The sequence below is a fragment of the Nocardioides hungaricus genome, from assembly GCF_054782915.1.
This window is the reverse complement of the sequence record NZ_BAAGRO010000020.1, coordinates 1-220,018: the sequence shown is the minus strand read 5'-3', so window position 1 is coordinate 220,018 and position 220,018 is coordinate 1. Positions and strand designations below refer to the sequence as shown.

Sequence of the window (220,018 nt, the reverse complement as noted above, 5' to 3'; positions counted from 1 at the left end):
AGGCCGCCGGCGGTGGTCGAGATCAGCGCGGCGCCGACCACCTTGTCGCCGAGCAGCTCGGGGAACTGCTCGGCCAGCGCCACGATCGTCATGCCGCCCATGGAGTGGCCGACGAGCACGACCGGGCCGTCGGTCACGTCGTCCAGGACCGTGCGGAGGTCCTTGCCGAGCTGGTCGATGGTGGCGTTGCCCAGCGGCGACCGGCCGGAGCGGCCGTGCGAGCGCTGGTCGTAGAACACCGAGCGCACCCGGCCGCGGTAGTGCTCGCGCTGGAAGTGCCAGCAGTCCAGGTTCAGCGCGTACCCGTGGACGAAGACGAGCGTCACCTCGCCCGCTGGCTGCTCCGGCTCGTCGACCTCGACGTGCAGCGGGGTGCCGTCGTCGGCGACCACGGTGACCGGGTCGGAGCGCAGGCTCCCGAACGCCGGGTGCTCCTCGGGGCTCCTGCCGACGATCCGGCGGCGCTGGAGCGCGGCGGCACCGGCGCCCGCGGCGGCGAGGCCGACGGCGGTCGCGGTGGCGCCGATCAGGTGGGTGCGCAGCCTCATGCGTCCGTGTACCTCCGGATGAGTCGGCCGCCGATGCGCGTCACGATCTCGTAGGAGATGGTGCCAGCGGCCTCGGCCCAGTCCTGCGCCGTCGGCTCGCCACGGGTGCCCGGGCCGAACAGCACGACCTCCGCGCCGGGCTCGGGGAGGTCGCCGTCGAGGTCGACGACGAACTGGTCCATGCACACCCGCCCGCGCAGCGCCCGCTGCCTGCCGTCGACGAGGACCCGAGCGGCGTTGCCGGCCTGGCGGAGTACGCCGTCGGCGTACCCGACCGGGACCAAGCCGACGCTCGTCGCGGTGTCGGCGACCCAGGTGTGGCCGTAGGAGACGCCCGCGCCGGCCGGGATCTCCTTGGCGCTCACCAGCGGCGCGCGCACCGTCATCGCGGGGACGAGCCCGAGGTCGGGGGTCTCGCCGGGCGCGGGGTCGAGGCCGTAGGACGCCAGCCCGAACCGCACCAGGTCGAGGCGGCTGCTCGGCCGCAGGATGCCGGCGGCGGAGTTGGCGAGGTGGCGGACCTCGGGGTCCAGCCCCTCGGCCGCGGCGAGGGCCTCGTGGAACGCGCGCTCCTGGGCGGCGTTCGCGGGGTGGCCGGGCTGGTCGCTGGCGGCGAAGTGCGACCAGATGCCGGTGACCCGCCAGTGGCCGTCCTGCTCGCCCTCGCGCGCGCGGCGTACGACGCCGGGCCAGTCGGCCAGCGTCGCGCCGCCGCGGGACAGGCCGGTGTCGACCTTGAGCTGCACCCGCGCGCGCCGGCCGGTCGCGGCGATGGCGTCGAGCTCGGCGACGGAGTAGGCGGTGACGTCGACGCCGGCGTCGATCGCGGCGACCCAGTCGTCCCGCGGCATCGTGAGCCAGCAGAGGATGCGCCCGCGGTCGCCGGCGGCGCGCAGGGTCAGCGCCTCGTCGATGGTGGCGACGCCGAGCCACTCCGAGCCCGCCTCGCGGGCGGCCCGGGCGACCTCGACCAGGCCGTGCCCGTAGCCGTCGGCCTTGACCACCGTCATCGACGCGACGCCGGTGAGCTCGCGCAGCGTGCGGACGTTGTGCCGGATCGACGCGAGATCGACGACGATCTCCGCACGTCGGACCGGGCTCATGCCCCCGATTCTCCCATCACGGGGTGGGCAGCCCCCGGACCGCCTCCGGGATCGAGGCCGCGACGGCACTCGCCACCAGCGGCCCGCCGCGTGCGGCCAGGGTGGCCGCCGCGCCGTGCAGCCAGGAGCCGGTCGAGGCGGCGTCGTACGGCGAGAGTCCGGCCGCGAGCAGCGCGCCGATCAGTCCGCCGAGCACGTCGCCCGCCCCGGCGGTGGCCAGCCACGGGGTGCCCGTGGTGGTGACGCGCGTGCGGCCGTCGGGGCGCGCGAGGAGCGTGTGGCGGCCCTTGAGGAGGACAATGCAGCCGTAGCGCTCGGCCGCCGCGCGGGCGTGGTGGAGCGGCCGGGCCTCGATGTCGGCGCGGTCGGCCCCGGTCATGGCGGCGAGCTCGCCCGCGTGCGGGGTGAGCACGGCGTGCTCCGGAGGGCGGTCGACGTGCTGGAGGGCGTCGGCGTCGACGACGAGGGGTACGCCGTCCGCCAGCGCCGCCGCGAGCTCCTCGCCCGCCCGCTCGCCCCCGCCGGACCCGACGACCCACGCCTGCACGCGCCCCTCGCCGACCACCTCGGGGTGGCCGCGCTTCACGTCGTCGGCCGCCTCGCCGACGTACCGCACCATCCCGCAGAGCCCGCTGTCGGCGCCGGCGACGCTGAGGAGGGCGGCACCGGGGTACTGCGCACTGCCGGCGCGGACGCCGACCACCCCGCGGGTGTACTTGTGCGCGTCCGGGGCCGGCCGCGGGAGCAGCCGGGCGACGTCCTCGGGCTGGAGCGCCTCGACGTCCGCGGGCGGCAGGTCGAGGCCGAGGTCGACCAGGTGGACCGCTCCGCAGGCGCTGGCGGCGGGGTCGACCAGGTGCGCGACCTTGTGGGTGCCGAAGGTGACGGTCAGGTCGGCCGTCACGTGCGGCCCGGCCAGCTCGCCGGTGTCGACGTCGACGCCGCTGGGGACATCAACCGCGACGACCGGCACGCCATCGACTGCCTGGAGGGCGGCCCGGGCGCTCTCCCGCAAACCGGGTCGTCCGCCGATCCCGACGATCCCGTCGACGACCAGGTCGGGCGTCCTGGGGGTGGTCGTGAGCCGCCCGCCCGCCTCCTGCAGCGCTCGTACGCCGCCCTCGTGCGCCGTGTCCGACAGCGGCCACGCCTCCACCTGCACGCCGCGGCGGGCGAGCAGCGCTCCGGCGTACAGCGCGTCGCCGCCGTTGTCCCCCGACCCGACCAGCAGCAGCACCCGCCGCCCGTACGCCTCGCCGAGCAGGTCGATCACCGCGTACGCCAGCCCCGCCGCGGCCCGCTGCATCAGCGCGCCCGCCGGCAGCCTGGCCATCAGCTCCGCCTCCGCCGCCCGCACCTGCTCCACGGTGTGCGCGCTCCTCATGGGACGACGTTAGCCGCGAACGGGTCGTGTGCCTGAGGACGCGCCATGGCGCGTCCTCAGGCACACGACCCGTCCCCTGTGGATGACGGCCAGCAGAGGCGGACGAGATGGGAAGGCATCCGTGTATGAACGATGTCCTCCAGGCACTCATCACGGCCCAGCACGGGATGGTCGCCCGCAGGCAGCTGAACCGGCACGGGATCGACTGGGACCGGGTCCGTGACCACGGTCACGCGCGGCGGTGGGTGGAGCGCACCCCGCGCGTCATCAGCACCGTGACGGGCGAGCTGACTCGGGCTCAACGGGAGTGGCTGGCGGTCCTTCACGCCGGCGAACGCAGCATGCTCGGTGGCCTCACCGCCGCCGCGAGGCACGGGCTGACCGGCTGGAGTCGCGATGTCGTGACCGTGTACGTCGACGACGAGCTGAGCTTCGAGTCGGTGGACGGTGTGCGGTTCTTTCGCAGCCGGCGACCGTTCGACCTGCTCCGTCATCCCCGGCCGGGCATCCCGACCTGTCGGTTGGAGCCAGCCGTTCTCCTGTTCGCGGCCTACCAGACGACACCGCGACCAGCCCACGGCGTGATCGCGGCGAGTGTCCAGCAGCGACTGACCACGGTCGAGCGCATGGTCGAGTGGGTGGATGTCCTCCGTCCGCTCCGCTGGTCGAAGCCGTTCAAGCGGACGCTCGGCGACATCGCCGGTGGCGCACACTCCGGTGCCGAGCTCGACGTGCGTCGGATGTGTCGCCGCTACGGGATCCCGGTGCCAGACGGGCAGCGGCCGCGCCTCGACAACCGAGGCAACCGACGGTGGACCGACTGCGAGTGGCGGCTACCGGGCGGGAGGACGCTCGTCCTGGAGGTCGACGGGTCCTTCCACCTCGACGTGCTCGAGTCCATGTCCGACCACCGACGCGGGCGCCGCATCACCACCGCGAACCTGCTCGTTGTCCGGTGCTCGGCGTTCGAGCTCCGCTTCGAGGACAGCGAGGTCGCGGCCGATCTCATTGCCCTCGGACTTCCGGGTCGTGTGCCTGAGAACGCGGCATAGCGCGTGCTCAGGCACACGACCCGGTCAGGACGACTCCAGCACCACCACCGCCGACGCGATGCCGGCATCGTGGGAGAGCGAGAGGTGGACCGAGGCGACGCCGAGCGAGGACGCCCGCTCGGCGACCGAGCCCCGCAGCGCGAAGAGCGGCCGGCCGGAGGACTCCGAGACGACCTCGGCGTCGTGCCAGGCCAAGCCGGTGGGGGCGCCGAGGGCCTTGGCGAGCGCCTCCTTGGCGGCGAAGCGCGCAGCCAAGGAGGCCAGGGGGCGACTCGCCTCGGACGGCGTGAAGAGGCGAGACGCCAGACCCGGGGTGCGCGACAGCGACTCCTCGAAGCGCGAGATGTCGACGACGTCGATCCCGACCCCGACGATCACGAGGCGGTCACTCGACGGTCACCGACTTGGCCAGGTTGCGCGGCTGGTCGACGTCGTGGCCCAGCAGGGTGGCGAGCTCGCACGCGAAGAGCTGGAGGGGTACGACGGACACCAGCGGCTGCAGCAGCACCGGGACCCGCGGCAGCCGGATCACCACGTCGGCGTACGGGAGGATCGCGTCGTCGCCCTCCTCGACCAGGCAGATGGTCCGGGCGCCGCGGGCGCGGACCTCCTGGATGCCGCTGACCATCTTGTCGCGCAGCTGGTCCCGGCCGGCCGGGGGCACGACGCACAGCACCGGCAGCCGGTCCTCGACCAGCGCGATCGGGCCGTGCTTCAGCTCGCCCGCCGCGAACCCCTCGGCATGCAGGTAGGCGAGCTCCTTGAGCTTGAGCGCGCCCTCGAGCGCGACCGGGTAGCCGGCGTGCCGGCCGAGGAACAGCACCGAGCGGGCCCCGACATGCTCGTGCGCGAGCGAGTAGACCTGGTCGGCCGTCGAGAGCACCGCCGAGATGTGCGCGGGGATCGCCTCGAGCTGGCGCATCACCTGGCTGATCTCGTCGCCGTACCGGGTGCCCTTCACCTGCGCGAGGTACAGCGCGAGCAGGTAGCAGGCGACCAGCTGGGTGAGGAAGCCCTTGGTCGACGCGACCCCGATCTCCGGCCCCGCGTGGGTGTAGATCACCGCGTCCGACTCGCGCGGGATCGTCGAGCCGTTGGTGTTGCAGATCGCCAGCACCTTCGACCGCTGCGTGCGCGCGTGCCGGATCGCCTGGAGCGTGTCCGCGGTCTCGCCGGACTGGCTGATCGCGACGACGAGCGTGGAGTAGTCGAGGATCGGGTCGCGGTAGCGGAACTCCGACGCGAGCTCGACCTCCGCCGGGATCCGGCACCAGTGCTCGATCGCGTACTTCGCCACCATGCCGGCGTAGAACGACGTGCCGCACGCGATGATGATGATCTTGTCGACGTCGCGCAGCTCCTGGTCCGAGAGCCGCATCTCGTCGAGGTGCAGATGCCCCTCGGCGGTACGCCGCCCGAGCAGTGAGTCCGCCACCGCACGCGGCTGCTCGAAGATCTCCTTGCGCATGAACCAGTCGTGCCCGTCCTTCTCGGCCGCGGAGAGGTCCCAGTCCACGTGGTAGGTGCGCCCGGCCGACGGCGAGCCGTCGAAGTTGCGCACGTCCACCGACGAGCGGGTGATCGTGACGACCTGGTCCTGCCCGAGCTCCATCGCCTCGCGGGTGTGCTCGATGAACGCGGCGACGTCGGACCCGAGGAAGTTCTCGCCCTCGCCGAGCCCGACGACCAGCGGCGAGTTGCGCCGGGCCGCGACCACCCGCGAGGGGTCCTGCGCGTCGACCGCGACCAGCGTGAAGGCACCCTCCAGGCGGCGTACGACGCGCAGCATCGCCTCGGTGAGGTCGGCGCCGCCGAGCACCTCGGCCTCGAGCAGGTGCGCGGCCACCTCGGTGTCGGTCTCCGACAGCAGCCGGTGGTCGGCGTCCTCGAGCCCGGCGCGCAGCTCGGCGAAGTTCTCGATGATCCCGTTGTGCACCAGAGCGACGCGTCGAGCAAGGCCGGTGTGCGGATGCGCGTTGACGTCGTTGGGCGCGCCGTGGGTGGCCCAGCGGGTGTGGCCGACGCCGATGGTGGTCGCGGGGAGCGCGTCGTCGGCGATCGCCTTCTCCAGGTTCGCGAGCTTGCCGGCGCGCTTCTCGGTGGCGAGCTCGCCGTCGACGACGAGCGCGATCCCGGCGGAGTCGTAGCCGCGGTACTCCAGGCGCCGCAGGCCCTCGACCACCACGTCCTGGGCGCCCCTGTGACCTACGTAACCCACGATCCCGCACATGGGTCTCACTGTAGCCACGCCGCTTTGCAAGAATCGCGGCCATGTCGTCGCACGGCGGGCCGCCGGAGGAGTCATCGCCGTACCTCGAGCTCGACCGCTCCGCATGGGCGTCGCTCGCCGACGAGGTCGAGGTCCCGCTGAGCGCCGACGAGATCCAGCGGCTGCGCGGACTGGGCGACCAGCTCGACCTCGACGAGGTGCAGCAGATCTACCTGCCGCTGTCCCGGCTGCTGAGCATGTACGTCGAGTCGGCGGGCCAGCTCTACCGCCGGCAGGAGGAGTTCCTGCACCGCGCGCAGCCACGCCGTACGCCGTTCGTGATCGGTCTCGCCGGGTCGGTGGCGGTCGGCAAGTCGACGACCGCCCGCGTGCTCCAGCAGATGCTCGCGCACTGGCCCGAGCACCCCAACGTCGCCCTGGTGACCACCGACGGCTTCCTCTACCCCAACGCCGAGCTCGAGCGCCGCGGCCTGCTGCAGCGCAAGGGCTTCCCGGAGTCCTACGACCGCCGCGCGCTGCTCCGCTTCGTCGTCGACATCAAGTCCGGCCGCGACGAGGTCGAGGCGCCGGTCTACTCCCACCTCACCTACGACGTGCTGCCCGACGAGAGGGTCGTGGTCAAGCGCCCCGACATCGTCATCGTCGAGGGCCTCAACGTCCTGCAGCCCGCCCGGGTGCGCGAGGACGGTCGCGCCGGCCTCACGCTGAGCGACTTCTTCGACTTCTCCGTCTACGTCGACGCCGGCACCGGCCACATCCGCGACTGGTACGTCGAGCGCTTCCTGCGGCTGCGCGAGACGGCGTTCCGCGACCCGCACTCCTACTTCTCCAAGTACGCCGGCCTCTCCCACGACGAGGCCGTGACCGAGGCGGGTCGGATCTGGGACACGATCAACGGCCCCAACCTCTCCCAGAACATCCAGCCGACCCGGTCGCGGGCCACGCTGGTGCTGCGCAAGGACCGCGACCACTCGGTCCGCTACGTGCGGCTGCGCAAGCTCTGAGGATCAGCCGACGTCGCGGCGCAGCGTCGTGAACCGCCCCACGAGAGCGAGTACGCCGGCGTAGCCGAGCATCACGAGCAGCGCGGCCGGGCGGGACAGCAGGTCGGCCGACTCGCCGCCGACCGCGCCGAAGAAGCTCGCGCCCATCAGCCCGTCGGCGGCCGCGCCGGGGAGGAACCTCGCGATCCCGTCGAGGGAGTCGAAGGCGCCGAGCGCGAGGCGGGCCACCGGCTCGACGAACTGGGTGAACGCCAGGATCACCACGATCGCGGCGACCTGGTTGGTCAGCACGCTGCCGAACGCGACACCGATCACCGCCCACAGCGCGGTCACCACGATCCCGAGCAGGATCACCTCGACCACGTCGCCGTCGGTGAGGAACGCGCCGTCGCCCCACCCCGCCAGCAGCGGCGCGCTCACGCCCACCACCGCGACCGTGCCGACCACGCCGTAGAGCAGCCCGAGCGGCACCGTCGCGAGCAGCTTGGCGCCGAGGAACACCCCGCGCCGCGGCTCGACCAGCAGCGACTGCGTGATCGTCTGGTGCCGGAACTCCGTGGTCATCGCCAGGCTGCCGATCACCAGCGGGAAGACGTAGCCGATCGCGTTGATCAGCCCGTAGACCCCCGCCGCGAGGTCGTCGCCGGCCTGGGTCGGCGCCGCGTCGTCGGGCGCGGCCACGATCGAGAACGCCATCACGCCGGCGATGAAGGCGAGGTACGCCGCCAGCACGATCAGCAGCAGCCACCACATCCGGGTGCTGACCAGCTTGCGGTACTCCGCGACCAGCGCCGCCCTCACGACGCGCCCCCGGTCAGCCGCAGGAACACGTCCTCGAGCCCGACGCCCCGGCTGGCGAGCTGGTGCAGCTCGACGCCCGAGGCGTACGCCGCCGCGCCGACCTCCGCGGCCAGGACCCCCGTGACGACCAGCCCGGCGCCGTCGGCCCGGGCGGCCCAGCCGCGCTCGCCGGCGAGCCGGGCCAGCGCGTCGGGAGCGGGCGACTCCACGTAGGTCTCGGGCTCGGCCAGCTCCGCGAGCGCGGCCAGCGAGGAGGCGTGCACCAGCCGGCCGCGGGCGATGATCACGACGTCGTCGACGGTGTGCTGCACCTCGGTGAGCACGTGGCTGGAGACCAGCACGGTGCGGCCCTCCTCGGCGAACGCGCGCAGCAGCCGGCGCAGCCACACGATGCCCTCCGGATCGAGTCCGTTGGCGGGCTCGTCGAGCACGATCGCGGGCGGGTCGCCGAGCAGCGCGGTCGCCAGCCCCAGCCGCTGGCGCATGCCCATCGAGTAGCCGCCGACCCGCCGGCTCGCGGCCGGGCCGAGGCCGACGAACTCGATCAGCTCGCGGCAGCGCCGCCGCGTGACGCCGGCCTGGGCGGCGTACGCCTCGAGGTGGCCGAGCCCGGAGCGGCCGGGGTGGAAGGACGACGCCTCCAGCGCCGCCCCCACGACGCGGGCCGGGGTCGGGTGCTCGGCGTAGGGCCGGTCGCCGACCAGCACCCGCCCGGCGCTCGGCCGGGTCAGGCCGAGCAGCATCCGCAGCGTGGTCGTCTTGCCGGCGCCGTTGGGCCCGAGGAAGCCGGTCACGGCTCCGGGTCGTACGGCGAAGCTCAGGTCGTCGACCGCACGCACCTGTCCGAAGGTCTTGGCGACGCCCTCGACGGCAAGGGTCGGTCCGGAGGCCATGGCCTCACAATGCCAGACGCGCCCTGACGACCTCGGCGAGCCGGCCGGCGACGGCCTGCGCCTCGTCCTCGGTCCGCGCCTCGACCATCACCCGGACCAACGACTCGGTGCCGGAGGGGCGGAGCAGGATCCGGCCGGAGTCGCCGAGCGCGGCCTCCTCCTCCGCGACCGCCGCAGCCACGACCGGGTCGTCGTCGGCGCGCGCCTTGTCGACATCCGCGACGTTGACCAGCACCTGCGGCAGCCGGGTGACGACCGAGGCCAGCGACCGGATGCTCTCGCCGGTAGCGGCCATCCGCTCCAGCACGTGCAGCGCGGTGAGGATGCCGTCGCCGGTGGTGGCGTACTCGCTCATGATCACGTGGCCGGACTGCTCGCCGCCCAGCGAGTAGCCGGAGACCCGCATCGCCTCGAGCACGTAGCGGTCGCCGACCTTGGTCTGGCGCACGCCAATGCCGGCGGCGCGCATCGCCTGGACGAAGCCGAGGTTGCTCATCACGGTGGCGACGACGGTGCTCTTCGCCAGGTGGCCGGTCTCAGCCATGCCGATCGCGAGCATCGCCATGAGCTGGTCGCCGTCGACGGCGTTGCCCTCGTGGTCGACCGCGAGGCAGCGGTCGGCGTCGCCGTCGAGCGCGAAGCCGACGTCCGCGCCGTGCTCGAGCACGGCGGCGCGCAGCGGCCCGAGGTCCGTGGACCCGCAGCCGTCGTTGATGTTGAGGCCGTCGGGGTCGATGCCGATGGCGACCACCTCGGCGCCGGCCGCGCGCAGCGCCATCGGGCCGGCCTCGTACGCCGCGCCGTGCGCGCAGTCGAGGACGACCCTGATGCCGGCGAGCGGCTTGTCGATGGTCGAGACCAGGTGCTCGACGTACTCGGTCACCGGGGTCGCGTACGGCGTCACGCGGCCGATCGCGCCGCCGAGCGGGCGGTCCCAGGGCTCGTCGAGGTGCTGCTCGATCTCGCGCTCCACCGCGTCGTCGAGCTTGTGCCCGCCGCGGGCGAGGAACTTGATGCCGTTGTCGGGCATCGGGTTGTGCGAGGCGCTGATGATCACGCCGACGTCGGCGCCCAGCGCCTGCGTCAGGTACGCGACGGCCGGGGTGGGGAGCACCCGCAGCCGGAGCACGTCCATGCCGGCCGAGGCCAGCCCGGCGACGACGGCGTGCTCGAGGAACTGCCCCGAGACGCGCGTGTCCCGGCCGACGACCGCGAGCGGTCGGGCCCCGGCTCTCAGGGAGCCCTCGAACTCGCCCCGGGCGGCCAGGACGCGGGCGGCGGCCACGGAGAGGTCCAGGGCCAGCTCCGCGGTCAGCTGACCGTTGGCCAGGCCCCGGACCCCGTCCGTGCCGAAGACGCGCGGCATGCCCGCCGTACTAGCGCTTGCTGAACTGGGGCGCCTTACGGGCCTTCTTGAGGCCGGCCTTCTTGCGCTCGATGACGCGGGCGTCGCGGGTGAGCAGGCCGGCCTTCTTCAGCGACGGGCGGTTGGCCTCGACGTCGACGGCGTTCAGGCAGCGGGCCACGCCGAGGCGCAGCGCGCCGGCCTGGCCGGTGATGCCGCCGCCGTGGATGCGGGCGATGACGTCGAAGCGGCCCTCGAGCTGCAGCGCGGCGAACGGCTCGTTCACGACCTGCTGGTGCAGCTTGTTCGGGAAGTAGGAGTCGAGCGTCCGGCCGTTGACGGTCCACTGGCCGGTGCCGGGGACGATGCGGACGCGGGCGACGGCCTCCTTGCGGCGGCCGGTGGCCGCGGCGGGGACGATCGTCGCCGGGCGGGCGGGGGTGTCGGCGGACGGGGCGCTCTCCGAGCTGTAGGCGATGCCCTGCTCGTCGGCCTCGTAGGTCTCCTCGACCTCGGTGGTGTCAGCCATGTCTCAGATCTCTTTCTCGTGCTCGTACAGACGACTACTGGGAGATCTGCTTGATCTCGAACGGAGTGGCCTTCTGGGCCTGGTGCGGGTGGTGGGGCCCGGAGTAGACCTTCAGCTTCTTCAGCATCTGACGGCCGAGCTTGTTCTTCGGCAGCATGCCCCACACGGCCTTCTCGACGGCCTTGCGGGCGTCCTTCTCGAGGATCTCGCCGATCGGGGTGGCCGAGAGGCCGCCCGGGTAGCCGGAGTGGCGGTAGGCCATCTTCGTGGTCCTCTTGGTGCCCGACAGGGCGACCTTCTCCGCGTTGACGATGATGACGAAGTCACCCATGTCCATGTGCGGAGCGAAGGTGGGCTTGTGCTTGCCGCGCAGCAGGTTGGCGGCCTGCACGGCGAGGCGTCCGAGGACGACGTCGCTGGCGTCGATGACGAGCCACTCGCGCTGGATGTCAGCGGGCTTGGGGCTGTAGGTGCGCACGGAGGGACTTCCTTCGTTCGTAGGGCCCGGGCGACCCTGTGCCGCCCGGGTGGTGGAGCCACGCCCTCTGACGAACACGGCCCGGTCTCTCCGCCGCAGCGGAGCCGGATCTGCACCCCGGTCCCGTGGCGGGCTCGGAGCGCGGCAGGAGGCGCGACTGGCAAGACTACGGGGCGGCGTTCTCGCAGGTCAAAACGCCTGGTCTCGCATGGCGTGAGGAGCAGGCGCATCGCGCCATCCTCACACGCGTTCGCCGACGATCCTGCCGTCCAGCAGGTGCACGACCTTGTCGCAGCGCCCCGCAATGTCGGGGTCGTGCGTCGCGAGGATGACGGTCACGCCGTGCTGCTCTCGGAGCCGCAGGATCTGGTCGGCGATGGCGTCGCCGGTCGCGCGGTCGAGGTTGCCGGTCGGTTCATCGGCCAGCAGTAGGCGGGGCTGGTTGATCAGCGCACGCGCGATCGCGACGCGCTGGCGCTCACCGCCGGAGAGCTGCGAGGGCAGCGAGTCCCCGCGGTCGCGAAGGCCGACGTCACGCAGCAGTTGGTCTGCCCGCTGATGTCTCCAGCCGCGGGTGTCGCGGTACGGGATCGTGGGCAGTAGCACGTTGTCGCGGGCGGTCATCGCCGGCAGCAGTGCGAAGTTCTGGAATACGAAGCCGACGGTTCGGCGGTATCGGACGAGGTCGCCCTGCGACAACCGGGTGATGTCCTGGTCATCGACGTGGATCTGCCCACGGCCGGGACGGTCCATGCCGCCGACCAGGTGCAGCAGCGTCGACTTGCCGGAACCCGACGGCCCGACCAGTGCGATGACCGACGACGAGTCGACGTCCAGGGCAACGCCCTGGAGGGCGTTCACGGTGACGCCGCCGGGCGTGACGTACTGCTTGGTCAAGTCGGTGGTGCGCAGTTGGTATCCGCTGCGCACCACCGAGTCCGTGCCCTCGATTGCCAAACTCACCTCACCTCAGCATGTGGTGGTGAGGCAGGTTCCGGGTCGAAGCAGCGAGCACGAGAGCGTCCACCACGGGGCCTCCGCAGGAGAGAGGGTCGAGGGGTTCGTAGCATGAACTCGGCACTCCGTCAAATTGCCAATCGTTACCTCCGCTACGTTGCCCGCGCTGACTCGGTTGACCACGCTGTATAGCGACGGCGGAGGCAGGTGGTCGGCATGGTGCGGCTGGCGGTGGCACAGATCCTGCGCCGCCCGGCTCGCAGCATGGCGGTGGTGGCCGCGATCGTGGTGGCCGCGGTGGCGTTCTCCTTGCTCACCTCGGCGGTGGCGCAGTCGCGACTCGAGGTTGAGGGAACGGTCCAGAGCAACTATCGGGCGGCCTACGACATCTTGGTGCGACCGGCCGGATCGCGGACGGACTTGGAGCTGTCGGATCAGCTGGTTCGCCAGAACTTCTTGTCCGATGTCTTCGGCGGAATCAGCATGCGGCAGTACCGTCGGATCAAGGCGATGCCCGGTGTGCAGGTCGCGGCCCCGGTGGCGATGATCGGCTATACGCTGCCGAGCCTGTACCTGCCGGTCAAGGCGAACGACCTGGTCGACGGCGACGAGCAGCAACTGTTCCGGATCGAGATGTCGGCGGTGACCGACCGCGGCCTGTCGCGCTATCCGCCGGACAGGCTGTACGCGTATCTGACCGGCCAGCCCTTCGCCAAGGATCGACGCCAACTGGATCCGGTGACGGGTCGGATGGTCGACGTGTGCGCGCGCTTCGCTGACCACGCACCGACGGCAACGTCGGCGTTCGACCGTCGCGATGTCGGCATGACGTGCCAGTCGTCGGCGACACCGGTGCGGTACGAGACCGGTGTCGGGATGCGGAAGGGAGACGTCGGGATCTGGATTCGGTATCCATACCCGTTGTTGCTGGCGGCGATCGATCCGGCCGCCGAGGCTGCGCTGGTCGATCTCGACGACACGGTCGTGGATGGCCGCTACCTGCGCAGCTCGGACACGACGCGGACGCGGGCGGCCGCACCGGGTGACCCGGACAGCCTGCGCTACCGGCAGGTGCCGGTGATGATGGCCGACCGGACCGTGATCGACGAACGGCTGGCGGTGCGGATACAGCGGCTCGCGCTGGACGACCAGGATGCGGTTCCGGGTCGGCTGGCCCGCAGCGGTGCGATCCGGTGGCTCGCGGGCCTGCCCGCGGAGGCTACCCAGAGCTACAGCATGGACGCCGGCGATCTGTATCCACGGCTACTGGACGAGTTCCGCGCACAAGACGTGAACCAGCAGAGCGCGCAGTATTGGGACACCGGTCCGGTCACCTACACCCGCGACGAAGACACGGGACGTCTCGAGCCCGGCGTTCGGCGGAACCCGAGGACCACCTGGATCGAGCCGCTCTTCGGCTCCGGCTTCTACGCCCCGCAGGCCAGCGGCGATGTCGGTTTCCGCAAGTTGACCGAGCACGCGGCCAGCAACGAGATCATCGGCGAGACCCTCGCGGCGCCGACCATGCGTGCCATCGGCACGTACGACCCGACCGCGATCCGCGGCTTCAGCCGGCTCGCGAAGGTGCCGCTGACCACGTATGCGCCGCCGTCGGCCGTCCCGGCCGACGGCGAGGCGGAACGCCTGCTTGAGGGGCGACCCCTGCTGCCGAACAACAACCTGGCCGGCTACCTGCAGCAGCCACCGCTCCTGCTGACCAACCTGCGCTCGATCACCGAGTTCACCGACACCAGCGCCTACACCAACGTCACCACTGCGCAGGCGCCAATCAGCGTGATTCGAATCCGCGCCGCCGGCGTGACGGGTCCAGACGAGACCAGCCTGGAGCGGGTCCGCGTGCTCGCCGAGCGGATCACCCGCGAGACCGGGCTCGATGTGGACATCACCATCGGCAGCTCACCCCGTCAGCAGCTCATCGAGCTGCCCGCCGGCAACGCCGGCCGGCCCGCGCTGTCCCTCTCGGAGGGGTGGAGCCGCAAAGGGGTCACCATCGACTTGTTGTCTGCCATCGACCGCAAGAGCCTGTCGCTGTTCCTGCTCGTGCTCGTCGTCTGCGGCCTCTCCCTGCTCAACGCCACCACCGCCGCGGTCCGCTCCCGCCGCCGCGAGCTCGGCGTGCTCTCCTGCCTTGGCTGGCCGGCGCGCCACATCTTCGGCCTTTTGCAGCTCGAACTCGCCGTGATCGGGGCCCTCGCTGGACTCGGCGGCACCGCTCTCGCATACCTGCTGATCCACCTCCTCGACCTCACGGTCGACACCTGGCGGATCGCGCTCATCACCCCCGTCGCGGTAGCCATGTCCGTCACCGCCGGGCTGCTTCCGGCGTGGCGCGCCTGCCGCGTCGCCCCGGTGGAGGCAACCCGAGCCCTGGTCCGCCCGCCCGGACGGGCACACCGGATCGGCTCGATCACCCAGATGGCCGTCGCCAACACGACCCGCACTCCGGGCCGCATGCTGCTCGGCACCGCCAGCCTGTTCGTCGGCGTCGCCGCCTTGGCCGTCCTGTTCGCCATCCAACAGGCGTTCCACGGCGACGTAGTCGGCACCTCGCTCGGCGAGGCCGTCGCGATCCAGGTCCGCGGCGTCGACCTCTTCGCAGCCGTCCTCACCATCGCGCTCGGCGCGTTCGCGGTCGCCGACGTCGCCTACCTCAACATCACCGACCGAATCGGCGAGATCGGCACCCTGAGATCCTCTGGCTGGGCCGAACGACACCTCCGCCAGCTGTTCGCCACCGAAGGCGCGATCATCGCAGCCATCGGCACCCTCACCGGCGCGATCCTCGGCATCACCATGGTCGCCATCCTCCTCCCCCTCGACTGGGCCAACGCCCTGCGCGCCGGCGCCGCGGCCACAGGGATCGGACTCGCGGCCGCGGCCATCGCCCTCTGCGCCCCCATCAGCCGCCTCGACCGCTACGCCCCGGCCCAAGCCATCACCACCGAGTGACCTACCTCCCGAGAAGTGCCGGCGCTGATCCCCGAGAACTCATTCCCAGGACGGCGCGTGGTCGCCTGGAGCCCGCCAGTCGGCCCGGCGACGACCCGGACGAGGTCGATCCAGTATCGATCACGGCGTCGCGACTCGCCGCCTACGAAGGGTGGGTGACACTCTCCCACTGCCCGCTGACCGGACTCCGGGTTCGCAGACCCTGGGGCCGCAGTCTAGGTTGAGAGGGTGACTGAATCTCTCACCGTCCGCGACAACCGCACCGGACAGGAGTACGAGGTCCCGATCACCGACGGCACCATCAAGGCCGCGGATCTGGGCAAGATCAAGACCGACGACGAGACCCCGGGCCTGGCCGTCTACGACCCCGGATTCGTGAACACGGCCTCCTGTCGCAGCTCCGTCACCTACATCGACGGCGACCAGGGCATCCTGGAGTACCGCGGCTACCCGATCGAGCAGCTCGCCGAGAAGTCGACGTTCCTCGAGGTGGCCTATCTCCTCGTCCACGGCACGCTCCCCACCAAGGCGGAGTACGAGGCGTGGGTGCACGAGATCACCTACCACACGTTCGTGCACGAGAACGTCAAGGAGTTCATGCAGGGCTTCCGGTACGACGCGCACCCCATGGGGATGCTGATGGCGTCGGTCGGGGCCCTGTCGACGTTCTACCCCGACGCGCGCAACATCGGCGACGCCGACAACCGGCACATGCAGATCGTCCGGATGATCGCGAAGATGCCGACCCTGGGCGCCTGGTCGTTCCGGCACGCGCAGGGCAAGCCGTTCGTCTACCCGGACAACGAGCTCAGCTACACCGCGAACTTCCTCTCGATGCTGTTCAAGATGAGCGAGCAGAGGTTCGACGCCGACGAGCGCCTGGTCCGGGCCCTCGACGTGCTGTTCATCCTGCACGCCGACCACGAGCAGAACTGCTCGACCAACGCGGTCCGCTCGGTCGGCTCCTCGCAGGTCGACCCCTATTCCGCGGTCGCCGCCGGCGTCGGCGCCCTCTTCGGCCCGCTGCACGGCGGCGCCAACGAGGCGGTCCTGCGGATGCTCAAGCGCATCGGCAGCAGGGAGAACATCCCCGCGTTCATCCAGGGCGTGAAGGACGGCAACGAGCGGCTGATGGGCTTCGGCCACCGGGTCTACAAGAACTACGACCCGCGCGCCACGATCATCAAGAAGGCCTGCGACGACGTCTTCGAGGTCACCGGGGTGAACCCGCTCCTCGAGATCGCCCAGGAGCTGGAGAAGATCGCGCTGGAGGACGAGTACTTCGTCAAGCGCAAGCTCTACCCCAACGTGGACTTCTACTCCGGCCTGATCTACGAGGCGTTCCAGTTCCCGCCGGAGATGTTCACCGTCCTGTTCGCGATCGGCCGCACCCCGGGCTGGCTGGCCCAGTGGTCCGAGCTGGTCCAGGACAAGGAGCAGAAGATCGCCCGCCCGAAGCAGATCTACACCGGCGACCGCACGCTGGAGTTCGTGCCCGCTGCCGAGCGCTGGGCCTGAGCTCGCTCGGGCAGCGCGCGACTGCGCCCGTGAGCGAGCGCGCCGCGCTCCGCGCCCTGCTGCACGAGGTGCTGCGCGCGGAGACCGGCGCGACCAACGTGGCCCGGCTGTGCCCACGGTGCGGCAGCGCCGCCCACGGCCGCCCGCGCGTGCTGGGCGCGGACGTCCACGTCTCCCTCTCGTACGCCGGCCGGCTCGGCGTGGTCGCGTGGAGCGGCGCCGGCCCCGTGGGGATCGACGTGGCCGAGGAGGGGCCGCCGGTGGGCGAGTTCGGCGACCGCCGGGCCTGGACGCGCATCGAGGCGCTGCTCAAGGCCACGGGGGAGGGCCTCCACCGCGACCCACGAGACCTGCCCGACCTGCCGACCCGGCCGCTCGACCTGCCGCCCGGCTACGTGGGCACCGTGGCCGGGACGGAGGTCAGCTGGCGGGCAGTACCGGCAGCCGGGCGTCGTACAGCCACGGCCTGAGCAGCGCGCGCACGTCGCTGCCGGTGCGGTCGCCGGCGTAGGCGAGGAAGTCGTCGGTCGTGACCGAGGCGCCCGTGTGGTCGGCGACCCAGCCGCGCAGCAGGTCGAAGAACGCCCCGTCGCCGACGGTCAGCCGCAGCGCGTGCAGCGCCAGCGCGCCGCGCTTGTAGACCCGGTCGTCGAACATCAGCTCCGGGCCGGGGTCGGCGAGGACCAAGTCCTGCCCGAGGCCGGAGAGCCGCTCCCAGTGCCGGCGCGCGTGCACGGCTGCGGGCTCGTCGCCGGCGCGCTCGGACCAGAGCCACTCGGCGTAGCAGGCGAAGCCCTCGTGCAGCCAGATGTCGCGCCAGCGGGCGAGGGTGACCGCGTTGCCGAACCACTGGTGCGCGAGCTCGTGCGCGACCAGCCGGGTGGCCTCCCAGTCGCCGCGGACCAGGTTGCGCCCGAAGGTCGACAGGCTCTGCGACTCCAGCGGGATCTCGAGGTCGTCGCCGGTGACGACGACCGCGTAGCCCGGGAACGGGTAGGGGCCGAAGAGGTCGACGAAGGCGTCCATCATCTCGTGCTGGCGCCCGAACGCCGCGACGAACGCCTCCGGCGACAGGTCGCCGGGCGCCATGATCCGGACGGGTACGCCGGTGGCCGGCTCGGCCGGCGGACGCCACTGCGCGTAGCGGCCGATCTGCACGGTGGCGAGGTAGGTCGCCATCGGCTCGGCCTGCTCGTGGACCCAGGTCTCGGTGCTGCCGCCCTGCGTCCGCTCGGCCAGCACTCCGTTGGAGACGACGGCGTAGCCGGCGTCGGTGGTGACCGCGATCCGGTAGGACGCCTTGTCGTCGGGGCGGTCGTTGCAGGGGAACCACGTCGGCGACCCGTGCGGCTGGGCCGCGACGATCACGCCGTCGGCCAGCTCCTCCCAGCCGGCGTCGCCGAGGTGCCGGTCGACCAGCGGCCGCGGCCGACCGGAGTAGCGGACCCCCACGGTGAGCTCGGCGCCGGCGGCCACCGGCCGGCGCAGGTCGAGGACGAGACGGCCCGAGCGGGCGGCGTACCGACCGAGGTCGGCGCCGGCGACCCGGACCTTCGCCACGTCGAGGTGCGCGAGGTCGAGCACCAGCCGCCTCGTCTCCGTGGCGGTGACGACCGAGAGCGCGGCGTCGCCGTCGAGGCGGTTGGTCGCGACGGCGTAGGAGAGCTGGAGGTCGTAGTGGCGGACGTGGTAGACCGGGTCGCCGTGTCCCGGGAGGTAGTCGTCGGCGGTGGGCAGCCTCACTGTGCCCAACTCGTTCGGGCCCGACTCATTCGGCCCAGGGCCCGATCGGGTTGCCGATCCACGTCGTCTTGTCCGGCACGGACTCTCCCCTCATCACCAGGCTCACCGGCCCGACCGTAGCGTGCCGCCCGATCCTCGCCGCGGGGAGGATCACCGAGTTCGGCCCCAGGGTGGCGCCGCGGAGCAGCCGGACGGTCTCGGTGGCCAGTACCCGATCGTGGAAGAGATGAGTCTGCACGACGCTGCCCTGGTTGACCGTCGCGCCCGCGCCGAGCCGGACCAGGTCGGCCTCGGGCAGCCAGTAGGTCTCGCACCAGACCCCGCGACCGACCTCCGAGCCCATCGAGCGGAACCACAGCGTCAGCAGCGGCGTGCCGGTCGCCAGCCGGGCGAACCACGGCGCCGCGACCACCTCGACGAAGGTGTCGGCGAGCTCGTTGCGCCACACGAACGAGCTCCACAGCGGATGGCTGCCCGGCCGCACCCGGCCGACCAGCGCCCACTTCGCCAGGGTCGTCACCGCGGCCGCGAGGACGCTGCCGACGACCAGTCCGGCGGCGACCACGGCGAGCATCTGCCACCAGTCGTCGACCGCGAGCGCGGCGACCACCACGCCGCCGTACAGCGCGACGGCGACGAGCACCGGCACGACCCGCGCCAGCTCCCAGAGCGCACGGACCGCCTTGAGGCGCGCCGGCGGCGCGTAGGTCCGGTCGTCGTCCCCGGTCGCAGTGGTACGCCGCAGCGGGGCCGGCGGGCTGCCCAGCCAGGACTCGCCGGCGCGCGCGGCCTTGCGGTGCGGCGCCGCGGAGAGCACCGCGACCAGCGCCCGCTTCGGGACCTTCCGGCCGGGCGCGGCCATCCCGGAGTTGCCGACGAAGGACCGCTTGCCGATCTTCACCCGCTCGACGCGGACCCACCCGCCGCCGAGCTCGTAGCCGCCGATGAGGGTGTCGTCGGCGAGGAAGGCGAGGTCGCTGACGGTGGTCATCGACGGCAGCATCAGCACCGTCGACGCCTCGACGTCGCGGCCGATCCGGGCGCCCAGCAGCCGCAGCCAGACCGGGGTGAGCTGCGAGGAGTAGAGGGGGAACAGCCAGGTCCGCGCCTCGTCGAGCACGCGCATCGTCGCCCACACCTGGAGGCCCTGCCGGCTCCGGACCGGGTGCACGCCGGCCTCGAGCCCGAGCGCGCCGAGCCGGACGGCCGCCACCACCAGCAGCGCGAGCAGCACGAGCGCGACGACGGTCGCGGGCGCCAGCCACGGCAGCAGCGACCACGCGTCGCCGGGGTCGGCGAGCGCGAGGACCGCCCCGCCCACGGCGCCGATCGCCAGCGCCGGCAGCAGGTTGAGGACGGCCGCGACGACGGCGTACGCCGCCACCCAGAGCGCCGAGCCCGACGGCCGCTCCGCCCACGGGCCGCGGGCGCTGCCGGCCACGCGCGCGGCCGGCGCGCCCGACCAGAACTCGCCCTCCGGCACGGTCCCGAAGACCGCCGACCCGGCCGCCACCTCGGCGTCGTCGCCCACGACGGCGCCGGGGCAGAGCATGCTGCGGGCGCCCACCCGGGCCCGCCTGCCGACCCGGACCTCGCCGACGCGCAGCACGTCGCCGTCGACCCAGTAGCCGGTGAGGTCGACCTCGGGCTCGACCGAGCAGCCCCGGCCGAGCCGCAGGAAGCCGGTCACGGGCGGGAGCGAGTGGAGGTCGACCTCGCGGCCGATGCGGGCGCCGAGGAGCCGGGCGTACCAGGTCATGTACGGCGCACCGGCCAGCGCGGTCGCGCCGAGCTGGTCGGCGTACCGCTCGGCGGCCCAGAGCCGCAGGTGCACCCTGCCGCCGCGCGGGTACTCCCCCGGCGTCAGGCCGCGCAGCAGCAGCCGCACGCCCGCGGCGGCGAGCAGCATCCGGCCCGGCGGGGTGAGCAGGACGAGCGCGGCGAGCGCCAGCCAGACCCAGTCGGCCGACGGCAGCCAGTCGACGCCCGCCACCGTGCCCGCGGCGAGCAGCCACACCAGCCAGCGCGGGGCGGCCAGCATGCGCAGCAGCGTCGCGGCGACGACCTGGCCGGCCTGGGTCTTGACCGGGATCGGCAGCACCGGGCGGGCGGTCGCGCGGTCGGGTCCGGCCGCCAGCGTGTCCACGTGGCCGGCCAGCCCGCCGAGCGTGGGGTGGTCGTAGACATCGCCGACCGCGACGTCCGGGTGCGTGCGCCGCAGCAGCGACACCAGCTGCGCGGCGGTGAGACTGCCGCCGCCGAGGTCGAAGAAGTCCTCCTCGCGCGAGGTCACGGCGGCGCCGAGCACCTCGAGCCACAGCTCGGCGATCCGCGCCTCGGTGCCGGTGAGGCCCGAGGCCGCCGGGGCCGGCCCGAGCAGCGGCCAGGGCAGCGCGTCCCGGTCGACCTTGCCGGACGTGCGGGTGGGGATGTCGTCGACCACGGCGAGCCGGGGCACGAGCGCGGCCGGCAGCTCGCGGCGCAGCGTGTCCATCGAGGCGGCGGCGTCGTGCCGCTCGTCGACGGCGACGTAGCCGACCAGCAGCTGGTTGCCCGAGCCGGTACGCCGGACGGCGGCTGCCGCCCCGAGCACCCCGGGCAGCGCCAGCAGGGCGGAGTCGACCTCGCCGAGCTCGATCCGGCGGCCGCCGAGCTTGACCTGGTCGTCGGCGCGGCCGCCGAAGAGCAGGCCGGCCGGGTCGTTCACGACCAGGTCGCCGCTGCGGTAGGCGCGGTCCCAGCCCAGGCTCGGCATCGGGGCGTACTTCTCGGCGTCCAAGGCCGGGTCGAGGTAGCGGGCCAGGCCGACGCCGCCGATGATCAGCTCGCCCGTGGCGCCCTCCGGCACCGGGACGCCGTCGCCGTCGACCACCGCGAGGTCCCAGCCGTCCAGCGGCAGGCCGATCCGCACCGGCCCCTCCCCGGTCACCAGCGCGCCGCACGCGACGACGGTCGCCTCGGTCGGCCCGTAGGTGTTCCAGACCTCGCGGCCCTCCCGGACCAGCCGCGCGGCCAGCTCGGGCGGGAACGCCTCGCCCCCGAGGATCAGCAGCCGCACCCGCGCCAGCGCCTCGTCCGGCCACAGCGACACGAGCGTGGGCACGGTCGAGACGACCGTGACCTCGTTGGCCGCGAGCCAGGGGCCGACGTCCATGCCGCTGCGCACGAGCGCGCGCGGCGCCAGCACCAGGCAGCCGCCGTACCGCCAGGCCAGCCACATCTCCTCGCAGGAGGCGTCGAACGCGACCGACAGCCCGGCCATCACCCGGTCCCGCGGGCCGAGCGGCTCGGCCCGGAGGAACAGCCGGGCCTCGGCGTCCACGAACGCGGCCGCACTGCGGTGGGTCACCGCGACGCCCTTGGGGGTGCCGGTCGAGCCGGAGGTGAAGATCACCCACGCGTCGTCGTCGATGGTCGGCTCCTCGCGCGGTCGCGCCGGCCGCTCGCCGCGGGCCTCGACGGCGAGGTCCGCGCCGATGACGGCGGCGACGTCCGCCTCGCCGAAGACCAGCCGGGCGCGCTCGTCGGGGTCGTCGGCGTCGACGGGCACGTACGCCGCCCCGGCGAGCAGCGTCGCCATGATCGCGATGTAGAGCTCGGTGGTGCCGGACGGCAGGCGGACGCCGACCCGGTCGCCCCGGCCCACCCCGAGCGCGGCGAGCTCGTCGGCGACCTCCTCGGCCGCCTCCGCGAACTCGTCGTAGGTGAGCGTGTCGGCGCCGCTGTCGAGCGCGGTCTCCTCGCCGTGGGCCGCCACGGTCGCGCGGAGGACGTCGACCAGCGTGCGCGGGGCGGGCGCGGCATCGGAACGGAACAGGCTCACTCAGCCGAGCATCACCGAGTCAGGTGAACGGGCGGTGACCGCGTCTCAGCACGTGTTCTCAGCGCTGGACGCGCACCGTCCGCGAGGTCGTCCGGCCGCGGGTCGGGTCGACCCGGACGGTGACCCGGTCGAGCTTCCTGAGCTTGACCTTGCCGGCCCAGGTCAGCTTCAGCCGCGCCGCCGTCGTCCCGCCCGCCTTGAGCCCCACGGTGCCCTTGGCGAGCAGCGCGCCGCGCGACCGCACGGTCAGCGCGCCCCGGCCCGGCATCGACGAGGCGACCCGCACCGCGAACGCGCCGGCGGCGACCCGACCGCTGCCGAGCACGCTGGCCGTCGACGAGCCCGGCCGCACGGTGATCGTGGCGGTCGAGCTGTTGTTGAACGGGTTCGCGTCGACCGACGTCGACGTCACCGTGGCCACGTTGGGTACGACGACCGGGTCGGTCGTGCCCATCCGCTCGGTGGAGGTGCGGTCGCGCAGGCACTGCAGGTCGAGGGTGACCTGCTTGGCCTGCCCGGTGTCGTTGAAGATCCGGAACGCGCGCTCCTTGAGCCGCGGGTCGTTGCCGAAGTGGCGCAGGCCCTTGGGCAGGTCCCAGGTCGCCACGACGCCCTTGGCGTCGTCGGGGCAGGACACCTTGAACTCGTCGCCCTCCTTGGCCGTGAAGCCGTCGACCGTGAAGGTCTTCACGACGTGGGTGAACCGCAGGTCGTGGGTGTGGCCGTAGACCGGGCCGACCGTGGTCCGCAGGCAGCGCGCGCTCAGCGTGACGGTGGTCGGCGCGGCGACGTCGAGGGTGAACCTCCAGTCGCGCGGGCTGCTCTCGTCGTACTCCGAGCCGCGCAGCACCACGCCGCCGGCCGGGGCGTCGAAGCCCGGCGCGACCGGGATCGTGCCCGCCGGGCAGGTCAGCGTGGCGGACTGCTCGCCGGCGGCGTACGTCGCGGTGCTGGTCACCGGGGCCGGGTCGGCCGAGAGCGGGTGCCGGTGGCTGTCGCTGTAGCCGGTCTGGCGGTCCGCCGGCTCGGTCTGGGCCGGCAGGCAGACGATGAACGCCTTGGCCTGCGCGCGGCCGGTGGCGTCGTTGCGGATGACGCCCTTCCAGGTGCCGACGCCCAGGCCGGAGAGCTGCGAGCTGAGGATCTCGATGTCGTCGGCGAGGGTGCCGGTGTCCTGGTCGACCTGGTCGACGCGGAACTGGCCGTCGCTGAGGATGTCGCCGGGGTTGCAGCTGAGCGTGACGCTCTTCTGCTCGCCGGGCTGGAGGTCGACCTGCTGCTCGGCCTTGTACGGCGTGACCCAGTGGTTCGCCTGCGGCTGCGAGACCGGTCCGGCGCCCGCGACCGGGTTGGCGACCACCTTGATCCACAGCGTGGTCGAGGCTCCCGCCGCGAGCGTGCCGACGTTGCAGGTCACCGTGCCGCCGCTCTGCGTGCAGGGCGCGGACGCGGAGTCGAAGGTGACCCCGGCCGGCAGCTGGTCCGTGACGACGACGCCGTCGGCCGGGCTGGCGCCGACGTTCTCGACCAGCAGCGTGTAGGTGACGAAGTCGCCGCCCTGCGGGTTGGAGACCGACGCGGTCTTGGCGATCCTCACGTCGGAGTCGCCGGGCGTGCTGGGCGGGCCGGGCAGGCAGACGGTCGAGGGGAACAGGTTGAGGTGGGTCTCGCGCTGCGAGCTGAAGCTCTTCGCGATCATCTGGCCGATCGTGTGGCCGGCGTTGCCGACGGTCACCGCGGCGTCCGGCGCGAGCACCGTGCCGGCGAACGCCGAGCCGGAGTCGATCTGCACCGATGTGGCGTCCGGGAAGTTCCAGAGGATCCCCGGCCAGCCGGCCGCGGTCTGCTGGCCCGGCTTGACGACGCCGTCGCTGGCCTGGTCCCAGCTCGAGCCCTGCTTGATCAGCATGTTGTTGTTGAACGACGGCGCGGTGCCGGTGACGTTCACGATCACGGTCGAGCCCTGGGGCACGTCGATGCCGACCTGCTTGCTGCCGAGGTCGGCGGCCGCGATCTGGAAGACGTTGAGGTCCGGGTCGGTGCCGGAGAGGACGAGCGTGACCTGGCCGCCGGGGAGCGGGTTGCTGGTCACCGTGGTGGCGGTGCCGTTCGGCGAGTACGCCGCGAACGTCGCCGACGTGGCCCGCAGCTGCGTGAACGCCGTACCGAAGTCCACGGGGTTGCTGGCGAGGTAGCCGGTCCCGGGACCGCCGTTGAAGTTCACGTTGGTCTGCGGGGTGACGTAGGCGCTGCCGCGCTGGAGGTTGAAGGAGCCGTGAGAGCCCGCGACGACCAGGGTCGGCGTGCTGGGTGGCGTGGTCGTCGGCAGGAACGTGCCGACCGTGAAGCCGCTGCCGCTGAAGCTGCCGCCGTAGGCGATGGAGCCCTCGGACTCCGCGCCCCGGTTGCCGTCGGTCTCGACGAACTCGGTCCAGCCGGTGGCGGCGCCCAGCGGGTTCGAGGTCGCCGTGCACGCCACCGGCGTGGTGGCGGCCGCGCCGGTACCACTCGCCTGGAGCACGGCGAGTGCGCCGAGGCCACAGGCGAGGGCGGCGACGATGGCCGGAAGACGAAGCGCGCGCGACACGCGCGAGGACCCAGACGTGCTCATTCGGTCTACCCCCCAGGTAGGTCTGCACCTCCGACGGTGCCAGTCGATCGTGGCGCGCACGGGAGGATCCGCGAAATCGGGGCGGACCGGACTGGACCAGTTGCCCTCGACCTGCTCTCGACGAGGTCGCTCGCGACAGGGGTTCTTCGTCGGCACCAAGCGGGGTCTCAGCAAGGTCACAGACGCCCCCCACACAGTTGCGGCATGACCGACCAGCCGACGACGCCGCCCCCGGGCCACAACCCGTACTTCTCCCCCGCTCCCCTGGGGCCGCCGCCGGAGGGCCCCCCGACCTCGACGCTCCCACCGCCGGAGCGTCCGCGTCGCTCCCGCCGGACCGGGCTCGCGGCCGCGGTCGTCGCGACCGCCCTGGTGGTCGGCGGCGGTGCCGGCGCCGGCGGGGCCGCGATCTGGAGCTCCCTGGACGACGGCGGTTCCGGCGGCGGCAACGGCAGTGGCCCGATCGCGACCTCGCAGGTGGTCGACGCTCCGACCTCTCCGGCGGCCGACGGCTCGGTCGAGGCGGTCGCCGCCAAGGTGCTCCCGTCGGTCGTGAAGATCGACGTCTCCGGCGCCCAGGGCGCGGGCTCCGGCTCGGGCATCATCCTCAGCTCCGACGGCGAGATCCTCACCAACAACCACGTCATCGCGGTGGCCGGCGACAGTGGCTCGATCAGCGTCTCGTTCAACGACGGCTCGACGGCCAAGGCCACGATCGTCGGCACCGACCCGCTCACCGACACCGCCGTCATCAAGGCCCAGGGCGTCTCGGGGCTCACGCCGGCCACCATCGGCAAGTCCGGCGACCTGAAGGTCGGCCAGAGCGTGGTGGCGATCGGCTCGCCGTTCGGCCTCGACTCCACCGTCACCAGCGGCATCGTCTCCGCGCTCGACCGCCCGGTGAACGTCGGCTCCGACAACCAGGGCAACAGCACGACCTACCCGGCCATCCAGACCGACGCGGCGATCAACCCCGGCAACAGCGGCGGCGCACTGACCGACCTCGACGGCAACGTCGTCGGCATCAACTCCTCGATCCGCAGCGCGGCCTCCTCGGAGGGCGAGGCCGGATCGATCGGTCTCGGCTTCGCGATCCCGATGGACGAGATCATGCCGATCATCGACCAGATGCGGAACGGCGAGCAGCCCACCCACGCCCGGCTCGGCATCTCCGTCGCCGACGTGGGCGGTCAGCAGGGCGCCGAGGCCGTCGCCGGCGCGCAGGTGCAGGACGTCACCACGGGCTCGACCGCCGACGACGCCGGCATCGCCAAGGGCGACGTGATCACCAAGGTCGACGACCAGCTCATCACCGGCGCCGACTCGCTCGTCGCCACCATCCGGTCCTACCGGCCCGGCGACACGGTCTCCGTCACCTACACCCGCGACGGCGACACGAAGACCGTCAAGCTCGAGCTGGACTCGGACGCGAACACGTCCAACTCCTGACCTCGTCGGCCCCGAGGAGGGCCGGGCCCCACCGCGCAGGACCGTCTCCGTCGCGCGGTGGGGCCCATTGCCTGCTCAGAGCAGGGCGACCAGGGCGGCGGCGGCGGCGGTGAGGACCCCGGCCAGCACGAACGGTGCGGCGCCACCCATCCCGACGGCCAGGCCGGCCACCGCGGTCCCCGTGGCGGTGCCCGCGTTCGCGCCGACGGTGACCCACGTGCTCGCCTCGGTCCGCTGCTCCGCCGGTACGAGGTCGTCCGCGGTCGAGAAGGCGATGACGTAGACCGGCGACGCGGCCAGCATCCCGGCCGCGAGCACGGCCCCGACCAGCACGAGGCTCGTCGTCACCCCGGCCGCTGCCGCCTGCCCGAGCGCGAGCCAGACGAGGAGCGTCACCAGGGTCCGGCGGGACGGGTCGGCGACCCCCGATCGAGCCCAGACCAGACCGCCGACCACCACCCCGGTCGCCATCGCGGCCTCGATGACACCGGCGACCCCGGGACGCCCTGCCCGGTCGGCCAGCGCCGCAATGCCGACGAACACTGCGGCGCCGCCGGCTCCGAAGAGGGCCAGCGACGCCAGCAGCCCGAGCAGCGGGCGGACGACGGAACGGCGGCCGGGTGCTGCCCGGTCCGGCCCCCGTTCGGCGCGGGCAGCCGGAGGCCGGTACCGCGAGAGCGCCAGTGCGGTCGTGCCGACGGCGACGAGCCCGGCGGCAACCGGCAGCCCGACCCAGGCCGGGCCGAGCGCGAGGACGACGCCGGCCACGATGGGGCCAACGAGGTAGAGCGCCTCCTCGCCCACCGAGTCGAGCGAGTACGCGCGCCGGCGTTGCGGCCCGTCGGCCGCGATCTCCCTCCACTGGGCACGCATCGCGGGACCGAGCGCGGGTCCGGTCAGGCCGAGGAGCAGGCCGAGGACGATCCAGACCCCGGCCGGGAGCGCGGTCCGGGCGAGGACGGCGCCGAACACGAGCGTGGAGGCGTAGCACGCCGCGAACACGGGCAGCACCCGCCGCTGCCCGTAGCGGTCGACGAGCCCTGACTGGACTGGCATCACCAGGGTGGCGAAGCCCAGGGTCGCTGCTGATGCCGCGGCGACGGTGAACGAGCCGCTGGCATCGCGGACGGTGAAGAGGAAGCAGAGCGGGAGCAGGCCGTAGGCCAGTCGGCCCACGAGGGCGAACGCGAAGGTTCGCCCCACTGCGGGGCCGGCCAGCAGCAGGCGGATGCTCCCGGCGTCGGAAACGCCGGTCATGAGGGATCTCCGGAATCGAGAGAGAGACAGATGGACGCAGGGCAGGGCAGCCGGCCGTCACGGGCCGGCTGCGGGCGTCCTAGTGGTTCCGGAGGGTCATGGTCATGACCCTAGCGACCGACCAGGCGCTTCTGGAACTCCCCGAGTCGGGCGACGGGGCGGAAGCCGAGCCGCTCGTTGACCCCGATCATGTGCGTGTTGACCTCGGCGTTGTAGGTCGTCAGCACCTCGATGTCCGGGCGCTCGGCCTGGAGCAGCCGCAGGTTCGCGAGCTTCACGGCGAGGCCGAGCCGGTGCCCGCGTGCGTCGCGGCGCACGAGCGTGCCCCACTGGTAGCCGCGCCCCGGCTCGTGGATCGTCGTCGCGAGGTCGGTGTAGGCGACCAGCTCGCCCGCACCGTCGAGCGCGACGGTGTTGTACTTCCGCCGGCCCTGGCGCTCGAGGATCCGCTCCGCCTCCCGCACCAGCGCCGGGTCGGCCGCCTCGGCCTCGACGTCCAGGCCACCGGTCGGCGCCTCGGTCACCAGCGACGCGGCCAGCCGCGCCCAGCCCTCGACCAGATCCTCGGGCACCGGGCCGACGAAGCTGCGCAGCTCGAAGTCGCGGTGGTACGGCGCCGCCTCGGCCACCATCTCCTCGAGCATGCCGTCGGGGACCGGGAGCCGCAGCTCGCGCATCACGTCGCCGAGCGCGAGGTCGAAGCCGCGCGCGGTCGCGAACCGGGGACCGTCCGCGTCGCCGCCGTCCGGGCCGTCGGCGTACCCCCAGGCCGCCTCGCCGACCAGGATGCTCCGTCCGTGTTCACGGGCCGTCGCCTCCAGGTGGGCCAGCATCGCGGTGCCGTGGCCACGGCGGCGCGCCTCGGGCACGGTGTGCACGGCGACCTCGGCACGGTCGGGGTTGTCCTGGAGCGGCGCGCGCAGGAAGCCGGCTGCCACGACGCGGCCGCCGACGAGGCCCGACCAGCCGAGCTGCAGGTTGCGCTCGCCGGGCTCCTGCATGAGGACGCGGATCTCCTCCAGCTGCCACGGCGAGCCGGCGCCCGACGCGGACTCGGCCCGGAGGTAGGCGTCGTGCCAGGCGTCGAAGGCGTCGCGGTCGAACGGGTCGAGCGGGACGATCTGCAGGTCGGTCATCGGACGCGCCGGACCCTTCCCTCGTCCCAGACGGGACCGTCGGACTCGTAGACCTCGCCGTCCGCGCCGTAGACGAGGAACCGGTCGAAGCCGCGGGCGAACCAGCGGTCGTGGGTCACCGCGAGCACGGTGCCCTCGAACGCGGCGAGCCCGTCCTCCAGCGCCTCGGCCGACTGCACGTCGAGGTTGTCGGTCGGCTCGTCGAGCAGCAGCAGGGTCGCGCCGGACAGCTCCAGGAGCAGGATCTGGAAGCGCGCCTGCTGGCCGCCGCTGAGCGACTCGAACGTCTGCTCCGCGGCGTGCGCGAGCTCGTAGCGGTCCAGCGCCCGGCTGGCCTGCTCGCGGCCCATGCCGTCGCGGCCCCGCCCGTCCGGCCGGCCGTCGCCGCGGTGCAGGACCTCCAGCAGCGTCCGGCCGATCAGCTCGGGGTGCTCGTGGGTCTGCACGAACCAGCCCGGCCGCACCCGCGCGCCCAGGCGCGCCGTGCCCCGGTGCAGCACCGGCTCGATCACGACGTCTCCTACCGGCTCGTGCTCCCTGTCCGGCCGGGTGCCGCCCGCCGCCAGCAACCGCAGGAAGTGGGACTTGCCCGAGCCGTTGGAACCGAGCACGGCCACCCGCTCGCCGTACCAGACCTCGAGGTCGAAGGGCCTCATCAGCCCTCCGCCCCCATCGACAGAGAGCTCGAGCCCCTCGCACACGACCGCGCGCTTGCCCGTGCGGCCACCCGTCAGCCGCATCGTCACCTGCTGCTCGCGCGGCTGCTTCGTCGGCGGCCCGGCCTCCTCGAACTTGCGGAGACGGGTCTGCGCCGCGCGGTACTGCGAGGCCATGCCGTCGTTGTACTCGGACTTGATCTTGTAGTGCAGCACCAGCTGCTTGAGCTTGGCGTGCTCCTCGTCCCAGCGCTTGCGCATCTCCTCGAAGCGGAGGAAGCGGTCGCGGCGCGCCTCGTGGTACGACGAGAAGCCGCCGGGATGGGTCCAGACCGTGTTGCCGGCGCCCTGCCCACCACTGGCCAGCTCGACCGTCACCACCCGGGTGGCGGTGTTGCTCAGCAGCTCGCGGTCGTGGCTGATCATCAGGATCGTCTTGTCCGACTCGCCGATCCGGCCCTCGAGCCAGACCTTGCCGGGCACGTCGAGGTAGTTGTCGGGCTCGTCGAGCAGCAGCACCTCGTCGGGGCCGCGGAGCAGGTACTCCAGCACCAGCCGCTTCTGCTCGCCGCCGGAGAGCGTGCGCAGCTCGCGGTACTTGGCCCGGTCGTAGGAGACGCCGAGGGCGGCCGTCGCGCAGACGTCCCAGGCGACCTCGAGGTCGTAGCCGCCCGCGTCGGCGTACTCGGCCAGCGCGGCGGCGTACCGCAGCTGGGTCCGCTCGTCGTCGGTCTCCATCAGCGCGAGCTCGCAGGCGTCGACCTCTGCCGAAGCAGCGCAAATGCGCGGCGGCGACACCGACAGCAGCAGGTCGGCGACGGTCGGCGACTCGCCGAGCCCGTGTGAGACCAGCTGCCGCATCACGCCAAGCCCGCCGGAGCGGGTGACGACCCCGGCGTGCGGCGTCAGGCCGCCGGCGATGAGGCGCAGCAGGGTCGTCTTGCCGGCGCCGTTCGCCCCCACGAGCGCGACCTTGGCGCCCTCGCCGACCCGGAACGACACGTCGTCGAGCAGCACCCTCCCGTCGGGCAGCTCGTAGCGCACCCCGGCCACGTCCACGTGTCCCACGTCGGAGGATTCTCCGTGATGGGCCCGCGGCGGTCACCTGCTTTACGGCAGGCGGCGCACGGTCGCGAGGATCCGCTCGACGGTCTCGCGGTCGTCGGCGTTGACCCAGACCATCCGCTCGGCGTCGTACCAGTAGCCCAGCCAGCTGCCCGACTCGTACATCTCGACGTCGCCGGCCTGGTAGCGCCAGACCTGGCCGCTCGGGTAGGCGAGACGGGCCGCCGAGGCATCGTTGCCGAGGGTGATGCCGTAGGAGTAGTTGGGCCTGACGCAGCGGATGTCGTGGCGGGGCTGGCCCGGTCGCTCGACCCGGGCGTCCAGGGCCGAGCCGCCGTTGGCGCACCAGGCGGCGCGCGAGCCGTCCCGCCAGTCCGCCGGCACGTACGCCTCGAGGTCGCGCCAAGTGACCCGCTGCCAGCCGGCCGGGACTCCGGGCACCTCCGGCGACGGGTCGGTGGTCGCGGGGACCACCTGAGGCGGCTCGCGATCGGGCTCGATGCGAGGCAGCATCGCTCCGGCCGGGATCCCCACGACCACGACGGCGACCCCGGCCACGCCGATGCCCCGCAGCCGGCGCCGGCGCCACCGCCGGCGGGCCCGGTCGGCCAGACCGGTCGCGTCCACACCGGGGGGCGCGGCGACCAGTGCGTCGCTCACCCGTCGTTCGAAGTCAGTCAGCATCTCGGTCCTCCTCGAGCTCGGCCCGCAGCGCGGCGAGGCCGCGGGACACGCGCGAGCGCACCGACCCCTCGCGGACGCCGGTGAGCGCCGCGATCTCGGCGTACTCCAGCTGTTCGTAGTAGCGCAGCACCACGGCGGTCCGCTGCGCCTCGGGGAGCGCGCGGCAGGCCCGCCAGATGCGCTCCCGCTCGTCGGCGGCGATCCCGCCGCCCGGACCGGCGACCTCCCCGGCGACGACCGGGTCGGCCACCGGCTGCTCGCGGCGGCGGAAGCGCCGCCACCAAGAGGTGTGCGCGTTGACGACCATCCGGCGCACGTAGGCGTCCGGGTCCTCGACCGCCGCGATCCGCGACCAGCGCGGCAGCGCGCGGGACAGCGCGTCCTGCACGACGTCCTCGGCGTCGGCGCGGTTGCCGGTGAGCAGGTGCGCGAGCCGCAGCAGGCCCGGCCCGCGCGCGGCGACCCACTCGTCGAAGTCCAGCGGTGCGGGCTCGACCATGGGCCTCCTCTCGCTCGGCTGGGCGACCACCTCCATGCCCTGTCAACGCCGCTCGGCCCGATCCTGTTGCGAGCATCCCTAGAATCCCCTGCATGACACGGGGCGCGGAGGAGGCGGTGACGCCTGTCGCCCACGATCTGCGGCCCGTCCCCCTCCCGCGCACCCGCCGCAAGGTGCGCGCGATCGCGATGGCGGCGTACACCGTCGCGCTGGTCGTGTGGTCCGACGTCCTCGGCGTCCCGAACGACACCGTCCAGGTGTTCCTGTGGCTGTGGCTCGGCACCATCGCGTGGAACGTCGAGGCGCAGCCGCGCTACCACCTGAACTTCCTCCGGGACTGGTGGCTGCCGGTCGTCGGGCTGATCGTCTACTTCTTCAGCCGCGGCCTCACCGACGAGCTCGGGCTGCCGGTGCACGTCTACATGCCGATCCGCTTCGACGAGTGGCTCGGCCTCGGGCAGACGCCCACCGAGCGGCTCCAGGAGGCCTGGTGCGGCTCGCCGTGCCTGAAGGAGAGCGAGCCGCGCTGGTACGACGTGCTGTTCACGACCGTCTACGCGACCCACTTCGTCACCGGCCTGACCATCGCGGCGGTGCTGTGGGTGCGCAAGCGGGCCGAGTGGATCCGCTGGATGCGGCGCTACCTGGCGATCAACTTCGGCGCGCTCGCGGTCTACATCCTCTACCCGATGGCGCCGCCGTGGATGGCCTCGGAGGAGGGGTGGCTGGACGGCGACGTGGCCCGGCTGACCAGCCGCGGCTGGCGCGACCTCGGCCTGGACCGGATCGACCTGATCCTCCAGGGCGTCGGCAACCCGGTCGCGGCGATGCCGTCGCTGCACGCCGGGATCACCTTCCTGATCGCCGGCTACGCGATCCAGCGGCTGCGGTCGTCCTGGCGCTGGCTGCTCCTGCTCTATCCGCTGCTGATGTCCACCGCGCTCGTCTACTACGGCGAGCACTACGTCATCGACATCATCGCCGGCGCGGTGCTGGCCGCCGCCGTACTCGCCGGCTGCCAGATGTGGGAGAGCAGCCGCGACCGGGCTGCACCCCGGTCCGCTCCACCCGGAGGCTGACCCCGGCCGGGGGTGTGGGTCGATACCCACCAGCGCCCACCATGCGCATGGTAGGCAGGCGCTTAGTCCGTCAGAAGGAGGCGCACGTGCAGGGACTGTCCGGCAAGGGCGTCGTCGTCACCGGCGCCGGCCGCGGCATCGGCCGCGCGCTCGCGTCGCGGGCGGCGGCCGACGGTGCGCGGGTCGTGGTCAACGACCTGGACGCCGACAGCGCGGAGGCCGTGGCCGGGGAGATCGGCGGCACCGCGATCTCCGGCGACGTCACCGCGCCGGAGTCGCTCATCGAGGCCGCGGCCGAGACGCTCGGCCGGGTCGACGTGTTCTTCGCGAACGCCGGCATCGACGGCGCCGGCGGACCGGACAGCCTGCAGACCCCCGACGACGTCTGGGACCGGATCGTCGGCGTCAACGTGATGGCCCACGTCCGAGCCGCCCGCGCACTCGTGCCGCGGTGGCTGGCGGACGGCGGCGGCGGCCGGTTCGTCGTCACCGCGTCCGCGGCCGGCCTGCTGACGATGATCGGCAGCGCGCCGTACTCCGTGACGAAGCACGCCGCCGTCGGCTTCGCCGAGTGGCTCTCGGTGACCTACGGCGCGCGCGGCATCGACGTCCACGCGATCTGCCCGCAGGGCGTGCGGACGCGGATGCTCGAGGACGCCGGGCCCCTGCAGGCACTGCTCTCCCGCGACTCCGCGCTCGAGCCGGAGCAGGTCGCGGACGCGGCGTTCGCGGCGATCGAGGAGGGCCGCTTCCTGGTCCTCCCCCACCCCGAGGTCGCGGGCTACTACGCCGCCCGGGCGAGCGACACCGAGACGTGGCTGGCCGGCATGCGCCGGCTCCAGCGGAAGGTCGACGAGGCAGGAGGACTCGCATGAGCGACACCCCGGGGCTCGACCTGGCCGCGTTCCGCCGCTGGTACGACGGCGAGCGGCCCGGCGAGATCGCCGGCGAGCTGTCCGCGCAGGTGATCGCGGGCGGCCGGTCCAACCTCACCTACCAGGTCACCGACGGAGACTCGTGGTGGATCGTGCGGCGCCCGCCGCTCGGCCATGTGCAGGCGACCGCGCACGACATGGGCCGGGAGTACACCGCGATGTCGGCGCTCGCCCCGACCGACGTGCCGGTGCCGCAGACCTACGCGCACTGCGCCGACCCCGACGTGATCGGGGCGCCGTTCTACGTGATGGAGCGCGTGCTCGGCACGGCGTACCGCTCCTCGGGCCAGCTCGCGGCGCTCGGCGAGGAGCGCACCGCGGCGATCGCGCGCGAGATGGTCGAGGTGCTCGCGCGGCTGCACTGTGTCGACCCGGCGGCGGTCGGGCTCGCGGAGCTCGGCCGCCCGGCCGGCTTCCTGGAGCGGCAGGTACGCCGCTGGGGCCGGCAGCTCGAGGGCTCGAAGACCGCCGACCGGCCGGCCGCCGACGAGCTGCACCGGCGGCTGACCGCGCGGGTGCCGGCCGACGACGATGCCTGGACCGGGATCGTGCACGGCGACTACCGCCTCGACAACCTGCTCACGGGCGACGACGACCACGTCCGGGCGGTCGTGGACTGGGAGATGGCCACGCTGGGCGACGTACGCACCGACCTGGCGCTGCTGCTGGTCTACGACCAGCTCTCGTCGCTGGCACCGGGCGGGCTCGTGTCCGACGTCGCGCAGGCGCCGGGCTACCCGTCGGTCGAGGAGCACCTGGCGACGTACGCCGCCGCGCGCGGTCGCGACCTCGGGGACCTCAGCTCCGGGATGGGGTTCCACCTCGGGCTCGCCTACTTCAAGCTCGCGGTGATCCTCGAGGGGATCCACTACCGCTTCCTGCAGGGCGCCACGGTCGGCGAGGGCTTCGACCGGATCGGCGCCGGCTTCGACCCACTGATCGCCGCAGGGCTCGAGGCCCTCGGGAAGGAATGACATGGACTTCGCCCACGACGCCCGCACCCAGCAGCGGATCGACACCCTCGAGAGCTTCCTGGCGGAGCGGATCGTGCCGTCCGAGCCGCTCTTCCACGAGCAGTTGGCCCAGCAGGGTGACCGCTGGGAGTGGTCGACCGTGCCGGCGCTCAGGCAGCTCCAGCTGGAGGCCCGCGACCTCGGGCTCTGGAACGCCTTCCTGCCCCGGGAGCACGCCGACTCCCCCGGCCTGTCCAACCTCGAGTACGCGCCGCTCGCCGAGATCACCGGCCGCTCGATGCACCTCGCGCCGCCGGCGCTGAACTGCGCGGCGCCCGACACCGGCAACATGGAGGTGCTCTCGCTGTTCGGCACGCCCGAGCAGAGGGAGCGCTGGCTGAGGCCGCTGCTCGCCGGCGAGATCCGCTCGGCGTTCGCGATGACCGAGCCGGACGTCGCGTCGTCGGACGCCACCAACATCGCGACGCGGATCGAGCGCGACGGCGACGAGTACGTCCTCAACGGCCGCAAGTGGTGGATCACCGGTGCGATGAACCCGAACTGCGAGATCCTCATCGTGATGGGCAAGACCGACCCCGACGCCGCGCGGCACCGGCAGCAGTCGATGATCCTGGTGCCGCGCGACACACCCGGCCTGACCGTCGTACGCGGCATGGAGGTCTTCGGGTACGACGACCACGAGCACGGCGGCCACGCCGAGCTGACCTTCGAGGACGTGCGCGTGCCCGCCGCGAACCTGATCGGCGAGGAGGGCGCGGGATTCGCGATCGCCCAGGCCCGCCTGGGTCCTGGGCGCATCCACCACTGCATGCGCTCGATCGGCGTCGCCGAGGCGGCGATCGACCTGATGTGCCGGCGCGCGTCCGGCCGGGTCGCTTTCGGGCGCCCGATCGCCGCGCAGGGCGTCGTCCGCGACTGGATCGCCGAGTCCCGCGTCCGCATCGAGCAGCTGCGGCTGCTGGTGCTCAAGACCGCGTGGCTGATGGACACCGTCGGCAACCGCGGCGCGCACACCGAGATCCAGGCGATCAAGATCGCCACCCCGCAGACCGTGCAGTGGATCCTGGACAAGGCGATCCAGGTGCATGGCGCCGGCGGGCTCTCCCAGGACTTCCCCCTCGCGGCGGCGTACGCCGGCATCCGCACCCTGCGCTTCGCCGACGGCCCCGACGAGGTGCACAAGAACTCCCTGGCCAAGGCCGAGCTCGCCTCGGGCCAAGACCGTCGAGACACCTGAATTGGCCCCGAAATCGTCGATCTGAGGGCCATTTCAGGTGTCTCGACGACAGATCAGCCGCCCCGGCGGGTCTCGAGCACCCGGAAGCCCTTGGCGCTGGCGAGTCGCTCGGTCGGCCAGCCCTGCTCGGTGAGCCAGCGCTGGAGCGAGTCGGCGCCGAGGTTCTTGCCGACCACCATGACCGCACGGCCGCCGGGGGCGAGGTGGGGCAGCCAGCGCAGCAGGAGCTCGTGCAGGGCCGCCTTGCCGATCCGGATCGGCGGGTTCGACCAGATCTCGTCGAACTCCGCGTCCGCCGGTACGCCGCCCGGCGTGGTCGCCCTGAACCGGTCGGTCACACCCAGCGCGGCGGCGTTCTCGTCGGCGAGCAGTACGGCGCGCTCGTTCACGTCGACGCCGGTGACCGTCGCCCCGGGCACGGCCGCGGCGACGGCGAGCCCGATCACGCCGTACCCGCAGCCGAGGTCGAGGATCCGCCCCGGCGCGGGCGGATCGGTCTCGCGGAGCAGCACCGCCGTCGCGTGGTCGAGGTGGCCGCGGCTGAAGACGCCGGCGCCGCTCACGAGGGACAGCGAGCGGCCCCAGACCTCGCAGGCGAAGGGCTCGCGCCTGAACGGCACCGACGGGTCGGCCGAGAAGTAGTGGTCCTCAGCCATCGGCCACCCGCCTCGCCCTGGTCTGCGCAGCCCGCGCCGCGAGCTCGTCGTCGGGCGGGTAGGCGACCTCCTCGAGCGTGAGCCCGTGCGCGTGCACGACCGCGACCGCCGGGTCGCGTACCGCGGCCGCGAGGATCTCGCCGGCCCAGTCGACCGGCCTGCGGCCCTCGCCGATCGCGATCAGGCAGCCGACCAGCGAGCGCACCATGCTGTGGCAGAACGCGTCGGCTCGGACCGTCCCCACCAGCACGCCGGACCCCTCGCGCGACCAGGACAGCTCCTCCAGCGTGCGGATCGTGGTCGCGCCCGCGCGCTGCCTGCAGAACGACGCGAAGTCGTGCCGGCCCACCAGCAGCAGCGAGGCCGCGTTCATCGCGGCCTCGTCCAGCGGCCGCGGCCAGGCGAGCACGTGCGAGCGGGTCAAAGGGTCCACGAGCGAGGGCCGGTCCGCGATCCGGTAGGCGTAGCGGCGCCACAGCGCACCGAACCGGGCGTCGAACGCCGCCGGCACCGCGGTCGCCCGGTGGATCCGCGCGTCGGGAGCCAGTACGCCGTTGGCGCGGCGCGCCAGCAGCTCCGGCTCGGGCGGGTCCTCGACGTCGAGGTGCACGACCTGGCCCCGGGCGTGCACGCCCGCGTCGGTGCGACCGGCGCACACGACGTCGACCGACGGCACCCGGAGCACGGTCGCCAGCGCGAGTGTCAGCTCGCCCTGCACGGTCCGCAACCCCGGCTGGGCGGCCCAGCCGTGGAAGCCGCTGCCGTCGTAGGCGAGGTCGAGCCGGATCCGCACGAGGAGCGAGCCTAGTGGAGCGCCCGGCCTAGGCTGAGGTCGTGAGCACCCCCGCCATCGTGCTGATCGGGGCGGAGCACCCCGACGAGCTGCGCGACGCGTTCGCCCGCTACGAGCGCGAGTACGACGTGCGCCTCGCGCGCTCCTGCCAGGAGGCCCTCGCGGCGACCCACGACGTCATCGCCGGCGGCGGCACTGTCGCGATGTACGTCTCCGAGTCGGTCGTCCCCGACGCCGACACCGTCCTCCATGCCTTCCACAAGCTGCGCGAGAAGGTCCCCACCGCGCGCCGGGTGATCGCCGCGCACTGGGACCGCTTCCTCGCCGACGCCCCCGGGCTCCGCTCCGGCATGGCGACCGGCAAGTACGACGCGTTCCTGCTGATGCCGCGCGGGGTGCGCGACGAGGAGTTCCACAACGCGATCACCGACCTGCTCTCCGACTGGGGCTCGACCGTCCCCGACCCCGAGGTCGTCTCGGTCAAGATCGTCTCGCCGGTGCGCGACGGGCTCACGCTTGCGATCCGCGACTTCCTCGACCGGATGGGCATGCCGAGCCGCGTCTACGCGCCCGACTCCGACGGCGGCCGGTACGTCCTGGACCGGTGGGACGGCGAGTCGGCGTACCCCCTCGTCTACGCGCTCGACCGTCCGGTCGTGCACGCCCGGTCGGTGCGCGACGTGGCGATCGCGCTCTACGGCGCCCCGACAGAACTCGACCTCGACCACGTCGTCGACCTGGCCGTCGTGGGCGGCGGCCCGGCCGGCCTCGCGGCGGCGGTGTACGCCGCCTCGGAGGGCCTCTCCACCGTGATCCTCGAGGCCGAGGCGATCGGCGGCCAGGCCGGCACCAGCTCGATGATCCGCAACTACCTCGGCTTCCCGCGCGGCGTCTCCGGCATGCGGCTGGCCCAGCGCGCCCGCAACCAGGCGCTGCGCTTCGGGGCCAGGTTCTACACCGGCCAGGTCGTCGACGACCTCCGGCCCGGGTACGACGGTGCGCCCCATGTCCTTTGCACCGACTCCGGCGAGGTGCGGGCGCGCTCGGTCGTCATCGCGAGCGGCGTCGCCTACCGCAAGCTCCGCGTCGACCCGGTCGAGGAGCTGGTCGGCAGCGGCGTCTTCTACGGCGCCGCGATGACCGCCGCCCGCGAGATGGAGGGCCAGGACGTGTACGTGGTCGGCGGCGGCAACTCGGCCGGCCAGGCCGCCATGCACCTCGCGCGGTTCGCCCGCTCGGTCACCATCCTGGTGCGCCGGCCGGCGCTCGAGGAGACCATGTCGGCCTACCTCGTCGGCGAGATCGCGTACAACAGCCGGATCTCGGTGCGCACCTGCTGCACGGTCGTCGACGGCGGCGGCGACGGCCGCCTGGAGTGGCTGTCGCTGGAGGACGTGCGCACCGGCGCGCGCGACCGCGTGCCGGCGTACGGTCTCTTCCTGCTGCTCGGCGCCGAGCCGCGCTGCGACTGGATCCCGCCGGGCATCGCCCGCGACCCGCGCGGGTTCGTGCTCACCGGCCGCGACGTCCCGCGCGAGCACTGGGTCGACGGGCTGCCGCCGGCCGAGCTCGCCACCACGGTCCCCGGCATCTTCTGCGCCGGCGACGTCCGCGCGGGCTCGATGAAGCGGGTCGCCTCGGCGAGCGGCGAGGGCGCGTCCGTCGTACCCCTCGTGCACGCCTGGCTGGCGCCGGAGCCGGCCTGACCTACAGCTCGCTGCAGTACGGCGGGTCCGCGCCCGGCCGCGAGACCGTGACGGCCGCAGCGCGGGCCGCGTGGGCGAGAACCTCCTCGATCTCGCCGGTGGTGAGCCCGTCGAGGGGACGGCCCCAGATCGCGTCGATGAGGGCGGCGCCGAAGGTGTCGCCGGCGCCGATGGTGTCGGCGACCTCGACCGGCAGGGAGGCGACCGCGACCGTACGGTCCGCGCCTACCCAGGTGGCGCCGGCACCGCCCCGGGTCACCACGACCGCCGACGGGCCGAGCCCGAGCAGGCGGCGCGCGGCGGACTCGGTGTCGCGGGCCGGGTAGAGCGCGGCCAGGTCCTCGTCGGACGCCTTCACGAGGTCGGCCACGGCGGCCATCCGCTCCACCCGCTCGACCAGGTCGGGACCGGTGCCGGTGATCGCCGGCCGGGCGTTGACGTCGTAGCTGAGCGTCGCCGTCCCGCGGAGCCCGGCGAGCAGCTCCAGCACCTGGCCGGCGCCGGGCTCGAGCACCGCGCCGATCGAGCACACGTGCACCGCCACCGGCGCCCCCGGCGACACCTCGGCGATCCGCCAGTCGAGGTCGAACTCGTAGGACGCCGCCCCGTCCGCGCCGATGGTCGCCGCCGCCGTCGCGGTCCGCTCGAGCACCAGCGGGTCGCTCGCCAGCTCGACCCCGGCCCGCGCCAGGTGGTCGGCCAGCACCCGGCCGCGCGCGTCGTCGCCCCACGCCGTCGCGAACCGCACCGGCCGGCCGAGCCGGCTCAGCGCCACCGCGACGTTGGCGGCGCTGCCGCCGGCGTACTCCGTGGTCGTGCCGTCGGCCGCATGCACGACGTCGACCAGCGACTCCCCCACCACGAGCACGCTGTCCATGAGGACTCCCTACCATGCCCGCATGGAGGTCTTCCCCCTCGACGCCGGGTCGGACGTCGCACCGTACGAGCAGCTGCGCGTCCAGATCGCCTCGCGCGCGGCGTCCGGCGAGCTCCCGGCCGGCACGAGGCTGCCCACCGTCCGCGCCCTCGCCGCGGAGCTCCACCTCGCGGTCAACACCGTCGCCAAGGCCTACCGCGCCCTCGAGACCGACGGCGTCATCGCCACCGAGGGCCGCCGCGGCACCTTCGTCGCCTCGGCCACCGACACCACCGAGGCCCGCGATGCCGCCACGGCGTACGCCGCCCTCGCCCGTCGCCGGGGCCTCACCCTCCCCGAGGCGCTCCACCTCGTCGACCGCGCCTGGTGACCGCACGTTGAGTTGGGCAGAAGTCACCGTTGAGTTGGGCAGGAGTCACCGTTGAGTCGAGACTTCTGCCCAAGTCACCCGCAAACGAGGCCCAACTCAACGCGGGAATGAGACCGGCCCGCCAGAGCAGCGCTCTGACGGGCCGGCGGTGAGTACGGCGAGCGGGCTCAGGCCTTCTCGTCCTCCTCGGTGCTCTCCTCAGGCTCGGCCTCCGCAACCTCCTCGGCAGCGGCCTCCTCTGCCACGGTGTCCTCGACGAGGGCGTCCTCGGCGACGGTGGACGCCGTGGTCTCGTCGGCGGACTCCTCGACCGGAGCCTCCTCGACCGGAGCCGGGGCGGCGGCCGGGGCAGCCTTCGCGGCCTTCGGGGCCGACGGCTGGTAGGCCTCGGTCACGAGCTCGATGACCGCCATGGGGGCGTTGTCGCCCTTGCGGGGGCCGATCTTGGTGATCCGGGTGTAGCCACCCGGACGCTCGGCGAAGGTCGGCGCGATCTCCGTGAACAGCGTGTGCACGACCGACTTGTCGCGGATGGTCTTGAGGACCTCGCGCCGGTTGTGCAGGCTGTTCTCGCCGAGGTGCGCCTTCTTGGCCTTGGTGATCAGCTTCTCGGCGTGCGGCCGCAGCGCGCGCGCCTTCGCCTCGGTCGTCGTGATCCGGCCGTGCTCGAACAGCTGGGTGGCCAGGTTCGACAGGATCAGGCGCTGGTGGGACGGGCTGCCGCCGAGGCGGGGACCCTTGGTGGGCTTGGGCATTGCTTGTCTCTTTTCTCTCCGGCCGTGTCAGGTACCGGAGTAGATGTCTGTAGTTCCAGATGACTCAGTACTGCTCGTCCTCGACGAACGCGTCGTCGTCGTCATCGCCGTACGCCGCGAGCGCGGCGTGCGGGTCGAAGCCGGGCGCGCTGTCCTTGAGGGACAGGCCCATCTCGACCAGCTTGGCCTTGACCTCGTCGATCGACTTGGCGCCGAAGTTGCGGATGTCGAGCAGGTCCTGCTCCGAGCGGCTGATCAGCTCACCCACGGTGTGGATGCCCTCGCGCTTGAGGCAGTTGTAGGAGCGGACGGTGAGCTGCAGGTCCTCGACCGGGAGGGCGAGGTCCGCCGCGAGCTGCTCGTCGACGGGCGAGGGGCCGATGTCGATGCCCTCGGCCTCGACGTTGAGCTCACGGGCCAGGCCGAACAGCTCGACCAGGGTCTTGCCGGCCGAGGCGATCGCGTCGCGGGGACGGATCGACGGCTTGGTCTCGACGTCGATGACGAGCTTGTCGAAGTCGGTGCGCTGCTCGACGCGGGTGGCCTCGACCTTGTAGGTCACCTTGAGGACCGGACTGTAGATCGAGTCGACCGGGATCCGGCCGATCTCGTTGTCCTGGCCCTTGTTGAGCACCGACGAGACGTAGCCGCGGCCGCGCTCGACGACGAGCTCCATCTCCAGCTTGCCCTTGTCGGACAGGGTGGCGATCTTCAGGTCGGGGTTGTGCACCTCGACGCCGGCCGGCGGCGCGATGTCCGCGGCGGTGACGTCACCGGCGCCCGACTTGCGCAGGTACATGGTGACCGGCTCGTCGTGCTCCGAGGAGACGACCAGGCCCTTGAGGTTGAGGATGACCTCGGTGACGTCCTCCTTGACGCCCTCGAGGGTCGAGAACTCGTGCAGGACGTTGTCGACCTTGATGCTGGTGATGGAGGCACCGGGGATCGAGCTGAGCAGCGTACGACGGAGCGAGTTGCCCAGGGTGTAGCCGAAGCCGGGCTCCAGGGGCTCGATCACGAACCGCGAGCGGAACTCGTCGACGGTCTCTTCCGACAGGGTGGGGCGCTGTGCGATGAGCACTTGTTCTTTCCTTTCCGGGCCCACCCGCTATTTGACGGGCCCGAATGTGCTGGCGACGGAAGGTGGGTGGTGGCGCCCCGCCCGCAGGCGAGGCACCCGGGTCACTTCTTCGAGTAGTACTCGACGATGAGCTGCTCCTGGACCGGCAGGTCGATCTGCGCGCGGACCGGGAGCTGGTGCACGAGGATGCGCATCCGCGACGGGATCGCCTCGAGCCAGGCCGGGACGACACGCTCGCCGTGGGTCTCGCGAGCCACGATGAACGGCGTCATCTCGAGCGACTTCTCGCGCACGTCGATCACGTCGTGGGCGGCGACCTGGTACGACGGGATGTCGACCTTCTTGCCGTTCACCTTGAAGTGACCATGCCCGACGAGCTGGCGGGCGTGGCGGCGGGTCCGGGCGAAGCCGGCGCGGTACACCACGTTGTCGAGGCGGCACTCCAGCAGCTGGAGCAGGTTGTCGCCGGTCTTGCCGGAGCGACGCGAGGCCTCGGTGTAGTAGTTGTGGAACTGCTTCTCGAGCACGCCGTAGGTGAAGCGGGCCTTCTGCTTCTCCCGAAGCTGGAGGAGGTACTCGCTCTCCTTGATCCGGCCGCGGCCGTGCTGGCCGGGCGGGTACGGGCGACGCTCGAACGCAGCGTCGCCGCCGACGAGGTCGACGCCGAGACGGCGCGACTTCTTGGTCATGGGGCCGGTGTAGCGGGCCATCTTTACTCCAAGTCTCCTGTTCTCGGGTGCGCGTCAGACGCGGCGGCGCTTGGGCGGGCGGCAGCCGTTGTGGGGCGTGGGCGTGACGTCTTGGATGGTGCCGACCTCGAGGCCGATCGCACCCAGGGACCGGATCGCCGTCTCGCGGCCCGAGCCCGGGCCCTTGACGAAGACGTCGATCTTCTTCATGCCGTGCTCCATCGCCCGGCGACCGGCGGCCTCGGCGGCCATCTGCGCGGCGAACGGGGTGGACTTGCGGGAGCCCTTGAAGCCGACCGTGCCGGCGGACGCCCACGAGATCACCGCACCGGTCGGGTCGGTGATCGTGACGATGGTGTTGTTGAACGTGCTCTTGATGTGGGCCTCGCCCATCGCGACGTTCTTCTTCTCCTTGCGACGCACCTTCTTGGCGCCGGCCGCGGTGCGGCTCTTGGGAGGCATGCAGTAACTCCTGGAGGTAGCTGGTCTGTGGTGGTCGGTGAGACGCCGGAGGCGTCAGATCACTTGGCCTTCTTCTTGCCGGCAACCGTGCGCTTCGGGCCCTTGCGGGTCCGGGCGTTGGTCTTGGTGCGCTGACCGCGGACCGGGAGGCCCTGGCGGTGACGGCGACCCTGGTAGCTGCCGATCTCGATCTTGCGGCGGATGTCGGCCTGGACCTCGCGACGGAGGTCGCCCTCGATCTTGAAGTTGGCTTCGATCTCATCGCGGAGCTTGACCAGCTCTTCGTCACCCAGCTGGTGCACGCGGAGGTCCGGGTTGACCCCGGTCGCGGCGAGGAGCTGCTGGGCGCGGGTACGGCCGATGCCGTAGATGTAGGTGAGAGCGACCTCGATGCGCTTGTCGCGCGGGAGGTCGACACCAACGAGGCGTGCCATGTTGGCCCTTTCAGAAGGACAGAGTCCTTACGGTTGTCCGCAGCGGTTTCGGTCGTGTCGCGTCCCGGCCTCGCCCCAGAATTCACTGGGGTCCCGGGCTCCGGCCGTCTGCTCCGGAGGTGTTTCGCGCCGCCGTACGACGGGCTGAGCGATCACGTTGTGGTTGTTCAGTTGTGCGGTGCTACTGCTCAACCCTGACGCTGCTTGTGGCGCGGGTTCTCGCAGATCACCATGACGCGGCCGTGGCGACGGATCACCTTGCACTTGTCACAGATCGGCTTGACGCTCGGCTTGACCTTCACTGTCGAGCCCTTTCCGGTTCGGCTGCGGTTACTTGTAGCGGTAGACGATCCGACCCCGGGTGAGGTCGTACGGCGAGAGCTCCACCACCACGCGGTCCTCCGGGAGGATCCGGATGTAGTGCTGCCGCATCTTGCCGCTGATGTGGGCGAGAACCTTGTGCCCGTTGCTCAGCTCCACGCGGAACATCGCATTCGGGAGGGCCTCCACGACGGTGCCCTCGATCTCGATCACGCCTTCTTTCTTCGGCATGTCCTCCACAATCTGTCGATCGGTTGTCTACCGTGGCCCGGGAACCTCCGCCCCTCCCGGTGATGCGGAGTGGGCGGTGGACCTCGTGCAGCCGCTCGTGGACCTCATCCCGGGCACGCGCACGAGCCCCTCGAAAGAGTGGTTCGAACGGGTGATCCGGGCAGCCGCGAGGCACCACGAAGCAGACCCACGTTGGGCCGACACGCCAGTCTAGTCGGAGCCGGCGCGAAAACACGAATCAGGCCGCCGTGTGGCAGCGCGGCCCCGTGGAGGCACTACTGGACATGAGGGAGACCGAGGCCCGGGACCGGCTGGCGGCGATCTACGACGCCTGCGCGCCGCGAGTCTACGCGTACGCCGCGCGCCACTGCGGCCCGGACGACGCCGACGACGTGGTGGCCGAGACGTTCGCGGTCGCCTGGCGTCGCATCGACGTCGTTCCGGACCCCGCCATCGGCTGGCTGATCGTCACCGCGCGCAACGTGGTGGCCGGACGGCGTCGCACCGCCCGCAGGCACGTCGACCTGGCCCGGCTGGCCGCCGAGCTCGCGCGCCACGAGGTGCCCGCGGCCGAGGAGGTCGCCGTACGGCGACAGACCGTGCTCGATGCGCTGGCGACCCTCTCGGAGCGGGAGCGTGAGGCGCTGCTGCTCACCGCGTGGGACGGCCTCGACCACACCGCGGCGGCGGCCGTGGCGGGCTGCACCGCCCGGGCCTTCCGCGCCCGGCTGATGCGGGCCCGGGCCCGTCTCACCGCCGCCCTGCTCACCGACCCCACACCCGAGATCCGCCTGCCCGAGAGGAACCGATCATGAACATCGACGAGCTGCTGCGCGAGACCGCCCCGGACGAGGGCCGGCTGCGCGCCGAGACCGACCGCCTCCGCGGAGACGTGCTGGCCCGCGCGACGTCGGGTCGCCGTCGGCGGGTACGCCGCCCGTGGCGGGCGGGCATCGCCGCCGCCGCGATGGCGAGCGTCGGGGTCACGGGGGTCGCCTACGCGGCCGGAGGGGTGCCCGCGCTCTTCTCCTCGAACGTCGCGGACGCCGGTCGCGATCTCGGCGTCCCACCCGAGCAGGTGCCCGATCTCACCCAGATCGTCGACCTGACGCTGCCGGACGGCAGCCGGTTCGCCGCGTGGCAGGGCGTCTCCGAGAGGATGTGGTGCACGGCGTACATCGACCAGTGGGACGGTCGGGCGATGGGCTCCGGCGGCACCTCGTGCAGCGACTCTGGCCCCAGCGGATTCGACCTGAACCGCGTCCAGATCGCCTGGGCGCAGGCCGCGGACGAGTCGACCTACTACCCGGTCCTCTTCGGCGACGCCGACGACGGGACGTCCGCCGTCCGGGTCAGGGGACAATTCAGCGCGACGGGTCAGAAGGTCGACCTCACCCTGCCGGTCGACCCGAGCACCGGCGCCTTCGCGGTCACACTGCCGGGCACCGACCCCCGCCCGTGGGACTACCTCGAGGACGCCTCGGCGACGTTCCGCAAGAGCGGGATCACCGTCGAGTTCCTCGACACCTCGGGTGCCGTCACCCGGACGGTCGACGACCTCTACTCCTGACCCCAACTCAGCCGGCCAGCAGCTCCAGCGTGCGCTCGCGCGCCGGGCTGCCGGCCGGCTCGGTGCCGGCGTACGCCCCGGCGACCGGGTGGACCATCACCTCGTCGACGCCGTACGTCGCCGCGAGCTCCTCGAGCCGGGCCCGGGAGCGCTCCGGAGCCCCGATGACCCACCGCTGGGCCATCGCCTCCACCAGGTCCAGGTGCGGCTGCGGCAGCTCGACCTTCTCGGCCTCCTCGACCAGCCGCTGGGGCAGCAGCTCCTGGCCGGTGCGCAGCGCGAGCATCGCGAGCAGCTGAGGCCACGCCAGCCGGGCCGCCTCCTCCTCGGTCTCGGCGACGACCGCGTTCACGGTCAGGAAGGTCCGCGGCTCGGACAGCTCCGGCGAGGGCCGGAAGTGCTCCCGGTAGAGCGCCAGCGCCTCCGCGGTCCCGCTGCCCGAGAAGTGATGGGCGAAGACGTAGGGCAGCCCCTTCTCGGCGGCGAGCCGGGCGGAGTAGTCCGAGGACCCGAGCAGCCAGATGGCCGGCACCGAGGTCGCGCCGGGCGTGGCCCGGAGCGGGTAGGTGCGGCCCTGCACGTTCAGCCCCACGCCGGCCGGCGCCATCATCGCGAGCACGTTGTCGACGTACTCGGGGAAGCGGGTGACCGCCTCGTCGCTCACCCCGCCGGCCCCGTGCCGCAGCGCGTACGACGTCACCGGGTCGCTGCCCGGCGCCCGGCCGATGCCGAGGTCGATCCGGCCCGGGAACGCCGCCTCGAGCAGCGCGAACTGCTCGGCGACGACCAGCGGCGCGTGGTTGGGCAGCATCACGCCGCCCGACCCGACCCGGATCCGCTCGGTCGCGCCCGCCACCAGCCCGATCAGCACCGGCGGGTTGGTCGCGGCGACCGCCGGCATGTTGTGGTGCTCGGCCAGCCAGTAGCGGGTGTAGCCGAGCCGGTCGGCGACCCGGGCGAGCGAGAGCGTGGCCGCGACCGCGTCGGCCGTGGCCTGGTCGCTGCGGACCGGGACCAGGTCGAGGACGGAGAGGGCGGGACTCACCTCGGAGGAACCGGCGCGGGCGGGGCGCTATTCCGGTGTGCGCTCGTCGGGCGACTTCATCGCGCTGGTGCGCTCCTCGATCTCGGTCTCCGACATCCGCCGCGACGCGAGCAGGCTCGCGACCGCGGTGACGGCCAGCGTGGCCAGGATGACCCCCAGGCTGAGCAGCGACGGGATCTCGGGAGCGCTGATCGGCTCGCCGCCGTTGATGAACGGGATCTCGTTCTCGTGCAACGCCACCAAGAAGAGCTTGACGCCGATGAACGCGAGGATGAAGGCCAGGCCGAGCGAGAGGTAGACCAGGCGCTTGAGCAGGCCGCCGAGGAGGAAGTAGAGCTGGCGCAGGCCCATCAGCGCGAACACGTTGGCGGTGAAGACCAGGTACGGCTCCTGGGTGATGCCGAAGATCGCCGGGATCGAGTCGAGCGCGAACAGCAGGTCGGTGGTGCCGAGCGCGATGATGACGATCAGCATCGGCGAGACGAGGCGGACGCCGTTCTTGCGGTACCACAGCTTGAGCCCGTGCCACTCCTCGCCGACGTTGAGGTGCCTGCGCGCGAAGGTGACGACGCGGTTGTCCTCGGGGTGCTCGTCCTGGTGGGAGCGGTAGCTCCTGACCAGCGTCACCGCCGTGTAGACCAGGAAGGCGCCGAAGAGGTAGAAGACCCAGCTGAAGTTGGAGATCAGCTGGTAGCCGAGCGCGATGAAGATGCCGCGGAAGACCAGCGCCAGGACGATGCCCACCATGAGGGCCTCCTGCTGGTACTCGCGGGGCACCTTCAAGGCGGCCATCAAGATGATGAAGACGAACAGGTTGTCGATCGAGAGCGAGTACTCCGTCAGCCAGCCGGTGTAGAACTGCACGCCGAGGTCGGAGCCGTGGATGAACCAGATCCAGCCGCCGAACAGCACCGCGGCGCCGATGTAGATCGACAGCGCGATCGCGCATTCGCGGAACGACGGCTCGTGGGGGTTCCGGGCGATGACGATCACGTCGAAGAGCAGCACCGCGCAGGTGACGCCGATCGTGATCGCCCATTCCAGGGTCGAGATCTCCAAGGGGACAACTCCTGCATCGAGGGGACGAGAGACCGTCAGAGGTCTCTCCCACCGCCGTACGGGCGATCCACGGATCCGGAGCGAGGCCGCTCGTGCTGACGAACCCGCAGCGAAGGGATACTCCCCACTGCGCGGCCCATCCTGTCACACGGCGGGTCGCCCGCCGAACTTCACACCCAGCGCGGACAGCGCCTCCTCGCCGCCGTCCGGGGCGGTCAGTACCCACGTGCCGGTCGGCGTCAGCGTGAAGGTGTGCTCGAAGTGCGCGGCCCAGCCGCCGTCGTCGGTGACGACGGTCCAGTCGTCGTCGAGGACCGAGGTCTCCTTGCTGCCGAGGGTGATCATCGGCTCGACCGCGAGGGCGAGGCCCTCGACCAGCTTGGGGCCCTTGCCGGGGCGGCCGTGGTTCGGCACGTTCGGCGGCTGGTGCATCGCGGAGCCGATCCCGTGGCCGGTGTAGTCCTCGACGATCCCGTAGCGGCCCTGGCCGCGGACATAGCGCTCGATCGCGGCGGAGATGTCGGTGACCCGGCCGCCGAGGTGGGCGGCGGCGATGCCGCGCCACATCGCCTGCTCGGTGACCCGCATCAGCTCGGCGACCTGCTCCGACACCTCCCCGACCGCGACCGTGATCGCCGCGTCGCCGTGCCAGCCGCGCCCGGAGTCGTCCGGGGCGATGGCCCCGCAGTCGATCGAGATCACGTCGCCGTCGGCCAGCACCCGGTCGCCCGGGATGCCGTGCACGACCTCGTCGTTGACCGAGGCGCAGATCGAGGCCGGGAAGCCGTGATAGCCCTGGAACGACGGGGTCGCGCCGGCGGAGCGGATGCTGTCCTCCGCGATCGCGTCCAGCTCGGCCGTGGAGATGCCGGCGCGTACGGCGCCGCGCAGCAGCTCCAGCGTCGCGCCGACCACCAGGCCGGCCCGGCGCATCGCGTCGAGCTGGTCCGGCGTCTTGATCTCGACGCCGCGGTCGAGCAGGCCCATCAGCTCTCGGGGATGATGTCGAGCGCTTGGAAGACGCGCTCGGTGACGTCGTGGACGTCGCCCATGCCGTCGATCTCGACGACGATGCCGCGCTCCTGGTAGACCGAGATCAGCGGCTCGGTCTGCTCGAGGTAGACCTCCTGCCGGCGGCGGATGACCTCCTCGGTGTCGTCCGCGCGACCCTCGACCTGGGCACGCTGGAGCAGCCGGTGCACGATCTCGTCCTGGTCGACGGTCAGGCAGACGACCGCGTCGAGCTGGTGCCCGGTGAAGCGGATCATCCCGTCGAGCTCCTCGACCTGGGCGAGGGTGCGCGGGTAGCCGTCGAGGAGGAACCCGTTGACGGCGTCCTCCTCGTCGATCCGGTTGCGGACCATCAGGTTGGTGACCTCGTCGGGGACGTACTCGCCGGCGTCCATGTAGCGCTTGGCCTGAAGGCCGAGCTCGGTGCCCTGGGAGACGTTGGCCCGGAAGATGTCGCCGGTGGAGATCGCCGGGATCTTGAAGTGCTCGGCGATGAACTTGGCCTGGGTGCCCTTGCCCGCCCCGGGCGGGCCCATGATGATCAGACGCATCGGATTACCGCAGGAACCCTTCGTAGTTGCGCTGCTGGAGCTGGCTCTCGATCTGCTTCACCGTGTCGAGGGCGACACCGACCATGATCAGGATGCTCGTGCCACCGAACGGGAAGTTCTGGTTGGCACCCACCATCACGAACGCGATGAGCGGGATCAGGGCGACCAGGCCGAGGTACAGGGCTCCGGGCAGCGTGATGCGAGACAGGACGTAGGAGAGGTACTCCTCGGTCGGCTTGCCCGCCCGGATCCCGGGGATGAAGCCGCCGTACTTCTTCATGTTGTCGGCCACCTCTTGGGGATTGAAGGTGATCGAGACGTAGAAGTAGGTGAAGAACACGATCAGCAGGAAGAACGTGATCATGTAGAGCGGGTGCGAGCCCTGGACCATGTAGTCGTTGATCCACCGGACCCATCTGGATTCCGAGTTCCGGTTGAACGACGCGAGCATGGCGGGCAGGTAGAGCAGCGACGAGGCGAAGATGACCGGGATGACGCCGGCCTGGTTCACCTTGAGCGGGATGTAGGTGGAGCTGCCGCCGAACATCTTGCGGCCGACCATCCGGCGGGCGTACTGCACGGGGATCCGGCGCTGCGCCTGCTCCACGAAGATGACCGCGCCGATGATGACGAAGCCGATGACCAGGACGATGCCGAACGTCCACCAGCCCTTGGTGTTCTGGACGGCCCACAGCGAGGACGGGAAGCCCGCGATCACCTGGGTGAAGATCATCAGCGACATGCCGTTGCCGACGCCGCGCTCGGTGATCAGCTCGCCGAGCCACATGATCACCGCCGTGCCGGCGGTCATGGTGACGACCATGACGAGGAACGTCGCCGTGCCGTTGTCGACCAGCAGGTCCTCGTTGCAGCCCTGGAGAAGCTCGCCCGAGCGGGCCAGCGCGACGATTCCCGTGGCCTGGAGGACCGCGAGGCCCAGCGTCAGGTAGCGGGTGTACTGGGTGATCTTGGTCTGGCCGGACTGGCCCTCCTTCTTGAGGGCCTCCAGCCGCGGGATCACGACCACGAGCAGCTGCAGGATGATGCTCGCGGTGATGTAGGGCATGATGCCGAGCGCGAAGATGGTGAGCTGGAGCAGCGCACCGCCGGAGAACATGTTGACCAGGCTGTAGAGGCTGGCGTTCTCGCCGCCCGAGGCGATGGCGACACACGTCTGCACGTTCGCGACGTTCACGCCGGGGGTCGGGATCTGGGATCCGAGCCGGAAGATCGCGATGATCAACAGGACGAACAGCAGCTTGCGCCGCAGGTCCGGGGTCCGGAAAGCGTTCGCGAACGCGCTCAGCACGGGATCCTCTTTCTCCAAGCGTGAAACAGCCCCTGCGAGTCGATCGCAAGGACCCGGGGAAGCCTAACAGTCACCAGGTCAACCCCTGAATGCGCGTCGGGCGCGGTGGTCCTGTACGGCGACAGGACCACCGCGCCCGGAGCACGGGATCATTCCGGCTCACACCGTGGTGACGGTGCCGCCGGCCGCCTCGATCTTCTCCTTGGCCGAGCCGGAGAACGCGTTCGCGCTCACCTGGACGGCCACCGACAGCTTGCCCTGGCCGAGGACCTTGACCGGGTGGCCGTCGCGGACGGCGCCCTTGGCGACCAGATCGTCGACCGTCACGGCGCCGCCGTCGGGGAAGAGCTCGCCCAGGCGGTCCACGTTCACGACCTGGAACTCGACCTTGAACGGGTTCTTGAAGCCCTTGAGCTTCGGCAGCCGCATGTGGATCGGCATCTGGCCGCCCTCGAAGGCGGCCGGGACCTGGTAGCGGGCCTTGGTGCCCTTGGTGCCGCGGCCCGCGGTCTTGCCCTTGGAGCCCTCACCGCGACCCACCCGGGTCTTCGCGGTCTTGGCGCCGGGGGCCGGGCGCAGGTGGTGGAGCTTGAGCGTCATGTCAGTCGACCTCCTCGACCGTCACGAGGTGACGGACGGTCTGGACCATGCCGCGGATCTCCGGGCGGTCCTCCTTGACGACCACGTCGCCGATCCGCTTGAGACCGAGCGTGCGCAGCGTCTCGCGCTGGTTCCTCTTGAGGCCCACGAGGCCCCGGTCCTGCCGGACCTTGAGCTGTGCCATCAGGAGGACACCTCCTGCGAGACGCCCGCGGGGACCTCGGCGCGAGCCCTGAGCAGGGCCGCCGGGGCGACCTCCTCGACGGGCAGGCCGCGCCGGGCGGCCACGGCCTCGGGCTGCTCGAGCATCCGGAGCGCCTCGACGGTCGCGTGGACGATGTTGATCTGGTTCGACGAGCCGAGCGACTTGCTCAGCACGTCGTGGATGCCGGCGCACTCCAGGACCGCACGCACCGGGCCACCGGCGATGACGCCGGTACCGGGAGCGGCCGGACGCAGGAGGACGACACCGGCCGCCTTCTCGCCCTGCACCGGGTGCGGGATGGTGCCCTGGATGCGGGGAACCTTGAAGAAGTGCTTCTTGGCCTCCTCGACGCCCTTGGCGATCGCGGCCGGCACCTCCTTCGCCTTCCCGTAGCCGACGCCGACGAGACCGTCGCCGTCGCCGACGACCACGAGGGCGGTGAAGCTGAAGCGACGACCGCCCTTCACGACCTTGGCGACACGGTTGATCGCAACGACGCGCTCGATGTAGGCGGTCTTCTCAGCACCCTGGCCGCGACGGTCGTCGCGGCCACGGCGCTCGCCACCGCGCTGTCCGCGCTGGGCTCCGCTCATGAGACTTTCCTCTTCTCTCTGCTGGTCCGTGCGATCAGAAGCTCAGGCCGCCCGAACGGGCGCCGTCGGCCAGGGCCGCGATGCGGCCGTGGTACTTGTTGCCGGCGCGGTCGAAGACCACGCCCTCGACACCGGCCGACTTGGCGCGCTCGGCGACGAGCTCGCCGACCTTCTTCGCCTTGGCGGTCTTGTCGCCGTCGAAGCCGCGCAGGTCCGCCTCCATGGTGGACGCCGACACGATGGTCTTGCCCACCAAGTCGTCGACGACCTGGACGGTGATGTGCTTCGACGACTTGGTCACGACGAGCCGCGGCCGCTCGCGAGTGCCCGAGATCTTCTTGCGACCGCGGACCTGGCGACGCAGGCGCGACTTGACGCGCGCGGCGGTGTGCTTGTTGTGCGACAGCGAGATCGCCATGGTCACTTACCAGCCTTTCCGACCTTGCGGCGGATGTGCTCACCCGCGTAGCGAACGCCCTTGCCCTTGTACGGCTCAGGCTTGCGCAGCTTGCGGATGTTGGCGGCAACCTCGCCGACGAGCTGCTTGTCGATGCCCTGGACGCCGAGCTTGGTCGGGCCCTCGACCGAGAACGTGATGCCCTCAGGGGCGTTGAACGTGATCGAGTGCGAGTATCCGAGCTGGAACTCCAGCTGGGTCGGGCCCTTGGACAGGACGCGGTAGCCGACGCCCACGATCTCGAGCTTCTTCTCGTAGCCCTCGGTCACGCCGACGACCATGTTGTTGACCAGGGTGCGGGTCAGGCCGTGGAGGGCCTTGCTCGCCCGCTCGTCGTCGGGCCGCTTGACGTCCAGGACGTTGTCGGCCCTCTCGACCGTGATCGGGGACGCGACGGTGTGGGACAGGGTGCCCTTGGGGCCCTTGACGGTCACCACCGCGCCGTCGATCGCGACGTCCACGCCAGACGGGACCGCGATCGGAAGCTTGCCAATGCGCGACATGCTCTTCTACTCCTTCGCAGATCTCGAGGTCACCAGACGTAGGCGAGGACTTCCCCACCCACGCCCTTCTGGTTGGCCTGGCGGTCGGTCAGCAGGCCCTGGCTCGTCGAGATGATCGCGACGCCGAGGCCGCCCAGCACCTTCGGCAGACCCGTGTGCTTGGCGTACACCCGGAGGCCCGGCTTGCTGATCCGGCGGACGCCCGCGATGGAGCGCTCCCGGTTCCGGCCGTACTTGAGCGTGATGGTGAGCGTCTTGCCCACCTCGCCCTCGGCCGGGTCCTTCACCTCGAACGAGGTGATGTAGCCCTCCTGCTGGAGGATCTCCGCGACGCCCTGCTTCAGCTTGCTGTACGGCATGGACACCGCGTCGTGGTACGCCTGGTTGGCGTTGCGCAGACGGGTCAGCATGTCTGCGATCGGGTCGGTCATCGTCATGATGGGTTCTTTCTCGTCGTGGTTTCGCCGCGCACTCGGGCACTGGCGACCTGCAACGTGTGTGAGGTGATTACCAGGAGGACTTGGTGATACCGGGCAGCTCGCCCCGGTGCGCCATCTCCCGCAGGCAGATGCGGCACAGGCCGAACTTGCGGTAGACGGCCTTGGGCCGGCCGCAGCGCTGGCAGCGGGTGTAGCCGCGCACCGCGAACTTCGGCTTGCGAGCGGCCTTCACCTTCAGAGCGGTCTTCGCCATGTCAGTTGCCCTCCTTGAACGGAAATCCGAGCTGCTTGAGCAGCGCGCGACCCTGCTCGTCGTTGGTGGCGGTGGTGACGATCGTGATGTCCATGCCCCGCGAGCGGTCGATCCGGTCCTGGTCGATCTCGTGGAACATGACCTGCTCGGTGAGGCCGAAGGTGTAGTTGCCCCGGCCGTCGAACTGGTTCGGGTTGAGGCCGCGGAAGTCGCGGATGCGCGGCAGCGCGAGCGACAGCAGGCGGTCCAGGAACTCCCACATCCGGTCGCCGCGCAGCGTGGCGTGCGCGCCGATCGGCATGCCCTCGCGCAGCTTGAACTGCGCGATCGACTTGCGGGCCTTGGTCACGAGCGGCCTCTGGCCGGTGATCGCGGTGAGGTCCCTGACCGCACCCTCGATCAGCTTCGAGTCGCGAGCCGCCTCGCCGACGCCCATGTTGACCACGATCTTGGTCAGGCCGGGCACCTGCATGACGTTCGCGATGTCGAACTCCGACCGCAGCGCCGGGAGGATCTCCTCCCGGTAGCGGGTCTTCAGACGCGGGGCGACCGCGGCGGAGGTGGTGGTCTGGGTCATCAGATTTCCTTGCCGGTCTTGCGGGAGACGCGCACGGAGCGCTCCGCCTCGTACGTCGAGCCGTCGGGACGCCGCTTGGTGACCTGGTCCCGCCGGAAGCCGATGCGGGTCACGCCGTCGCCCTCGACGAGCATCACGTTGGACACGTGGATCGGGGCCTCGGCGGTGATGATGCCGCCGGTCTTGCCGGCGCGGCCGCCCTGGTTGACGACCTTGGTGTGCCGCTTGACCCGGTTGACGCCCTCGACGATCACCCGCTGCTCCTCGCGGAGCACCCGGATGACCTTGCCCTCGGCACCCTTGTCCTTGCCGGCGATCACCTTGACGGTGTCGCCCTTCTTGATGTTCACGCTGCTCTTGCCCATGCCTCAGAGCACCTCCGGTGCGAGCGAGATGATCTTCATGAACTTCTTCTCGCGCAGCTCGCGGCCCACGGGGCCGAAGATGCGGGTGCCCCGCGGCTCGCCGTCGGCCTTGAGGATCACGGCGGCGTTCTCGTCGAAGCGGATGTAGGAACCGTCGGGACGGCGGCGCTCCTTGACGGTGCGCACGACGACGGCCTTGACGACGTCGCCCTTCTTCACGTTGCCACCGGGGATCGCGTCCTTGACGGTGGCGACGATGACGTCGCCGATGCCGGCGTAGCGGCGACCCGAGCCACCGAGAACACGGATGCAGAGGATCTCCTTCGCACCGGTGTTGTCGGCGACCTTGAGCCGCGACTCCTGCTGAATCATTGATTTCTCCTATGTCGTGCCGGTTCTCGCTGCCTGAGCGGTGAGCGAGCCTGGCCGAACCCTGAGTTGACTTTCCGGCTCCGCCGGGGGGACTACTTGGCTCGCTCGAGGATCTCGACGACGCGCCAGCGCTTGGTGGCCGACAGCGGACGGGTCTCCATGAGGAGGACCCGGTCGCCGATGCCGCACTCGTTCTGCTCGTCGTGCGCCTTGAGCCTGCTCGTGCGGCGCATGACCTTGCCGTACAGGGCGTGCTTGACCCGGTCCTCGACGGACACGACCACGGTCTTGTCCATCTTGTCGCTGACGACCAGGCCCTCGCGGACCTTGCGGCGGTTGCGCTCGGTGGCGGCGCTCTCGGAGGTGGGGCTCACTTCTCGTCCTCATCAGTCGAGCCCGGCGCGGTCCGGATGCCGAGCTCGCGCTCGCGCACCACGGTGTAGATCCGGGCGATGTCCTTCTTGACCGTGCGCAGACGGCCGTGGCTCTCCAGCTGGCCGGTGGCCGCCTGGAAGCGGAGGTTGAACAGCTCCTCCTTGGCCTCGCGGAGGCGGGCCTCCAGGTCGACGGCGTTCAGGTCGTCGAGCTCGTGTGCCTTGGTGGCGGCCATCAGAATTCACCTGCCTCACGGGAGACGAAGCGGCACTTCATCGGGAGCTTGTGCATCGCGCGGCGCATGGCCTCGCGAGCGGTTCCCTCATCCACGCCGGAGAGTTCGAACATGACCCGGCCGGGCTTCACGTTGGCGACCCACCACTCGGGCGAGCCCTTGCCGGAGCCCATCCGGGTCTCGGCCGGCTTCTTGGTCAGCGGGCGGTCCGGGTAGATGTTGATCCAGACCTTGCCGCCACGCTTGATGTGACGGGTCATCGCGATACGGGCCGACTCGATCTGGCGGTTGGTCACGTAGTGACCCTCGATCGCCTGGATGCCGAAGTCGCCGAAGGCGAGACGGGTGCCGCCCTTGGCCGCACCGGTCCGCTTCGGGTGGTGCTGCTTGCGGTGCTTGACACGACGGGGCATCAGCATGTCGCTCAGCCCTCCTTCGGTGCAGTGTCGGCGGGGGGCGGGGCGCCGGCCTCGGCCGGAGCCTCGGCGGCGGGGGCCTCGGTGCCACGGTCCGCACGCGACGGGCGGTCGCCGCGCGAGCCACGGCTCGGGCGGTCGCCGCCACGCTGCGGGCGGCCACCGCGACCGGGAACGCCGGCGCGGGCGGCGGCCTGGGCCTGGCGCTCGGCACGGGTGCCGGCGACCTCGCCCTTGTAGATCCAGACCTTCACGCCGATGCGGCCGAAGGTCGTGCGGGCCTCGTAGAAGCCGTAGTCGATGTCGGCGCGGAGGGTGTGCAGCGGCACGCGGCCCTCGCGGTAGAACTCGGTGCGCGACATCTCGGCGCCGTTGAGGCGGCCGGAGCACTGGATCCGGATGCCCTTGGCACCCGAGCGCATCGAGGTCTGCATCGCCTTGCGCATCGCCCGCCGGAACTGCACGCGGCCCGACAGCTGCTCGGCCACGCCCTGGGCGACCAGCTGCGCGTCGATCTCGGGGGCCTTGACCTCGAGGATGTTCAGCTGGACCTGCTTGCCGGTGAGCTTCTCGAGCTCGCCGCGGATGCGGTCGGCCTCGGCGCCACGGCGGCCGATGACGATGCCCGGACGCGCGGTGTGGATGTCCACCCGGACGCGGTCGCGGGTCCGCTCGATCTCGACCTTGGCGATGCCGGCCCGCTCCATGCCCTTGGAGAGCAGCTTGCGGATGGCGACGTCCTCGCCGACGTAGGACTTGTAGAGCTTGTCGGCATACCACCGGCTCTTGTGGTCGGTCGAGATGCCCAGGCGGAAGCCGTTCGGGTTGATCTTCTGACCCATGAGTTACTTTCCGCCCTTCTTCGACTTCGCCACGTCGGCCGGCTGCACGGCCAGCGTGATGTGGCTGGTGCGCTTGTTGATGCGGGTCGCGCGGCCCTGGGCCCGCGGACGCCAGCGCTTCATGGTCGGACCCTCGTCGACCTGGGCGACGGAGACGACCAGGTCGCCGCGGTCGAGACCCTCGGTGGTCTCGGCGTTGGCGATGGCGCTCTCCAGCACCTTGTAGACGGTCTCCGAAGCGGCCTGCGGCGCGAACTGCAGCAGCGACAGGGCGTCGTCGACGGGCAGGCCGCGGACCAGGTCGACGACCCGGCGCGCCTTCATCGGGGTGATCCGCGTGAAGCGGGCGCTGGCGAACGCGCCCGGCTGGTCGCCGAGCAGCGACTCGCGGCGCGCGCTGACGCGCTGGCGGTCGGTGGTGCTCATCGGCGCCGCCCCTTCCGGTCTTCCTTGACGTGCCCGCGGTAAGTGCGGGTGGGAGCGAACTCCCCGAGCTTGTGACCGACCATCGCGTCGGTCACGAAGACCGGGACGTGCTTGCGGCCGTCGTGCACGGCGATCGTGTGGCCGATCATGTCCGGCACGATCATCGACCGGCGCGACCAGGTCTTGATGACGTTGTGCGTGCCCTTCTCGTTCTCGGCGTCCACCTTCTTCTGCAGGTGGTCGTCGACGAAGGGGCCCTTCTTCAGGCTGCGAGGCATGTCAGCTACTTCCTACCCTTGCCGGACTTGCGACGGCGGATGATCTGGGAGTCGGAGGCCTTGCGCTTGCGCGTGCGGCCCTCGGGCTTGCCCCACGGCGAGACCGGGTGGCGACCACCGGAGGTCTTGCCCTCACCACCGCCGTGCGGGTGGTCGACCGGGTTCATGACGACACCGCGGACGGTCGGGCGCCTGCCCTTCCACCGCATCCGGCCGGCCTTGCCCCAGTTGATGTTCGACTGCTCGGCGTTGCCGACCTCGCCGACGGTGGCGCGGCAGCGGACGTCGACGAAGCGCATCTCGCCCGAGGGCATGCGCAGCGTGGCGCGGCTGCCCTCGCGGGCGACCAGCTGGGCGCTGTTGCCGGCGGAGCGGGCGATCTTCGCGCCGCCACCCGGACGCAGCTCCACGCAGTGGATGGTGGTGCCGACCGGGATGTTGCGCAGCGGCAGGTTGTTGCCCGGCTTGATGTCGGCGTTCGGGCCCGACTCGACCCGGGTGCCCTGCGTCAGGTCCTTCGGCGCGATGATGTAGCGCTTCTCGCCGTCGGCGTAGTGCAGGAGCGCGATGCGCGCGGTGCGGTTCGGGTCGTACTCGATGTGCGCGACCTTGGCCGGCACGCCGTCCTTGTCGTAGCGGCGGAAGTCGATGATCCGGTACGCCCGCTTGTGGCCGCCGCCCTGGTGCCGGGTGGTGATCCGGCCCTGGTTGTTGCGGCCGCCCTTCTTGGGCAGCGGACGCGTCAGCGACTTCTCCGGGGTGGTCCGGGTGATCTCGACGAAGTCGGCGACCGACGAGCCGCGACGGCCCGGGGTAGTCGGCTTGTACTTGCGGATAGCCATGTCTCTTCAGTCCTCTAGTCCGCGCCGGTCAGGAGACCGGGCCTCCGAAGATGTCGATGCGGTCACCCTCCGCCAGGCTGACGATGGCGCGCTTGGTGTCCTTGCGCTTGCCGATGCCGTAGCGGGTACGACGCGTCTTGCCGGGGCGGTTGATGGTGTTGACGGCCGTGACCTTGACGTTGAACACCTTCTCGACCGCGATCTTGATCTCGGTCTTGTTCGCGCCCGGGTGCACCAGGAAGGTGTACTTGTTCGCGTCGAGGAGGCCGTAGCTCTTCTCGGACACGACCGGCGCGAGCAGGATGTCGCGGTGGTCCTTGTGCAGCGTGCTCACTTGGCACCCTCCTCGGTGGCGGTGTTGGCGCCCACGAGGGCGTCGTACGCGCCCTGGGTGAACACGACGTCGTCGCAGGCCAGCACGTCGTAGGTGTTGAGCTGGTCGACCGCCACGATGTGCACCTCGGGGGCGTTGCGCAGCGACAGCCAGGTGACGGTGTCGGTCCGCTCGAGCACCACGAGGAAGTTGCCCCGCTCCGACACGGTCGCCAGGGCCGCCAGGGCCGCCTTGGTCGACGGGGTGTCGGCGCTGATGAGCGAGTCCACGACGTGGATGCGGTCGTTGCGCGCCCGGTCGGACAGGGCACTGCGCAGGGCGGCGGCCTTCATCTTCTTGGGGGTGCGCTGGTCGTACTTGCGCGGCTGCGGGCCGTGGACGATGCCACCGCCGACGAACTGCGGAGCGCGGGTCGAGCCCTGGCGGGCGCGGCCGGTGCCCTTCTGCTTGTACGGCTTGCGGCCGCCGCCGCGGACCTCGCCGCGGGTCTTGGTGGCGTGCGTGCCCTGGCGCGCGGCGGCCCGCTGGGCCACGACGACCTGGTGGATCAGGGGCACGTTGAGCTCGACGTCGAAGATCGCCGCGGGCAGGTCGACCTTGGCCTTCTTCGGCGCGGTGGTCTTCTTCGCGGTGGTCTTCTTCGCGGCCGGCTTCTCGGTGGCCGTCTTCTCGGTGGCCGTGTTGTCAGAGTTGGGCATGCTCAGGCCTCCTTGCCGGCGGTGAGGGAGTTCTTGGCGGCCGAGCGGAGAACCACGAGACCGCCCTTGGGGCCGGGGACGGCGCCCTTGAGGAGGATCAGGCCCCTCTCGGTGTCGACCGCGTGCACGGTGACGTTCTGGGTCGTGACGGTGTCGCTGCCCATCCGGCCGGCCATGCGGACGCCCTTGAACACGCGGCCCGGGGTGGCGCAGGCGCCGATCGAGCCCGGCTTGCGGTGGTTGCGGTGGGCACCGTGCGAGGCGGACACGCCGGCGAAGCCGTGACGCTTCATGGTGCCGGCGAAGCCCTTGCCCTTGCTGGTGCCGGTGACGTCGATGTCCTCGCCGGCGGCGAAGGTGTCGACGGGCAGCTCCTGGCCCACGACGTACTCGCTGGCCAGCGCGGTGCGGATCTCGACCACGTGGCGGCGCGGCGTGGTCCCCGCCTTGCCGAAGTGGCCGGCCTGCGGCTTGGTCACCTTGCGGCCGTCGATCTCGCCGAAGCCGACCTGGACGGCGTTGTAGCCGTCGGTCTCGGGCGTGCGGACCTGGGTCACGACGTTGGTGCCCGCGGCGATCACGGTCACGGGGACGACGCGGTTGTTCTCGTCCCAGACCTGGGTCATGCCGAGCTTGGCGCCCACCAGGCCCTTGACGTTGCGTTCGAAAGTCATCTCGTGAACCTCAGAGCTTGATCTCGATGTCGACGCCGGCGGGCAGGTCGAGGCGCATCAGCGAGTCGACGGTCTTCGGCGTGGGGTCGATGATGTCGATGAGGCGCTTGTGCGTGCGCATCTCGAAGTGCTCGCGGGAGTCCTTGTACTTGTGGGGCGAGCGGATGACGCAGTACACGTTCTTCTCGGTCGGCAGCGGCACCGGGCCGGCGACCTTGGCACCCGTGCGGGTGACCGTGTCCACGATCTTGCGCGCCGAGGTGTCGATCACCTCGTGGTCATAGGCCTTGAGCCTGATGCGGATCTTCTGTCCCGCCATAGGTCTCTCTCGTCCTCACTGGTTCGGTACCGCGTGCGTTGTCCGGGACGTCCTCCGGCTTGAGTCGGTCCCCGTCACTTCCGCCCCGCTCCCGGCTCCGACCCCCGCGGTCGGGCGTGTCGCGCTGGTGGGCACAACACGAGACCGCTGGGAATCTCGCCGGTGTCGGTGGCACCCGACTCGGTCGTTCACAGGTCGGGCGAATCGGGTCTCCAGGTTCGGTGCGGCCGCACGCCGGACCACTGAATCCATGCTGATGAGGCCATCAGGAGACGCGATTCAGGAGTCAAGATGTGGGTCGCACCCCGGCAACCCGCCGAAGCAACCGGACCATCTTGGCAGAGATCCGCGTACGGGCCAAATCCGGTCGACGTCCCTAGAACGCGTTCCAGAAATCGGGCTATCGTGCCCCATGATCATCGATCTGCCCGAGGACGTGGACCCCATCATGCACGTCTGGGGCGACCTGGTCCCGCACATCGGCGTCGCGGCGTCGAGGTTCTCGATGAGCGTCTACGAGCACACGACCCTCGGGCTGCGCGAGTTCGAGGCGGCCCGGCTGCGGATCGCGCAGATCAACGGCTGCCTGTTCTGCCAGGACTGGCGCGCCGAGCGCGACGGGGTGCGGGTCGAGGGCACCTTCGCCGACGCGGTGCTGGCCTGGCGCACGACGCGGGACTTCGACGACCGCACCCGGCTGGCCGCGGAGTACGCCGAGCGGTACGCGCTCGACCACCACGGCCTCGAGGACGGGTTCTGGACCCGGATGAAGGCCCACTACACCGACCGGGAGATCGTCGAGCTCTCCATGTGCCTGGGATCGTGGCTGGCCTTCGGCCGGCTGAACCGGGTGCTCGGGCTGGACACCGCGTGCGTGCTGCCGAGCCACCTGTCGCGGCACTGACCTCCCCGAGGGTCCTCTGACAGGATGATCCCCGTGCCGGGGGACCAGTCCTACCCACCGCCGGGCAGTACGCCGCCCGGCGGGCCGCCCCCGCCCGGGTGGACGCCGCCGCCCCCGCCGCCGCAGCAGGCCTGGGCACCGCCCCCGGGGATGCTGCCCCCGGGGATGCTGGGCGCCGCCCACAAGCCCGGCGCGATCGCGCTGCGACCGCTGAACCTCGGTGACATCTACGACGGCGCGTTCCGGATCATCCGGTTCAACCCGAAGGCCACCGTCGGCTCCGCGGTCCTGGTGGCCGCGGTCTCGATGGGCATCCCGGTCCTGCTGACCGCGCTGCTGACGCTGCTGGTCGATCTCTCGGCCGACGGCACCGGCGACCTGTCGGACGCCGAGACGGTCGCCGGCCTGGGCACCGCGGTGTCGCTGCTCTTCGGCGTCGTCCTGCAGGGTCTCGGCCTGATCCTGGTGACCGGGATGATCGCCCACGTCGTGTCCGCGGCGGCGATCGGCCGCCGGCTCTCGCTCGGCGAGGCCTGGGCCGCCACCCGCGGCTCCCGCTGGCGGCTGATCTGGCTGGCCGTGCTCCTGGGGCTGATGATCACCGCGATCGGCGCCCTCTACGCGCTGCTCTGGGTGGCCGTCGCGCTGGTGGCACCGACCGTGGTGGTCGTGCTGTTCGGGCTGATCACGGTGCCGGCGTTCCTCTGCCTCCTGGCGTGGTGGTGGATCCGCGTCTACTACCTGCCGGTCCCGGCGCTGATGCTCGAGCGGATCGGCGTGACCGCCGCGATCGGCCGCGGCTTCCGGCTCACCCGCCGGCAGTTCTGGCGCACCTTCGGCATCGCGCTGCTCACCGCGGTGGTGACCGGCGTCGCCGGCAGCGTGCTCGCGGCGCCGTTCTCGATCGCGAGCACCATCGTGCCGACGGCGATGGAGGGCAGCCGGTACGTCGCCCTGGTCACCGTCGTCCTGACCGCGCTCGGCACCGTGGTGCAGACGGCGTTCGTGACACCGTTCAGCGCGGCGGTCACGTCCCTGCAGTACCTGGACCAGCGGATGCGCAAGGAGGCGTACGACGTCGAGCTGATGGCCCGGGCCGGGATCACGCCCTCGTGATCTCGTCGCTCGACCCGGGCCCGGACGAGGCGCGTCGCCTCCTGCAGCGCGAGCTGGTGCGCCCGGAGTACCGCGACCGGAGCCTGGTCGAGGAGGTCTTCGACTGGGTCGACCGGCTCGTGAGCGGCGCCATCGACGCCGCCACCGGCGCTCCCCCGCTCTCGACGTTCCTCGCGATGGTCGCCTTCCTCCTGCTGGCCCTCGCGCTCGCGTGGCTGCTCTCGCGCGCCCGCGGCACCGCGCGTGCCTCCCGCGACCGGGCCGTGGTGGGGATCCACGAGGTGGTGACCGCGGCCGAGCTGCGCCGGCGTGCAGAGCGGGCGCTGGCGGAGGGGCGGCACGCCGAGGCCGTGGTCGAGGGCTTCCGGGCACTCGCCGTGCGCCAGGTCGAGCGCGGCCGGCTCGACGACCTGCCCGGGGCGACCGCGCACGAGGTCGCGGCGGCGCTCGGCGCGGCGTACCCCGAGGCCGCCGGGCGGGTGGACGCGACGGCGGTGCTCTTCGACGCGGTGCGGTACGGCGACCGGCCGGCCACCCGCGAGCAGGCGGTCGGCGTGCTGGAGCTCGATGACGCTCTGGGGGTCCGGGCGTGAGGCGGCACCGCACGACGATCCTCGTCGTGGCCGCCCTGCTGGTGGCCGTGGCGATCGCCGCGCTCACCGACAGCCGCGCCCGCCGGGCCGCGCCGCTCGATCCTGACAACCCGTCGCCGGACGGCGCCCAGGCGGTGGCCCGCGTGCTCGCCGACCAGGGCGTCGACGTGACCGTGGTGCGCAGCGCCGACGCGCTCGACGCCGCCTCCGTGGACGCCGGGACGACGGTGCTGGTGACCTCGACCGACCAGCTCGGACGAAGCACGGTCCGGCGGCTGCTCCAAAGCGCCGACGGCGCGACGCTGGTGCTGGCCGAGCCGGGCCCGGGCACGACCCGGGCGCTGGGCGTGCGCGCCGAGCCCGCCCGGGTCTCGCTGGAGGACCCCCGGGCGGCCGGCTGCTCGGCGTACGACGGGCTCGAGCTGGTCGCGGACGAGGGCCTGGAGTACCCGGTCGACGGCGCCTGCTTCGGCGGGCTCCTGGCCGAGCCGGAGCCCGGGCTGGTGTTGCTCGGCGCCGGTGACGCGCTCTCCAACGGCCAGGTGCTGCGCGCGGACAACGCCGCGGTCGCGCTGCGGCTGCTCGGCCAGGACGACCGGCTGGTCTGGTACGTCCCCGACCTCGCCGACCTGAGCGCCGGCGACGGCGTCAGCCTCGCGACCCTGCTGCCGGACTGGCTGCGGCCCGCGCTCTGGGTCGGGCTCCTCGCGGCGCTCGGGCTGCTGCTGTGGCGCGCCCGGCGGCTCGGGCCGCTCGCGACCGAGCCGCTGCCGGTCGTCGTCAAGGCCATCGAGACCACGCGCAGCCGCGGCCGGCTCTACCGCAAGGCCGGCGACCGGCCGCATGCGGCCGCGGCACTCCGTGCGGGCGCCCGGCGGCGGGCCGCGGAGCGGCTGGCGCTCGGACCGCACGCCGACCCGGCCACGCTGGTGCGCGACCTCGCCCGCCACACCGGCCGGCCGGTCGAGGAGGTCGAGCGGCTGCTCGGCCCCTCGGCCCCGCCACCGACCACCGACCACGACCTGATCGCCCTGGCCAACGCCCTGGCCAACGCCCTGGCCGAGCTCGACAGAGAGGTACGCCGACCATGACCGAGATCCCAGCCGGAGACGCGCGCGAGCGGCTGACCGCCGTACGCACCGAGGTCGCGAAGGCCGTCGTCGGCCAGGACGCCGCGGTGTCCGGGCTGCTGGTCGCCCTGCTCTGCGGCGGGCATGTGCTCATGGAGGGGGTGCCGGGTGTCGCGAAGACGCTGCTGGTGCGCACCCTCGCCGGGGCGCTGTCGGTGGACACCCGGCGGGTGCAGTTCACCCCCGACCTGATGCCCGGCGACATCACCGGGTCGATGGTGATCGACGGCAGCCGCGGCGAGCTGAGCTTCCGCGAGGGCCCGATCTTCACCAGCCTGCTGCTCGCCGACGAGATCAACCGGACGCCGCCCAAGACCCAGTCGGCGCTGCTGGAGGCGATGGAGGAGGGCCAGGTCTCGGTCGACGGCGTCTCCCGGCCGCTGCCCCGGCCGTTCCTGGTGGCGGCGACCCAGAACCCGGTGGAGTACGAGGGCACCTACCCGCTGCCCGAGGCGCAGCTCGACCGGTTCCTGCTCAAGGTGGTGCTGCCGGTGCCGGACCGCGCGGCCGAGCTGGAGATCCTGCGCCGGCACGCCGAGGGCTTCGACCCGCGCAACATCGCGGACGCCGGCGTGACGGCGGTGGCCGGGGCGGACGACATCGCCGCCGGGCGCGCGGCCGTCGGACGGGTGCAGGTCTCGCCCGAGGTCGCCGGCTACATCGTCGACATCGCCCGGGCGACCCGCGAGTCGCCGTCCCTCAGCCTCGGCGTCAGCCCGCGCGGCGCCACCGCGCTGCTGCGCTCGGCGCGGGCGTGGGCCTGGCTGACCGGCCGCGACTTCGTGACGCCGGACGACGTCAAGGCGCTCGCCCACGCGACGCTCGTGCACCGGCTCGGCCTGCGGCCCGAGGCCGAGCTCGAGGGCGTCGACGTCGCCCAGGTCCTCGCGTCCGCGCTCGGATCGGTGCCGGTGCCGCGCTGATGGAGGTCTGATGGCCATCACCGGCCGGGTCCCGCTGCTGCTCCTCCTGGGAGTGGCGCCGGTCGTGCTGCGCCCGTCGATGGGCACGGTGTGGCTGTGGGCGCTGGCCGTCGGCCTGCTGGTGGCGGCGGACGTGCTGCTCGCGCCGTCGCCGTCGGTGCTGGCGCTCTCCCGGCCGGACGTCGGCACGGTGCCGCTCGGGTACCCGACCGAGACCCGGCTCGTCGCGGTCAACCCCGGGCGGCGCCGGATGCGCGGAGTGCTGCGCGATGCCTGGCAGCCCACCGCCGGAGCCTCGGACAACCGGCACCCGCTCGCGCTCGGCCCGGGCGACCGGGCGGTGCTGCGGACGCCGCTGCTGCCCCGCCGCCGCGGCGACCTGCGCGCCCTCGGCGTGACGGTCCGGCTGCGCGGCCCGCTCGGCCTCGCGGCCCGGCAGCGCACCCTGCCGGTCGAGGGCGTGGTGCGGTCGCTGCCGCCGTTCGAGTCCCGCAAGCACCTGCCCAGCCGGCTGGCCCGGCTGCGCGAGCTCGACGGCCGGGCGGCGGTGCGCGTGCGCGGGCAGGGGACCGAGTTCGACTCGCTGCGCGAGTACGTCCGCGGCGACGACGTCCGCTCGATCGACTGGCGCGCGAGCGCGCGCAACCGGTCGGTCGTGGTGCGCACCTGGCAGCCCGAGCGCGACCGCCGCGTCGTGCTGGTGCTCGACACGTCGCGTACGTCGGCCGGGCGGGTCGGCGACGTACCCCGGCTCGACTCGGCGATGGACGCCGCCCTGCTGCTCGCGGCGCTGGCGGCGCGGGCCGGCGACCGGATCGACTTCCTCGCCGGCGACCGCCGGGTGCGCAGCCGGCTGCGGTCGGCGGGCGCGCGGGACGTGGCCGCGAGCCTCCAGGACGCGATGGCCGACCTCGACCCGGTCATCGCCGAGGCCGACTGGGGCCAGCTCGCCGGCGCGGTCACCGGGCTCGGCCGGCAGCGCGCGCTGGTCGTGCTGCTCACCCCGCTCGAGCCGGCCGCCGTGGAGGAGGGGCTGCTGCCGGTGCTGCCGACGCTGACCCGCCACCACCGGGTCGTGCTCGCCTCGGTCCGCGACCCCGCGCTCGAGGAGCTCGCCGCCGGCCACGACGACCTGGACGCGGTCTACGACGCGGCCGCCGCCGTACAGGCGATCGGGCGGCGCCGGCACACCGCCGGGATGCTGCGCGCGCTCGGGGTCGACGTGCTCGACGCGGACGCCGAGCGGCTGCCGCCGGCGCTGGCCGATCACTACCTCGCGCTCAAGGCGCGCGGGCTGCTCTGAGGTCGGGTCGTCCGCCTGAAGGCGGCGTATTGACCCGCGAGAGGCGGACGACCCGTCAGGAGAGGACCAGCTGCGCGACCAGCGCGTGATGGTCGCTGTTCAGCCCGGTCACGAGCCACTGGCCGGCGAAGCGGATCCGGCCGTCGGCGTACCCCTGCTTGTCGGCCCAGACGTAGTCGATCCAGCGGCCGTGCGGGGGGAAGGTCGGCGCGACGTCGATGCCGAGGGCCTGGTAGGACGAGACCGCGGTGCCGCGCAGGGCGTCGATCGGCCCCCCGTCTGGCCGGTTGCCCGCGTCGGCGCGGGCGTCGAAGTTGTAGTCCCCCGCGCCGACGACCCACCGCGTGTCGATGCCGTCCCAGAGTGAGGCGATCTTCCGCAGCTGGCTCCGGGCGCGGCCGGCGTTGACCGTGCCGGTCCAGCTGCCCGGACGGTCCAGATCCTCGATCGCCGGCGGCAGGTGCGTGTTGAGGACGGTGACGAGCCGGCCGCTCGCGCGGTGCTCGAGGGTGATGGTGGCGACCAGCCGGGTGCCGAACGGGTAGCGACCGACGTCGCGGCCGACGCCGGCGGCCACGACGTACTGCCGGGCGCGGACCAGCCGGAACTCGTCGCTGCGCCAGGAGAACGCGAGACCCGAGCGGCCGCCGCCGAAGTCGTAGGTCTGCGTGGTCCAGCCGGGCAGGCCGCGGAGCGCGGGCCCGAAGGACTGCGCCTCCTGCCAGCCCACGATGTCGATGGCCGGGCGGCCGGTCACCGCGAGCGCGTCCTGGCGGGCCTGGGCGACCGAGAGCTTGCGGTACATGTTGAGGCTGGCGACGCCGACCCGCACCGGCTTGAGCCGGACCGGCTTGATGCCGCGGGCCGCCGTACCTGCGGCGAGGCGGGCCGGCTGCTGCGTGCTCGGGATGGTCGGCGGGATGGTCGGCGGGCTGGGCATCGGGCTGGGCATCGGGCTGGTCGAGGCCGAAGCCGTGGCAACCTGGGCCGGCGGCTCCGGGTCCTGGTCCACGAACGGCGCCACCGCGAGCGCCGCGACCGTGACGATCAGCAGCAGCGGCGGCGGCCCCGCCCACCTGGAGGCAGGCCGGCCGTCCTCGCGGCGGCGTCCGAGACGGACCCGTCGGACCACGCGGCTTCCCCTCGGCTCGGTCGGCAGGTGGCTGTCACGCTAGCCCCGTCCGCACCTTGGGCCTCGCAGGTCACGCGGGTGTCGTGGGATTCGCCCGCGACGCCGCGACCGCGAGCCGGTCGACGAAGTCGTTCATCGCGTGGCCGGAGTGGCCCTTCACCCAGGCGAAGGCGACGTCGCCGCGCTCGGCGACGGTCATCACGAGCGGCTCCCAGAGGTCGCGGTTGGCGACCGGCTTCCGCGCCGCGGTGGTCCAGTCTCGGTCCAGCCAGCCGCGCCACCAGGCATCGCGGAAGCAGTGGACGACGTACGTCGAGTCGCTCACCACCAGCAGTGGGCCATCGAGCCGTCGGACCGCCTCGAGCGCGGCCCGGATCTCCATCCGCTGGTTGGTCGTGGCCGGCTCGTGACCGGCGTCGTGCACGCTCGTGTCGAGGGCCCAGGCCCAGCCGCCGGGACCGGGGTTGCCGCGGCACGCGCCGTCGGTGAACACCTCCCGGGCACCGGGTGGGACGGGCATCGGCGGACGCGGGGCTCGCTTGCGGGGCGGCACGGGAGCACCCTCGCACAGCGGCTCGGGCTACCTTGCAGGGCATGACCCCCCTCGACCTGCTCGGCACCTGGGACCTGGTGCGGGTGGTCGACGACCACCGGAACGGGGAGCGGCGGGACGTGCGCGGCACGGTGACGCTGACGCCGGAGCCGGACGGCCGGGTGCGCTGGGACGAGGAGGGGACGATGAGCTGGGACGGGCATGCCGTGCCGGTCTCGCGGACGCTGTACGCCGTACCGGCTCCGGACGGTTCGTGGGCGGTGGAGTTCTCCGACGGCCGGCCCTTCCACCGCTGGGCGGTCGGCGAGCGGGTCACCCACCCCTGCTCCCCCGACACCTACGTCGGGCTGGTCACCGCCGACGACCCAACCCCGGCCGATCCTGGGACCGTCGAGCGGAGGGTCGTCCAGCGGTGGACCGTCGAGTGGCGGGCGACCGGGCCGGAGAAGGACTACGTCATGCACACGATCCACTCCGGCCGCCGCCCGGCCACGCGCGACTCGGCGTGACTTGCCCAGCTCGGGGACGCGAGTCGGCGCAACTTGCCCGCCATCGAGATGGGCACGGCGCTGCCGGTGGCGTCCGAGCGAGCTCACCCGGTGCCGGATCAGTCCCGCGGGGCTCTCGGCAGTGGCTGCTGGGCCGCCTGCGGGGTCCCCGGTCAGCCCGTGACGGAATCCCCGGCTGACCGGGGATCCCTGACGTTGTCAGGCGTTGCAACCCCCGACAAGCGCAGGAAGAGGCTGACAAGCATGCGGGCGACCAACCCGGGCCGGAGCGGGCCGGAGCAGACGCCCCGGACCCCCAGCCGCCGGGCGGCCGCTCAGCCCTGGCGGGGCTGGTACCAGCGCACGTCGACCCGGGCCAGGTCGCTCACCGGCTGCTGCTCCCCGGTGAGTACGGCGTCGTACCGCCGGTCGCCTTGGAGGTAGCGGGCGAAGAACGCCCCGACGTACGTCGCCGCGACCCGCTGCTCGGGGCGGTAGCCGAGGGTCTCCTGCAGTCCCGACCCGTCGGCGGCGTAGCACCGGCCGGGCTGACCGTCGGGATGGGTGGCGTCGTCCGTGCCGCCGGGACGCCCGCTCTCGGCGGCCCAGCGCTCGTTGAGGTTGTTGTGGTTGGCACCGGCGACGGTGATCGCGATGTTGACGGGATTGTCGCCGCGACGGGCCAGCCGGTTGTAGGAGTCGTCGCCCGTGGCGTCGCAGCCGCCGATCCAGGTCATCACCGGCACCCTCGAGACCCGGAGGCGGCGCGCCCGGCGGTCCAGGAACGGCGGCTCCGCGGCCGCCATCCCGAACACGGCACGGAGGCGTACGCCGCGCGGCACCCGGTCGCGCTGGACATCGGCTGCGGCCCACATCACCCCGCGCCCACCGCGGGAGTGGCCGAGCAGGCCCACGTTGCGGAGGTCGACGGCGCCGCGGAAGTCCGGGTTCGCCGGTCGGCGGGTGCCCCGCTCGGTGAACGCGCCCGCCAGCGGACCGGCACCGGTCCTGACGAGTCGGCGCCACATCCGCAGGTGCTGGTAGACCACCTGGCCGCGGGCTCGATCGCCGACCTCGCCCATCTCCCCGGCGTTGACGCCGTTCATGCCGACCGAGACCACGACCATGCCCCGCGCGGCGAGGGTGCGGCCCAGGTAGTCGTAGCCGCGGTCGCTGCGGATGCTCGTCATCCGACCCCGGCACGGCCAGACCGGCGCCAGCTTGCCGGTGGCGTCGTTCGCGCAGGTCCAGAACAGACCGTGGGCGAGCACCGCCAGCGGCAGCCGTTGCCCCGCGGCACCGGCGGGCGCGTAGACCCGGCCGGTCAGCTCGAGGGGCGCGAGGCGCTCGGCCGGCATCCCGTTCGCCGTGATCGCGTTGAAGCCGGGGACCCGGAACGCCGCGTCGCCGAGGTCGTAGTCGTAGACCTGGACGCGCCGCTGCGCATCCCGCTGGGGAGCAGCGGCCGGAGCGGGGGCGGGGACGGTGGCCAGCGTGCCCAGGGCCAGCGCGAGGACGAGGAGGAGCCTTCTCATGTGCCGACCCTGTCGTGCCGATGTCAGGGAGTTGTCAGGTCGGAGTCAGGATCCGGGCAGGTCGATCCGGACGGTCGTGCCGGTACCGACGGTGCTCTCGATCCTCGCCGTACCGCCATGCGCCTCGGCGATCTGACGCACGATCGCCAGCCCCAGCCCGCTGCCGCCGGTCGCCCTGCTGCGCGCGCCGTCGGCCCGGCGGAACCGCTCGAAGACATGCGGCAGGTCGGCAGCCGGGATGCCGGCGCCCGTGTCGGCCACCTCGACGGTCCCCGGCCGTCCGCGCAAGGTGATGGTGCCGCCGGCCGGGGTGTGCCGCAGGGCGTTGGCGACCAGGTTGCCCACGGCCTGGCGGACGCGCACCGGGTCGGCGAACAGCACCGCACCGGGCGCGGCGTCGACGCGGACCTCGACCCCGGCCGACCCGGCCGCACCGCGGAAGGAGTCGGCGACCTGGCCGAGGAAGACGTCGACCTCGATCTCGACCGGCTCCAGCCGCAGCTCGCCGGCGTCGCCGAGGGTGAGGTCGTGCAGGTCGTCGACGAGCCGCTGCAGGTGCAGCGTCTCCTCATGCAGGCTGGACAGCAACCGGTCGCCGGGCTCCACGAGGCCGTCCTCGGCGGCCTCCAGCCAGCCGCGCACGTTCGCGATCGGGGTGCGCAGCTCGTGGGAGACGTCGCCGACCATGCGCCGGCGCGCCTCCTCCAACTGCTGGCGGCGCTCGGCCATCTGGTTGAACGCCAGCGCCACCTCGCCGACCTCGTCGCGGTGGCGGTACGGCACCCGGGCGTCGAGATCTCCCGCGCCGGCGCTCCGGGCGGCGACGGCCATCCTCCGCAGGGGCCGGACGACGCTGCCGGCCAGCATCAGGCAGAGCACGAGGGTCACCAGCAGCACCCCGCCCGCCAGGAGCGCGATCCGCACCTGACTGGTGCGCGAGAAGTCCCAGAAGACCTCGGCCGAGCGCTCGTCCCCACTGACGAAGAGCAGCGCCGGGGCGGCCACCTGGCCGGCGTACCAGCTGCGGCGCGCCTGGTCGGCGCACCCGGCGACCGCGCCGGGCCGGCGCTCGTAGGGCACCACCACCCCGAAGGTCCCCGTCAGGCCGGTCGAGGGGGGCAGGCCGGCGCGGGCCAGACAGGCGTCGACCTCGTCACGCAGCGCCTGCCAGCCCCGCGGTTGCTGCTCGGCCGTCAGCTCCTCGGCCGGCGAGCCGTCCGACGCGGTCGCGAGAGGTACGACGCGGGCGTCGACCACTCCCGGCGGCTCGATCGTCGTCCAGCGGCAGTCGGACCCCGGGGCGCACTGCGCCGCGGTGACGGCCGACGGCGCCGGGGTCGGGGCGACTCGGGTGCCCGCCAGCAGCACCGGGTCGACGTCGAGGGCGTCGAGAGTCGCCCGCGCGTCCAGGAGCGAGCGGCGACCGCGGTCGCCCGCGGAGTCGACCAGCACCCGCCCGGCCCGGTCGGTGACCGTCACCTGCCGGCCGGCGTCGCCGGCCAGCCGCTCGACCAGGCCGCGCGCGCCGGACCACCGGCTGTTCGTCGCGGCGTAGCCGACGAGGGCGGCGTAGATCCGGGCGTCGGTGTGCAGCGAGTCCTGCTGCTCCTCGCGCACCGCGACGGTCGTCGCGCGCACGGTCGCCCAGGTGGCGGCGGCGATGGCGACCAGGGCGATCAATGCTCCGACGCCGAAGATCCGCACCAGCAGGCTGCGGCGCCACGGCACCCGGACGTCGGCCACGGGTCACGCCCGGACGGCGAGGGAGTACCCGACGCCGTACACGGTGCGGATCAGCGCGGGCTCGAGCTTCTTGCGCAGGTTCGCCACGTGCACGTCGACGGTACGCCGGGTGACGTGGTCGGCCGGGCCGTGCGGACCGTGCAGCTCACGCAGCAGCTGCTCGCGGCTGAAGACCCTCCCGGGCTCGGCCACCAGGACCTCCAGCAGCGCGAACTCGCCGGGCGTGCACTCGACGACCGCGCCGAGGTAGCGCACCTCGTGGGTGGCCGGCGTGACGACCAGCTCGCCCGCCACCACCGGCGGCCGCGCCGCGCCGCGCGACGCCTGCCGGCCGCGGCGCAGGAGAGAACGGGAGCGGGCCATCAGCTCGCGCGGACTGTACGGCTTGGTGAGGTAGTCGTCGGCGCCGAGGTCCAGTCCGTCGAGGAGGTCGTCCTCGCCGGCGAGCGCCGTCAGCATCAGGATCGGGAGCGTCTCGGTCTCGGGCGCTGCCCGCAGGATGCGGCAGACGTCGCGGCCGTCCAGGCGCGGCATCATCACGTCGAGCACGAGCAGCTCCGGCACTCGCCGGCGGACCTCGTCGACCGCGGCCCGGCCGTCCGAGACCACGGTGACGTCGTGGCCCTCCGCGACGGCGTACCGCCGGATCAGCTCCGCCTGCTTCGGGTCGTCCTCCGCGACCAGGATCCGCGCCACGCCCGCGACCCTACGCGGGCCGTGTCAGGGCCGTGTCAGGGAAGTGTCAGGCGAGCGCCTCGGCGAGAACATGTTCCACTTCGCCCGCCGGCGTCCTACAGTCCCAGGCATGGCCAGCAACCAGTTCTCCCACGCCGAGCTCGAGACCGCCTTCCGGGACTACCAGGACGAGGTCGAGCGGATCGCCGGCTCCGGCGACTGGGCCCGCTTCGCCGACCTGTTCACCGAGGACGCGACGTACCGCGAGCACGCCTACGGCACCTTCGCCGGCCGCGAGCAGATCCGGGACTGGATCGTGCGCACGATGACGGCGTTCCCCGGGAGCGCGATGCCGCACTTCCCGATCGAGTGGCACGTCGTGGACGAGGAGCGCGGCCGGATCGTCTGCGAGGTCTGGAACGACCTGCCCGACCCCGGCGACGGCGAGCGGCACGGCGCCGGCAACATCACGATCCTCACCTACGCCGGCGACGGGCTGTGGTCGCGCGAGGAGGACGTCTACAACCCGGCGACGTTCCTGCGCGCGACCCAGCGGTGGTACCGGGTCGCGCAGGAGCACGGCCGCACGACGCCCGAGGCCGACGCGTGGATGGGTATGTTCGGAGGCTGACAACCCGCGCACCTCCTCCGGAGTTCTTGTGAGTGTGACCAGACGGAGCCTCCGATGATCCCGGCAGCCGACAAGCGCCCGTTCGAGGCGTTCGTCGCGGAGTCCTCGGACCGGCTGCTGCGCACGGCGTACCTGCTGTGCGGCGACCGCGGCCATGCCGAGGACCTCGTGCAGACCGCGCTCCTGCGCACCGCCCGCCGGTGGCGTACGGCGCGGCAGCAGCCGGAGGGGTACGCCCGCCGGGTGCTGGTGAACCTCGCCAAGGACCGGTGGCGCACGCTCGCCCGCCGGCCCGCGGAGACCGCGTTCGACACCGACGTCGAGGCACCCACGGACGATGCGGTCCTGGACCGGGACCTGCTGCTGCGGGCCACCCGTGGGCTGCCGCCGGGCCAGCGGGCCGTGCTCGTGCTGCGCTACTTCGACGATCTCAGCGTCGAGGACACCGCGGCCGCGCTCGGCTGCTCGGCCGGCACCGTCAAGTCACAGACCTCGCGTGCGCTGGGGCGACTCCGCGCCGCACTCACCTCACAGAAGGAGACCGCCGATGCTGACCGACGATGACCTGACCACCGAGCTCCGCGCCGCGTTCCGCGACACCACCACCGACCTGCGGTACGCCGGACGCGTGCCGACACCGCGCAACCGGCTCGCCGTCGGCGTACCCCTCGCGGCGACCGCGGTCGCCGCCGCGACCCTGGCCGTCGTCTGGGCCGGCTCGGCCGAGGCACCAGCCCCGGCGCCCGAGGCGACGCCGACGCAGGGCCCCGTGGCGCCACGCATGGTGACCGACACGATCCGGGTCGCCGGCTACTCCTTCACCTACCGCTACGCCGCCGGGGAGCAGCCCGTCAACGACCTCTACGCGATGCTCGGCGACGTCTCGCTGCCGGCGGACGCGAAGCCGATCGACGCGCCCGAGGGCGTGAAGGCCTGGGCCGGCACGGACGACGGGTCCGGCGACCGCGGCGTCTGGGTGCGCCCGTCGACCGCCATCGGCGGCGCGATGTACGCGGTCCTCTCGCCGACGTGGACCGACGAGCAGCTCGCCAGCCTGCTCGAGGGCGAGCCGAGCGGGGCGCCGGCCGTCGAGCGCTGAGCTCGACGGCTACTGCAGGCCCCGGATCGCCCGGGCGGGACGACGCCGGCCGGCGATCGCATTGGCCATGTCGATGGTCTGCCGGGTCTCGACGACCTCGTGCACCCGGAACACCCGGGCGCCCGCGTACGCCGAGATGGCGGTCGTCGCGAGCGTGCCGATCAGCCGCTCCCCGACCGGGCGGTCCAGGGTCTCGCCGACGAAGTCCTTGTTGGACAGGGAGACGAGCACCGGGTACCCGGTGGCGACCATCTCGCCGAGCCGGCGGGTCAGCTCGAGGGAGTGGAAGGTGTTCTTGTTGAAGTCGTGCGCGGGGTCGATGAGCACCGACTCCGGGTTCACGCCGGCGGCGATCGCGCGCTCGGCGTACCCGACGGTGTCGGCGATGGCGGCGGCGACCACGTCGTCGTACTCGACCCGGTAGGGGCGGGTGCGCGGCACCGCGCCGCCCGTGTGGGTGCAGACGATCGCGGCGCCGCCCTCGGCCGCGGCGTCGGCGAGCTCGGGGTCGGCGCCGCCCCACGCGTCGTTGAGGACGTCGGCGCCGGCGGCGCAGACCGCGCGGCCGACCTCGGCGCGCCAGGTGTCGACCGAGATCACGACGTCCGGGAAGCCCACGCGCACCCGCGCCACGAGGTCGACCACTCGCGCCCTCTCCTCGGCGGCGGCGATCTCGACCCCCGGCGCCGCCTTGATGCCGCCGATGTCGACGATGTCGGCGCCCTGCGCGACGACGGTCGCGACCCGCTCGAACGCCTTGTCCTCCTGCCAGGTCGCGCCCCGGTCGTAGAACGAGTCGGGGGTGCGGTTGACGATCGCCATGACCAGCGCGTCGGTGTCCGCGAAGGAGTGCCGGCCGAGCGTGAGCGTCACCCGGCCAACACTAGGGTGTGCGGCGTGAGCGACTGGCTGCACACCCACACCCACCACTGGACGGACTGGTCGCTCGACGATCTGCTGGACCGCAAGGGCGAGGCCCGGATCAGCCTGGTCGTCCCGGCCCGCAACGAGGCCGCGACCGTCGGCGACGTCGTCGCGCGCGTGCGTACCGCGCTGATGGAGACCGCCAGCCTGCTCGACGAGATCGTGGTCATCGACTCCGACTCCACCGACGCGACGTACGACGTCGCGAGCGAGGCCGGCGCGACCGTCCACCGCGCGGCCGACATCCGCCCCGACCTCGGCCCGCGCGCCGGCAAGGGCGAGGCGATGTGGAAGTCGCTGTTCGTGACCCGCGGCGACCTGGTCGCGTTCATGGACGCCGACCTGCTCGACTGGGACACCCACTTCGCGCCCGGCCTGCTCGGGCCGCTGCTCTCCTCGCCGGACGTCCAGCTGGTGAAGGGCTTCTACCAGCGGCCGTTCGTCTCGGACGGCGGGTCCGCGCCGTTCGAGGGCGGCCGCGTCACCGAGCTGGTCGCCCGGCCGCTGATCGCGCTGCTCTTCCCCGAGCTCCGCGACCTGGTGCAGCCGCTCGCCGGCGAGTGGGCGGTACGCCGCTCGCTGTTCGAGTCCCTGTCCGTGCCGACCGGGTACGCCGTCGAGCTCGCCGCCCTCGTCGACACCCTCGCCCGGCACGGCCTGGGCGCGATCGCGCAGGTCGACCTCGGCACCCGCGCCCACCGCCACCAGGCGCTGCGCGACCTCGGCGGCATGTCCGCCCAGATCATCGCCGCCGCGCTGGCCCGCGCCGGCGCCGGGGCGAGCGCCGAAGGTCTCGACCTGCGCCAGTTCGCCGGCACCGGCGATCGCCTCGAGGTGCTGGACCGACGCATCGCGACCGAGGAGCGGCCGCCCATGCGCGACGTCAGCTGACGGCCATCCGCTGCGTCGGCGCATGATCAGTGCTCCGGGGCCACCCTCTGGCACGAGGAGATCTCCGAGCCCGTCGCACCGTTCCTCGTCTGGCACGACGAGGGGGACCTGCTCCACCAGGGAGCGCTGGTCGATCCACCGGCGGCGCCAGACGCGGCCCAGCCTGCCCACGCTCCGGCGCCTCGCCACCGCACGACCTCAGACGACGCCGGCATCCACCCGCATCGATCAGCACTTCCCCAGGTCGACGACACCGGGCACGGCCTCGGCTACACGAATGCCTCGGCAGCCCACTCCAGAACGATCTCAGGGTCGATCCGCACGTCGAGGAGCAGTGACCGTTCGCGCCGGCCGCCGAGCCATGTGGTGAGAGACGCCAGGTCACCGATCTCGGCGACGACGGTTGCCTCCAACCCGTGGCCGGCGGCCACCTCGTGGAAGTCGACGACAGGGAACTGAGCGAGGTCGACCCTCGCCTCGGTGTCGCGGAAGTGGTGCACCTCGGCCCCTGCGGCCGCGTCGTTGTAGACCACGACGACCACGGGGACCGGTGACCGGGCGATGGTGTCGAGTTCGCCTGCTGCCATGAGCGCGCCACAGTCGCCCAGGCTGATCACCGTCAGCTGCTCGGGTCTTGCCTGTGCGACTCCGATCCCGGCGGCGATGCCCAGGCCGATCGACTGGAATCCCGCGCAGGTGAAGACGAAGGACCGCCCGTCCGGCGCGGGCTGCATGAACAGCGTCCCGTATCCGACGTTGTCGCCGCCGTCCAGCACCAGTGTCTTCTTCGACGGCAGAAGGCGTTCGAGCTCCTTGGCGACCGTCCGCGGATCCAGCGACCCGGGGCGGGAGACGTCCTCGTAGGGTCGTTCGTCCCACCGAGCCCCGCGTAGCGCCTCGCTGTCCAGGTCGCTCCATGGAGCCGCGGTCGTCGTGGCGGCTGGCATCAGGGCCACCACCTCGCCGAGGATCTGCGCGACGTCACCCCGGCAGGGGATGTACTCCCGGGCGAAGGCGGGGTCCGGCTCGGTGGTCGAGATGTGGACGACCGAGGCACGGGAGGAGAGCAGCGACCCGTCCCGGGTCGTCCACGGGCTCAGGCTGGCACCGACGGCGATCACGAGATCGGCGGTCCGCACCGTCTCCGCGGCCTCAGGGTGAGAGAAGCCCCCGACAATCCCCAGATCCTGCGCGTAGCCACGCGTCGCTCCGTGGGCGAGCACGGTGGTGCCCGCGGGAGCGCCCAGCCGGATGGCGAGCGACCTCGCCGCGTCGACACCGCCGGGCGACAGCACCGCACCACGACCGACGAGGACAACGGGGCGGGTCGCGCGGCCGATCGCGTCCACGACCGCGCGAACGGCACCGGCCGAGGGTCGCTGGGGGTCCGGGCGCCAGCTGGCGAGCTCGCCAGCATCTCGTCGCTCCTCGACGGCGGCGAGGCTCAGGTCGGCGACCGGGACGTTGATCACCAACGGTCGCGTCCGCGCGCGGGCGCGGTGCAGCGCGGCATGGAGCTGCTCCACGACGGGCGTCTCCGCATCGACGCGCACCCTGAGGACGTCGGCGCCGCAGTCGATCGCCAGCCGCTCCTGGTCGACGTAGAAGTTCCGTCGTGAGGCGTCGCGGGCCGTAGCCGCAGCGAGGAGCACAGCTGGCAGCCGACGCTTCGCGCACTCCACGAGGCCGGTCAACGCGTTCGTCATGCCGGGGCCCTGGTGGACGGCGCAGACGGCACTGCGACCGCTGACCTCGGTGTACGCGGCCGCCATCATCATCGCCGCGTTCTCGTGTCGGGCATGGAGGAACGAGGCACCGGCATCCACCGCGTGGGACACGATCTGGAGGTTGCCGCTGCCGAGCACCCCGAACATCTGGTCCACGCCCGCGTCGACGAGCCCCTCGCCGACCACCCGCGCGAGCACGCGCCCAGTGCCCCTACCGCCTCGTGGCTGCGCGCTATCGACACTCATCGGGCCTCCCGCCGGTAGGTCGCTGAGCGGAGGCCGCTCCCCCCTGGAGCCAGCAGCTCGTGCTCACGGGATGGCTTCTTCTCCGGGGAGCCGCCGGAAGCGCCTTCGGATCGCCTCTGCGGCCCGCTGGGCGCGCTCCTCGCCGATGGTGGTGTCGTCGCCGTGTCCGGTGTGGACGACCGTGTCGCCGGGAAGGGCGAAGAGCCGGGCCCGGATGGACTCCTTGATCAGGTCGGCATCGGAGTAGGAGCGGCCCGTGGCACCCGGCCCGCCCCGGAACAGCGTGTCGCCGGTGAACACACAGCCCAGCTCGGGCGCGTACAGGCAGACCGCACCGGGCGCATGCCCGGGCGTGTGCAGCACCTCCAGCGCCGTACCCCCGACCTCGATGCGTACGCCGTCGGCGAGATCGAGGTCCCAGAGGTGGTCGGTGTGGGTGAGCTCCCAGAGCGGCTTGTCGGCCGGGTGCAGCATGATCGGGGCGCGCACCCGCTCCCGCAACTGCGGCGCGACCCGGACATGGTCGTCGTGCGCGTGGGTGCACACGATCGCCGTGACCGTACGGTCCCCCACGACCGCAAGGATCCCCTCCACCTCATGAGGCGCGTCGATCACCACGCACTCGGCCTCATCGCCGACCACCCACACGTTGTTGTCGACCTCGAAGGTCGCCCCGTCCAGGCTGAACGTGCCGCTGGTGACGCCATGGTCGACCCGAGCCATCAGAGGATCACCACGCTGCGGAGTACGTCGCCATGATGCATCCGCTCGAACGCCGCCTCGACATCCCCGATCCCGATCTCCTCGGTCACGAACCCATCCAGGTCCAGCCGCCCCTGCCGGTACAGGTCCACCAGCAGCGGGAAGTCCCGAGACGGCAGACAGTCGCCATACCAGCTGGACTTCAACGACCCGCCCCGACCGAACACGTCGATCAACGGCAGATCCGGCACCCTCATCTCCGGGGTCGGTACGCCGACCAGCACCACCGTGCCCGCCAGATCCCGCGCATAGAACGCCTGCCGCCACGTCTCGGGCCGACCCACCGCATCGATGACCACGTCCGCCCCGAACCCGCCGGTCAACTCCTGGATCGCCGCGACGACCCCCATGTCACCGTCGACCTTCGAGGAGTCCACGGTGTGCGTGGCGCCCATCCGCCGCGCGGCCACGAGCTTCTTCGCGTCGATGTCCACCGCGATGACCGGCGACGCGCCCGCCAATACCGACCCCGCGATCGCCGCGACGCCCACCCCACCGCAGCCGATCACGGCCACCGACTTCCCGCGCGTGACCGCGCCGGTGTTGATCGCCGCACCGATCCCGGCCATCACCCCACACCCCAACAACCCCACCGCGGCCGGCCGCGCGGACGGGTCGACCCGCGTGCACTGCCCCGCCGCGACCAGCGTCTTCTCCGCGAACGCCCCGATCCCCAGCGCCGGCGACAACTCCACCCCAGCATCGGGACCCTCAGCGAGCGTCATCTTCTGGGTGGCGTTGTGGGTCGCGAAGCAGTACCACGGCTCACCCCGCCCACACGCCCGGCAGTCGCCGCACACCGCCCGCCAGTTCAACACCACGAAGTCACCCGGCGCCACCGTCGTCACGTCCGGCCCGACCGCCTCGACCACGCCCGCGGCCTCGTGACCGAGCAGGAACGGGAAGTCGTCGTTGATCCCACCCTCCCGATAGTGCAGGTCGGTGTGGCAGACCCCGCACGCCTGCACCCTCACCAGCGCCTCCCCCGGACCCGGGTCCGGCACGTTGATCGTCGTCAGCTCCACCGGCCGACCCTTCGACCGAGCGATGACCGCCTGGACCTGCTGCATGACTTCCACTCCGATACCGTGATGGGGAACGCGGCTCCGGCGGGGTCGAGACCAACCCCGAGCCGCGTGCTTGCGAGATGTAGATCGATGGCGAGCTGGCCCCGCGCTTCTCGCCGAGGGATCATGCTCCTACCTATGCTGGCCCGCCGTCAGCTGTTCCGGAACGCCTGGGCCTCGGGTTGCTCACGCAGGTGCTCGACCAAGCCGGTCATGAGACGTGACAGCTCATGTGCGGCGCCGGCGGGCAGCTGGTCGAAGAAGTGCTCACGAAGAGTTCGTTGAAGCAGCCGCTTCGCGCCCACGACCAGCTCGCTGCCTGCGCTCGTCAGTGCTACGACCTGGAGCCGCCCGTCGGTCGCATCACCGGACTTCACCAGCAGGCCGTCTGCTACGAGACGGTTCACCTGATGGGTCAGCCTGCTGCGCGAGAACCACACTTCGTGCCGGAGGGATCGCATCGGCAACTGGCATCCTTCGACATCCAGCAGACGACGCAGCACCCCGTAGTCGGCGTGCGAGATGCCGAACGCCTCCTTGAGCCTGCGATCGAGGATGCTTCCGAGCAGCTGGCTGCCCTCTGAGAAGGCACGCCACGCCAGTCGCTCCTCGGGCGTCACCGGGGTCGCCGGCGTACTGGGATCTGCCGATGGCGGCGTCATGGCGCCAAGAGTGTCATGACGCCCGGCGGAGCCGAGCACGGCAACTCCACCGGGTGTCGTGCCTGCCGCGGTGGTCATGGCACGTCGGTGTCGATCCAGTCCCGCTCGCGCGGCGTGGTGTCTGCACGGGTGCCGCGCCGGTCGAGGGGGAAGGAGGTCGCACGGTGCTCCGCGTCGGTCGCTGCCGCGTGGGCGTATCCCCCGTCGCAGTAGAGGACGGAGCCGTGCACCCAGTCGGACTCGGGGCTCGCGAGGAAGACCACGGGCCCGACGATGTCCTCGTCCTCGCCCAGCCGCTTGAACGGGAGGCGGAGCAGCCGCTCGTCGCGTGCCTCGTCAGTGTAGGGCGTCGACTCCATGGCGCCACGGGCCAGCGCGACCACCCGTACGCCGTACTCGCCCAGGGCGTGCGCGACCGCGTAGGTCAGGGAGTTCACTCCGCCGCGGACCGTCCCCCAACCCACTGCTCCCCCCGAGCCCAGGTCGGCGACGATGGAGGTGAAGTTGATGATCTTGCCGTAGCCCTTGAGGGCCATCTCCTCTCCGATGTACTGACAGGTCAGGAAGTAGCTCTTGAGCCCGCGCGCGACCGACAGATCCCACTCGTCCTCGCGGAGGTCGAGGAAGATCCCGTGTCCGGCCTCCATCCCGGTGTTCACCAAGATGTCGACCTGGTCGTAGCGGTCCATCACCGCCCCGGTCATCTCCGCGGCCCCCGCACCGACCGTCAGGTCGTGCACTCCCCAGGCGACCTCGACGCCCTTCGACTGCAGGTCGGTGGCCGTCTTCTCGAGGCGGTCGGCTCGCTCCTCCCAGTCCTGCAGGTACAACTTGGCGCCCTCGATGCCGTGCGCCTCGGCGGAGGTCCGTCCGAAGTTTCCCCCGGCCTGGGTGATGACCGAGACCTTTCCGTCCAGTCGCTTCAACTTCACACCGCCAGTTTCGTAGTCGTCGCGGCCCGGCCGGCCAGCACCGCGCCGGCGTCGGGGACCACGGGTTCGAGATCCAAGGAGTCGAGGATGTTGCGCACGGTGCACGTCGCGGCCGTGACGACCGGCAGCCCCAGAGCGAGCTCGACGAGCGGGACGGCCGGCAGTGACGGCATCTGCACACAGGCGGAGAGCACGACGGCGTCGACGCCCGTGGTGTCGAGTCGCTGGACGTCCTCGACGAGGAGCATCGGGTCTCGCCGGCCCACTTCCAGGTTGTCGGGGATCTCCAGCGACACGGAGTCGACGACGGTGAATCCCTCCGCCTCCAGGTATTCGACCACCAGCGCGGTGAGCGGCTTCAGGTACGGCGTGAGGATGCTGATCCGCTTGGCCCCCAACTGCCCCAGTCCGTGGACGAGCGCGCCTGCCGAGGTCACGACCGAGGCATCTCCCGAGGCCTCGTCCACGGCCGCCTGCAGTACGCCCTCGACCGCCCGATGGTGGCCGGGCCCCTGAGCCATGATCGCCACCAGGCATGCGGTGGAGAGGACGTCGACGGCTGCGTCGGCGAGCTCCGCCGCACACCGACCGGTCTCGGCGTTCATGGCGCGCAGTTCGTTCGGCGTGACCTGCTTCATCCGCATGCGCGCGGAGTGGAAGGTGAACCTCTCCGGGCGGATCGCCTCGCGGCGGCGCATCATCTCCGGGACCTCGGCCTCCATCGTGGTGTTGGAGCTGGGCACGATCTGCCCGATCCGGTAGGGCCTCACGATGCGTCGCCGGGCTCGGGGGAGTCTTCTCCTTGGCGGTCGATCACGCCGTGCTCCAACAAGACCTCGCCGTGGAGGGGCCTGCCGTCCTTGATCCGCATCTTCTCGCGGGCCTTCGCCGGATCCAGGGGGGCGAGCCGCTTCAGTGGCTTCTTGCTGTAGACGGTCAGCATGATGTTGGGCCCGTGGCCCACGTTGCGGTGCGCCACGCCTCGCGGGATGACCGCCATGTCGCCCTCCTCGAGGGTGACATCGCCCGACTCACACGCGATGGTCCGGCTGCCGCGGTACTGGAAGACCCATTCGTCGGCCCCGAGGTTCCGGTGCCAACCGCCCTGCTCCACCGGACAGTTGGTGACCTCGATGATCAACTCGTCGTTGGCGAATGCGGCGAGCGGCAGGAACCCGTTGACCATGTCGACGCCGGTCTCGACGTCCTCGGCGAGGATGTCGTCGACGCTCACCTTCCGCATCACACGGGAGCCCTGCACGACGTCGCCTCGCATATGGTCCTCGTCCCGCTTCGTGGTCCAGCGGCGCTCGGAGCCGTCGCCCCATTCGTTGACCGAGGGTCCCCAGTACGTCACGAACTCGTCTACCTGCTCACCCATCATCGCTCCTTTTTTTAATCGCTGAATGTTCAGCAATTGGTCTCTTTATAGTAGGCTGGCCTGGAATTGCAAACCAGCTGAGGTGTGATCTCGGCCTCTGCGCCCACGGTGGCGGTCCGGGATCGACAACCCGTTGGTGACGCGCGTCCATCGACGCCTGGACCCAGGAGTAGTCGTGTCGTATCCCTCTGCCTCTCTTGCCTTCGACCTCAAGCTCCAGGCGGCGCTGACGGTGGAGGAGATCTCCGCGTCGTACGTGACCGCGGTCAAGGACGTGATCTTCGCCCGAGGACGTGGTCTCTACCGCCTGGACCCCCAGACCAACCACTTCGTCGACCAGGTCGCCGACGTCCCCAATCCGCTGCTCGACGAGTACGCCGCCATCGGCGTCGAGGACGACCCCGTGCTCCGCGCGGCAGTCCACGGCGGCCGTCCGGTCACCAGCTCCGATGCCGGCCTGGCTTCGGCCTGGCCGGCATCGCGAGCGCGACGGGTGCTGGAGCACTTCGGCTATGCCCACTCGCTCAAGGCGCCGTTGGTCGTCGGCGACGTCGTCTGGGGAAGCATTCACTTCACCCGATACGACGACGACCCGCCCTTCGACGACCACGATCGACACACCGCCGCGCACGTCGTCGGCCATCTGGGCGCTGCCTTGACCCGGGCTCTGCGACACGAGCAGGTCCACCGGCGAGCCGGCGCGCTCGAGACGGCGTTGGACTGCGTCACCCAACCCGTCGTGATCACGGATAGGTTCGGCAACCACGTACTCCACAACGCGGCTGCAGGAGCAGCTACCCGAGATGGTCGACGTGTCCTGGAGGTGGTCAGCCCGACCATTCACCAAAGCGTCGAACTGATCAACAGCGGTAGCCGGCGGGTGGTCACTGCGCAGACCACCGAGGCCGGGGCCGAGCCCTTGTCCGTCCGCTCGGTCGCGTTGACCCGGTACGGCGGGGCCGTTTCGCTGGTCTACTCCCGCCACACCACGCCAACCTCCGAGCTTCCCGAACTCGGTATCCTGTCCAAGCGAGAGCAGGAGATCGCGCTGCTTGTCAGTCAAGGTCTCTCCACCAAGGAGATCGCGGCCCGCGCGTTCATCACCGAGAACACCGTCAAGCAGCACCTGAAGCGGATCTTCAGCAAACTCAACGTGTGCAGCCGCGCCGAGATGGTCCACGCACTGTGGGCAGCAGCGCGGCCCGAGTCGACGCGCCCGATGCCTGCCGACCACGAGCGAGTCGGCGGGTAGCTGGCCCCTGGCAGCACCCCTGTGCTCATTGCTCTGCGAGACCCTCGACGAAGGCGTCGACGCGCTGCGGGGTCGCCACGATCCGCCACATCTCCCGTGGGTCGGCGAACGCGGCGGCCACCGCATCGGCCACCGCCTGGTTCTGTGCGCTGGCACGCTGAAGCGTTCGCAGGTGCTCAGGAAACTCCAGGTACAGGTTGGTCACCAAGGTGGCGCTGAGCACCATGTGCTCGCGCAGAGCGGCCACTCGCTGGCAGAAGATCTGGTCATACACCGTCTCCTCCACGATGGCCTGTCCGGTGACGAAGGCGCTGTAGGAGGCCGCGTTGGCCCCTTGACCCATCAGCGGGTCCACCGCCGCATGGCAGTCGCCGACCGCCAGTGCGTACCGGCCGGAGTCGAGCAGCACGTAGTCGTTGCGCACGACCGGCGTGACTCCACCTTGGAGGATGTCGTCGGCGGAGAGGATCCCGAAGTCGTTGGGCCGGACACGCTCCGACACCTTGGGATAGTGCTCCTCCAACGCAGACACCACGAGCTTGTCGAACGCTCCGGGATCCTCGGCGTACCGCTGCTGCGAGAGTCGGGCCAGTTCCGCGTCCGGCACGTTCTCGAACAGCAGGCAGGTCAGCTTGCCGTGTGCGGTCAGCATCGGGATCTCGATGAGCTCGCCCACGCCCCGCGAGGCACTGATGCTGACTCCCTCGACCGTGGGCCGGTCGATGCCATCGACGATCGCCGCAAGACACAGCCGCTGCGGGGCCGAGAACGGCGAGTACTCCGGGCGTCGCCCGAACATCTCTGCGACCGGGCCACGCCCGGTCGCGACCACCATCAGGTCGTGCCCCGTAGAGACCCTCTCCAGGCCATGCCGATCGAGCCGTTCGACTCGAACCTGACCGCCGCGATCGGTGAACTCACGCTCGAGGTGGGGCAGGTAGAGCCGATAGTCCACTGCTACCGAGGCTTCGTCGAAGTTCCCGCGATAGTCGATCCCGGGGTTGCCACGCACCGAGTGGTAGCGAGTCCACCAGCCGCACTCGGCCAGCGGCCACGCTGCGACACCGAGTTCACGCTCCCGCAGGCGCGTCGAATAGTGGTGCATGACGGTGTTGAGCAGACGCCCCGTGGCCACCTGCTCCGGTGTGCGGTCGGTGTACAACGTCACCGACATCCCGTCCCGCTGCAGCATCAGCGCCAGATGGAGACCCGCGACACCCGTTCCGACTATGCCGATCGAGCTCCTGCTGCCACCCATGGAATGCACTCCGTTCTCCTGAGACGAAACTGTCAACTGCTCCGGTCCGTCCCCGGGACCGGCGACCAGGCCCTCGCCGACAGCACAACCGCGGCTGCCGACCCGCACCGCCCGGCGCAGCCGCCTGCCAAGGACGTTAGGACGCGCACCGGGGAAGACTTGTCACCCAACCGGGTTCATTCATCGCCGCCGTCCCGGAGGGCCGATTTGACCCATAGGAGGGACGGTCGTCTCCACCCGGTTCTGCCTAGGGTGGATCGGGCCACCTGGACCGTGATCTGGATGGCGAGGAGGGTGCGGGAGATGCATGTCGGGATCGTGGGGGCCGGGATCGCCGGCCTGCATCTCGGCATCTCCCTGCGCCGCCATGGTGTCGACGTGACGATCTATACCGACCGCTCCTCGGAGGAGTTGACCCAGGGCCGCCTGCTCAACACGGTGATGCACCATCACCTCACCCTCGACCGGGAACGCCGGTTGGGCATCGACCATTGGAGCCCGAGAGAAGACGGCTGGCACCATCGTCACCAATACCTCGCGGACGCGCCCCCGGTCCGCTACTCGTCGAGCCAGCCCGGGCACAGCCTCGCGATCGACTACCGCCTGTACCTGCCCACCCTCATGAAGGACTTCGAGGAGTCGGGCGGCCGACTCGTGCTTCGGGCTGTTCACGTCGAGGAGGCCGACCGCCTGGCGCGCGAGGGCCACGATCTGCTGGTGGTGGCTACGGGGCGCGGCGGAATGTCCCTGCTGTTCCCGGTTCGCCGCGACGCTCCCCCCGTCGGGGTGAAGCGGCGGGTCTGCGCGGTTCTCGTGGAAGGTGTGCTGCGACCGCCCACCGAGGGGGTCACGCTCAGCTTCGTCCCGCACGTGGGCGAGCTGATCGAGATCCCGATGGTGACCGCCGAGGGGAGCGTCACCGCGCTGCTGTTCGAGTCGCTGCCGGACAGCGCGCAGGCCGCTGCGCTGGCGGCGCCTCACGGAGCGGATCTCGCCGCCCTGAACGACGCCGTCCTCCGGGTCGTGCGCAGTCACTATCCGCAGACCGCAGAGCGTGTGGACGCCACATCGTTCGGGGTGCGCAGCCCCCGCGACGTCTTCGCCGGTGCCGTTGCACCTGCCCTACGACACGGCTCCACCTATCTGCCCAGCGGCCGGCTGGCGGTCGCGCTCGGGGACGCCCACGTGCTCGTCGACCCGGTCATGGGGCAGGGCGCCAACATCGCGGCGTACAGCGCGGAGAAGGTGAGTGAGGCGATCGTGACGGACCTGGACTTCGACCAGCAGTTCCTCGAGCGCCTCGAGGCAGACAGGGATCCGCTGCTCCGGGCGGCCTACGAGTGGACCAATCTCCAGCTCGACAGCCCCCCTCACCTCAAGCTCGTCCACCGCGCCGCGGCCGAGAACCCGGCTCTCGCCGCCGACTTCGTCGGCCGCTACGCCAACCCCTTGAGGATGTGGCAGGTCGTGGGGTCCAGGGCACGCACCGTGAACTACCTTCGCGAGCACGGCGAAGGGCCGGGGACGATGACCGAGGAGAAGTCATGACGAAGGCGCCGCACCCCCCGGACCGCCAGCCAGAACGCGCGCCGCTCGACCCACGGCTGTTCCGTCAAGCCATGGGACGCTTCGCCACCGGCATCACGATCATCACGACGGTCACCGACGACGGCCAGGTCCACGGCATGACCGCCAATGGCTTCATGTCGGTCTCGCTCTCGCCTCCGCTGGTACTGATCTCGCTCGGGAAGTGCCGGATGGCGACCCTGCTGCGGCAGACCGGGCGGTACGGCGTCAGCATGCTCGCGGCCCAGCAGCGCGACTACTCGCGGCATTTCGCGGGCCAGGCCCAGCTGACCGTGCAGCCCCGGTTCGACTGGCACGACGACGTCGCCTTTCTCGGCGGCGCGGTCGCCCACGTCGGGGCTGACGTCACCGATATCCACGAGGCGGGAGACCATACGCTCTTCATCGGCGAGGTCACGCACCTGGCCATGTCCGAGGGCAGGCCGCTCATCTTCCACGGGGGAGACTACGAGTCGCTGATCGGCAAGGACGATCAGGAGGTGTTCTTCGTCTGAGCACGTGACCGGCACTGCCGGGGCCACCGCTGGGCGCTCTCGGGTCGGTCGGCCGGTCTGGAGTCAGGGGCCCGTCAACGGCCCTCGGCCAGATGGGCCAGCGTCGGGCTCGTCGAGGCCAGCCGGGCGGCGCGCGGCGTGTTGCGACTGAGCAGGGTCCGTACCTCGCCGGCGGTGACGACGGCGCTGATGCCAGGAAGGTCGCCGATGCTCAGCGCGCCGAGCGCATCGCTCGCCGTCGACCCCCACGGAGCGTCCATGACGACGAGGTCGGCGTCCGAGCCGACCCGCAGGTAGCCGGCGGGCAGAGACCAGATGCGCGCGTTGTTGCCGCTGGCAGCGGCCCAGATCGTCGCGGGGTCGATCCCGCTGAACGACGACAGCTCGGCGACGGTCTTGATCATGCCCAGCGGCATCACGCCGGTGCCCGTCGGCGTATCCGAGCCGATCACGATCCGATCGAGCCGGTCCTCCTCGAACGCCTTGGTCAGGATGCGGATCGATGACCGCAGATTGCCGGCCTGCACGAGCTGGAGGGCCATCTCCGTCTCCTCGATGATCCGGTCGACCCCGGCGGTGTCGAGGGAGGTCGGACCGCCGTTGACATGGCCGCAGACGTCCGGAGCGAGCTCGAGCAGGTGCTCGGGAGTGATGGGCTTGCTCCCCGGGATGCTGGCTCCCCCCGAATGGCACATCACGGTGATGCCGTGCTGCTGCGCCCACCTCACCTGCTCCACCCCGTCCGCGGGGTCCTCGTAGAGGCCGAACCCGAACTTGGCGAGCCGGATGCCGGCCTCCTGCAGGTCGCGGAAGTCGTCCTCGTCGAGCGTGGGCTCCAGGACGACGCTGCCGGCGTGCACGCGCATCCCGCCGGGCCGGAAGTTGTCGAAGCACTCCTTTGCCGCGATGGCCAGTGCTTTCACTCCCAGTGCGGAGTGGGGACGGCCCTGGGCGTGGATCTCGCCGGGCGATACGACCCTGGTGATGCCGCCGTGGACGTAGCTGGCAAGGAAGTCGACCGCCTTCTGACGAGGCGTGTAGTCGCCGAGAACCACATGACAGTGGGAGTCGATCAGCCCGGGTGCGACGGTGGTCCCCCGGGCGTCGACCACGACGTCGGCGGCGTCGATGCCGGCGCTCAACTCGGCACTCGAGCCCAGCGCGGTGATCCTGCCATCCTCAGCAAGGACGGTGTCGACGCCCGCGAGGACCGGGGCGACGATGTCACCGGACAGGACGAGCCCCGCCCCCACGACCGCCAGCCGAGTCAACGGAGGTCTCCGTCATGGACCTCGGTGAGGGTCAGACCACCGACACGGGCGTTGACGCGGCCGCGGTTGGTCACGGCGGCGATGACGACCAACTCGTCCGGCAGCGGCGCCTCGGGGACTCTGACCTCCATCGCGTCGTAGTGGCTGCGGACCCAGACCTCGTCCTTGTACGCGAACGGCACGTCGATGACGGCGCCGGGACCGGCCAGCTTGGTCGCGGAGGTGATCCAGGCGGCACCACCGCCGATGGCGTCGCGGAAGGCGTTGCCGAACGTCGAGGTCAGCGCGGCATTGATGTGCTCCTGCTCGCCCGCGATGCCGACGAGACCGGCCTTCCCGTAGCTCTCCACCGGGGCGCCGAGAAGGCGGGCAGCCTCGGTGCCGGCCAGGGTGCCGATCGCCGCGGACGCCTCGACGATCGGTGAGAGGTCCTCGACATATCCGCGGCCGGCGTACGGGTTGCTGACCACCGCGCACACGGCGACCTTGCGCAGCGGCGGGCCGTCGTCGCGGACGCCGGCCACCAACCTGGTCTCGTCGATCTGGGAGAAGATCTTCCGAACTGACAGCAGCTCACCGGTCACGGGCTTCCTCCTGGTGCTAGCGCAGTAGTGGCGGCAGCCCGTCGCGAGCCGGCCATGGTGGTGCGGCCCCACACTAGGTCTCACCCCGGCGCCGGGCCGTCCCCCGGTGGGGTCAAATCGAGTCGGGAACGACGGACGTCGACACGACCCGAGGGGCGCCGCCGCCCACAGCGCCGGTCGTCAACCGACGCCCAGCAGCGCCCGGACACGATCGGTGTCGTCCTCGAGCTCGGCGGGGGTCCCCGTGAAGGTCACCCGCCCTTTGCTCATCACCGCGACGTGGTCGGCGACCCGTAGTGCGAGGGCAAGGTTCTGCTCGACCAGCATGACGGTGACACCAGATCGCGAGAGCTCCTGGATCACCTCGCCCACCAGCTGGATGATCGACGGAGCCAGGCCGTCGGAGGGTTCGTCCATGAGCAGGAGCCTGGGGTTGGTCACCAGCGCTCGAGCGATGCTCAGCATCTCCTGCTCTCCGCCCGAGAGGTGACCCGCAGAGGTACGGCGCCGCTCCGCGAGTCCGGGGAAGAGGTCGAAGACGCGGTCCGGAGACCAGTCGCCGAGAAACCCTCGTCTGGCTGCGATCCGGATGTTCTCCTCGACCGTCAGAGGAGAGAAGACGCGGCGTCCCTGCGGGACCAGGGCGATGCCCGCCCGAGCGATGACATGGGTCGACAGACCCAGCAGCTCACGGTCCCGGTAGCGGACCGAGCCGGTGGCCCTGAGCATCCCCATCACCGCGTGCACCAACGTCGTCTTCCCGACTCCGTTTCGCCCGAGCAGCGCGAGCACGCCGCCCTCCGCCACGGCGAGATCCACGCCGTCCAGGGCCCGGGTGCCCGGATAGCCACCCGCGAGGTCCTCGATCACCAGCAGAGTCACGCGACCGGCCCTCCCGACGACCTGGTTCCCGATTCGACCGTCTCGTCGAGTGCCGTCGGCAGCCGCGCCTGCTCCTCTGGGGCCACGCCCAGATAGGTGCGCTGGACCACCTCGGACATTCGCACCTCGTCGGGGGTGCCGTCACAGATCACCGCTCCCAGATGAAGGACCGTCACCCGGTCGGCCACCGAGAACACCACGTCGAGGTCGTGCTCGATGATCAGGACCGTGATCTCCCGCGACAGGCCGTCCAACAACTGGACGAAGCGTGTCGTCTCGGTCGCGGACATTCCGGCCGTGGGCTCATCGAGGAGCAGCACCGCCGGCTCGACGCCGAGTGCGAGCGCGACCTCCAACTGTCGCCGCTCGCCATGGGAGAGCGTCCCTGCCGGTGCCGCGGCCCGGTCGGCCAGGCCGACCAGCTCGAGCGCGTCCTCGGCCGCGGCCACCGCTCGACGGCTCCGTCGGCCCAACGGGTTGCCCGGGTTGCCGTAGAGCCGATGGGTCGCGAGGAGCACGTTGTCCCTCAGCGTCATCGCCGGAAAGACGCTCGAGTGCTGGAAGGTCTTGACGAGACCACCGCGTGCGCGCCGGTGGTCGCGCCATCGGGTGATGTCCTGGCCGAGCATGGACACCTGCCCCGCCGACGGCGCCAGCGTCCCCGCGACGAGGGCCAGCAGCGTCGACTTGCCGGCGCCGTTCGGGCCGATCACGGCTCGCCGTTCACCACGCGCGACGACGAGGCTCACGTCCTCGACGGCGACCACCGAGCCGTACCGCTTGGTCAGCCCGGTCACGGTCAACGCGCTCTCGCTCATGTGCCCACCACCGGTCGGTCATCGCCGAGAAGCACGGCAACCGAACCGCAACCCTCCCCTCTCCTACCCCGGCGCGTCGCACCGATCCCCGCGAGGCCGCGCGGAAGCAGGTACACGGCGACGACGAACAGCCCACCGAGGACGAGTGGTCCGTTCCCCCCAAGATCCTGGCTCACCACGTTGGTCATCAGGACCACCACCGTGGCGGCCAGGCACGCGCCCCACATCGACTCGACCCCCCCGATCACGACGGCGAGCAGCAAGAGCCCCGCGATGCGGAACGACAGTTGGTCGGGCGCGATGAACCGCGGCAGCTGTGCGACCGCGATCCACCCCGAGGCGCCGGCGATGCCTCCCGAGATCACCCACACGGCGTACTTGTAACCCGCCGTGGGATACCCCAGGCTGCGCATCCGCGGCTCGTTGTCGCGAATCCCGCGCAGGGCGGAGCCGAACGGCGAGCGTACGACGAGCAGGACGAGGCCCCCGAAGACCACGAAGACCAGTAGCGCCGTCCAGTAGACCTGGCCGCTGAGGATGACGGGGTCGGATCCGAACAGCCGGAACGGCGCGCCCGCCGACATTCCGTCGCTGCCGCGCGTCACGTCTCGCCACTGCAGGGCCAGGGCGTGCAGCAACTGCCCGATGGCCAGGGAGAGCATCAGGAAGAACACCTTGGCCGCCCGGACCGCGATCCACCCGGTGAGGGCAGCCACGAGGACTCCCGACAGCACCGCGACGAGCAGCTGAAGCAGTGCGTCGTCCGACACCTCCCGAGCGAAGATGGCGACCCCGTAGCTTGCGACGCCCGCGTAGGCAGCGTGCGCCAACGACAGGAGGCCGGCGTGGCCCGCCACCATGCTGATCGACATCGCGAGCAGCGCGAACGCGAGGACGTTGGTCAAGATCACCATCGCGTAGACCGTCGCTCCTAGCAGCGGAGCCGCCGCGAGGGCGAGCAGCACCGTGCCCGTGACCACTGGCATCGGGCGCCTGCGAACTCGGCCGATCACCGGACGCCTGCCATGGCCGCCGGGATGAGCCCTTGGGGGCGGAAGGTCAGGACCAACACCATCGCTCCGAACATCACGAAGGACGCCGCCTCCGGGGCCACCAGCACCCCGACGTTCTGGACCGTGCCGATCAGCAGGGAGCCCAACAGCGTGCCGAGCACCGAGCCGAGGCCGCCGATGACGATCACGACCAGCGCCAGCAGCAGGATCTGATCCCCGAGCCCGGCGGTGGCGCCCTCCACCGGGCCGGCGAGGACGCCGGCTGCGACCGCCAGCGCCGAGGCGCAGCCGAAGGTGACGATGGCGACCTTGCGGACGTCGATTCCGACCGCCTCGACCATGGCGCGGTCCGCCACCGTCGCGCGCACCATGGCGCCGGCCGGAGTACGCTCCACGACGTACCACACCACCGCCGCGATCACCGCGCCGAGGGCGATGATCGCGAGCCGGTAGAGGGGATAGACGGCGCCGAAGACCTGGGTGGACTCCGCCAGCGGTCCGGGGGCCGCCGCGGAGTGGTCGTCTCGCCCGAAGACCATCAGCAACAGCTCGGTGATCACCAGTCCCAGGCCGAGGGTGAGCAGCGCCTGGTCCATGTGCCCCCGTCGAACCAGCGGCGCGGTCGCGATCATGAGGGCGACGCCCAGCGCGGCCCCGACAAGCACTGCCGCCAGCAACGCCGTCAGGAAGCTCGACCAGGTCGCGGTCGCCTCGCCGGCTATTCGGTAGCCCAGGTAGGCGCCGGTGAGGAAGAACGCGCCGTGTGCGAGGTTGAGCACGTCGAGCAGGCCGAAGATCACGGTGAGCCCCACCGACATCATGAAGAGCAACAGCCCGGTCGCCACGCCGTTCAGCAACACTCCGCCGTAGTTCGCGAACCAGTCCATGGTCAGGTCCTGTCCTCGCCGCCGAGCGGGCTCAGGATCGGCCGAGCTCGTCGATCGTCACGTTCCGTAGCCCGTCCAGAGTGTCTTGGACCTCGACGAGGTAGAACGACTGTTTGACGGTGTTGGTGTCGTCGAACTCGAGCTCACCACGAACCCCGACGACCTTGACCTCGGCCACGGCGTCCCGGAGCGCCGTGCGGGTGAAGTCGCCGTCCACGTTCCCCGCCGCCTGGTCGAGCATGAGCCCGATGTCGTACATGTTGGCCGCGTACACGGTCGGCAACACGCCGTAGCGCTCCTGGTAGGCGCGGACGAAGGCTGCGTTCTCCGGGCTGTCGAGGTCCCAGTTGTACCTGGTCGCGTTGCGCACGCCCAGGGCTGCCGACCCTTCGGCCTCGAGCGCCGTCCCCTCGGTCAGGAAGCCGGCGCTGTAGAGCTTGAGCGACTTCTTCAGACCGAACTGGCTGAACTGCTTGGTGAACTCGATCGCCTCTCCCCCTGCGTAGAAGACGAACGCGGTGTCGGCGCCCGAGGCCCGCAGCTTCGCCAGGTAGGGGGAGTAGTCGGAGGTCGAGTTGTACGGCGTGTACAGCTCGCCGACGATCCGGTCCGCCGGGAACGTCTCCTTGAAGCCGGCGATGGTCTCCCGGCCGCCGGAGTAGTCCGAGGCCATCAGGAAGACCTTGCCGGTCGCGTCGTCGGCGGCCAGCCGCTCACCGAGGAGACGGCCCGGGTCGCCGTTGTCGTAGGAGGCGCGGAAGATCCAGTCCGACTTGAGGTCGGTCCCCAGCTGGACGGCGCCGGTGTTGCCGAGGAGGGCCGGCACCTGCGCCGCGTCGAAGATGTCGCGGCTGCCCATCGCGGTCGGTCCTGCGACGATTCCCACCACGACGTCGACCATGTCCTGCTGCGCGAGGCGGGTCGCTCCGGCGACACCGGTCTGCGGATCGGCTCCCTCGTCGACCGTGACGAGCTCGACCTCGCGTCCACCGAGTTGGTTGCCGTTCTCCTCCAGGAACAGCTTGAAGCCCTGTTCCATGTCCTTGCCGACCGACGAGAACACGCCGGACTGGGGGACGAGGAGACCGACCTTGATCTTGCCGTTGTCGGCTCCTCCGGAGCCTCCTCCGAGCGCGCCGCCGCCGCAAGCGGCGGTGAGAAGAGCCACGAGGACGAGGCCGGTCAGCGTCGCCGCCCGATTCCGGATCTTCTGCATGCCGACCTCCTGAGCCGAGTGACAGCGACCGCCGCACGAAGGTGCGAAGCCAGTAGCGAACCACGGCTCTGACCCGGTCCGTAGTCCTCATCCGGGTACATTCGGCCGCCGACAGCGCCCGACGACGCGGTGGCCATCGGGCCGGGGCGGCGCGGTCAGCCCAGTTTCGCCTGCATCCAGTCCGCCGCGCAGTGGAGCGCCGGCCGATGGTTGTCGAACTGGGTGTGTGCAGCGCCGCCGTTCTTGCCGTCGAAGACGACGAGCGACTTGTCCGGACTGCTGACGCGCTCGTAGACCGCCACGGCATCGGCCAGCGGCACCTGCTGGTCCTCGGCGCCGTGCATGATGAGGAACGGTTTCGTGATCTGTTCGGCGAAGTCGGCGACCTTGAACTGCGCGATGCGCTCGACGGCGTCCTCCATGTTGGTCGTACCGGTGATGAACATCAGCTGGAAGGTGGGAGCCGCCGAGGATCCGTTCCCGGCCATCCGCTCGACCCACACCCGGTGGTAGTCGTAGATGGCGCCCCAGGCGATCGTCGCCTTCAACCTCGGCTCGTACGCCGCCGATCGGGCGGCGTAATAGCCACCCAGGCTGCTCCCCACCAGGCCGATACGTTCCGGATCCACCTCCGGCCGGCCCTGCAGATAGTCGACGGCCGCGCCGACCGGCCGTTCGTAGTCGTGACGTGTGTAGAGGTTCTGCAGCCTCAGGGCTTCCCCGACGCCCGGGGTATCGAGGAAGAGGCAGTTGAGTCCGCGCAGGGCGAACTGTTCTCGAGCACGTAGGAACCAGAGCTCCTTGGTCGTGTCCAACCCGCAGACGAAGATCACCGTGGGGCGGGGACCGGCGCCCTGGATGGCATGCATGAAGTAGGCCGGGAGCGTGGTGTCCTCGAACGGCACGAGCACCCGCTCGATCGTGGCCGGTGCTGCCTGACGTGCGGTCTCGAAGCAGCGCAGTACGTCGCGGTAGCTCTCCAGCCTCCGGGAGTCGCTGGGGTTGATGAAGTGCTCGGAGATCGTGTGATACAGCGATGCCAGGAACATGTCCTCGGATCGGCTGACGCCAGCCTTGCCCGACGACCGGTCCTCCACGAGCTCGGCCAGGTCGCGCCAGGCCTCGTGCCACACTTCGTCGTCGCCGACCTGATCTGTCAGGCGCGGCAGGATGATCCCGACATCGCCCATCTCAGCTCCCGCCGCGAAGGCGAGAAGCGTGTTGTACGACCAGCGGTAGTGGTCGGGGAAGAATGAGTACATCCTGATCTCTCCATCGTCGGGGCGCGGCGCAGCCGGGTGAGGTGCGCCGTGGTTCAACTGCGACACAACCAGGGCTAGCGGTGCCGGGCGGGCCTTCTCCTCACAGGTCGAGCACCAACCGACCGCTGCGACAGCGGGACACGCAGATCATCATCACGGTGTTGGAGCGCTGCTCCTCGGGAGTCAGGACATGATCGCGGTGCTCGGCCTCGCCCTCGAGGATCGCCGTCTCGCAGCTTCCGCAGATGCCGTCCTGGCAGTCACTGAGCACATGAGCGCCTGCGGCGCGCACCTCGCGCAGGATGGTCGATGTGGGGCCCACCTCGATCGTCATCCCGGAGCGCCGCAGTTCGACCTCGAACGGCGGATCGGAGTCGACCTCGGCACTGTCGACGACAGGAGCGCTGAAGAGCTCATACCGGATCTGCTCCGAGCGCTGCGACTCGTCGGCGGCTCGCCTGACGTCGTCGATCAAGCCGGCCGGCCCGCAGACGTAGAGCAGGTGCTCGGGCTCGAGTCCGGCTACCACGCCACGGACGTCGGGCCGGCCGACCTCCTCCGTGACGCAGATCTGCACTCCCTCGCCTAGGTCCACCACCTCGTCCAGCAGGGCCATCGAAGCGCGACTCCGGCCGGCGTACAACGTGCGACAGGGCACGGAGGGCGACGAGCGCCGGACGTGCCTGGCCATGGTCAGGATCGGGGTGATGCCGATGCCACCGGCAACGAAGACGTACCCGGACGCCTCCTCGAGCGCGAAGTGATTGCGCGGCGGGCGGATCTGGAGGACGTCGCCGACTGTCAGCTCCTCGTGAACCCAGCGCGAGCCGCCTCGCCCGTCCGGCTCACGCCGGACCGCGATGCGGTAGGAGCTCAGGTCGTCCGGCTCCCCGCACAGCGAGAACTGGCGCACCGTGCCGTCGGGCAACACGACGTCGACGTGGGCGCCCGGCTCCCATGGCGGCAGGGCGGCGGCACTGGAGCGCCGCAACACCAGCGACCGGACATTGCTCGACTCGAATCGTGCCTCGGTCAGCCGGACGCTCAGCAGAGCGTGGTCACCAGGTGACGTCAAGGCGGTCCAGCCCTCGGTGGTTGTAGCTCGGCTTGTAGGTGGCCTCGGACCCGTCGTTCCGGTTCGCCGAACCGGACAGAAGCACCGACTCGGTACTCGCCGAGACGGTGGTGCCGCCGATCGTCGCCGCACGGGTCGTGATCCTCTTCGAGCCGCCATGGGGCGAGTCGTGTCGTAGGGTCTCCTCGATGATGTGGGGGAGGGGCACATCGTGCGTGGTCATGGCTCTCCTGGACGGTCCTTGCGAAGTCGACATCGGCGATCGACAGGTGCCTCTCACTGGAGTCTCGAGGCACGCTACTAACGGCGAGATGTGGTGGCTGTCACCCGAACGAGGCAACTCCAACGGCCGGTCTGCTGCTGCGATGGCGCAGTGGGAAAGGTCGGCGCCCGGGCATGTCGGCCACGCAGTAGAGCGTCGGACCGGCCCTCGGACCGCAACGACCTTGCCGTCCCCACCGGACGCGGACTCGCCTGGCCTCGGCAGCTGAGGCAGCGACCTGGCTACCAACTGACGTCGAGTCTCTGGAGTCCTCGGAAGAAGTAGCTGGCGACATAGGTGGGCTGGTATCCGTCCGCCAGGCGGAGATCGGGCAGCCGGTCGAGCAGGGTGCTCACCGAGACGCGCACCTCCGTCCGCGCCAGCTGGGCGCCCGGGCATTGGTGGATTCCGCCGCCGAAGGCGAGGTGGTCACCGATGTTGGGACGGTCGAGCTGGAACTCGTCCGGCTCGTCGAACCGGGTCTCGTCCCGGTTGGCAGAGCCGAACAGCAACAGCAGCGCGGTGCCGGCCGGTAGGGTCGTCTCCGCGATCGTCGCCTCACGGGTCGTGATCCGCATCAGACCCCGGTGCGGAGCGTCGCGACGCAGAGTCTCCTCGATGACCATGGGCAGCATCGTCCGATCGGCCAGGACCTGCTCCCAGAGCTTGCGATCGTCGCGAAGCATCGCCAGCAGGGTGCTGGTGATCAGGTTCATCGTGGTGTCGTGGCCCGCGAGGCGAAGCCCTCGGAACAGGAAGTGCAGATCGTCGCGCCGGACCGGCCCGAACTCGTTGGTCCCGTGCACGAGGTCGGACATGAGGTCCTCTCGCGGATTCGCCTGGCGGTCGGCCGCCATGGCGTCGATGTACTCCTGGTACTCGACGAGGCGCCTGGCGGCTTGGACCTTGTCGCCCTCGGCCAGCGGGCTCAGCAGCAGCAGGTGATCGTCGGTCCACGCCTGGACCTTGCTGACGTCCTCGACGGGAACACCGAAGAGGAGACTGATGATGTGCTGCACGTACGGGTCGACATAGTCATGGACCAGCTCGGCCGAGGATCCCCGCGCGATCAGCGCGTCGACCAGGTCGCCCGACTTCTGCGTCATCGCATTCAGCTGCTGTCGCACCCGGCGGCCCGACACGGCGTGGTTGATGATGCCGCGCAGCGGGGTGTGCGCCGGCTCGTCGGTGTTGACCAGCGTCTCGGCCTCGGGGATCAGCGCCTCGAGCTCCTCGAGGACCTCGGAGGGCTGGTTGTCCCACATGGAGCCGATGGAGTTGGCCGAGGAGAAGGTCTCCGGATCGGCCACGACCGACTTGATGTCGTCGTAACGGGTCACGACGTAGGCGTTCAGGGCCGGCGCGTAGCACACGGGCTGCTCGTGACGGGCCCACGCGTAGAAGGGGTTGGGGTCGTCCCGGTGGGGCGCCACCATGGGGTTGAAGCTCTGCAACTCCTGGGTACTCATCATCGTCCTCGTCTCTGGTGTTCTCTCGCGGTTCGAGCGCGCCGGTCAGTAGGGGAAGGAGGGACGACCGTGATTCACGGAGATCCACTGGGTGGTGGTGAACTCCTCGATGTTCGCGGTCCCGTTGAGACGACCGGTCCCGGACTGCCCTTCGCCACCGAAGGGGACAAGGGGCTCGTCGGCAATGGTCGAGTCGTTGATGTGGACCATCGCGGTGCTCAGCCGGCGCGCGAGCCGCACGCCGCGGTCGAGGTCGCGAGTGTGGATGGCACCGCTCAGTCCGAAGACCGTGTCGTTGGCGATGGCCACGGCCTCCTCGTCGTCGTCGAACTGCATGATCAGCACGACGGGCCCGAACAGCTCTCCGCGCGCGATGTCGTCGGTGTTGTTGACCGCTTCGAGGACGATCGGTGCCAGGACGTTGCCGTCGGCTCCACCGCGCACCAGCGGCCGGGCGCCCCCGCTGACCGCTGCCTCGACCTGTGCCTCGAGCGCGGCGACCTGCCGCTTGCTGATCAGCGGGCCGATGACGGTGCTCGGATCCGCAGGATCGCCCATGGTCAGGGAGCGCACCTTGGTGACGAAGCGGTCGCTGAACTCCTCGGCGATCGCCGAGTGCACCAGGATCCGGTTGGCCGCCATGCAGACTTGACCCTGGTGCATGAAGCGGCTGAAGACGGCGGCGTCGACGGCGAGATCGAGGTCCGCGTCGTCGCAGACGATGAAGGCGTTGTTTCCACCGAGCTCGAGGATCGCCTTCTTGAAGTGTCGCGCCGCGACCTCCCCGACGTGCCGGCCGACCGCGGTGGATCCGGTGAACGCGAGCACCCGAGGAACGGGATGCTCCAAGAAATGATCGCCGATGGTCGGGATCTCGGTGACCACCACGTTCAGCAGCCCGCTGGGCAGCCCGGCCTCCTCGAAGATGGAGGCGAAGAGCGTCCCTCCGGTCAACGGCGTCTCCTCGTGTGGTTTGAGCACGACGCCATTGCCGGCGGCGAGTGCGGGCGCGACACATCGCATGGAGAGGAAGAACGGCGTGTTGTAGGGGCTGATGACCCCGACGACCCCGACCGGGCGACGGTAGACGAAGTTCTCGGCGTCAGCCACGGGGGACGGGTAGATGCGTCCCTCGATGCGCAGCGGGAGGCTGGCAGCCTCCTTGAGCGAGTCGATGGCGATGGAGACCTCGAAGTTCGCCTTCAGCACGGTGCTGCCACCCTCGGCGACGATGAGAGCTACGATCTCGTCGCGTCGCTCCCCGACGATGGCCGCCGCTCGTTCGAGCACCGTCCGCTTCTCGTAGGCGTTGACGCCCTCCCATGCCTGCTGACTCCGACTGGCGGCTTGATACGCGTCGTCGACGTCCTCACGACTTGCAACAGCGATCTCCCCCAGAACGTCTCCGTTGAAGGGGTTGGTGTCCACCAGGACCTTGTCGCCCCTGCCCGGCCGCCACTGTCCGTCGATGTACTGGCGGGTGAGTCGCGCGTGGTCCATCTCGTCCTCTTTCGTCCGTCGCTACTTCGATCGGTCTTGGCGCCGACCGCGGTTCGAATGTGACGTGGAACACTGCCAGGGGCACGGGCCCCGAATCATCAGTAGAACTACCGATGTTCGGCACGAGGGTGCCTCGCGTCGGGCCGCCACGGAGGGATCGGCGGCGCAGCATGCCCCCGGCGGCTACGCATGGGCTCCGCCTCACTGTGCCACGGCCTCGGTGGCGCGGAACCTGGTGACCTGGACGGCGAGGTCGACGCGCGATCGCAGCCCGGTCTTGCGGTAGACCTGCTTGAGGTACTGCTTGACGGTATAGGGCGACAGACCGAGTTGATCGGCGATCTCGTGGTCGCGCAGACCACGACCGACGAGCAGGGCGACGTCCAGCTCGCGAGCGGAGAGCTCCGAGAGGAGCGACGAAGCCGGCGAGCTGACCGATGCCTCCGACACGGCCGCGAGTTCCCGGGCGAGCGCGCGGGTCACCACCTCGGCCAGGTCCGCCATGAGGGCGACCTCCTCGGGGGCGAAGCTCCCGTGCGCAGCGGTGCGCCCGAGGTTGAGAGTGCCGATGACGTGACCGGAGGCCACCAACGGGATGTAGAGGACGTGTGCCAGGCGAACGGATCTGAAGACGCGGACGTACGCGCTTGCCGAGCGCCACTCCTCGGCCGTGAAGATGTCGCTGCACTGGTATGGCCGGTGAGTTGTCAGCGCTTTGTGAAGGACGACGTCGTCGGCACGCGCGATGTCTTCGTAGGTCCTGAGGAAGCCAACGTTCACTCCTTTACCGACGGCCACGAGCAGCCGGCCGGTCGCTGGCTGCAGAAGATCCAATCCGGTCACCGTCACCGGCACCAGGCAGTCGCAGACATCGAGTGCTCCGGCCAGAAGCCTGGCGCAGTCCTGCGAATCGAGCAGGCGCGCCACGACCCGGAGGACGACCGACTTCGCCGAGTCGCCCGGACCACTTTCGGCCACGTACCGCCAGCTCGAGTGCGCTACGCCGAGGCTCGTCCGGAGCTGCTGCCATTGGCAGCCGTCGGCCGTGGCGGGTCCCCCGCGGCCCGCCACGGCGACGTGGACCGCGGCGCGCCCACCGGGGTGGTCGGTGTGCTGCTCGCCGGCGCTCCCGTCGGGGGAGCGATGCCGCATCACCGGCATCCTCCTGCCTGATCACCCGTCCGGACGTCTCTCGAGGGGCGGCGCCACCGGCCAGTGCGTGCCAAGGCGGCGCCGACACGCCGGATGACTCCTGGACGAGCTCCCGCTCGGAGACCACCGAACTCGGCCACGACGGATCAGCCCACTCGTTCGTAGACTCGCGCCCCGTCGACGTACGTCTGCTCCACGCGGATGTCGGGAATGCGGTCGGTCGGACAGTCGATCGGGTCCTGGTCCAAGACGACGAAGTTGGCCCGTTTGCCGACCTCGATACTGCCTTCCTCGTCGCCACGCTTGGAGGCGTGGGCGGGATTGATGGTGATCGCACGCAGCGCCTGGGCCGGGGTCACTGCCTCCTCGACATCGAAGGTCCGGCCCGAGGCGGTGGCGCGCGTGACCGCGGCCCACACGACCCGCATCGGGTTCAACGGCCCGGCCGGATGGTCCGAGCCGAAGCTGACCCGCGCGCCCGCCTCCATCATCGACCGGACGGGGTTCAACCGGAGATGCGGCTGGTCGGACCCGCGCCAAGCTGCGTCGAAGAAGTCCCCCGTGACATGTCCCACCCCCGGATTCGCGACGAGATCGACACCGAGCCGGGCGAGGCGCTCGCCTTGACGGGGATCGGCGACGAAGGCGTGCTCGATGCGAAGTACCTGTCCGGCGTCACTGCCACGACGCACCGTCTCGTAGGCATCCAGCACCATGTCGATCGAACAGTTGCCGATCGCATGGATGGCGGTATCGATCCCCAGCGTCGCCGCCCGGACGGCCAGGTCGTGCACCTGCTCGCGGGAGTAGAACAGGCCGCCACGATGCACGACGCAGCCGTTCTCGACCTTGTCGATCGCCGGCCCGTCGGGAAAGCCCGGATCCATGAAGACCTTGAGCGTGCCACCGCGCAAACGCGCGGAGTCGCGCTCGCGAACCTGTTCGACGAGGTCGTGGCGACGCAGATCCTGCATCGCGAAGAAGTAGTCGCCGTGATGGAGTTGCTGGATCGTCAGCGGCAGCCTGCCGCGCTCGTCGAGCCGCTGGTAGAGGGCGGCAACGTCGGCGCTGACCATGGCGTCGCCGACTCCGGTGATCCCCAGCGCGAGATACTCCGCGAGCTTCCGGGCGACCAGCTCCGCGGCCCGGTCGGGGTCACGTTGTGCGTAGTCGGCCCACGAGGCTGCATGGAACAGGGCGGCTGCCGTCTCCAGCAGATACCCGGTCGGATCTCCATGACGGTCTTTGTCGATGTAGCCCCCCGGCGGGTGCGGCCGGTGACTGTCGATGCCCAGTGCGGCGAGTCCGAGGCTGTTGGTCCACCCCTGGTGGCAGCTGACGTCGATGAGGAACACCGGGTTGGCAGGTGCCACCTCGTCGAGTTCGCGCCGGGTGGGTCCACGTTGCTCCGACACCGCGGATGGCAAGAAGTTGACGCCACGAACCCACTGCGACTCGGGCAGTCCGCGGCAGTGCGACTCCACGGCGCGCAGGATCTCGGCAAGGCTCGTCCCCGGCGCGGGGCCGCAGTCGACGCTGTCGGGCTCGAAGGCCGCAAGGCTGAGGTGATTGTGGGGGTCGATGATCCCCGGGATCACGGTGCGACCGCCGACATCGACGACGGTGACGTCCGGCATCGCGACAGGCCGGACCGTCTGGTCGGTCCCTACGGCGACGACGGTGTCACCACGCACCAGGAACGCCGACGCCGTGGAGTCCCGCTCGTCGACAGTGCGGACCTTCGCGTTGACCACCAGCAGCTCAGGCTTCACCATGGCGTGGAACGCTAGTCCGCTCCGTGCGGTCGGTGTTGTCACCCGTCGGGGTAGATACCGCCCGCGAGGTCGAGCCACGCGGCAGGGGCGGCGCGTGCGGCGAGGAGAAAGCCAGTCGCATTCGTGACGGTCGTGATCTCGGCGTATCCGGCGCCGGCAAACAGGGAGGTGACCTGGGCCGGCGGCCCACCCGAGGGCGGGCTGAACGCGCACACCACCCGACCTCCGGCCACCAGCACCCTCCGCAGCTCGACGAGCCCTGCGTGGGGGTCCGGCCAGAAGTGCAGGTTGTCGATCATCAGCGCCGCATCGAAGCTGTCGTCGGCGAACGGCAGGTGGGCGGCCTCAGCACGGACGAGAGTGAGCCTCCTCTGCCGGACGGCCTCGGCATTGCGCCGGGCGGCGTGCCGGTGCATCACCGCCGATGGGTCCACCCCGGTGACGTGCCCGCGAGGAACCCGGCGGACCAGTGCCGCCAGCCCGACACCCGGACCGAAGCCGATCTCGACCACTCGCGCGTGCGGTCCATCGATCGCCAGCAGATCCACCGCCTCTCGAGCCAGCGGTCCTCCGGTGCGTCCCATCAGCCGGGCGCCCGCCTCGCCAGCAGGACCCTGCGGGCGAACGAACATGCGGTACATGTCGATCACGGCACCGGCCTCCCTTCGCGCGCAGCAGCGGTTGCGGCGTGGGGCGTGAACGCCGCGGCCGGGGCGGCCATCCCCCACTCGTACATCGCATCGAGCACCGGTCGTAGCTGCCATCCCAGCGGGGTCAGCTCGTACACCACGCGCGGCGGGACCTCGGCATAGGAGGTGCGGGTGACGATCCCCCGCTCCTCGAACAGCCGCAGCCGATTGGTGAGCGTGTGCGCGCTGACCCCCGCCAGTGCCTCCCGGAGCTCACCGAAGCGGCGCGGGCCGTGCATCAGCTCACGCACGATCAGCGTGGCCCAGTGCCCGTCGAACAGCAGCAGGAACCGCGCTACTCCACACTCGGGAAGATCCGCTTCGCCCACGATTGCCACCCTAGCCCATTAGTGCAGTTGACGTAACTGATGCTTCGTGTGCACTAATGGGCGTCATGACCTACCTCGTGCACGGCGCCACCGGCGCTCAGGGCTCTCCCGTCGTCTCCGCCCTCAAGGCTGCCGGCCGACATCCGGTCGCCGCCGTACGCACTCCCGCTCATGCGCCCGAGGATGTCGACGCCACCGCCGTCGACCTCGGCGATGCGAGCTCTCTCACCGATGCCTACCGGGGCGCCGCGGGCGTGTTCGTCCACCTGCCCATGGGTGCACCCGAGCAGAGCATGGCGTACGCCGAGGCCGTCGCCGCCGCCGTCGCCGCCGCCCGACCGGACCGGGTGGTCATCTCCACGAGCGGACAGGTCCTCGACCAGCCCGGTTCGCCGCTCCAGGCATCGCCGGACAGCCCGATCGCGACTCTCATCCGCAAGGTCACCCAGACCGGCATCTCGACCGCGGTCGTCGCACCGCGGCTCTACTCCGAGAACCTCCTGCTGCCCGTCGTCGCCGGTCCCGCCCGACACGACGGCGTCCTGCGCTACCCGCTGCCCGAGCGGTTCCCCATCTCGTGGAGCTCCCATCTCGATGTCGCCGACGTCGTCGTGCGCCTCCTGACCGACACATCGGTGACCGGCACCGTTGCCGTCGGGCAGCTACCTGGCCTGACCGGACCGGACCTCGCGGCAGGGTTCGCCGACCACCTGCGGCGCCCCGTCCGCTACGAACCCATCGAGCCCGACGTCTTCGGCGAACTGATCACACCCCTGTTCGGTGCCCGGACCAGCGCCTCCGTCGTCGGCCTCTATCAGATGCTCAACGCACAAGCCGGCAACGTCATCGACAAGGCCAACAGCGCCCAACGGCTCCTCGGCCTCACCCCCCGCTCGGTGGCCCGGTGGCTCGACGAGGTCGGCTTCGGCGGCTGACGAGCCGCGCCACCACGGTGCGGTGCCCCGTCTTCGGGCGCGACGCCCGTGCAGGTGGTGACACGGGGCCCGGCCCGCTGTCGGACCGGACCTGTCGGATCAGGGCGCGGCGTCGTCGTCGTGGAACCCGGCTGCGATCGTCCCGGCGCCGTCGCGCTTGATCCATGCCAGGACGCAGCCGATCGCGATCACCACGACGAGGAGCCACGGCAGCTGTGCCACCGCGCCGCCGGTCACACCGATGAAGGCCTTCCAGTTGGCGACCGCCAGGTAGATGACGACGAGGATGCCTGCCGCGCCGAGGCCCGGGGCCACCAGCCCCGCCCATACCGTGGTCGCGCCCCGTCTGCGCCGGAAGAACAGGACCACCGAGATCGCCGTGCCTGCCTGCAGGGCCAGAATCCCGAGCGCCCCGAATGCGGTCAGCCTGGTGAAGACGACCAGGTAGGGGTGGGCGGCACCGATCACGAAGACGACCAGGATGCTTGCTCCGATGGCCGTGGTGACCAGGCTGGCGACGTGCGGAGACTGCCAGCGGTGATGGGTTCGACCCAACGTCATGGGGAGAACCCTGCCCCGGCCCAGCGAGAAGAAGTAGCGCGATGTCGTGTTGTGCAGTGCCACCAGCGAGGCGAGATAGCTGCTGATCAGCAGGACGTTCATGAGATCGGTTGACCAGCTACCGACGAATTCGGTGTTCGCCACCAGAACGAAGTTGGCGGGGTCGACGCCGGCGATCTGCTGCACCTCGCCGGCGGGGTAGGCGAGGCCGATCGCCCAGGTGATCGTGGCGTAGAAGAACGTGAGGAAGAGGATGGCGGTGTAGGTGGCGCGTGGGACCGTGCGACGAGGCTCTCGGGCCTCCTCGCCGTAGATCGCCGTCGCTTCGAATCCGATGAAGCAGGAGGCCGCGAAGAGCAGGGCGATGCCGGCGCCGCCGCCGAAGACGTCCTCCGGAACGAAGCCCTGCAGGGCGACACCCTCCGCGCCCCCCTTCGCCGGCGTGATGACGATGAACAGCGCCAGCAGGATCATCTCTGCGACGACCAGGACGCCGAGGACCTTGGCGCTGAAGTCGATCTCGACGTACCCCATCACTCCAGCGACGGCCACCGCGGCGAAGGTCCAGAGCTGCCAGGAGATGTCGACACCGAGCTCGTTGAGGACGATCGCGTTGGTGAAGTATCCGAAGCCGGCGTAGATGCCGATCAGCATCGAGTTGTAGGCCACCACTGCCACGGCGGCGGCGGCGAAGGCCGCCGTGCGGCCCATACCCCGCTCGATGTAGGCGGCGAAGCCAGCCGCGCTGATGACGTGTCGGCTCATCGCCGCGTAACCGACCGCGAACAACATCAAGACGATGCCGGCAAGCAGGTAGACGCCGGCCGCTTCGCGACCGACGACCCCGAAGATCACTGGCGCCATGCCCAAGGTCGCGGCGAGGGGGGAAGCAGCGGTGATGACGAGGAAGATGATCCCGATCGCACCGAGTGCGTCGGGTCGCAGCTTGAACTGCTTCGCCTCCGTCTCGCGCGAGGGTTCGATCGTGGGTGTCCCGTCGTGGGCTTGACTCATGGGTCGGGTGTCCTTCCTGCCGAGATGGCCTGATCGGCGCGGGGAGTCCCGGCGTCGAGGACTCCTGCTGCAGCGACTTCCTGCGCAGGGCTACCCGACGATAGGTCGGGTGCTCATCGAGGTTTGTCACCCGATGGAAGCAAATCAGGGGGCCGTCAACGGGCCGGGTCCCATGCGCTGTCGGCGCTCGAGCCGAGTCGCAGCGCGCACCCGCCATCGGTCAGGCTTTGTCCTCTGAACTCCCGTGGCCGATGCGGCGTTCGGTCGGATGACCCGGGTCGGTGCCGACCATCCATGCCGCCAGCTGTACGCGGCTGGTGAATCCGAGCTTGGTCAAGGCATGGTCGACGTGGCTCTCGACGGTCCGAGTCGAGATAGTCAGGGTCTCGGCAATCTGGCGATTGCTCTGCCCACTCGCCACGAGGCGCGCCACCTCGACCTCCCGCGGCGTCAAGACGCTCAGCTCGCGACGGCCGGTCGCGTGCGGCCCCTCCGGCCACGATCCTCCGGCCACGACCTCGTCGAGGGTGAGCCCTCCCCCGGCCTGATAGGCAGCTTTGTAGTCCGCACGCGGAAGGTGGCCTCGCGTCGCGGACAGACAGCGACCACGGAACTCGGTGAGCGGTGTGAAGCTCACGAACCGGTCCGCGATATAGAGCCACCGTCGATCCGCGGCACCGAAGAGGGTGGCGGCATCGGGGTAGCGGCGTTCGTCGGCCGCACACCAGGCCAGGAGCTCGATGCCGTGCGCGATGACGACGGCGTCCGGTGAGGTGGTGAGGGCGGCGACGGCGCGGGCACGGGCCTCGGCATGTTCTCCTCGGAGCCAGGCGTCGATGCCCGAGGTGAGTTCGAAGTAGGCGGTCCAGATCGCCTCGCCGCATTCTCGTGCCCGCAACAGGCCGACGCGGCCCAGGTCGGCCGCCCGGTCCACCTCACCACCGAGGACGGCGATCAGCGTCGCGACGCCGAGCGCGTCCAACAACAGCGCGTACTGACGACGATCCTCGCAACTCTCGAAGGCCGCGATCGCGTTCGTCGACTCCGAGCCGGCGCGGATGAGGTCTCCTCTCCCCAGGTCGAGCATGGCTCGCACGTGCCAGTACATGCCGACGTTGATCGGATCCCTGCCGACGGCGGTGAGGTCGAGGTCATCCTCGGCCGCGCGGAACGCTCCCTGGAGAACGCACAAGTAGGCATGGACGAGCCGTGCCCGTCCCAGGGCGACCTCGTCGATCCCCATCTCACCTTCGGCGATCGCCATCACACGACGCAACAGGCTTCTACCCTCGGTGATCCGACCGGTTGCGAACCAGAGGAGCCAGAGGTCGCCCGCGGTCTGCAGAGCAGCCTCGACCGTCGAGGGATCGCCCAGTCCTCGATCGATGGCCGCCACGACGTTGGCGTACTCGTCTGACAACTGTCGTAGTTGGCGAAGCTGATGCGGGGCCGTCCAACTGCCGACGCTCTCCTCCACCATGTCGCAGAAGTACGTACGGTGCGCGGCACGCAGAGCAGCGGGATCGCGCAGCTTGCGGGCAGCGAAGTCTCGTGTCAGATGGAGTAGCCGGTACCGCGCCGGCCCCGCCCGGGTCTCGTCGAGGACGACGACGGACTGGTCGAGCAAGGAGGCGAGTGTGTCGAGCAGGCTGGTGGTGGGCTCCGCGCAGATCGCTTCCGCGGCCGCCAGGTCGAAGCTGTCTGGAAACACGCTCAGACGGGACCAGAGCCGCTGCTCGTCAGGACCGCACAGCTCCCAGGTGCTGGCCACGAGCGAGCGCAGCGTGCGGTGCCGCGGAGAGGCCGGAGGATTGCGGGTCTGGGGTGCTTCCAGCAGTTCGGTCATGCGCTCGAGGATCTGTTGCAGCGAGAGGACCCGGACCCACGGCGCAACCAGCTCCAACGCGAGAGGCAGCCCGTCCAGCCGGCGACAGATCTCGGCCACCAACTCGCCCTCGACGCCGCCGACGTCCAGGTCCGGTCGCACGAGCCGAGCCCTCGCGACGAACAGCCTGGCTGCGGGATAGCGGATCACGTCCTCAGCGCGATGCCTCGTCGACTCCACCCCTGATGTCGCCGGGGGCACGGCGAGCGGTCCGAGAGGCAGCACGACTCCGCCCTCCACGTCGAGGACCCGACGGGAGGTCGCCACGAACCGCACGTCGGGTACACCGGTCAGCACGTCGTGGACGAGCTCCGCACACGCCGGCATGAGCAGATCGCATCCATCCAGCACCACCACCGTCGGCTGATCGGCGAGGGCACGCTCGACCTCGGCGAGCGAGGTCGAGCCGCCGTCGCGCATGCCGAGCGAGGTGGCCATCGCCGCGAGGAGTTGGTCGCGAGTGCCGACCTTGCTCACATCGACGATGAGCGACCGCTGCGCGAGATCGTCCGCGAGGTCGGCGACGACCGTCACCGCCAATCTGGTCTTGCCGACCCCCCCAGGGCCCAAGACCACCACGAACCGGTTCGTCGACAGCAAGGACTCCAGCGCGTCGCGCTCGCGTTCCCGGCCGACGAAGGACGTCAGATACCGGGGCATCCGTCCATGGGCTTCCTCGCTCACGATCAGAGTTGGTCAGGGCCCGCATTCTTCCCGGGCCAGCGGACATCGACGCTCTGATCCTGCGGGCAGGAGCCTCCACGTGCCGCAGCGGGCGCACCCCTCATCCGATCGTCTCCGGCAACCTCACGCCAACGACATGTCGGCCAAGACAGCGCGCAGGGCGTCGACACAGCGGACGATCTGCTCCTCGGTGATGACCAGCGGCGGGGAGAGGATGAGGTTCGAGCCGATGCCGGGGCGGGCGATCACACCGAAGTCGCGCCGCAGCCGTGCCGCAGCGTCCTCGACGCCGGGGTGCGGAGCACGACTGGTGCGGTCGGAGACGACCTCGACCGCGGCCATCAGGCCGACGCCGCGAACGTCGCCGACGACCGGGAGGTCGGACAGCGCCGCCAGCTCCCCCTGCAGGAACTCCCCCACCGACTTCGCGCGCTGCGGCAACTGCTCGCGCTCGAGGATGTCCAGGTTGGCCAGCCCGACGGCGGTGCCGGTGGGGTGGCCGTTGTAGGTGTACCCCAGGGGGTAACCGTGATCCCCCGTGCTCACTGCCGATCCGACCTCGTCGGTCATCAGGATCGCCCCGAGCGGGAAGTATCCGCTGCTCATGCCCTTGGCCGTGACGATGATGTCCGGGTCGAGCCCGAAGTGATGTGCCCCGAACCAGGACCCGAGCCGACCGAATCCGGTGACAACCTCATCGAGTATGAGCAGGATCCCGTGCTGCTTGAGTAGCGCCTGTACCTGCGGCCAGTAGTCCGGGGGAGGGACCAGGACGCCCGCCACCCCCATCACCGGCTCGCCGATGAACGCGGCGATCTGCTCGCCCCCGATCCTGTCGATCGTGGCCGCGAGCTCGGAGACCAGGTAGTCGGTCGGGTCTGACCCGTGGTACAGCTCCTCGTGGTAGGGCCAGGGAGTCGTCAGATGATGGAACTTGGCCAGCTGGGGCCCCACCCCGCCCAGCCAGTCCCATGACGTGGCACTGCTCCCACCGAATCCGACGCCGTGGTAGCCGAGCTTGCGCGAGAGCACCCAGGCGCGGTCGTCCTGCCCCTGATTGCTGAAGGCGAGCCGCGCGGTCTTGAGGGCGATCTCGATGCCCTCGGATCCACCGCTGGTGTAGACCACCTTGCCGAGGCGTCCGCCGGCCAGCCGCAGGAGCTTCTCCGCGAGCGCGACGGACGTCTCGTTGCCGAACTCGAAGAAGCTGCAGAAGAACCCCAGCCGCTCCATCGCCTCGGCGGCGGCCCGTGAGAGCTCGGCGCGTCCGTGCCCGATGAGGTTCGCCCACAGCCCTCCGCCGGTGCAGTCCAGATAGTCGCGACCGTCGGCGTCGGTCACGATGCATCCCCGCCCACGTTGTAGGAACACGCTCTCGGAGCCGGGGCCGCGGTGGGGGTGGATCAGTGCTGTCCGATCACGCTCGGCGAGCGATACTGCCGACTTGGTCGTAGTCATGGGAACTCCGTTGGCTTGCGCGTTGGACGGAAGGAAGTGATCGGCAACGTTAGGGACCACGCATGCCCGCCCACCAGCCCTCGTCCGAGGGATATCGGGCTGATCGCCCGGATCGGCAGCCGATCGAGATCAGCCCTGGATACACGTACTGAGTACGTGTACTGAGCTCGGGTACCGAGGTGTGGGAACCGGTCAGCAGGGGCGGCCCCCACGCCGGGCCAGGCCGAGCCGCGTGACCGCCTCTCGACGGGTACCTCAATACGTACTGAGACTGAGCACCGAGCCAAGCGCCCCGTTCTGGGCGACGCCGTTCTCCAGCGCGAGGTACTTGCCCGTGCAGCGGAGGGCCCTGAGGTCCATGACGAAGACGGAGGCGCAGTGGATGACGCGCTCGCGGAAGCCGATCAGGTACTGGTCGTCGCCGATCGCCCAGAAGGTCGCGGGGTCGGCGTCCCGGCTCCCCGGCGCCTCGCCTCGTACGCAGTGCCACCTGCACAGCCCGTCGAGATACTCGTGCTCGAAGACGAACTCGTCGTTGTAGGAGGTCGTCAAGCTCATGCCTTCGAGAGCGTCTGTCTCTTCGGGGACCTCGTGCTCCTCCACCGACGAGTGCCCCTCGAGGCGGCCCGCGAAGAACTCCTGGTCGACGACCACGGGCGTCGACTCCGGTCGGCAGATCGAGTCGACCCGCAGGTAGGTGCCCCGGTCGAGGTCGAGCAGGAGCGTCAGCGCCAGGAGGTCGCTGCTGCTGCGCAGCCACACGTCGACCAGGTACTTCTCGGGTGCGACTCGCACGGCGTCGTACCGATCGGCTCCCTCTCCGATGGCGAGGGCCCACGTCGCGACCCCGGAGTCGAAGGACACCGACCACGGGTCGTCCTGGTCCAGGGCTCGGCAGGCTCGTCCGTCGAGGTCTGCGGTCGACGGCAGGCGATTCTCGGTCAGTCCGCCGGCGTGCGGACCGGGGAGGAGGGCACTCGCGGCTCTTGCCGTCGGCGCATCGTTCTCGGGAGGCGGGTTCGACATGTCGGCTGGCATTCGTTCACACTCCCGCCACGAGAGCGGGACGCCTCGCGTGCACATGTACCTCCTGGACGACCACGAAGGTCTGCTGACGACGACCGCGCCGGCCGGCGCGAGGAGCAACGTAGTGAGACCGCGCGACCAATGTCAAGTAGCCTGCGATTCAGATGGCGTGCCACCTCGCGGTCACGCAGGTAGGTTTCCGCCCATGACGACCCCCGCCGACGCGAGCGAGAGGACACCCCGGGCCGGCTACGTGGTCGGACGGCTCGACCACGTCCTGCGTCGCGAGCTCCGCAGGCTCTTGGCGCAGTTCGATCTGAGCCTCCCGGCGTACACGACGCTGTCGGTGCTGCGGGAGCGACCGGGCCTGTCCAGCGCGCAACTCGCGAGGCGGGCGTTGGTGACGCCACAGGCGATGAACGAGATCGTCGCCGTCCTCCTCGAGCAGGAGCTGATCACGCGTCGCACCGACCCCCACCACCAGCGGATCCTCCAGGCGCGCCTCACCGGCAAGGGACGCCGGCTCCTCTCGCGGTGCGACCGTGCGGTCGAGGATCTCGAGGCCCGGATGCTCGAGGGCATCACCGACGCCGACCGGGACAGGTTGCTCGGGCTCCTGCGCACCTGCGTCCGCAACCTCGGCGCCGGGCTCTGACGCGACAGGTCCGACGGCGACCGGGCGCACGCCCGCCCGGTCGGCTCGCTGCTACCGGTCGACCCGCCGGGCGAGCGCCCTGAGGAACTCGATCGTCTCGCCCTCGCGGTTGTCGGCCTCCTCGGCCGAGGTCCCATAGGCACGGTTGGCGCTGAGCTTCACGACCACGACCTCGCGCGAAGGGTCGACGTACACGAACTGGTTGTACACGCCGACGGCGGTGAACTCCCCGTCCGGCCCCCGCGGGATCCACCACTGATAGCCGTAGCCGAGTGGCGGGGATCCGTCTGCTCCGGGCTCGTCCTCCTGGGGCGGCGCCGAGTCGGCGATCGAGTCGACGACCCACTGCTCGGGAACGACCTGCAGCTCGCCGACTCGGCCGCCGTTGCGATACAGCTCGCCGAGCCGCGCGTAGTCCCGTGCGGTCAGGGTCAGGAACGCGAACGCCCCCGCCTCCCCGGAGCGGTCGGTGATCCATGCGCCCGGCGACGTGAAGCCCAACGGCTCGCACAGCCGCTCCTGCATGTAGTCCGCCAGGGACCGTCCGGTCGCCCGGACGAGCATCAGGCCGAGCGCCTGGGTGTCGCCGGAGTTGTATCTGCACACCGTGCCGGGCGCCAGGTCCGGGCTCATCGACGACACGAACTCCTCGAGCGTGCCCTGCCCCGCCATGACGGCGGCGAGGCCGAAGGCGTCGGAGGAGCGGTCGCTGTAGTCCTCGTTCCATCGTGCACCTGACGACATCTGCAGGACGTCGCGGATCCGCACACCGTCGTACGCCGAACCGGGCTGGACCACGATGTAGTCGCTGATCGGGTCCTCGACGCCTCCGATGTGCCCCTCGGCGATGGCGATGCCCACGAGCGCTGAGACGAAGCTCTTGGCCACCGACATCGAGATCCACTGCACCCCGGGCCCGCCCGTCAGCGCGTACCGCTCGTGGCGGACCTCGCCGCGGTGCAGCAACAGCAGGGCCGCGGTCTCGGTGCTCGTGAACGTCTCCTCGAAGGACCGATCACGACCCTGGAAGGCGAACGCGGCCGGCGCTTCGATCGGCGAGCCGCTCCGCCACGGCCGGGGACGGGTCGAGGGGGCCATCGCCACCGAAGGCAGCAACTCGGCCATCCGGCAGAAGTTGTCCACCTGGGAGGCTCCCCTGAACAGGCTCAGGCTGGCGAATCCGGTCATCGTCCTCTTCCGTCCCGATCGGGTTGCGTGGGAGTAGCAGGTAACCTGATACTACGGTAGAGATGGCGCCCGGCCGAGCACCGCCCCGCACATCTCGATCACCCGCCCGACCTGATCGAGCCCGACCGGAGCACGCCGTGGACTTCGTACTCGCCAACGCCAGGGTGTACACCTCGAACGCCCGGCAACCCTGGGCCGACACGGTCGCCGTCCGCGACGGACGCTTCGCCTTCGTCGGTCGCCGGGCGGACCTGCCCGACGACCACGCCCGTCTCGTCCACGACCTGCAGGGCGGCATGGTCCTGCCGGGCCTCGTCGACTCGCACACCCATCCGGCCGCCGTCGCCAAGAGCCGCTGGCACGTCCGGCTGCCGTGGACCGACGACGTCGAGGAGATCCTCGACTTCATCGGCTCGTACGGCGAGGCGCATCCCGCGACGGAGGTGCCGTTCCTCTACTTCGAGTACTACCCGAGCACCCTCCTCGGCGACGTCGGCCCGGCCAAGGAGCTGCTCGACCGTGCCATCGCCGACCGGCCCGTCCTGTGTCAGGACTTCAGCGAGCACGCCCACTGGGTCAACTCCAGGATGCTCGAGCTGATGGGCGTCGACAGGGACACACCCGACCCCGTGCCCGGCCTGGAGATGTTCGGCCGCGACGACCGCGGAGAGCCGACGGGCCTGCTCTACGAGGGTGTCCACACCCACTTCATCGACAAGTTGTACGACGAGCTCGGGTGGCGTCCCGACGAGTCCGTGACCGCCGAGAGCATCAAGCCGTTCTTCGACTTCATGACCGAGCACGGAGTCACGGCCCTCTTCGATGCCCTCATCCCCGACGAGGAGGCGATCCGCGCCGTCGCTCGACTCGACGCCGACGGCGACCTCCACCTGTCCTACGAGGGCGCCTGCCGCTTCCGGACTCGCCACGACCTCCCCGAGGCGATCGCGACCGTGCGCCGCTATCAGTCGCGCTACGGCAGCGACCAGGTCCGCGTCAGGACCGTCAAGCTGTTCCTCGACGGGACGAACGAGAGCGGCAACAGCGCCGTGCTCGCCCCGCTCGCCGACGACCGCGACGACGAGAGCCTCGGAGCGATCCAGATGGACGTCGAGGAGCTGACCGACTGCCTGTTGCTGTGCAACGACTCGGATGTCGACGTCCACATCCACATGGTCGGCGACCGGGCCTTCCGGGTCGGATGCGACGCGGTGCAGTCGGCCCGGTCGAGGGCTGCCGCCGGTGGTGGGCCGTGGCGGATCCAGGTGACGTTCGCCCACTGCGAGCTCGTCGACCCGGCCGACATGTCACGACCAGCCGAGCTCGGCGTGATCGTCAACTGGACGACCCACTGGTCGGGCGGATACTTCGGCGAGGAGTCGCGGGCACACCTGGGCGACCAGCGTTGGCGCCGCATGTACGCGTTCAACGAGATCGCCGACAGCGGAGCCGTCGTGACGTTCTCCAGCGACGTCGTGACCACCTACGAACTCGAGCGCGCCGACCCCTTCCTGGGCATGCAGGTGGCGCACACGCGCGTCGATCCCCAGTACCCCCTGGACCCGGGGCGCCACCCCGGAAGCGTGCGCCCGAGCCCGTCCTCGGCGCTCCCGCTCGAGCTGCTCGTGCGGGGCTACACGATCGACGGTGCTCGCCAACTCCGCCTCGAGGATCGGGCGGGCTCGATCGAGGAGGGGAAGGCCGCGAACCTCGTCGTCCTCACCGAGGACCTCTTCGCGGCGGACCGGGACGCGGTGAGTCGGATCAGGCCCGCAACGGTCGTCTTCGAGGGTCGGGTCGTCGCCGGGTCCTGGCCCGTCCATGGCGGGGCACCGCGCGCCTGAGCGCCTCCGACGCGTGTCGCCACCACCGCTGTCGACCTGGCCTGCCGGACGGGATCCGCCGCGACGGCGTACCGACGGGTCAGTCGAACCGGCAGCTGTACTCGAGGGTGAAGAACCTCAGATGGACCGTCCCGTCGTCGTCGTGACCACGCCCCACGAAGTGGGACGTCGTCAACCACTTGTACTCGGGGGACGCGGTGTCGAAGACCGGGAACGCCTCACCCCAGTGGTCCGCGGGGTCGGCCGGCGCGTCCGCCGAGCCGTCCGCCGAGCCGTCCGCCGCGAAGCCCTCCGGAGGGGTGAATCGACCCGGATTCCGAATGTCGATGATCGCGGCGTCGTCGGTCCGCAGGAAGTAGCGGGCGTCGAGGACGAGGTCGCCCGCCGAGCCGACCGACCACCAGTCGCCTCCGTAGGGGAGCACCTCGCCGCTGAGCCGTGGACCGGAGACCGTGCCGCCGGTGATCGGCGTGAACCAGTGCTCGTAGCGCGGGTCCCTGCCGATCTGGAAGGGCTCGCCGACGAGGACTCGGACCTCGAAGGCGAAGGTGAGGCGAGGATCGGTGAGGCGGATCGACATGGGCGTTCCTCCTGATGTGGGCGCGGCGGGTGGGCTATCCCTCGGCAAGCGGGCTCGGGGAGCCGCCCTCGCTCGAGCTCACCGACGAGTGCACGGGCCTCCAACCCGGGCGCGGGACGCTGTCGCGCAGCAGCTGTGTGTACTCGTGCCGAGGGTTCTGCAGGACGTCGGCCGTGCGGCCCCGCTCGACGACGCGACCCTGCCTCATCACCACGACGTCCTCGGTGAGATAGCGGACCACCGCGAGGTCGTGACTGATCAGCACGAAGGAGGTCCCGAGCTCGGCCCTGATGTCGTTGAGCAGGTTGAGCACCTGCGCCTGGATCGACACGTCGAGCGCTGCGACGGCCTCGTCGAGGATCACCACCTCCGGCGCTGCCGCCAACGCCCGTGCGATGGCGATGCGCTGCCGCTGCCCGCCCGACAGGGCGGCCGGGACGGTGCTGCGCTGGCGGGTGTCCAGTCCCACCAGGTCGCACAGCTCTCCGGTCCGCCGAGCGCGGTCCGCCTTGGAGACCTCCGATCGGTGCAGGCGAAGGACCTCGACGATGGCCTCCTCGGCGGTGTACCTGGGATCGAGCGAGGCGTACGGATCCTGGAACACCAACTGGACCTCGCGGGCGCGCCGCCGCCGTTCCGAGGCCGACCTGGCCCGGGCGGTCCGGTCTCGCCCGCATGCCCTGATCGACCCGGCCGTCGGCTCGAGGCGTCCGATGATCATGTTCGCCAGCGTCGTCTTGCCGGAGCCCGACTCGCCGACGATCCCCAGCGAACCGTGCCGCGACAGCTCGAGGTCGACACCCTCCACCGCGACGACCTGGCCGAACCGCTTGCTGACGCCGACGACCTCCAGGACAGGCCCATCGGCCAGGTCATCGGCCAGGTCATCGGCCACGGGGAGCCTCCAGGTCTTGCAGCTGATCGCGGATCTCGTGCGCACGGACGCACCGCACCATGGCGCCGGCGATCGTCTCCGGCGGGATCGGGTCGTGCCGACAGGCATCGGTGGCGAAGGGGCAGCGCGGGGCGAAGGCACAGCCCGCCGGCGCCTCGTACGCGCTGAGTGGGCGCCCGGGCACCGCCGGGAGCCGGTCGACGGTCTTCTCCAACGGCGGGCGCGCGGCCGCCAGCGCCGCGGTGTAGGGGTGCCTCGGGTCCGTGTGCAGGTGCGAGCTGTCCTGCAGCTCGCGAATCTGGCCGGCGTACATGACGGCCGTGCGGTCGCAGATGGCGGCGGCCAGGTCCAGGTCGTGGGTGATGAACAGCATCGACATCCCGCGCTGACGTCTCAGGGTGTCCAAGATGGCGACCAGGTCGGCTTGCGTCGTCACGTCGAGGGCGGTGCTGGGCTCGTCCGCGAGCAGCACCTTGGGCTCGGTCAGCAGCATCGCGGCGATCAGCACCCGCTGCAGCAGGCCGCCCGAGAGTTCATGTGGATACTGGCGCAACCGGCGCTCGGGGTCGCTCACCGCCAACTCGGCCAGCGCCTCGATCGCCTGGCGCCGGGCCGACCGGCGGTCCGCGCCCCGCAGCGTGCGAAGTGCCTCGGTCATGAAGTCGCCGACCGTGCGCACCGGATTGATGTGCGCCCTCGGATCCTGGAACACCGTTGCCACGTCGAGTCGGTGTTGGCGCAGTGCCGAGCCGTGCAGCTCCCACACCTCGCGGCCGAGCACCCGGACCGATCCCGTCACCCGGGCCGCGGGAGGCAGGAGGCGTCCGACGGCCCGTGCCGTCATCGACTTGCCCGAGCCCGACTCGCCGACGAGCCCGAGGGACTCCCCCGCACCGATGGTGAACTCGACGTCGCGCAGTACGTCGAGGTGCTCGCCCCCGATGGGGAGGGACACGGTCAGGTCGTCGACCTCGACGACGGGCGCGGTCATCGTCCCGGCTCCTTCGCGTCGACCATCCACTCCCCCAGGATGTTCACGGCGAGGACGACGATGACGATGAGCGTGCCGGCGGCCAGGGACTCCATCGGGTAGCCCTGCAGCAGTCCGACCTGCCCGTCCGCGACCATCGCGCCCCAGTCCGGTGCGGGGGGTTGCACCCCGAGTCCGAGGTAGGACACCGCCGCGAAGTCGGCGATGGCGTAGCCGAACACCAGCGTCCCCTGGGCGACGACGACCGGGGCGATGTTGGGTACCAGATGCCGTAGGCAGATCGTGACCGCCGACAGTCCCTGGAGCTCGCACGCGACCACGTAGTCGCGTGCGCGCTCCCGCATGGCCGCGGACCGCACGACCCGGGCGACGTACGGCGAGTAGGCGAGCGCGAGGGCGATGACGGGGGCAGTCACCCCGGAGCCGAAGATCGCCGCCGCGAGGATCGCCAGCAGCATCCCGGGGAACGACAAGGCCAGGTCGAGAGCGGAGGAGATGATCGCATCGAACCATCCGCCCGCCCACGCCGCGACCACGGCCAGGATCGAGCCCGCCGTGACCGCCGAGACGGCGATGACAGCGGGCGCCAGGACCGCCGTACGCGCACCGGCGAGGAGCCGGCTCACGAGGTCGCGCCCCTGACCGTCGAAGCCGAGCGGGTGACCGGGTATCGAGCCCACGTAGGCGAAGCTCTGGTCGGGCGCGGTCGGATCGTAGGGGGCGAGCAGCGGACCGAAGAGGGCGAGCAGCACCATGAGCACGACGATCAGCCCGCACACCACGGGCACCACTCGGCCCGTGTGCAGGCCGAGCCGCCGTACGACCGGTGCCGTCGTCAGCTCGAAGGACGCACTCATCGGGCACTCCCAACTCTTATCCGTGGATCGAGGAGGCCGTAGAAGACGTCGACGAGGGTGTTCGCGGTGACGAACGCGAGCACGTAGATGAGGCTGATCCCCTGGACGACCGGGAAGTCGTTGTACGACGCGGCCTGGACGAGTGCGGACCCCAGGCCGTTGAGGCTGAACGCCTGCTCGACGATGGCGGTGATCGCCAGCAGCGTCGGCACCGTGATGCCGACGACGGTGGTGACGGGGATCGTCGCGTTCCGGAACACGTGGCGTCGTACCACCGTCCGGTAGGGAATCCCACGGCTGACGGCGGTCTGGACGTGCTCGTGGTCCACCTCGGCCCGCACGGCCGCTCGGGTCACCCGACTGACCAGCGCCAGGCTCGCGAGCGCGAGGGCGACCGAGGGCAGGGTCAGGTGCCAGATCTGGTCGACGAATCCCTGCCCTGCTCCCAGCGTCGGGAACCACCCGAGCTGGATCGCGAACAGGTCGAGGAGGACGAGCGCGCTCACGTAGCCGGGGACGGCGACGAGGAACGAGGTCAGGGCGAGGATCGCGCCGTCCACGGCCCCTCGACGCAGGCCGGCGACGACGCCGGTCCCCACCCCGAAGAGAACGATCAGGAGACTGGAGTACGCGATCAGCGTGAACGTGACTCCCACGCGCTGGCCGATGATGGTGCCGACGCTGTCCTGGTACATGAGAGAGGTACCGAGGTTCCCGTGGAGGGCGTCGGTCAGCCAGCTCCAGTAGCGCTCGAGGAACGGATCGTCGAGGTGGTACTGCTGCTCGAGCTGGGCGATGAGCTCAGGTGAGAGCGTGCGCCCCTTCGACAGTGCCGAGATCGGGCCGCCGGGAGTGATGTAGAGGGCGGAGAACACCAGGAACGTCGAGACGAACAGCGTGAGGACGCTCAGGAGGAGCCGGCGCACGAGATAGACCACGATCGGACTGAGACGGCGCGACGCGCGGTCGGGCCTCCGGCGGCCGCCGGAGGCCACGACGACGGTCACCCCGGGCCTCCGTCTCCACGCGCCGAGAACGGCCTGCTCGGCACCGGCCGCAGCCGGTGCCGAGCTCGGCCGCGAGTCGCGCTCGCCGTCGGGCTGATCCGGACTGTCACGATCCAGCAGCTCCGAGGTACCGCGTCCAGGGTCCGTTCAGGTAGCCCACAGCCGAGGCGGGCGCTCCGGTGATCGACGTCGACATGAACACGGAGTTGTTCTGCTCGGCGAGGGTGATCCATGGGAGCTGCTCGGTGACGATCCGGTCCGCCTGCGCCTCGAGCTTGGCCCGCGCGCTGGCGTCTGCGGTGCCGCGCGCCTGCTCCAACAGCTGGGTCACCTTCGCGTTGCTCCAGTTCGAGAGGTTGTAGCTGCCACCTGGGACGGCGGCCGCGGCGAGGAACGGGCCGGGCTCGGCCACGCTCGACCCGCTGATCGTGTCGTAGAGATCGATCCCCTTCCGCGCGGCGGGGTCGTAGAACATGCCGACGTACTGCGAGATGGGGAGGTTCTTGAGCTCGACCTCGAGCCCGATCGCCTTGCCGGCCTGGATGACGGCGTTCGCCGCGGAGATCGTCGAGGGGAGACCGCTGCTGGCCGCCATCACGATCGTCTCCCCGCTCGCACCCGCCTCGGAGATCAGCTTCTTGGCCTCGGCGAGGTCCTGCGTCATCGGCCCGACGTCTCCGAGGACGCTCTCGAACGCGCCCGAGTCCATCCGCCACGTGGACGAGTTGGTCGAGGTGCGCGGGATGGATGCCTGGCCGCCCGGATAGGCGACACCCAGGTACGCCTGCCGGTCGATCGCCAGCGAGAGGGCTCGCCGCACCCTGACGTCGCCGAGCACACCGTCGAGGCCCAGGATGGGAAGGACGTCGAGGTTCGGGCTCCAGCCGGTCGTCACGGTGACGCTGTCGGTGCCCTTCAGCTGCTCGTAGGTCGACAGCACCGGGATGAAGGTCCCGTTGATGTCGCCGCTGGTCAGTCCGGCGGTCAGGTCGGAGTCCGAGGGAACAGCCGTGAACGTGATCTGCGAGACCTTGGCGCGGTTGGCCTCGTCCCAGTAGGAGTCGTTCCGCGCGATGGTGACGTCGCCGCCGGCCTTCCAGGAGGCCACCTGGTACGGCCCCGTGCACATGACGTTCTCGGCCTTCGTCCCGTAGGCCTTGCCGACGCGCTCGGCCAGCGCCTTCTGCACGACGATGCCGGGCATGTTGGCGAGGAGGCCCTCGATCCAGTAGTCGGGCTGGGACAGCCGGATGTCCACCTGGTTGTCGCCGGCGACCTCCACGCTGGAGATCGACGTCAGCCGGGCGGCGTAGTAGCTGCCGGTCTTGACATCGCGCGCCCGGTCGAGGCTGTAGGCCACGTCCTGTGCGGTCATCGGCGTCCCGTCCCAGAACGTCACGCCGTCGCGGAGCTTGACGGTGATCGTGGTCGGGGTCGTGTAGTCCACGGACTCGGCGAGCCACGGCGCGATCTTCCCGTCGGGCTCCTGCATCAGCAGGCCCTCGCAGAGCGCGTTGACGACGGCGTTCTCGGGCTGGTCCTCGGCCTGGAGTGGATCCAGGGTGGTGGGTGCCCGGTAGTTCGCCCAGGTGATCGACCCGTAGTCGGCGGTCGCCTTGGGCGTGGTGTCCTGCAGGTCGGCGTTGGCGTCGGGCAGGGAGCCGGGCTCCCTGCCCGACGAGCAGGCCGAGAGCGCCAGCGCCGCAGCCGCTGCGACTGCCACGCCCATCTTGATCTTGAGGACCGGACGGCTTCTCATGTCTCTACTCCTTGTTTCGTGGCCGCGCGGGTGCGCTGGACTCTTCGTCGGCCGAGCCCCGCCGGCCCCGATCGCACGGTTGAACGGCTTCAACGGGCCGGGGGACGTCGCTGGAGCGGGTGGTCAGTGGGGGGTGCTGCCGTCCCGGTCCGTACAGCGCCAGGCGTTGCTGGATGGCTGCACCGACCCGGAAGACGACCTGGTCGTCGTAGGTGGGTCCTACGATCTGGATCCCGGTGGGCACACCGTTGGCCGCGACGCCGGAGGGCACGGCCAGACATGGGGCCTGGCTCAAGACGTTCCACACGATCGTCATCAAGCCCAGGTCAGGGTCGGTGTAGCCGCGATCGTCGATCAGGTACTCGTCGTCGCCCAGGTAGTCGGAGTCGGCGTCGAACCCGGTGGTGGCGACCGTGGGGCAGATCAGGGCGTCGTAGCGCTCGAGCACCTCGGCCACGGGGCGGTACAGGTCGACCCGGAGCTGCTGCAGGTCGGCGACCGTGCCACCGGCCGCCTCGTCGACCTTCCGTGCCATCCCGACGGGGATGTAGGGAGAGAGGAGCTCCGCGTCCGGCGTGTCGGTGAGACCCTGACCGCTGGTCACCACCGCCAGCGCGAGCGCGCGGTTGACCTGGTCGCGGTCGATGTGGAGCTCGACGGAGTCCACCGCCGCGCCCGCGTCGCGCAGGAGGTCGGCCACCGCGCGGGTGTTCGCACGGATCTGCGAGTCCACGTCATAGCTGCCCAGGTCCTCGGACATCGCGATCCGCAGGCCGCGGACCGAGTCGGGGAGCTCGGGGATCACGTACCTCGGGCGGAGCGAGACGATGTCGGTCGGGCTGGGCCCGGCGATCACGTTCTGGAGCAGCCGGACGTCCTCCACCGTGCGGCCCATCGGCCCGTAGTGCATGAAGGTGTCCACGTTCCACGGCGGGTCGACCGGCACCCTGCCGTAGGGCGGCTTGAACCCGACGACCCCGCAGAACGACGCGGGAATCCGCACCGATCCCGCGATGTCGCTGCCCGTCGCCAGGGTCGTGACGCCGGACGCCAGGGCAGCACCGGCTCCGCCTGAGGAGCCACCGGCCGCGAACGCCGGACTCCACGGGTTGCGGGTCACCCCCCACAGGAGCGACCGGGTGAACGGCGCGGCGCCGAACTCCGCACTCGTGGACTGAGCGTGCACGATCCCTCCCGCATCCAGGATCCGCTGCACCATCACCGACGTGTGGCCCGCGACCTCGTCGCGCATCAACACCGACCCGTTCGTCCACGGCCAGCCCTCGATCGGCGTGTCCTCCTTGACCGCAACCGCGAGGCCCTCCAGGGGCCTGACCCGGCCGCCCTTGCCGGCGTACCTCCGCTCCGCGTCCCGGGCCGCATCCATCGCACGCTCGTAGTCGGTGTGGCACAACGCGTTGACCACCGGCTCGGTGGCCTCGGCCCGCTCGATCAGCGCCGTGAGCAGTTCGACCGGCGAGAGCTCCCGCGTCGAGAACAACGCGCGCGCCTGCGACGCGCTGAGGTAGCAGGTATCGTCCGTGCGCTCGCTCCCGCGCTTCGACGAACCGTCAGTCATCACCGCTCAGCCTCTCGTTCCGCACCCACCGCTCCGACCCTCCAGCTCGGCCTGATGCGCCGCGAGAGCACGAGCCTCGAGGTGACACGCAGCGCGCGTCCTAGGATGATTCAACGAATCAGGAGTGTCAAGAGTCTTGATACTGTTCTCTCGATCCGCGGCGGTTCGGTCGTCGGCAACGACCGCCCCGCCGGGACGTCGCACGACCTGTACAGTCGTTGCGTCCATCACCTGGGAGACCCGGCCCGCGTGGCACGTCGACCATCCTCAGAGGGAGAGCCCGAGTGCCACGGATGAAGAGATCGACCGGGATGGCGACCGCCGAGGCGCGCACGATGTACCTGGTCAAGCAGCTGGAGTCGCTGCTGCGGTCCAGGATCGAGCAGGTCATCCGCCCGCGCGGCCTCACCGTCCCCCAGTACACCGCACTCTCGATCCTGGAGGTCCGGCCGGGGCTGTCCTCGGCCGAGCTGGCCCGGCGTACCTTCGTGAGCGCCCAGGCCGCCAACGAGCTCGTCAACGCGCTGCGCGCCAAGGGCCTCATCGTGCGGTCGCAGAGCGCTCAGCACGCCCGGCTGCTGGAGATCACCCTGTCCGACCGGGGGCACGAGGTCCTGAGCGAGTGCGCGGCGGAGATCCGGGCGCTCGAGGACCGGATGCTCACCGGACTGGATCCGGGCCGCACGGAGGGCTTCCGCGACGACATCTTGTCCTGCATCGACGCGCTCCGGGCCGAGTCCCGATCCTGAGTCACAGGCCCGCGGCCTCGCTGACCAGCTTGGAGTGCAGGAAGTCCTCGATGCCCTCGGAGCCGCCCTCGGAGCCGTAGCCGCTCTCCTTCACCCCGCCGAACGGCGTCTCGGGCCCGATCAGCCGGAAGTGGTTGACCGCCAGCATCCCGGCCTCGATCCGCTCCGCGACCGCGAAGGCGGTGCGCTGCGAGGAGGTGAAGGCGTACGACGCCAGGCCGTAGGGCAGCTCGTTGGCCCGCAGGACCGCCTCGTCGAGATCGCGGAACGGCACCGCGAGCGCGACCGGGCCGAACGGCTCCTCGTGCATCACCCGGGCGTCGGCCGGCACGTCGGCCAGGAGCGTGGGCTCCCAGAAGTAGCCCGGCCGCTCGACCGCCCTCCCGCCGGTGACGACCCGCGAGCCCCGGTCGATCGCGTCGACGACGAGCTCCTCGACGGCGGCGGGACGGCGGTCATGCGCCAGCGGTCCCATCGTGGTCGCCGGGTCCAGGCCGCTCCCGGGCCGCAGCGCCGCGACCGCCTCGCCGAAGGCCGACACGAAGCCGGCGTACGCACCCTCCTGGACCAGGAACCGGGTCGGCGCGATGCAGATCTGCCCGGCGTTGCGGAACTTCGAGCCGACCGCACGCCGCGCCACCGCGGCGACGTCGGTGTCGTGGAAGACGAGCACGGGCGCATGCCCGCCGAGCTCGAGCGTGACCCGCTTGACGCCTTCGGCCGCGAGCGCGGCGATCCGGCGGCCGACGGCGGTCGAGCCGGTGAAGGTGACCTTGCGGATGTGCGGGGAGCGGATCAGGTGCGTCGAGATCTCCGACGGCACACCGAACACGACGTTGAGCACGCCGGGCGGCAGGCCGGCGTCGACCAGCGCACGCGCCAGGGCCAGCCCGGTCGCCGGCGTCTCCTCGGCGGGCTTGAAGACCACCGGGCACCCGGCGGCGAGGGCGGCGCCGAGCTTGCGTGCCGGGATCGTGATCGGGAAGTTCCACGGCGTGAAGGCGGCGACCGGGCCCACCGGCTGGCGCAGCACCAGGTCCCGGACGTCGGCCGACCGCGACGGGACGATCCGGCCGTAGACCCGCCGGCCCTCCTCGGCGAACCAGTCGAGGATGTCCGCGGCGCTGCGCGCCTCCGCGACGGACTCGCGCAGCGGCTTGCCCTGCTCGAGCGTGGTGTGGCGGCCGATCGTCTCGGCGCGCTCGCGGAGGAGGTCGCCGGCACGGCGCAGGATCCGGTACCGGTCGTAGGCGGGGGTGTCGCGCCACGAGGCGAACGCCGCCGCGGCCGCGTCGAGGGCGTCGTCGAGGTCCACGGTCGTCGCGACCGGAAGGGCCGCGATCGCCTCGCCGGTGGCGGGATCGACCACGGGGAGGGTGTCGCGGCCGTCTCCGGCGCGCCACTCTCCCGCGATCAGCAGCGAGAGCTGGGGGTAGTCCACAGATCCGTCCTCCTAGGGTCGGTCGGCCGCTCGCCGAAAGCCGTAGATGTCCAGGGTGAGCTCGCCGGCGCGCAGACGCTCGAGGTACGCCGCCTCCGCGGCCGCGCGCGACCGGGACGCCGCGACGATCTCGGTGAGGCGCTCACCGCGCAGGGCGACGACACCGTCGGCGTCCCCGACGACCACGTCGCCGCGGCGTACGGTCGCGGCGCCCATCCGGATCGGCGCGCCGATGCTGCCCGCGTCGCTCTTGCCGGTGCCGGTCAGTGCGACCGAGCTGCTGAACACCGGGAAGCCGAGCTCCCGGAGCCGCCCGGTGTCGCGGACTCCGCCGTCGATCACCAGTCCACGCACTCCCCGGGCCTGGGCGGCGACGGTGAGCACCTCGCCCCAGTAGCCGTGGGCCGCACCTGCGGCGTCGACGACGAGGACGTCACCCGGCTCTGCCTGCTCGAGCGCCAGGTGCAACGGCAGGTTGTCCCCGGCCGCGGTCCGGACCGGCAGCGCGCGGCCGACGACGGTCGCGGCGTCCCAGACGGGGCGCAGGGTCGCGGGCAGGCAGCAGGGGTCGCCGGACGCCTCGTAGAGGGTCGCGGAGCCCAGCTCGAGGAGCTCGGCGGCGTACCCGTCGACGACGTCGAGGCCGATCACGACGACTCCTCGTCCGGCTCGTCGGCCCGGCGCTGCAGGAGGTGGTAGCCGTGCGCGCCGCGCGCCTCGGCGAGGCTCGTGCCGGCCAAGACGTCGGCGAGGATGCGGCTCTCGCGCTCGGCGATGCTCTCGCAGATCGCGAGCACCTCGCCCTCGATCTCCGCGGCGACGACCACGACGCCGTCGGCGTCGCCGACGACGAGGTCGCCCGCGCGGACCTGGACGCCAGCGACGGTGACCGTGCCGCCGACCTCGGCGACCTCGACGCGGTCCTTGCCGGTGCGCATGAACCGGCCCCGGCTGAAGATCGGGTACTCGACGCTCAGGGCCCGGTGGACGTCGCGGCAGACGCCGTCGATGACCGTGCCGGCCACGTTCCGGTCGGCCGCCATCGCGGTGAGGATGTCACCCCACACGGTGCAGTCGGTCCGGCCGGCGTTGTCGAGCACGACGACCTCGCCCGGGGGGACGTCGTCGAGGTAGTCGCCGACCGTGCCCGGCGGCGTACCGGCCGGCACGTAGCGGACGGTGGAGGCGCGGCCACAGAGGCGGGCACCGTCGAAGAGCGGCGCGATGCCGTGCAGCGAGCCGGGCCGCCCGAGCCGGTCGAGGGCGTCGGAGATGGTGGCGGTCGAGTGGGCCGCCAGCGGGTGCTCGGTCACGGTGCGGTCTCCTCGATCGTCGGGAATCGGCTGTCGTGCATGACCTCGGTGACCGGCTGCCCGCTCCGGACGGCCGCGGCCATGCCCGTCTCGCGCTCGACGATCCGGTCGGCGAGGTCGAGGACGTCGAGGACGCGGGCGGCGGGGACGAACGCGACCCCGTTGCGGTCCGCCACGACGTAGTCGTCCTGGGCGACGCTCACGCCGGCGACCGTGACCGGCTGCCGGCTGGCGACCTGGACGATCCGGCCGCGGGCGCTGACCGGCACGACGGCGCGGCCCCAGACCGGGAGGTCCGCGGCCTCGGACTCGGCGATGTCGCGGCAGGCGCCGTCGATCACGACGCCCCGGATGCCCCGGCGGGAGGCGGCGAGCGTGAGGATGCCGCCGAAGCAGGACACGTCGACCCGGCCGCTGTTCGCGATGACGAGCACGTGCCGGTCGGTGGCCTCCTCGATGGCCGCGGCCGCGATGTGCTCGCCCGGCGCGCCGGGCTCGCGCGGCCCCGCGGTCACCGTGAAGGCGCGCCCCACCACCGTCCGCCCGGCCGGCCAGAGGCCGTGGAGCCCGACGGTCGCTCCGCTCAGGCCGAGCGTGTCGAGCGCGTCGGAGACGGCGCAGGTGTCGAGGTCGCGCAGGCGGGCGAGTACGTCGATGTCGCCCGTGTGGTCGACGGTCATGGGCGCTCGGCCCCCTCTCGTGGTCGGCGGGTGAGTCCGGCAGCGGCGGCGTGGATGCGCTCCAGGTACGGCGCGGCCGGGTCGTCGGGCGGCGCGGCGCCTCCGGCGAGCACCACCCCGACCGCCGACCGGAGGCTCTCGCCGGCGTCGGCGAGCAGCGCGGCCGCGCGCCAGCAGACGACGTGGTCGGGACGCACCAGCACCGCGCCGGTCTCGCCCACCTCGCGGACCTCGGCCCACTCCCCGTCGGGGTCCGGGACGGGGACGACCCGTACGTCGTCGAGGCCGGCGGCGGCCGACCGCCAGGCGTCGGCGGCCGTCTCGGCGACGAGCAGGGTCAGCCGCTCGGGCTCGACCAGGTCGTGGGTCGAGACCCACCCCTGGGGCGAGTCCAGCCACGCGTGCGGCAGGTGGTGGCCGGGCCGGGTGGTGGGCAGGTAGGTGATCGGGGACGACGCGTGGGCGGGCACGGGCGATCCGTCCGGGACGAACGCCCCGGCCCAGTAGTGGTAGCCGACCTCGACGTTGAGCTGTCCGTAGTCGTTGGCGTTGTCGGCCACCGCCTGCTCGACCAGGCGCCGCCGCTTCTCGCCGTCCGGCGTGTCGGCGACCAGGGTGCCGATCTCGGCCCAGCCGTCCTCCTCGGTGGCGGCGTCGGCCAGGCCGAGGGCCGCGCCGATCGGCGCGTGCCGTCCGGCGTTCTCCAGGGCGTGCGCCGCGTAGTACGCCGCCGTCGGCCGCCGCTCGAGCTCGTAGGTGTCGAGCAGCGACTCCGGCGCCCGGCCCCGCAGGACGAGGGCCAGCTTCCAGCACAGGTTGTCGGCGTCCTGGACGCCGCCGTTGAGGCCGAGCCCGCCGGTCGGCGGGTGCCGGTGCGCGGCGTCGCCGGCGAGGAAGGCCGAGCCGACGCGGTAGCGGCGCGCGACGACCGCCTCGTACTGCCAGTGGCTGACCGCGTGCACGGTGAGCGGGTGGTCGTCGGCGATCCCGAGCATCGCGCGCGCATCGGCCAGCGCGACCTCGTCGTCGGCGTCCCCGCCGTGTCGGCGCGCGACCGCGACCAGCCACTCGGCCGACCGGCGGCCGTAGTACACCGGGCCGAGCGCCTGCAGGGTGCCGACCGGCCGGCCCCTGCCCCGCGGCTGGATGAAGTGCGCCAGGAGCGCGTCCGGCTCGGTCCACATCGACAGGTCGGTGCTCAGGTAGAAGCTGGTGACGTCGCGGATCGCGGTCGGGCCGTCCAGCTCGACGCCGAGCAGCCGGGAGCTGACCCGCCCGCCGTCCGCGGCGATCACGTAGCGCGCGCGGACGTCGTGGCGCCGGCCGTTGGCGCGCTCCTCGATCGTGGCCGACATCCCCTCGGGCCCCTGCTCGAGCGCGACCACCTCCGCGTGGGCGCGGACCCGGCCGGGGCAGCAGGCGGCCGCGTGGGCGTACAGCAGCGGGTCGAGGCGCAGCTGCGGGAGGTTCGCGAACGGCCGCGGGCTCGCCGCCGCGTAGCGGTCGGCGTCGGCGCCACCGCCCCAGGCCGGGACCTCGCCCAGCTTGAGGCCGTGCAGCGGCGTCGGGCCGGTCACCGAGGTGTACCAGACGACCCGGTGCCAGTCGTTGCTCGGGCCCTGGGCGTAGATGTCGTCGGCGACCCCCATCTCGTGGAAGATCTCCATGGTCCGCACGTTGAGCAGGTGCGCGCGCGGGAAGCGGGTGTCGAACGACCGCCGCTCGACCAGCAGGACGTCGACGCCGCGCTGGGCGAGCAGGATCGCGCTGGCGAGGCCCACCGGGCCGCCGCCCACGATCAGGACGTCGACCTGGTCGGGCCACTCGTCGGCCGGCACCGGGTCCAGGAGGGGCGGGCGGGTCATGCGCCGGCGGCCTCTGCGTCGGCCTCTGCGTCGGGGGTCCAGGTGACGAAGCCCATGCCGCAGCCGGTGCCCGCGTCGGTCCGGTAGCACGGCACGTAGTCGACGACCTCGGCCCGCAGCCCCCGGCCGGCGAGGGCGCCGGCCACGACGATCCAGTTGCGCAGCTCCGAGGAGCCCGCCACGAGGAGGTCGTCGGCGAGGCCGCTCATCCGGTCCGCGTCCTCGGCGCACAGGGCGTCGAGGAACCCGCGGTCGAGGTCCTCGTCGAGCACGAAGTGGGACAGCCCCCCGGAGGCGACGACGCCCACCCGCAGGTCGGCCGGGAAGCCGGCGATCGCCTCGCCGAGCGCGACCCCGAGGTCGTGACAGCGCCGCGCCGAGGGCGGATTGGGCTGCCAGAACGTGTTGACGAACACCGGCACGATCGGGATCTGCCCGTCCTCGCCGAGGATCTGCTGGAGGACGAACCCCCAGCCGTGCGGGATGCCGTGGTCGCCGTACCGGCCCGCGGGCAGCATCCGGGAGGCGCCGACGTCGAAGCCGGCCGCGCCGGCGCTGCGGATCAGGTGCAGCGCCAGGTCGGGGTGGCAGGTCCGCGTGGTGCTGACCTCCGGGACGTTGGCCACCTCGGCGACGGCGAGGCCGGGGGGCATCGCGTCGAGGTCCTCCTGGGTGAGCGGCTCGTGCTGGACCGTCTCGCCCCAGTAGACCGCGAACGGCGCCAGCAGCTCGTCGGTGAAGGTCTCCTTGTGGTCGCTGCTGACGATCACCAGGACGTCGAGGTCGCGGTCCCGGACCGCCGCCGCGAGCTGGTCGATCGCGGCGCGGCTGCGGGTGTGCCGCTCGCGCATCTGGCTCGGCTCGCACTCGGCCGCGAACGCCGCGCCGCGCACCGCGCGCAGCTCCTCGAAGGCGTAGGTCCGGCCGCGGAAGGCCAGCGCGGTGTTGCGCCGGTCCGCCGTCGCGCGCAGGCCCCAGTCCTCCGGCGGGGTGCTGAGCTGCGGGGCGTGCGAGCTCCCGACGCCCAGGGCGATCTGTGCCATCGTCGTGTCCTTCCGGGGGGATCTCAGAGGCCGAAGAGCCGGCGTGCGTTGAGCTCGAAGAGCTGCTCGCGCTCGCCGTCGTCGAGCCAGTCGATGTCCTCGATGAGGAGGTGGATGTCGTCCACCCATCGGCCGGTGGCCGGGTCGACCATCGAGCCGGTCCCGGGCTTCTCGGTGCCGAACAGGCAGCGGTCGACCCCCACGGCCCGCAGCAGCAGCTCGATCGAGTCCCGGGAGTACAGGCAGGTGTCGTAGTGGAGCTTGCGGAGCTGGTCGCGGAAGGTGGTGCCCTGGCGCAGCGCCCGCGGCTCGAACCGCCCGCGCTGGTAGGGGATCGCGCCACCGCCGTGGGAGACGACGATCTTCAGGTCGGGGAAGTCGTCGAGCACCTGGGACGACGCGAGCGCGGCGACCGCGAGCGTCTCCTCCTGGATGAAGTGCAGGGAGTATGCCTCCCGGGCGGGGAGCCGGCAGCCGGCCGAGTGGATCAGGGCGGGGACGTCGAGCTCGCAGAGCGTCTCCCACACCGGGTACCAGAACCGGTCGCTCAGCTTCGGCGGCTGGGCCGTGCCCTCGTAGGGGTCGGGGTTGAGGAGCGCGCCGACGAACCCGAGCTCCTCGACGCACCGGCGCAGCTCGGCCATCCACTCCGCGGGCGGCAGGTCCATGCTCTGCGGGAGGCCGGCCACGCCGCGGAAGCGATCCGGCTCCAGCGCGCAGATGCCGGCGATGACGTTGTTGGTCTCCTCGCCGAACCAGCGCACGAGGTCGCCCTGCTCGCTGTGCATCATCTGGTAGGGCCGCGGCGAGATCAGCTGCAGGTCGACCCCCGCGTCGTCGAGGTGCTGCAGGTGCGAGCGGTTCGCGAACGACGGATGCGGGGCGTGCAGCGCCTCCCGCAGGGTCTCGTCGGTGAACGGGACGCTACCGCGCCCGTGCGCACCACGGTGCGAGAGCAGGCCGGCCTTGTACGCGTAGAGCGACTCGGGGGCGCTCACATGTCCGTGGATGTCGATCTTCATGCCATGTCTCCTGGGTCTCCTGTAGCCGGGCTCGGCGGATGCCGGACGTCGGTCCGGGTGTAGCGGGCCACCGTGCGGTAGCGGTGCAGCAGCTCCTCGATCTCCTCCGCGCCGATCACGTCCTCGATCCGCTCGAAGGGGCGGTCGCCGGTGCGCTCGAAGACCTCGCGCAGGATCGCGTCGGGCGGGTTGGTGCGGTTGAGCAGCACCACCTCGCTCGTCGCGGGTCGGCGCTCGTCGTCGTACGCCGCGAGCGCGGCGACCGGGTCGGCGGCACCGGCCAGGTGGTCGGCCAGCGACCGGGTGTCGAGGATCGCCTGCCCGGCGCCGTTCGACCCCCGCGGCACCATCGGGTGGGCGGCGTCGCCGAGCAGGGTGATGCGGCCGAAGCTCCACCGCGGCAGGGGGTCCTGGTCGACCATCGGGTACTCCAGGATCGACTCGGCCGAGCGCAGCAGGCCCGGCACGTCGAGCCAGTCGAACTCCCAGTCCGCGAAGGAGCCGATGAAGTCCTCGAGCGCGCCCCGGCGGGTCCAGTCCCGGTCGGTGCGCTCCGCGGTCTCGACCTCGGCCACCCAGTTGATCAGCTGCGTGCCGTCGGCGTGGTCGCGGATCGGGTAGACGACGAGCTTCCCCGACGCCAGCCAGCCCGCGCGCGCCATCGCGCGCCCGCCGAGGAACGGCGGCGCCACCGTCACGCCGCGCCACATGGTGTATCCGGAGTAGCGCAGGGCCGGCTCGCCGGGGTGCAGCAGGCCGCGGACCGCGGAGTGGACGCCGTCGCAGCCGACGACCACGCCGGCGGCGAGGACCTCCGTGCCGCCGTCGACGGTCGCGATCGTGGCCCGGACCTGCCGCTCGTCCTGGCTCGCGTCGACGAGCGTGGCGCCGAGACGCACGGCGCCGGGGCCGAGTCGCTCGGTCACCGCGTCGAGGAGGAGCAGCTGCAGGTCGCCGCGGTGGATGGAGTACTGCGGGACCGGGTAGCCGGCGGCCTCGCCCAGCTCCTCGCGGTGGATCAGCTGGCCGAACCGGTTGTAGTAGTGCGACTCGGCGGTGCGCACGGCCACCGCGTCCAGGGCCGGACCGAGGCCGAGGTCGTGCAGCTCGCGAGCGGCGTGCGGGAGGAGGTTGATCCCCACCCCGAGCGCCGTCAGCTCGGGCGCCGCCTCCACCACCCGGCAGGCGATGCCCCAGTGGTGCAGCTGGAGGGCGAGCGTCAAGCCGCCGATCCCGGCCCCGACGACGAGCACGTCCGGGACGTCCTGGTCTGCCTGCACCCGGTCACCTCGCTGGTATCTGGCTGGCATCTGGCCGGCATCTCGCTGGCATGGGGTACCGCGGCGTACATCACCCGCGGCCGGCCGAACTGTAACATTCTGTCGATTGCCGTTGCTAGTGCGTTATACGAATTTGTCGTTAGGCTGTCCGTCGTGGACCCGCGGACCCCGTCGGCGCAGGACGGCGCCGAGCCACGGCCGAGCGCCGTGGTCGTCGACCTGCTCGGTGACCTGAACCGGGCCGGCATCCGGGAGCTGCGCCTCAAGACGCTGGTCGCCCTGGGCGAGCAGCTCGCGATCCCCGGCCCGACGATGCGGGTCACGCTGGCCCGGCTGCGCAAGCGGGGGTGGTTCGAGGTGAGCCGCGAGGGGCGGGAGTCGATCTACCGGCTCGCGCCGGCCTGCCTGCGAGTCCTGAACGACGGGGCGAGGCGGATCTTCCGGCCACCCTCGGAGCCGTGGACCGGGAACTGGTCGATGATCATCTACACGGTGCCCGAGCCCGACCGGCAGACCCGCGAGGAGCTCCGCAAGCAGCTGACGTGGAACGGCTTCGGCCCCCTGGCGCCGGCAACCTGGATCTGCCCCCACCCGCGGCTGCCGCAGGTGGCCGACGCCACCGCCCACCTCGCGGCGGCCCGGCTGACCATGCTGACCACCAAGACGGCCGGCCTCGCCGAGGATCGCGCCCTGGTCGTCCGATGCTGGGACGTGAGCCATCTCGAGGCGGCGTACCAGGACTTCATCCGCGCCCTGCGCCGGCGGATGGGCGACTACCGCAGCGGCGCGCTCGACGGCGGGACCGCGCTGGCCGAGCGGATCGCGCTGGTGCACCGGTTCCGGCTGCTCGCGCGGGAGGACCCGCAGTTCCCCGCCGAGCTGCAGCCCCCGGGCTGGCCGGGCGACGAGGCGCGCCGCCTCTTCGACGAGGCGCATGCCCTGCTCGCCGACGGCGCCGCGGCGCACTACGCCACCGCGCTGTCCCAGGATTCTGTATCATTCCATTGACGCCGCGCTAGATTGCGTTATATGTTTCGGCTCATTCAGCCGTGAGCAGGAGAGGCGCAGGCATGCCCAACTACGAGTGCATCAAGGTCGAGACCGAGGATCGCGTCACCACGGTCGCGTTCAACCGGCCGCACAAGCGCAACGCGATGAGCCCGCAGCTCAACGACGAGATGCTCGACGCGCTCACCCGGCTCAGCACCGACCCCGACACCGACGTGCTCGTGCTCACCGGCACCGGGGAGTCCTTCAGCGCGGGCATGGACCTGCGCGAGTACTTCCGCGGCACCGAGGACGACCCCGTGAAGTCCGAGCGCGCGAAGTGGACCATGCGGGAGTGGTCCTACCACCGGCTGCGCTTCTTCCCCCGGGTCACCATCGCCGCGGTCAACGGCTGGTGCTTCGGCGGCGCCTTCATGCCGCTGACCTCGTGCGACCTGGCCATCGCCGCGGACGAGGCGCAGTTCGGGCTCTCCGAGGTCAACTGGGGCATCCTGCCCGGCGGCCTGGTCACCAAGGACGTCGCGATCACGCTCGGCTACCGCGACGCGCTCTACTACGCGCTCACCGGCGAGACCTTCGACGGGCAGCGTGCCAAGGAGATCCGGCTCGTCAACGACTCGGTGCCGCTGGCCGACCTGCCGGCGGCGGTCGACGAGCTGACCGCGAAGCTGCGCAAGCTCAACCCGCACACGCTGCGCGCCACCAAGGAGGCCTACCGGCACTCGGTCGACATGCCCTACGAGCAGGCCACCGACTACATCGCCGCGAAGGCCGCCCAGCTCTCGGCCCGCGACCCCGAGCGCGGGCGCCAGAAGGGGATGTCGCAGTTCCTCGACACCAAGGAGTACAAGCCCGGTCTGGGCGCCTACGACCGGTCCGACTCGGATGCGTGATCTCCGCCCGCTCCTCGCGCCGCGCAGCGTCGCGGTCGTCGGAGCGTCCGGAGACCTCACCACCCTCTCCGGCAAGCCGGTCCGCTTCCTGCGCGAGTCCGGGGCCGACGTCGCGGTCTACCCCGTCAACCCGGGCCGCGAGGAGATCGCCGGCTACCGGGCCTATCCGGACCCGGCGTCCCTCCCCGAGGCTCCCGACGTCGGACTCGTCGTCGTCCCCGGCCCGGCGGTGGTGACCGCGGTCGAGGCCCTCGCCCGCCGCGGCGCCCGGGCGGCGATCGTGGTCTCCTCGGGATTCGCGGAGGGCGGCGCCGACGGCGCGGCCGCCCAGGAGCGGCTGCGCCACGTCGCCCGCGAGCACGACATGCTGCTCCTCGGCCCGAACACCCTGGGCGTCCACGACTACGTGCGCGGGCTGCCGCTCTCCTTCGTCTGGTACGGGCGGCGGCCGGCGAGCGACGCGGGCAGCGTCGCCGTCGTCTCCCAGAGTGGGTCCGGGATGACCTCGCTGTGCGACCGGCTGCTCGCCGACGGGCTGCCGCTCGGGCTGGGGGTGGCGACCGGCAACGAGGCCGACGTCTCGATCGTCGACGTGCTCGAGCACCTCGCCGAGGACGACCGGGTCAGGGTCGTCGCGTGCGTCTTCGAGCAGGTCCGCGACGGGGACCGCTTCCTGGCGGTCGCCCGGCGGCTCCGCGAGGTGGGCAAGCCGCTGGTCGCGCTCAAGGTCGGGCGCACCGAGAGCGGCAGCTCGGTGGTCCGCTCCCACACCGGCGCGCTCGCGGGCTCCTATCCGACGCTGCGGGCCCTGATGCGCCAGTACGGCGTCCTCGAGGTCACCGACGTCGACCAGGTCGGCTCCACGGTCGCCGCCGCGCTTCTCGGCCGCTTCCCGGCGACGGATGCCATCGCCATGGTCACCAACTCCGGCGGGGCGGCCGGCATGGCCGCCGATCGGGCCGACGAGATCGGCGTACCCCTGGCCGAGCTGAGCCAGCGGACCAGCGAGCACGTGGCGGCGAACCTGCCGAGCTGGACGGCCGGTCGGCCGGTCCACAACCCCATCGACGTCACCGCGATGAGCATGCAGCGCCCGTTCGCCATGGTCGACATCGCCGAGGCCCTGGTCGCCGACCCTGCGGTCGGCGGCGTGATCCTCGCGGTCCCCAGCGGGGGCGGCCCGGACGGCGTCCGGTGGGCCGAGCGCTTCGTCGAGCTCGTACGGCGCTCCGACAAGCCGGTCCTGGCGGTCATCCTCTCCGGGTCCGAGTCCGACCGGCTGCGAGACGAGCTCCGTGCCGCCGGCGTACCGGTCCTCTCCTCCCCCGCGGGCGCGGTCGAGGCGCTCCAGCGGCTCCGGCGCTTCGCCACCGCCACCGGCGGCACCGCCGACCCCGCCCCGGGTGAGCCGGTGCCGCTGCCCGCCGTGCTGACCGAGCGCTCCACCCTCCAGTGGCTGGCGCAGCACGGTCTCCCGGTCGTCGAGCAGCGGCTGGCCGCGACACCGGAGGAGGCCGCCGCGGCCGCCGACGCGATCGGGTACCCGGTCGCCGTCAAGGTGTCCTCCCCCGACATCCTGCACAAGACCGAGGCCGGCGGCGTCGCGCTCGACTGCGCCGACGCCGACGAGGTCCGGCGGGCCACCGACGCGGTCCTGGCCTCCGCCCGCCGCGCGGTCCCGGACGCGGCCATCGAGGGCGTCACCGTCTCGCCGATGGTCCGGGCCGGCGTGGAGCTCCTCGCCGGGGTCCACCACGACGAGACCTTCGGGCCGGTCGTGATGCTCGGGCTCGGCGGAGTGTGGGCCGAGGTCCTCGCCGACGTCACCATGCGCGGCGTGCCGCTGGCCGCCGGCGAGGCACAGGCGATGGTCGACGACCTGCGCGGCGCCCCGCTGCTGCGCGGCGCGCGCGGGCGCACGCCGGTCCGTCCCGAGCTGCTCACCTCACTGCTGGAGACGCTCGGCCGGATCGCGCACGAGCACCGCTCCGAGATCCGCGGCCTCGACCTGAACCCCATCGCGGTCACCGACTCCGGATCCCTCGTGATCCTCGACGCCGCCGTCGACCGCCGACTCGGCGCAACTTGCCCGCCAGAGAAGCGCGACTCGGCGCATCTTGCTCACTAAAGCGGGCAAGACGCGCCGACTCAGCGCCCCCGGGCGGGCAAGACGCGCCGACTCGGCCGCAGGTCAGAGGTCCAGCACCAGCTCGGGGCCGAGCGAGCGGCTGACGCAGATCATCATGGTCAGGCTCTCGCGCCGCTCCTCCTCGGTGAGGATGCCGTCCCGGTGGTCGACCGCACCGGAGATCACGCCGGTCTCGCACGACGCGCAGGTGCCCTCGCGGCACGACGACGGCGGCACGATGCCGGCCCGCTCGACGACCTCCATGATCGACTCGCCGTCCCGGACGGTGAGGCTGCGGCCCGAGCGCTTCAAGACGACGTCGAACTCCCCGCCGGCGCGTGCCTCCCGCGCCGACATCACGGGGGTGAAGCGCTCGGTGCGGCACTCGACGCCGGCCTCGCGAGCCGCCGCCGTGACCGCGTCGAGCAGTCCGGCCGGGCCGCAGCAGTAGGCGGCGGCACCGGCCGGCAGGCCCGCCAGCGCGCCCGGCACGTCGATGGGGCCGACCTCGTCCTCGGGGACGAGCTCGACACCTCCGCCGTACGCCGCCAGCTCGTCGACGAACGCCATGGCCGAGCGGGTCCGACCGCCGTAGACGAGCCGCCACGGCCGCCCGGCGGCCACGCACTCGCCGACCATCGGGAGGATCGGCGTGATGCCGATCCCGCCGGCGACGAACACGTAGGCCGTCGCCGGCGCGAGCTCGAAGTGGTTGCGCGGGCCGACGACGTCGAGGAGCTGGCCGGGCCTCAGCGTCTCGTGGACGTAGGTCGAGCCGCCCCGTCCGGGCTCGTGGAGCACGGCGATCCGCCAACTCGAGGCACCGGGCTCGCCGCACAGCGAGTACTGGCGGACCAGGCCGTTCGGGAGCCGGACGTCGACGTGCGCCCCCGGCGTCCACGCCGGCAGGGGTACGCCGGAGGCGCGGTCCTCCAGCTCGACGGACACGACGCCGTCGGACTCCCAGCGGAGCCCGCGCACCCGCAGCGTCTGCATGGTCTCCGACATCGGTCGCCGCTATCGGTCGTCGAGGATGAAGGCGCCGCCGCGGATCCGGACCAGGTCGTCCTCGCCCTCGCGGATCAGGCCGGGCGCGTCGCCGCCGTTCGCGACCGTCTTCGCCGCCCGCGCCATCATCCGCCGCAGCATCGTCACCCCCTGGTCGGTGATCGTCAGGTGGTCCTCGGTCTGCAGGCCGATGACGCCCTGGCTCCGCTGCGCCTCGTAGTCTCCGGGCATCCGCTGGTGCTCGTCCTCGTCGAGCTCCGACCAGCGCTTGCCGGCGAAGGTCGTGCGCATCTGCGCGAGGCGGTCTCGCGACTCGGCGCGATAGGCGGTGAAGATCTTGAAGCTCTCGTCGTCGATCGGCACGACCCAGCCGAGCACGTCGACCGGCCCCAGCGTGCCCTTCGGGTCGGGGACCACGCGGAGGTTCGGGAAGACCGCCTCGGTGACCCGCTGGAGCCGGCGGCCGTCGGGCAGGACGCGCTGGGAGGCGGCGCGCACCCCGTCGTCGACGTACGAGAACTCGACCTCGGGAATGATCGCCATCTCCGGGACGAACTGGTTCCCGCTGAACCGGGCGTGCAGGATCGGCACGTGGAACGGGTCCATCACGTTCTCCCAGTGGGACAGCCAGTTGAAGTCCAAGACGGCGGGGCCGCCGCCGCTGAACCCGTCGCCGTCGGCGAAGACCCGCTGCCCGGAGGCGAGCTCCTCGAGGGTGTCGTACCGCGGCAGCACGGGCATCCGGTCGGGCGGACCCAGGTAGGCCCAGACCAGGCCGTACCGCTCCTGCACCGGGTACCACGGCTGGCGGACCCGGTCGCGGTGCAGCCCGAGCTCGGGCTCGCAGGGCTGCTCGAGGCAGCGCCCCTCGGTGTCGAACACCCAGCCGTGGTAGCAGCAGCGGATCCCGTCGTCCTCGACGCCGCCGTAGAAGAGGGAGGCGCCGCGGTGGCAGCACCGCGAGTACAGCAGGCCGGGCGCGCCCCGGCCCGTGCGGAAGAGGATCAGGTCCTCGCCGAGCACCCGGATCCTCCGGGGCTGGCGGGTGGCCTCCTCGCCGAGCGCGACCGGCTGCCAGTAGCGGCGCAGCACCTCCCCCATCAGAGTGCCGCGACCGACGCGGACCAGATGGTCCAGGGGCGAGCCGGGCTGGAAGTGGTACGCCGAGCCGTCCGGGCTCGCTGGTGGCGCGGCCGCGGCGGGGGCTGTCTGGTCGAGGGTCATCTGCTGCTCCTTTGCGCTGGATGGGACGCGGGACGGTGTCGTGCTACCGCGGGGCGGCCTGCAGGGCCTCGATCGCGGCGGCGACGTCCTCGATCGAGACGTCGCCGATGCCACGTCGGGGATCCACCTGGAGGACGTGGCGCTCCTGCTCGGGCGTGACCGCGTCGTCGACGCCGTCGTGGATCAGCAGCCAGGGCCGGCCGTCCGCCCAGTCCGCCAGGGCGGCTGCCTGGGCGAACTGGACCGGCAGGAACGGCCACGGCTGCTCGGGGAGGTCCAGGACCGGGCGCAGCGCGGAGTGCGCGGTGTGGCCCCAGGCGCTGACCCAGACGACCTCGTAGCGCTCGGCCAGGGCGCGCACCGTCGAGGCCGCGCCGACGGGCACCCGGATGCGGCGCCGCCACCGGGCCCACGCCGAGACGTCGTGGTCACGAGCCGCCACGAGGGGCGGCTCGGCCAGGGCGATCACGCCGTCGACGTCCAGGCCGATCACCGGCCGCGGCGCGGCGTCCACCACCGGTGGCGTCAGCACGGTCCCAGCCCCAGCAGGCCGACCGCGTTCTCCTTCAGGATCAGCGGCACCGCCTCCTCCCGCACGCCGAGCTCGGCGAAGGAGGCCAGCCAGCGGTCGGGCGTGATCACCGGGAAGTCGCTGCCGAAGAGCGCCTTGGTCCGCAGCAGCGTGCCGATCTGTCGCACCAGCTGCGGCGGGAAGTACTTGGGCAGCCATCCGGAGAGGTCGACGAAGACGTTGGCCTTGTGGGTCGCGATCGAGATGGCGCTGTCGGCCCACGGGACCGCCGGGTGGGCGAGGACGATCCGCAGGTCGGGGAGGTCCGCGGCGACGTCGTCGACCAGCATCGGGTCGGAGTAGCGCAGCTTGATGCCGCGCCCGCCCGGCAGGCCGGCGCCGATGCCGGTCTGGCCGGAGTGGAGGAGCACCACCGCGCCGAGCTCGGCCATGGCCTCGTAGAGCGGGTAGAACGCCCGGTCGTTCGGCTCGAAGCCCTGCAGGCTCGGGTGGAGCTTGAGCCCCCGCACGCCGTACTCCTCGACCAGGCGGCGGGCGCGCCGGACGGCGTCGGCTCCCTGATGGGGGTCGACGGACCCGAAGGGGATGAGCACGTCGTTGTTGCGCGCGGCGCCGACGGCGATCTCCTCGCTCGAGAGCGCGGGGTGGCCGGTGGCGGTCGTCGCGTCCACCGTGAACACGACCGCGGCCATCGAGCGGGCGCGGTAGTGCTCGGCGATCTCGTCCAGCGTGGGCGTTCGCGGGTGGTCGCCGCGGAAGTACGCCGCCGAGGCGGCCATCAGCTCCTCGTCGAGGGAGTGCCGGCCGTGGTCGTCGGCCTCGACGTGGGTGTGCACGTCGATCGCGACGAGGGCGTCGACGTCGATCGCGGGCTGGTAGACGGGCATGGTCCCGACCTCCTGTTCTCGGGCGTTCTCGGACACTCAGGGCAGCTCGGGGGCGGCTGCCTTGGCGGCCAGCAGGTCGACCAGCAGCCGGTCGCGGCGGGCGGCGAGCGCGACCTGGTCGAGCCCGGCGAGCTCCGCGTCGACGCCGGCCACCAGTGCGGCCGCCAGCTCCGGCGTCAGCCGGACGTCCCCGAGGTCGTCCATCCACTCCTGCGCCGGCGGCCCGAGGTGCTCGAGCACCTGGGCGAGCCCGCCCGCGCCGCCCGAGAGGTGCTGGTTGACCAGGGGTCCGAGCAGCGCCCACCGGAGCCCGGGCCCGTGCGCGATCGCGGCGTCCACGTCGGCCACGGTGGCGACGCCCCGCTCCACGAGCGAGTAGGCCTCGCGCCACAGCGCCGCCTGCAGGCGGTTGGCCAGGTGGCCCGGCACCTCCCGGCGGACGTGGATCGGGCGCTTGCCCAGGGACCGGTAGAACGCCAGCGCCCGCTCCACGGTCGCCGCCGCGACGCCCGGCGCGGCCACGACCTCGACGAGGGGGATCAGGTGGACCGGGTTGAAGGGGTGGCCCACGATCACCCGCTCCGGGCTGCGCTCGCACCACGACGCGAGCCGGCTCGGCGAGATGCCCGACGAGCTGCTCGCGATGACCACGTCCGGTTCGGCCAGGTCGTCGAGCTCGGCCAGCAGACGGGCCTTGAGGTCGGGGCGCTCGGGGCCGCTCTCCTGCACCCAGGTCGCCCCGGCCACGACCAGGGCGGCCGACGGCGCGACCGAGAGCCGCGACTCCCAGCCTTCGAGGCCGAGCCCCATCCGGTCGATCGCGGGACGGGCCTGCTCGACCATGGCCCGCACCGCGGCGACCGCGTCGGGCGAGGGGTCGAAGACGGCGACCTCGTGGCCGCGGCCGAGCAGCTGCACGGCCCATCCGGCGCCGATCACGCCCGCGCCGACCAGGGCGACCCGCTCGGTCACGGCCGGCCGCCGTACTGACGCGCGTACTCGACGTACGGCTCGAGGACGGCCGGATCGGCCAGCACGTCGAGGGACAGCACCGCGCTGGGCTCCTCGCCGCGCAGGATCCGCTTGACCGGCACCTCGAGCTTCTTGCCCGTGCGGTTGACCGGGATCCCGGGCACGACCACGACCCGGTCGGGGACGTGGCGCGGCGACAGCGCGTCCCGCAGCGCCCGGCCGATCCGGCGCTCGAGGCCGGCGTCCGCGGCGACGCCCTCGCGCAGGGCGACGAACAGGATCAGCTCGCCCAGGCCCCCCTCGGGGTCCTCGAGATGGACGACCAGCGAGTCGGCGACCTCGGTCAGGTCGACGAGCACCTGGTAGAACTCCGCCGTCCCGAGCCGTACGCCGCCGCGGTTGAGGGTCGCGTCCGAGCGGCCCATCACCACGCAGCTGCCGGCCTCGCCGAACCGGATCCAGTCGCCGTGGCGCCACACGCCCGGGTAGTGCTCGAAGTAGGACTCGCGGTAGCGGCTGCCGTCCTCGTCGCCCCAGAACCCGACCGGCATCGAGGGCATCGGCTCGGTGATCACGAGCTCTCCGCGCTCGCCGACGACGGGCCGGCCGTGGTCGTCCCAGGCGGCCGCGGCGACCGCGAGGCACGGGCCCGAGATCTCCCCCGCCCAGACCGGCTGGAGCGGGCTGCCCTGCACCATCCCGGTGCAGATGTCGGTGCCGCCGCTCCCCACGTTGAGCAGTACGCCGGGGCCGAGCTGCTCCGCGATCCAGTGGTATCCCTCGGCGGCGAGCGGGCTGCCGGCGGCGGCGACCTCCCGGACGCGCGACAGCCCCACCTGCGCCCGGAGGTCCAGGCCCTCCGCCCGCGAGGCCATGATCAGCCCGGGGCTCGCGCCGAGCACGGTCGCGCCGACGTCCTCGGCCAGCCTCCAGTGCGCGGCCAGGTCCGGCCAGATGGGGTTCCCGTCGATGGTCACGATCGTGGCGCCGACGAGGAGGCCGCTGACGAGGAGGTTCCACATCATCCACGCCGTGGTCGAGAACCACATGAAGGTGTCGCCCTCGCCGAGGTCGAAGCTCAGGGCGTCGTTCTTGAGGTGCTCGAGCAGGAGGCCGCCGTGGCAGTGGACGATCGCCTTCGGCCGGCCGGTCGTCCCCGACGAGAACAGGACGCACATCGGATGGTCGAAGGACACCTGCTCGAACTCGAGCGGTCCGGGCTCGGCGAGCAGCTCCTCCCACGACACCGCATCCGGAGGGGCGTCCCCGAGGTAGGGCACATGCACCACCGCGCGCAGCGTCGGCAGCGCCGCCCGCACCTCCTCGACCTGCTGCTCGCGGGAGATCGGCTTGTCGCCGTACGCGTAGCCGGTCACGGTCAGCAGCACCGTCGGCTCCACCTGGGCGAAGCGCTCGACGACGCTGCGCGAGCCGAACTCGGGGGCGCAGCTCGCCCAGACCGCGCCGAGGCTGATCGTCGCAAGGTACGCGACGACCGTCTCGGGGATGTTGGGCAGGTAGGCGACCACGCGGTCGCCGCGCCCGACCCCGAGCCGGCGCAGGCCGGTCCGGGCGCGGGCCACGGCGTCGGCCAGCTCCGCGTGCGTGAGCCGCACCTCGCCGCGGGTCTGCGACCACCCGATCACCGCGTCGCGGTCGGGACCGGGCGCGGCCGCGAAGACATGCTCGGCGTAGTTGAGCCGGGCGCCCGGGAACCAGGCGGCGCCGGGCATCACCCGCTCGCGCAGCACGCAGTCGTACGGCGCGGTCGACCGGACGCCGAAGTGGTCCCAGATCGCCTGCCAGAAGTCCTCGAGCGACTCGGTCGACCAGCGCCACAGGTCGTCGTACCCGTCGAGCTCGGCCCGGCCGTCGGCGGCCAGCCAGCGCACGAACGCCGCCATCCGCGAGTCGCCGTCGACGCCGTCGGCCGGCCGCAGCAGCTCCGGCGCCCGCGACGTACCGCTCATCGCGAGGCCTCCCGCCGGCCGTCGAGGAAGGCGTGCATGCGCGCCTTGGCATCGTCGCTGCCCTGGGCCACGCCGGCCATCAGGGACTCCAGGAACAGGCCGGTGCCCGGCGACGCCTCGGCGATGCGCGGCAGGGCCTGCAGGACGGCGAAGTTCGTGACGGGTGCGTTGCGGGCGATGCGCCGCGCGAGCTCGACCGCCCGCGCCGGGCCCCCGCCCGCGGGCGTGAGGTAGGTCGAGATGCCGAGCAGCTGCCCCTCCTCGGCGTCGAGCCGCCGGCCGGTCAGCATCAGGTCGGTCATCCGGTGCGCGCCGATCACGCGCGGGAGGCGCACGGAGGCTCCCCCGCCGACGAAGAGCCCGTGCTGGCCCTCGGGCAGGGAGTAGAAGGCGGTGGCGTCGGCGACCCGCACGTGCGCGGCCAGCGCCAGCTCCAGGCCACCGCCGATCACGGCGCCGTGGAGCGCGGCGACGACCGGCACCTGGCCGGACTCGATCGCCTCGAAGGCCCGGTGCCACATCATCGAGTGCCGGACACCCTCGAGAGTGGAGGTCCGCGAGAGCGAGCCGAGGTCGAGGCCGGCGCTGAAGTGCGGCCCCTCGCCCGTCAGCACGCAGACCCGGGCCCACTCCGGCGGCGCCGCGAAGAAGGCGCCGAGACCCCGCACCGTCTCGTCGTCGAGCGCGTTGCGCTTGTGCGGTCGCGCCACGCGGAGTACGGCGACGTCGTCGTCGCGCTCGAGAGATAGCCCGGGGGCGATACCCGGGTGCTGCTCGGTCACAGATGTCTCTCCTCGGACGGTCTCTCCTCAGCAGGGAGGGCGGGGTGCCCGAGGCAATATTGACAGGATTCCTGTCGATTTGGAAGCCGCTCGGCAGGTATCCTCCCGTTCGTCGACCACCAGGGGGCCGCGTGCCGACTCATACCGTCCGGGTACCAGCGCCGTCGCTGCTGTACGCCGTCAAGCAGGTCGAGCTGGCCGTCCGCGCCCGGCTGGAGGAGGTGCTCCGCCCCCACGGCGTGACCCCACTGCAGTACACCGCGCTCACGGTGCTGGAGCGGCGCGCGGACCTGACCGCGGCCGAGCTCGCCCGCAACTCGTTCGTGACGACCCAGTCGATGGCCGACCTGGTCGGCGCGCTCGACCGCCTCGGCCTGATCGCGCGGCGACCCGATCCGCAGGACCGCCGCCGCGCGCTGATCAACCTCTCCCCCTCGGGGCGGGCGCTGCTCGCGAGCTGCACCGCGGAGGTCGACGCCCTCGAGCGCCGGATGCTCTCCGACCTCGACACCACCGAGGTCGCCGCCCTCCGCGCGGCACTCAACTCCTGCCGGGAGGCACTCAGCGCCCCCCGCCGGTGACTCGGCGCAACTTGCCCGCCGAAGAGGCGCGACTCGGCGCAACTTGCCCGCCACACAAGCGCGAGTCGGCGCAACTTGCTCAGCGAGCGGGCAAGACGCGCCGAGTCGGCGTTCCCGAGTGGGCATGACGCGCCGAGTCGGCACCCCCAGCCGGGCAAGACGCGCCGACTCAGCGCCCCTGAGCGGACCCGTAGCGTTCGGCGACCCAGGCAGCGAGCCGGTCGACGAGGCGCTCGAGCGAGGCCGCGGCGATGCCGCCCGGGTCCCACGCGGCGACCAGCCGCACGCTGAGCAGGTCGCCGCCGAGGTCGACCGCGACCGGGACCAGGTCGAAGCGCGGGTCGTCCGACACCACGGCGACCCCGCGCCCGGACGCCGCGAGCGCCTGGGCGATGGTGCCGTTCGCGGCCTCCACGAAGGCGGCGTACGACGCACCGGACGCCGCCACCGCGGTGTCGAGCGCCTCCCGCGCGGTGAACGCGGGCGGCACCCCGACGAGCGGCCGCTCGACCAGCGCGGCGAGCGAGACCCGCTCTCGGCCGGCCCACGGGTCGTCCGCGGGCACGTAGGCCCACACCGGCAGCACGGCCAGCGACCGCGCGCCCATCGGCGCCGGCGGCCGGTCGGTGCCGATGGCCAGGTCCGCACCGGCGCGCAGCATCTCCGCGGTCGTGCGGCCGTCTCCCGCGAGCACGTCGATGACCGGGTCGTCGGCGGCCATGGTTGCGACGAACGGCGACACGACGTCGGTCAGCGTCACCGTCGGCGCGGCGATGGTCAGCCGCTCGAGCCCGCCCCGGGCGTGGAACCTCGCCCGGTCCCGGAGCCCGTCGGCGCCGGCGAGCAGCTGCCGCGCGGCCGGCAGCAGCGCCCGGCCGGTGCGGTTCAGCGTCAGCCGCCCGGCGCCGCGGTCGAAGAGCGCGACCCCCAGGTCCTGCTCGAGCTGGCGGAGCTGCCGCGACAGCGCCGGCTGGGTCACGTGCACCCGGGCCGCGGCCGCGCTCACGCTGCCCGCGTCGGCGGTCGCGACGAAGTACCTGACGTGCCGGAGCTGCATCATGCCTCCTCGGCATGAGTTCGAGACAGAACAAGTATTGGACAGCATACGATCCGGTCCCGAGACTCGAGTCGTGACGACCCTCGACGTACCCGCACCCTCCCCTTCCGGCACCGTCGAGCAGCGGCGGCTGCTCGTGACCGAGGTCCCCGGACCGGAGTCGCGCCGGCTGATGGCCCGCAAGACCACCGCCGTGGCCGCCGGCGTCGCCACGACGATGCCGGTCTTCGCCGCGCGCGCCGAGGGCGGGATCGTCGTCGACGTCGACGGCAACCACCTCGTCGACCTCGGCTCGGGCATCGCGGTGACCACCGTCGGCGCGAGCGCGCCGCGCGTGGTCGCGGCCGTGCAGGAGCAGGTCGCGGCGTTCACGCACACCTGCTTCATGGTCACGCCCTACGAGGGGTACGTCGCCGTCGCGGAGGCCCTCAACCGGCTCACCCCCGGGGATCACGCCAAGCGCACCGCCCTGTTCAACTCCGGTGCGGAGGCGGTCGAGAACGCTGTCAAGGTCGCCCGCGCCCACACCGGCCGGCAGGCGGTCGTCGTCTTCGACCACGCCTACCACGGGCGCACCAACCTCACGATGGCGATGACCGCCAAGAGCATGCCCTACAAGCACGGTTTCGGGCCGTTCGCGAGCGAGGTCTACCGCGCCCCGCTGTCCTACCCCTACCGCGACGGCGACACCGACGGCGTCGCCGCCGCACGGCGCGCGATCGACGTGATCGAGAAGCAGGTCGGCGCCGCCAACCTGGCCGCCGTCGTGATCGAGCCGATCCAGGGCGAGGGCGGCTTCATCGAGCCGGCGGCCGGCTTCCTGCCCGCGCTGGCCGCGTGGTGCCGCGAGAACGGCGTGGTGTTCGTCGCCGACGAGGTGCAGACCGGCTTCGCCCGCACCGGCGACCTGTTCGCCTGCGACCGCGAGGGCGTCGTCCCCGACCTGATCGTCACCGCCAAGGGCATCGCCGGCGGGCTGCCGCTCTCCGCGGTCACCGGCCGCGCGGAGGTCATGGACGCTCCCCACGCGGGCGGCCTGGGCGGCACGTACGGCGGCAACCCGCTCGCCTGCGCCGCCGCCCTCGCCGCCATCGAGACCATCGAGGCCGACGGACTGGTGCAGCGCGCCCGCGAGATCGAGGCGCTGATGCTCGAGCGGCTGCGCCGGATCGAGGCGCGCGACGCCCGCGTCGGTGACGTGCGCGGGCGCGGCGCGATGATCGCGGTCGAGCTCGTGCAGGCCGGCACCGACGTACCCGATCCCGAGCTGGCCAAGGGGGTCGCCACCGCCGCGCACCGCCGGGGCGTCATCGTGCTGACCTGCGGCACCTACGGCAACGTGCTGCGCTTCCTGCCGCCACTGAGCATCTCCGATGACCTCCTGCACGACGCGCTCGACGTACTGGCCGAGACCTTCGAGGCCGTCCGATGAGCCGGACCTTCGCGGTCGAGGACCCGGCGACCCTCGAGGTCGTCGCGCACGTGCCCGACCAGGGAGTCGACGACGCGCGCGCCGCCGTCGACCGGGCCGCCGCGGCGTTCCCCGCCTGGTCGCGCACCGCGCCGCGCGAGCGGTCGGTCGCGCTGCACCGCGCGCACGAGCTGATGCTGCGCGACCGGGACGAGCTCGCCACGCTCATCGCCCGCGAGAACGGCAAGTCGCTCGTCGACGCCGGCGCCGAGGTCGGGTACGCCGCCGAGTTCTTCCGCTGGTTCGCCGAGGAGGCCGTCCGGCCCGGCGGCGAGTACGGCGACGCTCCGGCCGGCGGGGCCCGCACGCTCGTCAGCCACCGGCCCGTCGGGGTCGCCGCCCTGGTGACGCCGTGGAACTTCCCTGCCGCGATGGCGACCCGCAAGATCGCGCCCGCGCTGGCCGCCGGCTGCACCGTCGTCCTCAAGCCGGCCGCCGAGACACCCCTGACCGCGCTCGCGGTCGCCCGGCTGCTCACCGAGGCGGGCGTGCCCGACGGCGTGGTCGAGGTGGTCACCACCACCGACGCCGCCGGGGTCGTCTCCGCCTGGCTCGAGGACCCGCGGGTCCGCAAGGTCTCCTTCACCGGCTCCACCGGCGTCGGCCGCGCCCTGCTGCGCCAGGCCGCCGACCGGGTGCTCAACGCCTCCATGGAGCTCGGCGGCAACGCCCCCGTCGTCGTCGCCGAGGACGCCGACCTCGACGCCGCGGTCGCCGGCACCATGGTCGCCAAGTTCCGCAACGGCGGCCAGGCCTGCACCGCCGCCAACCGGATCTACGTGCACGCCGACGTCGCCTTCGACTTCGTCGCCCGGCTCGGCGCCGAGGTCGAGAAGCTCGCCGTCGGCCCCGCCGCCGACGGCGCCGCCATCGGCCCGCTCATCAGCGCCGCGGCGCAGCAGCGGGTCGCCACCGCGGTCGACCTCGCCGTACGCGAGGGAGCACGCATCTCCCACCAGGCCGCCCTCCCGGACGCACCCGGCCACTTCTACCCACCGACCGTGCTGGCCGGCGTCGCGTCCGGCGCCACCATCCTCCACGAGGAGATCTTCGGACCGGTCGCCCCGGTCGTCGTCTGGCACGACGAGGACGACCTGATCCGCCAGGTCAACGACACCGAGTACGGCCTCGCGGCGTACGTCTTCGCCGGCGACCTCGGCCGCGCGATCCGGCTCGGCGAGCGGATCGAGGCCGGCATGGTCGGCATCAACCGCGGCCTGGTCTCCGACCCCTCGGCGCCGTTCGGCGGCGTCAAGCAGAGCGGCCTGGGCCGCGAGGGCGCCCGCGACGGGATGCGCGAGTTCCAGGAGACGCAGTACCTCTGCATCGACTGGTAGGTCGACTGGTAGGAAGCCTCTCGTCGGGAGAAGCACGATCGACACCGTGACGCTAATGTGTGTTTATGCGAACCACCGTCGATCTTCCCGACGGGCTCGTCCGAGCGGCGCGAGTGCGAGCGGCCGAGAGCGACGAGACCCTCAAGGACCTCTTCACCCGTGCCCTCACCCGCGAACTCGGCGCCTCTGCGACGAAGCGGCGGGGCGAACTTCCCCTCATCCAGTCCAAGCGACGCGGGACTGTCAAGATCGGCCCCGATGAGCTCGAGCAGGCGCTCATCGACGACGACATCAGCCGCCTACCGTGATCCTGCTCGATGTGAGCACCTGCTTGGCCGGCTTCTGGCCCGCACACATGCTCCATGCTCCGACGAGGTCGTGGCTCGACAAGGCCGACGACGACTCATTGGGGCTGTGCCGGGTCGTCCATCTGGGTTGGCTGCGCCACCTGACCAACCCGGCCGTCCTCGGCGAGGATGTGCTCGCTCGTGCTGAGGCGTGGGACTTCGTCGCCTCGGTCCTCGCCGACGCACGATTCGGGTGGATCGACGAGAGCCAGGATGTCGACGACTGGTTCTCGACACACGCCGCCAGAACCGACCACAGCCACAAGCTGTGGACCGACGACTACCTCGCCGCGGTGGCACTGGCCGGCGGGCACTCCTTCGCCACCCTCGACACCAAGGTCACAAAGCGATACCCGAAGCTGGAGGTCATCAATCCCGCAGCCCAGTAGACAGGATCGCGCGGACAGCCCGTCACCCGCCGACTGCTGCGAAGGATGAGCCGAGTACGCGGCGGTTCGTCGCACCCGGGTCGGCTTGAGTGAGTGGGTCGTCACGAGGGCGCACTCGAGAAGTTCCGTCCGCCGATTGAACTCCGATGCGACGCCTCATCCATCGCGTACTTCGATCCGGTCGGGGGCGCAGCCGCGGCATCGTCGAGGCCCCGAGCTTTGCTGCGCATGCTCACGGCCACCGCTCTCGGCCGGCTGGCGACGCGCCGTCCCCCACCAATAGGAGGGCGCGGCTAGTCCTCCCCCTCACTGAACGCCGTTCGCACTCGGGAGATCGCGCCGGCCATGTCGGCGAAGGTCGCCTCACCACGCACGTACACCCGCCGTCGACGGTTGTTCTCACTAGCCCAGACGTCGAACCTGTCTACGGGTTTGATCTCGATCTCATCGTCCGAACCAAGACGGCAGGCAAACAGCGGCGCTTGCGTTACTACGACTGGCACCACCACGCCCGTCGCGGCCGGCCGGTTGTCGCTCGCCATGTTCGACCGGAAGAACCGCTGGAGTCGGGACCGCGCTACCGCGAAGCTCAGCACCTGACGAACGGCGTTGCTAGCCGGGTTCGCGCTCTCCCTTCCGAGCGCCGAGACCACATGGGTCGCCACTCGGTCAGTCCGCAACGCCTCCTCTCGGACCCACTCGAACGTCAGCATGTCGAGACGCCGCGCCTCGTCTTCCTCCCAACCGGGAGTCGGGAGGAACCATAGCCGCGGTGCCTTTGGCGTCTCACGGTCCTGCCCGTAGAACGCCACCCATGGATGCGACTTGCCGGACTTGCACTCGACCACGACCTCCACGTAGGAACTGTCGATCGCCTCGTTGTGCCACCATGGAAAGTCCGCCAGCACGTCGCCTTCGCGCTGCTCGCCGGTAGTCGGGTCGTCATAGGCCACGGACTGACTCACAAACGAGCTGCTTCGCACGAGGGTCCGTGCGGTTCGTAGTTCGAGCGCTCGACCACTGTCCTCGACCCACTCGCCAAGGCGAGCAAGGAGCTCGTCGTCGCTCTGGCGCCCGTCCTGCATCACAACCCCATGCTCCCGGTTGCGGGGAACCGGCGTCAGCCTTATGCCGCACTTCAACGATGGAGCTCGGTCATTCTTCGACGTGAAGCGCACGAGGTCTCCCTCGACGCCGCTCGTGATCAACTCGGCCACCGCGACCCGTCGATCACCTATCGCCACTACGTCGGCAAACGACCTCTGCGCACGACCCTCGGCAAGTTGCTTGACGCAGGTCCGGTGTCGCTCGCGGTGCACAACCACATCACGCAGCTCTACGACGCCGACTCACTCTTCATCGAGACGATGCACGCAGTGGCCGTCGTGTTCTGGCACCCGGATCCGGTCGACATCGAGGTGACCGAACGCTGGTGGAGAGTTCCCGCACGCATTCTCCTGCTCGCGGCCAGCCGAACCATTCGCGACGTTAGATCGCGGTGAGAGTGTCCAGGTCAACGACGACTGGCACTCCGCACGCCTCGACCTGGGCTGCGCCGCCGGTGTGGGTGTCGGTGGCCCGGTACGTCCCGGCGCCGAGCGTGAAGGTCGCGAGCGACCGTGCGGCGGGATCGAGGATCCAGTACTCGCCGATCCCGGCCTGGGCGTACTCGTGGAGTTTTGTCACTCGGTCGGTGGTGCGGGAGCCGTCGGACACGATCTCGACCACGAGCCGCACCTGCCCGGGCGTGAACCTGGGCTGCGTCACAGCGGCCCGGTCGACGATCAGCACGTCAGGGGCTCGCACAGTGTCGTCGCTGAGAACAATCTCGGTGTCCTGGGTGACGACCAGACCCGCCGCGCCCGCGAATGCGTGGTCAAGGAGGTTGAACAGGCGGCCCATGACGATCTGGTGACGTGGGGTCGGCTTGGGCGCCACGACGAGCACTCCTTCGACGAGTTCGACATGGTGGCGTTCATCGACCGGCAGGCGCTCCCAGTCGGACAGGCTGAGCAGCCGGTCCGGATACTGAGCAGTGGAGGTCGACATGCACTGAGCCTAAGCCCTGGTTGGCTCCCGTCCCCTGGACGATGCGCCGTCGGCCGCCACGATCCAGGACCCTGAGGAAGGCGCGCCAACGGCGGCCGCGGACCGCGCGGTCGAGGATCCGTCCCTCCGCGTCGATGGGACTGAGCCACATCCGGCCGTGTTCGCCGATGGGGGTACGGCGCTCACCGTGCCAGCCGATCTCGGGCCTGACGCTTCCGCTCGCTCTCAATCCAGTCGAGCACGCCCTGACCGACTTAGAACGTCCTGGATCCGGTCCTGGTCGGGGTCGGCCCGCGACGGGCCGAAGCCGGTCCCGCAGAGTCTTCGGGGCGAGGCGACGAGGGCGGCCAGTTCCTCGGGCGTGAGGAGGTCCTTCGGGCGGATGTGCTCGGCACTCGTGTTGATGTCCATGCGTATCCCTATGCACGCCACCTGGAGGCCAGCGGGAGATTCTGGGCCCGTTGCGGGACGGCTCGGGACCGGGACGCACCCACTCGATGGCGATTGGTCGGCTCACTGGCCGGTTCCTGTTCCGAGCCAGCCGGAAACGGAAACGGGCCCCTGACAGCGCTTGTGCTGGTCAGAGGCCCTTTCCGGAGCCGCCTGTCGGAATCGAACCGACGACCTATTCATTACGAGTGAATCGCTCTACCGACTGAGCTAAGGCGGCGCGCTGCCCGGGTCCGGAGCACGCTCCGTCCGGGCAACCCGCAGAAGTATACGGACGTCGGCCCGGCGCACGAAAACGGCACCGGACCGGCGTGCGGGAGAGGATCAGGCGGCGAGGACGGGGGCCGCGGCGGCGGTCGCCCTGGCGCCGGTGAGCATGGTCTGCTCGGCGCCGCACCAGCAGGTGAAGGCGACGAGGATGCCGTGGTCGGTGTTGACCACCCCGGTGATCTGGCTCGAGAAGTTCAACTGGCGCTTGGCGCACGCGGTGCAGTAGTGGGCGAACATGTCGGATCCTCCTTCGCAGGACGGACGGATGGGCGGTGGTTCCATCCTCCGAGATCCACTGGCATAGGGGTAGCCTTGCTTTTCTAGAGAAACATAAGGATAAACCTATGCTTTCGCTGCACCAGCTGACCTGCTTCCTCGCGACCTACGAGCACGGCTCGCTGACGGCGGCCGCGGCCGAACTCGGCTACGCCCAGCCGTCGGTGTCCGAGCAGATCAAGGCGCTGGAGAAGACGCTCGGCGTCCAGCTGTTCCGGCGCGTGGGCCGCGGCGTCGTGCCGACGACGGTCGCCGACTCGCTGCGGCCGCACGCCGAGCGGGTGCTGGCCGCGGTCGACGACGCCCGCGAGGCGGTGCGGAGCGTGAAGTCGTTCGAGACCGGGACGATCCGGTTCGGGATGTTCGGCATCGCGCGGTTGTACGCCGGCTCCGGGCTGATCGCCGACGTGCTCTCGCGCTACCCCGGCGTGCGGGTCGAGCTGGTCGGGCAGAACTCCACCGAGGTCTTCGAGGACCTGCGCCGCGGCCGGCTGGAGGCGGCGATGCTCGCGGTGTCGACGGTGGCCAGCGAGGGCATGACGGTCACGCCGATCGCGCGCGAGGAGCTCGTCTACGTCAGCGCCGACCCCGAGCGCGTCGCCGGCCCGGTGACCGCGGCCCGACTGTCGCAGTCGTCGCTGGTGCTGCCGGAGACGACGTACCGCGCCGTCGACTCCACGCGGCTGACGCTCCGCCAGATGCTGCACGAGACCGGCCGCAACCCGCAGACCCGGATCGAGGTCGAGGACGTCGAGACCGCGGTCGAGCTGGTCGGGATGGGGTACGCCGACACGGTGATCCCCCGGGGCGCGGCGGAGCAGCTGCTCCCGCGACTCGCGCCGAAGGCGCGGTGGGTGTCGCTGCGGCCGCGCCAGTACGACATGTTCGCGGTCGTGCACCGCGCCGACGCGCTGCTCTCCCCAGCGGCGCAGATGATGATAGACCTCGCGACCCGCCGGATGCAGGAGATCGCCGAGCCGATCGGGCCCCCACAGCCCTAGGCTGTGCACTGTGTGCGACACCTTCGTCCTGCGGGGGGAAGCCGGGATGGTGCTGGCGAAGAACTCCGACCGCGACCCCAACGAGGCGCAGCTCTGGGAGTGGACGCCGGCTGCCGACCACGAGCCCGGGGCACGGGCGCGCACGACGTACGTCGAGGTGTCACAGGTCGCGCGCACGCACGCGACCGTGGTCTCCCGCCCCTGGTGGATGTGGGGCGCCGAGATGGGCGCCAACGAGCACGGCGTCGCCATCGGCAACGAGGCGGTGTTCACGAGGGAGAAGGCGGGTCTCGAGCCCGGTCTGCTCGGGATGGACCTGCTGCGGCTCGCGCTCGAGCGGTCGACCACCGCGGACGAAGCCGTCGAGACGATCGTCGCGCTGCTCGAGGAGCACGGCCAGAGCGGCTCGTGCAGCGTCGAGCACCCGCGGTTCACCTACCACAACAGCTTCCTCGTCGCCGACCGCGAGGGCGCCGTCGTGCTCGAGACGGCCGGGCGGCACTGGGCGACCGAGCGCGTCGACGGAAAGGCCCGCAGCATCAGCAACGGGCTGACCATCCCCGCCTTCGCCGCGAGGTACGCCGACCGGCTGCGTGGCCGGGTCGCCGGCTGCACCGTGCGGCAGTCCCTCACCCAGCGCCGTGCGGACGCGGGTGGCGGCGTGCTCGACGCGATGTCGATCCTGCGTGACAACGGGAGCGACGGCGGGCCGCGCTGGTCGTGGACGAACGGGTCGATGGCCGGCCCGAACATGCACGCCGGCGGACTGCTCGCCTCGAGCCAGACCGTCGCGTCCTGGGTGAGCGACCTCGAGGCCGGCATCCACTGGGCCACGGGCACCGCCGATCCGGCGCTCTCGCTCTACGTCCCGCTCCGGCTCGACGACCCGCTCGACGAGACGACCTACCCGGTGAGCGGAGTCGACAACCACCGCGACGACCGGTCGCTGTGGTGGCGGCACGAGCTCCTGCACCGCGAGGCGCTGCGCGACTGGTCGGGTGTCGAGGCCCGGATCGCACCCGGGCGCGACGAGACGCAGCGCCGGTGGATCGCGGCGCCGCCGACGGCGAAGGCCGCCCTCGCGGAGGCCGCGGACCTGCGGACCCGGTGGACCGAGCTCGCGCGGGAGACCGCCCGCGACATCCGGCCGCGCTGGGTGCGGCGGCGCTGGGCGGGCTTCGAGAAGGCCGCGGCGCGCGCGTGAGCGACGTCGTGGTGGTGGGCGCGGGCCTGGCCGGACTGGCGGCCGCCCGGAGGGTCGCGGCATCGGGCCGGAGTGTGGTCGTCGTCGAGGCGCGCGATCGGGTCGGCGGGCGCACCGAGGCCGGGATGCTCTCCGACGGACAGTGGATCGAGCTCGGCGGGCAGTGGGTCGGACCGACCCAGGACCGGATGTACGAGCTGATCGGCGAGCTCGGGCTGAAGACCGTCCCGACATGGAACGAGGGCGACATCGTCTTCGGCCTCGGGAAGCGCACCGGTCGGCTCGCGCCGCGCAAGGGCGCGGTGCCGAGGCTCAACCCGTTCGCGATCGCCGACCTCGCCCAGGGTGCGGTCCGCTGGGGCCGGCTCGCGCGCACGGTCGACCTCGATCGGCCGTGGGAGACGCGCAACGCGCGCGAGCTGGACGGCCAGACGTTCCGCAGCTGGGTGCAGCGCAACCTGCGGACCCCGCAGGGCCGCGCCTACTTCGAGCTCTACTGCGAGGCGGTCTTCTCCGCCGACCTCTCCGACCTCTCACTGCTGCACGCGCTGTTCTACACGCACTCCGGCACGGACATGGACACGCTGATGGCCGTCGACCGCGGCGCGCAACAGGACCGGGTCGCCGGGGGCTCCTGGCGGGTCAGCGAGCGGATGGCCGCCGACCTCGACGTCCGCCTCGGCCAGCCGGTGCGCACCGTCAGCCAGACCGACCACGGCGTCCGGGTGACGACCCGCGACGGCACAGCGTACGACGCGGAGCGCGCGATCATCACGCTGCCGCCGACACTGGCCGGGCGGCTCGAGTACGACCCGCCGCTCCCGTCGTGGCGTGACCAGCTCACCCAGAAGCTGCCCGCGGGCAGCGTGATCAAGGTGTACGCCGTCTATCCGACGCCGTTCTGGCGCACGGACGGCCTCAACGGCCAGGTCGGCTCCGACCGCGGCCCCGTGAAAGTCGCCTTCGACAACACCCCGCCCGGCTACGACCGCGGCATCCTGGTGGGCTTCATCGAGGCCGAGGACGGCCGGCGCTGGGCCCGCCGTACGCCCGAGGAGCGGCGGGCCGCCGTGGTCGACTGCTTCGTGCGCTACTTCGGACCGCAGGCCGCCGAGCCGCTGGAGTACGTCGAGCGCGACTGGATGGCCGAGGAGTTCAGCCGCGGCTGCTACGGCGCGCACTTCGCGCCCGGCGTCTGGACCGGCCTCGGACCGGCGCTGCGCGAGCCGGTCGGCCGGCTGCACTGGGCGGGCGCGGAGTGCTCGCCGGTGTGGAACGGCTACATGGAGGGCGCGGTGCGCTCGGGCGAGGCGACCGCCGCCGAGGTGCTGGCGGCGCTGGGCCGAGCGCTCAGCAGCTGAGCCCGTCCTCCGGGACCGTGCCCCTGATCAGGTAGTCCTCGACCGCGGTGTCGACGCACTGGTTGCCGCTGTTGTAGCCGGTGTGGCCGTCGCCGTCGCGGCTGACGAGCACGCCCGACTCGAGCTGGTCGGCGAGGTTGACCGCCCACTGGTACGGCGTCGCCGGGTCGCGCGTGGTGCCGATGACCACGATCGGCGCGGCGCCGGCCGCGTCCACGACCCGAGCGCGCACGGTCGACTCGACCTGCATGCCCAGGCAGGACGTCAGGCCCCAGGCGAAGACGCTGCCGAAGGTCGGCGAGACCCTCTCGAACGCCGGGATCTGCGCGGGGACCTCGGCCGCGGTGATCGCGTAGGGGTCGTCGAGGCAGCTGATCGCGTAGAGCGCCTCGGTCGAGTTGTCGGTGTAGGTGCTGCCCCCGCGGGAGTGGTAGAGGTCGGAGAGCCGGAGCAGCGCGGAGCCGTCGCCGTCGAGGCCCGCCTTCAGCGCCCCGTCGAGGATCGGCCAGTAGGCGCGGTTGTAGAGCGGGAGCACCACGCCGAAGAAGGCGTTGCCGACGCGGAGCTCGCGGTCGGAGTCGGTCGGCAGCGGGTCGGCGTCGACCTCGTCGAGGAGGCCCTTGATCCGGGCCAGCCCCGCCTCGACCGTGTCGCCCAGGAAGCAGTCGCCCTGCTCGACGCAGTTCCCGACGTACGCGCGCAGCGCGGTCTCGAAGCCGCCGGCCTGCTCCAGGCTCAGCCGGCGGGAGCCGATCGAGAGGTCGACGGCGCCGTCGAGGACGAGCCGGCCGACCCTGGCGGGGAAGAGATCGGCGTACGTCGCGCCGAGCTTGGTGCCGTAGGACGCGCCGAAGTAGTCCATCGACGACTCGCCGAGCGCGGCGCGCAGCACGTCCATGTCGCGCGCCGCCTCGACCGTCGTGACGTGTGCCGCGAGGTCGCCCGAGCGGCTGGCGCAGCCCGCGCCGAACGCCTCGACCCACCGCAGGTACTCGGAGGTCTCGGCGGCGGTCTCGGGGGCGGGGTCCTCGGCGACGTACCGGTCGAGCTCCTCGTCGCTCAGGCAGTCGACCGGGGCGCTGTCGCCGGTGCCGCGCGGGTCGAAGCCGACGATGTCGTACGCCGCGAGGAGCGGCTCGCGGAAGACCACGGCCGCCTGCGCGGCGTAGTCGGTGCCCGGCGCGCCCGGCCCGCCCGGGTTGACCACGAGCGAGCCGATCCGGCGATCAGGGTCGGAGGCCGGCACCTTGAGCAGCGCCAGGTCGATCGTCTCGCCGCCGGGCCTGCGGTAGTCGAGCGGGACCGTCAGCCTCGCGCAGAGGAACTGGTCGCGGCACCGCTGCCAGTCGAGCCGCTGGTCGTAGTACGGCGCGAGTGCCGGCCGCGGCGGCCTCGTCGCGCCGGGCTCGGGCCTGGTCGTCGGGACCGCGGACGGGTCGGCGCCCAGGTTGTCGAGCATCGCCAGCAGGGTGACGGCGCCCCCGCCGAGGAGCAGCGCGACGGCGAGGACGAGCGCGACGAGGCGCCTCACCCGACCCGGGCCTCCGGGGCCATCAGCGCGACCATCATCGACTCCAGCGCGAGCGCGGGCTGGACGTTGAACTCGAGCATCTGCTCGCGGGCCTCGAAGATCGCGGAGATCCGGCGCAGGTTGGTCTCCGGCGGCGACACCCGCGCGAGCAGCTCGACGTCGACGCGGATCTCCTCGTTGACCAGCCGGCCCGGCGCCCGCTGGGCGACGGCGATCGCGTCGCGGTAGACCGACACCAGGTCCACCAGGCCGCGGTCGACGACGTCGAGCTGGCGCCGCTTGGCGCGGGTCTTCTGCTCCCTCTCGAGGTCGCGCAGCGCCGGGGCGTACTCCCGCGGGCGGCGGCCGCGCTCGACCACGCCGTACGCCGTGTCGAGCTCGGCCTTCTCCCGGGCGTCGAGCTCGGTCGTGATCGCGTCGGCCTCCTCCTTGGTGACCTCGGTGAGCCGCCTGCCGGCGTTCATGCAGCGGCCGAGGGAGGTGAGCTGCGCCGGGAGCGCGACGACCTCGCGGCGCCGGTTGCGGGTCTCCTCGTCGCGAGCCAGCGCGCGGGCACGGCCGATGTGGCCCTGGCTGGCGCGGGCGGCGTACGACGCCAGCGCGCCGTCGACCCCGTCGTGGCCGGCCAGGAACGCGGCGACGTCGTCGGTGGTCGGCGTGGTCAGCGTGACCAGCCGGCAGCGCGAGCGGATCGTCGGCAGCACGTCCTCGACGGTCGGCGTGCACAGCATCCACACGGTGCGGGCCGACGGCTCCTCGATCGCCTTGAGCAGCGCGTTGAAGGCCGGCTCGGTGACCCGGTCGGCGTCCTCGACGATGAGGATCTGCCAGCGGTGGCCGACCGGGGCGAGGGCCGCGCGGCGGACCAGCTCGCGCACCTGGCCGACGCCGATCGAGAGGCCCTCGGTCCGGATCACGCTGACGTCGGCGTGCGACCCGGCGAGCACGGTATGGCAGGCGTGGCAGGTGCCGCAGCCGGACGGGCTCTCCTCGCACTGGAGGGCGGCGGCGAAGGCGACCGCCGCGTTGGACCGCCCCGACCCCGGCGGCCCGGTGAAGAGGTAGGCGTGGCTCATGCCGTGGCCGGCCGCCGCGGCCCGGAGCGCCTCGATCGCCTGGCGCTGGCCGACCAGCCCGTCCCAGACGGTCATCCGGGCACTGCCTGGGCGAGGAGAGGTCTGACGGCCGCCCGGACCCGCGCGCCGACCTCGTCGACGCCGGAGCGGGCGTCGAGCACGAGGTAGTGGTCGGGGTCGGCCCGCGCCATCCGGAGGAAGCCCTCGCGCACGCGCTGGTGGAACTCCAGCGACTCGCCCTCGATCCGGTCGCGCTCCTCGAACCGGCCCAGGCCGTGCTCGGGCTCGAGGTCGAGCACCACCGTCAGGTGCGGCCGCAGGTCGTGGGTGGCCCAGCGCGCGACCTGCTCGACCTCGTCGATGGCCAGCGCGCGGCCGGCGCCCTGGTAGGCCAGCATCGAGTCGACGTAGCGGTCGGTGATGACGACCTCGCCGCGGTCCAGCGCCGGCTGCACGACGGCATCGACGTGCTCGGACTTGTCGGCGGCGTAGAGCAGCGCCTCGGTGCGGTCGGAGATCGCGCCGGTCTCGGGGCTGAGCACGATCGTGCGGAGCTTGCGGCCCACCTCGGTGTCACCGGGCTCGAAGGTCAGTACGGCGACGTACCCCTGCTCCTCCAGCCAGTCCGCCAGCAGCCGCGACTGGGTGGACTTGCCCGATCCCTCGCCGCCCTCGAAGCAGACGAACACGCCCGTGTCGGCGTAGACCCCGGATCCCGTCCTCACGGCGTCCACCCTAGGCGGCGACGCCGACCCCCCGTTGAGTTGGGCCGAAGTCGCCCTCGAATCGGGTCAAAGTCACGGCCGGGCGGGAACAAGGCCCAACTCGAGCGCGAACGAGGCCCAACTCAACGAGCCTTCTTGGCGGTCTTCTTCGTGGTCCGCTTGGCAGTCTTCTTGGCAGTCTTCTTGGCCGGGCCCTTGGCGCGACGCTCGGCGAGCAGCTCGGCCGCGCGCTCGAGGGTGATCGCGTCGACCGAGTCGTCCTTGCGGAGGGTGGCGTTGTACTCGCCGTCGGTGACGTACTCGCCGAACCGGCCCGCCTTCACGACCACCGGCTGCCCGGAGACCGGGTCGTTGCCGAGCTCCTTGAGCGGGGCCGCCGCGGCGGCGCGACCGCGCTGCTTGGGCTGGGCGTAGATCCGCAGCGCCTCGTCGAGGCCGATGGCGAGGAGCTGGTCCTCGGAGGCGAGCGAGCGGGAGTCGGTGCCCTTCTTCAGGTACGGCCCGTAGCGGCCGTTCTGGGCGGTGATCTCGTCGCCGGACTCCGGGTCGACGCCGACCACGCGCGGCAGCGACAGCAGCTTGAGCGCGTCGTCGAGCGTGATCGTGTCCAGCGACATCGACTTGAACAGCGAGCCGGTGCGTGCCTTCTCGCCCTTCTTGGCGTCCTCGGGCAGCACCTCGGTGACGTAGGGCCCGAACCGGCCGTTCTTCGCCACGATCTCCAGCCCGGTGTCGGGGTGCGTCCCCAGCTGGATCTCCTCGCCGGCCGGGTTGGCCAGCAGCTCCCGGGCCTTGTCGAGCGTGAGCTCGTCGGGCGGCAGGTCGTCGGGCACGTTGGCGCGCACGGCGTACGGCGTGCCCTCGTCGTCGGGGCCCTCGAGGTAGGGGCCGTAGCGGCCGACGCGCAGGTTGATGCCGCTGTCCGGGCCGCCCACGGGGAACGTCGCCAGCTCGCGCGCGTCGATGTCGCCGAGGCCGTCGACCAGCGGCTTGAGGCCGGTCACGCTGTCGGAGCCGTAGTAGAACTCGGCGAGCTCGGACTGGCGGTCCTTGCGGCCGCCGGCGATCTCGTCGAGCACGTCCTCCATGCCGGCGGTGAACTCGTAGGACACCTGCCGCGGGAAGTGCTCCTCCAGCAGCCGGATCACCGAGAACGCCAGCCACGCCGGCACCAGCGCGGTGCCCTTCTTGTAGACGTAGCCGCGGTTGAGGATGGTGCCGATGATCGAGGCGTACGTCGACGGCCGGCCGATCTCGCGGTCCTCGAGCTCCTTGATCAGCGTGGCCTCGGTGTAGCGGGCCGGCGGCTTGGTCTCGTGGCCGCCGGCGCTCAGCGACGCGGCGGTGACGGCGTCACGCTCGGCGAGGTCCGGCAGGGGCACCTGGTCGTCGTCACTGCGCTTGCCGGCGTCGGTGCCCTCGACGTAGGCCTTGAGGAAACCGTGGAAGGTGATGACGCGGCCGGACGCGGCGAACACGACGTCGCGGCCGTCGGACGCGGCGCCGCCGATCCGCACGGACACGGACTGGCCGACGGCGTCCTTCATCTGCGAGGCGACGGTGCGCATCCAGATCAGCTCGTAGAGGCGGAACTGGTCGCCGGTGAGGCCGGTCTGCGCGGGCGTGCGGAAGGAGTCACCGGCGGGGCGGATCGCCTCGTGCGCCTCCTGTGCGTTCTTCACCTTGCTGGCGTAGGTGCGCGGGGCGTCGGGGAGGTACTCGGCGCCGTAGAGCTCCCGCACCTGCGACCGCGCCGCCTCGACCGCGCCGCCGGAGAGCGTGGTGGAGTCGGTGCGCATGTAGGTGATGAAGCCGTTCTCGTACAGCCGCTGCGCGACCGACATCGTCACCGAGGCGCTCATGCCGAGCTTGCGGCTGGCCTCCTGCTGGAGCGTGGTGGTGCGGAAGGGGGCGTACGGCGAGCGGCGGTAGGGCTTCGCCTCGACCGAGCGGACGTCGTACGTCGTGTCACTCAGCGCCGCGACCAGCGCCTCGGCCGCGGCGCGGTCGAGGTGGACCCGCTCGCCCTTCCTGCTCTTGAGCAGGCCGTCCGGGCCGAAGTCGGAGCCGCTCGCGACGCGGCTGCCGTCGATCGAGTGGAGCCGGGCCGGGAACATCCGCGGCTCCTTGGCCGCGCCGGCGTCGAAGGTGCCCTCGAGGTCCCAGTAGGAGGCGACGCGGAAGGCGATCCGCTCGCGCTCGCGGTCGACCACCAGCCGGGTCGCGACGGACTGGACGCGGCCGGCGGACAGGCCGGACATGACCTTCTTCCAGAGGACCGGGCTGACCTCGTAGCCGTAGAGACGGTCCAGGATCCGGCGGGCCTCCTGGGCCTCGACGAGGTCCATGTCGAGGTCGCGCGGGCTCTCGACCGCGGCCAGGATCGCGGGCTTGGTGATCTCGTGGAAGACCATCCGCCGGACCGGGATGCCGCTCTTCGGCTTCAGCTCGTCGAGCAGGTGCCAGGCGATCGCCTCGCCCTCGCGGTCCTCGTCGGTGGCGAGGTAGAGCTCGTCGGCATCCTTGAGCAGGGTCTTCAGCTTGGCGATGTGCGACCTCTTGTCGCGCGGGACGACGTAGTAGGGCTCGAAGCCGTTGTCGACGTCGACCGCGAGCCGCCCCCACGGCTTGTCCTTGATCTTGGCCGGAGTGTCGGCGGCGCTGGTCGGGAGGTCGCGGATGTGGCCGATGGAGGACTCGACGACGTACCCGTGACCGAGGAAGTCGCCCAGCATCTGGGCTTTCCTCGGGGACTCGACGATCACCAGCTTGTGGGCCACGGGACTTCCTTCTGCTTCTGGCGGCTTTCCCCCGGTCGCTCTCTCCGGGGTCCTACGGCTGGACACGGTAGCGCGAGCGCCGGGGAACCCATTCCCCGGCGCCCTGTGGACGGGCTCGGCGGACCGGCCCGAGAAAGTGTCACGGTGGCGCCATGATCTACACCAGCAGTTCTACCATAGATGGTAGAATCGGAACCGTGCCCACCCTCAACATCAAGGACCCTGACGTCTACCGGCTCGCGCAACTGCTGGCGAGGCGTCGCGGGACGTCCATGACCGCGGTGCTCCGGGACGTGCTCGCCGAGTCCGAGGCCCGAGATCGTCCGTCGGAGAAGGCGACGCTCGACGAGCTGATGGAGCTGGCACGCGCGACGGCCGCGGTCAGCACCGAGCCGGTCCTGACCGACGACGACCTCTACGACGAGCGGGGCCTGCCGAGGTGATCGTGGACTCCTCGGCGCTGATCGCCGTGCTCAACAACGAGCCGGACGCGGAGAGGTTCGCGGCCGCGCTCCTGTCGGGCGACCCGATCCTCGGCGCGCCCACGCTCCTGGAAGCCTCCATCGTCGCGCGGCCCGAGCGGCTCGCCGCACTCGACACCCTGGTGCGACGGACTCTGACCGAGGTCGTGGCATTCACCGAGGAGCACGCTCGGATCGCGCGTGCTGCCTACGCGCGGTACGGCAGGGGATCCGGGTCGCCGGCCGCGCTGAATCTCGGCGACTGCATGTCGTACGCGCTGGCCCAGGTCCGCGACGAGCCGCTGCTGTTCAAGGGACACGACTTCACCCACACCGACGTCACGCCCGCGCTCTGACGCAGGATCGCTCGGGACTCTGCTCGACTGCGCTTCGGCCTCAACGTTTCATGGGGCCGGACCGTCAGACAAGGGACGAGCACAAGGGAGAGCACAGCGCTCGACGATCGGGGCTCGACGATCCGGAGGACGATTGGTGACCGACGACGACGTGGCGGGCTTCAGGGACTTCGTGGCCGTGCAGACCCGGCCGCTGCTGGGCCTGGCGCACGCCCTGACCGCGAACCCGCACGACGCGTGGGACCTGACCCAGGAGACCCTCGCGCGGATCGGCGAGCGGTGGGGACGCACCCGGTTCGACGAGCCGGCGGCGTACGCCCGCACGGTGATGGTCCGCCTCAACATCGACCGGATCCGGCGGCTGCGGCGCGAGCTGCCGCTGCTCGCGACACCACCCGAGGAGGCGCCGGTCGAGGTGGTCGGCGAGCTCGACGGCTGGCTGGTCGACGCGCTCGCCACGCTCTCGCCCCGGCGGCGCACCGCGCTGGCGCTGCGCTACGTCGAGGACCTCGACGTGCGCGGGATCGCCGAGCGGATGGGCTGCTCGGAGGGAACGGTGAAGAGCCAGCTGTCCCGCGGGACCGAGCGGCTCCGGCAACATGCGCGCGAGCACGGCCCGCTGCGCACCACGACGGAAGGATGGGCATGACCGAGCAGCAGATCAAGGACGGGTTCGACCAGCTGGCGGGCGCGCTCGCGCCGCCGCCGGACTCGGTGGAGCGGGTGGACCGCCGAGTGCGGGTACGCCGCCGGCGCCGGCGCGCGACGATGGCCGGCACGGTCGCCGTGGCGGTCGTCGCGGCCGCCGGCACCGCCGCGGTGCTCACCAGCGGTGACCGGGACGGCGGCGACCTGGTCGCCACCGACCCGCCCAGCGGCCCGGTGAGCACGCTGGTGCTCACCCGACCGGACGGCTCGACGTACGCCTTCGACGAGATCCAGGTGTCCTGCGACCCGCCGATCGTCCAGGGCACCGGGCAGCCGATCGAGAGCCCCACACCCGGGACCATCTGGGCCTCCAGCCCGATCTCGTTCCAGGGCGACCGCGGCGATGACGATGCCACCTTGGACAAGCCGTTCGTGATGGTGCAGGGCCGCGTCGCCCAGCTCCAGGGTGACCGCACCTTCGAGCTGCCCATCGACGGCCCGGGCGATTCGGACACCTATCCGCTGGTGCTGTTCGTCGCGGACACCGAGGGCGGTTCGCCCGGCGACCTCGGCAACGAGGCGGCCAGCTCGGCCGGCGGGTCGGGCACGGTGCGCGTGCTCGAGGCGTCCTGCGACCCGGTGCCGGTGCTGCGGCTCGAGGTCGACGGCACGCTCGCGAGCGAGGAGGGCAAGCAGCCGCTCGACCTCACGGGCGAGCTGCGCTGACCGGTCAGGCCCGCAGGAACCCCTCCGCCACCAGCTCGCGGGCGACCGGGAGGTGGGTCTCGCGGGTCCGGGCGGCGTCCAGGTCGAGCAGGGTGCTGACCGCGTCCAGGATCTGGCCGACGCTCAGGTCGCCGTCGCAGGCTCCCACCAGCGCGGCCGTCACGGTGTCGGCCTGCCGGGCCCGGCGGAAGCCGCGCTGCTGGCGGAGCAGCACGGTCTCGGGGTCCGCGGCGCCGGGCGCGCCGAGGGTCTCCTGGCGGACGTCGACGCGCGTGGTGAGGTGGGAGTCGAGGTCGACGCCGGGGGCGAGGTCGACGCCGACTGCCCAGTCGCGGATCGCCGGCGCGATCGGCTGCTCGACGTCGTAGGGCCACTCGAGCAGCTCGCGGGCCGATCCGCCGCTGCGGCGCAGGTTGATCCAGCCGAACCCGACCGCCTCGATGCCCTGCTCCTCGAACCAGGAGAGCCAGGTGTCGTAGCGGACCAGGTAGTCGGCCGAGCCGTGCAGTCCGGCGTCCTTGAGCCAGAGCTCGACGTACGCCGCCGGGTCGACCACCTCGCGCTGGACGACCAGGGCGTCGCACCCCTCGGGCACCCAGCCGTCGATCCGCTCGCCCCACGGCACGCCGTCGGCGATGACCCAGTTCGCGAGCACCTGGCACCAGCCGCCCTCGGCGAGGTGGTCGGGCGCGCGGCGGACGATGTCCTCGACGACGCGGTCGCCGGGCAGGCCGGAGTCGCGGTAGACGAGGCGCTCGTCGGTCGCCGGCGAGATCACGAACGGCGGGTTGGTCGCGATCAGGTCGAACCGCTCCCGCGCCACCGGCTCGAAGAACGACCCGTTCCGCACGTCGACCGGCGCGGGCACGTCGTTGAGCGCGGCGTTGAAGCGCGCCAGCCGCAGCGCGCGGGCGTTGACGTCGGTCGCGACCACCTCGCGGCTGTGCCGCGCGAGGTGCAGCGCCTGCACGCCGCAGCCGGTGCCGAGGTCGAGTGCCCGGCCGACCGGCTCGCGCAGGGTCAGCTGGGCGAGCGAGGTGGAGGCTGCGCTGATGCCGAGCACGTGGTCGGGGCCGACCCGACTGCTGCCGCCGTCCAGGCCGGGCGTCAGGTCGCTGGCCACCCAGAGGTGCTGGTCGTCGGTCGCGTACGGCCGGACGTCGAGGCGGGCCGCCACCTCGCCGACGCTCTGCTCGAGGAAACCCTCGGCGGCGAGCCGGTCGACCAGCCCGGGCAGCGCGCGCTGCGCGGCCGCGGCCTCGACCGGCGCCTGGAGCAGGAACAGTCGGATCAGCGTCTCGAGCGGCCAGCCGCCCGTCGTACGCCGCAGGCCCGGCGTCGTCTCGTTGCGGCCGAGCGCCGCGTGCGCGACCGGGCCGAGGACCTCGGCCACGCCCTCGTAGGTGTAGCCCGCCATGACCAGCGCGGCACGGAGCCGCTGGGGCAGGTCGGGCATGGTCGGGGACGCGGTCACGCCTCGAGCGTAGGTCGCGCCCGAGGCGGGCCGGTCCAGACCGTTGCGTCAAGGACTCCAGTGATGGGCATCACCAAGTCGAGTATCGGTAGCACCGAGTCCGGAAGGGGACCCATGCACACGTTCACGCGCGCCCTCGGCGCCCTCGCCGCCGCGACGCTCGTCGCCGGCGGCGTCACCGTCACCGCAGCGACGCCCGCGCAGGCGCGTCCGGCGGAGGCCGGACTCCTCGACCTGCCGCTGCCGGCGCCGGATCAGCTCCCCCAGCTGTCCGGGGTCCCCATCGTCGGCCAGGTGCTGAGCGTGACCCAGCCGAGCTGGAACCTCCTGCCCGGGCAGCTCCTCAGCACCGACATCACCTGGCTGTGCAACGGCTCGCCGATCCCCGGCACCGAGGGGGTGTGGTCGTTCGTGCCGACCCAGGCCCAGGAGGGCTGCGCGATCACGGCCGAGGTGGTCACCACCGTGGCCGGGTTCCTGCCGCTGGAGATGATCACCAACGCCCTGCAGATCCCGGTCGTGGGCGAGAGCGCCGTGACGCCCGCGGCGGCGCCGACCGTCACGTCGCTGGCCGGCACCCCCAAGGTCGGCACGAAGCTGACGACCAGCGCACCGCAGTGGAACCAGGAGGGTGTGGCCACCAGCTACGCGTGGCTCCGCGACGGGCAGCCGATCGCCGGGCAGACGGCGCAGACCTACACGCTCGTGCCGGCCGACCTCGACCAGGCGATCTCGGTGCGCGCCACCGGCCGCAAGGACGGCCTGACCGACGGCGTGGTCACCAGCAACGCGGTGACGGCCGTGATCGGCGACGCACCCACCCCGACGATGCAGCCGACCATCAGCGGCAGCGGCGCCATCGGGAAGGCGCTGACCGTCAACCCCGGCGTCTGGGGCCTCGGCGAGGTGCCGGCCTACGCCTACCAGTGGCGCCGCGGCGACCAGGCCATCGCGGGCGCCACCGCCGCGACGTACACGCCGACGACCGAGGACGTCGGGCGCGTCCTCTCCGTCACGGTGACGGCGACGCGTCCGGGCTACCGGCCGGGCAGCTTCCGCACCGCCGGCGTGAGCGTCCCCAAGCTCGTGTCGACGCTGACGGCGTCGCTGCCGAGGAAGACGGTCAAGCAGGGCAAGAGGGCCGGCCTGAAGCTGGTCCTCACGGTCCCCGGCATCACCGGAGCCGGCGGCCCCGTCACGATCTACGACGGCGCGAAGGTGCTGAAGCGGGTCAGGATCGCCAACGGCAGGGCGACCGTGCGACTCGGGAAGCTGAAGCCGGGCGTGCATCGGCTCAAGGCGGCGTACGCCGGCTCCGACCTCGCCACCGCGACCACCTCGAAGGTCGTGAAGCTGAAGGTGAAGAAGGCCACGAGGAGGAAGTAGCCCGGACACACGACGACGGCCCGCCCGAGATCTCGGGCGGGCCGTCGTCGTCGTGCTACGACTGCGGCCGCTGCGGCACCTCGACCTGCTCGGTCGGGTCGCTCGGGGCGGCCTCGGCCGGCGGGGGCGGCGGAGGCGGAGGGGCCGCCTGGCCCGGCTCGTCGTCGCCGATGACCGCCGAGCGGCGCTTGGAGACGACCACCGCGACCACGATGCCGAGGAGCGCCACGACCGCGATCACCATGCGGAGCGGGGTGTTGGCGTCCTCGCCGACCGACAGCTTCACGATGGCGGCGACGATCAGCAGCGAGACCAGGTTCATCACCTTGATCAGCGGGTTGATCGCCGGGCCGGCGGTGTCCTTGAACGGGTCGCCGACGGTGTCGCCGATGACCGTGGCCGCGTGGGCGTCCGAGCCCTTGCCGCCGTGGTGGCCGTCCTCGACCAGCTTCTTCGCGTTGTCCCAGGCGCCGCCGGAGTTCGCGAGGAAGACCGCCATCAGCGTGCCGGTCGTGATCGCGCCGGCGAGGAAGCCCGCGAGCGGGCCCACGCCGAGGCCGAAGCCGACCGCGATCGGTGCGAGTACGGCGAGCAGGCCCGGCGTGGCGAGCTCGCGCAGCGAGTCGCGGGTGACGATGTCGACCACACGGCCGTACTCCGGACGGCCGGTGCCCTCCATGATCCCGGGGATCTCGCGGAACTGGCGGCGCACCTCGTAGACCACGGCGCCCGCGGCCCGGCCCACGGCGTTGATCGCGAGACCCGAGAAGAGGAACACGACCGCGGCGCCGAGCAGCGCGCCGACGAGGATGTTCGGGCTCGAGATGTCGAAGCTGAACGACAGTGCCGTCAGCTCGCCCACCTTGCCGACGTCGCCGACCTCCTTGAGCGCGTCGCTGAGGCCGTTGACATAGGAGCCGAACAGCGCGCTCGCGGCGAGCACGGCGGTCGCGATCGCGATGCCCTTGGTGATCGCCTTGGTCGTGTTGCCGACCGCGTCGAGCTCGGTGAGGATCTGGGCGCCCTCGCCGCTGACGTCGCCGGACATCTCGGCGATGCCCTGGGCGTTGTCGGAGACCGGGCCGAAGGTGTCCATCGCGACGATGACGCCCACGGTCGTCAGCAGGCCGCAGCCGGCCAGCGCGACCGCGAACAGCGCGACGCCGACGGTGCCGCCGCCGATGAGGAACGCCCCGAACACCGCGGCGCCGATGACCAGCGTCGTGTAGACGGCCGACTCGAAGCCGACCGCGAGACCGGACAGGATGACGGTCGCCGCGCCGGTGAGCGACGTCTTGCCGACGTCCTTGACCGGGCGGTGGTCGGTGCCGGTGAAGTAGCCGGTGAGGCTGAGGATGATCGAGGCCAGCACGATGCCGATGACCACGGCCACCGCGGCGATGACCCGCGGGTCGCCGTCCGAGGGCACGCTGGCGTTCGCGAGGTCGCCGAAGCTGCCGGGCAGGTAGACGAACGCCAGGATCACGCTCGCGACCGCGCCGATCGCGGCGGAGATGTAGAAGGCCCGGTTGATGGTGACCAGGCCGTTCTCGCCGGCGCGCGGCTTGCACAGGTAGACGCCCACGACGGCGGTCAGCGCGCCGATCGCCGGGATCAGCAGCGGGAAGACCAGGCCCTTGTCGCCGAAGGCCTGCGAGCCGAGGATCAGGGCGGCGACCAGCGTCACGGCGTACGACTCGAACAGGTCGGCCGCCATGCCGGCGCAGTCGCCCACGTTGTCGCCCACGTTGTCGGCGATGGTCGCCGCGTTGCGCGGGTCGTCCTCGGGGATGTTGTTCTCGACCTTGCCGACCAGGTCCGCGCCGACGTCCGCGGCCTTGGTGAAGATGCCGCCGCCGACGCGCATGAACATCGCGAGCAGCGCGGCGCCGAAGCCGAAGCCCTCGAGCACGTCGGGCGCCTTGTCCTGGAACAGGATCACGACGAGGCTGGCGCCGAGGAGGCCGAGGCCGACGGTCAGCATGCCCACGGTGGCGCCGGTGCGGAAGCCGATGTTCATCGCCGGGTCGCGGCCCTCGGCCTGCGCCGCGGCGGCGACCCGGAGGTTCGCCCGCACCGCGAGCGACATGCCGAAGTAGCCGACGGCGGCGGAGAAGCCGGCCCCGACCAGGAAGAACACGGAGCGGAAGATCCGCACCGTCGTGTCGTCGGCGGGCAGGGCCAGCAGCAGGAAGAACGCGACGGCGGCGAAGATCGCCAGCGTGCGGAACTGCCGCTGCAGATAGGCGTTGGCGCCCTCCTGCACCGCTTGGGCGATGTTCTTCATGTTGGCGGTGCCCTCACCGGCGGCAAGAACCTCCTGGCGGAACATCGCCGCCATCGCGAGCGCGCCCAGCGCGATCAGTGCGACGACGATGACCAGGACGAGGTTGCCCCCGGAGACTTCCACGACTGCGGGAGCGATCCCCGTCATGCGCTTCCTCCTGGGAGAGTGGTGCCGATCTCACGGACGGGCCGGAGTCTACGCATGCCCACGCGGACGAGGGGGCCGGGGCTTGTGATCCGGGCCACACGGCCCGGCGCCGTACCGTCCGGGAACGCACGAGGACCCGCCGCCGCACGGCGACGGGTCCTGCGGCTCGGGTCAGTTGCCGGCGAGGGCGGCGTCGGCGGAGTCGTGGATCACGAACACCTTCGCCAGCCCGGTGATCCGGAAGATCTTGAGCAGCCGGTCCTGGTTGCACACCAGCTGCAGCGAGCCGTCGTGGGCGCGCACCTTCTTCAATCCGCCCACGAGCACGCCGAGGCCGGTCGAGTCGAGGAACTCGACCTCCTCCATGTCGATCACGATGTCGTAGACACCGCCCGCGACGAGCTCGGTGATCTTGTCGCGGAGCTTGGGCGCCGTGTAGACGTCGATCTCGCCCCCGACGGCAACGATGGTCTTGCCACCGGCCTCGCGCGTCGTCAGAGCCAGGTCCACGTATGTCTCCCGGTGCCGCTGGTCAGGTCGCCGGAGGCGTCGCGGCGAGGAACCTCGACATCCGGCCTGCACAATGAAACCATGCCCGCCCCGTCCCGTGCACAGAGTCCCGCCCGCCGGGGGCCTCACGCCGCGGATCTGTCGGTGCCGGGAGCCATGCTGAGGGGGTGACGTCCACGCTCGACTCTCCCCTGGGATCACGCCCGTCCGGCGTGTCGGGCGTGGTCGACCGCCTGGCCGGCGTACCCGGTCGCGAGGACCGGCTGCGCCACCTCGAGGTGCTGCCCGCGCGCGAGGCGAGGCACGCCGGCTGGCCCGCCTGGGCGCCCGGGGACGTGGTCGCCGCGTTCACGGACCGCGGGGTCGCCCGGCCGTGGGCGCACCAGGCCGTCGCCGCCGAGGCCGCCCACGAGGGCCGGCACGTCGTGATGGCGACCGGCACCGCGTCCGGCAAGAGCCTCGGCTATCAGCTGCCGGCGCTGTCCGCGATCCGGGCCGGGCGCGGCTCTCGGGGGCAGCGCGGCGCGACCGTGCTCTACCTGGCGCCGACCAAGGCGCTCGCCCAGGACCAGCTCGCGAGCATCACTGCGCTCGGGCTCGACGTCCGCGCCGCCACCCACGACGGCGACAGCCCGCGCGAGCAGCGCGACTGGGCCCGCGACCACGGCGAGTACGTCCTCACCAACCCCGACATGCTGCACCGCTCGCTGCTGCCCGGGCACGGCTGGTGGGCGGCGTTCCTCGGGTCGCTGCGCTACGTCGTGGTCGACGAGTGCCACCACTACCGCGGCGTGTTCGGCGCGCACGTGTCGCACGTGCTGCGGCGGCTGCGACGGATCTGCGCGTCGTACGGCGCGCACCCGACGTTCGTGCTCGCCTCGGCGACGGTGGCCGAGCCGGAGGTGTTCGCGCGGCGGCTGACCGGGCTCGACGTGCTCGCGGTGACCGGCGACGCGTCGCCGCGCGGCGAGGTGTCGCTCGCGCTGTGGGAGCCGCCGCTCACCTCCTTCCTGGGCGAGAACGGCGCGCCGGTGCGCCGGGCCGCCTCGTCGGAGGCCGCCGACCTGCTCGCCGACCTGGTCGTCGAGGACGTCCGCACGCTCGCGTTCGTCCGCTCCCGGCGCGGCGCCGAGCAGGTCGCGATGGCCGCCGCCGAGCTGCTGGCCGACGTCGACCCCTCGCTGCCGGGCCGGGTGGCGTCGTACCGCGGCGGCTACCTGCCCGAGGAGCGGCGCGCGATCGAGGAGGCCCTGCGCGGCGGCGAGCTCACCGGGCTCGCCGCCACCAACGCGCTCGAGCTCGGCATCGACATCAGCGGGCTGGACGCCGTGCTGATGGCCGGCTTCCCGGGCACCCGCGCCGCGCTCTGGCAGCAGCTCGGCCGGGCCGGGCGCGGCGGGCAGGACGCCCTCGGCGTGCTGGTCGCGCGCGACGACCCGCTGGACACCTACCTGATCAGCCACCCCGACGCCCTGCTCGGCGCTCCCGTCGAGGCCACCGTCCTCGACCCGTCGAACCCCTATGTCCTCGGGCCGCACCTCTGCGCCGCCGCGCACGAGATCCCGCTGACCGAGGCGGACCTGCCGCTGTTCGGGCCGACCGCCCGCGAGGTCGTGGCCGCGCTCGCCGAGGGCGGCCTGCTGCGCCGTCGCCCGCGCGGGTGGTTCTGGACCGACCGGCGCCGGGCTAGCGACCTCGCCGACATCCGCTCGACCGGCGGCGCCCCGGTGCAGCTGGTCGAGGCGGAGACCGGCCGGATGGTCGGCACCGTCGACGCCGCCGGCGCGCACTCGACCGCCCACCCCGGCGCGGTCTACGTGCACCGCGGCGAGACCTGGCTGGTCCGCTCGCTCGACCTCGAGGACCACGCCGCGGTGATCGAGCGCGCCGAGCCCGACTACTCCACGACCGCCCGCGAGGTCACCGACATCGCCATCGTGCGCGAGCGGGAGCACGCGGCCTGGGGCGACTGCCGGCTCTCCTTCGGCGAGGTGGACGTGCGCCACCAGGTGGTGTCGTTCCTCAAGCGCCGCCAGCCCGGCGGCGAGGTCCTGGGCGAGGAGCCGCTCGACCTGCCGGAGCGGACGCTGCGCACCGCCGCCGTCTGGTGGACCGTGCCCCAGCCGGCGCTCACCGAGGGCGGGCTCGCCGGCGGCGACCTGCCCGGCGCCGCGCACGCCGCCGAGCACTGCTCGATCGGGCTGCTGCCGCTGTTCGCCACCTGCGACCGCTGGGACATCGGCGGCGTCTCGACCGCGCGGCACCCCGACACCGGCACGCTCACCGTCTTCGTCCACGACGGCCACCCCGGCGGCGCCGGCTTCGCCGAGCGCGGCTTCCACGCGGCCCGGCCGTGGCTCACCGCGACCCGCGACACCATCCGGTCCTGCGAGTGCGCCGACGGGTGCCCCTCCTGCATCCAGTCGCCCAAGTGCGGCAACCAGAACAACCCGCTCGACAAGGCCGGCGCGGCCGCGCTCCTCGACGTGCTGCTCGGGCGGGCATAGCCTCCGAGGCATGGTCGTCCTCGGTCTCGTCCTCATCGGTCTCGGCGCGCTGGCGATCGTCGCCGCCCTCTTCACCGCCGAGGGGACCAACGTCGGGCTGCTCGGCGCCGACATCGGCGCGATGGCGATGTTCTTCGTCGGTCTCGGCGCGGGCCTGGCGATCCTGTGGGGCTTCGGGTTCACCAAGTGGGGCACCAAGCGCACCCTCCGGCAGCGCCGCGAGAGCAGGCAGCTCGGCGAGCTGCACGAGAAGCTCGAGAGGCACCAGTCCGACGAGCGCCGGGATCCCGACCGGGGCGGCAGCTCCTCCTGAGGAGCCTCAGCCCGGACCGGCCCGTGCCTCGGCGGAGAAGTCGGCGTCCTGTCCGAGCCAGCGCGGGCCGGTGACGACCACCCGCACGGTCACGTCGCGACCGGCGACCGCACAGGTCGCCAGGCGGGCGCCGTTCGCCGTCGCGACCGCCGCGCCGGCCGCGCACGGGTCGCTCTCGCCCACGGCACCGGCCGCGGCCAGGGCGGCGAGGTCGGCCGCCGCCTGGGCGGTGCGGTGCGCCCGGACCATCGCCGCGACGACCCCGAGGGCCGCGCCGAGCAGCAGGAGCACGGCCAGGCACGAGACCGCGAACAGCGTGACCGCGCCGCGCTCGTCGCGGCTCACGGCGACTCCTCGGCGACCGCGACCGCCTCGGCCGAGACGGTGGCGCCCGGCAGCCGGCCGAACAGCCCGCCAGGCCCGGACACCCGGCCCGTGACGACGGCGACCACCTGGTCGCCGTCGTCGCGGACGCTGACCCGGCTGCCGGGCGGCGCGACCCGCTCTCCGCGGGCGATCGCCGCCGCGACCCCGTCACCGCGCGCGACCGCCCGGGCCGTCTCGCGGGCGGCGTCGACCGTGCGGACCTGGGCCGCTCCGACCGCGAGCAGCCAGACCAGCCCGATGGTCACCGCCACCAGGAGCGGCAGCACCATCGCGAGCTCGGCGGTGGCGGCGCCGCGCTCGGAGCGGGTCCTCATCCGATGCCCAGCAGCCCGAGCACGTGGTCGAACAGGGTCTTGAGGAGCTGGTCGCCGAAGCCGCCGGTGAGCAGCTTGTAGAGCAGTCCGGCCAGGCCGGCGCCGGCGGCCGTGCCGACGGCGTACTCGGCGGTGGTGATGCCGCGCTGGTCGCGGCGGCGAGGCTTCGAGCTGGTCATCTGGGTCTCCGTTCCCGGCCGCCCGATGCGGCCGTCGGGTCGACCCTCCGCGATCGCGGGGACATCTCGCCCGGCTCGGACGGCGCCTTGTGGAGTCGGCGGTCGGGACCCCTTGCTGTGGACGGCTCACGGGCCGAGGTCGAGGGCCGTGAGCAGGGCGACGACGAGCGGCACGATGCCGATCAGCACGAACGCCGGCAGCAGGCACAGCCCCAGCGGCAGCGCGGCCTTGACGCCGACCGCGCGGGCGCGGTCCTCCGTCGCGGCGCGGCCGGCGACGGCGAGGTCGTCGGCGAGCCGCTCGACGGCGGGTACGACGGGGGCGCCGCTCGCCTGCGCCCGGGCGAGCGCGCGACCCAGCCGGCCGAGCTCGGGGTCGTCGGCCAGCCCGGACCACACCTGCACCGGGTCGAGCCCGAGGGCCAGCCGGGCGGCGACCCCGGACAGCCGGTCGGCGGCGGCCCCGGGCAGCGCGGTCGCCACGACGGCGACCCCGTCGGCGGGCGCGGCACCGGCGCGCAGCGTCGCGGCGAACAGGTCGACGAGGTGCGGGAGGTCGCGGCGTACCTCGGCCCGGCGGCGCCGCACCTCGGCCGGCTCGGCGCGGCCCACCACGATCCAGGTCGCCACGGCGGCACCGACCGCGGCGGCCGGCGCGAGGGCGCCACCGAGGAGCAGGAAGGCGCCGAGTCCGGCGAGCGCGCTCCACAGCAGCCGGTGCCGGTGCAGCCATCCGGTCGTCGACGCCGCGGGAGCAGGCGTTGTCGACGCCGGCAGCCGGGCGCGGGGCGGCATCGCCAGCGCGGCGGCGAGCGCAGCGCAGACGACGGGGAGCCACGGACTCATGCCTCGACCCCGGCCGCGATCGCCTCGATCCACCACAGCCCGGCGAGCCCGAACGCGAGGCCGCCGGCGAGGCAGGCGAGCCCGGCCGGCTGGCCGAGCAGGAAGCCCCACGGGTCGCCTCCCGCACCCGAGCCCATCGCCAGCGCGAGCACCGGCAGCCCGGCGACCAGCCGGGCGGTGGCGCGGGCCGAGGCCAGCTCGCCCTCGACCACCCGGCGGGTGGCGGCCTCGGCGCGCAGCGACTCCGCGACCCGGTCGACCGCGGACGCGAGTCCCTGGCCGGTGCGGTGGGCGACCTGCCAGGCGGCGGCCACGACCCGCAGGTCCGCGGCGCCCTCCAGTCGTCCGGCGAGCGCGCGCAGCGAGGCGGGGACGTCCGCGCCGACCCGGAACGACTCGGCCACCGGGGCGAGCGGCGGCCAGGCGTCGGCCGCCCGGGCCAGCGCCTCGCCCGAGGGTCGCCCGGCCGCGAGCTCGCCGGCGAGCAGCTCGCAGGTCTCGAGCACGTCGGCCGCGACCCGGGCCGCCACACGTCGTCGGCGCCGGCGACGCCACAGCGCGACGCCGCCGAGGGCCGCGGCCCCGACGACGACCGCCAGGGCACCGAACCGGGGCACGACCACCGGGATCAGGAGCACGGGCGCCAGCAGCACGGCGCGCGGCACCCGGGGCGCGGTCAACCGGGTCGGCGGCCGGACGAGCAGCAGGGCGGCGAGCGCGGCGCAGACGACCGCGACCGCGGTCATGTCGCCACCCGGTCGGCCACCCGGTCGGCCAGCACCGGCGCACCGGGGCCGGGCGTGGCGACGCCGTGGTCGTCGACGTCGAGCGCCGGCACCATCGCGACCAGCCCGTCGGGACGGCGCTCGGGGACGGCGACCTGGCGCAGGCGACGGGTGCCGTCGGGTCCGCGCGCGAGGTGCAGCACGACGTGCACGGCCGAGGCGAGCTGGCTGTGCGCGGCCGCGCGGCCGAGGCCGGCGGCGAGCGCGAGCGCCTCGATCCGGGCGGGGACGTCGACGGCGGAGTTGGCGTGCACGGTGCCGCAGCCGCCCTCGTGCCCGGTGTTGAGCGCGGCCAGCAGGTCCACGACCTCGGCGCCGCGGACCTCGCCGACGACGAGCCGGTCGGGCCGCATGCGGAGCGCCTGGCGGACCAGGGTGCGGACCTCGACAGCGCCGGCGCCCTCGAGGTTGGGCGGGCGGCCCTCGAGTGCGACCAGGTGGGGGTGGTCGGGGCGCAGCTCGCTGGCGTCCTCGACCACGACGATCCGCTCGTCGGGAGCCACCCGCGAGAGGAGGGCGGCGAGCAGGGTGGTCTTGCCGGAGCCGGTGCCGCCGCTGACGAGGAACGCGAGCCGGGCCTCGACGATCGCGAGCAGCAGCCGGGCGGTGTCGGGTGTGAGGGTGCCGGCGTCCACGAGCTCCTCGACGGTGAACGTGCGCGACCGCGGCACCCGCAGCGAGACCAGCGTGCCGGGCCGGGCGAGCGGGGCGAGGACCGCGTGGAAGCGGGTGCCGTCGGGCAGCCGGAGGTCGGCGTACGGCGTCGCGTCGTCGAGCCGGCGACCGCCGAGGGCGGCGAGGCGCTGGGCGAGGCGGCGGACGGACTCCTCGCCGGGGAAGCGGACGGTGGTGCGCTCGAGGCCGGCACCGCGGTCGAGGTAGACCTCGTCGGCGCCGTTGACCAGGACGTCGGTGACGTGTGGCGTGCGCAGCAGCGGCTCGAGCGGGCCGGCGCCGACGACGTCGCGGCGCAGCGCCTCGTAGACCTCGAGGACCGCCGCGTCGCCGACCGGGCGGCCGCTCTCGCGCAGCGCCTCGGCGACCCGGTGGGGCGTGAGGTCGCCGGGGCTGCGGGCGAGCCGGTCGCGGACCGCCTCCAGATCCGCCGTCATGCCGCCGCGGTCCGCATCAGCACGAGCTGGTCGAGGATCTCGTCGGCGGCTCGGCCGAGGGTGCCGCGGCGCGAGCGCACCGGGCCGAGGCCGAGGTCGATCGCCTCGGCGAGGCCGCGCTGGTCGCCCATCGTGGCGAGGACGGGTACGCCGGTGGCGCGGGCGACGGAGGTCGGGTCGATGCCCGGCCCACGGACCACGAGGCGCACCGTGGTCGGGTCGAGGTGCCGGGAGCAGACGCGGACCGCCGAGGCGACGCCGGCGACGGTCGGCACCACGACGACCAGGAGCCGGTCGCACCGGGCGGCGATCTCGTCGACGAGCGGGTCGGGGGTGCGGGGCAGGTCGACCACGACCAGGTCGTGGCCGCGCCGGGCAGCGGACAGCACCTCGCGGACCGCGAACGCCTGGAGGCTGCCGGGCCGGGCGGCGTTCCAGCCCAGGGCACCCAGGCCCTCGCGCCGCGGCAGCGCCTCGCGCAGGGCGCGGGCGCTGAGCCGGCCCGTGGTGTCGCAGAGCCCGTCCCAGCGGACGCCGTCCTGCTCCTCCAGCCCGAGCACCCGGTCGACGCCCGGGCCGAGCGGGTCGGCGTCGACCACGACGGCGCGGCCGCGGCGCGCGGCGGCCTGGCCGAGCGCGCAGGCGAGCGTGGTCGCTCCGGCGCCGCCGCTGCCGCCGACGACACCCACCAGCAGGCCCTCCGTGCGCGGCTCGCCCTCGCCGACATCGGTGAGCAACTCGGTCAGCCACCCCTCGGAGCGGGGCAGCCGGGCCACGCTCTCCGCACCGATCTCGAGCGCCACCCGGAACAGCTCGTCGGGGACGGCGCCCCAGGAGACGACGTACACCCGGGGCCGCCGGACGGGCGCGAGCCGCGCGAGGTCGTCGGCCGCGTCGGCGCCCACGAGCACCAGCGGGGCGGCGGACCAGCCGCGCAGCGCGGCGCCGCCGTCGGCGGCGACGTCGGGCGTGACGCCGGCCGCGGCGGCGAGCCGGAGCAGCTCGTCGAGCAGGGATGGGTCGCGGGTGATGAGGAGCGGTGCGGTCATGCGGCGATCGTCCCCGCGGTCGCCGACGAGGGCACCCCGCACGCGAATCCCTTGTGAACAAAGGGGTTCGACACGATGTCTGTGGACGGAATGTGGGCCGTCGGGCCGATCCCACCACCTACGATTGCGGCATGGCGCTCCGCCCGGCCGCGGCCTTCTTCGACCTCGACAAGACGGTCATCGCGAAGTCGAGCACGCTCGCGTTCAGCAAGCCGTTCCAGGCAGGCGGGCTGATCTCGCGGCGGGCGGTGCTGCGCTCGGCGTACGCCCAGTTCGTCTACCTCGTCGGCGGCGCGGACCACGACCAGATGGAGAAGCTGCGGCAGTTCATGTCGCAGCTGTGCGCCGGCTGGGACGTCGCGACGGTCCGCGAGATCGTCGCGGACACCCTCCACAACATCGTCGACCCGCTCGTGTACGACGAGGCCGTCTCGCTCATCGAGGAGCACCACCTCGCCGGGCGGGACGTGGTGATCGTGTCCGCGTCGGGCGCGGAGGTGGTCGAGCCGATCGCCGAGATGCTCGGCGCCGACCACGTCATCGCGACCCGGATGGAGATCGCGGACGGCAGGTACACCGGCGGCATCGAGTACTACGCGTACGCCGAGGAGAAGGCGCGCGCGATCGAGGAGCTCGCCCGGGAGCGCGGCTACGACCTCGCCAGCAGCTACGCCTACAGCGACTCCGTCACCGACGTCTCGATGCTCGAGGCCGTCGGCCACGCGCACGCGGTCAACCCCGACCGGGAGCTGCGCCGCATCGCGGCCGAGCAGGGCTGGCCGGTCCTGGTGTTCACCAAGCCGGTCGCGCTGCGCGCCCGGGTGCCGCTGCCGCCGGCGAAGCCGGCGCTCGCCGCGCTCGCCGTCGGGGGCGTCGTGGCGGTCGGCGGGGTGCTGTGGGCCAACGCCCGCAAGCGGCGGCTGGGGGCCTGAGGACTGACCTGGGCCGAATGTCAACCCTTGAAGGTCGCGGCGAAGAGGCGTAGACAGGACCCAGAACTCCAGAGGGCAGCACGTGAGCCGGGTACCCACGCGGCGATCCACCCTTCCTACAGGGCGCTGACCGGACCGGGACACACCCGGGGCAGCAGTTGATGATGCACGCCTGGTAGCCGACGGTCTCACGTGTCAGCGACGGCACCCGGTCCAACCAACGTGAACGCCGGGTGCCGTTCGCATCTCTACGACTCTCTCCTCAACGGACTCGCCTCCGCGCCGGCCGCGTACGCCTCGGCCGCGTAGAGCAGCCAGCCGTGCACGCCCGCGGAACCGCCGCCGGCGTACCCGCGCAGGTTGGACTCGTACTGCGCCCGCAGCGCCAGGTGCCCCGCCTCGGGGACGACGAGCGACTTCTCGTCGACGCCGCGCGCGACCAGCACCAGCCGCTCGGCGGCGCGGGCGACGACGCCGTCGTGCGAGCCGAACGGCGCGGCCGTCGCGAGCTCGGCGTGTACGACCGCGGCGAGCAGCAGCGCCGGCGCCGACGTCGGAGCGGTCAGCAGGTCGCCGACGCCGCGCAGCCGGCCGGCCGCGGCGGCGTACCGCGGCCGGCCGCGGGCGTCCTCGGGCAGCCGCGCGGCCGCGAGCGCGTGGATGCGGGCGAGCGCCTGGAGCGGCGTCCGCGAGAGGGACGGCGCGAGCGCGAGCAGCTCGGTCGAGACCCGCACCGCGTCGGCCGCCACCTCGTCGGCCTCCCCCGACCGCACCGACGCCAGCGACGACGCGGAGCCCTCCAGCACCGCGCTGGCGTGCGCGCCGCGGAGCAGGCTCTCGGCCGTCGTCTCCGGAGAGGTACGCCGCAGGCCCCGGTCGCGCAGCATCACGTCGATCCCGTCCCGGGCGGCCGCCAGGGCCGACGGCACGCCCTCCAGGGAGGCCAGCCGGGACAACGGGTCAGCGGTCACGAGACACGAGGCTATCGACGGGTACGGTGAGACCGATGACCGATCCCTCCCCCCTCGATCCGGCCCGGTCCTTCGGCTCGGTGGCCGGCGCCTACGACCGCGCCCGCCCCACGTACCCGCGCGAGGCGGCGGCCTGGCTGGTCGGCGAGGAGCCGGTGACCGTGCTCGAGCTCGGCGCCGGCACCGGCAAGCTGACCGAGGTGCTGGTGGCGCTCGGCCACGACGTGCACGCCACCGACCCCGACGACGCGATGCTGGCGCGGCTGCGCGAGCGGCTGCCCGACGTACTCACCTCGGTGGCGTCGGCGGAGCAGATCCCCGCTCCCGACGGGGTCTTCGACGTCGTGGTGGTCGCGCAGGCGTTCCACTGGTTCGACCACGAGCGGGCGCTGCCGGAGATCGCGCGGGTGCTCAAGCCCGGCGGCCGGCTGGCGCTGGTGTGGAACCGGCGCGACGAGCGGATCCCGTGGGTGCGGAGGCTCGGGGCGATCATCGGCAGCCAGGACCAGCTGCGCAGCGAGGAGCCGCTGATCCTCTCCGAGCACTTCGGGCTCGTCGAGGACGAGACCTTCCGGCACTGGCAGGTCGTCGACCGCGACTCGATCCAGGAGCTGGCGCTCTCGCGCTCCAGCGTCGCGGTGCTCGACGACGAGGGCCGGGCGGCCACGCTGGCCGAGGTGCTGGCGTTCTACGACGACTACGGCCGCGGCATGGACGGCATGCAGCTCCCCTACGTCGCCGCCTGCTTCCGCGCGGTCGTGGCCGACCGGCAGGAGACCGAGAGCGAGGCAGAGGCCGACACCGACACCGCGCCGGAGATGTCTGCACCGGTCGCCGACGACGGCGCCGATCCGGACGTGCTGCTGATCGACTTCCGCTAGCGTCCGGGGCGTGCGAGCCGCCGCCATCCTCACCCTCCTCGCTGCCCTGCTCACCGGTTGCGGTGAGAAGGAGGACGAGCGGGAGCGGTCCGACGACGACCGCGCCGCGCAGCAGTGGACCTACGAGGACGTCGGCGCCTGGGGCGACACGTGTGCGTCCGGCACCGAGCAGTCGCCGGTCGACCTCGCGGACGCCACCCGGCAGGACCTGGCCGACCCCGAGCTCGCCTACACCGCCTCGGCCGCAACCGTGGTCGACACCGGCCACTCGGTGCAGACGACGCTCGCGGGCGCCGGCACGATGACCCTCGACGGCAAGGCCTACACCCTGACCCAGTTCCACTTCCACACACCGAGCGAGCACCGGGTCGACGGCAGGGCGTACGCCGCCGAGATGCATCTGGTGCACCAGGCCGAGGACGGCTCGCTCGCCGTGCTCGGCGTACTCGTCGAGGAGGGGCCGGCGCTGCCGGTCGTCGACGATGTGCTCGCCAACGCGCCGGAGGAGGGCGGGGACCCGGTGCCGACCACCGAGCCGGTCGACCCGCGCGCGCTGCTGCCCGACGACCTCCGCGCCTACCGCTACTCCGGCTCGCTCACCACCCCGCCGTGCACCGAGGGCGTCGCCTGGGCCGTGCTCCGCGAGCCGGTGACGTGGTCGCCGGAGCAGATCGAGCAGTACGCCGGGCGCCACCCCGACTCGCGCAGGCCGACGCAGCCGCTGGGCGAACGGGTTCTGCTGCAGGACACCGGCTGACATCCTGTCCGGCATGACCCGGCCCTGGCGACGCCGCCATCTCGGGACGGAGGCGGACCGCGCCACGTTCCGGACGCTGCACAGCGCCTCGCTGGCCTCTCCCGCGCTGCGCGCCGGGCTCAACCGCGACAGCGCCGAGCGCAGCCTGCGCCATCTCCACGACCTCCTCGGTACGCCGGCGCTCGCGCTGACCGACACCGCCGGGTCGCTCGCGTGGCACGGCCCCGGCCAGCACCACGAAGACCAGTGCGGCCGGCTCGCCGTCGCGACCGTCGACCGCGGCAGCACCCGGATGTTCGACCGCGGGGAGCTGCCCTGCGACGTACCCGGCTGCGAGATCCGCACCGCGATCGTCAGCCCCCTCGTCGCCGACGAGCGGGTGGTCGGGACCCTCCAGGCGTTCTCGCCGCACGCGACCGCGGGGCTCGCCCGGGCGGCCGACGAGGTGGCGCAGTGGGTGAGCGGGCAGCTCGAGCTGGCCGAGCTCGACGCCAGCCGCACCCGGCTGATGGAGGCCGAGGTGCGCGCGCTGCGGGCCCAGATCAGCCCGCACTTCATCTACAACTCGCTCGGCGCGATCGCGAGCTTCGTGCGCACCGACCCCGACCGCGCCCGCGAGCTGCTGCTGGAGTTCGCCGACTTCACCCGCTACTCCTTCCGCCGGCACGGCGAGTACACGACGCTCGCGGAGGAGCTGCGCTCGGTCGAGCGGTACCTGTTGCTGGAGCAGGCCAGGTTCGGGGACCGTCTCCAGGTGACGTTGCGGATCGCCCCGGAGGTGCTGCCCGTCGCCGTACCGTTCCTCTGCATCCAGCCGCTGGTCGAGAACGCCGTGCGGCACGGCCTCGAGGGCGCCGAGGGCGGCGGCCACATCACGATCGTCGCGCGCGACCAGGGCCAGGAGTGCGTGATCGAGGTCGAGGACGACGGGGCCGGCGAGGACCCGGAGGTCGTCCGCCGCGCGCTCGCCGGCGACGCCGCGCTCGACTCGACCGGGCTCGGGAACGTCGACGGCCGGCTGCGCAACGCGTTCGGCGACGAGTACGGCCTGGTCGTCGAGACCAACCGGGACGCCGGCACCAAGGTCCTCGTCCGAGTGCCCAAGTTCGCGCCGGGGGTGCACGCGTGAGTCGGCTCCGCGCGCTGGTCGTCGACGACGAGCGGCCGGCGCTGGACGAGATCCGGTTCCTGCTCGAGCGGGACGACCGGATCGGCGAGGTGCTCGTCAGCGACTCCGCCACCGACGGGCTGCGGCTGCTGCAGGAGTCGTCGATCGACGTGGTGTTCCTCGACGTCCAGATGCCCGGCCTCACCGGGCTCGAGCTCGCGCAGGTGCTCAGCCGGTTCCGCACGCCGCCGCAGGTCGTGTTCGTCACCGCCCACGAGCAGCACGCGGTCGAGGCGTTCGACGTGCACGCGGTCGACTACGTCCTCAAGCCGGTGCGCGCCGAGCGGCTGGCCGAGGCGGTACGCCGCGTGGTCGGCGCCGAGCCGCGCGCCGACCAGGACACCCAGGTGGCCGTCGAGCGCGGCGGCGTGACCCGCTTCGTGAACCGGTCCGACATCACCCACGTGGAGGCGCAGGGCGACTATGCGCGGCTGCACACCGCCGGCGACTCGCATCTCGTGCGCACTCCCCTCGCGGTGCTGGAGGAGGACTGGGCCGACGCCGGCTTCGTCCGCATCCACCGCTCGCTGCTGGTCTCGCTGGCGCACGTGCGCGAGGTGCGGATGGACAGCGGCCGCTGCACGGTCGTCGTCGGCAGCCCGCCGGTCGAGCTCGGGGTCAGCCGCCGGCACACCCGCGAGCTGCGCGAGCTCCTCCTCCAGAGCCGGACGCGCTCGTGACCGACACCGGCACCCCGCCGGAGCGGGTCCGCGTCACCGGCCCGCCGCGGCGCCGTACCCCTGCCGCTCGCACCAGCGACATCGACGACGAGACCCGGCTCGGCGGCGTCTACCTCGGGTCGCTGCTGCGCGAGCAGCTGCGGCTGGCGCTCGGCATCCTGCTCGCGCTGGTGCTGCTGGTCGGCACGCTGCCGCTGGCGTTCCACCTGTGGCCGGGCCTGGCCGCGGTCGACCTGCTCGGCGTACCGCTGCCGTGGCTGCTGCTCGGCGTGGTCGTCTACCCGACGCTGCTCGGCCTCGGCTGGGCCTACGTGCGCCGCGCCGAGCGCAACGAGCGCGACTTCGCCGAGCTCGTGGGCGAGGTGGATCGCGGATGAACGCCGCGCCGGGCATCGTCGCGGTCACCCTGGTCACGCTCGCGACGCTGCTGATCGGCACGTGGGGACTGCGCTTCTCCCGTACGACGAGCGACTTCTTCGTCGCGTCGCGGTCGGTGCGGCCACGGCTGAACGCCAGCGCGATCGGCGGCGAGTACCTCTCCGCCGCGTCGTTCCTCGGCGTCGCCGGCTTGGTGCTGACCTTCGGTGCGGACATGCTGTGGTACCCGGTCGGCTGGACCGCGGGCTACCTCGTGCTGCTGGTGCTGGTCGCCGCGCCGCTGCGCCGCTCGGGCGCCTACACGCTGCCCGACTTCGCCGAGGCGCGGCTGGGCACCCGGCCGGTGCGGGCGGTCTGCTCGCTCATGGTGGTGGCGGTGGGGTGGCTCTACCTGCTGCCGCAGTTCCAGGGCGCCGGCATCACGCTGCGCTCGACCGTCGGCGCGCCGACCTGGCTCGGCCCGGTGATCGTCGGCGTGGTGGTGCTCGCCAACGTCACCTCCGGCGGGATGCGCAGCATCACCTTCGTCCAGGCGTTCCAGTACTGGCTCAAGCTGACCGCGCTGCTCGTGCCGGCGATGGTGCTGCTCGCGGTCTGGGCCGGCGACGGCGCGCCCCGGGTCGCCGGCGGCGACGGCTGGTCGGTGCCGCTCGCGTCCGGCGGGTCGGAGGGGCTGTACGTCACCTACTCCCTCATCCTCGCGACCTTCCTCGGCACGATGGGCCTGCCCCATGTGGTGGTGCGCTTCTACACCAACCCGGACGGCCGGGCCGCCCGCCGTACGACGCTCGTCGTGCTCGCCCTGCTCGGCGTCTTCTACCTGCTGCCGCCGACGTACGGCGCGCTCGGGCGGGTCTACGCGCCGGCGCTGGCCGAGCCGGGGAGGTCGGACGCGCTGGTGCTGGAGCTGCCGCGGATCATGGTCGACGGGCCGCTCGGCGAGCTGCTCACGGGGCTGGTGACCGCGGGCGCGTTCGCGGCGTTCCTCTCGACGTCGTCGGGCCTGTCGATCGCCGTGGCCGGTGTGCTCAGCCAGGACGTGTTCGGTCGCACCTGGTCGCGGCTGGGCGGGATCGCGGCGTTCCGGCTGGGCGCGGTGTTCGCGGTGACGGTGCCGTGCGTGGTGGCGCTGGCCGCGCCCAACCTCGGTGTCGCCCGGGCGGTCGGGCTGGCCTTCGCGATGGCCGCGGCGACGTTCTGCCCCCTGCTGCTGCTGGGGATCTGGTGGCGCGGCCTCACCGACGCCGGCGCGATCGCCGGGCTGCTCGCCGGCGGCCTCGGCTCCGGCGTCGCGATCGGCTGGACGCTCACCACGTCGCGCCCGGACGGCTGGGTGGACACGCTGATGAGCCAGCCGGCCGCGTGGACCGTCCCGCTCGCGCTGGCGACGATGGTGGTCGTCTCGCTGCTCACCGCGTCCCGGGTGCCGCCGGGCGCCGGCCGGTTCCTGGTGCGGCTGCACACTCCCGAGACGGTGGAGCTGGACCGGGGCTGACCGCGACGCCGAGTCGGCGGGAACTACTGCCCAGCGTTGGCCGAGTCGGCGCAATCTCAGCTGAGACTGCGCCGACTCGGCGTCCAGCGGACAGTCAGCCCCCGGAACAACCGCTCGTCGTACGAGACCGACCGCTCACCGACAGCCGGGACCCGCTCGGCGCGCAAGCGGCGTCCGGGGCTCACGGAGCGGGAACGGGTGTCCCTACGGTGACCGCGATCACATCCGCTCGAGAGGGGTGCCCTCCGTGACGAACGTCCATGGCCAGCCGCACGACCAAGCGGCACGACACGATCCGATCTACGACACGCTGCACCAGGAGCCCGACTTCCGCGAGCTGCGCCGGCTCTACCGGGCGTTCGTCCTCCCGGCGACCGCGGCCTTCCTCGCCTGGTATCTGCTCTACGTCGTGATGAGCAACTGGGCCCACGGCCTCATGAGCAGGCAGCTCTGGGGCAACGTCAACGTGGCCCTGGTCTTCGGCCTCCTGCAGTTCGCCACGACGTTCCTGCTCGCGTGGGTCTACAGCCGCTACTCGACCGGCCGGCTCGACCCGCTGGCGCGCAAGCTCGACGAGCAGTACGTCGCCGAGCTCGAGGGGAGGCGCTGACATGGACGGCGACCAGGCACTCACCACCTTCCTGTTCCTGCTGGTGGTCGCGATCACCGTCGGCATCACCTTCTGGGCGAGCCGGCAGACCCAGGGCGCGGCGGACTTCTACGCCGGCGGCCGCGGCTTCTCCGGCGTCCAGAACGGGCTCGCGATCGGCGGCGACTACATGTCCGCGGCGTCGTTCCTCGGCATCTCCGGCGCCATCGCGCTGAGTGGGTACGACGGCTTCCTCTACTCGATCGGGTTCCTGGTGGCCTGGCTCGTCGCCCTGCTGCTCGTCGCCGAGATGCTGCGCAACTCCGGCCGCTACACGATGGCCGACCAGCTCGCGTTCCGGATGCGGCAGCGTCCGGTGCGTACGGCGGCGGCGACCTCGACCGTCGTCGTGTCGATCTTCTACCTGCTCGCGCAGATGGTCGGCGCCGGCGCCCTGGTCGCGCTGCTGCTCGGCGTCGACGGCGACACGGCCAAGAACGTCACGATCTTCGCGGTCGGCGCGCTGATGATCTTCTACGTCACCGTCGGCGGCATGAAGGGCACCACCTGGGTGCAGATCGTCAAGGCCGTGCTGCTGATGGCGGGCTCGGCCCTGATCGTGGTGATCGTGCTGGCGAAGTTCGGGTTCAACCTCTCCGACCTGCTCGGCACGGCGGCGTCCAACAGCGGCAAGGGCCAGGCGTTCCTGGAGCCGGGCCTCAAGTACGGCGTGAGCGAGACCAGCAAGATCGACTTCGTCTCCCTCGCGATCGCTCTCGTGCTCGGCACCGCGGGCCTGCCGCACATCCTGATCCGCTTCTACACGGTGCCGACCTCGCGCGACGCGCGGAAGTCGGTGCTGTGGGCGATCGGCCTGATCGGCGTCTTCTACCTGTTCACGCTGGTCCTCGGCTTCGGTGCCGCCGCCCTGCTGAACAAGACCGACTACGCCGCGGTGGCCGCGTCCGGCGGCAACCTGGCCTCGCCACTCCTCGCCCAGGCCGTCGGCGGGGGCGACGGGTCGACCGGCGGGGCGATCCTGCTGGCGCTGATCTCCGCGGTGGCCTTCGCGACCATCCTCGCGGTCGTCGCCGGCCTGACCCTGACCTCGTCGGTCAGCGTCGCGCACGACATCTACAACGGCGTCCTGCGCCGCGGCGAGGCGTCGGAGAGGGACGAGCTCAACGTGGCCCGGTGGGCCGCCCTGGTCATCGGCCTGATCGCCATCCTGCTCGCGATCCCGGCGCAGCGGCTCAACGTCGCGTTCCTGGTGGCCCTGGCCTTCGCGGTGGCGGCGTCGGCCAACCTGCCGGCGATCCTCTACAACATGTTCTGGCGGCGCTTCAACACCCGCGGCGCGCTCTGGAGCATCTACGGCGGCCTGATCTCGTCGGTCGGCCTGGTGGTCTTCTCGCCGATCATGTCCGGCAAGGGGGTGGACCCGGCGACCCGCAAGAACCTGTCGCTGCTGCCGACCGGCATCGACATCTCCTGGTTCCCGCTGGAGAACCCCGGCATCGTCTCGATCCCGCTGGGCTTCCTCCTCGGCTGGCTCGGCACGGTCACCTCCCGTGAGCCCGCGGCCGAGGACCGCCACACCGAGCTCGAGGTCCGCGCCCTCACCGGCGCGGGCGCCGAGCAGGCGGTGCAGCACTGATGGCCGAGCACTGACCCCCATCCCTCTGGTACCCGCCACGTCCTAGGGTGGCGGGTACCACCACTTCTCAGCCCCGCACAGCCCAGGAGAGATCCGTGAGCACTGATTCCGTCGACAGTGGGACGCTGTCCAACCTCCTCAGGGAGGACCGCCGGTTCGAGCCGCCGGCCGAGATCGCCGAGCACGCGAACGTCAGGGCGGAGGCCTACGACCGGGCTCGGTCGGACCGGGAGGCGTTCTGGGCCGAGCAGGCCGAGCGCCTGGACTGGGACACCAGGTGGGACCGGGTGCTGGACTGGGACGACCCGCCGTTCGCCAAGTGGTACGTCGGCGGCCGGCTCAACGCGGCGTACAACTGCGTGGACCGGCACGTCGAGGCCGGCCGCGGCGACAAGGTCGCCCTGCACTGGGTGGGCGAGCCGGTCGAGGACCGGCGCGACCTCACCTACGCCCAGCTCAAGGACCAGGTCTGCCGGGCGGCGAACGCGCTGACCGAGCTGGGCGTGCGGGCCGGCGACCGGGTGGCGATCTACCTGCCGATGATCCCCGAGGCGGTCGTGGCGATGCTGGCCTGCGCGCGGATCGGCGCCCCGCACACGGTGGTCTTCGGCGGGTTCTCCGCCGACGCGCTGGCATCAAGGCTCGAGGACTGCCAGGCCAAGGTGGTGATCACCTCCGACGGCGGCTACCGCCGCGGGTCGGCGTCGGCGCTGAAGCCGGCGGTCGACGAGGCTCGGACCAAAACCGCCAACAACGGGCACGTCGTGGAGAAGGTGCTCGTGGTCCGGCGTACCGGCCAGGACGTGGGCTGGGACGACGCCGTCGACGTGTGGTGGCACGACGCGGTCGACGGCGCGTCGGCCGAGCACACGCCGGAGGCGTTCGACGCCGAGCACCCGCTCTACGTCATGTACACCTCGGGCACCACCGGCAAGCCCAAGGGCATCCTGCACACCACGGGCGGCTACCTGGTCGGGGCGTCGTACACGCACTGGGCGGTCTTCGACCTCAAGCCCGACTCGGACGTCTACTGGTGCTCGGCCGACATCGGCTGGGTCACCGGCCACTCCTACCTGGTCTACGGGCCGCTGGCCAACGGCGTCACGCAGGTGATGTACGAGGGCACGCCCGACAGCCCCGAGCGCGGCCGCTGGTGGCAGATCATCGAGGACTACGGCGTCACGATCTTCTACACCGCACCGACCGCGATCCGCTCGTTCATGAAGCAGGGCCGCGAGATCCCCGACCGCTTCGACATGTCCTCACTGCGGATCCTCGGGTCCGTCGGCGAGCCGATCAACCCCGAGGCCTACGTGTGGTACCGCCACGTGATCGGCGGCGACCGGACCCCGGTGGTCGACACCTGGTGGCAGACCGAGACCGGGATGATCATGATCAGCCCGCTGCCCGGCGTCACCGCCGGCAAGCCCGGCTCGGCGATGACCCCGATCCCCGGCGTCGCGGCCGAGGTCGTCAACGACGGCGGCGAGGCCGTGCCCCACGGCTCGGGCGGCTACCTGGTGCTCACCGAGCCGTGGCCCTCGATGCTGCGCACGATCTGGGGCGACGACCAGCGGTTCAAGGACACCTACTGGTCCCGCTTCCCCGCCACCAGCGACCGGCAGGGCTTCTACTTCGCCGGCGACGGCGCGAAGAAGGACGAGGACGGCGACATCTGGGTGCTCGGCCGGGTCGACGACGTCATGAACGTCTCGGGCCACCGGCTCTCCACCACCGAGATCGAGTCCGCCCTGGTCTCCCACCCCAAGGTCGCCGAGGCCGCGGTCGTCGGCGCCAAGGACGAGGACACCGGCCAGGCGGTCTGCGCGTTCGTGATCCTGCGCGAGGAGGCAGGCGACGGGGGCGGCGACATCCTGCAGGAGCTGCGCCAGCACGTCCGCAAGGAGATCGGCCCGATCGCCACCCCCCGGCAGATCATGATCGTCCCCGAGCTCCCCAAGACCCGCTCCGGCAAGATCATGCGCCGCCTGCTCCGCGACGTCGCCGAGCACCGCGAGGTCGGCGACGTCACCACGCTGGCCGACTCCTCCGTCATGGACCTGATCAGCAAGGGCATCGACTCGGGCAAGGGCGAGGACTGACGCGCTTGTAGGCTGGTCCCGGGTGCGCCGGGAAGTCTGGTCGGCAGTCCTGCCGCCGACCCCCGAGGAGCACCATGGGCCTGTCCCTCCTGCGCCGCGAGGCCACCGGCGGGCTGCTGCTGATCGGCGCCGCCCTGATCGCGCTGGTGTGGTCGAACACCGGCTGGTCGGGCTCCTACGACGACCTGCGCGACCTCGAGCTCGGCCCGCTGACGCTCGGCTCCTGGGCCTCCGACGGGCTGCTCGCGATCTTCTTCTTCGTGGTCGGCGTCGAGGTCAAGCGCGAGCTCGTCGTCGGCGACCTGCGCGACCCCCGGCGCGCCGCCCTCCCGGTCGCCGCCGCGGTCGGCGGCATGGCCGTGCCGGCCGCAATCTACGTGCTCTGGAACCTCGGTGGCGGCGACCTGGCCGGCTGGGCGATCCCGACCGCCACCGACATCGCCTTCGCGGTCGCCGTCCTCGCCGTGATCGGGACCCACCTGCCCGCCGGGCTGCGCACGTTCCTGCTCACGCTGGCCGTCGTCGACGACCTGCTCGCGATCACGGTGATCGCGCTCTTCTACACCGACGACCTCGCGCCGCTCTGGCTGGTCGCCGCCGCGCTCCCGGTCGCCGCCTTCGCCGTCCTCGTCCGGCGGGGGTACGGCGCCTGGCTGCTCGTCCCGGTCGCGGTGGTCGCCTGGTGGCTGGTGCACGAGTCCGGCGTGCACGCGACCGTGGCCGGCGTACTGCTCGGCCTCACGGTGCCGGTGGCCCGTGCCGACCGGTTCGAGCACGTCGTGCGCCCGGTCTCGGCCGGCCTCGCCGTACCCGTCTTCGCGTTCTTCGCCGCCGGGGTCACGATCGGCGGCCTCGACGGGCTGCGCGGCGCGCTCACCGATCCCGTCGCGCTCGGCGTGCTGACCGGCCTCGTCGTCGGCAAGCCGGTCGGCATCGCGGGCTCGACCTGGCTGCTGGCGCGGTTCACCCGGGCCGACCTCGACGAGCGGCTGAGCTGGGTCGACGTGGCCGGCATGGCGATGCTCGCGGGCATCGGGTTCACCGTGTCGCTGCTCATCGGCGAGCTGGCCTTCGGCACCGGCACGCCCGCGGACGACCGGGTGAAGGTCGCCGTGCTGACCGGGTCGCTGGTCTCGGCGCTGCTCGCGACCGGGGTGCTGCGGATCCGCAACCGCGCCCACCGGCGGGATTCTGTAGGGTGACGCGCATGGCGACGAACCCCGTCCAGGACGACGATCCGACCATCGGCCGACTGGTCCACGACGCCACCCGCGACATCTCCTCGCTGGTCCAGAAGGAGATCCAGCTCGCCAAGTCCGAGCTGAAGGTCAGCGTCAAGGCCGGCGGCACGGGCCTCGGGCTGTTCGCCGGCGCGGCGTTCCTCCTGGTGCTGGCGATCATCATGCTCTCGGTGTCGCTGGCCTACTTCATCAACTGGAACGGCGACGGGCTCGCCCTGCACTGGGCGTTCCTGATCGTCTTCGGCGGCTACCTGCTGATCGCCGCGCTGCTCGTCCTCGTCGGCGTGCGCCAGGTCAAGAAGGTGCGCGCCCCCGAGCGGGCGATCGAGCAGGGCAAGGAGATCCCCAAGGCTCTCAAGGGCCGGCGCTGACTCACCCTGCGCATCCGCCCGTCGAGACCTCGACGGAGTTGCCCCGGCCCGCCTGGGCCGCGGCCGATACCTGGTCGGCGGTGAGCGCGTAGCCGGTGTCGTGGTCGGTCACCGAGGCCGCGAAGACCACGCCCGCGACGTCGCCGGCCGAGGTGACGATCGGGCCGCCGGAGTTGCCGGGGAGGATCCGGCCGCGCAGCGAGAACACCTCGCGGATGACCGCGCCGTCGCCGTAGATGTTGGGCGAGCGCAGCCGCTGCTCGGCGCGGACGCGGGCCGCGGCGACCTGGTAGGGGCCGTCCTGCGGGTAGCCGAGGATGGCCACGCCGTCCTCGGCCTCGACCCCGTTGTCGAACGTCAGCGGCGTGATGTCGCCGCTGTCGAAGGCGAGCACGGCCACGTCGATGTCGGGGTTGTAGTAGACGGTCTCGGCGTCGAGGCTCTCCTCGCCCACCACCACCTCGGGGTCGGCGATGCCCGCGACGACGTGCGCGTTGGTCATCAGCCGGTTGTCGGCGTACACAAACCCGGAGCCCTCCACCCCCCGGTCGCACTGGTTGGTGCCGCGGACCTTGAGGACCGCCGCCTCGGCGCGCTGGACGTCGGGGTCGGTCAGCAGCCGCTTCGGGCCGGGGCCGACGTCGACGATCCGCTCGGGCGCGAACGGCTCGAGGTAGCGCGGGAAGAAGCTGGTGCCGACGACGTCGTTGAACGCCTGGAGCGCGTTGCCGGCGGAGTCCGGGAGCACCTGGTCGACCTCGCCGAGCACGGCGGAGCCGCGCACCAGCGGGGTGATGCCGCCGATCCGCGAGCCGGAGATCGCGACGCCGAGCGCCCACGCGACGAGCAGCACCGCGAACGCGCTGAGCAGCGCGCCGCCTACCGCGTCGAGCGCGCGCACCGGCTGCCACGTGATCCGGTCGCGGATCCGGCTGCCGGCGAACTGGAGCGTCGCCTGGCCGAGCGAGGCCGCGAGGATCACGATGAACAGGGCGCCGAGCGAGACCATCAGCGACGGGTTCGCGTCGCCGAGGGCCACCGGCGCGAGCCAGACACCGAACAGGCCGCCGAGGAGCAGGCCGCCGGTCGCGAAGGCGCCGGTGATGAAGCCCTGCCAGTAGCCCGACAGCGCGTAGGCGAGGACGAGGACGACCAGCAGCCAGTCGAGCAGGTTCACGCGCCCTCCTCGGCGTCGTCGCCGGCGTCCTCGATGTCCAGCAGACGGGTACGCCGAAGGTCAGCCTGCAGCATGCGGGCCGGGAGATCGCGGACCCGGGTCTCGTCCCACGGGCGCGTCCACCCGAGGAAGTCGAACAGCCGGGCGATGATCCCGCCGGTGAACCCCCACAGGATGACGTCCTTGCCGGGCCCGATGAGGAAGCCCGGGCTGCGGTAGTCGGCCCGCGGATGCCGCACCATGATGCGGTGCTCGGGGTCGAGGAGCTCCTCGATCGGGACGTGGTGGATCGCGTGCACCTCGGCCGCGCTGACGATCCGCACCGCCGCCGGCTCGCGCCACCAGCCGAGGATCGGCGTCACGGCGAAGTCGCTCGGCGGCAGCCACAGCTCGGGCAGCCGGCCGAAGACCTCGACCCCGGCCGGGTCGACGCCGATCTCCTCCTGGGCCTCGCGCAGCGCCGCCTCGACCTCGGTCTCGCCCGGGTCTACCGAGCCACCCGGAAAGGACACCTGGCCGGGGTGGGACCGCATGTCGTGGGCGCGCTCGGTGAGCAGCAGCTCGCCGCCTCGGTCGCCCTCGCCGAACAGCATCAGCACGGCACCGCTCCGCGCCGCGCCGCCCGGAGGCGGGGCGAACCTGGTCAGGTCGCCGGCCGAGATCGCCGCCGCACCCGCCCGCACCGGCTCCAGCCAGCCGGGGATCACCGGCCGGTCCCCGGACACACGTCGGCCACGGGCGCGGGCGGGGCGGCCCGTCTCACCCGGGTGATCATGCTCGGCCCTCGGTCTTCACCAGCTTCGCGGCGGCGACGGGGTCGGTCGGGCCCTCGCCGTACGACGGGCACCACCTCGTCACCGGGCAGGCGCCGCACGCGGGGTTGCGCGCGTGGCAGCGGCGGCGGCCGTGCCAGATCAGGTGGTGGCTGAGCATCGTCCAGTCCCGCTGGGGGAAGAGCGCCCCGACCGCGTGCTCGACCTTGACCGGATCGGTCTCCTCGGTCCAGCCGAACCGCCGGACCAGCCGGCCGAAGTGGGTGTCGACGGTGATGCCCGGGACGCCGAAGGCGTTGCCGAGCACGACGTTGGCGGTCTTGCGGCCGACGCCCGGCAGCTTCACCAGGTCCTCCAGGCGCGGCGGCACCCGCCCGCCGTGGTCCGCGACCAGCGCGGCGCTGAGCCTGAGCAGCGACTCGGACTTGGCGCGGAAGAACCCGAGCGGGCCGACGATGCCCTCGAGGGTGGCGCGGTCGGCGGCGGCCATCGCACGGGCGTCGGGGTAGGCGGCGAAGAGGACCGGACTCACGGCGTTCACCCGCCTGTCGGTCGTCTGCGCGGACAGCACGGTGACGACGAGCAGCTGGAACGGGTCGTCGAAGTCGAGCTCGCACCTGGCGTCCGGGTAGGTCTCCGCCAGGACCCGGTCGATCTTCCGGGCGCGCCGGACCAGGCCGGTGCGGGTCTCGGCGGCGGCGGGCACGGGCCATAGCGTACGGCGAGGCACGGACACCGCCGACCCGCGGCCGTTTCGGCCCGTGAGGGGGCGGCCGGTTCCTGTGAACTTTCCCACTGGATAGGATTCGCGGCGTACCCGCGTGCAGCGGGTCGTCTCGCAAGGAGGATCCGTGGACAACGACGTACTGCGCCGGGCCCCGCTGTTCAGCGCGCTCGACGACGAGGCCGCGACCGCGCTGCGGGCCTCCATGGCGGAGACGAAGGTGCGGCGCGGCGACGTGCTCTTCCACGAGGGCGACTCCGGCGACAAGCTCTACATCGTGCTCGACGGCAAGGTGAAGCTCGGGCGCACCTCCTCCGACGGCCGCGAGAACCTGCTCGCGATCCTCGGCCCCGGCCAGATGTTCGGCGAGCTGTCGCTCTTCGACCCGGGCCCGCGCTCGGCGACCGTGACCGCCGTGACGGACGCGTCCTTCGCCTCGCTCTCGCACGAGGACCTGCTGCGCTGGCTCGAGGGCCGCCCGACGGTCGCCCGCGGCCTGCTCGCCCAGCTCGCCGGCCGGCTCCGCAAGGCCAACGACGTGGTCGCCGACCTGGTCTTCTCCGACGTCCCCGGCCGCGTCGCCAAGGCGCTGCTCGACCTCGCCGACCGCTTCGGCCGCACCGCCGACGACGGCGTGCACGTCCACCACGACCTCACCCAGGAGGAGCTCGCCCAGCTCGTCGGCGCCTCCCGCGAGACCGTCAACAAGGCCCTCGCCGACTTCGCCTCCCGCGGCTGGCTGCGCCTCGAGCCCCGCTCGGTCGTGATCATGGACGTCGAGCGCCTGGCCCGCCGCGCCCGCTGACCGTCGAGTTGGGCCAGACTCGCCGTTGAGTTGGGCCTCGTTCGCCGTCGAGTCGGTTCAGAGTCCCGCGAGCGCCTCCCGGAGACGCCTGATCCAGACGTCGACGCGCTCCGGCGCGAGGTCGGCCTTGGTCAGCACGATGACCGTCCAGCCGAGCTCGCGCAGGCGCTCGCGCCGCCGGCGGTCGCGCTCGCGCTGCTCGGGCGTCGTGTGGAACTCCTCGCCGTCGTACTCGACCGCCACCCTGGCGTGCGGATAGGCGAGGTCCAGGCGGTACGTCGGCACGCCGTCGACCCGGACCCAGTGCTGGAGCACGGGGAGCGGGAGCCCGTGGTCGACGATCTCGAGCCGCACCCAGGACTCGGCCCGTGACTCGGCGCGCGGGTCGCCCAGCGCGACGATCGTGCGCAGGCGCCGGACACCGCGGCGCCGGAAGTAGCGGGGCAGCATCCGCATCATGTCCTCGACGGTGAAGCCGTAGGCACGCATGAGCGCATCCATCGCGCCCAGGGCAGAGCGCCGGTCGAGCTTGCAGCCCAGATCCATCGCGGTGCGGATCGGGGTCGTCACGCGGACGCCGTCGACCTCGCACCAGTCCCCCGGGCGCAGGTCGCGGGTGCCGCCGTCGCACTCGGGACGGTCGGTCGGGTCGTGCCCGCGCAGGACGTAGGACTCGATCGGCGGGAGCGCGTCGAGCTCGCGATAGTCGTGCACGTCGCAGCCGAGCACCCACGCCGCCGTACGGTCGCAGAGCACGGAGTGCGGCGAGACGACCAGCCGTGCCGCCCGGACGCGCAGCAGCGGCGTGTCCTCGAGGGCGGCGTCGACGTACACCCCATGGAGCACGCGGCGCACGAGCCGGAACTCGACGGCATCGTCGAGTCGGCGGCGGCTGATGCCGGCCGCGCGGGCCTGGGTCCAGGTGAACGGGGACGGCGGGAAGTCGGGCATGCCCCGGACGATCTCCGATGCGCAGGCATCGCGGAGCGCGCCGTACCCGACCTGTGGAGAACGAGGTCGTCACGACCGCCTGTGGAGAACTTCGGCCCAACTCAGGCGCGAGTCACGCCCAACTCAACGGCGAGGATGGCCCAACTCAGCGACCGGCGAGGTAGGCGAGCTGGGCGCGGACGGAGAGCTCGGCGGCACCCCACAGGGAGGAGTCGACGTCGGCGTAGACGACCTCGACGACGCGGCGGGGCAGGGTCGGGTCCTCGGCGAGGGCGGGCGAGAGAGGCACCGAGAGCTCGAGGAGGGCGCGCTCGACCTGGGCGAGCCGCTCGCGGCGGTGGGCCAGGTAGAAGTCGAGGACGCCGAGGGCGTCGTCGAGGACCGGGCCGTGGGCGGGCCACAGCGCGGTGACCTCGCCCGCGGCGGCGAGCGACCGCATCCGGGTGATCGACGCGAAGTACGGGCCGAGCTGGCCGTCGGGGTGGGCGACGACGGTGGTGCCGCGGCCGAGCACCATGTCGCCGGTGAGCAGGGCGCCCTCGGCGGGCAGCACGAACGACACCGAGTCGGCGGTGTGGCCCGGCGTGGTCAGCACCCGCAGCGACAGCCCGTCGACGACGACGTCCTCCCCGTCGACGAGAGGAGAGGCGCCGACGCACAGGGCGGGCGAGAGCGCCCGCACCGCGCAGCCCTTGCGAGCGGCGAACTCCGCCGCCACCTCGGCGTGGTCGAGGTGGTGGTGGGTGAGCAGCACCAGCCCGACGTCGCCGAGCTCGGCGGTCAGCCGGTCGAGGTGGCCGTCCTCGAGGGGCCCGGGGTCGACGACCACGCAGGCCGAGGCGCCCGGCTCCTGCAGCACCCAGGTGTTGGTGCCGTCGAGCGTCATGATCCCCGGGTTCGGCGCCAGCAGGCAGCGCGCCCGGGATCCGAAGGCCCCGTCCGACCAGGGGGTGCTCACGCGCGCCGCCGGGCGGCGACCAGCGGCCGCAGCCGGTCCGGAATCGACAGGGTCCACCCCTCGCCGAGCGGCTCGACCGACGGCGTGAACATCTCCACCGACCGCGACGCCGCGACCGCCAGCACCTCGTCCGGCGACGACAGCGAGCCCACCTCCATCGAGGTGAGGTACGTCGGAGGCATCAGCGCCAGCTCGCCCGCATCGGCCTGGGATGCGGCGACCCGGGCGGGCAGCCAGGTCACCGAGGACGACTCGGTCGAGACGTCGCGGGTCACCTGCCCGGTCGGCAGCGAGGCGACGAAGAACCAGGTCCGGTAGCGCTTCGGCTCGAAGATCGGCGTCAGCCAGGCGTCCCAGACGCCGAGCAGGTCGGTGCGCAGCACCAGCCCGCGCCGGTTGAGGAAGTCGGTCATCGACAGCGACCGCGACTCCAGCCCGACCCGTTCGGCCTCCCAGCCGTCGGCCGTCGTGTCCGCGACCACGTCCGTGGCGGACGTGCCGGCCAGCAGTACGCCGGACTCCTCGAAGGTCTCGCGCACGGCGGCGCACACCAGCGCCCGCGCGGTCTCCTCGTCGCACCCCAGCCGGGAGGCCCACGCGGCGGGCGAGGGACCGGCCCAGCCCACCGCCGCGTCGAAGTCGCGCGGGTCCACACCGCCGCCGGGGTAGACGCACATGCCGCCGGCGAAGTCCATCGAGACCTGGCGCCGCAGGTAGTACACCTCCGGCCCGGAGTCCGACGGCCGCATCAGGATCACGGTCGCGGCGTTGCGCGGCTCGACCGGCGCCTGCCGGCCGTCCTCGAACTCGCGCGCGACCTCGACGAGCCGGTCCGGCAGCGGGACCGGCGGCAGCGGGATCCTCATGCGTGGAAGCGGACGACGATCTCGACCTCGACCGGCGCGTCCAGCGGCAGCACGGGTACGCCGACGGCGGACCGCGCGTGCACGCCCGCATCGCCGAACGCCGTACCGAGCAGCTCGCTGGCGCCGTTCGCGATGCCCGGCTGGCCGGTGAAGTCGGCCGTCGACGCGACGAACGCGACCACCTTCACCACCTGGGCCACCTGGTCGAGGTCGCCGACGACCGACTTCACGGCGGCGATCGCGTTGAGCGCGCACTGCCGCGCGCACTCGACGGCCTCCTCCGCGCCGACCTCGCCGCCGACCTTGCCGGTGACCATCAGCTCGCCGTCGCGCATCGGCAGCTGGCCGGAGGTGAACACCAGATCGCCCGACACGACGGCGGGCACGTACGCCGCCACCGGCTTCGCGACCTCCGGCACCGCCAGGCCGAGCTCGGCGAGGCGGTCCTCGACCGCGCTCACCCCTCCACCGGCCGCTTGAAGTAGCCGACCAGGTTCTCGGGGCTCATGCCGGGCGCGATCTGCACCAGCTCCCACCCGTCCGCGCCGAAGTTGTCGAGGATCTGCTTGGCCGCGTGCGTGAGGATCGGCGCGGTCAGGTACTCCCACTTGGTCATGTCCCGCACCCTACCCGCGGGGGATCGATCACCAGAGGCCGACGTACGGCGCCAGCTGATTGCGCACCTCGTTGACCGCGAGCGCCACGAACAGCGCCGCGCACAGGGCGAGCAGCCCGTTGGAGAGCCGGCCGTTGCGCCACTCGGCCGGCACGCCGTCTCGGCGGCGGTTGAGCAGCACCAGCAGCGTGATGGCGAGGAACGGCATGAACAGCGAGCCGAGCACGCCGTAGGTCAGGATCAGCGCCACCGGCCTGTCGAGCAGCAGCAGGAGCATCGGCGGGAAGGTCAGCCACAGCAGGTAGCCGCGGAACAGCCGGCCGCCGGTGCGGGTCTCCTCGTCGCCGGACGGCAGGCCGCGCAGGTTGCCGACGAAGTCGGCGAACATCAGGCTCACGCCGCTCCACACGCCGATCAGCGACGACATCGACGCCGCCCAGAAGCCGACGAGGAACACGACGTGGAAGAACTGCCCGTAGCGGTCCTCGAGCACGTTCGAGAGGTCGACGAGTCCCTGGTCGCCGGCCGCGAGCGCGATGTTCGCGGAGTAGAGCAGCTCCGCGCCGATGATCAGCGTGCTCACCACGAACACGCCGGTGACGGCGTACGCGACGCCGTTGTCGATCCGCATCACCTTCATGAACCGCGGCGTCGACCAGTCCTTCTCGCGCAGCCAATAGCCGTACGCCGCCAGCGTGATCGTGCCGCCGACCCCGCCGGCGACGCCGAGGATGTAGAGCATGCTGCCGTCCGGGACGATCGGACGGAGACCGAGCACGATCTCCCTCAGGTTCGGCGTCGTGCGGATCGCCGCGCCGACGACGGCCACGAACATGATGCCGACCAGGCCGACCATGACCTTCTCGAACGACGCGTAGGAGCCGAACCAGACCAGCACGAGGCCGATCAGGCCCATCGCCACCGCGGTCCACCGCAGGCTGAGGTCGGGGAAGAGCGCGACGATCGGCAGCGCCGAGGAGGACATCGCGGTGGCGCCGTACACGAAGCCCCAGACCACGATGTACGGCGCGAAGTACCACGTCGTCCAGACGCCGATGCTGCGCCAGCCCTCGAAGATCGTGCGGCCGCTGGCCAGCGAGTAGCGGCCCGCGCCCTCGACGAGGATCAGCTTGAGCAGCGTGCCGAGCACCGCGACCCAGAGCAGGGTGTAGCCGTAGCGCGACCCGGCGACCATGGTCGCCACCAGGTCGGCGGCGCCGACGCCCGTGGCCGCGACCACGAGGCCGGGTCCGACCACCTTCCACTTGGCCGGGCGGTCCACGGGCTGCGTCTCGACAGTCATGCCCGCTTCTTACCCGACCTCTCGCGGGTCATTCGGCGAATGCGCAGAACTCGTTGCCCTCCGGGTCGGCCAGGACCGTCCAGCGGATGTCGCCGTCCGGTCCGCGCAGCACGGTCGCGCCGTGCTCGGCGAGGAGGCGTACGTCGGATACGTCGACGTCCCAGTGGATCCGGTTCTTCAGGGTCTTGGCCTCGGGCACGGGCACGAACACGAGGTACTCGAACGGCACACCGGGGATGTCCTCCACGGCCGCGACACCGTGCTCGGCGTCGTACTCCCAGCGACCGCCGAGCACCTCGGCCCACCACCGCGCCTGCACGGCCGGGTCGGCACCGTCGACGACGATCTCGTAGAGCCGCTCCTCGGGCACCTCCTCGCGCTCGAAGACGCAGAGCTCGCCGCCCTCGGGGTCGCGCAGCACCTGCCATCGGAAGGACGTGACGTCCTCCGGCGTCGCGCCGAGCGCCAGCGCGGCGCGGTGGTCGGCGGCGTGCACGTCGAGGTGCACGCGCTGCTTCGCGGTCACCGGCTCGGGCACCTGGTTGATCCAGACCGTGTGCCGCGGGGTCGGGCCGGTCAGCAGGACCGTGCCGTCCTCGCGCTCCCCCAGCGAGCGTCCGAGCAGCCCGGCCCAGAACCGCCCGATCAGCTGCGGGTCCACGGCGTCGACGCACAGGTCCTTCCACGAAGCGATCACTTTCGCATCATGCAGCAACCCGATTGACCTCAACCGCGATCGAGGTCCTACCGTCCTTCCGTGACCCTGACCGCTCCTGCCTCGCCGCGACCGCGACTGCTCTCGCCGGCGTACGCCGCCACGACGATCGGCATGTTCGCGCTGGTCGCGTTCTCGGCGTTCGAGGCGACGGCGGTCACGACCGTGATGCCGACCGTCGCGGCCGAGCTCGACGGCGTGAGCCTGTACGCGCTGTCGTTCGCCGCCCCGCTCGCCAGCGGCGTGGTCGGCATGGTCGCGGCCGGCGCGCGCAGCGACCGCCGCGGGCCGGTCGGGCCGCTGATCGCCTCGATGGTGCTGTTCGCCCTCGGCCTGGTCGTGTGCGGCCTCGCGCCGTCGATGGAGGTACTGGTCGCCGGCCGCGTGCTCCAGGGCCTCGGCGGCGGCGCGATGACGGTCTGCCTGTACGTCGTGGTGGGCCTGTGCTTCCCGGCCGTGCTCCAGCCGGCGGTGTTCGCGAGCTTCGCCGCGGCGTGGGTGCTGCCGGCGCTCTTCGGGCCGGCGCTGGCGGCGTTCGTCGCGCACGCCGCGGGCTGGCGCTGGGTGTTCCTCGGCGTCGTGGCGCTGGTCGCCGTGGCCGGGTTTCTCATCGCCCCGGCCCTGCGCGGGATCCAGCCCCGAGACGGCGACCAGCCGACCCCGTGGGGCCGGCTGGTGTGGGCGGTGGTCGCCGCCGTCGCGGTGCTGGCGCTCGAGCTGCTCGGCTCGCGCGAGGGCGCGGCCGCCGTACTGGCCGTGGCCGCGTTCGCACTGGTCGCGGTCTCACTGCGCCGGCTGCTCCCCGCCGGCAGCCTGGCCGGGCGGCGCGGGCTGCCCGCCGTGGTCGCCACCCGCGGCCTGCTGAGCGCGGCGTTCTTCTGCGCCGAGGCCTACATCGTCTTCGTCCTCCAGGAGCGGTGGGGCCTGACGCCCGGCACCGCCGGCCTCGCGCTGACCGCGGTCGGGATCGCCTGGGCCGCCGGCAGCCAGGTCCAGTCGCGCCTCGGGGACCGGGTCTCCCACCCGACCGCGATGACCGTCGGCAGTGCCCTGGTCGCCGCCGGCACCCTCGCCCTCGCCGTGGTCGTGCGAACCGACCTCCACCCGGCGCTCGCCGCAGCGGCGTACGTCGTCGCCGGAGCCGGCATGGGCTTCGGCTACCCGCGCACCAGCGTGGCGATGCTGGCGGTCTCCACCGACGACGACCGGGGCTTCAACTCCTCCGCGCTCTCGGTCGCCGACTCGCTCGGCGGCGCAATTGCGCTGTCTGTGTCGGGCGTGGCATTCGCGGCCGCGACCCGGACGGGCGCGGATGCGTTCCTCGCGGTCTTCGCACTGGCGCTGGTCCTGGGCGCGCTGTCGGTCGTCACCGCGCGACGGACCGCTGAGGTCCCCCTGGGCCGCTGAGCTTGTCGGGACGAGCGCCGGGTCTGGCAGCTCCCGCCCCGACGCAATTGCGCCGTTGTGGCGGTGCCTGGGCTGTCCCGACAGGCAGTGTCTGCCGCCCTCCGACTGCCATTTCGGCGCAATTGCGCCGAAACAGCAGCCACCCGGCCGAGCCCACTCGCAGGAGGCCAGGGGCCGGCCGAAGGATCAGACCAGGACCGGCTCGGTCCGGTCGCGGACCTCGTCGGCGGTCACACCAGGAGCGAGCTCGACGAGCGTGAGCCCGGCCGGCGTGACGTCGAGGACGCACAGGTCGGTGATGATCCGCTGCACCACGCCGCGGCCGGTGTAGGGCAGGGAGCACTCGTTGACGATCTTGTACGAGCCGTCGCGGGCGACGTGCTCCATCAGCACGATCACCTTCTTCGCGCCGTGGACCAGGTCCATCGCGCCGCCCATGCCCTTGACCATCTTGCCGGGGATCATCCAGTTCGCGATGTCCCCGCCGGCCGAGACCTGCATCGCGCCCAGGATCGCGGCGTCGATCTTCCCGCCCCGGATCATCCCGAACGACGTCGCGGAGTCGAAGAACGACGCCCCCCGCCGCAGCGTGACCGTCTCCTTGCCGGCGTTGATCAGGTCCGGGTCCTCCTCACCGGCGACCGGGTAGGCGCCCACCCCGAGGATCCCGTTCTCCGACTGCAGCACCAGCTCCACGTCCTCGGCGACGTAGTTCGGCACCAGCGTCGGCAGCCCGATCCCCAGGTTCACATACGACCCGTCGGTCAGCTCCGCCGCCGCCCGCGCCGCCATCTCCTCGCGTGTCCAGCTCATCGGACCGTCCTCTTCTCGATCCGCTTGTCCGCGGCCTGCTCCGGCGTCAGGGGTACGACGCGCGCCACGTTCACCCCCGGCGTGTGCACCTGGTTGGGGTCCAGCTCACCCGGCTCGACGAGCTCCTCGACCTCCGCGATCGTGACCCGACCGCACATCGCCGCGAGCGGGTTGAAGTTGCGCGCGGAGTCGCGGTAGACCAGGTTGCCGTGCCGGTCGCCCCGCCAGGCCCGCACCAGCCCGAAGTCCGCCACGATCGCCTCCTCCAGCACGTACTCCAGGCCATCGAACTCCTGGGTCTGCTTCGCCGGCGACGCCACCACCACGTTCCCGGACGAGTCATACCGCCACGGCAACCCGCCCTCGGCCACCTGGGTGCCCACCCCGGTCGCGGTGAAGAACGCCGGGATGCCCGACCCGCCCGCCCGCATCCGCTCCGCCAGCGTGCCCTGCGGGGTCAGCTCCACCTCCAGCTCACCGGACAGGTACTGCCGCGCGAACTCCTGATTCTCCCCCACATACGACGACACCATCCGCCGGATCCGCCGCGCCGCCAGCAGCCGACCCAGCCCCCAGTCGTCCACACCGCAGTTGTTCGACACCGCCTCCAGGTCCGACGTACCCGCCGCCAGCAACGCGTCGATCAACACCGACGGGATCCCACACAGCCCGAACCCACCCACCGACAGCGTCGCGCCGTCCGGAACGTCCGCCACCGCCTCCGCGGCCGAGGCCACCACCTTGTCCATGCCGCCGATCCAAGCGGCGCCGGGTCCCGGGGTCAACGGCCGACCGGTGGGCTGACGGGGATCACTCGCCCAGTGAGACATGCGGCCGGGTAGCGTTCACTGGATGGACACCCCCTCCGATGTGGTCGGCCGCACCGGCGCTGTGCTGCGCGCGGTGTCGGCGCACGAGCCCACCGGCGCGACGACGTCGGACATCGCGCGGCGCACCGGCCTGGCCCGGCCGACCGCGCACCGCCTGCTCACCTCCCTGCAGGCCGAGGGACTCGTCGACCGCGACCGCGAGGGGCGCTGGCTGCTCGGGCCCGAGCTCTACCTCCTCGGCACCACCGCCGCGCCGCGCTACGACATCACCTCCCTCGCCCAGCCCGTCGTCCGGCGGCTCTCGCTCGCCACCGGCGAGAGCGCGTTCTACTCCACCCGCCGCGGCGACGAGACCGTCTGCCTGCTCCGCGAGGACGGCAGCTTCCCGATCCGCTCACACGTGCTCCACGAGGGCATCCGGTTCCCCCTCGGGGTGGCGTCGGCGGGCATGGCGGTCCTCGCCTACCTCCCCGACCCCGCGATCGACGACTACCTCGCGAGCACCGACCTCGCGGCGGCGTACGGCGAGCCGCACCGCGCCCCGCACGTGCGTGCGCGTGTCGCCGAGACCCGCGCCGCCGGCTACTCCCTCAACCCCGGGCTCATCGTCGAGGGCAGCTGGGGCATGGGCGCCGCGGTCTTCGACGCCGACGAGCGACCGCTGGGGGCGCTGAGTCTGACCGGGATCGAGCAGCGCTTCGGCGCGGCCCGCCGCCGCGAGCTCGGTCCGCTGCTGCTCCGCGCGGCCCACGAGCTGACCAGGTCGCTGCGCCGGCACTGACCGGCCACCTACGCTGTCCCGCATGACGGATCCGGACTGGTCGCGCGTGCGCCTGCACATCGTCACGGGCAAGGGCGGCACCGGCAAGTCCACCGTGGCGGCGGCGCTCGCGCTCGGGCTCGCCTCCCAGGGCCAGCAGGTGCTGCTGTGCGAGGTGGAGGGCCGGCAGGGCATCGCGCGGATGTTCGACGTCGACCCGCTGCCGTACGCCGAGCGCCGGATCGCCACCGGCCTGCGCCACGACGGCCGCGACCCGGGCGTCGTGCACGCGCTGCACATCGACCCGGAGTCGGCGCTGCTGGAGTACCTCGCGATGTACTACAAGCTCGGCCGCGCCGGGAAGGCGCTGGACCGCTTCGGCGTGATCGAGTTCGCGACCACGATCGCGCCCGGCACCCGCGACGTCCTCCTCACCGGCAAGGTGTTCGAGGCGGTGCAGCGCAACAGCCGCAACAAGGGCGCCATCCGGTACGACGCCGTCGTGCTCGACGCCCCGCCGACCGGCCGGATCGCGCAGTTCCTCAACGTCAGCGGCGAGCTCGCCGGGCTGGCCAAGGTCGGGCCGATCAAGAGTCAGTCCGACACCATGATGACGCTCTTCCGCTCCCCGCGTACGGCGGTGCACCTGGTCACCGTGCTCGAGGAGATGCCGGTGCAGGAGACCGCCGACGGCATCGCCGACCTGCGCCGGGCGAGCCTCCCGGTCGGCGCGGTGGTCGTCAACCAGGTGCGCCCGCGCGACATCGCCCCCGCCGACCTGGAGGCCGCGCTCGCCGGCACGCTCGACACTGGGCGGATCGCCGCCGACCTGGCCGAGGCCGGGATCGACGCCGACGCCGAGCTGGTCGACGGGCTGGTCGCCGAGGCGCGCGACCACGCCGAGCGGCGTTCGCTCGAGGACGCGCAACGCGCGGTCGTCACCGGCCTCGGCGTACCCGTCTACGAGCTGCCGCGGCTGCCCGGCGGCGTCGACCTCGGCGGCCTCTACGAGCTCGCGGCCGATCTCAAGAAGGAGGGGCTGTCGTGACCGCCCGGACGAAGTCCCGCCCCCGCGTCGGCCCGCTCGCCAGCGGGCCCGGCCCTGCGCCCGCGCTCGACGTCGACGCGCTGCTCGACGACCGCACCACCGGGATCGTCGTGTGCTGCGGGTCCGGCGGCGTCGGCAAGACCACGACGTCCGCGGCCCTCGCGCTGCGCGCGGCCGAGCGCGGCCGCAAGGTCGTGGTGCTCACCATCGACCCCGCCCGGCGGCTCGCCCAGTCGATGGGCATCGAGAGGCTGGACAACACCCCGCGGCCGGTCGCCGGGCTGCGCACCAACGCCAGGGGCAACCGCAGGGGCGGCAGCCTCGACGCGATGATGCTCGACATGAAGCGCACCTTCGACGAGGTGGTGGAGAGCCAGGCCACCCCCGAGAAGGCGCGGCAGATCCTGGAGAACCCCTTCTACATCGCGCTCTCGAGCTCGTTCGCCGGCACCCAGGAGTACATGGCGATGGAGAAGCTCGGGCAGATCCAGCGCGAGGGCAGCTACGACCTGATCGTGGTCGACACCCCGCCGTCGCGATCCGCGCTGGACTTCCTCGACGCTCCGGAGCGGCTGTCGAGCTTCCTCGACGGCCGCTTCATCCGGCTGCTGCTCGCGCCGGCGAAGGGGCCGGCGAAGCTGATGACCGCGGGCCTCGGGCTGGTGACGGGCGCCCTGAACCGGGTGCTCGGGGCGCAGGTGCTGCGCGACATGCAGACGTTCGTGGCGGCCTTCGACACGCTCTTCGGCGGGTTCCGGCAGCGGGCGCAGCAGACCTTCGAGCTGCTCCAAGCCGACGGTACGGCGTTCCTCGTGGTCGCGGCGCCGGAGCCGGACGCGCTGCGCGAGGCGGCGTACTTCGTCGAGCGACTGGGCGAGGACGACATGCCGCTCGCCGGGCTGGTCGTGAACCGGGCCAACCCCGAGCCCCGCGGCGCCCTGTCGGCGGACGAGGCGATGGCTGCGTCGGCGCGGCTGCGCAGGCGCGAGCCGGGCAGCCTCACCGCGGGGCTGCTGCGGCTGCACGCCGACCGGACCCGCGTGGTCGAGCGCGAGGCGCTGCTGCGCGCGCGGTTCGCCGCGGCGCACCCCCAGGTGCCCACCGCGGTGGTCCCGGCGCTGCCGGGCGACGTGCACGACCTCGCCGGCCTGCGCCGGGTGGGCCAGTTGCTGTCGGGGACGCGCTAGCGGACCCCGACGGTGCCGTCAGCCGACGGGGACGGACCCGGCCGTCACCGGGGCGCCCTGGTCGCGGGCGGCCTCGAGGACCGTGCGCCAGGAGGCGCCCGGGCGGCGGCGCAGGAGAGCGCGCCGCTCCCGCTCCGTCATGCCGCCCCACACCCCCCACTCGATCTGGTTGTCGAGGGCCTCCGCGAGGCACTCGGTGCGCACGGGGCAGCCCGCGCACAGCTGCTTGGCCTTGTTCTGCTCCGCGCCCCGCACGAACAGCTGGTCCGGCTGCGACTCGCGGCACGCGGCCGCGGGCGCCCAATCTTCAACCCACATGTGATGTCCCCACATCAGTCCGAGATAGGCGGCGTCCCCATGACGCCTACCCGGGATGAATCCCCTCAGTAAAGAAGTTAAGGAACCGTTCAGGATCCGGGCAGACACATCCGACCCAATCCGCATAGTCCGAATTGACTAGTCATCTCGTGCTACGAAAAGTCGGGGCCGGCCCCGCGGCTTTGGGTGAGGGTAGGAGCGCTCACGTACCCTGGGCGGCATGTCAGAGCCGCGCAGCGACCGCCTGCCCGCCCGCCGCGTGGCGTCGCATCTCGGGGTGATGCTCGTCGTCGCGGCCGTGATGGGCGTCGTCGCCGCCGGCCTCGCCATCCCCTTCGCGGGCGTGCTCGGCGTGGGCGCGCGCCAGATGTCGCAGGCGATGGACAACCTGCCGGCCGAGCTCAAGACCGACCCGCTCCCGCAGAAGACCACACTGCTGGACGTCGAAGGCAACACGATCGCGACGCTGTACGACGAGAACCGGGTCAACGTCTCGCTCGACCAGGTCTCGCGGACCATGGTCAAGGCGATCGTCGCGATCGAGGACTACCGCTTCTACCAGCACGGCGCGCTCGACCTGAAGGCCACGCTGCGCGCGTTCATCACCAACCAGGCCAACGACGGCGTGGTCCAGGGCGGCTCCACGATCACCCAGCAGATGGTGAAGATGACGCTGCAGTCGCAGGCGAAGACCGAGGCCGAGCGCGAGGCGGCGAGCGAGGACACCTACGCCCGCAAGCTCAAGGAGCTGCGCTACGCGATCGCGTTCGAGAAGAACTACAGCAAGGACTGGATCCTCGAGCGCTACCTCAACATCGCCAACTTCGGCGACGGCACCTACGGCATCCAGTCCGCCGCGCGCCACTACTTCAACACCAACGCCAAGAACCTCGACCTGCGCCAGTCGGCGATGCTGGCGGGCCTGGTCCAGAGCCCGACGGCGTTCGACCCGACCAACTCCCCGGACAAGGCGCTCGAGCGGCGCAACGTCGTGCTCGACCGGATGGCCGAGCTCAACGTCATCTCGCGTGCGAAGGCCGCGAAGACCAAGGAGAAGAAGCTGGGCCTGGACATCGTGCCGGCCAAGAACGGCTGCCTCTACTCCAGCGCCCCGTTCTTCTGCGACTACGCGATCAACTGGCTGCTCACCGACCCGCAGCTCGGCAAGACGGTCGACGAGCGGCGCAAGCTGCTGAAGTCCGGTGGCCTGACGATCCAGACCACGCTCAACCCGGCGTACCAGACCGCCGCCGACAACGCGGTGCAGGCCAGCGTCTACAAGCAGGACCAGGCCGTCGGCGCGATCGCGATGGTCGAGCCTGGCACCGGCCAGGTCCGCGCGCTCGCGCAGTCGCGGCCGATGGGGCGCAGCGAGGCCGCCGGCGAGACGTTCCTCAACTACACCGTGCCGACCAGGTACGGCGACTCCGCCGGCTTCCAGGCCGGTTCGACGTTCAAGGTGTTCGTGCTCGCCGCCGCGCTCGAGCAGGGCTTCCCGCTGTCCACGACGATCACCGCGCCGGAGTCGATGACCATCGACACCGCCGAGTTCGCGAACTGCCCCGGGGCCGGCAACTTCGTGGGCCCGTGGAATGTGTCCAGCTCGACCACCTCGGGGACGATGGACATGTACCGCGGCACGCGTGAGTCGGTGAACACCTACTACGCGCTCCTCGAGAAGGCCACCGGCGTGTGCGATCCCTTCAACATCGCCAAGGACCTCGGCGTCGAGCTCACCAACCCGACCGGCGAGGGTGCGGAGCGGGTGCCGACGTTCACCCTCGGCATCGCCAATGCCAGCCCGCTGGAGATGGCCGAGGCGTACGCCACCTTCGCGGCCCGCGGCCTGCACTGCAGCTCGTTCCCGGTCACCGCGATCGAGGACGCGAGCGGCCAGCAGCTCAAGCGGTACGGCTCACAGTGCACGCAGGCGCTCGAGCAGAACACCGCGGACTCGGTCAACGACGTGCTGCGCGGCGTGCAGGAGCCGGGCGGCTTCGGCTACGACATCGGCCGCACCGGCCTGCCGGTCGACTCAGCCGGCAAGACCGGCACCACCCAGAACGGCCAGTCCGTGTGGTACGTCGGCTACACCACCGACCTCGCGACCGCCGCGATGATCGCCGGCGCGACCAAGGACGGCCAGCGCCCGATGCCGCTCGCCGGCCAGACCATCGGCGGCGACTACATCTCCTCGGTGTCCGGCTCCGGCTTCGCCGGGCCGATGTGGGCCGCGGCGATGCAGGCCATCCAGGGCAGCTTCTCGGGCGGCCAGTTCGTCGCGCCCACCGCGATCTCCGCGGACGGCGAGTCGACGCTGGTCCCGACCACGTCGGGCATGTCGGTGGACCAGGCCATCGCGACCCTCAATGGGGCGGGCTTCCTCGGCATCGACGGCGGCACCGCCGCCTCGGCCAACACCGCCGGCACGGTCGCCTACACCTCGCCCTCCGGCGGCTCCTACGCCCCGGCCGGCTCGGTAGTCACCGTCTACGAGTCCACCGGCGTCGCCCCGCCGCCGCCCCCGCGCAACAACGGCGGCGGCAACAACGGCGGCGGGGGCGGAGGCAACGGCGGCGGGAACGGCGGCGGGCGCTAGCCCAGCTGCCGGCGTACCTCCGCGGCGACGGCGCCGCCGTCGGCCCGGCCCCGGACCTGCGGCTGGACCACGCCCATCACCCTGCCCATCGCCTTCATGCCCTCGCCGGCGGCGCCGGTCTGCTCGACGGCGGCGGCGACGATCCCGGCGATCTCCTCCGCGGAGAGCTGGGCGGGCAGGTAGTCGGCGATGACGGCGGCCTCGGCGGTCTCCTTCGCGGCCATCTCGGCGCGGCCGCCCTCGGTGAACGCGGTCGCGGCCTCGCGGCGCTTCTTGGCCTCGGTGGAGAGGACGCCGACGATGTCGTCGTCGCTGAGCTCGCGGGCCTCCTTGCCGGCGACCTCGGCGTTGGTGATCGCGGTCAGCACCATCCGCAGCGTCGAGGAGCGCACCTCGTCCCTGGCCTTGATGGCGGTGGTGAGGTCGGCGCGGAGTCGGTCCTTGAGGACACTCATGCGCGTACTCGCTTCGCTCCGTGCGCACATGAGGCACAGGTCGCGCTGTGCTGGATGACTCGCTCGCTTCGCTCGCTCATGACAGCCATTGTGCCGCGTGGCCGTAGCCTTGCGGGCGTGACCTTCCCCGCCGTCGCCCGATACCTCGCGCTTGGAGCCGTCGCCACCGGAGCCGGCATCACGGCGTACGCGATGGCCGAGGCCAGGGCCTACACGCTGCGCCGAGTGACCGTGCCGGTGCTGCCGCCCGGCAGCCCCGACCTGCGGGTGCTGCACCTCAGCGACGTGCACCTCACCCCCGGCCAGCACCGCAAGCAGGGCTGGCTGCGCGAGCTCGCCGGGCTGCGGCCCGACCTGGTCGTCGACACCGGCGACAACCTGTCCCACCACGGCTCGGTGCCGGTGCTGCTCGACTGCCTCGGAGACCTGCTGAACGCGCCGGGCGTCTTCGTGTTCGGATCGAACGACTACTTCTCCCCGACGCTGCGCAACCCGGTCAAGTACCTGCTGCCCGACGACGGCAAGCGGCACACCGACGTCCCGCAGCTGCCGTGGCGCGAGCTGCGCGCGGAGCTCTCGGGCGCGGGCTGGACGGACCTGACCAACCGGCACGCCTCCCTCGAGGTGCGCGGGCTGCGGATCGCGTTCGCCGGCGTCGACGACCCGCACCTCGGCTACGACCGCCTCGACGAGGTGGCCGGGCCGGCCGACCCGGACGCCGGCCTGCGGCTCGGCGTCGCGCACGCGCCGTACCTGCGGGTGCTGGACCGGTTCGCGCGGGACGGGTACGACGCCGTGCTCGCCGGCCACACCCACGGCGGCCAGGTGTGCCTGCCGGGCATCGGCGCGCTGACCACGAACTGCGACCTCGAGCCGGCCCGCGCCCAGGGCCTGCACCGGCACCCGGCGGGCTCGCGACCCGGGGATCCGGGCTCGTCGTGGCTGCACGTGTCGGCCGGCCTCGGCACCAGCCCGTACGCCCGGATCCGGGTCGCGTGCCGCCCCGAGGCGACCCTGCTGACGCTGGTCGCCTCCAACAGCTGATCTGATTTCAGGACGCCCGACGTGCTCGGGTATGGTTTCCCCCGGCCCGCTCCGGCAGGCCGATCGGGCTGTGGCGCAGCTTGGTAGCGCGCCTCGTTCGGGACGAGGAGGCCGCAGGTTCAAATCCTGTCAGCCCGACGTTTGTGATGTCTCAGGACATCGTGGAGGGCCGAACCCAATGGATGTGGGTTCGGCTCTCCTTCGTTTCAGTGGGTGGGGCCGGGCGGGCGTCCGGTGCCCTGGTAGCGGCAGGTGATCATGCCGGCCCTGTCGTAACGGACGCGGTCGTCGGGTGCGGGCGCGGCTTACACTGGAGCCATGCCCGAGTCCCGCATCGTCGCCGACCACCGCGTCATGGGCAGCGTGCCGTGCATCCGTGGCACCCGCATCCCCGTGGCGACGGTGGTCGGCTTGGTCGCGCAGGGACTCTCGGTCGACGAGATTCTGACCGACTACCCGCAGTTGTCGGCTCCCGACGTGCGCGCCGCCTTGGAGTTCGCTGCCGAGGCGGTCAGCGAGCGTCAGGTTCCGCTCCGTACGACGGCGTGAGTTCCTGCTGGACGAGTGCATCAGCCACCGGCTGGCACCACTCATCGCCGAAGCCGGACATGATGTTGTCCACGTCTCTGATCGCCGCCTCGTAGGCCATGTCGACGAAGATGTGCTGGCAGCCGCAGGGGAGGAGGAGCGAGTCCTCGTGTCTGCCGACACCGACTTCGGCGAACTTCTCACGAGGCACGGTCTGGCCGTGCCGAGTCTGGTGCTCTTCCGTCAAGGCAACCGAGATCCGGAGCACCAGGCAACGACCTTGTTAGGCAACCTCGATGAGGTAGCCGAGGACTTGGAAGCCGGCGCGATCGTCGTGTTCACCAACGAAAGCATCCGGATTCGTCAGCTCCTCGGCGATCAGGAGTTGAGACTCCTGTCAGCCCGACACCTCTGCAGGGTCCGGATCCGCACGCGGATCCGGACCCTGAGCCTTCGTTTCGGCGCTCCCGCCGCGTGGCAGACTGCCGGGCATGGCGGAGCCCGAGAAGGACCGGCCCTCACTCGAGCTGCCGAAGCTCGGCCTGCGACGGCGCAAGCGTCCCGCTCCCCCTCCTGAGCCCGAGCCGGTCGTCGAGGAGAGCGTCGATGAGGCCCGACCGATCGTGGTCGACGCCCCCCGGCCCGAGGTCGCCCCCGAGCCTCCCCGGCCGGAGAAGCGGGAGCGCGGACCCGGCGGCATGCCCGCCGCAGTGCTCACCGGCGTCGTGGTCGGCCTGGGCATCGTCGGCCTGACCTGGGCGTCGCTGCGCTCCTGCGAGGGCGTCCAGGGCACCGCGTCGTGCGGCGACGCCGGCTACCCGCTGCTCGGCCTGATCCTGGTCGTGATGGTGCTGGTCAGCTGGCTGCTGCTCCGCCTGCTCCGCGTGCCCGACCCGGGCACGACCAGCTTCCTCGCGGTCGGCCTGGCCGCGGTCGTCGCGCTGCTGGTCCTCGTGGACCGGCTCATGGACCGCTCGATGATCGTCGTGATCCCGCTCGTGTGCGCGGCGACGTACGCCCTGGCCCACTGGGTCACCCGGACGTTCGTCGAGCGGCCGCGCGACTGGGACTGATCATTCGGTCCGGACGATCGACCTAGAGGTTCTGCCGGTAGGGGGCGCCGTCGCGACCGTCGCGAGGGGCGTGCGCTGGCAAGGCGCGGTCGCGAAGGCCCTGTGGATCCCTCGTCGAGCGGCCACAACGCAGCCAGGGCGCGTCCATCGCGACGCGCAGCAGGCGATCACCTACCGGCGGAACCTCCTAGTTACCTCGGCCGGCAGCCTTCGCCCGCTGCGCTCGCAGGGCAGGGCTACCAGCCGAGGTACTACTTGCGGAGCGGATCGAGTGCGCTGAGCTGCGTGCCGAACATCTCAGCGAACATGTCCTGCTCCGCGCTGCCAATGCCGTTTCGGCCGGCTGCCTCACGCCAGGTCCCGACGGCAGCACAGACCTCGTCGACGATCGCCCGCATGCTCTCGCCGTGGAGACGGCACTCGATGGCAAGGTCCTCGAGGGCGCCGGGCTCGTCTTCCGGGTAGACGGTGCCGAAGATCGCGGTGACCCGTGCCTTCCCGAGGTCCGGCTGAGGATTGACGTCGAAGATCGGACTGAGGATCCAACCACCCGGCGCCCTCAGGAAGCCGTGGTTGCGCAGGTGGTCGTCCGTGTTGTGAACGGCGACACCGAAGACGACTCGACGGAACAACTGCTCCAAGTCGTACTTCACGCGCGCCCCGTGGTCAGGAATCGCCTCGACGATGTCCAGGTAGTCGCGCTCATCACCGTCGCGAGCACCGAGCATGGTCATTGCGCTGACATAGCCGATCCGCGTTCCCGCCGATCGGTCGAAGCGGTCGAGCAGGAGAACGGTCCGGTGTCCGACTTTCGTCAGTCGACGTGCGGGCGTGGAGATCCCGCTGGCCTCGGCCAGGTCGAGGGCCGTCTTCTCCCACGCCATCACGTCCCAGTCGTCGTTACGGTGGGGGAACTTCGCAATGAGCAGCGCATCGTTGTCACCACGGACCGAAGCCTTCGGCCGTGCCCCCCCAAGTGACCCTGAGCCGGCGTCGAGCAGCGTCTTCACGGCGGCGAGGTCATCGATGCTGGCATCGGCGGCCTTGTCGGCCGACGCCAGGAGCTTCGGCAACGACACCAGCTTCGGAACCGCGTCGCCGGGGTCGAGGAATGGTCCGTCGTGAGTGACGGCGAACCGTAGATTTCCTTGGCGGGTCAGGTCACTGACTCCCACCAGATAGTCCACCTCGGTTGCGGTCCGAAGCCGACGATCCGACTGGCGCTGCTGAGCGCGACGGCGTTTGTCGATGAGACTGCGCCCCCAGCGATCAGGAGCGCAGTCCGAGAACGAACCCGGAAGCCCATCGACGTACTGCTGGCCAGCCCGGCGCACGAGCGAAGGTTCAAGGTCATACCCGTCCGAGCGGGCCAGGTAGGCCGTGTCGTACACGAACGACGTCGTGACCCGTTGCCGACCCTCGGTGAAGTAGGCGGTGCCCGCGTAGACCGCCCTTCCGCCGATGTCGACGTGCACGCGCAACTCGTTCAATGCCGCACCCTCTTGGGCAGCGCCATCGAAGCTCGCGTGCGGCCCAGATCGGTTTGATACGGGTCGATCCCGTCGATGAACCGATCGAGCGCGCCGAGCGCCCGGACGACACTCAGCAACGTGTCCATGGTCACCGACGTGTCACCGTGCTCGAGACGGCGCAGCGTGTCACGGGAGATGTCCGCGCGCTCTGCGACCTGTTGAGCGGTCAGGTTCTGCAGTTTCCGCCACGCGGCCACATGAGTTCCGATGTCCGCGGCGGCTCGCTGGGTCCGAGCAGACGTTCGCTTGGCAGCCACTCAGCTCACCTCCCATGCCTCACCTGATAATGACCGACATGTCAGTCACAAACAAGTTTAATGACTGACATGTCGGTCATTAAACTGAGATTTCAGGTCGCGGCAGTGCCCACGGCACCACCGCATCTGGAAGGCACCACCGTCCGAGCACACCCAGGACACCGGATGACGGGTTACCTCAGCAGCTCCGCGATCTGCACGGTGTTGAGGGCGGCGCCCTTGCGCAGGTTGTCGTTGGAGACGAACAGCGCGAGGCCGTGCTCGCCGTCCTGACGGACGCGGCCGACGTACGACGGATCCTTGCCGGCCGCGAGGAGCGGGTTCGGGATGTCGCTGACCTCGACGCCGGGGGCATCGCCGAGCAGCTCGAGCGCGCGGGCGACCGAGAGCGGCCGGGCGAACTCGAGGTTCAGCGACAGCGAGTGGCCGGTGAAGACCGGCACCCGGACGCAGGTGCCGGACACCCGCAGGTCGGGGATGCCGAGGATCTTGCGCGACTCGTTGCGGAGCTTGTGCTCCTCGTCGGTCTCGAACCGGCCGTCGTCGACGATCGAGCCGGCCATCGGCAGCACGTTGTAGGCGATGGTGCGGGCGTACTTCGCCGGCTCGGGGAAGGCGACCGCCTCGCCGTCGTAGGCCAGCTCGCGGGCCTTGTCGCCGGCGGCGGCGATCTGGGTGGCGAGCTCCTCGACGCCGGCGACGCCGGAGCCGGAGACGGCCTGGTACGTCGAGGCGATCAGCCGGACCAGGCCGGCCTCGTCGTGCAGCGGCTTGAGCACCGGCATCGCGGCCATCGTGGTGCAGTTCGGGTTGGCGATGATGCCCCGGCCGGCCTCGAGGACGCCGCGGGCGGCGTCGGGGTTGACTTCGGAGACGACCAGCGGGACGTCCGGGTCGTTGCGGAACGCGCTGGAGTTGTCGACGACGATCACGCCGGCGTCGGCGAACCTCGGCGCGAGCGCCCTGGAGGTGGTGGCGCCGGCCGAGAACAGCGCGACGTCCAGGCCGCTCGGGTCGGCGCTCGCGGCGTCCTCGACCACGATCTCGCGGTCGCCGAACCGCAGCACGGTGCCGGCGGAGCGCGCGGAGGCGAAGAAGCGCACCTCGCCGACCGGGAAGCCGCGCTCCTCGAGGATCTGGCGCATGGCGACGCCGACCTGGCCGGTGGCGCCGACGACGCCGACGTCGAGAGTCATCGGCCGGTCCCGCCGTACACGACCGCCTCGACCTCGCCTGCGTCCAGGTCGAACGCGGTGTGCGCCGCGCGGACGGCGTCGTCGACCTGGGCCTCGTCGACGATCACCGAGATCCGGATCTCCGAGGTGGAGATCATCTCGATGTTGACGCCGGCGGAGGCGAGGGCGGCGAAGAACCTCGCGGTGATGCCCGGGTGGGAGCGCATGCCGGCGCCGATCAGGGAGACCTTGCCGATCTGGTCGTCGTAGAGCAGCTTGTCGTAGCCGACCTCGTCCTGGATCCGCGCGAGCGCGCCCATCGCGGTCTGGCCGTCGGTGCGCGGCAGCGTGAAGGAGATGTCGGTGAGACCGGTGGCCGCCGCCGAGACGTTCTGGACGACCATGTCGATGTTGACCTCGGTGGCCGCCAGCGCCTCGAAGATGCGGGCCGCCTCGCCCACCTTGTCGGGTACGCCGACGACGGTGATCTTGGCCTCGCTCCGGTCGTGGGCGACGCCGGCGATGATCGCCTGCTCCATCTCTTCGTCTCCTGCCTGGCTGTCCGGGATGACCCAGGTCCCCTCCTTCTGCGAGAAGGAGGACCGCACGTGGATCGGCATGTGGTAGCGGCGGGCGTACTCGACGCACCGCAGGTGGAGGATCTTGGCGCCCGAGGCGGCCATCTCGAGCATCTCCTCGGTGGAGACGCGGGCGAGCTTGCGCGCCGCGGGCACGATCCGGGGGTCGGCGGTGAAGACGCCGTCGACGTCGCTGTAGATCTCGCAGACCTCGGCGCCCAGGGCCGCGGCGAGCGCGACCGCCGTGGTGTCGGAGGCGCCGCGGCCGAGCGTGGTGACGTCCTTGGTGTCCTGCGAGACGCCCTGGAAGCCGGCGACGATCGCGATCGCGCCGTCCTTGACGGCGGCCTCGATCCGACCGGGCGTGATGTCGATGATCTTCGCCCTGCCGTGCGCGGAGTCGGTGATCACGCCGGCCTGGGAGCCGGTGAACGACTGCGCCTTGTGGCCGAGCTGGGCGATCGCCATCGCCACCAGCGCCATCGAGATCCGCTCGCCCGCGGTGAGCAGCATGTCGAGCTCGCGCGGCGGCGGCAGCGGCGTCACCTGCTCGGCCAGGTCGCGCAGCTCGTCGGTCGTGTCGCCCATCGCGGAGACGACCACGACGACGTCGTTGCCCGCCTTGCGGGTGTTGACGATGCGCTGGGCCACCCGCTTGATGCCGGCGGCGTCGGCCACCGACGACCCGCCGTACTTCTGCACGACAATGCCCACGGTTGGTCCCTACTAGCTCGACTGGCTGCCGGCCGACAAGTCTACCGAGGCGCGGCGGCGTCCCCGTCGAGCATCTCATCGGCGGCGTCGAGCAGCTCGTCCTCGCCGGTGATGTCGGCGTCGAGGCGATCGTGGGCGACCACGGACAGCAGCGCGTTGAGCGCCACGCCCGCGAGGTTGCCCCACGAGGACACGTAGGAGAACTGCCACCACCACAGCGCCTCCTCGACGTTGCCGAGCCGGTAGTGGCGCAGCCCGTTCTCGAGATCGGTGGCGATGCTGGTGAGGTCGTCGGAGAGCCGCCCGACGACCAGCTCGGGGACGTAGGGGTCGAACACGTAGGCGTACGGGTCGACCGGGCCGAGCATGCCGGCGAGCCGGAGCCGCATCGCGTCGAGGTCGGCCTCGGGGCCGACGTCGGGCTGGTACTCCGCCCGCGGCGTGAAGTCGCGCTGCGCCCCCAGCCGGGCGCCGGCGAGCAGCACCTGGCTGATCTCGAGCAGCAGCAGCGAGATGGTCCGCCCGCCGTCGTTCTCGCGCGCGATCTCCCGCAGCGCCACCAGGAAGCTCTCGACCTGGTCGGCGATCTGCTGGGCGAAGTCCTCGGTCTCGTGGTCGATCGTGGTCTCAGTCATCTGCGGAGCGCCTTCCTGCGAACGCGCGGCCCAGGGTCACCTCGTCGGCGTACTCCAGGTCGCCACCTACCGGAAGTCCACTCGCCAACCGCGTCACGCGCAACCCGAGCGGCTTGAGCATCCGGGTGAGGTACGTCGCAGTCGCCTCGCCCTCGAGGTTCGGGTCGGTCGCCAGGATCACCTCGGTGACGGTGCCGTCGGCCAGCCGCACCATCAGCTCGCGGATGCGCAGCTGGTCGGGCCCGACGCCGTCGATCGGCGAGATCGCCCCGCCGAGCACGTGGTAGCGGCCGCGGAACTCCCGGGTCCTCTCGATCGCGACGACGTCCTTGTACTCCTCGACGACGCACAGCACCGCCGGGTCGCGCCGCGGGTCCCCGCAGATCCGGCACTGCTCGTCCTCGGACACGTTGAAGCAGACGGTGCAGAACCTCACCTTGGCCTTGACCTCGATCAGCACGTCCGCGAGGCGGCGTACGTCGACGGGCTCGGCCTGCAGGAGGTGGAACGCGATCCGCTGCGCACTCTTGGGACCGACGCCCGGCAGCCGGCCGAGCTCGTCGATCAGGTCCTGGACGACGCCTTCGTACAACTAGAGCCCCAGCTGTCCGGGCATCCCCTGGGCGCCGCCGGCCAGGGGGCCGAGCGCCTCGCCGGCGAGCGCGTCGGCCTGCGCCTTCGCGTCGCGGTACGCCGCCACGATCATGTCGCCGAGGTCCGCGAGGTCGTCGGGGTCGTCGCCGTCGAAGCCGCCGGCCCTGATGTCGACGCCGACCAGCTCACCCACCCCGCTCACCCTGACGGTGACCGCGCCGCCGGCGACGGTGCCGTCGACGATCGTCTCGGCGAGCCGCTGCTGGGCGGTCTCGAGCTGCTGCTGCATCTGCTGCGCCTGCTGGAGCAGCGCGTTCATGTCGAGGCCTCCGCCGCCGAGGGCATCGAAGGGGTTCTGGCTCATGGACTACCTCTCACTGGTGGCTCTCGCTGGTGGCTCTCACTGGTGGCGGATCTCCTCGATCATCTGCGCGCCGAGCTCGCGCTGGAGGAGCTCCGCGGTGCCCATGCCCTGGTGCTCGGCGTCGACGTCCTCGGGGTGGGCCTCGGCGTCGGCCGCGGCCCAGTCGGGGCCGGACTCCGGCCGCGGGTCGTCGGCCGCGCGGGTCTGCTGGATCGCCTCGCGGGCGGCCGCGCCCGCCTCGGGCCGTGGTGGCTCGGGCGCGGGCTCCGGCACGGCCGCCTTGGCGACCGTGGGCGTGCCCTCGGCCCGGGCGCCCGGGTCGACGATGGTCTCGATCTCCCAGGCGGCGCCGACCACGTCGACCGCGGCCTGGCGCAGGACGTCGTCGCAGCCGCCGGCCACGAACGAGTCGCGCGCACCGGCGTTGGCGAAGCCGAGCGTGAGGGTGTTGCTGTCGACGCCGACGACCTGGCAGTTCTGGGTGAGGTGCATCCAGGCCAGTCGGCGGCGGAGCTTGGTCGCCTCGACGATGTCGGGCCACAGCCGGCGGACGTCGACGAGGGAGAGGCCGCCGGCGGGCGGCTCCGGCTCGGGCTCCGGCGCCTCGACCACGACCGGCGGCTGCTCGGGCTCCGGCTCGGGGGCCGCCGGGCGCGACGGCGGCGGGGCCGGACGATCCTGCTCGGGCGCGGTCGCCGGCGCAGGGGCCGGCGTGCTCGGCGTACCGCTGATCGTGAGGCGCTTCTCGAGGCGGTCCAACCGGGCCAGCACGCCGTCGGTGCCGTCGTCGGCGCCGGGCAGCAGGATCCGCGCACACAGCAGCTCGAGCAGCAGGCGGGGCGCGGTGGCGCCGCGCATCTCGGTGAGGCCGACGGCGGTGATGTCGGCGGCGCGGCTCAGCTCGGCGGCGCCGAACCGGGCGGCCTGGGCGACCAGCCGCTCGCCCTGGTCCTCGGAGACGTCGATGAGGCCGGTCGCCGGCGCGTCGGGGACGGCGGCGACGATGACCAGGTCGCGGAGCCGGCGCAGCAGGTCCTCGGTGAACCGGCGCGGATCCTGGCCGGTCTCGATCACCTTGTCGACGACGCCGAAGACCGCGGAGCCGTCGCCGGCCGCGAACGCGTCGACGACCTCGTCGAGCAGGGTGTCCGGGGTGTAGCCGAGCAGCCCGGTCGCGAGCCCGTGGGTCACGCCCTCCGGTCCGGCGCCGCCGAGCAGCTGATCGAGCACGCTGAGGGTGTCGCGGGCCGAGCCCGCGCCCGCGCGGACGACGAGCGGCAGCGCCGCCGGCTCGATGGAGACGCCCTCCTTCACGCAGAGCTCCGAGAGGTACGACGACAGCAGCCGCGGCGGGATCAGCCGGAACGGGTAGTGGTGCGTGCGCGACCGGATCGTCGGCAGCACCTTGTCGGGCTCGGTGGTCGCGAAGATGAACCGCAGGTGCGGCGGCGGCTCCTCGACGAGCTTGAGCAGGGCGTTGAAGCCCTGCGTCGTGACCATGTGGGCCTCGTCGATGATGTAGACCTTGTAGCGGCTCCGCACCGGCGCGAAGAACGCCTTCTCGCGCAGGTCGCGGGCGTCGTCCACGCCGCCGTGGGAGGCCGCGTCGATCTCGATCACGTCGATCGACCCCGGCCCGCCGCGGGCCAGGTCGCGGCAGCTGTCGCACTCCCCGCACGGGTCGGCGATCGGCGCCTGCTCGCAGTTGAGCGCCCGCGCCAGGATCCGCGCCGACGTGGTCTTGCCGCAGCCGCGCGGGCCGGAGAAGAGGTAGGCGTGGTTGACCCGGTTGTGCGCCAGCGCGGCCCGCAGCGGCTCGGTGACGTGCGCCTGGCCGATGACCTCGGCGAACGTCTCCGGCCGGTAGCGGCGGTACAGCGCGAGCGGTGACTCCACGCATGAACCCTAACCACCCGCTCCGACACCCGATAGCGGGCCGGGCGAGCCGTCCCCCAACACCCGGAAGTCCCGCTACTGAGATCGGTAGGCCGCGGACCGGTGGGCGATCCGGACGACGTCGACGACGCGGACCTCGTCGTCGATCTCGTAGATCACCCGACAGTCGCCGCGGCGCGCACTCCACAGGCCCTCGAAGTCCGCACCGAGCGGCTTGCCCCGCCGGCGGGGATTCTCCGCGAGCGCGACGAACGCGAACGTCACCAGCGACTCCGCGATGCGCGGGGGAACCGCCCGCAGCGACCGGACCGCGGTCGAGCTCAGGCGCACCCGGTATCGCCTCGTCGCGCCGGAGCCCTCGTCGGCGACGCTCACCCCCGCGGCGGGAGTCCCAACGCAGAGCGCACCTGGGCCTCGTCGTACCCGCGGCCCTCGTCCCGCTCGCGCCGGGCCTCGGCGAGGTCCTCATGGATGCCGGGGACCGACTGCCAGAAGAGCGTCTCCTGCAGCGACTCCCACTCATCGATGGAGACGAGTACCGCGGCCGGCCGGCCACGACGGGTGATGGTGACGTGCTCGTTCATCGTCACGGCCTCGTGGACCAGCTCGTTGAGCTTGGCCTTGGCCTCGGTGAGCGGGACTGTCGTCACGAGGCCAAAGGCTACCACCCAGGAGGACCGTAAACAGGTCCGAGACAGCCGAAGGACCCGCAGGACGACGGGCAGCACGCCGGTCGCCGAACGAGGCCGGGAGCACGCAGGCATCAGGTTCCCGGGGTGTGAAAAGGCCCCCCGCGCACCCGACAGAGCTCGCTTGCCCTTGCTGCCTTCCGGCCCTGGGGGAGTTGGGCGAGGTGTCGCCACACGGGGGGTTGGGCCCGAGTGTAGTGAGCCGTCCACGGGGCGCCAAAGCGGGTCCGGGCGATTTCACGGCGTCGTACGCCGACCGGTACCCTCCTCCGCGGAGGTATCGCCTAGTGGCCTATGGCGCTCGCTTGGAAAGCGGGTTGGGTGCAAGCCCTCGGGGGTTCGAATCCCCCTACCTCCGCCATTGTGATGTCTCAGGACATCCCGGAGGTCCGAACCCATGAGGTGTGGGTTCGGACCTCTTTGGTTTCA

Annotated in this window: 228 protein-coding genes, 3 tRNA genes, 1 other RNA gene and 2 pseudogenes (1 of these 234 cut by a window edge); 75 read left to right on the top strand and 159 right to left on the bottom strand. The window is 71.9% G+C overall.

Annotated features, from left to right (window positions below; all coding sequences use genetic code 11):
• The 3 genes in view from ACYVKX_RS10155 to ACYVKX_RS10145 are tightly spaced (at most 16 nt apart) and all read right to left on the bottom strand, a layout consistent with a single transcriptional unit that may run on beyond the window.
• Positions 1–548, bottom strand: the 5' portion of a protein-coding gene (locus ACYVKX_RS10155) for an alpha/beta fold hydrolase (RefSeq protein ID WP_460831552.1). It extends 490 nt beyond the left edge of the window; only the first 548 of its 1,038 coding nucleotides appear in the window; it begins with the start codon at positions 546–548; its stop codon lies beyond the left edge, outside the window.
• Positions 545–1,651 carry an alanine racemase gene (gene alr / locus ACYVKX_RS10150; RefSeq protein WP_460831550.1) on the bottom strand — a complete coding sequence of 369 codons (1,107 nt, stop codon included), beginning with the start codon at positions 1,649–1,651 and terminating at the stop codon, positions 545–547. Before alr ends, ACYVKX_RS10155 begins: the two co-directional genes overlap by 4 nt.
• Positions 1,652–1,667: 16 nt before the next feature.
• Positions 1,668–3,035: an NAD(P)H-hydrate dehydratase gene (locus tag ACYVKX_RS10145; protein WP_460831548.1), complete on the bottom strand. Its 1,368-nt coding sequence runs from the start codon at positions 3,033–3,035 to the stop codon at positions 1,668–1,670.
• A 125-nt stretch (positions 3,036–3,160) separates the two neighbouring features.
• Here ACYVKX_RS10145 and ACYVKX_RS10140 point away from each other — a divergent pair, with 125 nt between their 5' ends.
• Positions 3,161–4,087, top strand: coding sequence for a hypothetical protein (locus ACYVKX_RS10140; protein WP_460831546.1), 927 nt, complete (start codon positions 3,161–3,163; stop codon positions 4,085–4,087).
• Positions 4,088–4,111: 24 nt separating this feature from the next.
• On the opposite strand, the gene ACYVKX_RS10135 is transcribed toward ACYVKX_RS10140, so the two are convergent.
• Together ACYVKX_RS10135 and glmS are read right to left on the bottom strand one after the other, a co-directional pair.
• Positions 4,112–4,465: a holo-ACP synthase gene (locus ACYVKX_RS10135; RefSeq protein ID WP_460831544.1), complete on the bottom strand. Its 354-nt coding sequence runs from the start codon at positions 4,463–4,465 to the stop codon at positions 4,112–4,114.
• Positions 4,466–4,472: 7 nt separating this feature from the next.
• Positions 4,473–6,317 carry a glutamine--fructose-6-phosphate transaminase (isomerizing) gene (glmS, locus tag ACYVKX_RS10130; RefSeq protein ID WP_460831542.1) on the bottom strand — a complete coding sequence of 615 codons (1,845 nt, stop codon included), beginning with the start codon at positions 6,315–6,317 and terminating at the stop codon, positions 4,473–4,475.
• A 41-nt stretch (positions 6,318–6,358) separates the two neighbouring features.
• Between glmS and coaA the strand changes: the two genes are divergently transcribed.
• Positions 6,359–7,321, top strand: a complete 963-nt coding sequence (coaA, locus tag ACYVKX_RS10125; protein WP_460831539.1) for a type I pantothenate kinase — start codon at positions 6,359–6,361, stop codon at positions 7,319–7,321.
• A 3-nt stretch (positions 7,322–7,324) separates the two neighbouring features.
• On the opposite strand, the gene ACYVKX_RS10120 is transcribed toward coaA, so the two are convergent.
• From ACYVKX_RS10120 to ACYVKX_RS10095, 6 genes are all read right to left on the bottom strand, one after another.
• On the bottom strand, positions 7,325–8,122 hold the full coding sequence (locus ACYVKX_RS10120; protein WP_460831535.1) for an ABC transporter permease: 798 nt from the start codon (positions 8,120–8,122) through the stop codon (positions 7,325–7,327).
• Positions 8,119–9,015 carry an ABC transporter ATP-binding protein gene (locus ACYVKX_RS10115; RefSeq protein WP_460831532.1) on the bottom strand — a complete coding sequence of 299 codons (897 nt, stop codon included), beginning with the start codon at positions 9,013–9,015 and terminating at the stop codon, positions 8,119–8,121. The genes ACYVKX_RS10120 and ACYVKX_RS10115 overlap by 4 nt, the downstream gene beginning before the upstream one ends.
• Before the next feature lie 4 nt (positions 9,016–9,019).
• A complete protein-coding gene (glmM, locus tag ACYVKX_RS10110; RefSeq protein ID WP_460831529.1) occupies positions 9,020–10,381 on the bottom strand; it encodes a phosphoglucosamine mutase in 1,362 nt (453 codons plus the stop codon).
• Between the two features lie 10 nt (positions 10,382–10,391).
• Complete coding sequence (rpsI, locus tag ACYVKX_RS10105; RefSeq protein WP_460831527.1) at positions 10,392–10,889, bottom strand: 30S ribosomal protein S9; 498 nt, start codon at positions 10,887–10,889, stop codon at positions 10,392–10,394.
• Between the two features lie 34 nt (positions 10,890–10,923).
• Entirely contained in the window at positions 10,924–11,367 is a 444-nt protein-coding gene (gene rplM, locus ACYVKX_RS10100; RefSeq protein ID WP_460831525.1) for a 50S ribosomal protein L13, read from the bottom strand.
• A gap of 240 nt (positions 11,368–11,607) precedes the next feature.
• A complete protein-coding gene (locus tag ACYVKX_RS10095; protein ID WP_460831523.1) occupies positions 11,608–12,330 on the bottom strand; it encodes an ABC transporter ATP-binding protein in 723 nt (240 codons plus the stop codon).
• A 210-nt stretch (positions 12,331–12,540) separates the two neighbouring features.
• On the opposite strand from ACYVKX_RS10095, the gene ACYVKX_RS10090 reads away from it, so the two are divergent.
• The 3 genes from ACYVKX_RS10090 to ACYVKX_RS10080 all read left to right on the top strand — a co-directional run bounded on the left by ACYVKX_RS10090 (position 12,541) and on the right by ACYVKX_RS10080 (position 17,282).
• Positions 12,541–15,294: an ABC transporter permease gene (locus ACYVKX_RS10090; protein WP_460831521.1), complete on the top strand. Its 2,754-nt coding sequence runs from the start codon at positions 12,541–12,543 to the stop codon at positions 15,292–15,294.
• Between the two features lie 228 nt (positions 15,295–15,522).
• A complete protein-coding gene (locus tag ACYVKX_RS10085; RefSeq protein WP_460831518.1) occupies positions 15,523–16,812 on the top strand; it encodes a citrate synthase in 1,290 nt (429 codons plus the stop codon).
• Between the two features lie 29 nt (positions 16,813–16,841).
• Entirely contained in the window at positions 16,842–17,282 is a 441-nt protein-coding gene (locus ACYVKX_RS10080; RefSeq protein WP_460831515.1) for a 4'-phosphopantetheinyl transferase family protein, read from the top strand.
• Here the strand turns inward: ACYVKX_RS10080 and ACYVKX_RS10075 are convergent.
• From ACYVKX_RS10075 to ACYVKX_RS10065, 3 genes are read right to left on the bottom strand one after another with little or no spacing between them, the layout of a single operon-like run.
• Positions 17,233–18,555: a M1 family metallopeptidase gene (locus tag ACYVKX_RS10075; RefSeq protein WP_460831512.1), complete on the bottom strand. Its 1,323-nt coding sequence runs from the start codon at positions 18,553–18,555 to the stop codon at positions 17,233–17,235. The genes ACYVKX_RS10080 and ACYVKX_RS10075 overlap by 50 nt on opposite strands.
• Positions 18,556–18,580: 25 nt before the next feature.
• Positions 18,581–22,378 (bottom strand): Pls/PosA family non-ribosomal peptide synthetase, encoded by a 3,798-nt coding sequence (locus tag ACYVKX_RS10070; RefSeq protein WP_460831510.1) that lies wholly within the window; start codon positions 22,376–22,378, stop codon positions 18,581–18,583.
• 58 nt (positions 22,379–22,436) lie between these two features.
• Positions 22,437–24,989, bottom strand: a complete 2,553-nt coding sequence (locus ACYVKX_RS10065; RefSeq protein ID WP_460831507.1) for a choice-of-anchor A family protein — start codon at positions 24,987–24,989, stop codon at positions 22,437–22,439.
• A gap of 204 nt (positions 24,990–25,193) precedes the next feature.
• Here ACYVKX_RS10065 and ACYVKX_RS10060 point away from each other — a divergent pair, with 204 nt between their 5' ends.
• Entirely contained in the window at positions 25,194–26,438 is a 1,245-nt protein-coding gene (locus ACYVKX_RS10060; protein ID WP_460831505.1) for a S1C family serine protease, read from the top strand.
• 75 nt (positions 26,439–26,513) lie between these two features.
• Here ACYVKX_RS10060 and ACYVKX_RS10055 read toward each other — a convergent pair whose 3' ends face one another.
• The 5 genes from ACYVKX_RS10055 to ACYVKX_RS10035 all read right to left on the bottom strand — a co-directional run bounded on the left by ACYVKX_RS10055 (position 26,514) and on the right by ACYVKX_RS10035 (position 31,735).
• Positions 26,514–27,695: an MFS transporter gene (locus ACYVKX_RS10055; RefSeq protein ID WP_460831503.1), complete on the bottom strand. Its 1,182-nt coding sequence runs from the start codon at positions 27,693–27,695 to the stop codon at positions 26,514–26,516.
• A gap of 110 nt (positions 27,696–27,805) precedes the next feature.
• Entirely contained in the window at positions 27,806–28,831 is a 1,026-nt protein-coding gene (locus ACYVKX_RS10050; protein WP_460831501.1) for a GNAT family N-acetyltransferase, read from the bottom strand.
• Complete coding sequence (locus tag ACYVKX_RS10045) at positions 28,828–30,555, bottom strand: ABC-F family ATP-binding cassette domain-containing protein (RefSeq protein ID WP_460831499.1); 1,728 nt, start codon at positions 30,553–30,555, stop codon at positions 28,828–28,830. The genes ACYVKX_RS10050 and ACYVKX_RS10045 overlap by 4 nt, the downstream gene beginning before the upstream one ends.
• A 42-nt stretch (positions 30,556–30,597) precedes the next feature.
• Positions 30,598–31,236, bottom strand: coding sequence for a hypothetical protein (locus tag ACYVKX_RS10040; RefSeq protein ID WP_460831495.1), 639 nt, complete (start codon positions 31,234–31,236; stop codon positions 30,598–30,600).
• Complete coding sequence (locus tag ACYVKX_RS10035) at positions 31,226–31,735, bottom strand: SigE family RNA polymerase sigma factor (RefSeq protein ID WP_460831493.1); 510 nt, start codon at positions 31,733–31,735, stop codon at positions 31,226–31,228. The genes ACYVKX_RS10040 and ACYVKX_RS10035 overlap by 11 nt, the downstream gene beginning before the upstream one ends.
• A 92-nt stretch (positions 31,736–31,827) precedes the next feature.
• Here ACYVKX_RS10035 and ACYVKX_RS10030 point away from each other — a divergent pair, with 92 nt between their 5' ends.
• The 4 genes from ACYVKX_RS10030 (at position 31,828) to ACYVKX_RS10015 (ending at position 35,960) form a co-directional block, all read left to right on the top strand.
• A complete protein-coding gene (locus ACYVKX_RS10030) occupies positions 31,828–32,814 on the top strand; it encodes a phosphatase PAP2 family protein (RefSeq protein WP_460831490.1) in 987 nt (328 codons plus the stop codon).
• An 86-nt stretch (positions 32,815–32,900) separates the two neighbouring features.
• On the top strand, positions 32,901–33,689 hold the full coding sequence (locus ACYVKX_RS10025; RefSeq protein WP_460831486.1) for an SDR family oxidoreductase: 789 nt from the start codon (positions 32,901–32,903) through the stop codon (positions 33,687–33,689).
• Positions 33,686–34,723, top strand: a complete 1,038-nt coding sequence (locus tag ACYVKX_RS10020; RefSeq protein ID WP_460831484.1) for a phosphotransferase family protein — start codon at positions 33,686–33,688, stop codon at positions 34,721–34,723. The genes ACYVKX_RS10025 and ACYVKX_RS10020 overlap by 4 nt, the downstream gene beginning before the upstream one ends.
• 1 nt (position 34,724) lies before the next feature.
• Positions 34,725–35,960: an acyl-CoA dehydrogenase family protein gene (locus ACYVKX_RS10015; protein ID WP_460831481.1), complete on the top strand. Its 1,236-nt coding sequence runs from the start codon at positions 34,725–34,727 to the stop codon at positions 35,958–35,960.
• 53 nt (positions 35,961–36,013) lie between these two features.
• On the opposite strand, the gene ACYVKX_RS10010 is transcribed toward ACYVKX_RS10015, so the two are convergent.
• Both ACYVKX_RS10010 and truA read right to left on the bottom strand, forming a co-directional pair.
• Positions 36,014–36,616, bottom strand: coding sequence for a class I SAM-dependent methyltransferase (locus ACYVKX_RS10010; protein ID WP_460831477.1), 603 nt, complete (start codon positions 36,614–36,616; stop codon positions 36,014–36,016).
• On the bottom strand, positions 36,609–37,409 hold the full coding sequence (gene truA, locus ACYVKX_RS10005; protein ID WP_460831475.1) for a tRNA pseudouridine(38-40) synthase TruA: 801 nt from the start codon (positions 37,407–37,409) through the stop codon (positions 36,609–36,611). The genes ACYVKX_RS10010 and truA overlap by 8 nt, the downstream gene beginning before the upstream one ends.
• Positions 37,410–37,450: 41 nt before the next feature.
• Here truA and ACYVKX_RS10000 point away from each other — a divergent pair, with 41 nt between their 5' ends.
• Positions 37,451–39,115 (top strand): NAD(P)/FAD-dependent oxidoreductase, encoded by a 1,665-nt coding sequence (locus ACYVKX_RS10000; RefSeq protein ID WP_460831473.1) that lies wholly within the window; start codon positions 37,451–37,453, stop codon positions 39,113–39,115.
• A 1-nt stretch (position 39,116) separates the two neighbouring features.
• Here the strand turns inward: ACYVKX_RS10000 and ACYVKX_RS09995 are convergent, their stop codons facing one another.
• On the bottom strand, positions 39,117–39,992 hold the full coding sequence (locus ACYVKX_RS09995; RefSeq protein WP_460831470.1) for a PfkB family carbohydrate kinase: 876 nt from the start codon (positions 39,990–39,992) through the stop codon (positions 39,117–39,119).
• A 22-nt stretch (positions 39,993–40,014) separates the two neighbouring features.
• Here ACYVKX_RS09995 and ACYVKX_RS09990 point away from each other — a divergent pair, with 22 nt between their 5' ends.
• Positions 40,015–40,362 carry a GntR family transcriptional regulator gene (locus tag ACYVKX_RS09990; protein WP_460831468.1) on the top strand — a complete coding sequence of 116 codons (348 nt, stop codon included), beginning with the start codon at positions 40,015–40,017 and terminating at the stop codon, positions 40,360–40,362.
• A gap of 167 nt (positions 40,363–40,529) precedes the next feature.
• On the opposite strand, the gene rplQ is transcribed toward ACYVKX_RS09990, so the two are convergent.
• The 7 genes from rplQ to infA form a co-directional block, all read right to left on the bottom strand.
• A complete protein-coding gene (rplQ, locus tag ACYVKX_RS09985) occupies positions 40,530–41,117 on the bottom strand; it encodes a 50S ribosomal protein L17 (RefSeq protein ID WP_460831466.1) in 588 nt (195 codons plus the stop codon).
• A gap of 64 nt (positions 41,118–41,181) precedes the next feature.
• A complete protein-coding gene (locus ACYVKX_RS09980; RefSeq protein ID WP_460831464.1) occupies positions 41,182–42,198 on the bottom strand; it encodes a DNA-directed RNA polymerase subunit alpha in 1,017 nt (338 codons plus the stop codon).
• Between the two features lie 101 nt (positions 42,199–42,299).
• Positions 42,300–42,908, bottom strand: coding sequence for a 30S ribosomal protein S4 (gene rpsD / locus ACYVKX_RS09975; RefSeq protein WP_460831461.1), 609 nt, complete (start codon positions 42,906–42,908; stop codon positions 42,300–42,302).
• Between the two features lie 33 nt (positions 42,909–42,941).
• Positions 42,942–43,349 (bottom strand): 30S ribosomal protein S11, encoded by a 408-nt coding sequence (rpsK, locus tag ACYVKX_RS09970; RefSeq protein ID WP_011757306.1) that lies wholly within the window; start codon positions 43,347–43,349, stop codon positions 42,942–42,944.
• A 59-nt stretch (positions 43,350–43,408) separates the two neighbouring features.
• A complete protein-coding gene (gene rpsM, locus ACYVKX_RS09965) occupies positions 43,409–43,783 on the bottom strand; it encodes a 30S ribosomal protein S13 (protein WP_157341721.1) in 375 nt (124 codons plus the stop codon).
• Positions 43,784–43,971: 188 nt separating this feature from the next.
• On the bottom strand, positions 43,972–44,085 hold the full coding sequence (rpmJ, locus tag ACYVKX_RS09960; protein WP_011757308.1) for a 50S ribosomal protein L36: 114 nt from the start codon (positions 44,083–44,085) through the stop codon (positions 43,972–43,974).
• A gap of 28 nt (positions 44,086–44,113) precedes the next feature.
• Complete coding sequence (gene infA / locus ACYVKX_RS09955; protein ID WP_011757309.1) at positions 44,114–44,335, bottom strand: translation initiation factor IF-1; 222 nt, start codon at positions 44,333–44,335, stop codon at positions 44,114–44,116.
• 284 nt (positions 44,336–44,619) lie between these two features.
• Between infA and ACYVKX_RS09950 the strand changes: the two genes are divergently transcribed.
• Both ACYVKX_RS09950 and ACYVKX_RS09945 read left to right on the top strand, forming a co-directional pair.
• Positions 44,620–45,150 (top strand): RNA polymerase sigma factor, encoded by a 531-nt coding sequence (locus ACYVKX_RS09950; RefSeq protein ID WP_460831456.1) that lies wholly within the window; start codon positions 44,620–44,622, stop codon positions 45,148–45,150.
• Complete coding sequence (locus ACYVKX_RS09945) at positions 45,147–45,905, top strand: hypothetical protein (RefSeq protein WP_460831454.1); 759 nt, start codon at positions 45,147–45,149, stop codon at positions 45,903–45,905. The genes ACYVKX_RS09950 and ACYVKX_RS09945 overlap by 4 nt, the downstream gene beginning before the upstream one ends.
• Positions 45,906–45,912: 7 nt before the next feature.
• On the opposite strand, the gene ACYVKX_RS09940 is transcribed toward ACYVKX_RS09945, so the two are convergent.
• The 26 genes from ACYVKX_RS09940 to rpsJ form a co-directional block, all read right to left on the bottom strand.
• Positions 45,913–46,950 (bottom strand): LLM class flavin-dependent oxidoreductase, encoded by a 1,038-nt coding sequence (locus tag ACYVKX_RS09940; RefSeq protein ID WP_460831452.1) that lies wholly within the window; start codon positions 46,948–46,950, stop codon positions 45,913–45,915.
• 27 nt (positions 46,951–46,977) lie between these two features.
• On the bottom strand, positions 46,978–48,009 hold the full coding sequence (locus ACYVKX_RS09935; RefSeq protein WP_460831450.1) for a TerC family protein: 1,032 nt from the start codon (positions 48,007–48,009) through the stop codon (positions 46,978–46,980).
• A gap of 144 nt (positions 48,010–48,153) precedes the next feature.
• The gene (map, locus tag ACYVKX_RS09930; protein ID WP_460831448.1) at positions 48,154–48,996 is read right to left on the bottom strand and encodes a type I methionyl aminopeptidase; all 843 of its coding nucleotides are present in this window, start codon (positions 48,994–48,996) and stop codon (positions 48,154–48,156) included.
• Positions 48,996–49,571 carry an adenylate kinase gene (locus ACYVKX_RS09925; RefSeq protein ID WP_460831446.1) on the bottom strand — a complete coding sequence of 192 codons (576 nt, stop codon included), beginning with the start codon at positions 49,569–49,571 and terminating at the stop codon, positions 48,996–48,998. Before ACYVKX_RS09925 ends, map begins: the two co-directional genes overlap by 1 nt.
• Before the next feature lie 4 nt (positions 49,572–49,575).
• Positions 49,576–50,880, bottom strand: coding sequence for a preprotein translocase subunit SecY (gene secY, locus ACYVKX_RS09920; RefSeq protein ID WP_460831443.1), 1,305 nt, complete (start codon positions 50,878–50,880; stop codon positions 49,576–49,578).
• Positions 50,881–51,039: 159 nt separating this feature from the next.
• Positions 51,040–51,480 (bottom strand): 50S ribosomal protein L15, encoded by a 441-nt coding sequence (gene rplO / locus ACYVKX_RS09915; protein WP_460831441.1) that lies wholly within the window; start codon positions 51,478–51,480, stop codon positions 51,040–51,042.
• 1 nt (position 51,481) lies between these two features.
• Entirely contained in the window at positions 51,482–51,664 is a 183-nt protein-coding gene (gene rpmD / locus ACYVKX_RS09910; RefSeq protein ID WP_378562101.1) for a 50S ribosomal protein L30, read from the bottom strand.
• Complete coding sequence (gene rpsE / locus ACYVKX_RS09905) at positions 51,664–52,278, bottom strand: 30S ribosomal protein S5 (RefSeq protein ID WP_460831438.1); 615 nt, start codon at positions 52,276–52,278, stop codon at positions 51,664–51,666. Before rpsE ends, rpmD begins: the two co-directional genes overlap by 1 nt.
• Before the next feature lie 34 nt (positions 52,279–52,312).
• A complete protein-coding gene (gene rplR / locus ACYVKX_RS09900; protein WP_460831650.1) occupies positions 52,313–52,696 on the bottom strand; it encodes a 50S ribosomal protein L18 in 384 nt (127 codons plus the stop codon).
• 2 nt (positions 52,697–52,698) lie between these two features.
• Positions 52,699–53,238, bottom strand: coding sequence for a 50S ribosomal protein L6 (gene rplF, locus ACYVKX_RS09895; RefSeq protein ID WP_460831436.1), 540 nt, complete (start codon positions 53,236–53,238; stop codon positions 52,699–52,701).
• A gap of 29 nt (positions 53,239–53,267) precedes the next feature.
• The gene (rpsH, locus tag ACYVKX_RS09890) at positions 53,268–53,675 is read right to left on the bottom strand and encodes a 30S ribosomal protein S8 (RefSeq protein ID WP_459973401.1); all 408 of its coding nucleotides are present in this window, start codon (positions 53,673–53,675) and stop codon (positions 53,268–53,270) included.
• A 70-nt stretch (positions 53,676–53,745) separates the two neighbouring features.
• Positions 53,746–53,931: a type Z 30S ribosomal protein S14 gene (locus tag ACYVKX_RS09885; protein WP_194698512.1), complete on the bottom strand. Its 186-nt coding sequence runs from the start codon at positions 53,929–53,931 to the stop codon at positions 53,746–53,748.
• Between the two features lies 1 nt (position 53,932).
• Positions 53,933–54,508, bottom strand: coding sequence for a 50S ribosomal protein L5 (gene rplE / locus ACYVKX_RS09880; protein ID WP_460831433.1), 576 nt, complete (start codon positions 54,506–54,508; stop codon positions 53,933–53,935).
• Positions 54,508–54,873, bottom strand: a complete 366-nt coding sequence (gene rplX / locus ACYVKX_RS09875; RefSeq protein WP_460831431.1) for a 50S ribosomal protein L24 — start codon at positions 54,871–54,873, stop codon at positions 54,508–54,510. The genes rplE and rplX overlap by 1 nt, the downstream gene beginning before the upstream one ends.
• 3 nt (positions 54,874–54,876) lie before the next feature.
• On the bottom strand, positions 54,877–55,245 hold the full coding sequence (rplN, locus tag ACYVKX_RS09870; protein WP_205473917.1) for a 50S ribosomal protein L14: 369 nt from the start codon (positions 55,243–55,245) through the stop codon (positions 54,877–54,879).
• A gap of 92 nt (positions 55,246–55,337) precedes the next feature.
• Positions 55,338–55,619 (bottom strand): 30S ribosomal protein S17, encoded by a 282-nt coding sequence (gene rpsQ, locus ACYVKX_RS09865; protein ID WP_460831428.1) that lies wholly within the window; start codon positions 55,617–55,619, stop codon positions 55,338–55,340.
• The gene (gene rpmC, locus ACYVKX_RS09860) at positions 55,616–55,855 is read right to left on the bottom strand and encodes a 50S ribosomal protein L29 (protein WP_460831425.1); all 240 of its coding nucleotides are present in this window, start codon (positions 55,853–55,855) and stop codon (positions 55,616–55,618) included. The genes rpsQ and rpmC overlap by 4 nt, the downstream gene beginning before the upstream one ends.
• Positions 55,855–56,274, bottom strand: coding sequence for a 50S ribosomal protein L16 (rplP, locus tag ACYVKX_RS09855; RefSeq protein WP_460831421.1), 420 nt, complete (start codon positions 56,272–56,274; stop codon positions 55,855–55,857). Before rplP ends, rpmC begins: the two co-directional genes overlap by 1 nt.
• Positions 56,275–56,279: 5 nt before the next feature.
• A complete protein-coding gene (gene rpsC, locus ACYVKX_RS09850) occupies positions 56,280–57,113 on the bottom strand; it encodes a 30S ribosomal protein S3 (protein ID WP_460831419.1) in 834 nt (277 codons plus the stop codon).
• 3 nt (positions 57,114–57,116) lie between these two features.
• Positions 57,117–57,539: a 50S ribosomal protein L22 gene (gene rplV, locus ACYVKX_RS09845; RefSeq protein ID WP_460831415.1), complete on the bottom strand. Its 423-nt coding sequence runs from the start codon at positions 57,537–57,539 to the stop codon at positions 57,117–57,119.
• Complete coding sequence (gene rpsS, locus ACYVKX_RS09840) at positions 57,536–57,817, bottom strand: 30S ribosomal protein S19 (RefSeq protein ID WP_343909183.1); 282 nt, start codon at positions 57,815–57,817, stop codon at positions 57,536–57,538. Before rpsS ends, rplV begins: the two co-directional genes overlap by 4 nt.
• Before the next feature lie 5 nt (positions 57,818–57,822).
• Complete coding sequence (gene rplB / locus ACYVKX_RS09835; RefSeq protein WP_460831408.1) at positions 57,823–58,659, bottom strand: 50S ribosomal protein L2; 837 nt, start codon at positions 58,657–58,659, stop codon at positions 57,823–57,825.
• Between the two features lie 28 nt (positions 58,660–58,687).
• A complete protein-coding gene (rplW, locus tag ACYVKX_RS09830; RefSeq protein ID WP_460831405.1) occupies positions 58,688–58,993 on the bottom strand; it encodes a 50S ribosomal protein L23 in 306 nt (101 codons plus the stop codon).
• Positions 58,990–59,583 carry a 50S ribosomal protein L4 gene (gene rplD / locus ACYVKX_RS09825; protein ID WP_460831648.1) on the bottom strand — a complete coding sequence of 198 codons (594 nt, stop codon included), beginning with the start codon at positions 59,581–59,583 and terminating at the stop codon, positions 58,990–58,992. The genes rplW and rplD overlap by 4 nt, the downstream gene beginning before the upstream one ends.
• 110 nt (positions 59,584–59,693) lie before the next feature.
• Positions 59,694–60,365 carry a 50S ribosomal protein L3 gene (gene rplC, locus ACYVKX_RS09820; RefSeq protein WP_460831403.1) on the bottom strand — a complete coding sequence of 224 codons (672 nt, stop codon included), beginning with the start codon at positions 60,363–60,365 and terminating at the stop codon, positions 59,694–59,696.
• Between the two features lie 10 nt (positions 60,366–60,375).
• Entirely contained in the window at positions 60,376–60,684 is a 309-nt protein-coding gene (gene rpsJ, locus ACYVKX_RS09815) for a 30S ribosomal protein S10 (RefSeq protein WP_008360994.1), read from the bottom strand.
• Positions 60,685–61,096: 412 nt separating this feature from the next.
• Between rpsJ and ACYVKX_RS09810 the strand changes: the two genes are divergently transcribed.
• Genes ACYVKX_RS09810 through ACYVKX_RS09785 form a run of 6 tightly spaced genes read left to right on the top strand, consistent with a single transcriptional unit; the run spans position 61,097 to position 66,653 of the window.
• Complete coding sequence (locus tag ACYVKX_RS09810; protein WP_460831401.1) at positions 61,097–61,588, top strand: carboxymuconolactone decarboxylase family protein; 492 nt, start codon at positions 61,097–61,099, stop codon at positions 61,586–61,588.
• A gap of 33 nt (positions 61,589–61,621) precedes the next feature.
• Entirely contained in the window at positions 61,622–62,704 is a 1,083-nt protein-coding gene (locus tag ACYVKX_RS09805; protein WP_460831398.1) for a hypothetical protein, read from the top strand.
• Positions 62,701–63,297, top strand: coding sequence for a DUF4129 domain-containing protein (locus ACYVKX_RS09800; RefSeq protein WP_460831396.1), 597 nt, complete (start codon positions 62,701–62,703; stop codon positions 63,295–63,297). The genes ACYVKX_RS09805 and ACYVKX_RS09800 overlap by 4 nt, the downstream gene beginning before the upstream one ends.
• The gene (locus tag ACYVKX_RS09795; protein WP_460831394.1) at positions 63,294–64,388 is read left to right on the top strand and encodes a DUF4350 domain-containing protein; all 1,095 of its coding nucleotides are present in this window, start codon (positions 63,294–63,296) and stop codon (positions 64,386–64,388) included. The genes ACYVKX_RS09800 and ACYVKX_RS09795 overlap by 4 nt, the downstream gene beginning before the upstream one ends.
• Positions 64,385–65,350 (top strand): AAA family ATPase, encoded by a 966-nt coding sequence (locus tag ACYVKX_RS09790; protein ID WP_460831392.1) that lies wholly within the window; start codon positions 64,385–64,387, stop codon positions 65,348–65,350. Before ACYVKX_RS09795 ends, ACYVKX_RS09790 begins: the two co-directional genes overlap by 4 nt.
• A 10-nt stretch (positions 65,351–65,360) precedes the next feature.
• Entirely contained in the window at positions 65,361–66,653 is a 1,293-nt protein-coding gene (locus tag ACYVKX_RS09785; RefSeq protein WP_460831390.1) for a DUF58 domain-containing protein, read from the top strand.
• Positions 66,654–66,708: 55 nt separating this feature from the next.
• On the opposite strand, the gene ACYVKX_RS09780 is transcribed toward ACYVKX_RS09785, so the two are convergent.
• Positions 66,709–67,785 carry an exonuclease/endonuclease/phosphatase family protein gene (locus ACYVKX_RS09780; RefSeq protein ID WP_460831388.1) on the bottom strand — a complete coding sequence of 359 codons (1,077 nt, stop codon included), beginning with the start codon at positions 67,783–67,785 and terminating at the stop codon, positions 66,709–66,711.
• A gap of 70 nt (positions 67,786–67,855) precedes the next feature.
• Positions 67,856–68,305: a ribonuclease H family protein gene (locus tag ACYVKX_RS09775; protein ID WP_460831386.1), complete on the bottom strand. Its 450-nt coding sequence runs from the start codon at positions 68,303–68,305 to the stop codon at positions 67,856–67,858.
• A 74-nt stretch (positions 68,306–68,379) separates the two neighbouring features.
• Between ACYVKX_RS09775 and ACYVKX_RS09770 the strand changes: the two genes are divergently transcribed.
• Positions 68,380–68,847, top strand: coding sequence for a DUF6314 family protein (locus ACYVKX_RS09770; RefSeq protein ID WP_460831383.1), 468 nt, complete (start codon positions 68,380–68,382; stop codon positions 68,845–68,847).
• A gap of 314 nt (positions 68,848–69,161) precedes the next feature.
• On the opposite strand, the gene ACYVKX_RS09765 is transcribed toward ACYVKX_RS09770, so the two are convergent.
• Genes ACYVKX_RS09765 through ACYVKX_RS09755 form a run of 3 tightly spaced genes read right to left on the bottom strand, consistent with a single transcriptional unit; the run spans position 69,162 to position 72,800 of the window.
• Positions 69,162–70,361, bottom strand: coding sequence for an alpha/beta hydrolase (locus ACYVKX_RS09765; RefSeq protein WP_460831378.1), 1,200 nt, complete (start codon positions 70,359–70,361; stop codon positions 69,162–69,164).
• A 45-nt stretch (positions 70,362–70,406) separates the two neighbouring features.
• Positions 70,407–72,104 carry a sensor histidine kinase gene (locus tag ACYVKX_RS09760; RefSeq protein ID WP_460831375.1) on the bottom strand — a complete coding sequence of 566 codons (1,698 nt, stop codon included), beginning with the start codon at positions 72,102–72,104 and terminating at the stop codon, positions 70,407–70,409.
• Between the two features lie 3 nt (positions 72,105–72,107).
• The gene (locus tag ACYVKX_RS09755) at positions 72,108–72,800 is read right to left on the bottom strand and encodes a response regulator transcription factor (RefSeq protein WP_460831372.1); all 693 of its coding nucleotides are present in this window, start codon (positions 72,798–72,800) and stop codon (positions 72,108–72,110) included.
• Positions 72,801–72,909: 109 nt separating this feature from the next.
• On the opposite strand from ACYVKX_RS09755, the gene ACYVKX_RS09750 reads away from it, so the two are divergent.
• Genes ACYVKX_RS09750 through ACYVKX_RS09740 form a run of 3 tightly spaced genes read left to right on the top strand, consistent with a single transcriptional unit; the run spans position 72,910 to position 74,509 of the window.
• Positions 72,910–73,410 (top strand): nuclear transport factor 2 family protein, encoded by a 501-nt coding sequence (locus ACYVKX_RS09750; RefSeq protein ID WP_460831370.1) that lies wholly within the window; start codon positions 72,910–72,912, stop codon positions 73,408–73,410.
• Positions 73,411–73,464: 54 nt separating this feature from the next.
• Positions 73,465–73,974 carry a SigE family RNA polymerase sigma factor gene (locus ACYVKX_RS09745; RefSeq protein WP_460831367.1) on the top strand — a complete coding sequence of 170 codons (510 nt, stop codon included), beginning with the start codon at positions 73,465–73,467 and terminating at the stop codon, positions 73,972–73,974.
• Complete coding sequence (locus ACYVKX_RS09740; protein WP_460831365.1) at positions 73,958–74,509, top strand: hypothetical protein; 552 nt, start codon at positions 73,958–73,960, stop codon at positions 74,507–74,509. Before ACYVKX_RS09745 ends, ACYVKX_RS09740 begins: the two co-directional genes overlap by 17 nt.
• 9 nt (positions 74,510–74,518) lie before the next feature.
• Here the strand turns inward: ACYVKX_RS09740 and folP are convergent, their stop codons facing one another.
• A complete protein-coding gene (gene folP / locus ACYVKX_RS09735; RefSeq protein ID WP_460831363.1) occupies positions 74,519–75,382 on the bottom strand; it encodes a dihydropteroate synthase in 864 nt (287 codons plus the stop codon).
• Between the two features lie 24 nt (positions 75,383–75,406).
• Here folP and ACYVKX_RS09730 point away from each other — a divergent pair, with 24 nt between their 5' ends.
• Entirely contained in the window at positions 75,407–76,324 is a 918-nt protein-coding gene (locus ACYVKX_RS09730; RefSeq protein WP_460831359.1) for a glucosyl-3-phosphoglycerate synthase, read from the top strand.
• Positions 76,325–76,593: 269 nt separating this feature from the next.
• Here the strand turns inward: ACYVKX_RS09730 and ACYVKX_RS09725 are convergent, their stop codons facing one another.
• The 7 genes from ACYVKX_RS09725 to ACYVKX_RS09695 all read right to left on the bottom strand — a co-directional run bounded on the left by ACYVKX_RS09725 (position 76,594) and on the right by ACYVKX_RS09695 (position 83,101).
• Complete coding sequence (locus tag ACYVKX_RS09725; RefSeq protein WP_460831357.1) at positions 76,594–78,249, bottom strand: thiamine pyrophosphate-binding protein; 1,656 nt, start codon at positions 78,247–78,249, stop codon at positions 76,594–76,596.
• 111 nt (positions 78,250–78,360) lie between these two features.
• The gene (locus ACYVKX_RS09720) at positions 78,361–79,020 is read right to left on the bottom strand and encodes an MBL fold metallo-hydrolase (protein WP_460831353.1); all 660 of its coding nucleotides are present in this window, start codon (positions 79,018–79,020) and stop codon (positions 78,361–78,363) included.
• On the bottom strand, positions 79,020–80,129 hold the full coding sequence (locus ACYVKX_RS09715; RefSeq protein ID WP_460831646.1) for an S-(hydroxymethyl)mycothiol dehydrogenase: 1,110 nt from the start codon (positions 80,127–80,129) through the stop codon (positions 79,020–79,022). The genes ACYVKX_RS09720 and ACYVKX_RS09715 overlap by 1 nt, the downstream gene beginning before the upstream one ends.
• Positions 80,130–80,278: 149 nt before the next feature.
• Entirely contained in the window at positions 80,279–80,866 is a 588-nt protein-coding gene (locus ACYVKX_RS09710) for a MarR family winged helix-turn-helix transcriptional regulator (protein WP_460831350.1), read from the bottom strand.
• A complete protein-coding gene (locus tag ACYVKX_RS09705; protein WP_460831346.1) occupies positions 80,863–81,720 on the bottom strand; it encodes an SDR family NAD(P)-dependent oxidoreductase in 858 nt (285 codons plus the stop codon). The genes ACYVKX_RS09710 and ACYVKX_RS09705 overlap by 4 nt, the downstream gene beginning before the upstream one ends.
• Positions 81,717–82,490 (bottom strand): maleate cis-trans isomerase family protein, encoded by a 774-nt coding sequence (locus ACYVKX_RS09700; protein ID WP_460831342.1) that lies wholly within the window; start codon positions 82,488–82,490, stop codon positions 81,717–81,719. Before ACYVKX_RS09700 ends, ACYVKX_RS09705 begins: the two co-directional genes overlap by 4 nt.
• Entirely contained in the window at positions 82,487–83,101 is a 615-nt protein-coding gene (locus ACYVKX_RS09695; protein ID WP_460831339.1) for a cupin domain-containing protein, read from the bottom strand. Before ACYVKX_RS09695 ends, ACYVKX_RS09700 begins: the two co-directional genes overlap by 4 nt.
• A 175-nt stretch (positions 83,102–83,276) precedes the next feature.
• On the opposite strand from ACYVKX_RS09695, the gene ACYVKX_RS09690 reads away from it, so the two are divergent.
• Complete coding sequence (locus tag ACYVKX_RS09690; RefSeq protein ID WP_460831337.1) at positions 83,277–84,353, top strand: helix-turn-helix transcriptional regulator; 1,077 nt, start codon at positions 83,277–83,279, stop codon at positions 84,351–84,353.
• 25 nt (positions 84,354–84,378) lie between these two features.
• Here ACYVKX_RS09690 and ACYVKX_RS09685 read toward each other — a convergent pair whose 3' ends face one another.
• Positions 84,379–85,545, bottom strand: coding sequence for a styrene monooxygenase/indole monooxygenase family protein (locus ACYVKX_RS09685; RefSeq protein ID WP_460831335.1), 1,167 nt, complete (start codon positions 85,543–85,545; stop codon positions 84,379–84,381).
• A gap of 9 nt (positions 85,546–85,554) precedes the next feature.
• On the opposite strand from ACYVKX_RS09685, the gene ACYVKX_RS09680 reads away from it, so the two are divergent.
• Positions 85,555–87,159: a styrene monooxygenase/indole monooxygenase family protein gene (locus ACYVKX_RS09680; RefSeq protein ID WP_460831331.1), complete on the top strand. Its 1,605-nt coding sequence runs from the start codon at positions 85,555–85,557 to the stop codon at positions 87,157–87,159.
• Positions 87,156–87,692: a flavin reductase family protein gene (locus tag ACYVKX_RS09675; protein WP_460831328.1), complete on the top strand. Its 537-nt coding sequence runs from the start codon at positions 87,156–87,158 to the stop codon at positions 87,690–87,692. The genes ACYVKX_RS09680 and ACYVKX_RS09675 overlap by 4 nt, the downstream gene beginning before the upstream one ends.
• Positions 87,693–87,766: 74 nt before the next feature.
• On the opposite strand, the gene ACYVKX_RS09670 is transcribed toward ACYVKX_RS09675, so the two are convergent.
• The 16 genes from ACYVKX_RS09670 to ACYVKX_RS09595 form a co-directional block, all read right to left on the bottom strand.
• Positions 87,767–88,963 carry an amidohydrolase family protein gene (locus tag ACYVKX_RS09670; protein WP_460831325.1) on the bottom strand — a complete coding sequence of 399 codons (1,197 nt, stop codon included), beginning with the start codon at positions 88,961–88,963 and terminating at the stop codon, positions 87,767–87,769.
• Positions 88,960–89,547 (bottom strand): amino acid synthesis family protein, encoded by a 588-nt coding sequence (locus ACYVKX_RS09665; RefSeq protein WP_460831323.1) that lies wholly within the window; start codon positions 89,545–89,547, stop codon positions 88,960–88,962. The genes ACYVKX_RS09670 and ACYVKX_RS09665 overlap by 4 nt, the downstream gene beginning before the upstream one ends.
• A gap of 180 nt (positions 89,548–89,727) precedes the next feature.
• Positions 89,728–90,429 carry an ABC transporter ATP-binding protein gene (locus ACYVKX_RS09660; RefSeq protein ID WP_460831321.1) on the bottom strand — a complete coding sequence of 234 codons (702 nt, stop codon included), beginning with the start codon at positions 90,427–90,429 and terminating at the stop codon, positions 89,728–89,730.
• Positions 90,426–91,247 (bottom strand): ABC transporter ATP-binding protein, encoded by an 822-nt coding sequence (locus tag ACYVKX_RS09655; protein ID WP_460831319.1) that lies wholly within the window; start codon positions 91,245–91,247, stop codon positions 90,426–90,428. The genes ACYVKX_RS09660 and ACYVKX_RS09655 overlap by 4 nt, the downstream gene beginning before the upstream one ends.
• Positions 91,244–92,233, bottom strand: coding sequence for a branched-chain amino acid ABC transporter permease (locus tag ACYVKX_RS09650; protein WP_460831317.1), 990 nt, complete (start codon positions 92,231–92,233; stop codon positions 91,244–91,246). The genes ACYVKX_RS09655 and ACYVKX_RS09650 overlap by 4 nt, the downstream gene beginning before the upstream one ends.
• Positions 92,234–92,256: 23 nt before the next feature.
• The gene (locus tag ACYVKX_RS09645; RefSeq protein WP_460831315.1) at positions 92,257–93,147 is read right to left on the bottom strand and encodes a branched-chain amino acid ABC transporter permease; all 891 of its coding nucleotides are present in this window, start codon (positions 93,145–93,147) and stop codon (positions 92,257–92,259) included.
• Between the two features lie 31 nt (positions 93,148–93,178).
• Positions 93,179–94,363, bottom strand: a complete 1,185-nt coding sequence (locus tag ACYVKX_RS09640; RefSeq protein WP_460831313.1) for an ABC transporter substrate-binding protein — start codon at positions 94,361–94,363, stop codon at positions 93,179–93,181.
• Between the two features lie 155 nt (positions 94,364–94,518).
• Positions 94,519–95,625, bottom strand: a complete 1,107-nt coding sequence (locus tag ACYVKX_RS09635) for an alpha/beta hydrolase family protein (protein WP_460831311.1) — start codon at positions 95,623–95,625, stop codon at positions 94,519–94,521.
• 100 nt (positions 95,626–95,725) lie between these two features.
• Complete coding sequence (locus tag ACYVKX_RS09630) at positions 95,726–96,619, bottom strand: PDR/VanB family oxidoreductase (RefSeq protein WP_460831309.1); 894 nt, start codon at positions 96,617–96,619, stop codon at positions 95,726–95,728.
• A gap of 64 nt (positions 96,620–96,683) precedes the next feature.
• Complete coding sequence (locus tag ACYVKX_RS09625) at positions 96,684–96,923, bottom strand: hypothetical protein (protein WP_460831307.1); 240 nt, start codon at positions 96,921–96,923, stop codon at positions 96,684–96,686.
• A gap of 281 nt (positions 96,924–97,204) precedes the next feature.
• On the bottom strand, positions 97,205–98,431 hold the full coding sequence (locus ACYVKX_RS09620) for a cytochrome P450 (protein WP_460831305.1): 1,227 nt from the start codon (positions 98,429–98,431) through the stop codon (positions 97,205–97,207).
• Between the two features lie 45 nt (positions 98,432–98,476).
• Positions 98,477–99,931, bottom strand: a complete 1,455-nt coding sequence (locus ACYVKX_RS09615) for an aldehyde dehydrogenase family protein (RefSeq protein ID WP_460831301.1) — start codon at positions 99,929–99,931, stop codon at positions 98,477–98,479.
• 201 nt (positions 99,932–100,132) lie between these two features.
• Entirely contained in the window at positions 100,133–100,858 is a 726-nt protein-coding gene (locus ACYVKX_RS09610; protein ID WP_460831299.1) for a helix-turn-helix transcriptional regulator, read from the bottom strand.
• Between the two features lie 371 nt (positions 100,859–101,229).
• Positions 101,230–102,858 (bottom strand): amidohydrolase, encoded by a 1,629-nt coding sequence (locus ACYVKX_RS09605; protein WP_460831297.1) that lies wholly within the window; start codon positions 102,856–102,858, stop codon positions 101,230–101,232.
• Between the two features lie 38 nt (positions 102,859–102,896).
• Positions 102,897–103,499 (bottom strand): class I SAM-dependent methyltransferase, encoded by a 603-nt coding sequence (locus tag ACYVKX_RS09600; protein WP_460831644.1) that lies wholly within the window; start codon positions 103,497–103,499, stop codon positions 102,897–102,899.
• Between the two features lie 5 nt (positions 103,500–103,504).
• Positions 103,505–103,876 (bottom strand): winged helix-turn-helix transcriptional regulator, encoded by a 372-nt coding sequence (locus ACYVKX_RS09595; RefSeq protein WP_460831295.1) that lies wholly within the window; start codon positions 103,874–103,876, stop codon positions 103,505–103,507.
• A 65-nt stretch (positions 103,877–103,941) separates the two neighbouring features.
• Here ACYVKX_RS09595 and ACYVKX_RS09590 point away from each other — a divergent pair, with 65 nt between their 5' ends.
• Entirely contained in the window at positions 103,942–104,811 is an 870-nt protein-coding gene (locus tag ACYVKX_RS09590) for an SDR family oxidoreductase (RefSeq protein ID WP_460831293.1), read from the top strand.
• Between the two features lie 99 nt (positions 104,812–104,910).
• Here ACYVKX_RS09590 and ACYVKX_RS09585 read toward each other — a convergent pair whose 3' ends face one another.
• From ACYVKX_RS09585 to ACYVKX_RS09565, 5 genes and pseudogenes are all read right to left on the bottom strand, one after another.
• Positions 104,911–106,386 (bottom strand): APC family permease, encoded by a 1,476-nt coding sequence (locus tag ACYVKX_RS09585; RefSeq protein WP_460831290.1) that lies wholly within the window; start codon positions 106,384–106,386, stop codon positions 104,911–104,913.
• Between the two features lie 220 nt (positions 106,387–106,606).
• On the bottom strand, positions 106,607–108,331 hold the full coding sequence (locus ACYVKX_RS09580; protein WP_460831641.1) for an ATP-binding protein: 1,725 nt from the start codon (positions 108,329–108,331) through the stop codon (positions 106,607–106,609).
• A 300-nt stretch (positions 108,332–108,631) separates the two neighbouring features.
• Positions 108,632–108,931: pseudogene (locus ACYVKX_RS09575) on the bottom strand (AAA family ATPase); the annotation flags it as partial.
• A gap of 147 nt (positions 108,932–109,078) precedes the next feature.
• On the bottom strand, positions 109,079–110,413 hold the full coding sequence (locus tag ACYVKX_RS09570) for an aminotransferase family protein (protein ID WP_460831288.1): 1,335 nt from the start codon (positions 110,411–110,413) through the stop codon (positions 109,079–109,081).
• Between the two features lie 255 nt (positions 110,414–110,668).
• The gene (locus tag ACYVKX_RS09565) at positions 110,669–111,439 is read right to left on the bottom strand and encodes a MoaF C-terminal domain-containing protein (protein ID WP_460831286.1); all 771 of its coding nucleotides are present in this window, start codon (positions 111,437–111,439) and stop codon (positions 110,669–110,671) included.
• Between the two features lie 205 nt (positions 111,440–111,644).
• On the opposite strand from ACYVKX_RS09565, the gene ACYVKX_RS09560 reads away from it, so the two are divergent.
• On the top strand, positions 111,645–112,094 hold the full coding sequence (locus ACYVKX_RS09560; protein WP_460831284.1) for a MarR family winged helix-turn-helix transcriptional regulator: 450 nt from the start codon (positions 111,645–111,647) through the stop codon (positions 112,092–112,094).
• A 51-nt stretch (positions 112,095–112,145) separates the two neighbouring features.
• Here ACYVKX_RS09560 and ACYVKX_RS09555 read toward each other — a convergent pair whose 3' ends face one another.
• Positions 112,146–113,282, bottom strand: a complete 1,137-nt coding sequence (locus ACYVKX_RS09555; protein ID WP_460831282.1) for a serine hydrolase domain-containing protein — start codon at positions 113,280–113,282, stop codon at positions 112,146–112,148.
• A gap of 137 nt (positions 113,283–113,419) precedes the next feature.
• On the opposite strand from ACYVKX_RS09555, the gene ACYVKX_RS09550 reads away from it, so the two are divergent.
• Complete coding sequence (locus ACYVKX_RS09550; RefSeq protein WP_460831280.1) at positions 113,420–115,126, top strand: amidohydrolase; 1,707 nt, start codon at positions 113,420–113,422, stop codon at positions 115,124–115,126.
• Between the two features lie 79 nt (positions 115,127–115,205).
• Here ACYVKX_RS09550 and ACYVKX_RS09545 read toward each other — a convergent pair whose 3' ends face one another.
• From ACYVKX_RS09545 to ACYVKX_RS09515, 7 genes are all read right to left on the bottom strand, one after another.
• On the bottom strand, positions 115,206–115,706 hold the full coding sequence (locus tag ACYVKX_RS09545; RefSeq protein ID WP_460831278.1) for a DUF3237 domain-containing protein: 501 nt from the start codon (positions 115,704–115,706) through the stop codon (positions 115,206–115,208).
• A gap of 34 nt (positions 115,707–115,740) precedes the next feature.
• Positions 115,741–116,601: an ABC transporter ATP-binding protein gene (locus ACYVKX_RS09540; RefSeq protein WP_460831275.1), complete on the bottom strand. Its 861-nt coding sequence runs from the start codon at positions 116,599–116,601 to the stop codon at positions 115,741–115,743.
• Positions 116,591–117,592, bottom strand: a complete 1,002-nt coding sequence (locus tag ACYVKX_RS09535) for an ABC transporter ATP-binding protein (protein ID WP_460831273.1) — start codon at positions 117,590–117,592, stop codon at positions 116,591–116,593. The genes ACYVKX_RS09540 and ACYVKX_RS09535 overlap by 11 nt, the downstream gene beginning before the upstream one ends.
• Positions 117,589–118,449, bottom strand: a complete 861-nt coding sequence (locus ACYVKX_RS09530; RefSeq protein WP_460831270.1) for an ABC transporter permease — start codon at positions 118,447–118,449, stop codon at positions 117,589–117,591. The genes ACYVKX_RS09535 and ACYVKX_RS09530 overlap by 4 nt, the downstream gene beginning before the upstream one ends.
• Complete coding sequence (locus ACYVKX_RS09525) at positions 118,446–119,456, bottom strand: ABC transporter permease (RefSeq protein WP_460831266.1); 1,011 nt, start codon at positions 119,454–119,456, stop codon at positions 118,446–118,448. Before ACYVKX_RS09525 ends, ACYVKX_RS09530 begins: the two co-directional genes overlap by 4 nt.
• Before the next feature lie 106 nt (positions 119,457–119,562).
• Positions 119,563–121,215 carry an ABC transporter substrate-binding protein gene (locus tag ACYVKX_RS09520; protein ID WP_460831263.1) on the bottom strand — a complete coding sequence of 551 codons (1,653 nt, stop codon included), beginning with the start codon at positions 121,213–121,215 and terminating at the stop codon, positions 119,563–119,565.
• A 4-nt stretch (positions 121,216–121,219) separates the two neighbouring features.
• Complete coding sequence (locus tag ACYVKX_RS09515) at positions 121,220–122,794, bottom strand: amidase (RefSeq protein WP_460831261.1); 1,575 nt, start codon at positions 122,792–122,794, stop codon at positions 121,220–121,222.
• A gap of 293 nt (positions 122,795–123,087) precedes the next feature.
• On the opposite strand from ACYVKX_RS09515, the gene ACYVKX_RS09510 reads away from it, so the two are divergent.
• Complete coding sequence (locus ACYVKX_RS09510) at positions 123,088–123,543, top strand: MarR family winged helix-turn-helix transcriptional regulator (RefSeq protein ID WP_460831259.1); 456 nt, start codon at positions 123,088–123,090, stop codon at positions 123,541–123,543.
• A gap of 1 nt (position 123,544) precedes the next feature.
• On the opposite strand, the gene ACYVKX_RS09505 is transcribed toward ACYVKX_RS09510, so the two are convergent.
• The 8 genes from ACYVKX_RS09505 to ACYVKX_RS09470 are packed head-to-tail and all read right to left on the bottom strand — an operon-like array spanning position 123,545 to position 132,187.
• On the bottom strand, positions 123,545–124,984 hold the full coding sequence (locus ACYVKX_RS09505; RefSeq protein WP_460831257.1) for an NAD-dependent succinate-semialdehyde dehydrogenase: 1,440 nt from the start codon (positions 124,982–124,984) through the stop codon (positions 123,545–123,547).
• 12 nt (positions 124,985–124,996) lie between these two features.
• The gene (locus tag ACYVKX_RS09500; protein WP_460831255.1) at positions 124,997–125,635 is read right to left on the bottom strand and encodes a 4-carboxy-4-hydroxy-2-oxoadipate aldolase/oxaloacetate decarboxylase; all 639 of its coding nucleotides are present in this window, start codon (positions 125,633–125,635) and stop codon (positions 124,997–124,999) included.
• Positions 125,632–126,297 carry an RraA family protein gene (locus ACYVKX_RS09495; protein WP_460831251.1) on the bottom strand — a complete coding sequence of 222 codons (666 nt, stop codon included), beginning with the start codon at positions 126,295–126,297 and terminating at the stop codon, positions 125,632–125,634. The genes ACYVKX_RS09500 and ACYVKX_RS09495 overlap by 4 nt, the downstream gene beginning before the upstream one ends.
• Positions 126,294–126,977 carry an RraA family protein gene (locus ACYVKX_RS09490; protein ID WP_460831249.1) on the bottom strand — a complete coding sequence of 228 codons (684 nt, stop codon included), beginning with the start codon at positions 126,975–126,977 and terminating at the stop codon, positions 126,294–126,296. The genes ACYVKX_RS09495 and ACYVKX_RS09490 overlap by 4 nt, the downstream gene beginning before the upstream one ends.
• Entirely contained in the window at positions 126,974–128,842 is a 1,869-nt protein-coding gene (locus ACYVKX_RS09485; RefSeq protein WP_460831246.1) for an FAD-dependent oxidoreductase, read from the bottom strand. Before ACYVKX_RS09485 ends, ACYVKX_RS09490 begins: the two co-directional genes overlap by 4 nt.
• Positions 128,839–129,885: a DODA-type extradiol aromatic ring-opening family dioxygenase gene (locus ACYVKX_RS09480; protein WP_460831244.1), complete on the bottom strand. Its 1,047-nt coding sequence runs from the start codon at positions 129,883–129,885 to the stop codon at positions 128,839–128,841. The genes ACYVKX_RS09485 and ACYVKX_RS09480 overlap by 4 nt, the downstream gene beginning before the upstream one ends.
• A gap of 23 nt (positions 129,886–129,908) precedes the next feature.
• A complete protein-coding gene (locus ACYVKX_RS09475; protein WP_460831242.1) occupies positions 129,909–130,907 on the bottom strand; it encodes an amidohydrolase family protein in 999 nt (332 codons plus the stop codon).
• A complete protein-coding gene (locus tag ACYVKX_RS09470; protein ID WP_460831240.1) occupies positions 130,904–132,187 on the bottom strand; it encodes a flavin-dependent oxidoreductase in 1,284 nt (427 codons plus the stop codon). Before ACYVKX_RS09470 ends, ACYVKX_RS09475 begins: the two co-directional genes overlap by 4 nt.
• A 153-nt stretch (positions 132,188–132,340) precedes the next feature.
• Between ACYVKX_RS09470 and ACYVKX_RS09465 the strand changes: the two genes are divergently transcribed.
• The 3 genes from ACYVKX_RS09465 to ACYVKX_RS09455 all read left to right on the top strand — a co-directional run bounded on the left by ACYVKX_RS09465 (position 132,341) and on the right by ACYVKX_RS09455 (position 136,216).
• Positions 132,341–133,195, top strand: coding sequence for a PaaX family transcriptional regulator (locus tag ACYVKX_RS09465; RefSeq protein ID WP_460831237.1), 855 nt, complete (start codon positions 132,341–132,343; stop codon positions 133,193–133,195).
• Between the two features lie 62 nt (positions 133,196–133,257).
• Positions 133,258–134,088, top strand: coding sequence for a p-hydroxycinnamoyl CoA hydratase/lyase (locus tag ACYVKX_RS09460; RefSeq protein WP_460831235.1), 831 nt, complete (start codon positions 133,258–133,260; stop codon positions 134,086–134,088).
• On the top strand, positions 134,081–136,216 hold the full coding sequence (locus ACYVKX_RS09455; protein WP_460831232.1) for an acetate--CoA ligase family protein: 2,136 nt from the start codon (positions 134,081–134,083) through the stop codon (positions 136,214–136,216). Before ACYVKX_RS09460 ends, ACYVKX_RS09455 begins: the two co-directional genes overlap by 8 nt.
• Before the next feature lie 63 nt (positions 136,217–136,279).
• Here ACYVKX_RS09455 and ACYVKX_RS09450 read toward each other — a convergent pair whose 3' ends face one another.
• The 7 genes from ACYVKX_RS09450 to ACYVKX_RS09420 are packed head-to-tail and all read right to left on the bottom strand — an operon-like array spanning position 136,280 to position 143,591.
• Positions 136,280–137,224, bottom strand: coding sequence for a PDR/VanB family oxidoreductase (locus ACYVKX_RS09450; protein ID WP_460831229.1), 945 nt, complete (start codon positions 137,222–137,224; stop codon positions 136,280–136,282).
• 9 nt (positions 137,225–137,233) lie between these two features.
• Positions 137,234–138,448: a Rieske 2Fe-2S domain-containing protein gene (locus ACYVKX_RS09445; RefSeq protein WP_460831225.1), complete on the bottom strand. Its 1,215-nt coding sequence runs from the start codon at positions 138,446–138,448 to the stop codon at positions 137,234–137,236.
• A 43-nt stretch (positions 138,449–138,491) separates the two neighbouring features.
• On the bottom strand, positions 138,492–138,980 hold the full coding sequence (locus ACYVKX_RS09440) for a hypothetical protein (protein ID WP_460831220.1): 489 nt from the start codon (positions 138,978–138,980) through the stop codon (positions 138,492–138,494).
• Positions 138,974–139,867, bottom strand: a complete 894-nt coding sequence (locus tag ACYVKX_RS09435) for an amidohydrolase family protein (protein WP_460831218.1) — start codon at positions 139,865–139,867, stop codon at positions 138,974–138,976. The genes ACYVKX_RS09440 and ACYVKX_RS09435 overlap by 7 nt, the downstream gene beginning before the upstream one ends.
• 36 nt (positions 139,868–139,903) lie before the next feature.
• Positions 139,904–140,839: a 3-hydroxyacyl-CoA dehydrogenase NAD-binding domain-containing protein gene (locus tag ACYVKX_RS09430; protein WP_460831216.1), complete on the bottom strand. Its 936-nt coding sequence runs from the start codon at positions 140,837–140,839 to the stop codon at positions 139,904–139,906.
• Complete coding sequence (locus ACYVKX_RS09425; protein ID WP_460831214.1) at positions 140,836–142,809, bottom strand: acetoacetate--CoA ligase; 1,974 nt, start codon at positions 142,807–142,809, stop codon at positions 140,836–140,838. The genes ACYVKX_RS09430 and ACYVKX_RS09425 overlap by 4 nt, the downstream gene beginning before the upstream one ends.
• Positions 142,806–143,591, bottom strand: a complete 786-nt coding sequence (locus tag ACYVKX_RS09420) for a crotonase/enoyl-CoA hydratase family protein (RefSeq protein ID WP_460831212.1) — start codon at positions 143,589–143,591, stop codon at positions 142,806–142,808. The genes ACYVKX_RS09425 and ACYVKX_RS09420 overlap by 4 nt, the downstream gene beginning before the upstream one ends.
• 131 nt (positions 143,592–143,722) lie before the next feature.
• Between ACYVKX_RS09420 and ACYVKX_RS09415 the strand changes: the two genes are divergently transcribed.
• On the top strand, positions 143,723–144,172 hold the full coding sequence (locus tag ACYVKX_RS09415; RefSeq protein WP_460831209.1) for a MarR family winged helix-turn-helix transcriptional regulator: 450 nt from the start codon (positions 143,723–143,725) through the stop codon (positions 144,170–144,172).
• 169 nt (positions 144,173–144,341) lie between these two features.
• Here the strand turns inward: ACYVKX_RS09415 and ACYVKX_RS09410 are convergent, their stop codons facing one another.
• A complete protein-coding gene (locus tag ACYVKX_RS09410) occupies positions 144,342–145,229 on the bottom strand; it encodes a LysR family transcriptional regulator (protein ID WP_460831206.1) in 888 nt (295 codons plus the stop codon).
• Between the two features lie 73 nt (positions 145,230–145,302).
• Between ACYVKX_RS09410 and gabT the strand changes: the two genes are divergently transcribed.
• The 4 genes from gabT (at position 145,303) to ACYVKX_RS09390 (ending at position 148,773) form a co-directional block, all read left to right on the top strand.
• The gene (gene gabT / locus ACYVKX_RS09405; RefSeq protein WP_460831203.1) at positions 145,303–146,661 is read left to right on the top strand and encodes a 4-aminobutyrate--2-oxoglutarate transaminase; all 1,359 of its coding nucleotides are present in this window, start codon (positions 145,303–145,305) and stop codon (positions 146,659–146,661) included.
• Positions 146,658–148,037: an NAD-dependent succinate-semialdehyde dehydrogenase gene (locus ACYVKX_RS09400; protein ID WP_460831200.1), complete on the top strand. Its 1,380-nt coding sequence runs from the start codon at positions 146,658–146,660 to the stop codon at positions 148,035–148,037. Before gabT ends, ACYVKX_RS09400 begins: the two co-directional genes overlap by 4 nt.
• 65 nt (positions 148,038–148,102) lie before the next feature.
• Positions 148,103–148,345, top strand: coding sequence for a hypothetical protein (locus ACYVKX_RS09395; protein WP_460831197.1), 243 nt, complete (start codon positions 148,103–148,105; stop codon positions 148,343–148,345).
• Positions 148,346–148,356: 11 nt separating this feature from the next.
• Positions 148,357–148,773 carry a PIN domain-containing protein gene (locus ACYVKX_RS09390; protein ID WP_460831195.1) on the top strand — a complete coding sequence of 139 codons (417 nt, stop codon included), beginning with the start codon at positions 148,357–148,359 and terminating at the stop codon, positions 148,771–148,773.
• Positions 148,774–149,066: 293 nt separating this feature from the next.
• Here ACYVKX_RS09390 and ACYVKX_RS09385 read toward each other — a convergent pair whose 3' ends face one another.
• Complete coding sequence (locus tag ACYVKX_RS09385) at positions 149,067–149,726, bottom strand: hypothetical protein (protein WP_460831191.1); 660 nt, start codon at positions 149,724–149,726, stop codon at positions 149,067–149,069.
• 141 nt (positions 149,727–149,867) lie between these two features.
• Here ACYVKX_RS09385 and ACYVKX_RS09380 point away from each other — a divergent pair, with 141 nt between their 5' ends.
• Positions 149,868–150,275 (top strand): hypothetical protein, encoded by a 408-nt coding sequence (locus ACYVKX_RS09380; RefSeq protein WP_460831187.1) that lies wholly within the window; start codon positions 149,868–149,870, stop codon positions 150,273–150,275.
• On the opposite strand, the gene ACYVKX_RS09375 is transcribed toward ACYVKX_RS09380, so the two are convergent.
• The 4 genes from ACYVKX_RS09375 to ACYVKX_RS09360 all read right to left on the bottom strand — a co-directional run bounded on the left by ACYVKX_RS09375 (position 150,262) and on the right by ACYVKX_RS09360 (position 151,779).
• The gene (locus tag ACYVKX_RS09375) at positions 150,262–150,822 is read right to left on the bottom strand and encodes a Uma2 family endonuclease (protein ID WP_460831183.1); all 561 of its coding nucleotides are present in this window, start codon (positions 150,820–150,822) and stop codon (positions 150,262–150,264) included. The two genes, ACYVKX_RS09380 and ACYVKX_RS09375, sit on opposite strands and share 14 nt — an antisense overlap.
• 225 nt (positions 150,823–151,047) lie before the next feature.
• The gene (locus ACYVKX_RS09370; protein ID WP_460831179.1) at positions 151,048–151,233 is read right to left on the bottom strand and encodes a hypothetical protein; all 186 of its coding nucleotides are present in this window, start codon (positions 151,231–151,233) and stop codon (positions 151,048–151,050) included.
• A gap of 186 nt (positions 151,234–151,419) precedes the next feature.
• Positions 151,420–151,492 (bottom strand) — tRNA-Thr (locus ACYVKX_RS09365).
• Positions 151,493–151,596: 104 nt separating this feature from the next.
• A complete protein-coding gene (locus ACYVKX_RS09360) occupies positions 151,597–151,779 on the bottom strand; it encodes a hypothetical protein (protein WP_460831177.1) in 183 nt (60 codons plus the stop codon).
• Positions 151,780–151,886: 107 nt separating this feature from the next.
• Between ACYVKX_RS09360 and ACYVKX_RS09355 the strand changes: the two genes are divergently transcribed.
• The 3 genes from ACYVKX_RS09355 to ACYVKX_RS09345 are packed head-to-tail and all read left to right on the top strand — an operon-like array spanning position 151,887 to position 155,384.
• Positions 151,887–152,819, top strand: a complete 933-nt coding sequence (locus ACYVKX_RS09355) for a LysR family transcriptional regulator (RefSeq protein WP_460831174.1) — start codon at positions 151,887–151,889, stop codon at positions 152,817–152,819.
• Positions 152,820–152,829: 10 nt separating this feature from the next.
• Positions 152,830–154,023, top strand: a complete 1,194-nt coding sequence (locus tag ACYVKX_RS09350) for a carcinine hydrolase/isopenicillin-N N-acyltransferase family protein (protein WP_460831170.1) — start codon at positions 152,830–152,832, stop codon at positions 154,021–154,023.
• A complete protein-coding gene (locus tag ACYVKX_RS09345) occupies positions 154,020–155,384 on the top strand; it encodes a flavin monoamine oxidase family protein (protein ID WP_460831168.1) in 1,365 nt (454 codons plus the stop codon). The genes ACYVKX_RS09350 and ACYVKX_RS09345 overlap by 4 nt, the downstream gene beginning before the upstream one ends.
• On the opposite strand, the gene ACYVKX_RS09340 is transcribed toward ACYVKX_RS09345, so the two are convergent.
• The 4 genes from ACYVKX_RS09340 to topA form a co-directional block, all read right to left on the bottom strand.
• Positions 155,374–156,915, bottom strand: a complete 1,542-nt coding sequence (locus ACYVKX_RS09340; protein WP_460831165.1) for an alpha/beta hydrolase — start codon at positions 156,913–156,915, stop codon at positions 155,374–155,376. The two genes, ACYVKX_RS09345 and ACYVKX_RS09340, sit on opposite strands and share 11 nt — an antisense overlap.
• Positions 156,912–158,066 (bottom strand): DNA polymerase III subunit delta', encoded by a 1,155-nt coding sequence (locus ACYVKX_RS09335; protein WP_460831163.1) that lies wholly within the window; start codon positions 158,064–158,066, stop codon positions 156,912–156,914. Before ACYVKX_RS09335 ends, ACYVKX_RS09340 begins: the two co-directional genes overlap by 4 nt.
• Positions 158,063–158,716: a dTMP kinase gene (tmk, locus tag ACYVKX_RS09330; protein WP_460831159.1), complete on the bottom strand. Its 654-nt coding sequence runs from the start codon at positions 158,714–158,716 to the stop codon at positions 158,063–158,065. The genes ACYVKX_RS09335 and tmk overlap by 4 nt, the downstream gene beginning before the upstream one ends.
• 122 nt (positions 158,717–158,838) lie before the next feature.
• Positions 158,839–161,496, bottom strand: a complete 2,658-nt coding sequence (gene topA / locus ACYVKX_RS09325) for a type I DNA topoisomerase (protein ID WP_460831157.1) — start codon at positions 161,494–161,496, stop codon at positions 158,839–158,841.
• 197 nt (positions 161,497–161,693) lie between these two features.
• Between topA and ACYVKX_RS09320 the strand changes: the two genes are divergently transcribed.
• The 4 genes from ACYVKX_RS09320 to ACYVKX_RS09305 all read left to right on the top strand — a co-directional run bounded on the left by ACYVKX_RS09320 (position 161,694) and on the right by ACYVKX_RS09305 (position 163,687).
• Positions 161,694–161,939 carry a type II toxin-antitoxin system VapB family antitoxin gene (locus ACYVKX_RS09320; RefSeq protein WP_460831154.1) on the top strand — a complete coding sequence of 82 codons (246 nt, stop codon included), beginning with the start codon at positions 161,694–161,696 and terminating at the stop codon, positions 161,937–161,939.
• Positions 161,936–162,313, top strand: coding sequence for a type II toxin-antitoxin system VapC family toxin (locus tag ACYVKX_RS09315; RefSeq protein WP_460831152.1), 378 nt, complete (start codon positions 161,936–161,938; stop codon positions 162,311–162,313). The genes ACYVKX_RS09320 and ACYVKX_RS09315 overlap by 4 nt, the downstream gene beginning before the upstream one ends.
• A gap of 136 nt (positions 162,314–162,449) precedes the next feature.
• A complete protein-coding gene (locus ACYVKX_RS09310; RefSeq protein WP_460831149.1) occupies positions 162,450–162,962 on the top strand; it encodes an RNA polymerase sigma factor in 513 nt (170 codons plus the stop codon).
• A complete protein-coding gene (locus tag ACYVKX_RS09305) occupies positions 162,959–163,687 on the top strand; it encodes a hypothetical protein (RefSeq protein ID WP_460831145.1) in 729 nt (242 codons plus the stop codon). The genes ACYVKX_RS09310 and ACYVKX_RS09305 overlap by 4 nt, the downstream gene beginning before the upstream one ends.
• Positions 163,688–163,691: 4 nt before the next feature.
• Here the strand turns inward: ACYVKX_RS09305 and ACYVKX_RS09300 are convergent, their stop codons facing one another.
• Positions 163,692–165,161: a DUF7059 domain-containing protein gene (locus ACYVKX_RS09300; RefSeq protein ID WP_460831141.1), complete on the bottom strand. Its 1,470-nt coding sequence runs from the start codon at positions 165,159–165,161 to the stop codon at positions 163,692–163,694.
• 114 nt (positions 165,162–165,275) lie between these two features.
• Here ACYVKX_RS09300 and ACYVKX_RS09295 point away from each other — a divergent pair, with 114 nt between their 5' ends.
• Positions 165,276–166,547: an Ig-like domain repeat protein gene (locus ACYVKX_RS09295; protein WP_460831137.1), complete on the top strand. Its 1,272-nt coding sequence runs from the start codon at positions 165,276–165,278 to the stop codon at positions 166,545–166,547.
• Positions 166,548–166,602: 55 nt separating this feature from the next.
• On the opposite strand, the gene ACYVKX_RS09290 is transcribed toward ACYVKX_RS09295, so the two are convergent.
• A complete protein-coding gene (locus ACYVKX_RS09290; RefSeq protein ID WP_460831135.1) occupies positions 166,603–168,981 on the bottom strand; it encodes a sodium-translocating pyrophosphatase in 2,379 nt (792 codons plus the stop codon).
• Between the two features lie 171 nt (positions 168,982–169,152).
• Complete coding sequence (locus ACYVKX_RS09285; protein WP_460831133.1) at positions 169,153–169,491, bottom strand: anti-sigma factor antagonist; 339 nt, start codon at positions 169,489–169,491, stop codon at positions 169,153–169,155.
• A gap of 167 nt (positions 169,492–169,658) precedes the next feature.
• On the opposite strand from ACYVKX_RS09285, the gene ACYVKX_RS09280 reads away from it, so the two are divergent.
• Positions 169,659–171,998 carry a DEAD/DEAH box helicase gene (locus ACYVKX_RS09280; RefSeq protein WP_460831129.1) on the top strand — a complete coding sequence of 780 codons (2,340 nt, stop codon included), beginning with the start codon at positions 169,659–169,661 and terminating at the stop codon, positions 171,996–171,998.
• Positions 171,999–172,008: 10 nt separating this feature from the next.
• Entirely contained in the window at positions 172,009–172,311 is a 303-nt protein-coding gene (locus ACYVKX_RS09275) for a hypothetical protein (RefSeq protein WP_460831126.1), read from the top strand.
• Between the two features lie 6 nt (positions 172,312–172,317).
• Here the strand turns inward: ACYVKX_RS09275 and ACYVKX_RS09270 are convergent, their stop codons facing one another.
• From ACYVKX_RS09270 to ssd, 7 genes are all read right to left on the bottom strand, one after another.
• Complete coding sequence (locus ACYVKX_RS09270) at positions 172,318–172,656, bottom strand: Rv3654c family TadE-like protein (RefSeq protein ID WP_460831122.1); 339 nt, start codon at positions 172,654–172,656, stop codon at positions 172,318–172,320.
• Positions 172,653–173,012, bottom strand: coding sequence for a TadE family type IV pilus minor pilin (locus ACYVKX_RS09265; protein WP_460831119.1), 360 nt, complete (start codon positions 173,010–173,012; stop codon positions 172,653–172,655). The genes ACYVKX_RS09270 and ACYVKX_RS09265 overlap by 4 nt, the downstream gene beginning before the upstream one ends.
• Complete coding sequence (locus ACYVKX_RS09260; protein WP_460831115.1) at positions 173,009–173,191, bottom strand: DUF4244 domain-containing protein; 183 nt, start codon at positions 173,189–173,191, stop codon at positions 173,009–173,011. The genes ACYVKX_RS09265 and ACYVKX_RS09260 overlap by 4 nt, the downstream gene beginning before the upstream one ends.
• 126 nt (positions 173,192–173,317) lie before the next feature.
• A complete protein-coding gene (locus tag ACYVKX_RS09255) occupies positions 173,318–174,037 on the bottom strand; it encodes a type II secretion system F family protein (protein ID WP_460831113.1) in 720 nt (239 codons plus the stop codon).
• Complete coding sequence (locus ACYVKX_RS09250) at positions 174,034–174,783, bottom strand: type II secretion system F family protein (RefSeq protein ID WP_460831109.1); 750 nt, start codon at positions 174,781–174,783, stop codon at positions 174,034–174,036. Before ACYVKX_RS09250 ends, ACYVKX_RS09255 begins: the two co-directional genes overlap by 4 nt.
• Positions 174,780–175,934: a TadA family conjugal transfer-associated ATPase gene (locus tag ACYVKX_RS09245; protein ID WP_460831107.1), complete on the bottom strand. Its 1,155-nt coding sequence runs from the start codon at positions 175,932–175,934 to the stop codon at positions 174,780–174,782. Before ACYVKX_RS09245 ends, ACYVKX_RS09250 begins: the two co-directional genes overlap by 4 nt.
• Positions 175,931–176,983, bottom strand: a complete 1,053-nt coding sequence (ssd, locus tag ACYVKX_RS09240) for a septum site-determining protein Ssd (protein WP_460831105.1) — start codon at positions 176,981–176,983, stop codon at positions 175,931–175,933. The genes ACYVKX_RS09245 and ssd overlap by 4 nt, the downstream gene beginning before the upstream one ends.
• 131 nt (positions 176,984–177,114) lie before the next feature.
• Here ssd and ACYVKX_RS09235 point away from each other — a divergent pair, with 131 nt between their 5' ends.
• Complete coding sequence (locus ACYVKX_RS09235) at positions 177,115–177,915, top strand: HAD family hydrolase (protein WP_460831102.1); 801 nt, start codon at positions 177,115–177,117, stop codon at positions 177,913–177,915.
• Between the two features lie 248 nt (positions 177,916–178,163).
• On the opposite strand, the gene ACYVKX_RS09230 is transcribed toward ACYVKX_RS09235, so the two are convergent.
• Positions 178,164–178,886, bottom strand: a complete 723-nt coding sequence (locus ACYVKX_RS09230; protein WP_460831100.1) for a Fic family protein — start codon at positions 178,884–178,886, stop codon at positions 178,164–178,166.
• A gap of 35 nt (positions 178,887–178,921) precedes the next feature.
• Here ACYVKX_RS09230 and ACYVKX_RS09225 point away from each other — a divergent pair, with 35 nt between their 5' ends.
• The 11 genes from ACYVKX_RS09225 (at position 178,922) to ACYVKX_RS09175 (ending at position 190,205) form a co-directional block, all read left to right on the top strand.
• Positions 178,922–179,767 carry a class I SAM-dependent methyltransferase gene (locus tag ACYVKX_RS09225; protein WP_460831097.1) on the top strand — a complete coding sequence of 282 codons (846 nt, stop codon included), beginning with the start codon at positions 178,922–178,924 and terminating at the stop codon, positions 179,765–179,767.
• Positions 179,768–179,777: 10 nt separating this feature from the next.
• Positions 179,778–180,524 carry a carbonic anhydrase gene (locus ACYVKX_RS09220; protein WP_460831093.1) on the top strand — a complete coding sequence of 249 codons (747 nt, stop codon included), beginning with the start codon at positions 179,778–179,780 and terminating at the stop codon, positions 180,522–180,524.
• A gap of 13 nt (positions 180,525–180,537) precedes the next feature.
• The gene (locus ACYVKX_RS09215) at positions 180,538–181,653 is read left to right on the top strand and encodes a sensor histidine kinase (RefSeq protein ID WP_460831089.1); all 1,116 of its coding nucleotides are present in this window, start codon (positions 180,538–180,540) and stop codon (positions 181,651–181,653) included.
• On the top strand, positions 181,650–182,372 hold the full coding sequence (locus tag ACYVKX_RS09210; protein WP_460831087.1) for a LytR/AlgR family response regulator transcription factor: 723 nt from the start codon (positions 181,650–181,652) through the stop codon (positions 182,370–182,372). Before ACYVKX_RS09215 ends, ACYVKX_RS09210 begins: the two co-directional genes overlap by 4 nt.
• Positions 182,369–182,749: a hypothetical protein gene (locus ACYVKX_RS09205; protein WP_460831085.1), complete on the top strand. Its 381-nt coding sequence runs from the start codon at positions 182,369–182,371 to the stop codon at positions 182,747–182,749. Before ACYVKX_RS09210 ends, ACYVKX_RS09205 begins: the two co-directional genes overlap by 4 nt.
• Complete coding sequence (locus tag ACYVKX_RS09200; protein ID WP_460831083.1) at positions 182,746–184,245, top strand: sodium/solute symporter; 1,500 nt, start codon at positions 182,746–182,748, stop codon at positions 184,243–184,245. The genes ACYVKX_RS09205 and ACYVKX_RS09200 overlap by 4 nt, the downstream gene beginning before the upstream one ends.
• Before the next feature lie 247 nt (positions 184,246–184,492).
• Positions 184,493–184,855 carry a DUF485 domain-containing protein gene (locus tag ACYVKX_RS09195; RefSeq protein WP_460831081.1) on the top strand — a complete coding sequence of 121 codons (363 nt, stop codon included), beginning with the start codon at positions 184,493–184,495 and terminating at the stop codon, positions 184,853–184,855.
• A 1-nt stretch (position 184,856) separates the two neighbouring features.
• Complete coding sequence (locus ACYVKX_RS09190) at positions 184,857–186,491, top strand: solute symporter family protein (protein WP_460831078.1); 1,635 nt, start codon at positions 184,857–184,859, stop codon at positions 186,489–186,491.
• A gap of 95 nt (positions 186,492–186,586) precedes the next feature.
• Complete coding sequence (gene acs, locus ACYVKX_RS09185) at positions 186,587–188,593, top strand: acetate--CoA ligase (protein WP_460831075.1); 2,007 nt, start codon at positions 186,587–186,589, stop codon at positions 188,591–188,593.
• Positions 188,594–188,667: 74 nt separating this feature from the next.
• Positions 188,668–189,795, top strand: a complete 1,128-nt coding sequence (nhaA, locus tag ACYVKX_RS09180; RefSeq protein WP_460831073.1) for a Na+/H+ antiporter NhaA — start codon at positions 188,668–188,670, stop codon at positions 189,793–189,795.
• A 5-nt stretch (positions 189,796–189,800) separates the two neighbouring features.
• On the top strand, positions 189,801–190,205 hold the full coding sequence (locus tag ACYVKX_RS09175) for a phage holin family protein (protein WP_460831071.1): 405 nt from the start codon (positions 189,801–189,803) through the stop codon (positions 190,203–190,205).
• A 1-nt stretch (position 190,206) separates the two neighbouring features.
• Here ACYVKX_RS09175 and ACYVKX_RS09170 read toward each other — a convergent pair whose 3' ends face one another.
• From ACYVKX_RS09170 to nth, 3 genes are all read right to left on the bottom strand, one after another.
• A complete protein-coding gene (locus ACYVKX_RS09170) occupies positions 190,207–191,382 on the bottom strand; it encodes a MarP family serine protease (protein WP_460831068.1) in 1,176 nt (391 codons plus the stop codon).
• Entirely contained in the window at positions 191,379–192,089 is a 711-nt protein-coding gene (locus ACYVKX_RS09165) for an NUDIX hydrolase (protein WP_460831066.1), read from the bottom strand. The genes ACYVKX_RS09170 and ACYVKX_RS09165 overlap by 4 nt, the downstream gene beginning before the upstream one ends.
• Positions 192,090–192,153: 64 nt before the next feature.
• On the bottom strand, positions 192,154–192,861 hold the full coding sequence (gene nth, locus ACYVKX_RS09160) for an endonuclease III (RefSeq protein WP_460831063.1): 708 nt from the start codon (positions 192,859–192,861) through the stop codon (positions 192,154–192,156).
• 145 nt (positions 192,862–193,006) lie between these two features.
• Between nth and ACYVKX_RS09155 the strand changes: the two genes are divergently transcribed.
• On the top strand, positions 193,007–193,684 hold the full coding sequence (locus ACYVKX_RS09155) for a Crp/Fnr family transcriptional regulator (protein ID WP_460831061.1): 678 nt from the start codon (positions 193,007–193,009) through the stop codon (positions 193,682–193,684).
• Positions 193,685–193,741: 57 nt separating this feature from the next.
• Here ACYVKX_RS09155 and ACYVKX_RS09150 read toward each other — a convergent pair whose 3' ends face one another.
• From ACYVKX_RS09150 to ACYVKX_RS09120, 7 genes are all read right to left on the bottom strand, one after another.
• On the bottom strand, positions 193,742–194,635 hold the full coding sequence (locus ACYVKX_RS09150; protein WP_460831058.1) for a DUF559 domain-containing protein: 894 nt from the start codon (positions 194,633–194,635) through the stop codon (positions 193,742–193,744).
• A 145-nt stretch (positions 194,636–194,780) separates the two neighbouring features.
• Entirely contained in the window at positions 194,781–195,593 is an 813-nt protein-coding gene (locus ACYVKX_RS09145) for an MBL fold metallo-hydrolase (RefSeq protein ID WP_460831055.1), read from the bottom strand.
• Positions 195,590–196,459 carry an NUDIX hydrolase gene (locus ACYVKX_RS09140; RefSeq protein ID WP_460831052.1) on the bottom strand — a complete coding sequence of 290 codons (870 nt, stop codon included), beginning with the start codon at positions 196,457–196,459 and terminating at the stop codon, positions 195,590–195,592. The genes ACYVKX_RS09145 and ACYVKX_RS09140 overlap by 4 nt, the downstream gene beginning before the upstream one ends.
• Positions 196,456–196,920 (bottom strand): RidA family protein, encoded by a 465-nt coding sequence (locus tag ACYVKX_RS09135; protein ID WP_460831049.1) that lies wholly within the window; start codon positions 196,918–196,920, stop codon positions 196,456–196,458. The genes ACYVKX_RS09140 and ACYVKX_RS09135 overlap by 4 nt, the downstream gene beginning before the upstream one ends.
• Positions 196,917–197,075, bottom strand: a complete 159-nt coding sequence (locus ACYVKX_RS09130) for a DUF4177 domain-containing protein (RefSeq protein ID WP_460831046.1) — start codon at positions 197,073–197,075, stop codon at positions 196,917–196,919. The genes ACYVKX_RS09135 and ACYVKX_RS09130 overlap by 4 nt, the downstream gene beginning before the upstream one ends.
• A 28-nt stretch (positions 197,076–197,103) precedes the next feature.
• Positions 197,104–198,378 carry an Nramp family divalent metal transporter gene (locus ACYVKX_RS09125; protein ID WP_460831044.1) on the bottom strand — a complete coding sequence of 425 codons (1,275 nt, stop codon included), beginning with the start codon at positions 198,376–198,378 and terminating at the stop codon, positions 197,104–197,106.
• A 28-nt stretch (positions 198,379–198,406) separates the two neighbouring features.
• Complete coding sequence (locus ACYVKX_RS09120) at positions 198,407–199,075, bottom strand: VOC family protein (protein WP_460831042.1); 669 nt, start codon at positions 199,073–199,075, stop codon at positions 198,407–198,409.
• A 60-nt stretch (positions 199,076–199,135) separates the two neighbouring features.
• On the opposite strand from ACYVKX_RS09120, the gene ACYVKX_RS09115 reads away from it, so the two are divergent.
• Complete coding sequence (locus tag ACYVKX_RS09115; protein WP_460831038.1) at positions 199,136–200,500, top strand: MFS transporter; 1,365 nt, start codon at positions 199,136–199,138, stop codon at positions 200,498–200,500.
• 186 nt (positions 200,501–200,686) lie between these two features.
• Here ACYVKX_RS09115 and ACYVKX_RS09110 read toward each other — a convergent pair whose 3' ends face one another.
• Both ACYVKX_RS09110 and ACYVKX_RS09105 read right to left on the bottom strand, forming a co-directional pair.
• Positions 200,687–201,313 carry a 3-oxoacid CoA-transferase subunit B gene (locus ACYVKX_RS09110; RefSeq protein WP_460831036.1) on the bottom strand — a complete coding sequence of 209 codons (627 nt, stop codon included), beginning with the start codon at positions 201,311–201,313 and terminating at the stop codon, positions 200,687–200,689.
• Complete coding sequence (locus tag ACYVKX_RS09105; protein ID WP_460831034.1) at positions 201,310–202,062, bottom strand: CoA transferase subunit A; 753 nt, start codon at positions 202,060–202,062, stop codon at positions 201,310–201,312. The genes ACYVKX_RS09110 and ACYVKX_RS09105 overlap by 4 nt, the downstream gene beginning before the upstream one ends.
• Positions 202,063–202,165: 103 nt before the next feature.
• On the opposite strand from ACYVKX_RS09105, the gene ACYVKX_RS09100 reads away from it, so the two are divergent.
• The 3 genes from ACYVKX_RS09100 to ACYVKX_RS09090 are packed head-to-tail and all read left to right on the top strand — an operon-like array spanning position 202,166 to position 205,138.
• Complete coding sequence (locus tag ACYVKX_RS09100) at positions 202,166–202,924, top strand: IclR family transcriptional regulator (protein WP_460831032.1); 759 nt, start codon at positions 202,166–202,168, stop codon at positions 202,922–202,924.
• Between the two features lie 22 nt (positions 202,925–202,946).
• Positions 202,947–203,951, top strand: a complete 1,005-nt coding sequence (locus tag ACYVKX_RS09095) for an ArsA-related P-loop ATPase (RefSeq protein ID WP_460831030.1) — start codon at positions 202,947–202,949, stop codon at positions 203,949–203,951.
• Positions 203,948–205,138 (top strand): ArsA family ATPase, encoded by a 1,191-nt coding sequence (locus ACYVKX_RS09090; protein WP_460831027.1) that lies wholly within the window; start codon positions 203,948–203,950, stop codon positions 205,136–205,138. The genes ACYVKX_RS09095 and ACYVKX_RS09090 overlap by 4 nt, the downstream gene beginning before the upstream one ends.
• A gap of 18 nt (positions 205,139–205,156) precedes the next feature.
• Here the strand turns inward: ACYVKX_RS09090 and ACYVKX_RS09085 are convergent, their stop codons facing one another.
• Positions 205,157–205,456: a WhiB family transcriptional regulator gene (locus ACYVKX_RS09085; protein WP_460831025.1), complete on the bottom strand. Its 300-nt coding sequence runs from the start codon at positions 205,454–205,456 to the stop codon at positions 205,157–205,159.
• A 220-nt stretch (positions 205,457–205,676) separates the two neighbouring features.
• Between ACYVKX_RS09085 and ACYVKX_RS09080 the strand changes: the two genes are divergently transcribed.
• Positions 205,677–208,055 carry a penicillin-binding protein gene (locus ACYVKX_RS09080; RefSeq protein WP_460831023.1) on the top strand — a complete coding sequence of 793 codons (2,379 nt, stop codon included), beginning with the start codon at positions 205,677–205,679 and terminating at the stop codon, positions 208,053–208,055.
• Here the strand turns inward: ACYVKX_RS09080 and ACYVKX_RS09075 are convergent.
• Entirely contained in the window at positions 208,052–208,510 is a 459-nt protein-coding gene (locus tag ACYVKX_RS09075) for a GatB/YqeY domain-containing protein (RefSeq protein ID WP_460831020.1), read from the bottom strand. The genes ACYVKX_RS09080 and ACYVKX_RS09075 overlap by 4 nt on opposite strands.
• A 78-nt stretch (positions 208,511–208,588) precedes the next feature.
• On the opposite strand from ACYVKX_RS09075, the gene ACYVKX_RS09070 reads away from it, so the two are divergent.
• The 5 genes from ACYVKX_RS09070 to ACYVKX_RS09050 all read left to right on the top strand — a co-directional run bounded on the left by ACYVKX_RS09070 (position 208,589) and on the right by ACYVKX_RS09050 (position 211,155).
• On the top strand, positions 208,589–209,554 hold the full coding sequence (locus ACYVKX_RS09070; RefSeq protein ID WP_460831018.1) for a metallophosphoesterase: 966 nt from the start codon (positions 208,589–208,591) through the stop codon (positions 209,552–209,554).
• A 64-nt stretch (positions 209,555–209,618) separates the two neighbouring features.
• Positions 209,619–209,692 (top strand) — tRNA-Pro (locus ACYVKX_RS09065).
• Between the two features lie 180 nt (positions 209,693–209,872).
• The gene (locus ACYVKX_RS09060) at positions 209,873–210,103 is read left to right on the top strand and encodes a DUF433 domain-containing protein (protein WP_460831015.1); all 231 of its coding nucleotides are present in this window, start codon (positions 209,873–209,875) and stop codon (positions 210,101–210,103) included.
• Complete coding sequence (locus ACYVKX_RS09055) at positions 210,054–210,659, top strand: DUF5615 family PIN-like protein (RefSeq protein ID WP_460831639.1); 606 nt, start codon at positions 210,054–210,056, stop codon at positions 210,657–210,659. The genes ACYVKX_RS09060 and ACYVKX_RS09055 overlap by 50 nt, the downstream gene beginning before the upstream one ends.
• Positions 210,574–211,155, top strand: coding sequence for a hypothetical protein (locus ACYVKX_RS09050; RefSeq protein ID WP_460831013.1), 582 nt, complete (start codon positions 210,574–210,576; stop codon positions 211,153–211,155). The genes ACYVKX_RS09055 and ACYVKX_RS09050 overlap by 86 nt, the downstream gene beginning before the upstream one ends.
• A 251-nt stretch (positions 211,156–211,406) precedes the next feature.
• Here ACYVKX_RS09050 and ACYVKX_RS09045 read toward each other — a convergent pair whose 3' ends face one another.
• The 11 genes and pseudogenes from ACYVKX_RS09045 to ffs form a co-directional block, all read right to left on the bottom strand.
• Positions 211,407–212,630, bottom strand: coding sequence for a type II toxin-antitoxin system HipA family toxin (locus ACYVKX_RS09045; RefSeq protein ID WP_460831011.1), 1,224 nt, complete (start codon positions 212,628–212,630; stop codon positions 211,407–211,409).
• An 11-nt stretch (positions 212,631–212,641) separates the two neighbouring features.
• Positions 212,642–212,944 carry a helix-turn-helix domain-containing protein gene (locus tag ACYVKX_RS09040; protein ID WP_460831009.1) on the bottom strand — a complete coding sequence of 101 codons (303 nt, stop codon included), beginning with the start codon at positions 212,942–212,944 and terminating at the stop codon, positions 212,642–212,644.
• A gap of 173 nt (positions 212,945–213,117) precedes the next feature.
• Positions 213,118–214,140, bottom strand: a complete 1,023-nt coding sequence (locus tag ACYVKX_RS09035) for an aspartate-semialdehyde dehydrogenase (protein WP_460831007.1) — start codon at positions 214,138–214,140, stop codon at positions 213,118–213,120.
• Positions 214,137–215,411 (bottom strand): aspartate kinase, encoded by a 1,275-nt coding sequence (locus ACYVKX_RS09030; protein ID WP_460831005.1) that lies wholly within the window; start codon positions 215,409–215,411, stop codon positions 214,137–214,139. Before ACYVKX_RS09030 ends, ACYVKX_RS09035 begins: the two co-directional genes overlap by 4 nt.
• 41 nt (positions 215,412–215,452) lie before the next feature.
• Complete coding sequence (locus tag ACYVKX_RS09025; protein ID WP_460831003.1) at positions 215,453–216,046, bottom strand: DUF5063 domain-containing protein; 594 nt, start codon at positions 216,044–216,046, stop codon at positions 215,453–215,455.
• Positions 216,039–216,638, bottom strand: coding sequence for a recombination mediator RecR (gene recR, locus ACYVKX_RS09020; protein ID WP_460831001.1), 600 nt, complete (start codon positions 216,636–216,638; stop codon positions 216,039–216,041). The genes ACYVKX_RS09025 and recR overlap by 8 nt, the downstream gene beginning before the upstream one ends.
• Entirely contained in the window at positions 216,639–217,004 is a 366-nt protein-coding gene (locus ACYVKX_RS09015) for a YbaB/EbfC family nucleoid-associated protein (protein WP_460830999.1), read from the bottom strand. It abuts the gene before it with no gap.
• 246 nt (positions 217,005–217,250) lie between these two features.
• Positions 217,251–218,900, bottom strand: a pseudogene (locus ACYVKX_RS09010) (DNA polymerase III subunit gamma and tau); the annotation flags it as partial.
• Positions 218,901–218,975: 75 nt separating this feature from the next.
• Positions 218,976–219,230, bottom strand: coding sequence for a type II toxin-antitoxin system RelE family toxin (locus ACYVKX_RS09005; protein WP_460830997.1), 255 nt, complete (start codon positions 219,228–219,230; stop codon positions 218,976–218,978).
• A gap of 41 nt (positions 219,231–219,271) precedes the next feature.
• Positions 219,272–219,550 carry a type II toxin-antitoxin system Phd/YefM family antitoxin gene (locus ACYVKX_RS09000; protein WP_460830995.1) on the bottom strand — a complete coding sequence of 93 codons (279 nt, stop codon included), beginning with the start codon at positions 219,548–219,550 and terminating at the stop codon, positions 219,272–219,274.
• 132 nt (positions 219,551–219,682) lie between these two features.
• Positions 219,683–219,773, bottom strand: an RNA gene (ffs, locus tag ACYVKX_RS08995) — signal recognition particle sRNA small type.
• Positions 219,774–219,862: 89 nt separating this feature from the next.
• On the opposite strand from ffs, the gene ACYVKX_RS08990 reads away from it, so the two are divergent.
• Positions 219,863–219,950, top strand: a tRNA-Ser gene (locus ACYVKX_RS08990).
• Positions 219,951–220,018: the final 68 nt, after the last annotated feature.

What these genes read in the sequence shown, in the direction of transcription:
- ACYVKX_RS10015 (WP_460831481.1), top strand. Translation starts at nt 34,725, where the DNA reads ATGGACTTCGCCCACGACGCCCGCACCCAGCAGCGGATCGACACCCTC.
- ACYVKX_RS09950 (WP_460831456.1), top strand. Translation starts at nt 44,620, where the DNA reads ATGAGGGAGACCGAGGCCCGGGACCGGCTGGCGGCGATCTACGACGCC.
- ACYVKX_RS09680 (WP_460831331.1), top strand. Translation starts at nt 85,555, where the DNA reads ATGGAGACCCGCGACACCCGTTCCGACTATGCCGATCGAGCTCCTGCT.
- ACYVKX_RS09450 (WP_460831229.1), bottom strand. Translation starts at nt 137,224, where the DNA reads ATGTCGGAGACCATGCAGACGCTGCGGGTGCGCGGGCTCCGCTGGGAG.
- ACYVKX_RS09485 (WP_460831246.1), bottom strand. Translation starts at nt 128,842, where the DNA reads ATGACCCGCCCGCCCCTCCTGGACCCGGTGCCGGCCGACGAGTGGCCC.
- ACYVKX_RS09490 (WP_460831249.1), bottom strand. Translation starts at nt 126,977, where the DNA reads ATGACCGTCGACCACACGGGCGACATCGACGTACTCGCCCGCCTGCGC.
- rpsM (WP_157341721.1), bottom strand. Translation starts at nt 43,783, where the DNA reads ATGGCACGCCTCGTTGGTGTCGACCTCCCGCGCGACAAGCGCATCGAG.
- ACYVKX_RS09605 (WP_460831297.1), bottom strand. Translation starts at nt 102,858, where the DNA reads ATGGTGAAGCCTGAGCTGCTGGTGGTCAACGCGAAGGTCCGCACTGTC.
- ACYVKX_RS09600 (WP_460831644.1), bottom strand. Translation starts at nt 103,499, where the DNA reads ATGTACCGCATGTTCGTTCGCCCGCAGGGTCCTGCTGGCGAGGCGGGC.
- ACYVKX_RS09455 (WP_460831232.1), top strand. Translation starts at nt 134,081, where the DNA reads ATGCGTGATCTCCGCCCGCTCCTCGCGCCGCGCAGCGTCGCGGTCGTC.
- ACYVKX_RS09175 (WP_460831071.1), top strand. Translation starts at nt 189,801, where the DNA reads ATGGCGACGAACCCCGTCCAGGACGACGATCCGACCATCGGCCGACTG.
- infA (WP_011757309.1), bottom strand. Translation starts at nt 44,335, where the DNA reads ATGCCGAAGAAAGAAGGCGTGATCGAGATCGAGGGCACCGTCGTGGAG.
- ACYVKX_RS09150 (WP_460831058.1), bottom strand. Translation starts at nt 194,635, where the DNA reads ATGCCCGACTTCCCGCCGTCCCCGTTCACCTGGACCCAGGCCCGCGCG.
- rplV (WP_460831415.1), bottom strand. Translation starts at nt 57,539, where the DNA reads ATGAGCACCACCGACCGCCAGCGCGTCAGCGCGCGCCGCGAGTCGCTG.
- ACYVKX_RS10065 (WP_460831507.1), bottom strand. Translation starts at nt 24,989, where the DNA reads ATGAGCACGTCTGGGTCCTCGCGCGTGTCGCGCGCGCTTCGTCTTCCG.
- ACYVKX_RS09375 (WP_460831183.1), bottom strand. Translation starts at nt 150,822, where the DNA reads ATGTCGACCTCCACTGCTCAGTATCCGGACCGGCTGCTCAGCCTGTCC.
- ACYVKX_RS09125 (WP_460831044.1), bottom strand. Translation starts at nt 198,378, where the DNA reads ATGACTGTCGAGACGCAGCCCGTGGACCGCCCGGCCAAGTGGAAGGTG.
- ACYVKX_RS09545 (WP_460831278.1), bottom strand. Translation starts at nt 115,706, where the DNA reads ATGTCGATCCGCCTCACCGATCCTCGCCTCACCTTCGCCTTCGAGGTC.
- rplF (WP_460831436.1), bottom strand. Translation starts at nt 53,238, where the DNA reads ATGTCGCGCATTGGCAAGCTTCCGATCGCGGTCCCGTCTGGCGTGGAC.
- ACYVKX_RS09810 (WP_460831401.1), top strand. Translation starts at nt 61,097, where the DNA reads ATGATCATCGATCTGCCCGAGGACGTGGACCCCATCATGCACGTCTGG.
- ACYVKX_RS10020 (WP_460831484.1), top strand. Translation starts at nt 33,686, where the DNA reads ATGAGCGACACCCCGGGGCTCGACCTGGCCGCGTTCCGCCGCTGGTAC.
- ACYVKX_RS09560 (WP_460831284.1), top strand. Translation starts at nt 111,645, where the DNA reads ATGACGACCCCCGCCGACGCGAGCGAGAGGACACCCCGGGCCGGCTAC.
- ACYVKX_RS09080 (WP_460831023.1), top strand. Translation starts at nt 205,677, where the DNA reads ATGTCAGAGCCGCGCAGCGACCGCCTGCCCGCCCGCCGCGTGGCGTCG.
- ACYVKX_RS09100 (WP_460831032.1), top strand. Translation starts at nt 202,166, where the DNA reads ATGGACACCCCCTCCGATGTGGTCGGCCGCACCGGCGCTGTGCTGCGC.
- ACYVKX_RS09435 (WP_460831218.1), bottom strand. Translation starts at nt 139,867, where the DNA reads ATGCCCGTCTACCAGCCCGCGATCGACGTCGACGCCCTCGTCGCGATC.
- ACYVKX_RS09740 (WP_460831365.1), top strand. Translation starts at nt 73,958, where the DNA reads ATGCTGACCGACGATGACCTGACCACCGAGCTCCGCGCCGCGTTCCGC.
- ACYVKX_RS09250 (WP_460831109.1), bottom strand. Translation starts at nt 174,783, where the DNA reads ATGACCGCGGTCGCGGTCGTCTGCGCCGCGCTCGCCGCCCTGCTGCTC.
- ACYVKX_RS09925 (WP_460831446.1), bottom strand. Translation starts at nt 49,571, where the DNA reads ATGCGTCTGATCATCATGGGCCCGCCCGGGGCGGGCAAGGGCACCCAG.
- ACYVKX_RS10030 (WP_460831490.1), top strand. Translation starts at nt 31,828, where the DNA reads ATGACACGGGGCGCGGAGGAGGCGGTGACGCCTGTCGCCCACGATCTG.
- rpmD (WP_378562101.1), bottom strand. Translation starts at nt 51,664, where the DNA reads ATGGCACAGCTCAAGGTCCGGCAGGACCGGGGCCTCGTGGGCCTCAAG.
- ACYVKX_RS09105 (WP_460831034.1), bottom strand. Translation starts at nt 202,062, where the DNA reads ATGGACAAGGTGGTGGCCTCGGCCGCGGAGGCGGTGGCGGACGTTCCG.
- rplC (WP_460831403.1), bottom strand. Translation starts at nt 60,365, where the DNA reads ATGACTTTCGAACGCAACGTCAAGGGCCTGGTGGGCGCCAAGCTCGGC.
- ACYVKX_RS09110 (WP_460831036.1), bottom strand. Translation starts at nt 201,313, where the DNA reads ATGAGCTGGACACGCGAGGAGATGGCGGCGCGGGCGGCGGCGGAGCTG.
- ACYVKX_RS09585 (WP_460831290.1), bottom strand. Translation starts at nt 106,386, where the DNA reads ATGAGTCAAGCCCACGACGGGACACCCACGATCGAACCCTCGCGCGAG.
- ACYVKX_RS10035 (WP_460831493.1), bottom strand. Translation starts at nt 31,735, where the DNA reads ATGGTCGAGCCCGCACCGCTGGACTTCGACGAGTGGGTCGCCGCGCGC.
- ACYVKX_RS09695 (WP_460831339.1), bottom strand. Translation starts at nt 83,101, where the DNA reads ATGGGTGAGCAGGTAGACGAGTTCGTGACGTACTGGGGACCCTCGGTC.
- ACYVKX_RS09215 (WP_460831089.1), top strand. Translation starts at nt 180,538, where the DNA reads ATGACCCGGCCCTGGCGACGCCGCCATCTCGGGACGGAGGCGGACCGC.
- ACYVKX_RS10140 (WP_460831546.1), top strand. Translation starts at nt 3,161, where the DNA reads ATGAACGATGTCCTCCAGGCACTCATCACGGCCCAGCACGGGATGGTC.
- ACYVKX_RS10145 (WP_460831548.1), bottom strand. Translation starts at nt 3,035, where the DNA reads ATGAGGAGCGCGCACACCGTGGAGCAGGTGCGGGCGGCGGAGGCGGAG.
- map (WP_460831448.1), bottom strand. Translation starts at nt 48,996, where the DNA reads ATGGGCCTGCTCGACCGCGGCGTCGAGATCAAGACGCCGGACCAGCTC.
- rpsD (WP_460831461.1), bottom strand. Translation starts at nt 42,908, where the DNA reads ATGGCCCGCTACACCGGCCCCATGACCAAGAAGTCGCGCCGTCTCGGC.
- ACYVKX_RS09475 (WP_460831242.1), bottom strand. Translation starts at nt 130,907, where the DNA reads ATGAAGATCGACATCCACGGACATGTGAGCGCCCCCGAGTCGCTCTAC.
- ACYVKX_RS09025 (WP_460831003.1), bottom strand. Translation starts at nt 216,046, where the DNA reads ATGACTGAGACCACGATCGACCACGAGACCGAGGACTTCGCCCAGCAG.
- ACYVKX_RS09535 (WP_460831273.1), bottom strand. Translation starts at nt 117,592, where the DNA reads ATGACCGCGCCCGTCGTCGAGGTCGACGACCTGACCGTGTCCCTCCCC.
- ACYVKX_RS10050 (WP_460831501.1), bottom strand. Translation starts at nt 28,831, where the DNA reads ATGACCGACCTGCAGATCGTCCCGCTCGACCCGTTCGACCGCGACGCC.
- rpsE (WP_460831438.1), bottom strand. Translation starts at nt 52,278, where the DNA reads ATGAGCGGAGCCCAGCGCGGACAGCGCGGTGGCGAGCGCCGTGGCCGC.
- ACYVKX_RS09445 (WP_460831225.1), bottom strand. Translation starts at nt 138,448, where the DNA reads ATGACCCTCGACCAGACAGCCCCCGCCGCGGCCGCGCCACCAGCGAGC.
- ACYVKX_RS09945 (WP_460831454.1), top strand. Translation starts at nt 45,147, where the DNA reads ATGAACATCGACGAGCTGCTGCGCGAGACCGCCCCGGACGAGGGCCGG.
- ACYVKX_RS09410 (WP_460831206.1), bottom strand. Translation starts at nt 145,229, where the DNA reads ATGCAGCTCCGGCACGTCAGGTACTTCGTCGCGACCGCCGACGCGGGC.
- rplR (WP_460831650.1), bottom strand. Translation starts at nt 52,696, where the DNA reads ATGGCGATCTCGCTGTCGCACAACAAGCACACCGCCGCGCGCGTCAAG.
- ACYVKX_RS09070 (WP_460831018.1), top strand. Translation starts at nt 208,589, where the DNA reads ATGACAGCCATTGTGCCGCGTGGCCGTAGCCTTGCGGGCGTGACCTTC.
- ACYVKX_RS09260 (WP_460831115.1), bottom strand. Translation starts at nt 173,191, where the DNA reads ATGACCAGCTCGAAGCCTCGCCGCCGCGACCAGCGCGGCATCACCACC.
- rpsS (WP_343909183.1), bottom strand. Translation starts at nt 57,817, where the DNA reads ATGCCTCGCAGCCTGAAGAAGGGCCCCTTCGTCGACGACCACCTGCAG.
- ACYVKX_RS09775 (WP_460831386.1), bottom strand. Translation starts at nt 68,305, where the DNA reads ATGCCCGTCCCACCCGGTGCCCGGGAGGTGTTCACCGACGGCGCGTGC.
- ACYVKX_RS09715 (WP_460831646.1), bottom strand. Translation starts at nt 80,129, where the DNA reads ATGCAGCAGGTCCAGGCGGTCATCGCTCGGTCGAAGGGTCGGCCGGTG.
- ACYVKX_RS09370 (WP_460831179.1), bottom strand. Translation starts at nt 151,233, where the DNA reads ATGGACATCAACACGAGTGCCGAGCACATCCGCCCGAAGGACCTCCTC.
- ACYVKX_RS09085 (WP_460831025.1), bottom strand. Translation starts at nt 205,456, where the DNA reads ATGTGGGTTGAAGATTGGGCGCCCGCGGCCGCGTGCCGCGAGTCGCAG.
- ACYVKX_RS09425 (WP_460831214.1), bottom strand. Translation starts at nt 142,809, where the DNA reads ATGAGCGGTACGTCGCGGGCGCCGGAGCTGCTGCGGCCGGCCGACGGC.
- ACYVKX_RS09510 (WP_460831259.1), top strand. Translation starts at nt 123,088, where the DNA reads ATGAAGAGATCGACCGGGATGGCGACCGCCGAGGCGCGCACGATGTAC.
- rplQ (WP_460831466.1), bottom strand. Translation starts at nt 41,117, where the DNA reads ATGCCCAAGCCCACCAAGGGTCCCCGCCTCGGCGGCAGCCCGTCCCAC.
- ACYVKX_RS09790 (WP_460831392.1), top strand. Translation starts at nt 64,385, where the DNA reads ATGACCGAGATCCCAGCCGGAGACGCGCGCGAGCGGCTGACCGCCGTA.
- ACYVKX_RS09645 (WP_460831315.1), bottom strand. Translation starts at nt 93,147, where the DNA reads ATGGACTGGTTCGCGAACTACGGCGGAGTGTTGCTGAACGGCGTGGCG.
- ACYVKX_RS09990 (WP_460831468.1), top strand. Translation starts at nt 40,015, where the DNA reads ATGGAGGTCTTCCCCCTCGACGCCGGGTCGGACGTCGCACCGTACGAG.
- ACYVKX_RS09050 (WP_460831013.1), top strand. Translation starts at nt 210,574, where the DNA reads ATGGCGGAGCCCGAGAAGGACCGGCCCTCACTCGAGCTGCCGAAGCTC.
- alr (WP_460831550.1), bottom strand. Translation starts at nt 1,651, where the DNA reads ATGAGCCCGGTCCGACGTGCGGAGATCGTCGTCGATCTCGCGTCGATC.
- ACYVKX_RS09655 (WP_460831319.1), bottom strand. Translation starts at nt 91,247, where the DNA reads ATGAGCGAGAGCGCGTTGACCGTGACCGGGCTGACCAAGCGGTACGGC.
- ACYVKX_RS09290 (WP_460831135.1), bottom strand. Translation starts at nt 168,981, where the DNA reads ATGACGGGGATCGCTCCCGCAGTCGTGGAAGTCTCCGGGGGCAACCTC.
- ACYVKX_RS09675 (WP_460831328.1), top strand. Translation starts at nt 87,156, where the DNA reads ATGACGAAGGCGCCGCACCCCCCGGACCGCCAGCCAGAACGCGCGCCG.
- ACYVKX_RS09720 (WP_460831353.1), bottom strand. Translation starts at nt 79,020, where the DNA reads ATGGCTCGGGTCGACCATGGCGTCACCAGCGGCACGTTCAGCCTGGAC.
- ACYVKX_RS09295 (WP_460831137.1), top strand. Translation starts at nt 165,276, where the DNA reads ATGCACACGTTCACGCGCGCCCTCGGCGCCCTCGCCGCCGCGACGCTC.
- ACYVKX_RS09200 (WP_460831083.1), top strand. Translation starts at nt 182,746, where the DNA reads ATGAACGCCGCGCCGGGCATCGTCGCGGTCACCCTGGTCACGCTCGCG.
- rpsI (WP_460831527.1), bottom strand. Translation starts at nt 10,889, where the DNA reads ATGGCTGACACCACCGAGGTCGAGGAGACCTACGAGGCCGACGAGCAG.
- ACYVKX_RS09015 (WP_460830999.1), bottom strand. Translation starts at nt 217,004, where the DNA reads ATGAGCCAGAACCCCTTCGATGCCCTCGGCGGCGGAGGCCTCGACATG.
- rplE (WP_460831433.1), bottom strand. Translation starts at nt 54,508, where the DNA reads ATGACCCAGACCACCACCTCCGCCGCGGTCGCCCCGCGTCTGAAGACC.
- ACYVKX_RS09255 (WP_460831113.1), bottom strand. Translation starts at nt 174,037, where the DNA reads ATGAGTCCGTGGCTCCCCGTCGTCTGCGCTGCGCTCGCCGCCGCGCTG.
- ACYVKX_RS09140 (WP_460831052.1), bottom strand. Translation starts at nt 196,459, where the DNA reads ATGAGGATCCCGCTGCCGCCGGTCCCGCTGCCGGACCGGCTCGTCGAG.
- ACYVKX_RS09710 (WP_460831350.1), bottom strand. Translation starts at nt 80,866, where the DNA reads ATGACCACCGCGGCAGGCACGACACCCGGTGGAGTTGCCGTGCTCGGC.
- ACYVKX_RS09750 (WP_460831370.1), top strand. Translation starts at nt 72,910, where the DNA reads ATGGCCAGCAACCAGTTCTCCCACGCCGAGCTCGAGACCGCCTTCCGG.
- ACYVKX_RS09685 (WP_460831335.1), bottom strand. Translation starts at nt 85,545, where the DNA reads ATGCTGCAGCGGGACGGGATGTCGGTGACGTTGTACACCGACCGCACA.
- ACYVKX_RS09635 (WP_460831311.1), bottom strand. Translation starts at nt 95,625, where the DNA reads ATGTACTCATTCTTCCCCGACCACTACCGCTGGTCGTACAACACGCTT.
- ACYVKX_RS09305 (WP_460831145.1), top strand. Translation starts at nt 162,959, where the DNA reads ATGACCGAGCAGCAGATCAAGGACGGGTTCGACCAGCTGGCGGGCGCG.
- ACYVKX_RS09620 (WP_460831305.1), bottom strand. Translation starts at nt 98,431, where the DNA reads ATGAGTACCCAGGAGTTGCAGAGCTTCAACCCCATGGTGGCGCCCCAC.
- rplO (WP_460831441.1), bottom strand. Translation starts at nt 51,480, where the DNA reads ATGACGCTCAAGCTCCACCACCTGCGCCCGGCCCCCGGCGCCAAGACC.
- ACYVKX_RS09520 (WP_460831263.1), bottom strand. Translation starts at nt 121,215, where the DNA reads ATGAGAAGCCGTCCGGTCCTCAAGATCAAGATGGGCGTGGCAGTCGCA.
- ACYVKX_RS09360 (WP_460831177.1), bottom strand. Translation starts at nt 151,779, where the DNA reads ATGTTCGCCCACTACTGCACCGCGTGCGCCAAGCGCCAGTTGAACTTC.
- ssd (WP_460831105.1), bottom strand. Translation starts at nt 176,983, where the DNA reads ATGACCGCACCGCTCCTCATCACCCGCGACCCATCCCTGCTCGACGAG.
- ACYVKX_RS09275 (WP_460831126.1), top strand. Translation starts at nt 172,009, where the DNA reads ATGGTCGTCCTCGGTCTCGTCCTCATCGGTCTCGGCGCGCTGGCGATC.
- ACYVKX_RS09530 (WP_460831270.1), bottom strand. Translation starts at nt 118,449, where the DNA reads ATGAGTGCGTCCTTCGAGCTGACGACGGCACCGGTCGTACGGCGGCTC.
- ACYVKX_RS09515 (WP_460831261.1), bottom strand. Translation starts at nt 122,794, where the DNA reads ATGACTGACGGTTCGTCGAAGCGCGGGAGCGAGCGCACGGACGATACC.
- ACYVKX_RS09395 (WP_460831197.1), top strand. Translation starts at nt 148,103, where the DNA reads ATGCGAACCACCGTCGATCTTCCCGACGGGCTCGTCCGAGCGGCGCGA.
- ACYVKX_RS09785 (WP_460831390.1), top strand. Translation starts at nt 65,361, where the DNA reads ATGGCCATCACCGGCCGGGTCCCGCTGCTGCTCCTCCTGGGAGTGGCG.
- ACYVKX_RS09095 (WP_460831030.1), top strand. Translation starts at nt 202,947, where the DNA reads ATGACGGATCCGGACTGGTCGCGCGTGCGCCTGCACATCGTCACGGGC.
- ACYVKX_RS09765 (WP_460831378.1), bottom strand. Translation starts at nt 70,361, where the DNA reads ATGAGAAGGCTCCTCCTCGTCCTCGCGCTGGCCCTGGGCACGCTGGCC.
- ACYVKX_RS09245 (WP_460831107.1), bottom strand. Translation starts at nt 175,934, where the DNA reads ATGACGGCGGATCTGGAGGCGGTCCGCGACCGGCTCGCCCGCAGCCCC.
- ACYVKX_RS09265 (WP_460831119.1), bottom strand. Translation starts at nt 173,012, where the DNA reads ATGAGGACCCGCTCCGAGCGCGGCGCCGCCACCGCCGAGCTCGCGATG.
- ACYVKX_RS09615 (WP_460831301.1), bottom strand. Translation starts at nt 99,931, where the DNA reads ATGGACCACGCGCGACTCACCCGCCAGTACATCGACGGACAGTGGCGG.
- ACYVKX_RS09565 (WP_460831286.1), bottom strand. Translation starts at nt 111,439, where the DNA reads ATGTCGAACCCGCCTCCCGAGAACGATGCGCCGACGGCAAGAGCCGCG.
- rpsJ (WP_008360994.1), bottom strand. Translation starts at nt 60,684, where the DNA reads ATGGCGGGACAGAAGATCCGCATCAGGCTCAAGGCCTATGACCACGAG.
- ACYVKX_RS10010 (WP_460831477.1), bottom strand. Translation starts at nt 36,616, where the DNA reads ATGGCTGAGGACCACTACTTCTCGGCCGACCCGTCGGTGCCGTTCAGG.
- glmS (WP_460831542.1), bottom strand. Translation starts at nt 6,317, where the DNA reads ATGTGCGGGATCGTGGGTTACGTAGGTCACAGGGGCGCCCAGGACGTG.
- glmM (WP_460831529.1), bottom strand. Translation starts at nt 10,381, where the DNA reads ATGCCGCGCGTCTTCGGCACGGACGGGGTCCGGGGCCTGGCCAACGGT.
- ACYVKX_RS09235 (WP_460831102.1), top strand. Translation starts at nt 177,115, where the DNA reads ATGGCGCTCCGCCCGGCCGCGGCCTTCTTCGACCTCGACAAGACGGTC.
- rplP (WP_460831421.1), bottom strand. Translation starts at nt 56,274, where the DNA reads ATGCTGATGCCCCGTCGTGTCAAGCACCGCAAGCAGCACCACCCGAAG.
- ACYVKX_RS10055 (WP_460831503.1), bottom strand. Translation starts at nt 27,695, where the DNA reads ATGACCGGCGTTTCCGACGCCGGGAGCATCCGCCTGCTGCTGGCCGGC.
- rplB (WP_460831408.1), bottom strand. Translation starts at nt 58,659, where the DNA reads ATGGCTATCCGCAAGTACAAGCCGACTACCCCGGGCCGTCGCGGCTCG.
- ACYVKX_RS09995 (WP_460831470.1), bottom strand. Translation starts at nt 39,992, where the DNA reads ATGGACAGCGTGCTCGTGGTGGGGGAGTCGCTGGTCGACGTCGTGCAT.
- ACYVKX_RS09570 (WP_460831288.1), bottom strand. Translation starts at nt 110,413, where the DNA reads ATGACTACGACCAAGTCGGCAGTATCGCTCGCCGAGCGTGATCGGACA.
- ACYVKX_RS09555 (WP_460831282.1), bottom strand. Translation starts at nt 113,282, where the DNA reads ATGACCGGATTCGCCAGCCTGAGCCTGTTCAGGGGAGCCTCCCAGGTG.
- ACYVKX_RS09640 (WP_460831313.1), bottom strand. Translation starts at nt 94,363, where the DNA reads ATGCAGAAGATCCGGAATCGGGCGGCGACGCTGACCGGCCTCGTCCTC.
- ACYVKX_RS09075 (WP_460831020.1), bottom strand. Translation starts at nt 208,510, where the DNA reads ATGAGTGTCCTCAAGGACCGACTCCGCGCCGACCTCACCACCGCCATC.
- rpmC (WP_460831425.1), bottom strand. Translation starts at nt 55,855, where the DNA reads ATGGCCGCCACCAAGGCACACGAGCTCGACGACCTGAACGCCGTCGAC.
- ACYVKX_RS10115 (WP_460831532.1), bottom strand. Translation starts at nt 9,015, where the DNA reads ATGGCCTCCGGACCGACCCTTGCCGTCGAGGGCGTCGCCAAGACCTTC.
- ACYVKX_RS09625 (WP_460831307.1), bottom strand. Translation starts at nt 96,923, where the DNA reads ATGACCACGCACGATGTGCCCCTCCCCCACATCATCGAGGAGACCCTA.
- nhaA (WP_460831073.1), top strand. Translation starts at nt 188,668, where the DNA reads ATGGGCCTGTCCCTCCTGCGCCGCGAGGCCACCGGCGGGCTGCTGCTG.
- ACYVKX_RS09060 (WP_460831015.1), top strand. Translation starts at nt 209,873, where the DNA reads ATGCCCGAGTCCCGCATCGTCGCCGACCACCGCGTCATGGGCAGCGTG.
- ACYVKX_RS09460 (WP_460831235.1), top strand. Translation starts at nt 133,258, where the DNA reads ATGCCCAACTACGAGTGCATCAAGGTCGAGACCGAGGATCGCGTCACC.
- ACYVKX_RS09355 (WP_460831174.1), top strand. Translation starts at nt 151,887, where the DNA reads ATGCTTTCGCTGCACCAGCTGACCTGCTTCCTCGCGACCTACGAGCAC.
- ACYVKX_RS09590 (WP_460831293.1), top strand. Translation starts at nt 103,942, where the DNA reads ATGACCTACCTCGTGCACGGCGCCACCGGCGCTCAGGGCTCTCCCGTC.
- ACYVKX_RS09885 (WP_194698512.1), bottom strand. Translation starts at nt 53,931, where the DNA reads ATGGCGAAGACCGCTCTGAAGGTGAAGGCCGCTCGCAAGCCGAAGTTC.
- ACYVKX_RS09400 (WP_460831200.1), top strand. Translation starts at nt 146,658, where the DNA reads ATGAGCCGGACCTTCGCGGTCGAGGACCCGGCGACCCTCGAGGTCGTC.
- ACYVKX_RS09480 (WP_460831244.1), bottom strand. Translation starts at nt 129,885, where the DNA reads ATGGCACAGATCGCCCTGGGCGTCGGGAGCTCGCACGCCCCGCAGCTC.
- ACYVKX_RS09225 (WP_460831097.1), top strand. Translation starts at nt 178,922, where the DNA reads ATGACCGATCCCTCCCCCCTCGATCCGGCCCGGTCCTTCGGCTCGGTG.
- rplN (WP_205473917.1), bottom strand. Translation starts at nt 55,245, where the DNA reads ATGATTCAGCAGGAGTCGCGGCTCAAGGTCGCCGACAACACCGGTGCG.
- ACYVKX_RS09130 (WP_460831046.1), bottom strand. Translation starts at nt 197,075, where the DNA reads ATGACCAAGTGGGAGTACCTGACCGCGCCGATCCTCACGCACGCGGCC.
- rplX (WP_460831431.1), bottom strand. Translation starts at nt 54,873, where the DNA reads ATGGGCAAGAGCAGCGTGAACATCAAGAAGGGCGACACCGTCAAGGTG.
- ACYVKX_RS09380 (WP_460831187.1), top strand. Translation starts at nt 149,868, where the DNA reads ATGCTCCCGGTTGCGGGGAACCGGCGTCAGCCTTATGCCGCACTTCAA.
- ACYVKX_RS09335 (WP_460831163.1), bottom strand. Translation starts at nt 158,066, where the DNA reads ATGACCGTCTGGGACGGGCTGGTCGGCCAGCGCCAGGCGATCGAGGCG.
- ACYVKX_RS10060 (WP_460831505.1), top strand. Translation starts at nt 25,194, where the DNA reads ATGACCGACCAGCCGACGACGCCGCCCCCGGGCCACAACCCGTACTTC.
- ACYVKX_RS09190 (WP_460831078.1), top strand. Translation starts at nt 184,857, where the DNA reads ATGGACGGCGACCAGGCACTCACCACCTTCCTGTTCCTGCTGGTGGTC.
- ACYVKX_RS09650 (WP_460831317.1), bottom strand. Translation starts at nt 92,233, where the DNA reads ATGCCAGTGGTCACGGGCACGGTGCTGCTCGCCCTCGCGGCGGCTCCG.
- coaA (WP_460831539.1), top strand. Translation starts at nt 6,359, where the DNA reads ATGTCGTCGCACGGCGGGCCGCCGGAGGAGTCATCGCCGTACCTCGAG.
- ACYVKX_RS09770 (WP_460831383.1), top strand. Translation starts at nt 68,380, where the DNA reads ATGACCCCCCTCGACCTGCTCGGCACCTGGGACCTGGTGCGGGTGGTC.
- ACYVKX_RS10040 (WP_460831495.1), bottom strand. Translation starts at nt 31,236, where the DNA reads ATGCTGACTGACTTCGAACGACGGGTGAGCGACGCACTGGTCGCCGCG.
- rpsH (WP_459973401.1), bottom strand. Translation starts at nt 53,675, where the DNA reads ATGACGATGACCGACCCGATCGCAGACATGCTGACCCGTCTGCGCAAC.
- ACYVKX_RS10090 (WP_460831521.1), top strand. Translation starts at nt 12,541, where the DNA reads ATGGTGCGGCTGGCGGTGGCACAGATCCTGCGCCGCCCGGCTCGCAGC.
- ACYVKX_RS09745 (WP_460831367.1), top strand. Translation starts at nt 73,465, where the DNA reads ATGATCCCGGCAGCCGACAAGCGCCCGTTCGAGGCGTTCGTCGCGGAG.
- rpsK (WP_011757306.1), bottom strand. Translation starts at nt 43,349, where the DNA reads ATGCCTCCCAAGAGCCGCACCGCGGCCGGCGCCAAGAAGGTGCGTCGC.
- ACYVKX_RS09035 (WP_460831007.1), bottom strand. Translation starts at nt 214,140, where the DNA reads ATGACTCTCGACGTCGGCGTCGTCGGCGCCACCGGCCAGGTCGGCGTC.
- rpsC (WP_460831419.1), bottom strand. Translation starts at nt 57,113, where the DNA reads ATGGGTCAGAAGATCAACCCGAACGGCTTCCGCCTGGGCATCTCGACC.